The organism is Bradyrhizobium sp. UFLA05-125 (assembly GCF_059803515.1).
The window spans coordinates 1-208,561 of the sequence record NZ_JBANBJ010000006.1 but is presented as its reverse complement, the minus strand read 5'-3'; the positions used below and the strand labels follow the sequence as shown (position 1 = coordinate 208,561).

At 64.4% G+C, this 208,561-nt stretch carries 191 protein-coding genes, 1 tRNA gene and 1 riboswitch; of the genes, 73 read left to right on the top strand and 119 right to left on the bottom strand.

Going from position 1 to position 208,561, the window contains the following annotated elements:
* Positions 1–190: 190 nt before the first annotated feature.
* The 11 genes from SO156_RS09815 to SO156_RS09765 all read right to left on the bottom strand — a co-directional run bounded on the left by SO156_RS09815 (position 191) and on the right by SO156_RS09765 (position 13,476).
* Complete coding sequence (locus SO156_RS09815; RefSeq protein ID WP_458146912.1) at positions 191–1,681, bottom strand: AMP nucleosidase; 1,491 nt, start codon at positions 1,679–1,681, stop codon at positions 191–193.
* Positions 1,682–1,887: 206 nt separating this feature from the next.
* Complete coding sequence (locus SO156_RS09810) at positions 1,888–3,222, bottom strand: HlyD family type I secretion periplasmic adaptor subunit (RefSeq protein ID WP_498534618.1); 1,335 nt, start codon at positions 3,220–3,222, stop codon at positions 1,888–1,890.
* The gene (locus SO156_RS09805) at positions 3,219–4,970 is read right to left on the bottom strand and encodes a type I secretion system permease/ATPase (RefSeq protein ID WP_458146910.1); all 1,752 of its coding nucleotides are present in this window, start codon (positions 4,968–4,970) and stop codon (positions 3,219–3,221) included. The genes SO156_RS09810 and SO156_RS09805 overlap by 4 nt, the downstream gene beginning before the upstream one ends.
* A 238-nt stretch (positions 4,971–5,208) precedes the next feature.
* Positions 5,209–5,478: a GlsB/YeaQ/YmgE family stress response membrane protein gene (locus SO156_RS09800; protein ID WP_458146909.1), complete on the bottom strand. Its 270-nt coding sequence runs from the start codon at positions 5,476–5,478 to the stop codon at positions 5,209–5,211.
* A 390-nt stretch (positions 5,479–5,868) separates the two neighbouring features.
* Positions 5,869–6,849 (bottom strand): ABC transporter ATP-binding protein, encoded by a 981-nt coding sequence (locus tag SO156_RS09795; protein WP_498534617.1) that lies wholly within the window; start codon positions 6,847–6,849, stop codon positions 5,869–5,871.
* Positions 6,846–8,261 (bottom strand): amidase, encoded by a 1,416-nt coding sequence (locus SO156_RS09790; RefSeq protein ID WP_498534616.1) that lies wholly within the window; start codon positions 8,259–8,261, stop codon positions 6,846–6,848. The genes SO156_RS09795 and SO156_RS09790 overlap by 4 nt, the downstream gene beginning before the upstream one ends.
* Positions 8,258–8,455 carry a hypothetical protein gene (locus SO156_RS09785; RefSeq protein WP_498534615.1) on the bottom strand — a complete coding sequence of 66 codons (198 nt, stop codon included), beginning with the start codon at positions 8,453–8,455 and terminating at the stop codon, positions 8,258–8,260. Before SO156_RS09785 ends, SO156_RS09790 begins: the two co-directional genes overlap by 4 nt.
* Positions 8,452–9,513 (bottom strand): ABC transporter ATP-binding protein, encoded by a 1,062-nt coding sequence (locus tag SO156_RS09780; protein WP_458146905.1) that lies wholly within the window; start codon positions 9,511–9,513, stop codon positions 8,452–8,454. The genes SO156_RS09785 and SO156_RS09780 overlap by 4 nt, the downstream gene beginning before the upstream one ends.
* A 3-nt stretch (positions 9,514–9,516) precedes the next feature.
* Entirely contained in the window at positions 9,517–10,419 is a 903-nt protein-coding gene (locus tag SO156_RS09775; protein WP_498534614.1) for an ABC transporter permease, read from the bottom strand.
* Positions 10,420–10,635: 216 nt separating this feature from the next.
* Positions 10,636–11,589 (bottom strand): ABC transporter permease, encoded by a 954-nt coding sequence (locus SO156_RS09770; protein ID WP_027521379.1) that lies wholly within the window; start codon positions 11,587–11,589, stop codon positions 10,636–10,638.
* Between the two features lie 228 nt (positions 11,590–11,817).
* The gene (locus SO156_RS09765) at positions 11,818–13,476 is read right to left on the bottom strand and encodes an ABC transporter substrate-binding protein (RefSeq protein WP_498534613.1); all 1,659 of its coding nucleotides are present in this window, start codon (positions 13,474–13,476) and stop codon (positions 11,818–11,820) included.
* 201 nt (positions 13,477–13,677) lie between these two features.
* Between SO156_RS09765 and SO156_RS09760 the strand changes: the two genes are divergently transcribed.
* Positions 13,678–15,273: an ABC transporter substrate-binding protein gene (locus SO156_RS09760; RefSeq protein WP_498534612.1), complete on the top strand. Its 1,596-nt coding sequence runs from the start codon at positions 13,678–13,680 to the stop codon at positions 15,271–15,273.
* Positions 15,274–15,442: 169 nt separating this feature from the next.
* On the opposite strand, the gene SO156_RS09755 is transcribed toward SO156_RS09760, so the two are convergent.
* Both SO156_RS09755 and SO156_RS09750 read right to left on the bottom strand, forming a co-directional pair.
* Positions 15,443–17,671: a CHASE2 domain-containing protein gene (locus SO156_RS09755; RefSeq protein ID WP_498534611.1), complete on the bottom strand. Its 2,229-nt coding sequence runs from the start codon at positions 17,669–17,671 to the stop codon at positions 15,443–15,445.
* 126 nt (positions 17,672–17,797) lie between these two features.
* Positions 17,798–25,387 (bottom strand): FecR domain-containing protein, encoded by a 7,590-nt coding sequence (locus SO156_RS09750; RefSeq protein WP_498534610.1) that lies wholly within the window; start codon positions 25,385–25,387, stop codon positions 17,798–17,800.
* A gap of 634 nt (positions 25,388–26,021) precedes the next feature.
* Here SO156_RS09750 and SO156_RS09745 point away from each other — a divergent pair.
* Together SO156_RS09745 and SO156_RS09740 are read left to right on the top strand one after the other, a co-directional pair.
* On the top strand, positions 26,022–26,771 hold the full coding sequence (locus SO156_RS09745) for a transglutaminase-like cysteine peptidase (RefSeq protein ID WP_498534609.1): 750 nt from the start codon (positions 26,022–26,024) through the stop codon (positions 26,769–26,771).
* Between the two features lie 190 nt (positions 26,772–26,961).
* Entirely contained in the window at positions 26,962–28,086 is a 1,125-nt protein-coding gene (locus SO156_RS09740) for a lysozyme inhibitor LprI family protein (protein WP_498534608.1), read from the top strand.
* Between the two features lie 209 nt (positions 28,087–28,295).
* Here the strand turns inward: SO156_RS09740 and SO156_RS09735 are convergent, their stop codons facing one another.
* The 6 genes from SO156_RS09735 to SO156_RS09710 all read right to left on the bottom strand — a co-directional run bounded on the left by SO156_RS09735 (position 28,296) and on the right by SO156_RS09710 (position 35,117).
* Positions 28,296–29,495 carry an ABC transporter substrate-binding protein gene (locus SO156_RS09735; RefSeq protein ID WP_458146896.1) on the bottom strand — a complete coding sequence of 400 codons (1,200 nt, stop codon included), beginning with the start codon at positions 29,493–29,495 and terminating at the stop codon, positions 28,296–28,298.
* A gap of 126 nt (positions 29,496–29,621) precedes the next feature.
* Complete coding sequence (locus SO156_RS09730; RefSeq protein WP_498534607.1) at positions 29,622–31,460, bottom strand: AMP-dependent synthetase/ligase; 1,839 nt, start codon at positions 31,458–31,460, stop codon at positions 29,622–29,624.
* Between the two features lie 80 nt (positions 31,461–31,540).
* A complete protein-coding gene (locus SO156_RS09725) occupies positions 31,541–32,326 on the bottom strand; it encodes an ABC transporter ATP-binding protein (RefSeq protein WP_458146894.1) in 786 nt (261 codons plus the stop codon).
* A 4-nt stretch (positions 32,327–32,330) separates the two neighbouring features.
* Positions 32,331–33,089 (bottom strand): ABC transporter ATP-binding protein, encoded by a 759-nt coding sequence (locus SO156_RS09720; protein WP_458146893.1) that lies wholly within the window; start codon positions 33,087–33,089, stop codon positions 32,331–32,333.
* Positions 33,086–34,237: a branched-chain amino acid ABC transporter permease gene (locus tag SO156_RS09715; protein ID WP_498534606.1), complete on the bottom strand. Its 1,152-nt coding sequence runs from the start codon at positions 34,235–34,237 to the stop codon at positions 33,086–33,088. The genes SO156_RS09720 and SO156_RS09715 overlap by 4 nt, the downstream gene beginning before the upstream one ends.
* Positions 34,238–34,241: 4 nt before the next feature.
* Positions 34,242–35,117, bottom strand: a complete 876-nt coding sequence (locus tag SO156_RS09710) for a branched-chain amino acid ABC transporter permease (protein ID WP_458146891.1) — start codon at positions 35,115–35,117, stop codon at positions 34,242–34,244.
* A 263-nt stretch (positions 35,118–35,380) separates the two neighbouring features.
* Between SO156_RS09710 and SO156_RS09705 the strand changes: the two genes are divergently transcribed.
* From SO156_RS09705 to SO156_RS09685, 5 genes are all read left to right on the top strand, one after another.
* Complete coding sequence (locus SO156_RS09705; protein ID WP_458146890.1) at positions 35,381–36,133, top strand: ABC transporter ATP-binding protein; 753 nt, start codon at positions 35,381–35,383, stop codon at positions 36,131–36,133.
* Positions 36,130–37,653, top strand: coding sequence for a permease (locus SO156_RS09700; RefSeq protein WP_498534605.1), 1,524 nt, complete (start codon positions 36,130–36,132; stop codon positions 37,651–37,653). The genes SO156_RS09705 and SO156_RS09700 overlap by 4 nt, the downstream gene beginning before the upstream one ends.
* Before the next feature lie 94 nt (positions 37,654–37,747).
* Positions 37,748–38,560 (top strand): MBL fold metallo-hydrolase, encoded by an 813-nt coding sequence (locus SO156_RS09695; protein WP_498534604.1) that lies wholly within the window; start codon positions 37,748–37,750, stop codon positions 38,558–38,560.
* A 75-nt stretch (positions 38,561–38,635) separates the two neighbouring features.
* Positions 38,636–39,160, top strand: a complete 525-nt coding sequence (locus tag SO156_RS09690; RefSeq protein ID WP_498534603.1) for a hypothetical protein — start codon at positions 38,636–38,638, stop codon at positions 39,158–39,160.
* A gap of 98 nt (positions 39,161–39,258) precedes the next feature.
* The gene (locus SO156_RS09685) at positions 39,259–40,314 is read left to right on the top strand and encodes an amidohydrolase family protein (RefSeq protein ID WP_498534602.1); all 1,056 of its coding nucleotides are present in this window, start codon (positions 39,259–39,261) and stop codon (positions 40,312–40,314) included.
* Positions 40,315–40,390: 76 nt separating this feature from the next.
* Here the strand turns inward: SO156_RS09685 and SO156_RS09680 are convergent, their stop codons facing one another.
* The gene (locus tag SO156_RS09680) at positions 40,391–40,846 is read right to left on the bottom strand and encodes a cupin domain-containing protein (RefSeq protein ID WP_458146885.1); all 456 of its coding nucleotides are present in this window, start codon (positions 40,844–40,846) and stop codon (positions 40,391–40,393) included.
* Between the two features lie 241 nt (positions 40,847–41,087).
* Between SO156_RS09680 and SO156_RS09675 the strand changes: the two genes are divergently transcribed.
* Positions 41,088–41,648 carry a hypothetical protein gene (locus SO156_RS09675; RefSeq protein ID WP_458146884.1) on the top strand — a complete coding sequence of 187 codons (561 nt, stop codon included), beginning with the start codon at positions 41,088–41,090 and terminating at the stop codon, positions 41,646–41,648.
* Positions 41,649–41,717: 69 nt separating this feature from the next.
* On the opposite strand, the gene SO156_RS09670 is transcribed toward SO156_RS09675, so the two are convergent.
* Positions 41,718–42,974 carry an aminopeptidase gene (locus tag SO156_RS09670; RefSeq protein WP_498534601.1) on the bottom strand — a complete coding sequence of 419 codons (1,257 nt, stop codon included), beginning with the start codon at positions 42,972–42,974 and terminating at the stop codon, positions 41,718–41,720.
* Between the two features lie 317 nt (positions 42,975–43,291).
* Between SO156_RS09670 and SO156_RS09665 the strand changes: the two genes are divergently transcribed.
* Complete coding sequence (locus SO156_RS09665) at positions 43,292–43,678, top strand: BA14K family protein (RefSeq protein WP_458146882.1); 387 nt, start codon at positions 43,292–43,294, stop codon at positions 43,676–43,678.
* 274 nt (positions 43,679–43,952) lie between these two features.
* Positions 43,953–45,515 carry a winged helix-turn-helix domain-containing tetratricopeptide repeat protein gene (locus SO156_RS09660; RefSeq protein ID WP_458146881.1) on the top strand — a complete coding sequence of 521 codons (1,563 nt, stop codon included), beginning with the start codon at positions 43,953–43,955 and terminating at the stop codon, positions 45,513–45,515.
* 162 nt (positions 45,516–45,677) lie between these two features.
* Here the strand turns inward: SO156_RS09660 and SO156_RS09655 are convergent, their stop codons facing one another.
* Entirely contained in the window at positions 45,678–46,100 is a 423-nt protein-coding gene (locus SO156_RS09655) for a GFA family protein (protein ID WP_458146880.1), read from the bottom strand.
* A gap of 73 nt (positions 46,101–46,173) precedes the next feature.
* The gene (gene mddA, locus SO156_RS09650; RefSeq protein WP_498534600.1) at positions 46,174–46,959 is read right to left on the bottom strand and encodes a methanethiol S-methyltransferase; all 786 of its coding nucleotides are present in this window, start codon (positions 46,957–46,959) and stop codon (positions 46,174–46,176) included.
* 132 nt (positions 46,960–47,091) lie between these two features.
* On the opposite strand from mddA, the gene SO156_RS09645 reads away from it, so the two are divergent.
* On the top strand, positions 47,092–48,633 hold the full coding sequence (locus SO156_RS09645; RefSeq protein WP_498534599.1) for a winged helix-turn-helix domain-containing tetratricopeptide repeat protein: 1,542 nt from the start codon (positions 47,092–47,094) through the stop codon (positions 48,631–48,633).
* A 6-nt stretch (positions 48,634–48,639) separates the two neighbouring features.
* On the opposite strand, the gene SO156_RS09640 is transcribed toward SO156_RS09645, so the two are convergent.
* The 6 genes from SO156_RS09640 to SO156_RS09615 all read right to left on the bottom strand — a co-directional run bounded on the left by SO156_RS09640 (position 48,640) and on the right by SO156_RS09615 (position 53,354).
* Complete coding sequence (locus tag SO156_RS09640) at positions 48,640–49,479, bottom strand: alpha/beta fold hydrolase (RefSeq protein WP_458146877.1); 840 nt, start codon at positions 49,477–49,479, stop codon at positions 48,640–48,642.
* A 318-nt stretch (positions 49,480–49,797) separates the two neighbouring features.
* Positions 49,798–50,367, bottom strand: a complete 570-nt coding sequence (locus SO156_RS09635; RefSeq protein ID WP_458146876.1) for a DUF2147 domain-containing protein — start codon at positions 50,365–50,367, stop codon at positions 49,798–49,800.
* Positions 50,368–50,385: 18 nt separating this feature from the next.
* The gene (locus SO156_RS09630; RefSeq protein ID WP_498534598.1) at positions 50,386–51,048 is read right to left on the bottom strand and encodes a DUF3313 domain-containing protein; all 663 of its coding nucleotides are present in this window, start codon (positions 51,046–51,048) and stop codon (positions 50,386–50,388) included.
* A gap of 408 nt (positions 51,049–51,456) precedes the next feature.
* Entirely contained in the window at positions 51,457–52,095 is a 639-nt protein-coding gene (locus SO156_RS09625; protein WP_498534597.1) for a TetR/AcrR family transcriptional regulator, read from the bottom strand.
* Between the two features lie 142 nt (positions 52,096–52,237).
* On the bottom strand, positions 52,238–52,576 hold the full coding sequence (locus tag SO156_RS09620; RefSeq protein WP_458146873.1) for a hypothetical protein: 339 nt from the start codon (positions 52,574–52,576) through the stop codon (positions 52,238–52,240).
* A 52-nt stretch (positions 52,577–52,628) separates the two neighbouring features.
* Positions 52,629–53,354 carry an ArsR/SmtB family transcription factor gene (locus SO156_RS09615; protein ID WP_498534596.1) on the bottom strand — a complete coding sequence of 242 codons (726 nt, stop codon included), beginning with the start codon at positions 53,352–53,354 and terminating at the stop codon, positions 52,629–52,631.
* A 117-nt stretch (positions 53,355–53,471) separates the two neighbouring features.
* Between SO156_RS09615 and SO156_RS09610 the strand changes: the two genes are divergently transcribed.
* The 5 genes from SO156_RS09610 (at position 53,472) to SO156_RS09590 (ending at position 58,821) form a co-directional block, all read left to right on the top strand.
* Positions 53,472–53,876, top strand: a complete 405-nt coding sequence (locus tag SO156_RS09610; RefSeq protein ID WP_458146871.1) for a RidA family protein — start codon at positions 53,472–53,474, stop codon at positions 53,874–53,876.
* Between the two features lie 73 nt (positions 53,877–53,949).
* A complete protein-coding gene (locus SO156_RS09605; RefSeq protein WP_458146870.1) occupies positions 53,950–54,270 on the top strand; it encodes a hypothetical protein in 321 nt (106 codons plus the stop codon).
* A 223-nt stretch (positions 54,271–54,493) separates the two neighbouring features.
* Positions 54,494–55,225, top strand: coding sequence for an outer membrane protein (locus tag SO156_RS09600; RefSeq protein ID WP_458146869.1), 732 nt, complete (start codon positions 54,494–54,496; stop codon positions 55,223–55,225).
* Between the two features lie 165 nt (positions 55,226–55,390).
* Entirely contained in the window at positions 55,391–57,532 is a 2,142-nt protein-coding gene (locus SO156_RS09595; protein ID WP_458146868.1) for a methyl-accepting chemotaxis protein, read from the top strand.
* A gap of 227 nt (positions 57,533–57,759) precedes the next feature.
* A complete protein-coding gene (locus SO156_RS09590) occupies positions 57,760–58,821 on the top strand; it encodes an MBL fold metallo-hydrolase (protein WP_458146867.1) in 1,062 nt (353 codons plus the stop codon).
* Between the two features lie 10 nt (positions 58,822–58,831).
* Here SO156_RS09590 and aroQ read toward each other — a convergent pair whose 3' ends face one another.
* A complete protein-coding gene (gene aroQ, locus SO156_RS09585; RefSeq protein WP_458146866.1) occupies positions 58,832–59,263 on the bottom strand; it encodes a type II 3-dehydroquinate dehydratase in 432 nt (143 codons plus the stop codon).
* A gap of 340 nt (positions 59,264–59,603) precedes the next feature.
* Between aroQ and hemA the strand changes: the two genes are divergently transcribed.
* Entirely contained in the window at positions 59,604–60,833 is a 1,230-nt protein-coding gene (hemA, locus tag SO156_RS09580) for a 5-aminolevulinate synthase (RefSeq protein ID WP_458146865.1), read from the top strand.
* Between the two features lie 183 nt (positions 60,834–61,016).
* Positions 61,017–64,526, top strand: coding sequence for a PAS domain-containing hybrid sensor histidine kinase/response regulator (locus SO156_RS09575; protein WP_498534595.1), 3,510 nt, complete (start codon positions 61,017–61,019; stop codon positions 64,524–64,526).
* An 89-nt stretch (positions 64,527–64,615) separates the two neighbouring features.
* On the opposite strand, the gene SO156_RS09570 is transcribed toward SO156_RS09575, so the two are convergent.
* Positions 64,616–65,287, bottom strand: coding sequence for a response regulator transcription factor (locus SO156_RS09570; RefSeq protein WP_458146863.1), 672 nt, complete (start codon positions 65,285–65,287; stop codon positions 64,616–64,618).
* A gap of 343 nt (positions 65,288–65,630) precedes the next feature.
* Between SO156_RS09570 and SO156_RS09565 the strand changes: the two genes are divergently transcribed.
* On the top strand, positions 65,631–67,256 hold the full coding sequence (locus tag SO156_RS09565) for an MFS transporter (RefSeq protein ID WP_458146914.1): 1,626 nt from the start codon (positions 65,631–65,633) through the stop codon (positions 67,254–67,256).
* Between the two features lie 96 nt (positions 67,257–67,352).
* On the opposite strand, the gene SO156_RS09560 is transcribed toward SO156_RS09565, so the two are convergent.
* Both SO156_RS09560 and SO156_RS09555 read right to left on the bottom strand, forming a co-directional pair.
* Positions 67,353–67,817, bottom strand: a complete 465-nt coding sequence (locus SO156_RS09560; RefSeq protein WP_498534594.1) for a secondary thiamine-phosphate synthase enzyme YjbQ — start codon at positions 67,815–67,817, stop codon at positions 67,353–67,355.
* A 150-nt stretch (positions 67,818–67,967) separates the two neighbouring features.
* Entirely contained in the window at positions 67,968–68,489 is a 522-nt protein-coding gene (locus SO156_RS09555) for a hypothetical protein (protein ID WP_498534593.1), read from the bottom strand.
* Between the two features lie 348 nt (positions 68,490–68,837).
* Here SO156_RS09555 and SO156_RS09550 point away from each other — a divergent pair, with 348 nt between their 5' ends.
* From SO156_RS09550 to SO156_RS09530, 5 genes are all read left to right on the top strand, one after another.
* On the top strand, positions 68,838–69,212 hold the full coding sequence (locus SO156_RS09550) for an AtpZ/AtpI family protein (protein ID WP_458146860.1): 375 nt from the start codon (positions 68,838–68,840) through the stop codon (positions 69,210–69,212).
* A 107-nt stretch (positions 69,213–69,319) separates the two neighbouring features.
* Positions 69,320–70,069, top strand: coding sequence for a F0F1 ATP synthase subunit A (locus tag SO156_RS09545; RefSeq protein WP_498534592.1), 750 nt, complete (start codon positions 69,320–69,322; stop codon positions 70,067–70,069).
* A gap of 54 nt (positions 70,070–70,123) precedes the next feature.
* Positions 70,124–70,354, top strand: coding sequence for a F0F1 ATP synthase subunit C (locus SO156_RS09540; RefSeq protein WP_027521425.1), 231 nt, complete (start codon positions 70,124–70,126; stop codon positions 70,352–70,354).
* A gap of 59 nt (positions 70,355–70,413) precedes the next feature.
* On the top strand, positions 70,414–70,980 hold the full coding sequence (locus SO156_RS09535) for a F0F1 ATP synthase subunit B (protein WP_458146858.1): 567 nt from the start codon (positions 70,414–70,416) through the stop codon (positions 70,978–70,980).
* Positions 70,981–70,985: 5 nt separating this feature from the next.
* Entirely contained in the window at positions 70,986–71,471 is a 486-nt protein-coding gene (locus tag SO156_RS09530; RefSeq protein ID WP_498534591.1) for a F0F1 ATP synthase subunit B family protein, read from the top strand.
* Between the two features lie 269 nt (positions 71,472–71,740).
* Here SO156_RS09530 and SO156_RS09525 read toward each other — a convergent pair whose 3' ends face one another.
* The 14 genes from SO156_RS09525 to coxB form a co-directional block, all read right to left on the bottom strand.
* Complete coding sequence (locus SO156_RS09525) at positions 71,741–72,421, bottom strand: hypothetical protein (RefSeq protein ID WP_498534590.1); 681 nt, start codon at positions 72,419–72,421, stop codon at positions 71,741–71,743.
* Positions 72,422–72,525: 104 nt separating this feature from the next.
* The gene (locus SO156_RS09520; RefSeq protein ID WP_449379159.1) at positions 72,526–73,113 is read right to left on the bottom strand and encodes a GNAT family N-acetyltransferase; all 588 of its coding nucleotides are present in this window, start codon (positions 73,111–73,113) and stop codon (positions 72,526–72,528) included.
* A gap of 45 nt (positions 73,114–73,158) precedes the next feature.
* A complete protein-coding gene (locus SO156_RS09515; RefSeq protein ID WP_498534589.1) occupies positions 73,159–74,448 on the bottom strand; it encodes a M16 family metallopeptidase in 1,290 nt (429 codons plus the stop codon).
* Entirely contained in the window at positions 74,445–75,863 is a 1,419-nt protein-coding gene (gene thrC, locus SO156_RS09510; RefSeq protein ID WP_458146854.1) for a threonine synthase, read from the bottom strand. The genes SO156_RS09515 and thrC overlap by 4 nt, the downstream gene beginning before the upstream one ends.
* 458 nt (positions 75,864–76,321) lie before the next feature.
* Positions 76,322–76,966 (bottom strand): response regulator transcription factor, encoded by a 645-nt coding sequence (locus SO156_RS09505; RefSeq protein ID WP_498534588.1) that lies wholly within the window; start codon positions 76,964–76,966, stop codon positions 76,322–76,324.
* A 147-nt stretch (positions 76,967–77,113) separates the two neighbouring features.
* The gene (locus SO156_RS09500) at positions 77,114–77,479 is read right to left on the bottom strand and encodes a nuclear transport factor 2 family protein (RefSeq protein ID WP_498534587.1); all 366 of its coding nucleotides are present in this window, start codon (positions 77,477–77,479) and stop codon (positions 77,114–77,116) included.
* 119 nt (positions 77,480–77,598) lie between these two features.
* Positions 77,599–78,354, bottom strand: a complete 756-nt coding sequence (locus SO156_RS09495; RefSeq protein ID WP_498534586.1) for an SURF1 family protein — start codon at positions 78,352–78,354, stop codon at positions 77,599–77,601.
* Positions 78,351–78,737, bottom strand: a complete 387-nt coding sequence (locus tag SO156_RS09490; RefSeq protein WP_458146850.1) for a DUF983 domain-containing protein — start codon at positions 78,735–78,737, stop codon at positions 78,351–78,353. The genes SO156_RS09495 and SO156_RS09490 overlap by 4 nt, the downstream gene beginning before the upstream one ends.
* Positions 78,738–78,818: 81 nt before the next feature.
* Positions 78,819–79,715 (bottom strand): cytochrome c oxidase subunit 3, encoded by an 897-nt coding sequence (locus tag SO156_RS09485; protein ID WP_458146849.1) that lies wholly within the window; start codon positions 79,713–79,715, stop codon positions 78,819–78,821.
* A 77-nt stretch (positions 79,716–79,792) separates the two neighbouring features.
* The gene (locus tag SO156_RS09480) at positions 79,793–80,452 is read right to left on the bottom strand and encodes a cytochrome c oxidase assembly protein (RefSeq protein ID WP_498534585.1); all 660 of its coding nucleotides are present in this window, start codon (positions 80,450–80,452) and stop codon (positions 79,793–79,795) included.
* A 6-nt stretch (positions 80,453–80,458) separates the two neighbouring features.
* Positions 80,459–80,626, bottom strand: a complete 168-nt coding sequence (locus SO156_RS09475) for a cytochrome c oxidase system small membrane protein (RefSeq protein ID WP_458146847.1) — start codon at positions 80,624–80,626, stop codon at positions 80,459–80,461.
* Positions 80,627–80,633: 7 nt separating this feature from the next.
* Positions 80,634–81,572, bottom strand: a complete 939-nt coding sequence (locus SO156_RS09470) for a heme o synthase (RefSeq protein ID WP_498534584.1) — start codon at positions 81,570–81,572, stop codon at positions 80,634–80,636.
* 64 nt (positions 81,573–81,636) lie between these two features.
* Positions 81,637–83,250: a cytochrome c oxidase subunit I gene (gene ctaD, locus SO156_RS09465; RefSeq protein ID WP_458146845.1), complete on the bottom strand. Its 1,614-nt coding sequence runs from the start codon at positions 83,248–83,250 to the stop codon at positions 81,637–81,639.
* A gap of 68 nt (positions 83,251–83,318) precedes the next feature.
* Positions 83,319–84,158 carry a cytochrome c oxidase subunit II gene (coxB, locus tag SO156_RS09460; protein WP_458146844.1) on the bottom strand — a complete coding sequence of 280 codons (840 nt, stop codon included), beginning with the start codon at positions 84,156–84,158 and terminating at the stop codon, positions 83,319–83,321.
* Between the two features lie 452 nt (positions 84,159–84,610).
* Here coxB and SO156_RS09455 point away from each other — a divergent pair, with 452 nt between their 5' ends.
* Positions 84,611–85,147, top strand: coding sequence for an invasion associated locus B family protein (locus SO156_RS09455; protein WP_498534583.1), 537 nt, complete (start codon positions 84,611–84,613; stop codon positions 85,145–85,147).
* A 74-nt stretch (positions 85,148–85,221) separates the two neighbouring features.
* On the opposite strand, the gene SO156_RS09450 is transcribed toward SO156_RS09455, so the two are convergent.
* A complete protein-coding gene (locus SO156_RS09450; RefSeq protein ID WP_498534582.1) occupies positions 85,222–85,509 on the bottom strand; it encodes a hypothetical protein in 288 nt (95 codons plus the stop codon).
* Positions 85,510–85,701: 192 nt separating this feature from the next.
* Here SO156_RS09450 and tldD point away from each other — a divergent pair, with 192 nt between their 5' ends.
* From tldD to SO156_RS09435, 3 genes are all read left to right on the top strand, one after another.
* Complete coding sequence (gene tldD / locus SO156_RS09445) at positions 85,702–87,129, top strand: metalloprotease TldD (protein ID WP_458146841.1); 1,428 nt, start codon at positions 85,702–85,704, stop codon at positions 87,127–87,129.
* Positions 87,126–87,923: a signal peptidase I gene (gene lepB / locus SO156_RS09440; protein ID WP_458146840.1), complete on the top strand. Its 798-nt coding sequence runs from the start codon at positions 87,126–87,128 to the stop codon at positions 87,921–87,923. Before tldD ends, lepB begins: the two co-directional genes overlap by 4 nt.
* A gap of 126 nt (positions 87,924–88,049) precedes the next feature.
* Positions 88,050–88,616 carry a nucleotidyltransferase family protein gene (locus SO156_RS09435; protein ID WP_498534581.1) on the top strand — a complete coding sequence of 189 codons (567 nt, stop codon included), beginning with the start codon at positions 88,050–88,052 and terminating at the stop codon, positions 88,614–88,616.
* A gap of 124 nt (positions 88,617–88,740) precedes the next feature.
* Here SO156_RS09435 and SO156_RS09430 read toward each other — a convergent pair whose 3' ends face one another.
* From SO156_RS09430 to SO156_RS09420, 3 genes are all read right to left on the bottom strand, one after another.
* Positions 88,741–89,343, bottom strand: a complete 603-nt coding sequence (locus SO156_RS09430; RefSeq protein ID WP_498534580.1) for a PAN domain-containing protein — start codon at positions 89,341–89,343, stop codon at positions 88,741–88,743.
* Positions 89,344–89,450: 107 nt separating this feature from the next.
* Positions 89,451–90,821, bottom strand: a complete 1,371-nt coding sequence (locus SO156_RS09425) for a glutamate--cysteine ligase (RefSeq protein WP_458146837.1) — start codon at positions 90,819–90,821, stop codon at positions 89,451–89,453.
* Between the two features lie 99 nt (positions 90,822–90,920).
* Positions 90,921–91,409, bottom strand: coding sequence for a MarR family winged helix-turn-helix transcriptional regulator (locus SO156_RS09420; protein ID WP_254102677.1), 489 nt, complete (start codon positions 91,407–91,409; stop codon positions 90,921–90,923).
* A gap of 129 nt (positions 91,410–91,538) precedes the next feature.
* Here SO156_RS09420 and gstA point away from each other — a divergent pair, with 129 nt between their 5' ends.
* Positions 91,539–92,153: a glutathione transferase GstA gene (gene gstA / locus SO156_RS09415; protein ID WP_498534579.1), complete on the top strand. Its 615-nt coding sequence runs from the start codon at positions 91,539–91,541 to the stop codon at positions 92,151–92,153.
* Between the two features lie 82 nt (positions 92,154–92,235).
* Here the strand turns inward: gstA and SO156_RS09410 are convergent, their stop codons facing one another.
* The 4 genes from SO156_RS09410 to SO156_RS09395 all read right to left on the bottom strand — a co-directional run bounded on the left by SO156_RS09410 (position 92,236) and on the right by SO156_RS09395 (position 98,152).
* Positions 92,236–94,449, bottom strand: a complete 2,214-nt coding sequence (locus tag SO156_RS09410; RefSeq protein WP_498534578.1) for an FAD-dependent oxidoreductase — start codon at positions 94,447–94,449, stop codon at positions 92,236–92,238.
* 157 nt (positions 94,450–94,606) lie between these two features.
* Entirely contained in the window at positions 94,607–95,815 is a 1,209-nt protein-coding gene (locus SO156_RS09405) for an acetyl-CoA C-acetyltransferase (protein WP_458146834.1), read from the bottom strand.
* 57 nt (positions 95,816–95,872) lie between these two features.
* Positions 95,873–97,663, bottom strand: coding sequence for an acyl-CoA dehydrogenase C-terminal domain-containing protein (locus SO156_RS09400; protein WP_498534577.1), 1,791 nt, complete (start codon positions 97,661–97,663; stop codon positions 95,873–95,875).
* A 105-nt stretch (positions 97,664–97,768) separates the two neighbouring features.
* The gene (locus SO156_RS09395; RefSeq protein WP_458146832.1) at positions 97,769–98,152 is read right to left on the bottom strand and encodes a nuclear transport factor 2-like protein; all 384 of its coding nucleotides are present in this window, start codon (positions 98,150–98,152) and stop codon (positions 97,769–97,771) included.
* 182 nt (positions 98,153–98,334) lie between these two features.
* Here SO156_RS09395 and SO156_RS09390 point away from each other — a divergent pair, with 182 nt between their 5' ends.
* The 5 genes from SO156_RS09390 to SO156_RS09370 all read left to right on the top strand — a co-directional run bounded on the left by SO156_RS09390 (position 98,335) and on the right by SO156_RS09370 (position 105,724).
* Positions 98,335–98,922 (top strand): PadR family transcriptional regulator, encoded by a 588-nt coding sequence (locus SO156_RS09390; RefSeq protein ID WP_498534576.1) that lies wholly within the window; start codon positions 98,335–98,337, stop codon positions 98,920–98,922.
* A gap of 389 nt (positions 98,923–99,311) precedes the next feature.
* Entirely contained in the window at positions 99,312–102,770 is a 3,459-nt protein-coding gene (locus SO156_RS09385) for a tetratricopeptide repeat protein (protein WP_498534575.1), read from the top strand.
* Positions 102,771–102,981: 211 nt separating this feature from the next.
* Positions 102,982–103,785 (top strand): COG3904 family protein, encoded by an 804-nt coding sequence (locus tag SO156_RS09380; protein WP_498534574.1) that lies wholly within the window; start codon positions 102,982–102,984, stop codon positions 103,783–103,785.
* Between the two features lie 239 nt (positions 103,786–104,024).
* Positions 104,025–104,942 carry a sulfite exporter TauE/SafE family protein gene (locus SO156_RS09375; RefSeq protein ID WP_458146828.1) on the top strand — a complete coding sequence of 306 codons (918 nt, stop codon included), beginning with the start codon at positions 104,025–104,027 and terminating at the stop codon, positions 104,940–104,942.
* The gene (locus tag SO156_RS09370; RefSeq protein WP_458146827.1) at positions 104,939–105,724 is read left to right on the top strand and encodes a TIGR02186 family protein; all 786 of its coding nucleotides are present in this window, start codon (positions 104,939–104,941) and stop codon (positions 105,722–105,724) included. The genes SO156_RS09375 and SO156_RS09370 overlap by 4 nt, the downstream gene beginning before the upstream one ends.
* Positions 105,725–105,869: 145 nt before the next feature.
* Here the strand turns inward: SO156_RS09370 and SO156_RS09365 are convergent, their stop codons facing one another.
* Both SO156_RS09365 and SO156_RS09360 read right to left on the bottom strand, forming a co-directional pair.
* Positions 105,870–106,643: an MBL fold metallo-hydrolase gene (locus SO156_RS09365; protein WP_498534573.1), complete on the bottom strand. Its 774-nt coding sequence runs from the start codon at positions 106,641–106,643 to the stop codon at positions 105,870–105,872.
* Positions 106,644–106,655: 12 nt separating this feature from the next.
* A complete protein-coding gene (locus SO156_RS09360) occupies positions 106,656–107,582 on the bottom strand; it encodes a DMT family transporter (protein ID WP_498534572.1) in 927 nt (308 codons plus the stop codon).
* A 109-nt stretch (positions 107,583–107,691) separates the two neighbouring features.
* On the opposite strand from SO156_RS09360, the gene SO156_RS09355 reads away from it, so the two are divergent.
* Positions 107,692–108,555, top strand: a complete 864-nt coding sequence (locus SO156_RS09355) for a LysR family transcriptional regulator (RefSeq protein WP_498534571.1) — start codon at positions 107,692–107,694, stop codon at positions 108,553–108,555.
* Between the two features lie 110 nt (positions 108,556–108,665).
* Here SO156_RS09355 and pdeM read toward each other — a convergent pair whose 3' ends face one another.
* From pdeM to SO156_RS09335, 4 genes are all read right to left on the bottom strand, one after another.
* Complete coding sequence (pdeM, locus tag SO156_RS09350; protein ID WP_458146823.1) at positions 108,666–109,364, bottom strand: ligase-associated DNA damage response endonuclease PdeM; 699 nt, start codon at positions 109,362–109,364, stop codon at positions 108,666–108,668.
* Positions 109,365–109,481: 117 nt separating this feature from the next.
* On the bottom strand, positions 109,482–112,094 hold the full coding sequence (locus tag SO156_RS09345) for a ligase-associated DNA damage response DEXH box helicase (RefSeq protein WP_498534570.1): 2,613 nt from the start codon (positions 112,092–112,094) through the stop codon (positions 109,482–109,484).
* A 194-nt stretch (positions 112,095–112,288) separates the two neighbouring features.
* Positions 112,289–113,518: an ABC transporter substrate-binding protein gene (locus SO156_RS09340; protein WP_498534569.1), complete on the bottom strand. Its 1,230-nt coding sequence runs from the start codon at positions 113,516–113,518 to the stop codon at positions 112,289–112,291.
* 105 nt (positions 113,519–113,623) lie between these two features.
* Entirely contained in the window at positions 113,624–114,562 is a 939-nt protein-coding gene (locus SO156_RS09335) for a class I SAM-dependent DNA methyltransferase (RefSeq protein WP_498534568.1), read from the bottom strand.
* Between the two features lie 69 nt (positions 114,563–114,631).
* On the opposite strand from SO156_RS09335, the gene SO156_RS09330 reads away from it, so the two are divergent.
* The 5 genes from SO156_RS09330 (at position 114,632) to SO156_RS09310 (ending at position 120,344) form a co-directional block, all read left to right on the top strand.
* Positions 114,632–115,669: a ligase-associated DNA damage response exonuclease gene (locus SO156_RS09330; protein WP_498534623.1), complete on the top strand. Its 1,038-nt coding sequence runs from the start codon at positions 114,632–114,634 to the stop codon at positions 115,667–115,669.
* Positions 115,666–117,321 (top strand): ATP-dependent DNA ligase, encoded by a 1,656-nt coding sequence (locus tag SO156_RS09325; RefSeq protein ID WP_498534567.1) that lies wholly within the window; start codon positions 115,666–115,668, stop codon positions 117,319–117,321. Before SO156_RS09330 ends, SO156_RS09325 begins: the two co-directional genes overlap by 4 nt.
* Before the next feature lie 562 nt (positions 117,322–117,883).
* Entirely contained in the window at positions 117,884–118,186 is a 303-nt protein-coding gene (locus tag SO156_RS09320) for a DUF6460 domain-containing protein (protein ID WP_283038374.1), read from the top strand.
* 96 nt (positions 118,187–118,282) lie between these two features.
* Entirely contained in the window at positions 118,283–119,017 is a 735-nt protein-coding gene (locus SO156_RS09315; protein ID WP_498534566.1) for an MBL fold metallo-hydrolase, read from the top strand.
* A 1-nt stretch (position 119,018) separates the two neighbouring features.
* On the top strand, positions 119,019–120,344 hold the full coding sequence (locus SO156_RS09310) for an MATE family efflux transporter (RefSeq protein ID WP_498534565.1): 1,326 nt from the start codon (positions 119,019–119,021) through the stop codon (positions 120,342–120,344).
* Between the two features lie 91 nt (positions 120,345–120,435).
* Here SO156_RS09310 and SO156_RS09305 read toward each other — a convergent pair whose 3' ends face one another.
* On the bottom strand, positions 120,436–121,533 hold the full coding sequence (locus SO156_RS09305) for a quinone-dependent dihydroorotate dehydrogenase (protein WP_498534564.1): 1,098 nt from the start codon (positions 121,531–121,533) through the stop codon (positions 120,436–120,438).
* Positions 121,530–121,874 carry a DUF952 domain-containing protein gene (locus tag SO156_RS09300; protein ID WP_458146815.1) on the bottom strand — a complete coding sequence of 115 codons (345 nt, stop codon included), beginning with the start codon at positions 121,872–121,874 and terminating at the stop codon, positions 121,530–121,532. The genes SO156_RS09305 and SO156_RS09300 overlap by 4 nt, the downstream gene beginning before the upstream one ends.
* 187 nt (positions 121,875–122,061) lie before the next feature.
* Here SO156_RS09300 and SO156_RS09295 point away from each other — a divergent pair, with 187 nt between their 5' ends.
* Positions 122,062–122,712, top strand: a complete 651-nt coding sequence (locus tag SO156_RS09295) for a S24 family peptidase (RefSeq protein ID WP_458146814.1) — start codon at positions 122,062–122,064, stop codon at positions 122,710–122,712.
* Between the two features lie 207 nt (positions 122,713–122,919).
* Here SO156_RS09295 and SO156_RS09290 read toward each other — a convergent pair whose 3' ends face one another.
* The 5 genes from SO156_RS09290 to SO156_RS09270 form a co-directional block, all read right to left on the bottom strand.
* Positions 122,920–124,563, bottom strand: coding sequence for a lysine--tRNA ligase (locus SO156_RS09290; RefSeq protein ID WP_498534563.1), 1,644 nt, complete (start codon positions 124,561–124,563; stop codon positions 122,920–122,922).
* Between the two features lie 169 nt (positions 124,564–124,732).
* Complete coding sequence (locus SO156_RS09285) at positions 124,733–125,647, bottom strand: ABC transporter substrate-binding protein (protein ID WP_498534562.1); 915 nt, start codon at positions 125,645–125,647, stop codon at positions 124,733–124,735.
* 216 nt (positions 125,648–125,863) lie between these two features.
* On the bottom strand, positions 125,864–126,454 hold the full coding sequence (locus SO156_RS09280) for an SCO family protein (protein WP_498534561.1): 591 nt from the start codon (positions 126,452–126,454) through the stop codon (positions 125,864–125,866).
* 25 nt (positions 126,455–126,479) lie between these two features.
* Positions 126,480–126,605, bottom strand: coding sequence for a hypothetical protein (locus SO156_RS09275; protein WP_498534560.1), 126 nt, complete (start codon positions 126,603–126,605; stop codon positions 126,480–126,482).
* A gap of 190 nt (positions 126,606–126,795) precedes the next feature.
* Positions 126,796–127,317, bottom strand: a complete 522-nt coding sequence (locus tag SO156_RS09270) for a Clp protease/crotonase-like domain-containing protein (RefSeq protein WP_458151207.1) — start codon at positions 127,315–127,317, stop codon at positions 126,796–126,798.
* Between the two features lie 256 nt (positions 127,318–127,573).
* Between SO156_RS09270 and SO156_RS09265 the strand changes: the two genes are divergently transcribed.
* From SO156_RS09265 to SO156_RS09250, 4 genes are all read left to right on the top strand, one after another.
* The gene (locus SO156_RS09265) at positions 127,574–129,232 is read left to right on the top strand and encodes an FAD-binding dehydrogenase (RefSeq protein ID WP_498534559.1); all 1,659 of its coding nucleotides are present in this window, start codon (positions 127,574–127,576) and stop codon (positions 129,230–129,232) included.
* Between the two features lie 40 nt (positions 129,233–129,272).
* Positions 129,273–130,154: a CE1 family esterase gene (locus SO156_RS09260; RefSeq protein ID WP_498534558.1), complete on the top strand. Its 882-nt coding sequence runs from the start codon at positions 129,273–129,275 to the stop codon at positions 130,152–130,154.
* 129 nt (positions 130,155–130,283) lie between these two features.
* Complete coding sequence (locus tag SO156_RS09255) at positions 130,284–130,634, top strand: RidA family protein (protein ID WP_254102615.1); 351 nt, start codon at positions 130,284–130,286, stop codon at positions 130,632–130,634.
* Positions 130,635–130,812: 178 nt separating this feature from the next.
* Positions 130,813–131,178: a nuclear transport factor 2 family protein gene (locus SO156_RS09250; protein WP_458151210.1), complete on the top strand. Its 366-nt coding sequence runs from the start codon at positions 130,813–130,815 to the stop codon at positions 131,176–131,178.
* Positions 131,179–131,369: 191 nt separating this feature from the next.
* Here the strand turns inward: SO156_RS09250 and SO156_RS09245 are convergent, their stop codons facing one another.
* The 10 genes from SO156_RS09245 to SO156_RS09200 all read right to left on the bottom strand — a co-directional run bounded on the left by SO156_RS09245 (position 131,370) and on the right by SO156_RS09200 (position 140,766).
* A complete protein-coding gene (locus tag SO156_RS09245; RefSeq protein WP_498534622.1) occupies positions 131,370–132,218 on the bottom strand; it encodes an amidohydrolase family protein in 849 nt (282 codons plus the stop codon).
* 94 nt (positions 132,219–132,312) lie between these two features.
* Positions 132,313–133,245 carry a sugar-binding protein gene (locus tag SO156_RS09240; protein WP_458151211.1) on the bottom strand — a complete coding sequence of 311 codons (933 nt, stop codon included), beginning with the start codon at positions 133,243–133,245 and terminating at the stop codon, positions 132,313–132,315.
* An 89-nt stretch (positions 133,246–133,334) separates the two neighbouring features.
* On the bottom strand, positions 133,335–134,405 hold the full coding sequence (locus SO156_RS09235) for an ABC transporter permease (protein WP_458151212.1): 1,071 nt from the start codon (positions 134,403–134,405) through the stop codon (positions 133,335–133,337).
* On the bottom strand, positions 134,405–135,169 hold the full coding sequence (locus SO156_RS09230) for an ATP-binding cassette domain-containing protein (RefSeq protein WP_498534557.1): 765 nt from the start codon (positions 135,167–135,169) through the stop codon (positions 134,405–134,407). Before SO156_RS09230 ends, SO156_RS09235 begins: the two co-directional genes overlap by 1 nt.
* A 12-nt stretch (positions 135,170–135,181) precedes the next feature.
* Positions 135,182–136,504 (bottom strand): xylose isomerase, encoded by a 1,323-nt coding sequence (gene xylA / locus SO156_RS09225; protein WP_498534556.1) that lies wholly within the window; start codon positions 136,502–136,504, stop codon positions 135,182–135,184.
* Entirely contained in the window at positions 136,501–137,958 is a 1,458-nt protein-coding gene (gene xylB, locus SO156_RS09220) for a xylulokinase (protein WP_498534555.1), read from the bottom strand. Before xylB ends, xylA begins: the two co-directional genes overlap by 4 nt.
* An 82-nt stretch (positions 137,959–138,040) precedes the next feature.
* Positions 138,041–139,093, bottom strand: coding sequence for a LacI family DNA-binding transcriptional regulator (locus SO156_RS09215; protein WP_458151216.1), 1,053 nt, complete (start codon positions 139,091–139,093; stop codon positions 138,041–138,043).
* Positions 139,094–139,196: 103 nt separating this feature from the next.
* Positions 139,197–139,661 (bottom strand): GNAT family N-acetyltransferase, encoded by a 465-nt coding sequence (locus SO156_RS09210; RefSeq protein ID WP_498534554.1) that lies wholly within the window; start codon positions 139,659–139,661, stop codon positions 139,197–139,199.
* An 11-nt stretch (positions 139,662–139,672) separates the two neighbouring features.
* Entirely contained in the window at positions 139,673–140,185 is a 513-nt protein-coding gene (locus SO156_RS09205; protein WP_498534553.1) for a GNAT family N-acetyltransferase, read from the bottom strand.
* Positions 140,185–140,766, bottom strand: a complete 582-nt coding sequence (locus tag SO156_RS09200; RefSeq protein ID WP_458151219.1) for a helix-turn-helix domain-containing protein — start codon at positions 140,764–140,766, stop codon at positions 140,185–140,187. The genes SO156_RS09205 and SO156_RS09200 overlap by 1 nt, the downstream gene beginning before the upstream one ends.
* 195 nt (positions 140,767–140,961) lie before the next feature.
* Here SO156_RS09200 and SO156_RS09195 point away from each other — a divergent pair, with 195 nt between their 5' ends.
* Complete coding sequence (locus tag SO156_RS09195) at positions 140,962–141,954, top strand: alpha/beta fold hydrolase (protein WP_498534552.1); 993 nt, start codon at positions 140,962–140,964, stop codon at positions 141,952–141,954.
* 34 nt (positions 141,955–141,988) lie between these two features.
* On the opposite strand, the gene rpiB is transcribed toward SO156_RS09195, so the two are convergent.
* Together rpiB and SO156_RS09185 are read right to left on the bottom strand one after the other, a co-directional pair.
* Positions 141,989–142,477, bottom strand: coding sequence for a ribose 5-phosphate isomerase B (gene rpiB / locus SO156_RS09190; protein WP_458151221.1), 489 nt, complete (start codon positions 142,475–142,477; stop codon positions 141,989–141,991).
* Positions 142,478–142,591: 114 nt separating this feature from the next.
* Positions 142,592–142,665, bottom strand: a tRNA-Gly gene (locus SO156_RS09185).
* Positions 142,666–142,839: 174 nt separating this feature from the next.
* Between SO156_RS09185 and SO156_RS09180 the strand changes: the two genes are divergently transcribed.
* The 5 genes from SO156_RS09180 to SO156_RS09160 all read left to right on the top strand — a co-directional run bounded on the left by SO156_RS09180 (position 142,840) and on the right by SO156_RS09160 (position 145,771).
* Positions 142,840–143,418 carry a methylated-DNA--[protein]-cysteine S-methyltransferase gene (locus SO156_RS09180; RefSeq protein WP_498534621.1) on the top strand — a complete coding sequence of 193 codons (579 nt, stop codon included), beginning with the start codon at positions 142,840–142,842 and terminating at the stop codon, positions 143,416–143,418.
* A 9-nt stretch (positions 143,419–143,427) separates the two neighbouring features.
* Positions 143,428–144,267, top strand: coding sequence for a helix-turn-helix transcriptional regulator (locus tag SO156_RS09175; protein WP_498534551.1), 840 nt, complete (start codon positions 143,428–143,430; stop codon positions 144,265–144,267).
* Positions 144,268–144,322: 55 nt separating this feature from the next.
* Positions 144,323–144,682 (top strand): VOC family protein, encoded by a 360-nt coding sequence (locus tag SO156_RS09170; RefSeq protein ID WP_458151224.1) that lies wholly within the window; start codon positions 144,323–144,325, stop codon positions 144,680–144,682.
* 128 nt (positions 144,683–144,810) lie between these two features.
* Positions 144,811–145,203 carry an SRPBCC family protein gene (locus SO156_RS09165; protein WP_498534550.1) on the top strand — a complete coding sequence of 131 codons (393 nt, stop codon included), beginning with the start codon at positions 144,811–144,813 and terminating at the stop codon, positions 145,201–145,203.
* Between the two features lie 115 nt (positions 145,204–145,318).
* Positions 145,319–145,771 carry a hypothetical protein gene (locus tag SO156_RS09160; protein ID WP_498534549.1) on the top strand — a complete coding sequence of 151 codons (453 nt, stop codon included), beginning with the start codon at positions 145,319–145,321 and terminating at the stop codon, positions 145,769–145,771.
* A gap of 108 nt (positions 145,772–145,879) precedes the next feature.
* On the opposite strand, the gene SO156_RS09155 is transcribed toward SO156_RS09160, so the two are convergent.
* The 5 genes from SO156_RS09155 to SO156_RS09135 form a co-directional block, all read right to left on the bottom strand.
* Positions 145,880–146,572, bottom strand: coding sequence for a hypothetical protein (locus tag SO156_RS09155; RefSeq protein WP_458151227.1), 693 nt, complete (start codon positions 146,570–146,572; stop codon positions 145,880–145,882).
* 146 nt (positions 146,573–146,718) lie between these two features.
* The gene (locus SO156_RS09150) at positions 146,719–148,182 is read right to left on the bottom strand and encodes an MATE family efflux transporter (protein ID WP_498534548.1); all 1,464 of its coding nucleotides are present in this window, start codon (positions 148,180–148,182) and stop codon (positions 146,719–146,721) included.
* Between the two features lie 254 nt (positions 148,183–148,436).
* A complete protein-coding gene (locus SO156_RS09145; protein ID WP_498534547.1) occupies positions 148,437–149,489 on the bottom strand; it encodes a hypothetical protein in 1,053 nt (350 codons plus the stop codon).
* Positions 149,490–149,591: 102 nt separating this feature from the next.
* Positions 149,592–150,014 carry a PAS domain S-box protein gene (locus SO156_RS09140; protein ID WP_498534546.1) on the bottom strand — a complete coding sequence of 141 codons (423 nt, stop codon included), beginning with the start codon at positions 150,012–150,014 and terminating at the stop codon, positions 149,592–149,594.
* Positions 150,015–150,124: 110 nt separating this feature from the next.
* A complete protein-coding gene (locus SO156_RS09135) occupies positions 150,125–151,231 on the bottom strand; it encodes a 2'-deoxycytidine 5'-triphosphate deaminase (protein WP_458148502.1) in 1,107 nt (368 codons plus the stop codon).
* Between the two features lie 109 nt (positions 151,232–151,340).
* Positions 151,341–151,420, top strand: a riboswitch (SAM riboswitch).
* Positions 151,421–151,494: 74 nt separating this feature from the next.
* On the opposite strand from SO156_RS09135, the gene SO156_RS09130 reads away from it, so the two are divergent.
* Positions 151,495–152,682 (top strand): O-succinylhomoserine sulfhydrylase, encoded by a 1,188-nt coding sequence (locus SO156_RS09130; RefSeq protein ID WP_458148501.1) that lies wholly within the window; start codon positions 151,495–151,497, stop codon positions 152,680–152,682.
* 117 nt (positions 152,683–152,799) lie between these two features.
* Here the strand turns inward: SO156_RS09130 and SO156_RS09125 are convergent, their stop codons facing one another.
* Genes SO156_RS09125 through SO156_RS09115 form a run of 3 tightly spaced genes read right to left on the bottom strand, consistent with a single transcriptional unit; the run spans position 152,800 to position 155,885 of the window.
* Entirely contained in the window at positions 152,800–153,792 is a 993-nt protein-coding gene (locus tag SO156_RS09125; RefSeq protein WP_498534545.1) for an SGNH/GDSL hydrolase family protein, read from the bottom strand.
* Between the two features lie 12 nt (positions 153,793–153,804).
* On the bottom strand, positions 153,805–154,584 hold the full coding sequence (locus SO156_RS09120; protein ID WP_498534544.1) for an SGNH/GDSL hydrolase family protein: 780 nt from the start codon (positions 154,582–154,584) through the stop codon (positions 153,805–153,807).
* Positions 154,584–155,885 (bottom strand): OpgC domain-containing protein, encoded by a 1,302-nt coding sequence (locus SO156_RS09115; RefSeq protein ID WP_498534543.1) that lies wholly within the window; start codon positions 155,883–155,885, stop codon positions 154,584–154,586. Before SO156_RS09115 ends, SO156_RS09120 begins: the two co-directional genes overlap by 1 nt.
* A 178-nt stretch (positions 155,886–156,063) precedes the next feature.
* On the opposite strand from SO156_RS09115, the gene apaG reads away from it, so the two are divergent.
* Positions 156,064–156,459, top strand: a complete 396-nt coding sequence (apaG, locus tag SO156_RS09110) for a Co2+/Mg2+ efflux facilitator ApaG/CorD (protein ID WP_027521510.1) — start codon at positions 156,064–156,066, stop codon at positions 156,457–156,459.
* 124 nt (positions 156,460–156,583) lie between these two features.
* Here apaG and SO156_RS09105 read toward each other — a convergent pair whose 3' ends face one another.
* The 3 genes from SO156_RS09105 to SO156_RS09095 form a co-directional block, all read right to left on the bottom strand.
* Positions 156,584–157,591: an Hsp33 family molecular chaperone gene (locus SO156_RS09105; RefSeq protein ID WP_458148498.1), complete on the bottom strand. Its 1,008-nt coding sequence runs from the start codon at positions 157,589–157,591 to the stop codon at positions 156,584–156,586.
* A 327-nt stretch (positions 157,592–157,918) separates the two neighbouring features.
* Entirely contained in the window at positions 157,919–158,842 is a 924-nt protein-coding gene (gene argF, locus SO156_RS09100; protein WP_458148497.1) for an ornithine carbamoyltransferase, read from the bottom strand.
* On the bottom strand, positions 158,842–160,050 hold the full coding sequence (locus SO156_RS09095; protein WP_458148496.1) for an aspartate aminotransferase family protein: 1,209 nt from the start codon (positions 160,048–160,050) through the stop codon (positions 158,842–158,844). Before SO156_RS09095 ends, argF begins: the two co-directional genes overlap by 1 nt.
* Positions 160,051–160,505: 455 nt before the next feature.
* Here SO156_RS09095 and SO156_RS09090 point away from each other — a divergent pair, with 455 nt between their 5' ends.
* Entirely contained in the window at positions 160,506–161,018 is a 513-nt protein-coding gene (locus SO156_RS09090) for a GcrA family cell cycle regulator (RefSeq protein WP_254102331.1), read from the top strand.
* 83 nt (positions 161,019–161,101) lie between these two features.
* On the opposite strand, the gene phoB is transcribed toward SO156_RS09090, so the two are convergent.
* From phoB to SO156_RS09040, 10 genes are all read right to left on the bottom strand, one after another.
* The gene (gene phoB / locus SO156_RS09085; RefSeq protein ID WP_449377720.1) at positions 161,102–161,809 is read right to left on the bottom strand and encodes a phosphate regulon transcriptional regulator PhoB; all 708 of its coding nucleotides are present in this window, start codon (positions 161,807–161,809) and stop codon (positions 161,102–161,104) included.
* A gap of 14 nt (positions 161,810–161,823) precedes the next feature.
* Positions 161,824–162,540: a phosphate signaling complex protein PhoU gene (gene phoU, locus SO156_RS09080; RefSeq protein ID WP_027521516.1), complete on the bottom strand. Its 717-nt coding sequence runs from the start codon at positions 162,538–162,540 to the stop codon at positions 161,824–161,826.
* 11 nt (positions 162,541–162,551) lie between these two features.
* Positions 162,552–163,370: a phosphate ABC transporter ATP-binding protein PstB gene (pstB, locus tag SO156_RS09075; protein WP_458148495.1), complete on the bottom strand. Its 819-nt coding sequence runs from the start codon at positions 163,368–163,370 to the stop codon at positions 162,552–162,554.
* Complete coding sequence (gene pstA, locus SO156_RS09070) at positions 163,367–164,212, bottom strand: phosphate ABC transporter permease PstA (protein WP_498534542.1); 846 nt, start codon at positions 164,210–164,212, stop codon at positions 163,367–163,369. Before pstA ends, pstB begins: the two co-directional genes overlap by 4 nt.
* Before the next feature lies 1 nt (position 164,213).
* Complete coding sequence (gene pstC, locus SO156_RS09065) at positions 164,214–165,203, bottom strand: phosphate ABC transporter permease subunit PstC (RefSeq protein ID WP_498534620.1); 990 nt, start codon at positions 165,201–165,203, stop codon at positions 164,214–164,216.
* Between the two features lie 194 nt (positions 165,204–165,397).
* Positions 165,398–166,408, bottom strand: coding sequence for a phosphate ABC transporter substrate-binding protein PstS (pstS, locus tag SO156_RS09060; RefSeq protein ID WP_498534541.1), 1,011 nt, complete (start codon positions 166,406–166,408; stop codon positions 165,398–165,400).
* A gap of 143 nt (positions 166,409–166,551) precedes the next feature.
* Entirely contained in the window at positions 166,552–167,850 is a 1,299-nt protein-coding gene (locus SO156_RS09055; protein ID WP_458148492.1) for an ATP-binding protein, read from the bottom strand.
* A gap of 34 nt (positions 167,851–167,884) precedes the next feature.
* Positions 167,885–168,940: a putative bifunctional lysylphosphatidylglycerol flippase/synthetase gene (locus SO156_RS09050; protein WP_458148491.1), complete on the bottom strand. Its 1,056-nt coding sequence runs from the start codon at positions 168,938–168,940 to the stop codon at positions 167,885–167,887.
* A gap of 467 nt (positions 168,941–169,407) precedes the next feature.
* Positions 169,408–169,704: a hypothetical protein gene (locus tag SO156_RS09045; RefSeq protein ID WP_458148490.1), complete on the bottom strand. Its 297-nt coding sequence runs from the start codon at positions 169,702–169,704 to the stop codon at positions 169,408–169,410.
* A 1-nt stretch (position 169,705) separates the two neighbouring features.
* Positions 169,706–171,100, bottom strand: coding sequence for an OmpA family protein (locus tag SO156_RS09040; RefSeq protein WP_498534540.1), 1,395 nt, complete (start codon positions 171,098–171,100; stop codon positions 169,706–169,708).
* A gap of 164 nt (positions 171,101–171,264) precedes the next feature.
* Between SO156_RS09040 and SO156_RS09035 the strand changes: the two genes are divergently transcribed.
* Complete coding sequence (locus SO156_RS09035) at positions 171,265–172,323, top strand: polysaccharide deacetylase family protein (RefSeq protein ID WP_498534539.1); 1,059 nt, start codon at positions 171,265–171,267, stop codon at positions 172,321–172,323.
* 184 nt (positions 172,324–172,507) lie between these two features.
* Complete coding sequence (locus tag SO156_RS09030; protein ID WP_498534538.1) at positions 172,508–173,317, top strand: SDR family oxidoreductase; 810 nt, start codon at positions 172,508–172,510, stop codon at positions 173,315–173,317.
* Positions 173,318–173,535: 218 nt separating this feature from the next.
* On the opposite strand, the gene boxB is transcribed toward SO156_RS09030, so the two are convergent.
* The 5 genes from boxB to SO156_RS09005 form a co-directional block, all read right to left on the bottom strand.
* The gene (gene boxB / locus SO156_RS09025; protein ID WP_498534537.1) at positions 173,536–174,987 is read right to left on the bottom strand and encodes a benzoyl-CoA 2,3-epoxidase subunit BoxB; all 1,452 of its coding nucleotides are present in this window, start codon (positions 174,985–174,987) and stop codon (positions 173,536–173,538) included.
* 14 nt (positions 174,988–175,001) lie between these two features.
* Positions 175,002–176,693 (bottom strand): 2,3-epoxybenzoyl-CoA dihydrolase, encoded by a 1,692-nt coding sequence (boxC, locus tag SO156_RS09020; RefSeq protein WP_458148485.1) that lies wholly within the window; start codon positions 176,691–176,693, stop codon positions 175,002–175,004.
* Positions 176,694–176,813: 120 nt separating this feature from the next.
* The gene (locus tag SO156_RS09015) at positions 176,814–177,335 is read right to left on the bottom strand and encodes a DUF309 domain-containing protein (protein WP_458148484.1); all 522 of its coding nucleotides are present in this window, start codon (positions 177,333–177,335) and stop codon (positions 176,814–176,816) included.
* A gap of 21 nt (positions 177,336–177,356) precedes the next feature.
* Positions 177,357–178,175, bottom strand: a complete 819-nt coding sequence (locus SO156_RS09010) for an alpha/beta fold hydrolase (RefSeq protein ID WP_458148483.1) — start codon at positions 178,173–178,175, stop codon at positions 177,357–177,359.
* Positions 178,176–178,328: 153 nt separating this feature from the next.
* On the bottom strand, positions 178,329–179,870 hold the full coding sequence (locus SO156_RS09005) for a benzoate-CoA ligase family protein (RefSeq protein WP_498534536.1): 1,542 nt from the start codon (positions 179,868–179,870) through the stop codon (positions 178,329–178,331).
* 122 nt (positions 179,871–179,992) lie between these two features.
* On the opposite strand from SO156_RS09005, the gene SO156_RS09000 reads away from it, so the two are divergent.
* Positions 179,993–180,901: a helix-turn-helix transcriptional regulator gene (locus SO156_RS09000; protein ID WP_458148481.1), complete on the top strand. Its 909-nt coding sequence runs from the start codon at positions 179,993–179,995 to the stop codon at positions 180,899–180,901.
* Here the strand turns inward: SO156_RS09000 and SO156_RS08995 are convergent, their stop codons facing one another.
* The 3 genes from SO156_RS08995 to SO156_RS08985 all read right to left on the bottom strand — a co-directional run bounded on the left by SO156_RS08995 (position 180,902) and on the right by SO156_RS08985 (position 183,435).
* Positions 180,902–182,032, bottom strand: coding sequence for a glycoside hydrolase family 172 protein (locus SO156_RS08995; protein ID WP_498534535.1), 1,131 nt, complete (start codon positions 182,030–182,032; stop codon positions 180,902–180,904). It lies immediately after the preceding gene.
* A 232-nt stretch (positions 182,033–182,264) separates the two neighbouring features.
* A complete protein-coding gene (locus SO156_RS08990) occupies positions 182,265–182,594 on the bottom strand; it encodes a PRC-barrel domain-containing protein (protein ID WP_458148479.1) in 330 nt (109 codons plus the stop codon).
* A gap of 55 nt (positions 182,595–182,649) precedes the next feature.
* The gene (locus SO156_RS08985; RefSeq protein WP_458148478.1) at positions 182,650–183,435 is read right to left on the bottom strand and encodes an IclR family transcriptional regulator domain-containing protein; all 786 of its coding nucleotides are present in this window, start codon (positions 183,433–183,435) and stop codon (positions 182,650–182,652) included.
* A gap of 112 nt (positions 183,436–183,547) precedes the next feature.
* Between SO156_RS08985 and SO156_RS08980 the strand changes: the two genes are divergently transcribed.
* From SO156_RS08980 to SO156_RS08970, 3 genes are all read left to right on the top strand, one after another.
* Positions 183,548–184,906: an aromatic ring-hydroxylating dioxygenase subunit alpha gene (locus tag SO156_RS08980; RefSeq protein WP_498534534.1), complete on the top strand. Its 1,359-nt coding sequence runs from the start codon at positions 183,548–183,550 to the stop codon at positions 184,904–184,906.
* Positions 184,907–184,980: 74 nt separating this feature from the next.
* A complete protein-coding gene (locus SO156_RS08975; RefSeq protein WP_498534533.1) occupies positions 184,981–186,417 on the top strand; it encodes a glutamine synthetase family protein in 1,437 nt (478 codons plus the stop codon).
* Positions 186,418–186,749: 332 nt separating this feature from the next.
* Positions 186,750–187,046 (top strand): hypothetical protein, encoded by a 297-nt coding sequence (locus SO156_RS08970; protein ID WP_498534619.1) that lies wholly within the window; start codon positions 186,750–186,752, stop codon positions 187,044–187,046.
* A gap of 210 nt (positions 187,047–187,256) precedes the next feature.
* On the opposite strand, the gene SO156_RS08965 is transcribed toward SO156_RS08970, so the two are convergent.
* From SO156_RS08965 to SO156_RS08935, 7 genes are all read right to left on the bottom strand, one after another.
* Positions 187,257–187,970, bottom strand: a complete 714-nt coding sequence (locus tag SO156_RS08965) for an ABC transporter ATP-binding protein (protein WP_371930146.1) — start codon at positions 187,968–187,970, stop codon at positions 187,257–187,259.
* A gap of 4 nt (positions 187,971–187,974) precedes the next feature.
* On the bottom strand, positions 187,975–188,742 hold the full coding sequence (locus tag SO156_RS08960) for an ABC transporter ATP-binding protein (RefSeq protein ID WP_498534532.1): 768 nt from the start codon (positions 188,740–188,742) through the stop codon (positions 187,975–187,977).
* Positions 188,735–189,679 carry a branched-chain amino acid ABC transporter permease gene (locus SO156_RS08955; RefSeq protein ID WP_498534531.1) on the bottom strand — a complete coding sequence of 315 codons (945 nt, stop codon included), beginning with the start codon at positions 189,677–189,679 and terminating at the stop codon, positions 188,735–188,737. Before SO156_RS08955 ends, SO156_RS08960 begins: the two co-directional genes overlap by 8 nt.
* A complete protein-coding gene (locus tag SO156_RS08950) occupies positions 189,676–190,593 on the bottom strand; it encodes a branched-chain amino acid ABC transporter permease (RefSeq protein WP_498534530.1) in 918 nt (305 codons plus the stop codon). Before SO156_RS08950 ends, SO156_RS08955 begins: the two co-directional genes overlap by 4 nt.
* A gap of 434 nt (positions 190,594–191,027) precedes the next feature.
* Complete coding sequence (locus SO156_RS08945) at positions 191,028–191,207, bottom strand: hypothetical protein (RefSeq protein WP_498534529.1); 180 nt, start codon at positions 191,205–191,207, stop codon at positions 191,028–191,030.
* 46 nt (positions 191,208–191,253) lie between these two features.
* The gene (locus SO156_RS08940) at positions 191,254–191,913 is read right to left on the bottom strand and encodes an acyl-homoserine-lactone synthase (protein WP_498534528.1); all 660 of its coding nucleotides are present in this window, start codon (positions 191,911–191,913) and stop codon (positions 191,254–191,256) included.
* Positions 191,914–191,993: 80 nt separating this feature from the next.
* Positions 191,994–192,722 (bottom strand): helix-turn-helix transcriptional regulator, encoded by a 729-nt coding sequence (locus SO156_RS08935; RefSeq protein ID WP_498534527.1) that lies wholly within the window; start codon positions 192,720–192,722, stop codon positions 191,994–191,996.
* A gap of 175 nt (positions 192,723–192,897) precedes the next feature.
* Here SO156_RS08935 and SO156_RS08930 point away from each other — a divergent pair, with 175 nt between their 5' ends.
* From SO156_RS08930 to SO156_RS08885, 10 genes are all read left to right on the top strand, one after another.
* Entirely contained in the window at positions 192,898–193,074 is a 177-nt protein-coding gene (locus SO156_RS08930) for a hypothetical protein (RefSeq protein ID WP_458148467.1), read from the top strand.
* 242 nt (positions 193,075–193,316) lie between these two features.
* The gene (locus SO156_RS08925; RefSeq protein ID WP_498534526.1) at positions 193,317–194,255 is read left to right on the top strand and encodes a LysR family transcriptional regulator; all 939 of its coding nucleotides are present in this window, start codon (positions 193,317–193,319) and stop codon (positions 194,253–194,255) included.
* A 129-nt stretch (positions 194,256–194,384) separates the two neighbouring features.
* Positions 194,385–195,251: a shikimate dehydrogenase gene (locus tag SO156_RS08920; protein WP_498534525.1), complete on the top strand. Its 867-nt coding sequence runs from the start codon at positions 194,385–194,387 to the stop codon at positions 195,249–195,251.
* 58 nt (positions 195,252–195,309) lie between these two features.
* A complete protein-coding gene (locus SO156_RS08915; protein WP_498534524.1) occupies positions 195,310–196,437 on the top strand; it encodes an ABC transporter substrate-binding protein in 1,128 nt (375 codons plus the stop codon).
* Positions 196,438–196,604: 167 nt separating this feature from the next.
* Positions 196,605–197,480: a branched-chain amino acid ABC transporter permease gene (locus tag SO156_RS08910; RefSeq protein ID WP_458148463.1), complete on the top strand. Its 876-nt coding sequence runs from the start codon at positions 196,605–196,607 to the stop codon at positions 197,478–197,480.
* Positions 197,477–198,475 (top strand): branched-chain amino acid ABC transporter permease, encoded by a 999-nt coding sequence (locus SO156_RS08905; RefSeq protein ID WP_458148462.1) that lies wholly within the window; start codon positions 197,477–197,479, stop codon positions 198,473–198,475. The genes SO156_RS08910 and SO156_RS08905 overlap by 4 nt, the downstream gene beginning before the upstream one ends.
* Positions 198,472–199,215: an ABC transporter ATP-binding protein gene (locus SO156_RS08900; protein ID WP_498534523.1), complete on the top strand. Its 744-nt coding sequence runs from the start codon at positions 198,472–198,474 to the stop codon at positions 199,213–199,215. Before SO156_RS08905 ends, SO156_RS08900 begins: the two co-directional genes overlap by 4 nt.
* A gap of 10 nt (positions 199,216–199,225) precedes the next feature.
* A complete protein-coding gene (locus SO156_RS08895) occupies positions 199,226–199,963 on the top strand; it encodes an ABC transporter ATP-binding protein (RefSeq protein ID WP_498534522.1) in 738 nt (245 codons plus the stop codon).
* Positions 199,960–201,018 (top strand): Gfo/Idh/MocA family protein, encoded by a 1,059-nt coding sequence (locus SO156_RS08890; protein WP_498534521.1) that lies wholly within the window; start codon positions 199,960–199,962, stop codon positions 201,016–201,018. Before SO156_RS08895 ends, SO156_RS08890 begins: the two co-directional genes overlap by 4 nt.
* Positions 201,015–202,886 carry a bifunctional sugar phosphate isomerase/epimerase/4-hydroxyphenylpyruvate dioxygenase family protein gene (locus tag SO156_RS08885; RefSeq protein ID WP_498534520.1) on the top strand — a complete coding sequence of 624 codons (1,872 nt, stop codon included), beginning with the start codon at positions 201,015–201,017 and terminating at the stop codon, positions 202,884–202,886. Before SO156_RS08890 ends, SO156_RS08885 begins: the two co-directional genes overlap by 4 nt.
* Positions 202,887–202,940: 54 nt before the next feature.
* On the opposite strand, the gene SO156_RS08880 is transcribed toward SO156_RS08885, so the two are convergent.
* Positions 202,941–203,336: a hypothetical protein gene (locus SO156_RS08880; protein WP_498534519.1), complete on the bottom strand. Its 396-nt coding sequence runs from the start codon at positions 203,334–203,336 to the stop codon at positions 202,941–202,943.
* 153 nt (positions 203,337–203,489) lie between these two features.
* On the opposite strand from SO156_RS08880, the gene SO156_RS08875 reads away from it, so the two are divergent.
* A complete protein-coding gene (locus SO156_RS08875; RefSeq protein WP_498534518.1) occupies positions 203,490–204,092 on the top strand; it encodes a hypothetical protein in 603 nt (200 codons plus the stop codon).
* Between the two features lie 275 nt (positions 204,093–204,367).
* Positions 204,368–205,141 (top strand): response regulator transcription factor, encoded by a 774-nt coding sequence (locus SO156_RS08870; RefSeq protein WP_458148455.1) that lies wholly within the window; start codon positions 204,368–204,370, stop codon positions 205,139–205,141.
* A 17-nt stretch (positions 205,142–205,158) separates the two neighbouring features.
* On the opposite strand, the gene SO156_RS08865 is transcribed toward SO156_RS08870, so the two are convergent.
* Complete coding sequence (locus SO156_RS08865) at positions 205,159–206,580, bottom strand: HlyD family type I secretion periplasmic adaptor subunit (RefSeq protein ID WP_498534517.1); 1,422 nt, start codon at positions 206,578–206,580, stop codon at positions 205,159–205,161.
* Positions 206,577–208,364, bottom strand: coding sequence for a type I secretion system permease/ATPase (locus tag SO156_RS08860; RefSeq protein ID WP_498534516.1), 1,788 nt, complete (start codon positions 208,362–208,364; stop codon positions 206,577–206,579). Before SO156_RS08860 ends, SO156_RS08865 begins: the two co-directional genes overlap by 4 nt.
* Positions 208,365–208,561: the final 197 nt, after the last annotated feature.

The window sequence follows — 208,561 nt, the reverse complement described above, 5'->3', positions numbered from 1 at the left end:
ACATGCTCCCAGCACGACGTACCTGATCAGGGGATTGCTCATGTCTGCTCCTGTGGCCTTGGTCATGGGAGCCCCGGACGACGTGTAAACCCTGCTCCTCCGGTGAATATTCCAGAGGACTTGTGCGCTCACGCAGACGTCAGTGCTGCGTATGACAGTTCTGCTGCCCTAAGCGCGCGTGAGCATCGGACTACTGAAATGCCACCTCGGCGAAGCTGCGCAGCTTGCGCGAATGCAGGCGCTCCGACTCCTGGTGCTTGAGCCGTTCGAGCGTCTTCAGGCCGATCTCGAGATGCTGGCTGACGCGCTGTCGGTAGAATGCGCTCGCCATCCCTGCGAGCTTGATCTCGCCATGCAGCGGCTTGTCCGAGACGCACAGCAATGTGCCGTAGGGGACACGAAAGCGATAGCCGTTGGCGGCGATTGCCGCCGATTCCATGTCGAGCGCAACGGCGCGGGATTGCGACAGGCGGCGAATGACCGCGGCGCCGCTGATCTCCCAATTGCGGTTGTCCACGCTCGCGACCGTTCCGGTTCGCATCAGGCGCTTGAGCTCGAAGCCGGACAAGCCCGTGACCTCCTCGACCGCCTCCTCGAGCGCGACCTGCACCTCGGCAAGCGCAGGAATCGGCACCCAGGGCGGCAGCTCCTGATCGAGCACGTGATCCTCGCGGACGTAGCCATGCGCCAGCACGTAATCGCCGAGCCGCTGCGTGTTGCGCAGACCCGCGCAATGCCCGACCATCAGCCAGGCATGCGGCCGCAGCACCGCGACGTGATCGGTCACGTTCCGCGCATTGGAAGGGCCCGTGCCGATGTTGATCAGGGTGATGCCCTGATAGCCGGGCTCGACGAGATGGAAGGCCGGCATCTGCGGCGCGCGATCCGGCGCAATCCCGCTCGTGCCGCCCCCGAACCGTGCGTTGCGCGTGATGACGTTGCCCGGCCCGACGAAGGCATCAATGCCGTCCTCGCCCGAGGCAAGCCGCTGCTGGCAGAGCTGCACGAAGGCATCGACGTAGAACTGGTAGTTGGTGAAGATCACGAAATTCTGGAAGTGCTCGGGATCGGTGCCGGTGTAGTGATAGAGCCGCCGCAGCGAATAGTCGACGCGCGCCGCGCGGAACAAAGCCAGCGGCTCCGGCGCTCCGGGCGCCAGCGCGAGCGTGCCGTCGGCAATCGCATCATCCATGGCGGCAAGATCCGGCGTGTCGAACACGTCGCGCATCAGCCGCGTGCCGACCGTATCGCCCGTGCTGATCGCCGCCTCGATGTTGATGTCCCGCCGATAGGCGAAATGAATCGGGATCGGCTCAAAGGACTCGCCGATCTCGACCGGCACGCCGTGATTCTTGATCAGGAGGCCGATCTGCTCGGTGAGATAGGTCCGGAACACATCCGGCCGCGTCACGCTAGTCTCGTGCACGCCGGGTCCGGCAACGAACCCGTAGGCCAGACGCGAATCAAGCCGCGCATGCGTCGCGGTGGTGATGCGAACGAACGGATAGAACGCGCGTACACGGGTCGCCGGCGGCGTACCGTTGAGATACGCTTCGAAGTGATCGCGCAGGAATTTGGTATTGCGCTCGTAGATCTCTTCGAGGCGGGCGACCGCAAGACTTGCATCGGTGAAGGCTTCGGTGGCGATGGCCGGCGGGGTCTGGATCGGGGCGTGATGCATGTGTCTGACGCTGGAGGTCCTGCTTGCGTTCGAACTATATCAAGAACGTAGGACGCAGGGTGGGCAAAGCGAAGCGTGCCCACCATGTGTGTGTCCGCAAAAGAGGTGGGCACGGCGCGTTGCGCCTTTGCCCACCCTACGAAACCAACGCTGCGGCACGCGGTCCCCGGTTCGATGCTTCGCATCGCCCCAGGATACTCCTCGCCTCACTTTTCCCGGAACGCCCGCATCAACTGGTCGTGCAGCGGCTTCATCAAGTAGGACAGCATGGTGCGGTCGCCGGTCTGCACGAAGGCCTCGACCGGCATGCCGGGGATCAGCTTGACCTCGCCGAGGCGGGCAACCTCTTCCGGCGGCATCGAGACGCGGATGGTGTAATAGCTCTGCCCGGTGCGCTGGTCCGTGGTGACGTCGGGCGAGACGCGGCTCACGACGCCATTGAGCTCCGGCGTGGTGCGCTGGTTGAAGGCGGAGAGACGCAGCAGCGTCTTCTGGCCGACCTGGAGCTTGTCGATGTCTGTCGGATTGACCTTGGCCTCGACCTGGAGATCGTCCTGCTGCGGTACGATCAGCATGAGGGTATCGCCGGCGGTCACGACGCCACCGACGGTGTGCACGGTCGATTGTAGCACCATGCCATCCTGCGGCGCGCGGATATCGACGCGACGGAGCTGATCCTCGGCGGTGACCTTACGCTCGATCAGCTCGCCGATCTTGTCGTTGGTCTCGCGCAAATCCTTGGAGACCTCGCTCACCATGTCCTTGTCGACCTGGATAATCTGGAGTTCGGTCTCTGTGATCTTGCCCTTGGCCTGGGCACGCGATGCGATGTACTGCGCGCGCTCGCCGTTGAGGCGGGCCGAGTCGCGCTCGAGCGTGGTCAGGCGCGAGAGCTGCACCAGGTGCTTGTCGTAGAGATCGCGGACGCCGACGAGCTCCTGCTGCACCAGCGCGATCTCCTTGTCCTTGGCGGTCTCCTGCGCGCTCAGCCCATCGATCTCCTCGTTGAGCTGCTGGATGCGCTCGCGGAGCTGGGCCTTTTGCCCGGCGCGGCCGTTGACGCGGACCTCGAACAGTTTGCCCTCACTGGCCAGAAGGGTCGCCACGTCTGGGTCGCTTGCGCGATCGAGCAGCGTTTGCGGGAATTCGATCTTTGCAAGCCCGCGCTGTTCGGCCTGCAGCCGCGCCGCGCGCGCCTGACCGGCGTCGAGGTTCTTGGTGACGATGGCGAGATTCGCCTTGGTGACGGTGTCGTCGAGCCGCACCACGATATCGCCGGCCTTGACCAGGTCTCCGTCGCGGGCGCGCACCTCGCCGACCACGCCGCCGGTCGGATGCTGCACCTTCTTGACGTTGGATTCGACGACGATCTGTCCAGGCGCGATCAGCGCGCCGGAGATCAGCACGGTCGAAGCCCAGCCCCCCAGCCCGCCGGCGAGCAGCAGCACGATCCCGAGACCGAGCAGCAGGTGAAACCTGATCGACTGCTGCACGCTTCTCTTTGCCGCGGGCTTGGCGCCCGCCATCGTCATCGTGCTCATGGTTTGGCCACTCCGCCTTCGCTGACGATCTTGATTGGCGGCGCCGGCGGGGCGACGCGCGGCTGCAGCACCTGCGCGAGCACCTGCTCCTTCGGGCCGAAGGCCTGCATGCGGCCGTCGCGCAGCACCAGGATCTGGTCGACCGCCTCGACGCCGATCGGACGGTGCGCCACGACGACGACGATGGCCCCGCGCTCGCGCGCGGCGCGGATCGCGCGGGTCAAGGCCTCGTCGCCTTCGGTATCGAGGTTCGAATTGGGCTCGTCGAGCACGATCAGGAACGGATTGCCGTAGAGCGCGCGCGCCAGCGCCACGCGCTGCGCCTGGCCCGCGGACAACGCCGTGCCCTGCTCGCCGACCTGCGTGTTGTAACCCTCGCGCATCTTGATGATCATCTCATGCACGCCGGCCTCTTTCGCAGCACTGATGATCGCATCGGAGGTCGCGTCGGGATCAAACCGGCTGATGTTCTGCGCGATGCTGCCGCCAAACAGCTCGACGTCCTGCGGCAGATAGCCGATGTGGCGCCCGAGCACGTCGGAGGCCCACTGGTCGAGCGCCGCGCCGTCGAGGCGCACCTTGCCGCGCACCGGCTGCCAGACGCCGACCAGCGCGCGGATCAGCGACGATTTGCCCGAACCGCTCGGGCCGATCACGCCGAGGCCCATGCCGGCATTGAGCACGAATGTCACGTCCTGCACGATGACGCGCTGATCGCCCGGCGGCACGATGCTGACGCCTTCGACCGCGAGGCGGCTCGAGGGCGCCTGCAACTGGGTCGGCATCACCTGGGCCGGAATCTGCTCCAGCAGGCGGCTGAGCCGCTGCCAGCTCTGCCGCGCGGCGACAAAGGACTTCCAGTGCGCGATCGCGAGATCGACCGGCGCGAGCGCGCGCGCCGAGAGGATCGAGCCCGCGATGATGATGCCGGCGGTCGCCTCCTGATGAATGACGAGATAGGCGCCGACCGCGAGCACGGCTGATTGCAGCATCATGCGCAGAACTTTTGCGATGGCGCCGAGACCGCCGGCGACATCGCTGGCGCGCTGATTGCCGGCGAGATATTTTTCGTTGGCCTCGCTCCAGCGCTGGTTGAGCCGGCCGGCCATGCCCATCGCCACCAGCACCTCGGCATTGCGGCGGCTGGAGGCGGCGAGATCGTTGCGCTGTCCGGCAAGGCTCGTCGCCTCGCGCGCGGGCCGGCGGGACATGAACTCCGTCACCAGCGTGAGGCCGACCAGGATGATCGCGCCGGCCAGAGCCGTAACGCCGATTAGCCAATGGAAGGCGAAGCAGATGGCGAGATAGAGCGGCAGCCACGGCAGGTCGAAGAACGCGCTCGGCCCCATGCCGCCGAGGAAGGAGCGGACGTTGTCGAGGTCGCGCAGGGGCTGGAGGCCTTCATTGCGGCTGCCGACCAGAAGTGGCAGGCGCACGATAGTATCGAACACCCGCTTGTTCAGGGCCTCGTCGAGCGCAGTGCCGATACGGCCGAGGATGCGGCCACGAATCAGGTCCAGAACGCCTTGTGCGATGTAGAGACCGCCGGCGAGGAAGATCAGGCCGACCAACGTCGGGATGCTGCGGCTGGGCAGCACCCGGTCGTAGACCTCCAGCATGAAGATCGACCCGGTCAGATAGAGCAGGTTGATCATGCAGCTCATCAACCCGAGGCCCAGGAACGCCGCGCGACAGGCGCGCAAGGCACTGCTGAGCTCGGAACGGCGTAAGCCGGGAACCGCTGCCATCAGTCGCTTCTCATCGGATGAGGGGTAAAACCCCTGATTTCACAAACTAAATTTGCGGTACTCGTCCCGGATTAATATCGCGTTTGTGGCTGTCGTCCAATGCACGACAGTTGACCAACAATCTGGCTCAGGAAACCTCTAGCGCGCCGCGCTGCGGCGAAAATCCACAAATTCCACAGCTTTTTCGGCTGCCGCGACGAATTTGTCATCGCGACAGCCGGTTTTTCGCAACGAACCGCTACAGCCGGCCGCCGCCCCGCAGCAGGCGAACCACCAGAAGCAGAATGATGGCGCCGATCGCGGAGTAGATGATCTCCGAGACCAGCCCGACGCCGAGATGGATGCCAAGCCGCGGGAACAGGAAGCTTGCGACAAACGCACCGGCGATGCCGACCACGATGTCGCCGATGATGCCGAACCCGCTTCCGCGAACCACCTTGCCAGCAAGCCAGCCGGCGACCAGGCCGACGAACAGGATGACGATGATGCTTTGGCCAGAAATGTACATAAGTCGAAGTCCCTCTCCGTAAATGGGGGCGCATGGAACCGGAACCGGGATGAATGGAGTGTGAACACTGCTTACCTTTCGCCGGTCACTGCGGTTCGACAAAAATGTCGAAAACAACCCCATGCAAAGTAGAATAGGCCATTGGCAGGATGCGCCCGGTGGCTCGCCGCAACTCGGTGCCGGTGCTTGAGATTTTCGAGGTCGGGAGCACACCGCTCTCTCATTCCCTCCCCCCTTGCGGGGGAGGGACAGGGAGGGGGTAGCCCCGAACTCCGACCTCGCCCGTGGCCACCCCTCTCCCCCGCCCTCCCCCGCAAGGGGGGAGGGAGCGCAGTGTGCCCGGGGCAATACTTCAGTTCACATCGACGAGTTCAGATCGACACAAGCGGGCTACGAGGTAACCGCCGCCGCCGCCTCCGCCAGCACACACCTCGCCACCCTGCCCGGTCCCACCTGCACATTCGCCGGCAACCGCTCCAGGCACTGCGGCTGGGCGACGGCGCAGCGAGGGGCGAAGGAGCAGTTATGCGGTTTCTGGCTCAGCGAGGGCGGGGTGCCGGGGATGGTCTCGAGCCGCGCGCCGCGCTTGGCGCCGTGGATGGTCGAGGCGAGCAGGCCCTTGGCGTAGGGATGAACCGGCGCGCGCACGATGTCGCGCAGGTTCCCCTGCTCCACGATCTGGCCGGCATACATCACCGCGACACGGTCGCAGATCTCGATCGCCACGCCGATGTCGTGGGTGACGAAGATGACGGACATGCCGAACTCGCGCTGCAGTTCGCGCAGCAGCAGGAGGATCTGGATCTGCACGGTGGCATCGAGCGCGGTGGTCGGCTCGTCCGCGAGCAGGATCTTTGGCCTGCAGGCGAGCGCAAGCGCGATCATCGCGCGCTGGCGCATGCCGCCGGACATCTCGTGCGGATAGGCATCGAGCCGGCGCTTTGCGGAAGGGATGCGCACGACCTCGAGCATTTCGAGGGCACGTACCCTCGCTTCCGCAAAACTCTTGCCTTCGTGACGTACCACGCTCTCGGCGATCTGCGCGCCGATGGTGTAGACTGGATCGAGCGCGAGCGCCGGCTCCTGGAAGATCATCGACACCGTTTGGCCGCGAAAGGCCGAGAGCTCCTCTTCGCCCATGGCCAGAACGTCGCGGCCCATGACGTTGAGAGTGCCCGAGATCTGCGTGCGCTTCGTCGGCAACAACCGCATCAGCGCACGCAACGTCACGCTCTTGCCTGAGCCGGACTCGCCGAGCAGGCCCAGCACCTCACCGTCACCGAGCGAAAGATCGAGATCGTTCACGGCATAGACCGTGCGCTCGCCGGTGAAGCGGATATTGAGGCCTGAGATCTCGACGAGCTTTGTCATGACGGCAGCTTCGGCACCCTGGCGTGATAGTCAGTGGCGCGCTGGAACGCGGCGCCGATGGTGAGCAGGGTCGCCTCATCGAACGCGCGGCCGATGAGCTGCATGCCGACCGGCAGGCCGCCTTTGGTGAAGCCCGACGGCACGACCAGCGACGGCAGGCCGAGATAGTTCACCGGACGGGTGAACAGCGTCAGCCGCTGCAACACAGCCGGCGCATGCGCATCCCCGCCGACATCGCTCTCGGTGATGGTCGGCGCCGGCACCGGCGACACCGGCGCGATCACCGCATCGACGCCGGCGGTGGCCGCGTGATGGGCGGCGAGCGCAGGCCCGCGCCAGCGCATCGCTTCGAGATAGGTGACGGCGGGGACCGCGAGCCCGTTCTGGAGCCGCATCAGCACCTGGGCGCCATAGTCCTGCGGACGCTCGATCAGCCAGCGCTTGTGGAAGGCGGCGGCCTCCACCGCCAGCACGAGCTGGCTCGCCGCCTGCAATTGCCGCTGATCCGGAAGCTCGATCTTGACGATGTCGGCGCCCTCGCGCTTGAGCACGGCGATGGTCTCGTCGAGCACACGCGCCACTTCGCCGTCGAGATCGTCGACATAGAAGGATGCGGGCACGCCGATCTTGAGGCCCTTAAGCGAGCCTTTTGTCGCGGCAACGTAATCCGCCACAGGCTCGGCGCTCGCGGTCGGATCCTCGGGGTCGGGGCCTGCCATCAACGCGAGCAGCAGCGCGCAGTCCTCCGCGGTCTGCGCAAGCGGGCCGACGGTGTCGAGCGATTGCGACAGCGGCATCGCACCGGCGCGGCTGATGCGGCCCCAGGTCACCTTCAGGCCCGTGACGCCGCAGAAATTCGCGGGCATGCGGATCGAGCCGCCGGTATCGGAGCCGAGCGCTGCGAAGGTCAGCCGCGCGGCGACCGCCGAGCCCGAGCCCGACGACGAGCCGCCGGTGATGTGCGCGACGTTCCAGGGATTGCGCACCGGACCATAATGTCTGTTATGCCCGGTCGGCCCATAGGCGAACTCGGCCATGTGCAACGTGCCGAGCCGGACCTGGCCGGCATCCTTCAGGCGCTGGAGCGCCGTCGACGTCGTGGTGGCGACATAGTCGCGGCGGATCAGCGAGCCGCAGGTCACGACCTTGCCGGCGTCGTAATACATGTCCTTGTGCGCGAGCGGAACGCCATGCAGGGGCCCGCACACTTCACCTTTGGCGAGCGCCTCGTCGGCCTCTTCCGCCGCCTTCAACGCGGCCTCGGACTCGATCGTCATAAAGGCGTTGAGATGCGGCTGCCACTCCGCGATGCGATGCAAGAGCGCGCGCGTCACCTCGTGCGAGGATACCTGCTTCATCGCGATCGCGCGCGCGACCTCGGTCAACGACATCAATGCGGGTTCGGTGCTCATGCCGGAACCTTCGTGGTTTGCGCCAGCACATAGAGAGACGGCTCGAGATCCATCGGCAGCGTGCCGGCGATGGTCGCAAAGCCATCGAACACGGGTCCCATGGAGTTGGCGATGCGGGTTGCGGTCTCCTCGTCCACGGGCACGCCGGCCACCTCGGCCATGGCCTTGATGTCTTTTGCAGTCGGTCTTGTCATGCTGTTCCCTCTTGCGGCGCGCGGCTGTGGCCCGATCCTGGTATCGCCATATAGCACGCGGCCTCGTGGCCCATAGTATCGAGCGCGGTGAGCTTTGGGGTTGCTTTTGCGCAGAGCGGCTCCACGAACGGGCAGCGAGTGTGGAAGCGGCAGCCGGATGGCGGATCGATCGGGTTGGGCGGATCGCCCGAGATCGGCGGCGTCTCGGTGCGCTTGTCGGGATCGGAAGACGGCATCGCCGCCAGCAACGCGCGCGTATAGGGATGGGCCGGGGCTTCCCAGACCGCATCGACCGGGCCAAGCTCGACGACCTCACCGAGATACATCACCAGCACGCGATCCGAGATATAGCGGACGACGTTGAGGTCGTGGCTGATGAAGAGATAGGTCAGGCCGAACTCGCGCTTGAGGTCGGCGAGCAGGTTGAGCACCTGTGCCTCGACCGACTTGTCGAGTGCAGAGACGGCTTCATCGAGGATTACCAGCCGCGGCGACAGCGCCAGCGCCCGCGCGATGTTGACGCGCTGGCGCTGGCCGCCGGAGATCTCATGCGGGTAGCGGTTGGCGAAATTTTCCGGACGCAAGCCGACCTTGCCGAGCAATTCGCGCGCGAGCGCACGGGCCGCGCTATCCGCCATGCCGTGGACCTTGGGGCCGAAAGCGATCGATTCCTCGATCGTCAGACGCGGGTTGAGCGAGGCGTAGGAATCCTGGAACACCATCTGCATGCCGCGGCGGAGCTCGCGCAAGCTGAGTGCCTGGCCGACGGTCATGCCGTCATAGATGATGTCGCCGGCATCGCACGGCATCAGATGCATGAGGAGTCGCGCGGTGGTCGACTTGCCGCAGCCGGATTCGCCCACGATCCCGACGGTCTCGCCCTTTGCGACGGAGAACGACACGTTGTCGACGGCGCGCACGGTGCGCTTGGCGCTGAACAGCTCTCCGCGCACGGGAAAATGCTTGGTCAGCCCGCTCACCCTCAACAGCGGCTGAGCCACGCCGCCGCGATCCTCGACGGGGGCCAGCGTCTCGACGGAAGGGGTCGCCTCGCTCATATCCTAATTCCTGATGTTCATGGCGCTGCGCAGGCCGTCCGAGAGCAGGTTGAAGCAGATCGAGACCGCGAAGATCATCGCGCCGGGCAAGGCTGCGACCCAGGGATTGACGTAGATCGCGGTGCGCAGCGTGTTCAGCATCAGGCCCCACTCCGGCTCCGGCGGTTTTGTGCCGAGCCCCAGGAAGGAGAGACCGGCGGCCAGGATCATCGAGACCGAGATCAGGCTGGTCGCATAGACGAAGATCGTGCCGAGCACATTGCCGAGGATGTGCACGCGCATGATGGTGATTGGACCCGCGCCGGAGGCGCGCGCAGCCTCGACGAAATCCATGTTGCGCACGCCGGTGGTGACGCTTTCGGCGACGCGGGTGATCTGCGGCACGAACACGATGGTCAGCGCCACGATGGAATTGAGGATGCCGGCCCCCAGCGCACCGGAGATGGCGATAGCGAGCAGCACCGAGGGGAAGGCATAGAACACGTCGACCGTGCGCATGATCGCGGTGTTGAGCCTGCCGCCGAGATAGCCCGCGACGAGACCGAGCGAGGTGCCGATGCCGAAGGCGAGGATCACGGGCAGAATGCCGATGACGAGCGACAGCCGCCCGCCATAGATCAGCCGCGCCAGCATGTCGCGGCCGAGTTCATCGGTGCCGAGCGGATAACCCGCCGTACCGATGTGGCGCAGGCGGCGGATCATCGAACCCTTGTAGGGGTCCTCGAGGCCAAGCCAGGGCGCGAGCAGCGCGGAGAGGAAGATCAACAGCAGCACCAGCGCGCAGGCCATGCTGACCTTGTCGCGCAGGATGCGGCGGCCGACTGTCGCCCAATAGCCGCGTGCTTTGGTGGCGGGTGCGATCTGGAGCGCGGCGTCGCCGGTGGCGTGAAGTGGAAGCTCGCTCATCGGCTGGCTCCAAACGAGCGTTGGTTTGGTCGATGCAAGCTACGGGCGCGGCTCACCTCTCCCGCTTGCGGGAGAGGTCGCGCCGAAGGCGCGGGTGAGGACTCTCTCCTCCTCGAGGCTCTCGATCGCGGAGACACCCTCTCCCCAACCCTCCCCCGCAAGCGGGGGAGGGAGCGCACTGCCTTCGCAGCCATGGCTGGGATCAACTCCATCCCGCTAGCCCCGCTTGATGCGCGGATCGATCGCGGCTTGCGCGATGTCGACCAGCAGATTGAGGAACACGAAGAACAGCGCCAGCACCAGGATCGTGCCCTGCAACAGCGGCAGGTCGCGCTGGAAGATCGCGGAGTTGAGCAGGAAGCCCGAGCCCGGCCAGGAGAACACCGTCTCGATCAGGATAGAGCCGCCGAGCATGTAGCCGAGCTGGAGGCCCATCACCGCCAGCGCGGTGGGCGCGGCGTTCTTGATGACGTGGCGGAACACACCGGTCTCGCGCAGGCCCTTGGCGCGCAAGGCCTCGACGAAATCCTGGCTGAGAATGTCGCCGGTCAGCGCACGCACGGTGCGGGTGACGATGCCCATGGGAATCACCGATGTCGTGATCGCCGGCAGGACGAGATATTGCAGATGCGCCCAATCCCAGGCCCAGGCGCCGGAGCCGCCCGGGCCGGCACCGACCGCGGGCAGCCAGTTCAGCTCGACCGAGAAGATGATGACGAGCAGCATGCCGAGCCAATAGTGCGGCACCGAGACGCCGGCGATGGCAAAGGATGTCGCCAGCTTGTCGATCCAGGTCTCGCGGAAATAGCCGGCGATCAGGCCAAGCAGGATCCCCATCGTGAAGCCGATGATGGCGGCAGCGATCGCCAGCGTCACGGTGTTGCCGACCGCGCGCATGACCTCCGCAAGCACGGGGCGTCCCGTCGCGATGGAGTTGCCGAGATCGCCATGCAGCGCGCGCAGGAGCCAGAGGCCGAACTGCACCGGCAGCGGCCGGTCGAAGCCGTAGGCCGCGCGGAGCTGCGCCGCGAGCTCCTGCGACGCATCCGCCGGCAGCACGGCGACGAGCGGATCGCCCGGCGTGATATGCACCAGCAGAAAACACACCAGCGCCACGCTGATGACGATCGGGATGACATAGACGATGCGTCTGGCGATATAGGCGAGCACGAGGGTTACTCAGTTTGGTGCATAGAAATCTCGATCGTCATGGCCGGGCTTGTCCCGGCCATCCACGTTTTTCTCGCTCCGTCATTCCGGGGCGGCTCGAAGAGCCGAGCGCGGAATCTCGAGATTCCGGGTTCGCCCAGCGGGCGCCCCGGAATGACGGAGCAAGTGGATGGACGTGGATGCCCGGGACGAGCCCGGGCATGACGCGTGGATAGAGCGATAACCGCCTCACGGCGCCATCGACACCGGTGAGAAATCGACGAACCAGCTCTTGGGCTGCACAAAGCCTTTCACCTTGGGGCTCATGGCGCGCGGGGCGACGTCATGGGCGACGTAGAGGAAGGCAGCGTCGTCAACGGAAGCCGCGTGCAGCTCGGCCAGCGCCGCATCGCGCGCGGCGGGATCGAACGTCTGCCGCGCCTTTTTCACCAGCTCATCGAATTTGGGATTGTTGATGAAACCCCAATTGTTCGAGACTGGCGGCGCCATGCCCGATTGCAGGAAGCGCACCAGCGCGAAGAACGGGTCCATCGCCGCATAGGTGACGTTGGTCGCGTTGGATCCGTTCGCGCTGGGATCCTTGGCGCCGCGACGCCAGTTCGTGAACAGCGTGTTCCATTCGATGACATCGAGCTGCACGTCGAAATAGCACTCTGCCAGCGCCTGCTGGAGATATTCGTTCATCGGCAGCGGCAGCATCTGGCCGGAGCCCGACGCCGAGGTCTGCACCTTTACCGTCAGTCTCTTGTTCGGACCGTAGCCGGCTTCCTGCATCAGTTTTTGCGCGGCGGGCTTGTCGTATTTGATCTGGAAGGTCGGATTGCCGCGCCAGGGATGGCCGGGCTCGAACGTGCCGCTCGCGGGCACCATCAGGCCAGCGAGCAATCCGTCCTTCAGGCCTTCGCGATCGACGCAGAGGTTTGCGGCCTTGCGCACGCGGATGTCGTTCCACGGCGAGCCCTCGACGCGCGAGAACTGCCAGGGCCAGACATGCGGCTCTTCATTGGTATGGAGCACGAAGCCGCGCTGCTTGATCTCGGGCAGCGCATCGGGCGCCGGCGCCTCGACCCAATCGACCTGGCCGGACAAGAGCGCCGCGGTGCGCGCGTTGGCTTCCGGCATCGGCAGCAGCACCATCTTGTCGATCTTGGCCACGCGCGCCTTGTCCCAGTAGCTCGCGTTCTTGACCAGTTCGAGCCGCTCGCGCGGGGTGAAGCTCGACATCTTCCATGGGCCCGTGCCGGAAGCGTCCTTGGCGAACGCCGCCCAGGCTGCTTGCGACTTCGCCTTGGCGTCGGCACCTTCCGCCTTGTCGTAGAAGGCCTGCCACTTCGTCGGGCTCGCCATGAAGAGATTGGTGAGGTTGATCGGCAGGAAGCTGTCGGGCTCCTTGGTCGTCAGCACGACCGTCATGTCGTCGATCTTCTTCGCGAAGGCGAGCGTCGGCATGCGCGAGGCGGTGACGCCGACCTGGCTGGCGTCGAATTGCGGCGCATCCTGCTTCAAGACCTTCTCGACGTTCCACACCACGGCATCGGCATTGAACGGCGAGCCGTCATGGAAGGTGACGCCAGGACGCAGCTTGAACGTCCATTTGGTCTTGTCAGCGTCGTCGACCTTCCACTCGGTCGCAAGCCCCGGGATCACCACGCTCGACTTGTCGGCGGAGGACAGGTCCCACATGGTCAGCGCGTCGTACATGGTGAGGCCGGTGAAGCGGTTGCCTTCGAACCCCTGATCGGGCTGGCCGAGCGTGCGCGGAATATCGGCAGCGGTCATGCCGATGCGCAGCACGGTTTCGGCACCGGCCGCACGCGGCAAGGCCGCTGCGGTCGTGAGCGCCAGCGCCGCGATCAATGCCGCGCGGGTGGTTTTTTCGATAAGCATCGCCTCAATCCTTTTCCGGCTTTCGATGATTATTTTTGATGCAAACGTATGCAATGGCTATGCCAATGAGGAAACTTATTCTGCAAATTGCCCCTGCGACGACAAGTCCTTGTGATGCTGCTCCAGCGAAGGCGATGCACTGCCTATTCTGGCATCAAGATTGCACGTTCGGCTCCAGATTCTTCGTTGGGAGCTTTGGTCATGCGCAATCGAATCTCGACCGGTCTCGCCGTGCTCGCGTTGGCGTTCTCCGCAATCTCGGCACACGCCGAAACCGTGGTGCGTTACGGCATCTCGATGGCGGACATTCCGCTGACCACGGGCCAGCCCGATCGCGGCGCCGGCGCCTATCAGTTCACGGCCTACACGATCTACGATCCGCTCGTTGCCTGGGAGATGGACGTCGCCGACCGGCCGGGCAAGCTGGTGCCGGGGCTCGCCACCGAATGGAGGGTCGACGGCACTGACAAGACCAAATGGCGCTTCACCTTGCGCAAGGGCGTAAAGTTTCATGACGGCAGCGACTTCAACGCCGATGCGGTGATCTGGAATCTCGACAAGGTGCTCAACGACAAGGCGCCGCAATTCGACAAGCGGCAGAGCGCGCAGGTGAAGACGCGACTTCCTTCGGTCGCGAGCTACGCCAAGATCGACGACGATACGGTCGAGATCACCACCAAGACGGTCGATTCCTTCTTCCCCTACCAGATGCTCTGGTTCCTGGTGTCGAGCCCGGCGCAATATGAGAAGCTGGGCAAGGACTGGGACAAGTTCGCGAGCCAGCCCTCCGGCACCGGCCCGTTCAAATTGACGAAACTCGTGCCGCGCGAGCTCGCCGAGCTCAGCAAGAATCCGGACTATTGGAACAAGAAGCGGATTCCGAAGGTCGACAAGCTCGTGCTGGTGCCGATGCCGGAAGCGCTGACGCGCACCAACGCGCTGCTTGCTGGACAGGTCGATCTGATCGAGACGCCCGCCCCTGACGCCGTGCCGCAGCTCAAGACCGCCGGCATGAAGATCGTCGACAACGTCACGCCGCATGTCTGGAATTATCATTTGAGCGTGCTGCCGGGCTCACCATGGACCGACATCCGCCTGCGCAAGGCGCTCAATCTCGCGATCGATCGCGACGCGGTCGTGGGCCTGATGAACGGTCTTGCAAAGCCTGCGAAGGGCCAGGTCGACCCGTCGAGCCCGTGGTTCGGCAAGCCGGCGTTTGAACTGAAGTACGACCTCGCTGCCGCGAAGAAGCTGGTCGAGGAGGCCGGCTACAGCAAGGACAAGCCGCTGAAGACCACTTTCATCATCGCGCAGGGCGGCACCGGCCAGATGCTTTCGCTGCCGATGAATGAATTCCTGCAACAGAGTTTCAAGGAGATCGGCATCGACATCGACTTCAAGGTCGTCGAGCTCGAAACGCTCTACACCCACTGGCGCAAGGGCGCGGCCGACGAGATGAACGCCGGCATCACCGCCAACAACATCGCCTACGTCACCTCCGACCCGCTCTACGCCATCGTGCGCTTCTTCCATTCGGGCCAGATCGCGCCGGTCGGCGTCAACTGGGGCGGCTACAAGAACCCGAAGGTCGATACGCTGATCGACGAAGCCAAGCAGACATTCGATACCGCGAAGCAGGACGAGCTGCTGGCGCAGGCGCATGCCCAGATCGTCGACGATGCCGCGCTGGTCTGGGTCGTCCACGACACCAACCCGCATGCGCTATCGCCGAAGATCAAGCAGTTCGTGCAGGCGCAGCACTGGTTTCAGGATCTGACGACGATCGGGGTGGAGTGAGTTATTCTGCGGCATCAAACACAGCATTGTAGGGTGGGCAAAGCGAAGCGTGCCCACCCCTGGTGTCAACTATGCTGAACGATGGTGGGCACGGCGCAAGTGCGCCTTTGCCCACCCTACGACACCTTCAGTGAGGCTCCAGTGAACCCTGCACGCACCGCGTCTTGCGCTACTTCGTCAGCAGCGCGTAGGCGCCGCTCCAGTCGTCCGGCGGCGGGTTGGCCTGGAAAAACTTGATGCGCGCCTCGTAGAGGCGGAACAGCCTCTCCAGCGTGTCGGCGTCTTCGCTTTTGCGGCCGCGCTCGATCGCATCCAGCGCGCCCTGCCAGTCGCGGCTGCGGTAGCAGGCGAGCATCTCGATGGTCGTATTGCGCAGGCGCTGGAAGGCTCCCGAATGCATGACGTCCTCGCGGCCGGCGATGGCATAGATCACCTCAGGCTCGGTCTTGCCCTTCACCATGATGAAGTCGAGCTCGAGGATCGCGAACTTGTCCTTGGCGGCGAGCGCGGTCTTGGAACCGACGATGATCGGGAAGCCGTAGTCCTTGGTCTGCCCTTCCAGTCGCGAGGCGAGGTTGACGCTGTCGCCAAGCACGGAATAGTTGAACTTCAGGTCTGAGCCCATGTTGCCGACCACGCCCATGCCGGTATTGAGGCCGATGCCGACGTTGAGCGGAATATAGACATGGCCGCCGTCGGCGGCCTCCTGCTCGCGCTCCTTGTTGACCTCGTCGATCTTCCCCAGCATGTCGAGCGCGGCCTCGCAGGCGTTGATCTCGTGCTGCTTGTCGTCGAGCGGCGCATTCCAGAACGCCATGATGGCGTCGCCCATGTACTTGTCGATATAGCCCTTGCGCGCCAGGATCGCGTTGGTGAGCGGCGTCAGGAAGCGGTTCATCAGCGCGGTCAACCCTTGCGGATCGTGCTTGTAGGTCTCCGAGATCGTGGTGAAGCCGCGCACGTCGGAGAACATGATCGTCATCTCGCGCTCTTCGCCGCCGAGCACCAGCCGCTCCGGCGCCTGCGCGAGCTGCTCGACCAGCACGGGCGACATGTATTGCGCGAACTGGCCACGGATCTGCTTGCGCTGCTGCTGCTCGCGCACGAAGCTTGCGAAGATCAGCGTCAAATAGATCGCGGTGGTCGAGAACAGCGGATAGGTGGCGTCGATCAAGAGGCGATAGCGCCAGTAATAGTACCAGGAGAAGCCGATCAACACCGAAGCAAACAGCGCGCCGACGCCGACCAGCGTGACGGGCCCGAACTTCGGAGCGAAAATGATCACCAGAATGCCCAACATCATGGCGGCGAAGAACTCGATCGCGAGGCCGTAATTCGGCTGCGAGATGATCGAGCCGGTCAGCGCGCTTTCCAGCACCTGGGCGTGGATTTCGACGCCCGGCACAGCGGGGTCGACCGGCGTCGTCTTGATATCGTTGAGTCCCGCTGCCGAGGTGCCAATCAGTACCAACCGCTGTGCGATCCTGTCCGGCGCGACTCGCCCTTCCAGCACGTCAACCGCCGAGACGTAGATCGAGGGATCATGGTGGGCGAAATGCACCCAGAGCAGACCGTTCTTGTCGGTCGGGATCGAGAAGCGCGGCACGCCGACGCTGACGATGCCTTCGCGATCGGCCTTGACCAGCATCGTGTTGGAGCCGGACACCACCCGCAGCATCTCGAAGCTCAGCGATGGCAGGATCACACCTTGGGCCTGCGCGATCATCGGCGGCCGCCGGACAATGCCGTCGCGCTCGGGCTTGATGGTCAGCAAACCGCGGCCGGCGGAGGCAGCCTCGAGAACGGCAATATTTCGCAGCAAGCCGGGAAATTCGAACAGAAAAGGATGCGGATCCTCACCCAGGGTCGCCAGGCCAGTCTGCGGAAGCTTCTCGTCGAGTTCCGAGTTGCTGGCCGGAAGGCCGGTCTCGCCGAGCACGACGCGGGAGCTCTTGATCGCCTCGGCAAACGCCTGGTCGTTGCTCGGCAGCGCCCTGAGCTTCTCGCGTGTCGCCTCGTCCAGATTGCGGAAGGTCTCGACCGCAAGATCGGGATTGAGCCGATCGGGCTCGGGGAACATCGCGTCGAAGCCGATGGCCGCGGCGCCGAGCCGCGTCAGCTCGGTGGTGAGCTCGGCAAGCTTGGTTCGCGGCCATGGCCACTGGCCAACCGCCTTCAGCGTCCGATCGTCGATATCGACGACGACGACGGGCTTTTGGGTCTTCTCACGGGGGTCGAGACGCTGATACCAGTCAAAGGTGCGGACGCGAACCTCCTCGACCGGCCTCCAGTCGGCGAGGCGCACGGCTGCGAGGCCGACGAGCAGCGCAAGGCAGACCAGCCGCGCATAGCCGAACCTGCGCGCGAACCACCGCCGCCATTTCTTGAGCCGCTTCATGCCTGTTGGACTTCCCGGAACCCGATCAGATTCGATCTTGGATCGTCAGGACGCAAATGGCCATGGCCGGAAGCGACGATCGGGGGATTTTTTGCTGTCCCGCGCGGCGGGAGAACGAGGCCCGCGCTACGTCGTGCCGTGGTTGGTGACGATGAAATCGCTGGCGTGCAGGTTGCCGGCGGCCACGTTCTTGAGCAGGATCGTCTCGTGATCGTCCAGCGTGATCAGCGTATCGGTGTTCTGCTGCGTGATGGTAAGGTCGGCGACCGAATTGATGGTATCGAACTGCCGCAGGTCGATCTTGTCCTGGGTCGTATCGAAGCCGTAGACCGTGTGCTGGACGGCGTCCGTCGTTGACGCCGGGCCGAACACGAACTGGTCCTGCCCGCCGACGCTGATCAGCGTGTCGCTGGACTCGGTGGCGAAGATGACGTCCTTGCCGCTGGTGCCGGTCAGCGTGACCGGGCCCGAGCCGCCTTCGTCGAAGATGAAGTTGACGGTGTCGCTCACGCCAAGGCTGTCGGTCACCTTGAACGTGATCATGTCGGTATCGGGCGGGGTTGCGCCCGGATCGTAGGTCACGCTGTGGAGCGCCGTGTTGACCTGGTCGAGCGAGACGCCATCGATCGAGGACGGCGTCACGCTGCTGCCTTCCTTCGCGCCCTCGGTCTCCGCGGTCACCGTGTAGGTTTCGGTCGAGGACCCCGAGACCGACAGACCCGTGACCGTGTCGGTGTTCGTCGCCTCGTCGTGGACGTGGGTGAAATGCGTGGTGTCGATCACCGGCGACTGGTGGTTCCAGACGAGATCGGTGCCGCCGCTGCCGTCACTGCTCGTGCTGAAGCCCGACGCATCGTAGTTGCCGGTGATGGTGAAGTAGTCGCCATCGCCGGAGCCGTAGTGGACCTGGAGGCCGTCTTCGGTCGAGACCAGCGAAACGTTCTTGGGGTCGATGCCGGAGAGATCGATGTTGTCGCCGTAGCTGAAGCCGGTCACCGTGCCCGTGAAGTGCGACGTCGAGTCAAGGTGCAGCGTACCGACGCCGGAGCCGACGAACTGGATCGCGGAATCCGAGGTGCCGCCGAGCTCGAGGCTCGCACCCAGAATCTTCACGATGCCGGAACCGGTGAGATCGCCGAGGATGCTGGTCAGTCCGGTCTCGACGACGATCGTTCCCGCATTATTGACGTCGCCCGAATCGTTGACGAAGCCGTCGAGCACCAGCTTGCCGTAGTCGTTGATGGCGATCTGGGCGTCGATGGCCATCGCATGGTCGGTGCCATTGAAGGTCGTCGTCGCCCCGACCTCGAAATAAGAGGTGCCCTCGCTCTTGAGGCTGGTGCCATTGAGGATCGCTTGGGAAAGAAAAACGAGAGACCCCTCGCCAAGGGCATCGATCTCTCCGCCATTGACCGTGGAAGACGTAAAATCAACCTCGGCACCGTTAGCCGCTTCGATCTTGCCGCCGCCATTATCGATCGTGTTGCCCTGCCCGAGGCCGAACCAGAGCAGTCCGTGCGGACCGTCGGCTTCGAGGATCCCGGCATTCGTGACGTCGTGGGCTTCGTAGAGGGCAACCCCCTGAACATCGATCGAGCCGTCGTTCGTTAGCTTGCCGTTCAGCAGCAGGTAGCCGAAGCCTTCTGACTCCGGAGTGAAGGCAGTCCCGGTGATGTCGAGCTCGGTGACGCTGCTGAGTGTCAGCCCACCGATCGTGGTACCGTGGTTGCCGAGGTCCAGATAGACCGTGCTGTCGGTATCGACCGATGCGACCTCGGTCGCGGTGGGCGCGTGCCCGAGCGACCAGTTGCCGTCATTGTCCCAGTTCTGGTTGACGCTCCCCGTCCATACATCGACGTTCGAGTTCGACGGCGCCGTCACCTCCGTGCTGATGGAGGCGGCGAGATCCGAAGCCGCCGAGGAGCCGCCGTGACCGATGCCTGTAGCGGTGATGTCGATCGAGACCGGCGTCGCGCCGGTGATGTCGCCGGCATAGGTGTCGTCGAGGGCGTGAACGTCGAGCGTGCCCGGGCTGCCGCTATAGCCGTCGGCCGGCACGAAGCGGATCAGCGTGTCCGGGCTCAGCACCAGCGCATTGCTGTCGCTGACGCCGGTGATGTCCACCCACTGGTCGGTGCCGGCAACCTCGTACTGCCAGGTCCCCTGGCTTTCCGTGGCGTTGTCGGCCGTGATCGCGATGGCCTTGAGGCTCGCACCTTGATCGACGTCGTGGAATTTGCCGGCGAAGAGATCGCTGATGGCCGCTCCGGCCGGATCCGTGTCACCGCCGCCGACCGAGGCCAGCGTTGCCGCATCCAGCGTCGGCGCGTCATTCTTGCCTGAAATCGTGACGGTCACCTGGGCGGTGTCGGTGCCGCCATGCTGGTCGTCCAGCGTGATGGTCGACACCACGGTCGCGGTCTGGCCTTCGCCGAGGAAATCCAGCGTGCTGTCGGGGATGGAGTAGGTCCAGCCGATCGCACCGTTGTTGTGGTTGCCGGCCTGCTGCAGCGTCAGCGCCTGTTCGAGCGCTGTCACCTCGTCCGCGGTCAGCGTCAGGTGCGTGGTCTGATCGGTGTCGAGCCACGTCACGGTCTGATCCGTGATCGAGGCCTGCGGGCGGTCGGTCAGGTCGACGTCGGTGAAATGGACCGTACCGGTTGCCGCCGGCGCCGGATCGGCGGTCGTGCTCGGCGCGCCGGTCGTGTCGGCGAGCTCGCTGAAGCTCGCGCTCTGCGAGGTTTCTGCAGCCTTGAAGCTCGGCGCGTCGTCGGTCGCGTTCAGCGTGATCAGCGTGTGGCCGGTGCCGTCGTCACTGCCGGCGAAATGCGCGTTGCTGTAGTCGCCGACCAGCTTGACCGTGATGCTGTGGCCATAGGCATCGCTCACGACGAGATTGCCGGTCTCCGCGTCGTAGGTCGCGGTGGTGCCGCCGTCGAAGGTAATCGTCGACAGGTCCAGCTTGTCGGTCGCAGTCAGCCCCGCGATCGATCCGCCGAATGACGTGGTGTCGATCTTGAGCTCGGCGGCGTCGCCCGAGAAGGTGATGGTCTGCGAGACCGTCCCCTCGAGCGTGAGGGTCGCACCAGCGTCGATGGTGACGGAGCCGGAGCCGGATAGCGAGCCGAACAGCGTCAGGGTGCCGCTGTCGACCTCGATGCTGCCGGTGTTGGTGATGGCTCCCGTGATGGAGGTGGAACCCCAGCTCTCGATCTCGCCGGAGTTGGTGATGGCGAAGGCCGCACCGTCCGCGCCGAAGATCGATGCGCCGTCGTGCAGATCGATCTCGCCGGCATTGCCGAAGGTGGACAAGGTGCCGAAGAAGCTCGACCCGGACACCGTCCAGGTGCCGCCCGCCTCATTGTTGAAGGTCGCGCTGGCGACCGAGATATTGCCGTTGATATCTCCGGTGTTGTCGATCGTGATGGCGCCTCCGGTCTCCACGATGGCAAAGGTCGTGGAGGTCACGGTGCCCGAATCGTCGGGCCCGATGGTGCCGGAATTGTCGATCAGCGCGGTGCCGGCGGCGTTCTCCTGGACGAAGATCGCGGCGTGGCCGTCCGCGCCGACGACCGAGCCGGTGTTGGTGATTTGGGTCGAGCCGGTCGCGCCGTCGCCGTTCTGCGTCACGATAATGCCGACCGTGCCGGTGCCGGTGAGATCGCCGTCGTTGACGATGGTGATGTTGCCGGCACCGGTGGCAAGCGCGGACAGGCCGACCGCGCCGGTGGCGTCGCCTTCATTGGTAACGCGGACGTCGCCGCCGCCATGGTCGAACGCGCCGATCGCGGTGCCGTAGACCGTGTCTCCGGTGACGTTGCCGCCCGCTTCGATGCTGATGTCGCCATCACCCTTGGTCGTGGCGTCGATGCCGTAGGCGCCACCCGCGGCGCCGCCGAGCTGCTTGATCGTGATGTCGCCGTCGTTGGCGGGGTTGAGATTCTCAACAAGCAGGCCAACCGAACCGGCGCCCGTTCCGGTCGCCTTGCCGGTGAGATCAGTCACGATGATGTCGCCGGACCCGCTCGCGCTGTCGCGCAGCCAGATGCCGTTGCCGTTTTGGCCCGTGATGTCCTTTGTCGCCGTCAGCGAGATGTCACCAACGCCGTTCTGGGTGACGAAGATGCCGCCCGCCGCGCCCGTCAGCGCGCCGGTCGGCGTGAGCACGATGTCGGCGGGCGCACCGATCGTGCCGCCAGACGCCGTGAAGTCGAGCGCATCGCCGCTCGCCGTCGTGATGTTGCCCGCGCCCGTGACGGTGAACGTGCCGCCGGCGGTGGACTGGCCGGCGATGGTGCCGGTAAAGCTCTCGCCCGCGACGTTATCGAGCTGAAGTGTATCGGTCCCGCCGGCGAAGGTGACGGTCTGCGCGGTTGCACCGGCGAGCTCCAACGTCGCACCGTCGTCGATGATCAGCGTGCCGACGCCGCTGAGGCCGCCGGCGAGATCAAGCGTGCCGCTCTGCACTTCGATCGTGCCGGTATTGGTGACCGCGGCCGTGACGGTGTTGCTGCCCGTAACGCCATAGAGATGGCCGGCATTGTCGAGGCTTCCGCCGTTGATCTCGACACCGGACAGATACAGCTTCGAGGTGCCGTCGACCGTCACCGTTCCGCCGGTGTTGGTGACCTTGACGGCGTCAAACTTCAGCGTGCCGCCCTTGATCGCCTCGAGCGTGCCGGTGTTGACGATCAGATCACCGGAAATGTCGAGCTCGGCACCATTCACCTCGATGAGGTTCTGATTGGTGATGGTGTGCAGCACGACTGGGTCGATCGTCAGCGTCCCGCCGGTGACGTCAATCGTGCCGGTGTTGGTGATGTCGGCGCTGTTGATGGCGCTGATGCCGGTCGAGACCAGCGTACCGGACAGCATCAGCGTGCCGCCGGTGATCTCGGCTTGATTGAGGACCAGCACGCCATGGTCGTCGACGGTGATGGTGCCTGACGAATTGGCGACCTTGGTCCCCTTGTCCAGTGTCAGCGTCGCACCGGCCTGGATTTCGATGGTCGAGTCGTTGTCGACGGTCTCCTTGTCGAAAGCGACGGTCCCCGTGACGGTGACGGCGCCGGAATTGTCCAGCTTGCCATGGGCCAGGACGCTCGTCCCCTCCAGCACCAACGCCCCGCGGATGATCAGCTTGCCGCTCTCGATGGTCCCGCCCTTGACGTCCAGCGTCGCACCGGCATGGACCTTGAACTTGCCGCCGGCATTGTGGATCTCGGCCAGCGTCGTGAGCTTGCCGCCGGTGAGCTCGATCGTGCCGGCATTGGTGATAAAGGCGCCGACGGCGAAGTCGCCGCCGCCCGCGAGCGTCAGCGTGCCGGAATTGGTCAGCACGCTGGTGTCCAGGATCTCGGCCTTGCCGCCGACGGAAATCGTGGCGCCCACGGAATTGGTCAGGATCGAATCGGCGCTGAGGTTGAGCGTCTGCGCGATCGTCAGCGTGCTCTGGTTGATGACCTCAGGCGCCTTGTGCCCGGCGGACGTGTCGAAATCGTTCATGGTCAGCGATTTGGCGAACGCCGCCTCGTCGATCGTGACCGGATAGGACGGCGTCAGGCCATGCAGCTGATCGGTGATGACGATGACGTCGTCATTGATCGTCGGCACGGTGCCGGTTTCCCAGTTCGCGGCGTCCTTCCAGAAGCCGCCGGGCGAGGAACCGGCCTCGGACGTCGCGACCCACACCACCGCGGGACTGTCGGTCCCCTTGATGGTGACGGTGATGGTCTGGGTCGCGGTTGCGCCTTGCGAGTCCGTGACCGTCACGGTGTAGGTCAGCGTCAGGACCTCGCCCTTCGGAATGAAGTCCGCGAGGTAGACGGGCAGGTCGGCGAGCGACCAGTCGATGACACCCTCGCCGGTCCCGGTGCTGTCGGTATCGATCGCAACCGACATTGCCTTTTCGAAGATCGCCAGCGGTCCCGGCGGCACGGTGCTGCCGTCCGGCAGGGTCGCGCCGGTCAGTTTCACCGACACCTTGTGGGTGTCGGTGAGATCGACATCGGTGAAGGTCAGCGTTCCCGAGGTCGGCACCTTGGAGGTGAGCGGGCCGCCGGGCACGCTGGTCCCGCCCTCGAAAGTGATGGTCGGAACGCTCGAGGTGATCACCGGCGTGTCGTTGGTGCCGGTGACCGTGATGGTGATGTCGATGAAGGCGGTTTCGTTGTCGGCGGCGAAATTGTTGTCGACGCGGACCTTGTAGGTCAGCGTCAATGTTTCGCCGGCGGCCAGAAAATCGAAGGCGCCGTCCGGAACGCTGTAGGTCCAGGTCGCCGAGCCCGTGTTGCTGTTGTCGGAGGCGGCAACGACGGTGATCTTGGCCTCGGTCGCGGCAATGTCGGCCTTTTGCAGGTCCGACAATCCGGCGGTGACGTCGGTGTGATCGGCGTTCTGATAGGTGAAGGACGCGAAGTCCACCTTCACAGTCGGCCTGTCACCGAGGTTGAAATCGAAGAAGGTGATCTTGCCGCTGACGGCATCGAGCGTCGTCACGCCGGTCTTGCCGTCGAGCTCGGACAGCGCGAACGCCGCCTTCACGTTGCCGTTGAGATCGAGGCTGCGTGCATCCGGCGCACCGGGAACACGGCTATCGGACGCCGGCTTGTCGGAACTGCTGGTCGACTGCCCGTTGCTGAGCGTGACGAAAGTCGCCTGCGCCGTCGAGCCGTTCGGCGTCTTGATCAACACCAGGTTGGCGTCCTGCGTGATCGTATCTGTCGAGTTGTTCGTCAGCTTGGTGTTGGTGTTGTTGTCCGTGAACTTCAGCGTGAACACGTCCGTGATCAGCTTCTGCACGTCCGGCGACAGCAGCGCGTTGGTGACCGAGACGTTGCCGCCGCTGATCTGGATCATCTGCCCCGCCTGGTTGACGGTGGCGATCGGCAGCAGCGTGACCTTGTCGAACAGGATGTAGGAGCCGGTGGTGCCGTCCGGCTCGACCAGCACCTGGAAATTCGCCTGCGGCTGCGGATCGCCGCCGCCCTGCGGAACCGAGAAGCTGATCTCCGTCAGCACGGCGGTGCCGCGGATGCCCATGGTGGCAACCGGCGTGTCGATCTTCATGTCGCCGTGCTTGGCGGTCTCGCCGGCGACGAAGGTAATGGTGCCCGCGACCAGGCTCAGCAGCGAGGAGTTGCTCGACCCGTTCGGGTCGTAGACCATCTCGTTCAGCACCATTCGCGCATTGGAGGAGAGGCCGAAGACGGTGCCGTCGATGAAGGTGACGCCGAGGGTCGAGTCCGACCCGGTCGAGAGCACGTCGCCCTTCTCGACGTTGTCGCCATTGTTCAGGATGATCGACACGCCGTTGCGGACGGCGGTCGCGCTGCCAGTCAGCTTGGTGATATGGCCGATGACCTGCGCGGCGGCGGCACCAGGCGCCGCTTGCGCATATTGGACGTTGCCGGCGAGCGCGTTGATGATGTCGCCGGTGAGATGGGCGCCATCGGGCGAGGCGATCGCGGCGCGCTTCTCGCCTTTGAAGTAATCGTGAATGACGAACTCGTGCCCGTCATTGGACAGCACAAGATCGACGCCCGCGCGCTTGAACTCGCCATGGAACAGGAGATTGGGATCGGGAACGAAGAACGCGCCCTGCGGCACGGTTCCATGCCCCGCGACGGAAAACGATTCAAGATGGCCATGGGCGGGCGCATGAAAGCCCTGGCCGTCAATGGAAAGCGCGGCGTCAAATTTGCCAGCGTAATTCAACGGGGAAACACCGCAGAGAGGGTTAATATTTAAAGAAGTATCGGCTGCCTAAGCTTGCATATCATTACCGAGTCCTTAGCGGAACCATCTATTTCCGGTCCAAATCGACGCGGCAGCGCTGCCTTAGTCGATGCGAAGCAGGATGGCGTCAGGGTGGCGGAGGTATCTTCTTGAGTATTTCGAGTATAGTTCCTGAAGTTCGACGAAATATCCCGCCGCCACAAGCATTCCAAAGTATTTCGACGAAGAAATCTTGCTTACGAATACTTATGTCATCTTTCCGTTGCAGTGCCCCGCAACATACTGCGGCAAATACGGAGCTTTTACTGTCGACCTGGCCAGCACAATTGGCGAAATAAGCCCGTCATTAGCCATATGAACCAGATTCGGCAGTCGACTCAAGCTGGTTCGCCAATTGGTTCCATTCCACAGCAGATTGGGGCTTCCCGAGGCTGGCCCGTAAAATTTTACCTAAACTGGCGAGACCGATTTCAGCCTGTTGCGCGGTTTTGGGCCCCCGGCCGGGCTCGTTAAGCAGAATCAAACGGCCCTCCCCTCACTGTCACCGCACCAGAAACAAAGCCGGCACGTGCGGGTCAGGGGTGTCCTGCCGATGCTGGACAGGGGAAGTCAGATGGAGACCGTTGCTCACTCGCGCGCCTGGCGCGCAGTCCTGCTCTTGTGCGGATTGATCCTGTTCGGATCGGCTGCCGACCTTCGCGCCGGCACGCTGCTGTCGCCCGGGTCCGCCGTCCTCGTGCGGAAATCCGCAGAACCGTTCGGTGTGTTCGCCTTCGCGATCTCCGCAGGTCGCGTTCGCGACAAATGGTTTCACCTGAAGGACAAGCTCGACGACGAGATGGTGCAGCTCGCGCTGTGCGACGGCGACCGCGACAACTGCGTCTCGCCCGCCGCAGTGAAGCTGCTCGCCATCGTCGACCAGGCGCGCAGCCGCGAAGGCCGCGCCCGCCTCGGTGAAGCCAACCGCGCCATCAATCTCGCGATCAAGGCGGCCAATGACGGCCCCGATGACGTCTGGAGCTCGCCACTCGCCACCTTCCAGCGCGGCGCCGGCGATTGCGAGGACTATGCGATCGCAAAACTCGCCGCGCTCCGCCTCGCGGGCATTGCGCCGGAGGATCTGCGCATCGTTTTCGTGCGCGACAGGCAAGCCGGCGAGGAGCATGCGGTCGCGGCCGCCAGGCTCGACGGCCACTGGCTGATGCTCGACAACCGCCGCATGGCCATGGTCGAGGATGAGGTGGCGCGGACCTATCAGCCGCTGTTCGTGCTTTATCAGTCCGCGGTGCTGAAATATGTCGACGAGCCGGCGTTTGCCGCCGCACCGGACAACAACCGCTCGGCAATGATCGCGTCGCGCTGACACCCGGCGGTGCTGCGTAGCCCGGATGGAGCGAAAGCGAAAATCCGGGACCTCACATCCGTTTGCAATCCCGGATTTCGCTTTCGCTCCATCCGGGCTACGATTCCGACGCGCACCTACACATTCACGGTTTCGCCGCACCGCACGGGAAGCTAGCATGGCGATCATGCGGGCTTCGGGGACAAGCGGAATGCGGACGTTCGTGCTGGCGATGGTTGCGGCGATGCTGCCGCTGATGTCACCCGCCCGCGCTCAGGCGCCCAATTCAGACCTTTCGATCGCCGAGAAGCTGCCGCTGTTCGTCAAGAACCATTGCGAGCGGCAGCGCGATCCCGCAGGTCAGCTGTTTTGCGGGGACAGCGAACTTGCCGCAGCCGCCGAGAATCTCAGCGCGGCCATCGAGGCGCGGCTCTCCCGCCTGCCGGATCGTCTGCCTGCGATCGAGGAGAACGCGCTGTGGATCCGGCAGCGCAATCTGAGCTGCGGCATCTTCGGCCAGACCGCGGTCCGTACCGACGACATCGATCGCGTCAAGACCTGCCTGCTCAGGGAGACCGATGAGCGCGCCGCGATCCTGCGCGACCCCGATTTCGATTGCCTCGCGGCCAACACGGCGGCCGGCGCGCTGATCTGCAGCGATCCGGAGCTGGCGCTGGCGGAAGAAGAGCTGAACAGCAAGGTCCTCGGCCTGATCGGCAAGCTGAACCCGACCGAAGCCCGCTTTGCCTTCGCCGAATATGGCCGCTGGACAAGGGAGCGCGATCGCAAATGCGACCTCGTCGGCAAGGAAAACGTGCCGCCGGCCGAGCTGCCGTCCGCGCAAGGCTGTCTCGCCGAATATCTCAGCCGGAAGACCGCTGATATCCTTGGCGCCAAGGGCGATCCGAAACGTGTGTTCGGCCGCCAGATCGCTGCACGGCTGCCTGATACCGATGCCGCCGACTTCTGCGTCGCCAAGATCCATGCGGCCAATTCCTGCGGCGACTTCGTCCGCATCAGTCGCGTGTTCGCGACCGGTAGCGACGTCGGAGAGCAGGAAGCGAAGGTCACCGCGGACATCGACATGGTCGTGCTGTCACCCTTCACCACCTGCAGCCCGGTCGCATCGAGCTGCACCGGCACCTGCTGGGACCCGAGGTCCGGCAACGCACAACCGGCCGCGGCGTCCAGGCAAGGCTCCAGGGAAAGCTTCAATGTGACGCGCCGGCTCAGGATCCAGCGAACCTTCGTGTTCCAGAAAGCCGCCGATGGCTGGCGCTGCAGGGAAGACGAGCTGGCACCAGTGGAGTCCGGCGTCGCCGGCGGCGGATCGTAGGCCGCGCAGCGCCTTTTTCTTCCTTCTCCCCCTTGCGGGAGAAGGTGCCTTGCCGAAGGCAAGGCGGATGAGGGATTCTCTCCACGAACTCAATCGCGAGAGGGTCATTCGCGGAGAGAACCCCTCACCCGGCTTCGATGCTTCGCATCGAAGCCACCCTCTCCCGCAAGGGGAGAGGGTGCACCAACCGCGCGGCGAGAGCGGCCGCATCAGAACATCAGATTATCCTTCACGAGCACCCAGCGGCCGCCCTTGACCTGCTGCACCTGGGTAATGGTGTTGGCGAGGTGGTCGGTCTTGGAAAATTTCGCCGGCGGCGAGTTGAAGATGTCGAGGAATTTTTCACCTGACTCGAGCGAGTCCAGCATCTTCTGTCCCGTGAGATCCTTGCCCGCCTTCTGCGCGTAGAAGGCAAAGGTCATCACCGTGTTGTAGCCGATGATCGCCTGCGTATTGGCGTCCGAATTGAACATCTTCCTGTAGTTGGCAAGCCAGTCCTTCACCGGGCCTTTGGCGCTGTCCTCATAGGGAATCTCGAACTGGGACGCGGCATAAAGCCCATCGACGGCATCCTTGCCCAGCGTCGGCACTTCCAGCACGTTGGTCGGCGTTGCCCCCAGGAAGGTGACGTCCCAGCCGAGCTTCTTCGCCTCCGTCATCGCGCCAATGGTCTCGCGGATGACCGTGCCGAGCACCACGAGATCGCAGCCGTCCGACTTCATCTTGGCGACCTGCGCGCTGAAATCGGAGGCGCCGCGCTTGTAGCTGGTGATCGAGGCCGGCTGCACCTTCATCGCGGTGAGCTGCTGATTGAAGCCGTCGAGCACGTTTTTGCCGTACTCGTCGTCCTGGTGCATGATGCAGGGCTTCTGGAAGTTTTTCCACTCAATCATGTATTTCAGCGCGGCGCGCGTGCTCTCGACGTAAGGCAGGAGGTTGTTGAACTTCAGCCGCTCCTGCGGCTTGGCCGGATCGAACTTGAAGGTGAACTCGGCTGCGGTCAGCGGAAAGAGCTGGAGCACGCCGGCATCGAACAGCGTGTCCTGCGCAGCCAGCACCGTCGGCGAGCCCATCGGGCCGACCATCGCGAAGATCTTGTCGCGCTCGATCATCTTCTGCGTGGCGAGCACAGCCTTCTTGGGGTCGTAGCCGTTGTCCTCCAAAATCATCTTGATCTTGCGGCCGTTGATGCCGCCGGCGGCGTTGATCTCCTCGACCGCCATCTTCATGCCGTTGGAGACCGGCACGCCCCAGCCCTTGATCGGCCCCGACAGGTCCTGGTGGGTGCCGATCACGATCTCGCTTGCCGAGATGCCTTCATTGGTGACCTTGGTTTGCGCTGCGGCCGGAAGACACGTGAACGCCATCGCGCCCACCGCAAGGCCGAACGCACAGAACGATTTCGACATCGACGTCTCCTCTCTCTTCAAGGCCTGTGTTGCGCGGAGGGCATGGCCATCGCTGCTCCGCTTCTCTTTTCTGCGCATGCCCCTTCCCGGAAGACCGGTTTCCACTTTTCCGGGGGCCTGCGCGCTTCAAGCCACCGCGCGCTCGCGATACATCGCGTCAATCTCGCCGGCGTAACGCTTGTTCACGAAGCTGCGCCTCAGCTTCATGGTCGGCGTCAGCTCCTCGTCCTCCGGCGTGAGCTGGCGTTCGATCAGATGGAATTTCCTGATGGTCTCGACGCGGGCGAAATGGCCGTTGACCTCTTCGATCTCGCGCCGGATCAGGTCCTGGATCTCGATCGCCCGGCACAGGCTCGCATAGTTGGTGAAGGGAATGTCGTGGTCCTGCGCAAATTTCTCGACGTTCTCCTGGTCGATCATGACGAGGCAGGTGAGATACGGCCGCTTGTCGCCGATCACGACGGCATCGGAGATGTAGGGCGAGAATTTGAGCTGGTTCTCGATCTCCGACGGCGTGATGTTCTTGCCGCCGGAGGTGATGATGATGTCCTTTATCCGGTCGGTAATCTTGACGAAGCCTTCGTTGTCGATGGTCCCGACGTCGCCGGTGTGGAGCCAGCCCCGCGTATCGATGGTCTCGGCCGTCTTTGCCGCCTGGTTCAAATAGCCCATGAACAGGAAGTTGCCCTTGATCAGGATCTCGCCGTCCGGCGAAAGGCTGACCTCACCCCAGGGCACGGCCTTGCCGACCGAGCCGAGCTTGATGCGGTCGGACGGCATCATGGTCGCAACTCCGCAATTCTCGGTCTGGCCGTAGACCTCGTGCATGTCGATGCCGAGCGCGAGATACCAGCGGATCAGGTCCGGCGCGATTGGCGCCGCGCCAGTGAAGGCGATGCGGCAGCGATCGAGCCCGATCATGCGGCGGATGTTGCGGAACACCAGTCGGTAGGCGACGCGGTTCGCGATCCTGAGCGAGACGGACGGCGAGCGTCCATCGAGCCGGCAATCCGCCATGCGCAGGCCGATGTCGATGGCCCGGCGATAGACCCATTGCTGGAACGACGTCGCATCCTTGAGCGCGATCGTGATTGCGGAATAGAATTTTTCCCAGATCCGCGGCACCGCGAAGAAGATGGTCGGCTGCACCTCGCGCAGATTGTCCGGCACGGTTTCCGGGCTTTCGGCAAAATTCATCACCGAGCCGAGCGCGACCGAGATGTAGTAGCCGGCGACCCGCTCGGCGACGTGACAGAGCGGCAGGAAGATCAGCCGGTCCTCGTCTTCCCTCGCCGGAATGAAATCGTTGGCGTGCCGCATCTGATGCGTCACGCTAAGGTTGGAATGCATCGCGCCCTTGGGTGGTCCGGTCGTGCCCGAGGTGTAGACGAGAATGGCGAGATCGCTCGCGCAGCGGCTGTCGATCATCTCCTGCCAGAGCTGCTCGCGGCCGACCATGTGATTGCGGCCGAGCGCGCGAAACTCGTCGAACGACATCACCATGTCGTCGGCAAAGCCGCTCAGGCCCTCCATGTCGAACACAACGATCCTCTCGAGCGTCGGACATCGCGCGCGGCCGGCGAGAACCTTGTCGAGTTGTTCTTCATCCTCGGCAAACATCACGCGCGTAGCGGAGTCGTTGACGAGATATTCGACCTGCGCCGGGGAATCGGTTGGATAGATGCCGGACGAGACGCCGCCCGCGCACAAGATGCCCATGTCTGCATGGATCCATTCCGGCACGGCGTTGGCGATGATGGAGGCGACGTCGCCAGGCCTGAAGCCCGAAGCATGCAGTGCGTAGGCGATCTCCCTGGAGATTTCCAGCCACGCGCGCCAGCTCGTCGGCTGCCAGATGCCGAACTGTTTCTCGCGGATCGCAGGCCTCTCCCCGCGCGTCTCCACCGCGCGCAGAAAACTCTTTGCGATCGTGTCTGCGACCGTCAGCACCGCCGGTCGGGCCATGCCATTGCCTCCTTGTCGCTTCGCCTCCGCGCGCTGCCTGCCTTGCCGTCGGTCTGTTCGTTAACGGGGAGACGCCATATTTAACGCCACGTTTTCTTCTTTTTCCAGCGCCGTTCGCCCCTGGCACCGGCTTCCTTGGCACCGAGGTAGAATTCCTGGATGTCCTGGGAATGCATCAAGCGGTCGCAGGTGTCGTTCATCACGATGCGGCCGATCTCCAGCACGTAGCCGTAATGCGCCGTCTCCAGCGCCACCTTGGCATTCTGCTCGACGAGCAGGATCGACATGCCCTGCTCCTCGTTGACGCGGCGGATGATCGTAAAGATCTCCTTCACCAGGATCGGCGAGAGCCCGAGCGATGGCTCGTCGAGCAGCAGCAGCGTCGGCTGGTTCATTAGCGCACGCCCTATCGCCAGCATCTGCTGCTCGCCGCCGGACAGCTGCCCGGCCGGCTGGTCGATGCGCTCCTTCAGCCGCGGGAAGTAGCCGTAGACGCGCTCGAGATCCTCCGCAACGCCGTCGCGATCCTTGCGCGGATAGGCGCCCATCATCAGGTTCTCGCGCACGGAGAGGAAGGGAAAGACCTCGCGCCCTTCCGGCACGTGACTGAGGCCGAGCCGGACGATCTTGTCGGCCTCCATGCGCTGAATCGGCTTGCCCATGAACTCGATCGTGCCCTTCTGCGGATCGAGAATCCCCGAGATGGTCTTCAGCACCGTCGTCTTGCCCGCACCATTGGCGCCGAGCAGCGTCACGATACGGCCGCGCGGCACCTCGAGCGAGATGCCGCGGATCGCCATGATCGGTCCATAATAGCTCTCGATATTCGAGAGCTTCAGGATGATGTCGGGCACGGCAGCGTCCATCGCGTCAGGCTCCGAGATAGGCGGCGACGACGTCGGGATGCTGCTGCACCTCGGCGGGCGAGCCCATCGCCAGCACCCGGCCGTAGTTCAGCGCAATCACACGGTCGGAGATACGGTTGACCAGCGACATGTCGTGCTCGACCATCAGCACGGTGATGCCGAGCTCGCTCTTCATGTCGCGGATCCAGAACGACATGTCGTCGGTCTCCTCGACATTCAACCCCGATGAGGGCTCGTCGAGCAGGATGAGCTTCGGCTCGGAGCAGAGCGCGCGAGCAAGCTCGATCACCTTGCGCACACCGTAGGGCAGACCTGAGATCAGCTTGTCGCGATAGGGCTCGAGATCGAGGAACTCGATCACCTGCTCGACGCGACGCCGGTGCAGCTTCTCGTTCGCGCGCACGCTCGGCAGGAACAGCAATTCTTGCCAGAGTTGCGTAGTCGAATGACGGTGGCGCCCGACCAGGAGGTTCGCAAGCACGGTCGCATTCTCGAACAGCTCGATGTTCTGGAAGGTGCGGGCGATGCCGAGCCTTGCGATGTCGTAGGGCGGCTGTTCCGTGATGTCCTGGTCCTCGAAGAAGATGCGGCCCGAGGTCGGGCGGTAGATCCGCGAGATCAGATTGAAGATCGAGCTTTTTCCTGCTCCGTTCGGCCCGATGATCGAGAGGATCTCGCCCTTCTCGACTGCGAACGAGACTGCGTCGACCGCCTTGAGGCCACCGAAATGCAGCGACAGGTTTTCGGCGCGGAAATAGCTCATCGGTTCCGCTCCGACCTCACGTAAATCTTCTGGCGCTTGAAGGTCGCTCGCTTGTAGAGCGGGAAGAGCTGGAAGAACAACTTGATCTTGAGCCAGCGGCCGTAGAGGCCGAGCGGCTCGAACAGCACGAACAGCACGATGATGATGCCGTAGATCGCGCCCTTCAGGCCGTTGAGGGAGGCGAAGGCCGCGACTTTCGACTGGACGCTCGCCGCGCTCTCGGTGCTGGCCCCCAACGTCGCGGCGACGCCCGCGATGATGCCAGGCATGTCGTCCTTGAGATACGTCAGGAACGGATCGATCATCACGATGAAGATCGCGCCCAGCACCGCACCGTGCAGGCTGAACGTGCCACCGATCAGGATCACGATGATGAACTCGATCGAGAGCTGGAGCGTGAACATCTCCGGCGATATGAAGGAGAGCTTGTGCGCGAACAGCACGCCGGCAAAACCGGTGATCGCGGCCGAGATCGCAAAGGACTTAACCTTGTAGAACGCGACATTGACGCCCATGCTGCGTGCTGCGGTCTCGGAGTCGCGGATCGCGACGAAGGCGCGCCCCGTCGGCGAGCGCAAGAGATTGAGCGTGCCGACGATGGTCAGAATCAGAACGGCGAGGCAAAGGAAATAGAACGTCGGACCGTCACGCGGCACGGCGACGCCGAGCAGCGAGAGCGGCTTGATGCGCATGCCCTCATTGCCATTGGTGACGCTTTCCCAGCGCGCCAGAATTTCCTCGACGATGAAGGCGAAGGAGATCGTGGCGATGACGAGATAGATGCCCTGGAGACGCAGCGCGGGGAAACCGACCAGCGCGCCGATCGATCCGGTCAAAACGCCTGCAGCGAGGAAGTAGACCGGAAACGGCACATTGTATTTCTGCAAGTACGCCGCCGTGTAGGCACCGATGGCGAGGAACGCGGCATGCCCGAGCGAAGCCTGTCCGGTGAAGCCGGTCAGGATCAGCAGCGCCACGCCGACGGTCGCATAGATGCAGACAAAGACCAGCTGGCTCATCAGATAGCTGGAGAGCACGTAGGGCGCGATCAGGAGTACCGCGATCAGGAGCCCGTAGGAGACCACGTAGCCCGAATGCGGGAACAGGCGGATGTCGTCCTCATAGTCGGTCTTGAACAGAAAGCGCATGCGTTCAGACCTTCTTGCGGACATGAAGGCCGAACAGGCCCTCGGGCTTGAGCAGCAGCACCGCGAGCAGCACGATATAGGGCGCGACGTCCTTCCAGCCCTCGGGCAGATAGAAGCCGGCCATGCTCTCGATCACGCCGATCAAGACGCCGCCGACGACCGCGCCGGGTATCGAGCCGAAGCCACCGAGCACGGCGGCGGGAAAGGCTTTCAGCCCGAGCACGAGCCCGACATTGGAGTGAATGAAGGTGATCGGTGCCAGCAGCACGCCGGCGCAGGTCGCGACCGCCGCACTGATGGCCCAGACGATCGAGACGACACGCTTCACGGGAATGCCCATGTAGTAGGCCGCGAGCATGTTCTCGGAACTGGCGCGCATCGCCGTGCCGAGCGTGGTCTTGTTGAAGAACAGATAGAGCAGTGTGCAAAGGATGACCGTTGCCGCGATCACGGACAGCTTGTCATAGGCAAGCACCAGAGCGCCGATGCGCAGCACACCCTGGCTGAACGGCGTCTCGATCTTGAAATCGTCGGTGCCCCAGATCATGCCGGCGATCGAGCGCAGGAAGTAGCCGAGCCCGATGGTCGCCATGATGATGGAGAATTGCGGATAGCCGAGGATCGGCCGCACCACGATGCGTTCGGCGAGCATGCCGAACAGAGCCATGGCGATCACCGCGCCGGCGAAGCCGACCCAGTAGTTCAGGCCCATCATGCCGATGAAGGTGAAGGCGAAGAAGCCGCCCAGCATCATCAGATCGCCCTGGGCGAAGTTGACGACCTCGGTTGCCTTGTAAACGAGCACGAAGCCAAGCGCGATCAGGCCGTAGACGCAGCCGAGTGCAATGCCACTGACCAGCTGCTGAACGAAGTCCAGCATCGCCGAGCATCCTCCCCGATGCTCCCCTGCGGCTCTTGGCGGCCGTCTCGTCGCATCTTGTTCCAGTCGCTACGCGATCATATGACTCGCGGAAAGCGCCATTTGCCCGGTACAATTCAGCCTGAACCGCCTAGCGCTGTCAATAAAACGAGAGACGGATGAATCCCTGCGGGATGACGGAATTTGTGGCAGGTTGATTCACCGCGCCGAAACATCTTCAGATCAAGGTCGCAAGCGATGCGAAACCGTATGGTGTGGCCGTCATGAAACCGGACAGCTCGGCGCTGAGCGTACGAGGGTTAACGAAGCGTTTTGACCGTTTGGCGGTCGATTCCCTCGATCTCACCATTCACGCCGGTGAATTCTACGCGCTGGTAGGCCCCAACGGCGCCGGCAAGACCACCACCCTGCGCATGGTCGCGGGACTGCTGCGGCCCGATGCCGGCGCGGTGTCGATCTTCGGCATCGATGCCCTCGCCGATCCCGTGGCCGCCAAGCAGGTGATGGCCTGGGTATCGGACGAGCCGATGATTTATGACAAGCTGACGCCGCTCGAATATCTCGAATTCGTCGCCGGGCTCTGGGGCATAGCGCCCGCCCTCTCCGAACCCGTGGCGCAGGAGCTGTTGAGCTCGCTCGGCCTGGCGCCACACCGCCACGAGCGCTGCGAAGGATTTTCCAAGGGCATGCGCCAGAAGGTGGCGCTGGCCGGCGCGCTGGTCCACGACCCCCTGCTCATCATTCTCGACGAGCCGCTGACCGGCCTCGATGCCCTCTCCGCCCGCCACGTGAAGGGCCTTTTGGCGGAGCGCGTCCGCGCTGGCTGCACCGTGATCATGACCACGCATATTCTCGAGGTCGCCGAGCGCATGGCCGACCGGATCGGCGTGATCGCGTCGGGCAGCCTCGTTGCCGAAGGCACGCTCGCCGAGCTGCGCCAGCAGAACGGCCACACCGACACCAGCCTCGAGGATCTCTTCATCGCGCTGGTCACGCTGGAGGCTGCCGCCGCATGAGCTCGGCGACTGCATTGTCGTGGTTTGCCCGCCACGAGCTCCGCCTCGCCTGGCGCGAATGGCTCGCCATGATGACAGGCCAGCGCAAGCGGAAGCGCGCCGCCGTGATCGGCCTGATCGCCTTTGCGGCACTCCTGCACCTGCCTGCCTGGGCCGTGATCGGCCGCTTCGCCCGACTTCAATTGCCGCTCGACAAACCGTCGCTGATCGTGATTTCGGCCACGATCGCGCTCGCCTGGTCGTTGATGCTGTCACAGGCGATCGAATCGGTGACGCGCGTGTTTTACGCCCGCGCCGATCTCGATCTCATCATGTCGTCACCGGCAACGCTCACCAACCTATTCTCCGTGCGCATCGCCGCGATTGCGCTCGCGGTCACGATGATGGCGCTGTTGTTCTCCACGCCCTTCATCGACGTGCTGGTGATCGGCGGCGGGCCGCGATGGCTCGCGGCGTTCGGCGTGGTCGTCGCCATGGGGATGTCGGCCGCGGCCGTCGCGATCGCCATCACGATCCTGCTGTTCCGGTTGATCGGCCCGGCGCGGACGCGATTTATCGCGCAAATCCTGGCCGCGATCATCGGAGCCGGTTTCGTGATCGCGCTCCAGATCGCCGCGATCATCTCCTACGGCACGCTGTCGCGCTTCGCGGTATTGACCTCTGATGCCACGGCCGCCTATGCGCCCGATGTCGACAGCATCCTCTGGTGGCCTGCGCGGGCGGTGATGGGCGACAGCGAGGCGCTGGCGCTGCTGCTCGCGCTCGGCCTCGTCATGCTGGGCGGCGTGATGGCGCTGTTCTCGGGGCGCTTCGCCGACACCGCAATCGATGCCGCCGCCCACGGGACATCCGGCCGCCGCACCACGCGCGAGCGGCCTTTCCGCGCTGGCTCGCGTGCCCAGGCGCTGCGGCGCAAGGAATTCATGCTGCTGTGGCGCGATCCCTGGCTGATCTCGCAGACGTTGATGCAACTGCTTTATCTGGTGCCGCCGGCACTCCTGTTGTGGCGGAGCTTTGCCGACAGCTCTGCGGCGCTGATGCTGATCACGCCCGTCATCGTGATGGCGGCCGGACAGCTTGCCGGCGGTCTCGCCTGGCTGACGATTTCGGGCGAGGACGCCCCCGACCTCGTCGCGACCGCCCCGCTGTCGCCCTCGCACGTCATCCGCGCCAAGATCGAGGTCGTGCTGATCGCTATCGCCGTGATCTTCGCTCCGCTGATCGCAGCGCTCACCTTTGCCTCGCCGCTCCAGGCGGCGATCACGGCAGGTGCGATCATCGTCAGTGCGGCGTCCGCAACAGCGATCCAGCTCTGGTTCCGCGTGCAAGCGCGGCGCAGCCAATTCCGCCGCCGGCAGACCTCGTCGCGCCTTGCGACCTTCGCGGAGGCCTTTTCCTCGATCGGCTGGGCGGCAACCGCCGCGCTACTGCTCGCGCTTCCTCTCGCCGGCGTCGTCAGCGGCCTGATCACCGCGGGCCTCGTCGCCGTCACCTGGAAGTTCAGCCCGCGGCGGGAGTGAAGGGACGCGAAACTGACGCGCTGTTGATCCCGATCGATTGGCCGCAGGCTGAATTGCACGCTAGACTTCCCCGACGTCATTGGGGACGGATCTAATGTGGCGACTTCTTTCCGCGCTCCTTGCGCTGCTCGGCGCATCCCTTTCGCCCGCGACTGCTCAACAGCTCCAGCGCAGCGAGTGCTTGGCGATGGCGAATGCGGCGCCGCGCGCACTGCCGGTCGTCTTTCAGCAGGCGGCGAATGCAGCCGAGGTCGAGATCACCTATGCCGGCCATTCCACCTATTTCATCGACACGCCCGGCGGCCTGCGCATCGCAACCGACTATAGCGGCGCCTATCAGGTCGGCCGGCTGCCCGACGTCGTCACCATGAACCGCGCCCACAGCACGCACTACTCCTTATATCCGGACAAACGCATTCCCCATGTGCTGCATGGCTGGGGCGAAGACGGCAAGCCGGCGCAGATCTCAGAGCGCATCGGCGACACCTTCATCCGCAACGTCACGACCGACATCCGCCGCTATTTCGGCGACGATTCCGGCACCGACATGATCCGTGACGGCAACTCGATCTTCATCTTCGAGGTCGCCGGTCTCTGCATCGGCCATCTCGGCCATCTCCACCACAAGCTCGACGACAGCCATTTTGCCCAGATCGGCCGGCTCGACATCGTCATGGTGCCGATCGACGGCACCTACACCATGTCGCTCGACGGCATCTCCGAGATCACAAAACGCCTGCGCGCCTCCGTCGTGCTGCCAATGCACCGCTTCGCAACGCCCCTCGACGACTTCATGCGCCGGATCGGCCGCGACTTCGAGATCGACCGCCGCCTCGAACGCTCGCTCCGGATATCGCGGGATTCGCTGCCGGGGACGCCGACGGTGATCATCCTCGACGGCGTTTGAGGCGCGCCCGCGCAATTTTCTCCAAGCCGGTTGCCGGCTGCGCGTGATGGTCTCTCCGCAGCAACGGAGACTGACATGACCGACTTTGCCAGATTTCTGCACGCCGACGGGCCCAACCGCGAACATGCGCAAGCGCTGAGGCTTTACGGCCAGTTCATCGGCGATTGGGATGCCGAGATCATCGCGCACGCTCCTGATGGCGCCACCCATCGCGCGGTCGGCGAAATCCATTTCGGCTGGGTGCTGGAGGGCCGTGCCGTCCAGGACGTCTGGATGATCCCTCGCCCCGCCGGCGCACCGCCGTTCCCGATCGCCGGTAACTGGTACGGCACGACGTTGCGCGTGTACGATCCGACCATCGACGCCTGGCGGATTTTTTGGCTCGATCCCCGCCGCAGCGTGTTCCGTCAGCAGATCGGCCGTCGCAGCGGCGCCGACATCGTGCAGGAAGGCGCCACCGACAACGGCGACTTGTCACGCTGGAGCTTTACCGAGATCTCCGAGAATGCGTTCCACTGGCTCGGCGAGAGCAAGCCGCCCACGTCGCCGGACTGGCGGCTGGTGGTCGAGGTGCAGGCGCGGCGCCGCCGGGCCGCCTGATCCGCTCTCGCAGAAGGGCGCGTTGCGCAACACGCGCTGCCGCGCACCGCCCCCGGATGCTAGCCTTACCGCAACGACAATCAGGGGAGCGAATGCCGATGGCCGCGAGCAATATGCCCGCCAACAAGAGCGGACTCTTTGCCGATCCGCGCGAGGACTGGCTCGCGCTGCACCAGGAGGAGGTCATCGATCCCCTGCGGCCGATCGTCGATCCCCACCACCACCTCTGGGATCGCGGCGGGCAGCGCTACTTGATCGAGGAGATGGCCACCGACATCGCCTCCGGCCATAACGTGATCGCAACCGTCTATGTCGACTGCCGCTCGATGTACCGCGCGCACGGGCCTGAGGCCTTCCGCCCCGTCGGCGAGGTCGAGTTCGCGAGCGGCGTCGCCGCGATGAGTGCAAGCGGCGGCTATGGCAAGGCCGCGATCTGTGCCGGCATCGTCAGCCACGTCAATCTCTTGCTTGGTGATGCGGCAAAACCGGTACTGGAAGCCGAGATCGCCGCCGGAAACGGCCGCTTTCGTGGCATCCGGCATTCCTCCGCCTGGGACGAGGACCCCGTGGTCGCGGGCATGTATGCGAACCGGCCGAAGCGGTTGCTGGAGGACGCGACCTTCCGCAAGGGCTTTGCCTGCCTCGCGCCGCTGGGCCTGAGCTTCGACGCCTGGCTGTTTCATCCGCAGATCGGCGAGTTGGCCGAATTGGCGCGTGCCTTTCCCGACACCAGAATCGTGCTCGATCATTGCGGCGGGCCGGCCGGCACCGGCCGGTTCGCAGGCAGGCGCGAGGAGGTGTTTCCGGTATGGCGGGCGGCAATCAAGGAGATCGCGAGATGCGAGAACGTCGTGGTCAAGCTCGGCGGGCTTGCGATGTGCCTGCTCGGCTATGACTTCCATCTGCGCGAAAGGCCGCCATCTTCCGAGGAGCTTGCGGCGGCGTGGCGGCCTTATGTCGAGACTTGCATCGAGGCGTTTGGTGCGAAGCGCGCGATGTTCGAGAGCAATTTCCCACCGGACAAGGGCCAGTGCAGCTACCGGGTGATCTTCAATGCCTTCAAGCGCATCGCCGAACCGCTGGGTGAAGCCGAGAAGACGGCTCTGTTCGCGCAGACGGCGACCGATTTCTACCGGCTCGAACTGCCGTCATGACATGAGAAAGGGCCGGGACGTTGGTCCCGGCCCTTTTCGAGGCCATTCGCTGGGAAGCGCCTTGGTAGAACTTGGGTCAGCCGGCCCCCAGAAGCGTCGCGGAACGACGCTCGCCGGGCGCGAGGAACATCCGCTTCAGCTTGTTGACGACACGGACCATGAAGCCGATCAGTGCCGGATTGGTCTTGCGGCAAAAGGCGATCTTCTTGACGTAGCCCTCGACGTGCCACTTGGCATGCGCACCGTCGCGGAAGAAGATCACGTCGCCGGCCCCGTAGCGCTTCGACGGCAAGCCTTCACTCTCGAGCACGATCGATCCTTCAAGGATCATGATGGTCTCGTCGAAATCGTAGTACCAGTTGAAGCGGCCTTCGGTACAGGACCAGATGATGGTCGATGCCGTGCCGTCGGTGCTGGTCGACAGGATGTGCGACCGCGACACCGGATTGCCTTCGATGATCCATGACGGCTCGATCGGCCGCAGCTCCAGATCGACGGCACAATTTCCGGTTTCAATCAATGCGCGCGACATCGGCTTCCTCTGGGGATAGAAATATGAGTGGGCTGGCCCAGGCCCCGGGCCGTTTCAAACAGTGCGCATGACGCTAGAATCCGTTTTTTAATTCTTCCTTACGCGGGCCCGGACAATCAGCCGCAAGTTGCATGTGCGGCGCGCCTAACGCGTCGATTTGCCTTTGGATTCGTGCATTTGAACCCGGTTTTTGCAGGGTGCGACAAAATGCGCGGAGTCCAATCAGCAAGGAGCCGGTCCGATGCCCCTTTTCCCCGAGGCCGTGAGCGCCAACAGCGAGGCTGCCGGGCACCTCGCGGCCCTCGACGTCTGCCTTGAAGCCGACGATCCGCCGCCCGACTGGTTCTCCATCGACGGCATCGAGGCGCCCCGGCAAGTCGGCAGCGACGGCTCGGGCGGCGCGTTCGTGCTGCTGCCGTCAAACCATGTGCTCTATGCTTCGTCGGAGGGCCGCGCCGGGATCATCGCGGCAACATTCGAGGACTTCATCCAGATCGTCGTCGCCTGTCCCTATTGGCTCGACATCCTCAAATTCTCCGCCGGCGGCGACCTCGAACAGATGCGGCGCGCAGCGGTCGCGCTGGAGGCGACGCTCGACGACGAGGACGACATCAACGACGCCCGCGACGCGATCCGTGACGCGTTCGACCTTCCCGCGTTAGCGGATCCCATCGGGGTGCTTTATGAAGCGGTCGCCGCGTCCGACGCCATCGTGCGCGCGACCGACGGCAGCCCGTTCACCACGCTGTTCAACCGCTTCACGATCGATCGCATTCCGATGCTGCGCAACGCAGCGGCATGAGGCTTTTTTTGATTGAGCATGATCTGATCGGAAAACCGGTTCCCACTTTTCCGGATCATGCTCGCGCGGCTATTTCGCCCACTCGCCCTTGCGGAACACCGGCTCCTTGCTGCCGTCGGCCAGAATGCCGTCGATGTTGGTCTCGGCCGAGCCGATCATCCAGTCGATGTGGATCAGGCTCTGGTTGCCGCCCTGCGCCGCGATCTGTTGCGGCGTCAGCTTGGCGCCGTTGACGAAGCACTTCGAATAGCACTGGCCGAGCGCGATGTGCGACGCCGCGTTCTCGTCGAACAGCGTGTTGAAGAACAACAGCCCGCTCTGCGAGATCGGCGAGGAGTGCGGCACCAGCGCCACCTCGCCGAGCCGACGGGCGCCCTCGTCAGTGTCGAGCACCTTGTTCAGCACCTCCTCGCCGCGCGAGGCCTTTGCGTCGACGATCTTGCCGTCCTCGAAGCGCACGGCGATGTTGTCGATCAGAGTGCCCTGATAGGACAGCGGCTTCGAGCTGATGACGTGGCCGTAGACGCGCCGACAATGCGGCGTGGTGAAGACCTCCTCGGTCGGGATGTTGGCGTTGCAACTGATGCCGTTCTTGGAGAACGAGGCACCGCCTTCCCATTCATGACCATCGGCAAGACCGATGGTCAGATCGGTGCCTGGCCCGGAGTATTGCAGCGCGCGGAAACGCTTGCCGTTCAGCCAGTCCGTGCGCTCGCGCAGCGCCGCATTGTGCTGCGCCCAGTTCGCCATCGCATCCGCGCGATCGACACGGGACGCGGCAAAGATCGCATCCGCGAGCTTGCCGATCGCGATGTCCTCGGGATCATCGGGAAACACCTGCTTCGCCCAGGACGCGCTCGGATAGGCGATGATGTTCCAGTTGGTGTCGAAATTGACGATTTTTTCCAGCGCAGGCTGGTAGGCCATGGAATTGGCCTTGCTGGCGCGCGCCACCTTGGCGGGGTCCTCGCCCGACAGCAGCATCGGATTGTCGCCGACAATGGCCAGTCGCGCAGTATTTTCCGAGAAGGCCTTTGCCATTCCCTCGTAGAGCCAGCCGGCAGCGCGATCAAAACTGTTGTCGTCACCGTGGCGGTAGCGCGCCAGCGTCATCTCCTCATCGGAGAGGATCGGCGTGACGATGCCCGCGCCTGCCTTGTAGGCATGCACCGCGATCCGCCGTACCAGTGGCAGCGCGATTGCCGGCGCGGTCAGCAACAGATCCTGGCCCGGCCGCAAGCCCAGGCCCACCTTCACCGCCACCTCGGCCAGCCGGTCGAGTTTTGCGGGATCGATGGGAGTGGAGGTGTTGCGTTGATCGGTCATGCCGGGTCCTCTGCCGAAATTACTATTCCATCTAAGTCTAGCATCGCATGGCGCAAGTGCGCGAGCCAATTGCGCGCCTTGAGCCAGGATACGCAATTTCACGCATCTTGGTTTTCAACACGTTGCCGCCCCAGTGGCCCGGTTGAGCAGCGCCAAGGTCATATTTCAGTGAGATAGGCGCTGCGATCGCGGCGCGGCTGCTTCAGCCCGGTCGCTGCGAGCCGTCATCCTGTCGAAACTTTAATCCATCGGTACCGGCGGGTTGCTTTATCTCTGGCGCGAGGCGTCGATCGCCTTCGCATGACGAGGAGACCTTGATGTTGAAATCGTTTCGCTCAGTTGCTGGAGCCGTACTGCTTGCAAGCCTTGCGGCAGGCGCGCCGTCGCCGACATACGCCGCGCCGATCGGCCATCCGTTGGCGGTCGCGCCCTCGCAATCCGCAAATGTCGAGCAGGTCCGCTGGTACGGACATCGCGGCTGGGGCGGCGGCGCATTCGTCGGCGGCCTCGCCGCCGGCGCGCTGATCGGCGGCGCGCTGGCTGCGCCTTATTACGGTCCAGGCTATCCGCCTCCGCCCCCCGCCTATTATGCAGCACCACCCGCCGACGATGCGGTCGCCTATTGCATGCAGCGCTACCGGTCCTACGATCCAAACAGCGGCACCTTCCTTGGCAATGACGGCCGCCGGCATCCGTGTCCGTGATCGCCTCGCCATAAATTGGGGGGTGGGCACGGCGCAAATTGCGACTTTTGCCCACCCTTGGAAGGTCTACCCTCTTGGCGAAAGTCTGCCCCCCTCTTGGCCGGTTCCATCGCCCGGCCGCCCATCGGCGACATAGCTGGCATCTGCCCAGTTCAGGGCAACCGCCGACGCTCCGATGAACCGAAATGCATCTTCGATGGACTCACAGAATCAAAGCCCAATTCATGTTGCCATTTCGGATGCTTGATTTTGTCATGAGGCCAGAGTCGTCGCAGTGCAGTTTCTGTTTAGCGATCACTTACTTGATACCGACAGGCGGGAGCTGAGCCGCGATCGGGTTCCCATCGCGGTCGAGCCGCAGGTCTTCGATCTCGTCGTTCACCTGATGCGGAATCGCGACCGCGTGGTGACCAAGGACGAGCTGATCGACAAGATTTGGCTTGGGCGCTCGGTCTCGGAATCGACCCTGACCAGCCGGATCAACGCGGCACGCAAGGCGATCGGCGACTCCGGCGCGAGCCAGGCGCTGATCCGCACCGTGGCGCGCAAAGGCTTTCGCTTCGTCGGCGACGTCGAGATGCGGAACGGCCATGCCAGCCTGGCGGAGCCTGCCGGCCAGGCCAGGGAAGCCCCGGCCGCGCTGCCGCTGCCCGATCGCCCTGCAATTGCGGTGCTGCCATTCACCAATATGAGCGGCGACCGCGAACAGGATTACTTTTCCGACGGAATCAGCGAGGACATCATCACCGCGCTGTCGAAGCTGCGCTGGTTCTTCGTCATCGCGCGCAACTCCTCCTTCGTCTACAAGGGCCGCGCGGTGCATATCGGCGAGATCGCCCGCGAGCTCGGCGTGCGCTACGTCCTCGAGGGCAGCGTCAGGCGGAGCGGCGACCGGGTGCGCATTTCCGCGCAGCTCAACGACGCAACGAGCGGCAGCCATCTCTGGGCCGAGCGCTACGACCGCAGCATCGCCGACGTCTTCGCCGTGCAGGACGAGATCACCGATGCCATCGTCGCCGCGATCGAGCCGCAGCTCTACGCCGCCGAAAGCTTTCGCGCCCAGCAGAAGCCGCCGGGAAGCCTGGATGCCTGGGATCTGGTGATGCGCGCGCTGTCGCGTTACTGGCGCATCACACGGGGCGACAATGTCGCAGCCCAGGGGCTGCTCGAGAAGGCGATCACGATCGACCCGGCCTATGGCAAGGCGCTCGGCTTGCTCGCGACCAGCCATATGTTCGGCGCCCATATGGGCTGGGCCGACATGGCGGCCACGCTGCCGATCGCGGAGCGCGCCGCATTCGCCGCGGTCGAGGCAGACCGCGACGACGCCTGGGCCCATCACGGGCTCGGCTACACCTACTTGTTCCGGCGGCGCTTCGACGACGCCATCGCCGCATTCGAGCTCGCGCTGCGGCTCAATCCCAATTTTGCGATGACGCACGCCTTCTACGGCGTGACGCTGTGCTATGCGGGCCGCTGGGAGGACGGCGAGGCGGCCGCACGCCGCGCGCTGCGGCTCAGTCCGCGCGATCCGTTCTCGGCGATCTATTGCGGGGTCGCCGCCTATGCGCAGTTCATCGGCCATCGCTACGAGGACGCGATCCAGTTCGCGCGCGAGTCGCTCAGGCAGCGCAGCGACTTCGTCGGCGCGCATCGCGCGCTGACGGCCGCCGCCGGCATGCTCGGCAATCGCGAGCTGGCGGCCTCCGCACTCGAAGGCCTGCGTCGTGCCCAGCCCAACGTGTCGCTCGCCTGGATCACCAGCGAGCTGCCGATGCAGCGCGCCGAGGATCGGGAGCATTACCTCGAAGGCTTGCGGCGCGCAGGGTTGCGGTAGCCGGCCCCTCTCCCCGTTCTTGCGGGGGAGAAGGCTGGGGTGAGGGGCTGCATCCGCAATCACGGCGAGAGTTGGACTTGCGGAAGCTCCCCCTCACCCGGAATCCGCGCTGCGCACGCATTCCGGCCGCTCGCCGCGAGCGGAGAGAGGCGAAGCGATCACCTACTCCTTCATCATCTCGCCGCTGCCGCCGAACTCTGCGGGAAAATCCTTCAGCTTGGGCAGGCCATCGCGCATTGGCAGCACGGTGTCGGCGTAGTTGACGTGGACGGCGGGCGTGAAGGCGAGCGTCGGGATGGCGGCGGTGAAGACGTCGATCAGGCCGAGCGGCGGATGGCTGGTCATGAGATGGCCGCCGCATTTGCGGCAATATTTGCGCTGGCTGAGTGGCGTCTTGGCATAGGTCGTAACGTGATCGGCGCCGGCGGTGATGCGCACGGCCTCCGGCTTCCACAGGCTGAATGCATTGACTGGCCCGCCCGACCACGAGCGGCAGGAACGGCAATGGCAGTAGCCCATCGCCTCCGGCGCGCCCGTCACTTCGATCGCGACGGCGCCGCAGAAGCAGTTTCCGACGTGTTTCATTGAAGTGTTCTCCTTGAATGATGAATGCCTCGTCTCCCTCTCCCTGTTCTTACGGGGAGAGGTGAAGAGCGGCTCAAGCCGACCGGCGCCAGGGAATAAGCATCGATACGCGCTGTTTGTATTGCCGGTACTCGTCGCCAAACATCGCGACGAGGTCGCGCTCCTCGAGCGTGATGCCGAGCAGGATGTAGAGCGTGATCACGGATGCAAACAACAGGTGGCCCACGGTCATGGTCGGCGCGGCCCAGACCGCAATGATGAAGCCGAGGTAGAGCGGATGCCGGACGAATTTGTAGAACAGCGGCGTCGTGAAACGCGGCGGCGAGGCCTGCCTGTCGACCAGTTGCTGGGTCACCTGCTGCACACCGAACAACTCGAAGTGATTGATCAGGAAGGTCGAGATGAAGACCAGCACCCAGCCGGCAAGGGATAGCGTGACGATGGTCACGGCGACATCCGGATCCTGGACGTCCCATATGATCGCCGGCAGCGGCCGCCACTGCCAGAACAGGAGCAGCAGCGACAGGCTCGCCAGCAACACATAGGTGCTGCGCTCGACAGGCTTTGGCACAAACTGCGTCCACCACGCCTTGAAGCGCTGCCGTGCCATCACGCTGTGTTGAACGGCAAACAGCGCCATCAGGAGCAGATTGATGGTGACCGCCTCGATCGCCGAGGAATCGGTCCCGGTGTCGATGCTCTTGGGCACCACCAGGCCCATGACGAAGCCGATGGCGTAGAGGATGGTCACGAGAAATACGAGATAGGCGGCAATTCCGTACAGAAAGGCGATGAACTTGAGAACTTTGGAGCCCACGACATCCGGGCTGATATTCACGTCGGAATGAACTTGGCTCATATGTAGCTCCGTTGTGCCGGGATCGGCACTTCTTGGGTCGCTACACCCTGCCGCATTGGACGCGCCGAAACTTTTGCGGACGATTGATTTTCGCCTGAGACGTCGCTGATTTTTGCTTGAGATGACGAGGCCGTGCGATTTCGTTTTGAAAACTATGTGCTCGATAGCGAACTGCACGAACTAACGCAGGACGCCGCGGTCGTTCCATTGCAGCCGCAGGTATTCGATCTGTTGCTCTATCTCGTGGAGCAACGCACGCGTGTGGTCACCAAGGACGACCTGATCAACGAGGTCTGGGACAACCGCATCGTTTCGGACTCTGCGGTGAATAGCCGCATCAATGCGGCACGAAAGGCGCTCGGCGACGACGGCGCTAGGCAGCGGCTGATCAAGACCATCCCGCGCAAGGGCTTTCGCTTCGTCGGCGAGGTGCTGGACGAGACTCTGGCGCCGCCTGCGGCCGAGGCGAAGGCGCCACGGAGCGCTCCCGAGCGGCCGGCGATCGCGGTGCTGGCGTTCGAGAACATGAGCGACGATCCCGAGCAGGAGTATTTTTGCGACGGGATCGCCGAGGACATCCTCACCGCGCTGTCGAAGGTGCGCTGGTTCCTGGTGATCGCCCGCAACTCGTCCTTCACCTACAAGGGCCGCGCGGTGCACATCCGGGAGATCGCCGACGAGCTCGGCGTCGGCTATGTCGTCGAAGGCAGCGTGCGCAAGGCCGGCGACCGCGTGCGGATCACTGCGCAGATCAACGACGCCGTCACCGGCAGCCACATCTGGGCCGAGCACTACGATCGCGAGCTCGGCGACGTCTTCGCCGTTCAGGACGAGATCACGAACGCGATCGTCGCGGCGATCGAGCCGCAGATCTATGCGGCGGAGAATTTTCACGCCCGGCGCAAGCAGCCATCGAGCCTGGACGCCTGGGACCTGCTGATGCGAGGGCTGTCGCACTACTGGCGTGTGACGCCGCAAGATCATCTGACGGCGCAGGCGCTGCTCGCCCAGGCGATCGCGATCGATCCCGATTACGGCCAGGCCCTGTCGCTGCTGGCGGCAAGCCACATGTTCGGCGTGCATCTCGGCTGGGCGGAGCTGGCGACCGCGGCCCCCGTCGCGGAAGCTGCCGCGCTCGCGGCGGTCAAATGCGATCACGAGGATGCCTGGGCGCATACCGCGCTCGGCAGCGTCTACTTCTCGACGCGGCGACTGGACGACGCGCTGTCGGAGTTCGAGCAGGCGCTCAGGCTCAACCCTAATTTCTCGCTGGCGCAGGGCTATTACGCGCTGGCGCTGTCCTATGCCGGCCGGTCGAGCTGCTCGTTCGAGGCGGCGCAAAAGGTCATTCGGCTCAGTCCGCGCGATCCGTCGCTCGCGATCTACTACGGCATCGCCGGCTACGCCCGCTTCACCGAGCGCCGCTATGACGAGGCGATCGCCCTTGCCCGGGAGGCGATCCGCCACCGCGGCGATCTCACCGGCGCCTATCGCGTGCTCGCGGTCTCGGCCGGGATGCGCGGCGATCAGGAGCTGGCCACGACTGCTTTGCGGGAGCTGCGCCGCACCCAGCCCAATATCTCGCTCGCCTGGATCACGACGCAACTGCCCTGGCGGAGCGAAGCAGATCGCGAGCACTATCTGGAGGGATTTCGAAGGGCGGGGTTGAGATGAGGAAGGTCAAACGCTCGATGCGAATTCGTCGAGCAACTTGTTGAACGCCTCCGCCTTCTCCCATTGCGGCGCATGGCCGGCGCCATCGATCACCTGCACCTCGCCGCGCCAAAGCGTCGGCGCCGCCAGTCGCTGGAGATAGCCGAGATCGACGATCTGCTCTTCACGGCCGTGGACGATCGCAAGCGGAATTTTGAGATTGCGGACGATCTCGGCCTCGTCGGAGATGCGGCCGGCCTGGACGTTGGCGCCGAGATAACCCCTGGCGTTGCCGTCCGTATTGCGGAAGTCCGCGACGACGAAATCGGGAATCGGAGCATAGCCGGGCGCGAAGGCCGATTTCGTCCAATCCTCGATCTCGGGCTCGCTCGGCTTCGGCGTGAACACCGTCGCCGACAGGCCCTTGAAGCCGGAAAAGCCGTCCGGCGCCTTGCCGATCGGCGGCGTGCCGAAGATCATCAGACCGGCGGCCATCGGCAGCGCAGCCGCCGCATTGAGCACGGCGTGGCCGCCGAGGCTCCAGCCGACCACCACGGCCTTTTTCAGATCGAGCTCACGGGCGATCGTGGCAATCACGGAGGCATAGCCCGGGCCTGAATAGTCGGCCTCAGGATTGGGCGGAGGCGACGACGCACCATGCCCCGGCAGGTCGATCGCGATCACGCGGAATTTTGTCCCCGGCAGTCCCTGCAACTGCTTCTGCCAGATCCGGGACGAGGATGAGTTGCCGTGGATCAGGAGGATCGGGCGGCCGGTGCCTGCGCTCTCGAAGCCGGCGATTATCTGGGCGCCGATCTGCAAGCTCAGCGGGCGCAAGGCGGGTCCTGGAAAAGGCTGATCATTCATGATCCACCGATCTGGTTGTTGAAACTGTTTTTGACGATCGGATGCATCTTGGCACGCGGCGCAGGACAGTGCCATCGCCTTCTAGATCAGTGCCGCGCATCGCGAGCAACTCGGCGAGGCGCCTGCCGAGTTGCAGAGGGCGCTGGGGAAGTAGCGGCGGACACGCTTCCACCACGTCGTCATTGCGAGCGCAGCGAAGCATTCCAGAATCGTTCCGCGGAGGGACTCTGGATTGCTTCGCTATGCTCGCAATGACGGAGTATGAGGAGACGGCGCCCAACCCCTCACCGACCAGGTGAGCCGCTGCGGAAGTAGCCTCTACTTCCCCTTCACCGGCGTCGGCTTCGGCGGCGACGCCGCGGCCCATTCCTTGTCGGCGCGGGGACCGTTGACGTCACCGGTCAGGCCGATGAGCTGGCCCGGCTGGGCGTCGAAGGTCTGCTGCCAGGTCTGGGTCTGGCACAAGAACCTGATCAGGCAGCCCTTGAGCTTCAGTCTGTCGGCGGCCTCGCGCCACAGCGAGACGGAATAGCGCTTGCCGTCCTCGGCATTGTAGATCTCGCCCGCAAAGCGGCCTTCCGGTGTCGCCTCCAGGCCCATGATGAGCTGGTGGCCGAGCAGCGCGCGAGCGCGCTTGTCGGGATCGGGATTTTCGCTGTCCCGGAACGGCTGGCCGCGCTTGTCCGTCGGGGTCTTCATCCAGACGATGAAGCCGCAGATGCGGTCGCGCCCCAAACCGCAGCGCTCGAGACGGATGCGTGCCCGGCCGTCCTCGGTGACCCAGGTGCCGGCGGGATCGGTGGGGCTCATCGCCCCGGCGCGGCCGTCGAAGATCATCAGCGCGATGGTGATCGCGACACGGACGACGATGCGAAGAAGGATGTTCATCTCTCGGCCTCTCTCGCTTCAGTTCAGCTGCGCCATGAAGGCGTCGGCGCCCTTCTCGATGCCGGCCGTGGCGGCCGCGAGCGAGCCGACGCTCGCCTTGATGTCGTAGGCGTTCGGGTATTGCTTGGTGACGTACGCGCTGAGCAGGCGCGAGGTCGAGGCGTCGAAGATCTCGACGCCGTAGATGACCGAGCCGGTCAGCGTGCCCTCGCCGTCGCGCGCGGCTTGCACGCCGTTATAGACGGCGCCCGCGACATCGAAGCGCGACAGCGTGCCGAGCACTGGCGTGTTGGCGACCGCACCGGTCAGGGTCAGCCGCACCCGCAACGTGCTCGGCCCGCGGGCACTCACCAGCGCAAAGCGGCTGCGCAGCTTGTCGGCGAAGCGGTTCTGCATGTAGGCGGCGAGCGTCGCCTTGTCCTTGTCGGACATGTCGCCGAACTGATGATCCTTGCCGCGGTAGATCACGACGGGGTCGAGGATGACTTTATTGTAGGTGCGCCAATCGACCTGCGCGGAGTAGCGGTAGGGCACGCGGCCGGAAGTGTCCGACTTGTCTGGCGCCATATAGGCCGACGAGGCCATCTCCGAATAGGGCACCGGCGTCACGCTGGCGCAGCCGACCACGACGGCGCACAGCGCGAGCGTTCCCAGACCGCGCATGGCGATCGAGCGATCCATTCCATACTCCTCTTAAGACGCAACGAGAGGCAGCGGCGACCGCAGCCGCGCACGGGACAAGAACGCGGCTGCGGTGCTCACAACTACCGACCCAAGGCATCTTCCGGGGCCATGATCCGAAGCCTTGGGCCGGGCCTCAGTGTCCTCGTTTATAAAACCGACCAGACGGTTTGTAAAGTACGAAAACGCGGCTGATGCCGTCGGCCGCGCCGGTCGCGCTATTTGACCCTCATGGTGAGGAGGCGCGCCAGCGCCGTCTCCGGACGATGCTTCGCATCGCCGGGCGAACCATGAAGGCCCGCTCTTGCAGCTTGGCCTTCATCCTTCGAGACGCTTGCTCCGCAAGCTCCTCAGGATGAGGGGTTGGAGCATGCCTGGCGGTGAGGGATTCGTATTGCTGACGGCCGCTCAGGCGCGCTTGCGCGCGGTTGCGCTCTTGGCCGGCGTCGTTGCACCCGTCTTCACGGTGCGCGGCTTGGCAGGCTTTTCCAGCGCGCTCCACTGACTATCGTCGAGCAGGCGCGCGAACAGGCGCTGATGCTCTTCCTTGCTGAGCGGCGACATGCCGAACAGGCCGCTGAGCAGCAGTCCGCGTGCAGCGGCCCAACGCAGCAATGCAAGATCCGGGTCGGCGGCCTCCGCCTTGATGGCCGCGACCCGCTTCATCTCGCGATCGCGCGGCAACGACATCAGGCCGGGATTTTCGACCATGGCCGCGACCAGCGCCAGCGCCGCCGAATTCGGCGACGCGGCCGCTTCGCGGACTGTCGCGAGCTGGGTTGCGAGCGCGGGGTTCGCGGAGGTTGCGCTCACCTTCGCCATGTAGCTGTTCGAAAATTCCTCGAAATGCGCCATCTGGCGCTCGAGCAGTGCTTTGAGCACGGCTTCCTTGGTGCGGAACTGATGCATCACGCCGCCCTTGCTGAGGCCGCTCTCGCGCGCGATGGCGTCGAGCGTCAGCCGGCCGGGTCCGTCGCGCGCAATGATGGCAATCGCCGCTTCCAGCGCAGCGTTGCGAGATCGTTCCGAGCGGGTGGCGTTGTCCATGGCGGACTTGTCTCCGTGACAGGAAGATGAATCAAGTGAAAACAGGATCGCGCTGTACATTTTTTGTGCGGCGGATGCCGACTGCGCCAAAGGGGCCGCTCGCCGCCTCCCCCGGACAGAACGTGCAGAACGTATGACGCGATCAGTCGCGCGGGCGCCGTGCCTCGCGATGGTGGGCGTTCTTCACCTTGGCGACCGCGTGCAGCATGGTCTTGAAGTCCTTGATTGCCTTGTCTCGCTTAAGCATCCCGTCGGCGTCCCCCTCCAGATGCTCGATGACCGCGAGCAGCGCGTCCGCGATCTGGCCGATCTGCTTGCCGTAGCTGCCGACATCCGACAGCACGTCCTTCTCGACCTCCGGCGCCGAGGATTGCCCGACCGTGATGTTGACCAGCCCGAGCTGGCCGCCGGTGGGGCTGAAGAACGACGGATAGATCGACTGAACGACATCCCCCGACAGGGGCAGCTTGAACACGGGCATGCAAATTCCCCTCGCTGACGCGCAACCGGCAAGGAGAGACTAGCATGGGAATTCACGAACGGGCATTTGAAGAACCGCGGCTGGCGTCGCTCAGGTCGATGCCAAATGTCTTGCGCAAGCCGATATGCCCGGCCGGCGTGATGCGCACGACCCGCGTGTCCCGATCGCGCCTCAGCCAGCCGAGCTCCAGGCAGCATCGTTGAATTTCCGCACCGACGTGGCCGGCGACGTGATAGCGGCGCTCGCTCCAGTCCAGGCACGGGCGGCAGAAAATTCGCCTGCTCCGGGACGTCGGTGCCAGCTCGGCACCGAACAGGGAGAGGAAACGCGTACCGGAAGCGGTCACCTCGCCGCCGTCGTCCGTAAGGACAACGTGCCCTTTGGCAACGAGGGCATCGGCGATGGCAACCCCCAGATGACCCGCCAGATGATCGTAGCAGGTGCGTGCGAAACGGAGACGGTCATCGCCGATCGAACGCGGCTGGTGACGCGACGGAGCCTCGATGGCGGCGACAGCCTTGATGCTTTCCAGCATCCTCGCCACCAGAGGCGACGCGATGCGGTAGTAGCGGTTGCGACGCTTCTGCGTCACGCTGAGCAGCCTCGCACCGACCAGCTTGCCGAGATGTCCGCTGGCGGTGGACTTTGATACTCGCGCCCGCGCAGCGAGCTCGCTTGCAGTCAGCGCCTGTCCGCCCATGAGCGCGGCCAGCATGGTGGCACGGGCGGTGTCGCCAACCAATGCCGCCACCTCGACCATGTTTGCCGCCGCGACCATGGCTGATCCTATCGCGGCGGCCGCAGCTCCACAACGGCGACAGTTCGGCAGCCGCCGAACCATTGACGGCCGGCATGCGGTAGCTTGGTGGCTGCCAGCAGGGCCAGGAGGAGCGACATGAAACGAATCCGCGTGGAGCCGATTTCGACTTATCTCGAACGCCGCCGCAAAGGCCCGATCTATCCGGTGGTCGTCGCCAACGGCCTGGTCTATCTGTCCGGACTGCCGCCCTTCGATCCCGAAACGGGCGAGATCAGACCACTGCCATTCGAGCGGCAGGCCGAAATCGTGCTCGACCAGATGAAGCGCTGCCTGGAAACGGCAGGCTCCGCGCTGAAACAGGTCATCAAGTGCAACGTCTATTGCACGCCCGCCCCCTCGCACTTCGCCGCGTTCAACGAGGTCTACGCCCGCTACTTCGAGGACGAATCCCCCGCGCGCATCTTCGTGCATGTCCCGTCGTGGCCAGGGCCATTCGACGTGGAGGTTGATTGCGTCGCTTTGGCAGGTCCCGGCGGATGAGACTGGCCCGCCTTCGGATCGGCCCGAATCAGCGCTAGTGCATTCACCTCATCGACTTCTGACTTGAGGTGACATGACCGGCCCCGAACTGAAGCAATTGCGCGCCGACCTGTCCGAGGCGCTTGGCCGGGAGCTGACGGTCGCCGACATGGCCAAGCTGTGCGGCCTGCCGGCTGCGAGCGGGACCGTGACGATCCGGCGCTGGGAGGTCCGCGGCCCGAGCGCGTCGGCGGCCAAGGTGCTCGGCGTGCTCGCGATGGCGAGCGAGCGCTATCCGATCCTGGAAAAGTTCGACATCTTCGATCGTCATACCATCGCAGAGAAGGACCGGCCCGCGCAGCGCGAAAAGTTTCGCGAGCAGATGCGCGAGGAGGTGCGCCGGCGCCTGGCGTAACGAAGAGCGGCCGATCGTCTCCACGAACGCTGCGCGTTAAGCTTTTCTTCACTGTTTCTTAAGCCGCCGTTAAGCACGAAAAGCATTTGCCCGCCAATACGTTGGGTTGGCGGCGACTGTGCCACGCATGCGACAGCATTTTAGTCAAAAGCCCGCTATCTGCGAAAGCAACGACGGCGCGGAAAGCGCGCCTGCGGGGAATGAAGTGTTGGAGTTAGAGACGATGAAGAAGATTCTGTTCGCGACCGTTGCGCTGCTCTCGTTGAGCGCGGCCGCGCCCGCCGTCGGCGCCGATCTCGGCGCCCGGCCCTATTACAACAAGGCGCCTGCGCCGGCTTATGTTTCGCCGATCTACAACTGGACCGGCTTCTATCTCGGTGCGCATCTCGGCGGCGCGTTCTCGAGCGACAACAATTTCAACGGCCTCTCCACCGGCAACAACGGAAATGGCCGCTTCCTCGGCGGTCTCCAGGCCGGCGCGGACTGGCAGTTCCACCCGAACTTCGTGGTCGGCGTCGAAGGCCAGTACTCCTGGCTGTCCGGCAGCGTCGGCGCGGTGTTCCCGAGCGGCTACGCCTACACCAACGACCAGCGCGGGCTCGGCTCGATCACCGGCCGCGTCGGCTACACCTGGGGCCCGGGCCTGCTCTACGTGAAGGGTGGCTACGCCTATTCCGACAACAACGAGCATGTGACACTCGGCGGGGCGCCGGTCGCGTTCGCGATCTCCGGCGATCATCGCAATGGCTACACCGTCGGGGCCGGTCTCGAATACATGTTCGCTCCGAACTGGTCGGCCAAGGCCGAGTATCAGTACTACAATTTCGGCAGCGCCACCTTCATCGCGCCGGCCGCGCTGGTGTCGGCCGGCAGCTTCACCACCGACGATCACACCGTGAAGGCGGGCGTCAACTACCGCTTCAATTGGGCCGGCCCAGCGGCTGCGCGTTACTGATCGCTAACCACACTGATCTTGCGAGGAGGGCCGGCAATCTTGCCGGCCCTTCTTTTTTCGCCATGTGGAAAGAGCGCAAGCAATTGCGTCACTTGCGATTTTTTAACTCGCTACCCCGATACTGCCGCCCGCAAAATATAAAGCAGTCGGCGTGGGGGAATTCTGATGGCGATCCGTATGAGCCTGGGCAGACTCAGGCCTCGTGTCTCGTTGCTGAAATGGGGTGTGCGCGGCAGCCTGTTCGCCGCCTTCGCGGTCATCGCCGGCATGGGCCTCGTGATCTCGGCAGGCGCCGGCTACGTGCTGCAAAATCTCGGCGAACGCATGGTCGATCTGAGCGGACGGGACATTCCGCGTCTCGCTGCAAGTCTGCAATTGTCGGCACTGAGCGCCAGCCTCGCCGCACAGGGTCCGGCGCTCCTCGCGGCGCCGAGCGAGGATGCGCTGAACGAGCACACCAGGAAGCTCAAGGAATTGCAGCAGCAGGTCCAGCAGAAGCTCGGCGAGATCATCGAGCTCGGCGCCGATAAGACGGTCGTCACGGGACTCAACGACACCATCAAGAATCTCAATGAGGCGGCGCAAAGCCTGACCTCGGCCGCGCGCGAGCGGCTCGACGTCGCGGCCCTTCACGACAAGCAATACGATGCGCTACGCAAGGCGCAGGGCGACTTCGTCGGCGCGGCCAGCCCCGCGATGCTCAACGCCCAGACCCAGGTGAACGCGATTCTCGGCTCCGCGAACCTTTCGGCCGAAGACGCCACCGAAGCCGCGCAGACCGTCGGCCAGCTTGGCAACGTCGTTGCCGCCGGCAATCTTGCGGCGGCCGACATGAGCGCGGCGCTTTCGGCCAATACCGCCGACAAGCTCGACGACATCCAGAAGGATTTCAAGACGGCGCAGGGACGCCTTCGCTCCAACCTCGACCTGCTGCCGGACAATCAGGGCAGCAAGATGCTGCGCGAGACGGCCGAAAAGCTGCTTGCGCTCGGCACCGGGAAGACCGGTGTGTTCAACCTGCGTGAGAAGGAGCTCGACGCCACCGACTACGGCCAGACCGTGCTCGATGAAACCCGCAAGCTCAATGTCGGCCTCGGCATCAGCGTGCAGCAACTGGTCGAAGGCGTGCAGAGGGAGACCAACGACTCGACCTTCCAGGCGCGCAGGCAGATTTCGTTCGCCACCATGGTCATGCTGGCGCTGGGCGCGTTGACCCTGGTCGGCTCGGCGCTATTCGTCTGGCTCTATGTCGGACGCAACATCCTGCGGCGCATCGGCGGACTGCAGCGCGCGATGCAATTGCTCTCCGCAGGCGACCTCGACACCGAGATTGCCCGCTCCAGGCACAATGACGAAATCAGCGCGATGACGGACACTTTGCAGGTGTTCCGCGAAGGCATGATCAAGGCCCGCTCGCTCTCGAGCGAGCAGGACAAGGACCGCGCTGCGAAGGCCGAGCGCGCCGCGCGCATGGAGGCGCAGATCGGATCGTTCGAAGGCACCGTGCGCACAGCGCTCGACAGCCTCGCCCAATCGGCCAATTCGATGCAGGCGACCGCGCAGAGCATGTCGTCGACGGCCGACCAGTCGAATGCGCTGGTCAACGCCGTGGCGTCAGCAGCGGAGGAGACCTCGGTCAACGTGCAGACGGTGTCGGCCGGTACCGAGCAATTGTCGTCGTCGATTGCCGAGATCAGCCGCCAGGTGGTCACCTCGGCCGAGATCGCGAAGAAGGCGGTCCACGAGGCCGGCGCGACCGACGCGACCGTGCAGGGCCTCGCAGACAGCGCGAGCCGCATCAGCGTGGTCGTCGATCTGATCCAGACCATCGCCTCGCAGACCAATCTGCTCGCCCTCAACGCCACGATCGAAGCGGCGCGTGCCGGCGAGGCCGGCCGCGGCTTCGCCGTGGTCGCCTCCGAAGTGAAGAGCCTCGCCAGCCAGACCGCGAAGGCGACGGATGAGATCCGCACCCAGATCGCCAGCATGCAGCAGGTCACGAGTTCTGCGGTCGGCGCGATCCGAGGCATCGGCCAGATCATCGGCGAGATCAACGACGTGACCACGACGATCGCCGCCGCTGTCGAGCAACAGGGCGCAGCGACGCGCGAGATCGCCCGCAACATCCAGCACGCCGCGGGGGGCACCAGCGAGGTCTCCAGCAACATCGTCGGCGTCTCCACGGCCTCGGCCGAAGCGGGTGCTGCGGCGACGGAAGTGCTGAGCGCCTCCGATGCGCTGCGCCGCGAGGCCGACGTGCTGCGCGGGGAGATCGACGCGTTCCTCAGCAATATCCGGGCGGCCTAGTCGCCGCCGCCGACATTCCGGGGCACTTACGCGCCCCTGGAATGACCGTGTATGCGTAGCCCGGACGGAGCGAAGCGCAATCCGGGGCATTTGCGCGTGAGAATTCCCGGATTTCGCTTCGCTCCATCCGGGCTACGGAAAACTACGGACGGAATGACCGCTATGCGGGGTTACTCCGCAGCGCTTTTCGGCTGGCGTCCCGCCCGATGTGCGGGTACCGATAGTCCATGCATTCGAAGAGCGACAGCGCGCAGTCCTCAGCCGAGGCGCTGCGCTACCCCTGGGAACAGCATCCCGGCCCCGAAGAGGTCGTGGAGGTGCGCCCCGGCGTGTTGTGGGTACGGCTCAAGCTGCCGTTCCGCCTCAACCATGTGAACATCTACCTGCTCGCCGACGGCGATGGCTATGCGATGATCGACTCCGGCTTCGGCAACGAGGAGACGATCGAGGCCTGGACAAAGCTGTTCGACGGGCCGCTGAGGGGCGTCCATATCACGCGCTTGATCGTCACCCATTCGCATCCCGACCATGTTGGCCTGGCGGGCTGGATCGTCGAGCGGTTCAACTGCCCGCTCGAGATGTCACAGGTCGAATATCTGCAATCGGTCTACCATCAGAACCGCGGCACCGAGGAGCGGCGCAACGCGCAGCGACTGTTCTTCCGCCGCCACGGCATGGACGAGACGCTAACCGACAAGCTGCTCGGCCGCGGCCAGGAATATCTGAAGCGCGTGTCGGTGCTGCCTGCCTCTTACCGCCGCATCTCGCATGGCGACGAGGTCGTGATCGGCACCCGGCGCTTCAAGGTCATCACCGGCGGCGGCCACGCGCTCGATCAGGTGATGCTGTACTGCGCCGACGACAAGCTGTTCCTCTCCGCCGACCAGGTGCTGAGCAAGATCTCGCCGAACGTCAGCGTCTGGGCGGTCGAGCCCGACCAGAACTCGCTCGGCGAGTATCTGGCCTCGCTCGCGAGCCTCACCACGACGTTGCCATATGACGTGCTGGTGCTGCCGGGCCACGGCGTGCCGTTCTTTGGGCTGAAGACCCGCATCAAGCAGCTCGCCGACCATCACGAGGAGCGCTGCCGCATGATCGCGGAAGCGTGCCGCGAGGTGCCGCAGACCTCGTCCCAGCTCGTGCCGGTCGTGTTCCACAAGCATGTGCTCGATGCCCACCAGATGGGCTTTGCCGCGGGCGAATTGATCGCCCACGTCAACTACATGCTGGTCGAGGGACGCCTGACCGCGGAAGAGAAGGACGGCGTGCTCCAGTTCAGGACGACCTGAGCGCCCGCCCTCACTGCATCTGCGCGATCGCGTGCATCGCCGCGATGTAGCCATAGGGCCCGAGCCCGCAGATCACGCCGGCTGCGACGAACGAAATCTTTGAATGCCGGTGATATTCGTCGCGGGCGTGGATGTTGGAGATGTGCACCTCCAGCACGGGGCCCTCGAACGCCTTGATCGCATCCATGATCGCGACCGAGGTGAAGGAGAAGCCAGCCGGATTGATGATGACGGCATCGGCATCCTGCCGCGCCAACTGGATCAGGTCGACGAGGATACCCTCGTGGTTGGACTGGTGGAAGGCGACCGTGAGATCGAGCCTCAAAGCAGCCTCCTCGCAGCTTGCCTTGATCTCGGCAAGCGTCGTCGTGCCATAGATGTGCGGCTCGCGCACGCCGAGGAGATTGAGGTTCGGGCCGTTCAGGATCATCACTCGTTTCATAGCGCTTCCCTTTGCAAGAGCTGTCCGCCCGGGGACGGCGGCACCGCAGCCGTTTCAGCCGCGCCCGGCCCAGCCGGTTCCGCGATCATGACCGGCGAAGCGACATGGACAAAATGTCCATGCCGCCGCGAGCGCGACCACGCAGCCCAAGCGCCGGCGCCCCGCCGCGTCGCGGCCGCGCTAGCCGGTTGATCCACATCAATTATTGCTGATGGCCCGCCGTTATGAATGGTCCTGCCCGCCGCATTGCCAAATGCGGGTTGGCGCATAGACATTAGAGCTTGAAAAGCTCTAAGAAGATTAGCCGCTTGGGCCCTTAAGTTCCGCTGCAGGTCTGCCGATGGATTACAGCCAGTACTTCTCTTCTGCCCTCGACCGCCTCCACGCCGAGCGGCGCTATCGCGTGTTTGCTGATCTGGAGCGCATGGCCGGCAGGTTCCCGCATGCGGTATGGCACTCGCCCAACGGCAAGCGCGACGTCGTGATCTGGTGCTCCAACGACTATCTGGGCATGGGCCAGCACCCGAAGGTGGTCGGCGCCATGGTCGAGACCGCGACCCGGGTCGGCACCGGTGCGGGCGGCACCCGCAACATCGCCGGCACCCACCATCCGCTGGTGCAACTCGAAGCCGAGCTCGCCGACCTCCACGGCAAGGAGGCTGCTCTCCTCTTCACCTCCGGCTACGTCTCGAACCAGACCGGGATTGCGACGATCGCAAAGCTCATCCCGAACTGCCTGATCCTGTCAGATGAGCTCAACCACAATTCGATGATCGAGGGCATCCGCCAGTCCGGCTGCGAGCGGATCGTGTTCCGCCACAACGATCTCGCCGATCTCGAAGCGCTCTTGAAGGCCGCCGGCCCGAACCGGCCGAAGCTGATCGCCTGCGAGAGCCTCTATTCGATGGACGGCGACGTCGCCCCGCTCGCCAGGATCTGCGACCTCGCCGAGAAATACGGCGCGATGACTTATGTGGATGAAGTTCACGCGGTCGGCATGTACGGTCCGCGCGGCGGTGGCATCGCCGAGCGTGACGGCGTCATGCATCGCATCGACATCCTGGAAGGCACGCTGGCGAAAGCCTTCGGCTGCCTCGGCGGCTATATCGCGGCCAACGGCCAGATCATCGACGCCGTGCGCTCCTATGCGCCGGGCTTCATCTTCACCACCGCGCTGCCGCCGGCAATCTGCTCGGCCGCAACCGCCGCGATCAAGCACCTGAAGACCTCGAGCTGGGAGCGCGAGCGCCACCAGGACCGCGCCGCCCGCGTCAAGGCGATCCTCGATGCCGCCGGCCTGCCGGTGATGTCGAGCGATACCCATATCGTGCCGCTGTTCGTTGGCGATCCCGAGAAGTGCAAGCAGGCCTCCGACCTGCTGCTCGAAGAGCACGGCATCTACATCCAGCCGATCAACTATCCCACCGTCGCCAAGGGCACCGAGCGGCTGCGCATCACGCCCTCGCCCTATCACGACGACGGCCTGATCGATCAGCTCGCCGAAGCCCTCCTCCAGGTCTGGGACCGCCTCGGCCTGCCACTGCGCCAGAAGTCGCTGGCGGCGGAGTAGGCTATGTTTCACCCTCCCCTGGAAGGGGAGGGTAAGCTCGCCTTGGCGCTTAACGACGATGATGGTTCCTACCGCAACCGGAAAAATGGCTGTCGCTTGCGGCAAGCTTAAGCGCTAGATTTTCTTCGGAAAATGAGATCGGACGCGGCTTTGGCCGCGACGCAAGGGAGAGGTTCCCCAGCAATGCTGCACGACTGGGGCGTGATCGCAGCCGCTTTCGGCTATATCGGCTTTCTGTTCCTGGTGGCGAGCCACGGCGACCGCCGTTCCCAGGCGCGGGCCGGCCATGCCTCCGGCCTGATCTATCCGCTCTCGCTCGCGATCTACTGCACCTCCTGGACCTTCTTCGGCTCGGTCGGCTTCGCCACCCGCACCTCGACCGACTTCCTCGCGATCTATGTCGGCCCGGTCCTGATGATCGGGATCGGCACCGGCATCCTGCGCCGCGTGATCCAGCTCGCCAAGGCACAGAACATCACCTCGATCGCCGACTTCATCGGCGCGCGCTACGGCAAGAGCCAGGCGGTGGCGGCAACGGTCGCGCTGATCGCCATCATCGGCTCGGTGCCCTATATCGCCCTGCAGCTGAAGGCCGTCGCCTCCTCGCTCGAGACCATCTTGAGCGAGGACCAGGCCTTCTCCCACATCCCGATCCTCGGCGACATGGCGCTGATGGTGACGCTGGCGATGGCGGCCTTCGCCGTGCTGTTCGGCACGCGACAGACGGATGCCACCGAGCACCAGCACGGGCTGATGCTTGCGGTCGCGACCGAATCCATCGTCAAGCTGGTCGCGTTCCTCGCCGCCGGCGCCTTCGTCACCTTCTGGATGTTCTCGCCGCACGAATTGATCGAGCGCGCGATGAAGACGCCGGAGGCGGTGCGCGCCATCAACTACTCGCCCTCGATCGGCAACTTCCTGACCATGACGCTGCTGTCGTTCTGCGCGGTCATGCTGCTGCCGCGCCAGTTCCACGTCAGCGTGGTGGAGAACTCGTCCGATGCCGAGGTCGGTCGCGCGCGCTGGCTGTTCCCGCTCTATCTCGTCGCCATCAACGTCTTCGTGATCCCGATCGCGCTCGCCGGCCTCGTGACCTTCCCGTTCGGTGCGATCGACCCCGACATGTACGTGCTGGCGCTGCCGATGGCGGGCGGCAGCGACCTGCTCAGCGTCGGCATCTTCGTCGGCGGATTGTCGGCGGCGACCGCGATGGTGATCGTGGAATGCGTCGCGCTCTCCATCATGGTTTCCAACGATCTCGTGGTGCCGCTGGTGCTGAAGCGCCGGCCCGAGGGCCGCACCGGCGCCACGGATTTCATCGACTTCCTGCTGCGCTCCCGGCGGCTCGCGATCTTCGCCATCATGGTGATGGCCTATTTCTATTATCGCGCGCTTGGCAACACCCAGCTCGCGGCCATTGGTCTTCTGTCCTTTGCAGCCATCGCCCAGCTTGCGCCGAGCTTCTTCGGCGGCCTGTTGTGGCGGCGCGCCACCGCGCGCGGCGCCATCGGCGGGATGCTGGTCGGCTTCGCTGTGTGGCTCTACACGCTGTTCCTGCCGAGCTTCCTCGACTCCTCGACCTCGGGCATCCTGCTGCTCCAGCACGGCCCGTTCGGCATCGAGGCGTTGCGGCCGCAGGCGCTGTTCGGCGCCGACCTGCCGCCGCTGCTGCATGGGGTCGCCTGGTCGCTGTCGCTCAACATCCTCACCTACGTGCTGCTCTCGCTGGCACGCCAGCCGAGCTCGATCGAGCTCGTGCAGGGCGACCTGTTCGTCCCCAACACGCTCGCGCCGATCGCACCGAATTTCCGCCGCTGGCGCACCACCGTCACCGTGCAGGACATCCAGAGCACGGTCGCGCAATATCTCGGGCCCGACCGCGCGCGGCATTCCTTCGAGGCCTTTGCGGCACGGCGCAATGTTCGGCTCGAAGCCGGGGCACCGGCCGATTTCGAGCTGCTGCAGCACGCCGAGCACATGATCGCCTCCTCGATCGGAGCGGCCTCCTCGCGGCTCGTGATGTCGCTCCTGCTGCGCAAGCGGACCGTGTCGGCAAAAGCCGCGCTCAAACTGCTCGACGATTCCCATGCGGCGCTGCATTTCAACCGCGAGATCCTCCAGACCGCGCTCAACCATGTGCGTCAGGGCATTGCGGTGTTCGATGAGGACCTGCAGCTGATCTGCTCGAACCGGCAGTTCGGCGAGTTGCTGAGCGTGCCGCCGCATTTCATCCAGTTCGGCACGCCGCTGCGGGAGATCCTGGAATTCATGGGCGCCGGCAACCCGGCGGAGGTCGACGACCACGAGGCGATGCTGGCACGACGGCTCATCGCCTATACGACCGATAGCGCGCCGTATCTGGAGCGCCTGCCCGATCGCCACCTGGTCATCGAGGTCCTGACCAATCGCATGCCGGGCGGCGGCTTCGTCATCACCTTTACCGACGTCACCCCGTCCTTCGAGGCGGCGGAAGCGCTGGAGCGCGCCAACGCATCGCTGGAAAAGCGGGTGCGCGACCGCACCGAGGAGCTGACACGGCTGAACTCGGAGCTGGCCCAGGCGAAGAGCACCGCCGAGGACGCGAACATTTCCAAGACGCGCTTCCTCGCGGCGGCGAGCCATGACATCCTCCAGCCGCTGAACGCCGCGCGGCTCTACGCCACGAGCCTGGTCGAGCGTCAGCATGGCGGCGAAGAGACGCGGCTGGTCGAGAACATCGACGAATCGCTCCAGGCGATCGAGGAGATCCTGGGCGCGCTGCTCGACATCTCGCGGCTGGATGCGGGCGCCATGACGACCTCGATCTCGAGCTTCAAGATCGGCGACCTGATGCGGTCGCTGGAGATCGAGTTCGCGCCGATCGCCCGCGCCAAGGGCTTGCGGCTGACCTTCATGCCCTGCTCGCTGGCGGTCAAATCGGACCGGCTGCTGCTGCGGCGCCTGCTGCAGAACCTGATCTCCAACGCGATCAAATACACGCCGCGCGGGCGCGTTTTAGTCGGCTGCCGCCGCCAGGGACAATCGCTGAAAGTCTGCGTCTACGACACCGGCGTCGGCATCCCGACCGTGAAGCGCGCCGAGATCTTCAAGGAATTCCACCGCCTCGAACAGGGCGCGCGGATTGCGCGCGGCCTGGGCCTTGGTCTGTCGATCGTCGAGCGCCTGGCGCGCGTGCTCAAGCACGGCATCGCCATCGATGCCAATGCGAGCGGCGGCTCGATGTTCTCGGTGACGGTGCCGACCGCGAAGGCGGCGACCCATACCGCAGCCGTGACCAGCGCCACACCGCTCGCGCGCGCGCCGATTGCCGGCGCGCTGATCGTGTGCATCGAGAACGACGCGGCGATCCTCGACGGCATGCGCACGCTGCTGAAAGCCTGGGACGCCGAGGTCATCGCGGTCGCAGACCCCGAGGGCGCGATCAGTGCGATCGAAGCCGCCGGACGTAACGTGACGGGCCTGCTCGTCGACTATCATCTCGACCGCGGCAACGGCATCGCCGCCATCCGCGACATCCGTCGCCGCTTCGGTGACAATCTTCCGGCGATCCTGATCACCGCCGACCGCAGCCCGGCCGTCCAGGTCGCCGCGCGCGAGGAGCAGATCGCCGTGCTGAACAAGCCGGTGAAGCCCGCCTCGCTCCGCGCCCTTCTCGGGCAATGGCGCACCCAGCAGATGGTGGCGGCGGAGTGAGATGACGTCATTGCGGGGCGCGAAACGAACCCGGAATCTCGAGATTCCGGGTTCGTTGCTTCGCATCGCCCCGGAATGACAGCTTGGTTCTACTGCGTCGGCGTGCCCTGCTTCCACTGGCCGCCGGCGATCTTGGCGGCGGCGATCACGGCCTGGGTGCGGCTCTCGACGCCAAGCTTCTGCAGGATCGCGGAGACGTGGGCCTTGATGGTCGCCTCGGAGACACCGAGCTCATAGGCGATCTGCTTGTTGAGGAGACCTTCCGACAGCATCATCAGCACCCGCACCTGCTGCGGCGTCAGCGTCACCAGACGGTCGCGCAGACGCATCATGTCGGGATCGGCGGCCGAGTTGAGGTCGGTATCCGGCGGGACCCAGACGTCGCCATCCATCACCTTCAGGATGGCGTCACGCAGGGTCTCGACGCCGAACCGCTTGGGTATGAAACCGGAGGCGCCGAAGTCGAGGGAACGGCGGATCGTGGCGCTGTCGTCCGACGCCGAGACGATGACCACGGGGATCGCCGGATATTGCGCACGCAGATAGATCAGGCCGGAAAAGCCCGAGATTCCCGGCATCGACAGGTCGAGCAGGACCAGGTCGACGTCGGAATCCTGTTCCAGGAGCTTGGTCAGGTCCTCAAACGATCCGGCCTCGTCGACCCGCGCTGAAGTCAGAACGCCGGCCACGGCCTGGCGCAGCGCATCGCGGAACAGCGGATGGTCATCGGCGATGACGAGGCGGGTTGCGGGAGCGTTCATCGATCTCTTGCTGTCATTGTGGTCGGGCCAGCTAGCCAGGTGCCGGCGGGGCAATTCTTCCCCGAGCGGCCGTGGCATGCAAGCCCACATTATCCCTTTGCGGCAAAGGGGTTAATCCCGATCTTCCACCTCCCGGGGCGTTGCATGCCAGCAGCCGTCAGCCACGCGTCAGTGCGAAAGGCCAAAAGTCGTATTGGGACCGGTTTCACGGCGATGTTACCTTGGGGGTAAGCAAGCCCAGAAGCCGCCGGCTGAGTCCGGACATCTGGGAGCGAGGAAACGATTTACGGGGAGCGACTTCAACATGACGACAATGACTGTGTCCCGTGCTGGCGCAGGAGGCATGACGAAGGACGAACGGTTCGTCATTCTCGCCTCATCGCTCGGCACCGTCTTCGAGTGGTACGACTTCTACCTCTACGGCTCGCTGGCCGGCATCATCGGTTTGCAATTCTTCTCGGACTATCCGCCAGCAACCCGTGACATCTTCGCGCTGCTGGCGTTCGCCGCCGGCTTCCTGGTCCGTCCGTTCGGCGCCATCGTGTTCGGCCGCGTCGGCGATATCGTCGGCCGCAAATACACCTTCCTCGTCACCATCCTGATCATGGGTCTGTCGACCTTCATCGTCGGCCTGCTGCCGAACGCCGCGACCATCGGCTTCGCAGCTCCGGTGATCCTGATCGCGCTGCGCCTTGCCCAGGGTCTCGCGCTCGGTGGCGAGTATGGCGGTGCGGCGACCTACGTCGCCGAGCACGCGCCGAACGGCAAGCGCGGCTACTACACCTCCTTCATCCAGACCACCGCGACCCTCGGCCTCTTCCTGTCGCTGCTGGTGATCCTGTTCACCCGCACCGCGACCGGCGAAGCCGAGTTCGCCAAGTGGGGCTGGCGTATCCCGTTCCTGGTCTCGGTGCTCTTGCTTGGCGTCTCGGTCTGGATCCGGCTCCGCCTCAATGAATCGCCGATCTTCCAGAAGATGAAGGACGAAGGAAAGAGCTCGAAGGCGCCGCTGACGGAGGCCTTCGCCAACTGGCAGAACGGCAAGCTGGTGCTGCTCGCTCTGCTCGGCGGCACCATGGGCCAGGGCGTGGTCTGGTACACTGGCCAGTTCTACGCGCTGTTCTTCCTGCAATCGATCCTGAAGGTCGACGGCTACACCGCCAACCTGCTGATCGCCTGGTCGCTGCTGTTCGGCACCGGCTTCTTCGTCGTGTTCGGCGCGCTGTCCGACAAGATCGGCCGCAAGCCGATCATCCTCGGCGGCTGCCTGATCGCGGCGCTGACCTTCTTCCCGATCTTCAAGATGATCACCACCAACGCCAACCCGGCGCTGGAGAAGGCGATCGAAGCCGGCAAGGTCGAGGTGTGGGCAGATCCAGCAGGCTGCGGCGACCTGTTCAACCCGGTCGGCACCCGCGTCTTCACCGCGCCTTGCGACACCGCACGCGCCTTCCTGTCGCAGTCGTCGGTCAAATACGTGACGATGCCCGGCGCAGCCGGCTCCGGCGTCAAGGTCGTCGTCAACGGCACGGAAGTGCCCTACGCCAACGCCAAGGACAGCAACCCGGCCGTCCTCGCGGCGGTGCAGGCAGCCGGTTATCCCAAGGCGGGTGACCCCGGCATCGTGAAGATGGCGCATCCGTTCGACATCTTCCGTCCGCAGGTGGCCGCGATCATCGGTCTGCTGTTCATCCTGGTGATCTTCGTCACCATGGTCTACGGGCCGATCGCGGCGATGCTGGTCGAACTGTTCCCGACCAAGATCCGCTACACCTCGATGTCGCTGCCCTATCACATCGGCAACGGCTGGTTCGGCGGATTGCTGCCGGCGACCGCGTTCGCGATCGTGGCCTCGACCGGCGACATCTATGCCGGCCTCTGGTATCCGATCGTGTTCGCGGTGATCACTGCCGTGGTCGGCTTCCTGTTCCTGCCCGAGACCAAGGACGTCGACATCAAGTCGACCTGATCGCGCAAGCTGCCGGCGCCGGCCGCCGACGCAAGCCGAAATGCAAACCGGCCGCGAAATTCGCGGCCGGTTTTGTTTTGTCAGCGCGCTCGCCGGTCAGACCGTCTGGCCGATGAATTGCAGCACGATTTCGCGCCGGTGCGGCGCCCTGCGATGCTCGACCAGATAGATCCCCTGCCAGGTGCCGAGTGCCAGCTCGCCCTTCAGGACCGGCACCTGGAGCGACGTCTCCGTCAGCATGGTCTTGATATGCGCAGGCATGTCATCGGGTCCCTCGGTGTCGTGCACCCAACCGGCATTTTCCGGGGCAAGCCGCGACAGCGCCGTGGTGAGATCGGTGAGCACGGAGGGATCGGCATTTTCCTGGATCGTCAGCGACGCCGAGGTATGACGGATGAACAGCGTCAACGCACCCTCGCGCGCGCGAACATCGTGCACGAATTTTGCCGCTTCCGCCGTGAGGTCGACGAAGCCGCGGCGTGAGGTGTGCACGGTCAGTAGCGATGTGCTGATCGTCGTGGCCTGCACGGTCGATGGCGCGGAGCGCGTCGTTGATGTCATCGAAACTCTTTCAATTCGGATACTGCCGTAGGGTGGGCAACGCTAAGCGTGCCCACCTCTTCTGTTGCAATCGTGGAAAGACGGTGAGCACGGCGCTTCGCGCCTTTGCCCACGCTACGAAGGCTCAACGCATCGGCAGGCCAGTGGGTCCTAAATCTTCCCCGACACGTCCTTCTGCACGCGGTTGGCCATCTCGATCAACCGCCGCCAGGCGCGCTCCAGGAACGACACCACGCGGTCGACGTCCTGATCGCTCGGCAGCGGGACCTCGATCTTGCGATTGTTCTCCGCGGCTTTCGGTTCGGCCTTCTTCAGCGAGTCGGATTTCGGCAGCGCATCGTCGATCTTGCCGGAGACGGTTGGCCCGGCGGCCAGCTGCGCCTTCGCCTTCTCGAGCTCGGCCTGCAGGCGCCCGATCTCGGCGTCGAGCGCGGAGCGCTCGTCGGGAACGGCGTAGCAGGCCCAGCCCGTCCCATTGTTCGAGCATGTGGACACGACCCCGGTACGCGTATCGAGCCGCAGCACGCCGTCCGGGGTCGGCGTCATGGTGTAGCGGCCGTTCTCGCTGTCCGGCGCCGCCTGCGCGAAAACAAGACTGCCGCCCGCCGCGACCGCCACGGCAATGACAGCCGCCGAGACCCATGATGCTCTGGATGACGTCGCTGACCTCATGGCGCTGCTCCGTCCGAAGATGATGTGAACCTGCCCGCAATCCTACACCCCGCGCGCCAAAAACGCGCCGGCGGGACGACTGATTTCCGCATCTCGTTCGATATCCGTGGAGCGACCAAATCCAGGCAGGGCCCGCGGATTGCGGCGCGAGCTGCTGCGGTGCGGCGTCATGCTGTGTGCAGCGCTGGGGAACGCAGCGATATCGCAAGCAAGATCAATGAGATAAACGAAAACGACGCAATCGTGACTTGGCTTGACTTGATTATGTGCGGTCAGTATGGTCCGCGCGGCTTTCGAGGGTGGCGGGCGTAATTTCCATTCAACCGCGGCGTTTCGGGTCTTCGTTGCATGAGTACAGGCACGGGGCACGGCGAGAATGGAAATGGCGATAAATCGCCTGAGGAGGCTGCGCTTTCCGCAAGGCTCGGAAGTCTTAATCAGCGGTTGTCCGAATTTCGCGACCGCAGGATCAAGACCGAGCAACCCGCAGGTGAAGGTGGAGACGAAGCGGCCAGAGCCTCGGCGATGGCGGTTGGTTTCCGGCTATCCTCCGAGTTGATCGCCGGGGTCATTGTCGGAGCGGGGATTGGCTGGGGGTTCGACCGCTTGCTGTCGACGTCGCCTTTCGGATTTATCGTGTTCCTGCTGCTCGGCTTCGTGGCTGGCGTGGTGAACGTGGTGAGATCGGCGGGCGCGGGTCAAAACAGGCGCAGTGGTTCGTAGCCCCTCTGGCCAGAGGAATTGATCGTGCCGGCCTCGCCGGTACGGGCCGGCCCGGCCGGCGACCGAGACCCGCCGGCTTGCCCGGCAGACCGAGAGATGCCGCGCGGATGACAATCGACCCGATCCATCAGTTCAATATCGAGCCTCTCTTCACGATCGGCCATATCGGCAATCAAACGATCGCCTTCACCAATTCGTCGCTCTACATGCTGGTGGCGGTTGCGGTGATCTCGCTCCTGATGCTCGCCAGCGGCACGCAGCTCGTTCCCGGCCGTCTGCAGTCGGTCGCCGAAATCTCCTACGAATTCGTCGCGACCATGATCCGCAGCAACGCCGGCGCGGAAGGCATGAAGTTCTTCCCGCTGATCTTCTCGCTGTTCATGTTCATCGCCATCTCGAACCTGATCGGCATCATCCCCTACACCTTCACGGTCTCGAGCCAGCTGATCATTACCGCGACGCTCGCGCTGCTGGTCTTCTTCACCGTCCTGATCTACGGTGTCTACAAGAACGGTCTGAAATTCTTCAAGATTTTTGTCCCGCACGGCGTTCCCGGCTACATCCTGCCGCTGGTGATGTTCATCGAGATCCTGTCGTTCTTACTGCGGCCGGTCTCGCACAGCGTGCGTCTGTTCGCCAACATGCTGGCCGGCCACATCGCGCTGAAGGTATTCGCGGGCTTCGTCGCCATGCTCGGCGTCTCGCTCGGCGCCGTCGGCTGGATCGGCGGCGTGATGCCGCTCGCCCTTACCGTCGCGCTCACCGCGCTCGAACTTTTGGTCGCGTTCCTCCAGGCCTATGTGTTCGCGATCCTGACCTGCATCTACCTCAACGACGCCCTTCATCCCGGACACTGAGCGGTCCGGGGAATTTCCACCCACAACCCAATCTTTCTTTCCAAGGAGTCAAAAATGGATCCGGCAGCAGCAAAACTTATCGGCGCGGGCATCGCGTGCATCGGCATGGGCGGTGCGGGCGTCGGCGTTGGCGTCCTCTTCGGCAACTACCTCGCAGCCGCAGTGCGCAATCCGTCGGCCGCTCAGGGCCAGTTCGGCAACCTGATCTTCGGCTTCGCCGTGACCGAAGCGCTCGGCATCTTCTCGCTGCTGATCGCGCTGCTTCTGCTGTTCGTTCCGCTCTGAGGAGGTATTCGCGCCGCCCGACCTACGGGCGGCGCGCATGACAGCAACAGGAGATCTCCATGGCTGAGAGTCATGGCGGGGCAAAAGGCCCGGAGGCCAATGCTCACACCGAGGCCGAGGGCGGTCACCACGGCGGCGGCTTTCCGCCGTTCGACAGCAGCACCTTTCCATCGCAATTGGTGTCGCTCGCGATCTTCTTCGTCGCGCTCTATCTGATCGTGTCGCGCATTGCGCTGCCGCGCGTCGGCGGCGTGATCGAGGCACGTCAGAACAAGATCGACGGTGATCTGGCCGAGGCGCAGAAGCTGAAGGACCAGTCCGACGCGGCGCTAAAGGCCTATGAAGGCGAGCTCGCTTCGGCGCGTTCGCGCGCCCAGGCGATCAGCAACGAGACCCGCGAAAAGTCGAATGCGCAGGCGGAAGCCGAACGCAAGACGCTGGAAGAGCAATTGGCGAAAAAGCTTGCCGAGGCAGAGAAGACCATTGCCTCGACACGCACCACCGCCATGAGCAACGTCCGCGGCATCGCGGCCGATGCGGCCGGCTCGATCGTGCAGCGGCTGACCGGCGTCGTTCCCGACGCAGCGTCGGTCAACGCAGCGGTCGATGCGTCCCTGAAAGGTTAGTCGAGATGTTCTTCGAACCTGAATTTTGGGTCGCCGTCGCCTTTGTGATCCTGATGGTCGTGTTTGGCTATCTCGGCGTCCACAAGACCGTGCTGACCACGCTCGACCATCGCGCCGAGCGTATCAAGGCCGAGCTCGACGACGCCCGGCGCCTGAAGGAAGAGGCCGCCAAGGTGCTCGCCGACTACAAGGCGCGCAGCGCCAGCGCCGAACGTGAGGCGCAGGACATCATCGCCAACGCAAAGGCCGAAGCCGAGCGCATCGCGGCCGAGGCCAAGGCGAAGATGGAGGATTTCGTCGCCCGCAGAACCAAGACCGCGGAGAGCAAGATTGCGCTCGCCGAGGCCCAGGCGCTCGCCGACGTCCGCGCCGCAGCCGCAGAGGCCGCCGTCCAGGCTGCTTCCACGATCCTGTCGCAGTCGGTCAAGGGCCAGGTCGCCGACGACCTGCTCGCCAAGGGCATCACCGAGGTTCGGCAGAAGCTGAACTGAGGCGAGCTTCCTCACAAATCAAAAAGCCGGCGCGATGAGCGCCGGCTTTTTTGTTGGCTGATTGGTCCATCCAAAATCTCGGTGTCATGCCCCGGCTCGACTGGGCGATCCAGTATTCCAGAGACGGAGAATGATACGGAAAGGCTGCGGCGCACTGGATGCTCCGGTCCCGTCTCCGCCAAGGCTCCGACGAGGCTCGCGAACTCGGCTCGCCGAAGCTTCAGCGGAGGCGGCAAGCCGGGGCATGACAGCGTGTTATTTAACGCGGCCTACTTCTTCCTCCTCGGCGCCGGCTTCGACGATCCCGACAACGCCTGCGGGTCGAAGCCGACGTAGAAGATGTAGGAATCGGCGGCTGCCGCCGACGGCATCGGATAGACCATGTCCTCCGCGACGAAGGTGAAGGGCACGCTGCCGTCTTCTGACATTGCCACCGTGGTGCGATAGGCCTTCGACCCGATCACCTTTTCGCCGACGCCGCCCTGCACCACCGCGACACGCAACGGAATCTCGACGGATGAGGGTGCACCGGCAGGGCCGGCGACGATACGACCCTGAATACCGATCCGCGCGGTGATCTCGCTGCCGTTGCGGACGCATTCGCGCGCCATCTTGGTAATCGAGGCCTGGTAGCGCACATCGTTGCCGACCGCCTGCTTGCCAGGGACGGCCACGGCATAGGTGGATGCGCCGGCACGCACCGTGACCGGCGGGCAGTCGACCTCGGTCTGGGCATCGGCCGGCTGGCCGGGCGCCGGCGTCGTGGTCTGGGCCGGCGGCTCGTCCGAGGACCCGCCGAACAGGCTCTTGAAGCGGTCAGTCAGCGACTGCGCCGCCGCAGGCGAAGCCGCCGCGAACACAATCGATAATGCCAGTGCGATCACCGGACCTCGCCGCAGCGCGGTCTGCGAGGACCGAAGCTCTCTCACCTTCAAGGGGCCATACTCCATGACAATGTGCCGGCAGATCGCCGGCCTGCTGCGCGTTATATCGTCAAAATCGGCGAACCCAAGGCAAACGATAGGGCAACACGACAGGGCAAGTTTCGGCTTGGTTAGCCGCGGAAATCCTCGTGCAGCAGGCCGAACAGCAGATGGTCCTGCCAGACCCCGTTGATGCAGAGATAGCGACGCGCCAGCCCCTCGCGGGAGAAGCCGCACTTCTCCAGCACGCGGATCGACGGCGCATTGGTGGGGATGCAGGCGGCCTCCACCCGGTGCAGGTTGAGCTCGCCGAACAGGGTCGGCAGCAGCACCCGCAGCGCCGCGGTCATATAGCCGCGATGGGCATAGGACTGCCCGACCCAATAGCCGATCGTCCCGGCTTGAACGATGCCGCGGCGGACATTCGCAAGGGTGATGCCGCCGACCATAGCACCGTCGAGTTCCCGAAAGATCAGGAACGGATAGGACCGGTCCGCGGCGATATCCTCGGCATAGCGACGCAAGCGCCGGCGGAAGCCGGAGCGCGTGAGATCATCGGACGGCCAGATCGGCTCCCAAGGCGTCAGGTAATCCCGGCTTCCCTCGCGCAGGTGCGCCCACTGCAGGAAGTCGGACATCTGCGGCGCGCGCAACAGCAGCCCGTTACCACGTGGGGCGAGGGCGGCAGGTCCACTGGATGGCAAACGAAAAAGGGCCATGTGATGCTTCCCGGGGGCGTAACACGAGCCCTTCCGGCACAGCTCCTAGTGGAGCCTCGCCTTGGCTCGCGCCCGGGTCAATCCTTCCGCAAAAGACACCGCCGTGTCCAGACCCCTGCCGCTGCCCAATGCAACGACCGCGGGGCGGCTCCGCGATAATAGCGCTCGTGCCGCATTTCGCGTCGATTCGACGCTGACGGCGTCGATTCGGGCCACCAACTCCTGCACCGTCTGCGGCCGCCCATAGGCCAGCACGTGCCGCGCGAGTTGCTCGGCGCGCGAAGAGCAGCTCTCCAGCGCCATCAGGAGGCCCGCCTTCATCTGCGCTTTTGCACGCGCGATCTCGGCTTCGGTCAGCGTCTCCACTGAATCATTGATGATGTCGACGACGACCTCCATCATCTCCGGCGCATCCGCAGGATCGGTGCCGGTGTAGAGTCCGAAGAAGCCGGTATCGGTATAGGGCGCGTGGAAGCTGTAGATCGAGTAGCACAGCCCGCGCTTCTCCCGCACCTCCTGGAACAGCCGCGACGACATTCCGCCGCCGAGGATGTTGGTGAAGACCTGCAGCGAGAACAGCGACTGGTCGGTTTGCGGCACACCTTCCAACGCCAGCGTCAAATGTGCCTGCTCGAGCTCGCGATGCACAACCTTCGCCCCACCCTTGCCGAACATCGCAGGCGCCGGCTTTGGTCCCGGCGTCGCCTCGAAGCTTGCAAACCGCTTCTCGACTTCGTCCACGACCTGACGGTGATCGACCGCGCCGGCGGCGGCCACCACCATGTCGGGGCCGCGATAATGCGTGGAGAGATAGCCGCGCAGCATGTCGCGGTTGAAGCCGCGTAACGTCTTGGCGGTGCCGAGCAGCGAGCGGCCCATCGCCTGGTCGGGATAGCAGAGCTCGTTGAGATGCTCGAACACGACGTCGTCGGGCGTGTCCTGGGCCGCACCGATCTCCTGCACGATGACATTCTTCTCGCGCTCGAGTTCCTCCGGCTCGAACGCCGGATTGGCAAGAATGTCGGCTAGCACGTCGAGCGCCAGCGGCACGTCGGCCTTCATCACCCGCGCGTAGTAGGAGGTCGTCTCGGTCGAGGTGCCGGCATTGAGATCGCCGCCGACTGCCTCGATCTCCTCGACGATCTCGCGCGAGGAGCGCCGGGTCGTACCCTTGAACGCCATGTGCTCGAGGAGGTGGGAGATGCCATGCTCGTTCGGCTTCTCGTCGCGGCCGCCCACACCGGCCCAGACGCCGAGCGCAGCAGTCTCTACATGGGACATGTTGTCGGTGACGACGGTGAGGCCGGAGGCAAGCTTGGAGATCTCGACACTCATCCGGCAACTCCCTGCTTTGCGGCGCGGCTGACCGACAACACGAACCGCTCCACCTCGGACTGATCGTTCTTCATCACCTTCATGTGTTCGGATTTGGCCATCAGGCCGTCGAGCCACGCCGGCAATTGCGGTCGCATGCCGCAGGCGGCCTCGACCGCGTCGGGGAATTTGGCGGGATGCGCGGTGGACAGCACTATGTTGGGCACCGTCGTGTCCGTGGTGTCGCGATCGGCCACGGCGAGGGCCACCGCGGTATGGGGATCGACGAGTTCGCCGGCCTCGCGCCAGGCGGCGCGGATTGCAGCCGATGTTTCGGTCTCGTCCGCGCGACCTGCATCGAACTCCTCGCGGATCGCAGCGAGCGTGGCGTCCGGCAGCACGAAACGACCCGACTGCTTCAGCGATTCCATCAGCCGGCGGACAGCGGCCGCATCGCGCCGGCCCGCCTCGAACATCAGCCGCTCGAAATTCGAGGAGATCTGGATGTCCATCGAGGGCGACGCGGTGGCGTGCACCTCGCGCACCTCGTAGATGCCGGTCTTGAGCGTGCGCGCCAGGATGTCGTTGACGTTGGCCGCGATGCGCAGGGTGCGCACCGGAAGCCCCATGCGCTTGGCAACGAAGCCTGCGAAGATGTCGCCGAAATTGCCGGTCGGCACGGTGAAATCGACCTGCCGCGCCGGCGCGCCGACCGCGACCGCCGAGGTGAAGTAGTAGACCACCTGCGCCACGATGCGTGCCCAGTTGATGGAGTTGACGCCGGACAGCGCGACATTGTCGCGGAAGCGGTGATGGTTGAACATCCCCTTCACCAGCGCCTGGCAATCGTCGAACGTGCCTTCGATGGCAAGCGCGTGCACGTTGGCGGCGCCCGTCGTCGTCATCATGCGCTGCTGCACGTTGGAGACGCGGTTGTGCGGAAACAGCACGATGAGATCGACGTTCTCCAGACCCGCGAAGGCTTCGACGGCGGCGCCACCGGTGTCGCCGGAGGTCGCGACCGCGATGGTTGTGCGCTGGCCGCGCTTGGCGAGAACGTGATCCATCAGCCGCGAGATCAGCTGCATCGCGACGTCCTTGAAGGCGAGCGTCGGACCGTGAAACAGCTCCAGCACGAATTGATGCGGCGACATCTGGCGCAACGGCACCACGGCGGGGTGGCGGAAGGTGGCGTAGGCCTCGTTCGCCATGCGGCCGAGATCGGCATCTGAAATCTCACCGCCCGTGAACGGACGGATCACGTCGACAGCAACCTCCCAATAGGGGCGGCCGAAGAAACCGGCGATCGTCTCCGGCGAAAGCTGCGGCCAGTCGAGGGGCACATAGAGTCCGCCATCGCGGGCGAGCCCGGTCAGCATCACGTCGCAGAAGCCAAGCTCGGGGGCCTCGCCCCTGGTGGAGATATATCGAGTCAAACCGCCCTCCAAAGGCCGGCGGATCGCCTAAACCTTTGATTTAAGTGAAGTTACTTTGCTTTGCCGCAGCAAGCTGGGGGCACCATAAAGCGTTTTGCAGCATCGGGAAACCGCTTCCCGTGCCACCCCCGGCCTGAGGGGACGCAAGAAAAAGGGCTGCGGCGATGCCGCAGCCCTCTCCTGGAAGGGTCTGTCGTTACGTGTGCAGACCTGTTTTATCCGCATTCAGAGGCCGGTGCGCGAGCCAAGGCCTCGTCAAATCATTCGCCGTGAGCTTTGGTCGGGTGTCATCTCATCGTCAAGGGTAAAAACGGTTTACGCGGGAGAACGTTCCAACTTTTCCCGCTCGTACCAAGGCGATGCGCGCGGATCGCTTCGCGATCTAAAGCTCGGCGCGACACGCCTGCTGTCTTTTCCCGCCGCCGGAAGCGTGGCCGTTCAGTGCAGACGACCGAACCTCAGTTCATCTCAACCGCCACCGCGATCCGGATCAGGTCGGAGTGGTTTTTCGCGCCAAGCTTCTGCTTCAACAGCGACGTGGTGTTGGCGACGGTCTTGTAGGAGATGCCGAGGGCTTCGGCGACCTCGACGATCTTGTCGCCGCGCCCTAACAGCCGCAGGATTTCCAATTCCCGCGGCGTCATCTGCGAGGCGGGGTTGGCCTTGATCGCCGCGCCGGAAAAGGTCACGGCCTCCGCGAGCTGAGGCGAGATGAAATTGTCGCCGGCCGCGACCTTGCGCACCGCCTTGACCAGGATCTTGATGTCGTCGCCCTTGGAGACGTAGCCCTGCGCGCCCATCTCGACCGCCCGGACCACGAAGGCCGGATCGTCGTTGGTGCTGAGCATGATGATCTTGGCGTCCGGATCGTCCTTGCGGATGCGGCGCATCAGCTCGAAGCCGGAGACGTCGGGCAGGCTGATGTCGATGAGGGTGACGTCGGGACGCTTGCTGACGAAGGCGCGGTGACCGGACTTTGCGTCACTCGCCTCGTCGATTCGGATCGAGTGATCCGACGCGAACAGCGACCTGCAACCGAACACGACGACCGGATGGTCGTCGACGATCAATATCCGCGTGGCCGGCTTGACGATGTCTTGCATTGCTCTTGCTCGCTTTCCCCAACAGATAAGCCAGCGGGAACAAATGGAAAGAGCGAAAATACCACCTGCGTTAGAATTTAACTAAACGGGGAAGACCCTAGCGTGCATCTGGCTGCGCCCGCCTGCATATTTGGCGGCGCTGTCTCGCTAGCACGCAGAGCAGTCCATCGGGTTCTGCCGTGCGGGCACGCAGGTGGTCCGGGAAATCTTGCCATCGGCGCTGAAGCCGAAGCTGGCGCGGATGCGCAACGAGCCGGCGATCGAATATTCGAGTTCGACGCCCTGCGGCGCCGGGCTGATGTCCTCGAGTCCGAATCCGGCAGAGGAGAGTGCGCCGAGCCGCGATCCCCAATAGGCTTCGAGCTCGCTGCGGCCACGGTAGAGATGCTTGCCCCCGCATTGGCATTCGAGGCTGGCATCATCGGTGTAGAGATCGATCAGCGACCTGAGGTCGCCCTTGCGACAGGCATCCAGCCAGTCGACGACAATGCCCATCTGGTCGAAATCACTCACGCGTCCATCCCGATTTGCTCACGCGAATTCGTTTCGCGGCTTGTGGCCACAGTCGTGAATGCACGTCCAATGGTAAAGCCCGGAAGATTCCGGGTTCCGCCCCGAAAAGCTGCGGCGGATCAGTTCCGCCGCCGTCCCCTCACCCATGCGCCGAATGCGATCAGCACCGCACCTGCGAGCGCGAACCAGGTGATGGCGTATTGCAGGTGGTCATCCTTCAGATGCACATCGAGCGGTCCGGGACGCGGGATGCCGTTCTCGGGCACGGGCTGTTCCAGATCGATGTAGAACGGTGCGACCGCGCCCCAGCCGAGCGCACTCGCCATCAGATGCTGATCGCGCACGAACCACAGCCGCTTGGTGCGGTTCTCCGCGGGCGTGAGCCAGCTCGGCTCTTCCGGAAAACGCAAGTACCCGGTGAGCGCGACCTGCCCGCCGGTAACGAGCTTGGTTACAGCACGGTCCTCGACGGACCGATCCTGCATCGTGTTCTCGACGAAGCCGGCATCGATCACGATCATCTCGCCGGTCGGCAGCCGTGCCGGCAGGAAGGCCCAGGTGCCGGGACCGGCAGCATCTTTGCGCACGGCCGAGCCGGAGCTGTAGACCATCGCGTCGGGAAGCGGCGCATAGCTGGCCGTGAAGCTCACGCGGCGAAACTCGTCATTGGCCGCGTTGAGCGCGCTCCACTGTGCGGGCGGCGGCAACGCGACAGGCGGCGCTGCCAGCCGCTCGGTCAATGCTGCGATCAATTCATGCTTGGCGACACGGCGCTGCAATTGCCAGACACCGAGCGCGACGAAAACTGCGATCATGGCGAGCGTGAACAGGCCAAAGCCCGCCACGCCGCGGCGGCGCGTCGTGGTCCCGTTCATTTCGCGCGATCGACCAACCGGCCCGGCGCCGCCTTGTGGTGGAACTGCAGCGCGATCAACAACGACTTCATCGAGCGCAGCGGCAGCAGCGTGGTGACGAGGATCAGCGGCAGCCACAGCGCCGCATGCAGCCAGAACGGTGGCTGGTACTTGACCTCGACGATCAGCGCGCAGGCCACCACGATGGCGCCGGCCAGCATGATGATGAAGATCGCCGGCCCATCGCCGGAATCGATGAAGGCGTAATCGAGACCACAGACCTCACATGACGGCGCGAGCGTGAGGAAGCCCGCATACAGCTTGCCCCGCCCGCAGCGCGGGCATTTGCAGGCAAGTCCGCGCATCGCGCTCTGGGGAACGGTCGTGGGAGGATACTCGGTCATGCACTTTCCTTCGCCTCTCCACACCTTAAGCAAAAGGGGCGGCCGATGAGGCCGCCCCTTTATAACACGATCGACCGGGGCTTAATGCGCGCCGTGGGCCATGGTCTCGGCGCCGCGACCCCAGACGTAGATGCAGAGGAACAGGAACAGCCAGACAACGTCGACGAAGTGCCAGTACCAGGCGGCGAACTCGAAGCCGAGATGCTGCTTCGGCGTGAAGTGGCCGGCATAGGCACGCGCCAGGCAGACGATCAGGAACACGGTGCCGACCAGCACATGGAAGCCGTGGAAGCCGGTCGCCATGAAGAAGGTGGCGCCGTAGATGTTGCCGGCAAACGAGAACGCCGCGTGGCTGTACTCATAGGCCTGCACGCAGGTGAAGGTCGCGCCCAGGAGGATGGTGAGGATCAAGCCGTACTTCAGGCCCTGGCGATCGTTCTCCAGGAGCGCGTGGTGCGCCCAGGTCACGGTGGTGCCGGAGGTCAGGAGGATCAGCGTGTTCAGGAGCGGCAGATGCCAGGGATCGAAAGTCTCGATGCCGTGCGGCGGCCAGGTTCCGGGCACGCTGCACGCACCCATCTGGGTGCCGAGACCGCAGCCGAACACCGCGTCGCGCGTGGCATGGACAGGGTCGGCCGGGAACAGCGCCGAGTTGAAGAAGGCCCAGAACCAGGCAACGAAGAACATCACCTCGGAGGCGATGAACAGAATCATACCGTAGCGGTGGTGCAGCTGCACGACGCGGGTGTGGTCGCCCTTGTACTGGGCTTCCTTGATTACGTCGGCCCACCAGCTCGCCATGGTGTAGAGCACGCCGACCGTGCCGATGCCGAAGATGATCGGCGCCGCCGAGAACATGTGGTGCATCCAGGCGATCGCACCGACCGCCATGACGAAGGCCGAGACCGAGCCGACGGCCGGCCACGGAGACGGATCGACCAGGTGATAGTCGTGATGCTTGCCTTGCGCGGTCGCCATTTCCGTCTCTCTCCTTAGCCCGTGCCTGTCAGGCACTTATCCCCTTTAATTCCAATCCCCGGATCTGAGCCCGGCGATCAAAGATTGCCTTTGCGCTTGTCGTCCTCGCCTGACGCGAGCGGCTTCACCACCGGCTCGCGTACCGGATAGAACGTGTAGGACAGCGTGATCGTGCTCAGCCCGTCATTGTCGTGATCGTTGACGATCGACGGATCGACATAGAACACCACCGGCATCTCCCGCTTCTCGCCGGGCGCCATGGTCTGCTCGGTGAAGCAGAAGCAGTTGATCTTCTGGAAATACGACCCGACCGTCAGCGGCGCGACGTTGTAGGCCGCCTGGCCCGAGGTGGTGCGCGCGGCCTGGTTGGTCACGGTGTAATAGACGGTCGTGACCTGGCCGATATTAATCTCGATCTCAGTCTGCTCGGGCTCGAACTTCCAGGGCAGGCCCGGGGCAACGTTGGAATCGAAGCGCACGGCGATCTTGCGCGCGATCGGCCCCGCGGCGGGTCCCGAGGTCGCGACCTGGGTCGTGCCGTTGAAGCCGGTGGTACGGCAGAACCAGTTGTAGAACGGCACGGCCGCATAGGACGCACCGACCATCAGCGCAACCACGCCGCCGCAAATGGACGCGACAACGACATCGCGACCCAGGCCGCGGCGCGGCGGCCTGTCGGCCGCCTTGTCTGCCGCTTCAGGGCTCACGTCGTGCGATATGGTCGGCTTCTGATCCATCACACATCACAATGGTCGGTTCAGCACCGCTGGTCCCTTGACCAGGGTGACCGCGAAAAACAGCACCACGAGCACGCCGAGCGCGAGCGCGATCGCAATCGAGCGCTGACGGCGGCTCTTCTTCTGCGCCTCGGTGAGGACGATTCCATCTGGTGGCTCGGATTTGTCGGGCATGTCAGCGTCATGCGCCCCCTACCATCGGAGCAAGGGCGCGGAACACGACCTCGGCAAGCAGGGTCGCGAACAGCGCGAACAGATAAAGAATGGAGAAAGCAAACAATTTGCGCGTCGCGCGCAGCGACTGGCTGCGCTCGCGCCGCATATAGACGTTGATGGCGAGCACCAGCATGCCGGCGCCGAGCACCAGCGAGGTGACGCCGTAAATCCAGTCGAAATAACCGAGCGCCCAAGGCGCCGCAGCCACCGCGATCAGGACGACGGTGTAGAGCAGGATCTGGAGCCGCGTCGTGTCAGGACCGGCGACATTGGGCAGCATCGGAATGCCGGCCCGGGCGTAGTCGTCGGAGCGGAACAGCGCCAGCGCCCAAAAGTGCGGCGGCGTCCAGAAGAAGATGATGGCGAACAGCAGCAGCGGCTCGACGTCGACCGTGCCGGTCACCGCGGCCCAGGCCACCACCGGCGGCAGTGCGCCGGCGGCGCCGCCGATCACGATGTTCTGGGCGGTCCAGCGCTTCAGGAGCAGCGTATAGATCACGACGTAGAAGAAGATGGTGAAAGCGAGCAGCGCGCCCGCGATCCAGTTGACGAGGATACCGAGCGTCATCACCGAGAAGAAGGCGAGCGTCATGCCGAAGGCCATCGCCTCGGGCCGGGTGACGCGGCCGCGCGGGATCGGCCGGTTCGCGGTGCGCGACATCTTTGCGTCGATGTCGCCTTCCAGCGCCATGTTCAGCGCACCGGAGGCGCCGGCGCCGACCGCGATGCAAAGCAGCGAGGTGATCGCGAGCACGGGATGGAAATGTCCGGGCGCCATCATCAACCCGACCAGCGCGGTAAAGATCACGAGCGACATAACACGCGGCTTCAAAAGCGCGATGTAGTCGCCGACCTCCGCCTCGGAGATCCTGATATCGATGGCGTTCTGATCGAGGACCGACACTTAATTCAACTCGCTTGATGACAGAGCCGCGGCGCCCGTCAAAGGCGCCGCGACGAAGGGTTGCTTACTGCACGCGGGGCAGTACTTCGAACTGGTGGAAGGGCGGCGGCGAGGACAGCGTCCACTCCAGCGTGGTCGCGCCCGCACCCCAGGGATTGTTGCCCGCAGGGACCCTGCGCATGAAGGCGTCGAACACGCAGTAGAGGAAGATCAGCACGCCGAAGCCGGAGATGTAGGAGCCGATCGAAGAGATCAGGTTCCAGCCCGCGAACGCATCGGGATAGTCGACGTAACGCCGCGGCATGCCCGACAGGCCAAGGAAGTGCTGCGGGAAGAACACCATGTTGACGCCGACGAACGTGACCCAGAAATGCGCCTTGGCCAGCGTCTCGTTGTACATGTAGCCCGTCATCTTCGGGAACCAGTAGTACCAGCCGGCGAAGATCGCGAACACGGCGCCGAGCGACAGCACGTAGTGGAAGTGCGCGACGACGTAATAGGTGTCCTGCAGCACGCGGTCGACGCCGGCATTGGCCAGAACCACACCGGTGACGCCGCCGACCGTGAACAGGAAGATGAAGCCCACGGCCCAAAGCATCGGCGCGCGAAACTCGATCGAGCCACCCCACATGGTGGCGATCCACGAGAAGATCTTCACGCCGGTCGGCACCGCGATCACCATGGTCGCGGCGACGAAATAGGCCTGCGTCGCCGACGACATGCCGACCGTGTACATGTGGTGCGCCCACACCACGAAGCCGATGCCGCCGATCGCGACCATGGCGTAGGCCATGCCGAGATAGCCGAACACGGGCTTGCGCGAGAAGGTCGAGACGATCTGGCTGATCATGCCGAAGCCGGGCAGGATCAGGATGTACACCTCGGGGTGACCGAAGAACCAGAACAGGTGCTGGAACAGCACGGGGTCACCACCGCCATCGGCAGCGAAGAAGGTGGTGCCGAAGTTGCGGTCGGTGAGCAGCATGGTGATCGCACCGGCGAGCACCGGCAGGGACAACAGGAGCAAGAACACCGTCACGAGGATCGACCACACGAACAGCGGCATCTTGTGCAGGGTCATGCCCGGTGCGCGCATGTTGAAGATCGTGGTGATGAAGTTGATGGCGCCGAGGATCGACGAGGCGCCGGCAAGGTGCAGCGACAGGATCGCGAAATCGACGGCCGGACCCGGATGGCCCGAGGTCGACAGCGGCGCGTACATCGTCCAGCCCGCGCCGACGCCGTTGGCGCCCGGCTCGCCCTCGACGAAGGTCGAAGTCAGGAGCAGCGCGAAGGAGGCCGGCAGCAGCCAGAACGAGATGTTGTTCATGCGCGGGAACGCCATGTCAGGCGCGCCGATCATCAGCGGCACGAACCAGTTACCGAAGCCGCCGATCATCGCAGGCATGACCATGAAGAAGATCATGATCAGGCCGTGCGAGGTCACGAACACGTTGTAAGTGTGCGTTTCGTGGAAGATCTGCACGCCCGGATACATCAGCTCGGCGCGGATCGCGATCGACATCGCCGCACCGATGATGCCGGCGATGACCGCGAACACCAGGTACATCGTGCCGATGTCCTTGTGGTTGGTCGAATAGACGTAGCGCCGCCATCCGGTCGGATGGGCATGTTCGTCATGGGCGTGATCGCCGTGTGTCGCTGCACTCGTTGCCATTTTCAAATCCTGCCTTGCGTCCCGTTCGGACCCCGCGAGGTCCCGCCCTTAGTCCCCTGAACCGGCGCTTACTGCGTCGGGCCGGCCACGGCGGCGTAGGTGCTGGTGCCGCCGCCGGCAAATTTCTTCTTCGCCGCCTCGACCCAGGAGGCGAATTCCTGGTCCTCCACCACGCGCACGGCGATCGGCATGAAGGCATGATCCTTGCCGCACAGTTCAGAGCACTGGCCGTAGAACATGCCGGTCTTGGTCGCCTTGAACCAGGTCTCGTTCAGGCGGCCGGGGATGGCGTCGATCTTGATGCCGAAGGCCGGAACCGCGAAAGAGTGGATGACGTCGGCGCCAGTGGTCTGGACACGAATCACCTTGTTGACCGGCACCACCATCTCGTTGTCCACGCCAAGCAGCCGCGGCTGCTTGTCCTGCGCCATCAGCGAGTCGAACTCGAACTTGCCGTTGTCGGGATAGGCGTAGGACCAGTACCACTGCTTGCCGGTGGCCTTGATGGTGATATCCGCCTTCGGCAGGTCGAGCTCAAGGAACAGGAGGCGGAACGACGGCACCGCGATCCCGACCAGGATCAGCACTGGAACCAGGGTCCAGACCACCTCAATCAGCGTGTTGTGGGTGGTCCGCGACGGAACCGGATTGGCCCTCGCGTTGAACTTCACCACCACGGCCACCAGCAGCCCCAGCACGAACAGCGTGATGACGATGATGAGGACTGACAGGAAATTATGGAACCAGGTGATGTTGTCCATCACCGGAGAGGCAGAGCCCTGCAGACGCCATTCCCAGGGCGCCGGCTGTCCCAGCTCGGCAAACGCCGCGCCGCCGGTGCCCAGCGTCAGGCCAGCTACGGCCAATCCCAGCAAGTGCCGGCCCATCCGGCCCATCGACATCCTCATGCCGCTCGCGCTCCCCTTACGAAATCACCCCAATGCACTCCCCTATTTTGGGGAACGCTTATTCGATCCGCCCGTCCGACAAACCGCCGCGCAAGAATACCTCTAAGAGGAATTGGGGCCAGCTCGCTAGAACGCCGAAATCAAGCCTCTCAAACCATAATTCTTGATGTATCGCAATGCAGTCTTGAGTCCGGTCTGTCAGCCATCACACGCAAGATATTTCAGACAAAAACACCGTTCCCGGGAGTGTGGCGCCTTGACAGCAGGATTGCCCGCTGTAGGCACTGACCGGCCGCCCCCGCAGCAGCCTGATTCGCGCGGGAAAAGGCGACCGGCGCGGCGCGAGATTTGCTTTTTGGTTGCTTGGGATCCGCCTTCAAGCCGCCGTCATTTCCGTACCTGAGTGGAAGCGAGGCCGCCCAAGCAGGTCGCGAACAGAGGGATCGACCCCGATGGGGCTTTCGACACGCATGGCGAAACCCGCTCCTTACCGCCATTTTGGCGCGCTGGCTTGGCTTCTGGTGGCCGCTGTCCTCCTCCTGCCGGGCCTTGCACACGCGCAAGGCGCGGTGCGCTCGGTCCATGGCGACTGGCAGATCCGCTGCGACACCCCGCCCGGCGCCCAGTCTGAGCAATGCGCCCTGATCCAGAGCGTCGTCGCCGAAGACCGCTCGAACGCTGGCCTGACCGTGATCGTGCTCAAGACGGCCGACCAGAAGAGCCGGCTGATGCGAGTGGTCGCGCCGCTCGGCGTGCTGCTGCCCTCCGGTCTCGGCCTCAAGCTCGACAACCAGGACGTCGGCCGTGCCGGCTTCGTCCGCTGCCTGCCCAATGGCTGCGTCGCCGAGGTCGTCATGGACGACAAGCTGCTCGGCCAGCTTCGCTCAGCCAAGACCGCGACCTTCATCATCTTCGAGACCCCCGAGGAAGGCATCGGCTTCCCGCTCAGCTTGAACGGGCTCGGCGAGGGGTACGACAAGTTGCCGTAGCGACCTGCACGTCGACGATGCGAGTCCGTTATCCTGGGGCTACGAGCGGGAGTGCGGGCCGCTCGGGACTGACCTCACGCCTTATCGACGCGATAAAGCTCCGTGTCACACCAGGTGCAGCGGTAGATGCGGCCCACGCTGGCGACGGTCATTCCCGCAGCCTTCTGCCGGCATTTGGCGCAGACGACGCCGACCGTTGTCGCTGAGCCTGGATGGGCCGCGACGTACTGTTCGCGCGTGGGATAGGATTTCCAACCGCGGCGGTAGATCAGCTGATTGACGAACAAGACCAGAGCCAGCACGGCGAAGCCGATGATCAGGCCGTGATATTGATCCCAGAATGCAACCAAGGAATTCCACATGCTTTGGCCGCCCGTTCACACAAGGGTGCGCCGGTATAGGCTGAAAATCTTGAAAACCGGCTTAAGGCGCAAGCGACCGAAACGGTCGCCGGCTCGGCGACCATGTCGTTTCGGTAATGTGACGGTCCGCCCCCTCGCCGAACGCTTTTGAAACCATTATCTTGCCCCACATCTCCCGATAATGGACCGCCGATGACCAACCCTGCGACGACCTCCCTGCTCGACCGCGCCAATCTCGACCGCGACCAGGTTCGCCACGAAGTCGCACGCGGGCTTTCGGGCGCCGACGACGGCGAATTGTTCCTCGAATACAGCCAGACCGAAGCGCTGATGTTCGACAATGGGCGGCTGAAGCAGGCGACCTATGACACCTCGCAGGGCTTTGGCCTGCGCGCCGTGAAGGACGACGCGGTCGGCTACGCGCATTCCTCCGACGTGTCGCTGCCGGCGCTGATCCGCGCCGCCGATGCGGTCGCAGCGGTCCGCGGCGGGTATTCGGGAAGCTTCGCCGCGCCGCCGCCGCATACCAATGTGCGGCTCTATGCCGACGACAATCCGCTCGACGCGCCGGGTTTCGAGGCCAAGGTCAGGCTGCTCGCGGAGATCGACGCGTATTTGCGCGACAAGGATCCGCGCGTACGGCAGGTCAGCGTGAGTTTAGGGGCGACCTGGCAGGTGGTTGAAATCCTCCGCCCCGATGGCGAGAGCTATCGCGATATCCGCCCGTTGGTGCGCGTGAACATTTCCGTTGTCGCCGGCCAGGGCGACCGTCAGGAAAGCGGCAGCAAGGGCTTTGGCGGCCGCGCCGGCTATGCCGAATTCATCGAGACCAGGAACTGGCGCGACGCGGCCGACGGCGCGCTGCGCGAGGCGCTGGTGAATCTGGAATCCGTGCCGGCGCCTGCCGGCGAGATGGACGTGGTGCTTGGCGCCGGGTGGCCCGGCGTGATGTTGCATGAGGCGGTCGGCCATGGCCTGGAGGGCGACTTCAACCGCAAGAAGACCTCGGCTTTTGCCGGCCTGATGGGCCAGCAGGTGGCAGCCAAGGGCGTCACCGTGGTCGACGACGGCACCATTGCCTCGCGGCGCGGCTCGCTCTCGATCGACGATGAGGGCACCCCGACAAACCGCACGGTGCTGATCGATGACGGCATCCTGGTCGGCTACATGCAGGACCGCCAGAACGCGCGTCTGATGAACATGAAGCCGACCGGCAACGGTCGCCGGCAGGGCTACGCCCATGTGCCGATGCCGCGCATGACCAACACCTACATGCTCGCGGGCGACCGCGAGCCGGGCGAAATCCTCGCCTCGGTCAAGAACGGCGTTTTCGCCGCGAATTTCGGTGGCGGCCAGGTCGACATCACCTCGGGCAAATACGTCTTCCAGTGCACCGAGGCCTACAAGATCGAGAACGGCAGGATCGGCGCGCCGCTGAAGGGCGCCATGCTGATCGGCAACGGGCCGACCGACCTGCATCGCATCCGCGCAATCGGCAACGATCTCGCGCTCGATACAGGCATCGGCACCTGCGGCAAGAACGGCCAGGGCGTACCGGTCGGCGTCGGCCAGCCGACGCTTCTGATGGAACGGATTACGGTGGGTGGTACGGGCGCATGAGCGTTGAGAAAATGACTGCAACAACCAAGCCCAAGACTAGCGGCAAGAACAGCGGCAAGAGCACCTGGCGCGGACAGCTCGTGCAGCTTGCTGGCATCGTCGCTGCCGTGTTCATCGCCAAGGGTGCGCTGGCCGAGCCGTTCTACGTGCCGTCGGGCTCGATGGAGCCGACCTTGCTGATCGGCGACGCACTGCTTGCCTCGAAATTCCCCTATGGCTATGGCACCTCGTCGCTGCCGATCCAGATCAACCTGCCGGAAACCGGCCGCGTCTTCGCCGAGACGCCGAAGCTCGGCGACGTCGTCGTGTTCCGCTGGCCCGGCGATCGCTCGCAGGCCTGGGTCAAGCGCGTGGTCGGTCTGCCCGGCGACCGCATCCAGATGCGACAGGGCCAGCTCTTCATCAACGACCGTCCCGCCGAGCTGAAGCCGGACGGCGTTGGCCAGGCCGAGGACGACAACGGCGGCAGCGAGCCCGCCTATCGCTATGTCGAGACGCTGCCGAACGGCGTCTCGCATCTCATTTTCAAGATGCGCGACAACGGCCCGCTCGACAACACGCCGGAAGTAACCGTGCCGGCCGGGCATCTCTTCGTGCTCGGCGACAACAGGGACAACTCCGCGGACAGCCGCGTGCCACTGCGCTCCGGCGGCGTCGGGCTATTGCCAATCGACAATCTCGTCGGCCGCGCCGATGCCGTGCTCGGCTCCTGGGATCTCGGCATGCGTGGCCAGCCAGTGTGGACCTGGCTGTCGGGCTTCCGGATGGCGCGGTTCTTTACCGCGGTGAAGTGAGGCACGGAGCCGGAAGGATCGTCGGGTGGGCAAAGCGAAAGCGTGCCCACCGCTTCTGTCGCAATCCAGGTGAGATGGTGGGCACGACGCGCGAAGAGCGCGCCTTTGCCCACCCCACGATTCCCGATGACCCGCAACGAATTCCTCGCATTGGCACTCCGCAATCCGGTCAACGTTGCGATCAGCGACGCGCTCGCGCAGCTTGCGCTGCCGGATGCCTGGCTGGTGTCGGGATGTCTGGTCCAGACGGCTTGGAACGTGATCACGGGACGTGCGATCGATCACGGCATCGCCGACTACGATGTGTTCTATTTCGACCCTGACACCTCGTGGGAGGCGGAGGACGCGGTGATCCGCAAGCTGGCGGGCAGCCTTGCGTATCTCGGCGCGAAGATCGAAGCGCGCAACCAGGCGCGCGTGCATCTGTGGTATCCCGGCAAGCACGGCCTGCCCTATCCACCGCTGACCTGTTCGACCCATGGCATCGACCGCTTTCTAACGCAGAACACGCAGATCGGCATCCGGCGTGCCGACGAGGGCTACGACGTCTATGCGCCGCATGGGTTCGATGATGTCGCGGGATTGATCGCGCGTCCCAATCCAGGCCCGAATTTCTCTGCGGCGAGTTACGCGACGAAGGCTCAGCGATGGAAATCGTTGTGGCCGGAAATCACGATCATTGCGGCGGAGTAGGTCTCGTGTCCCGGACGCGGCGCGGCACGCAGTGACGCGACGCAGAGCCGGAACCTGGCGCCATGGGCCCCGGTTCAGCAGTGCATCACTTGCGTGCTGCACTGCGCCCGGGGCACGAGAACCCCTACCTCACCACGCCCGACGTGAACCCCGCCTTCCTGCGCGGCGGCTTGATTTCCTTCTTCAGGAAGCATTTCGCCTCGCGCCCCGTGTAGCCGGGGCGGGCGAAGGTGAAGGCCCGGCATTTGTTGTCGGCGATGCAGGCGGCCTTGCAGGCCTCCTCGCCGTCGTCGGCCTTCAGTTCGAAATTGCGCAGGTCGCCGCCGGGGCGGTCGATCGACGTTTCTACGCCCTCGACGCGGGGCTCGATGACGCCCGCGCCGCGGACGCCCGAGATGCAGCAATTCGCCGGAATGCGCGGCGGCACGGTGTTCTTCAGCCAGCACACCGCAGGCGCACCCTCGACGTCGGGATAGCTGAAGCTCCAGGACCGGCAGCGCCGGTCGCGCTCACACAGCAGCGCGCAATCCTCGGGATCACCTGACGCAACGGGCGTGTTGAAATAGTCACCGCCCGGCCGGTCGAATGCGGTCTGGGCGCTCGCCGGCACGATGGCAGGCAGGATCGCCAGCAGCATGACCCACGCCATACCCTGTGCCACGACCCTCGTCATGGCTCTTGCCATGAGCTTTGCCATCAAGGCCCCAGCCAGGCGGCCCTTCCCCATCAGAACAGCTTTCGAGTTATTGAACGCGCTCAGTTTTTTCAGTCGGTCATTTGATCGCCGCAAACCTGTACGGGCGATGAACGGCGCGCGCCACTGACCCGGCTGAGCTAGAACGCGTAGTCCGCGTATGCCGGTTCCACCGATTCCTTCCAGGGGCCGTGAAATTTCTCAAGCATCTCCTCGGCCGGCGTGCGTCCGCAATCGATGATGCGGTCCAGCGGCTCCAGATGGCGGGTCTCATCCCGGCCGAGCTGGTCGACCCGGCCGCGGCGCCGCAGGCCGGCATGGGCCAGCACCAGGCATTCCTTGGCGATCTCGAAGAGATAGCGGTCCTTGATCCGGGCCTTGAAGCCGAAGCGCGGCACATCGTCGCGCAGCGCCTGGCGCTCATGCGTGCTCCAGTGCTTCACCAGATCCCAGGCGGCATCGAGCGAGGCGTTGTCATAGAGCAGCCCGACCCAGAACGCCGACAGCGCCGGCAGCCGGCCCCAGGGACCACCATCGGCGCCGCGCATCTCGAGGTAGCGCTTCAGCCGCACTTCCGGGAAGATCGTCGAGAGATGATTGGCCCAGTCCGACAACGTCGGACGCTCGCCGGGAAGGTTGTTGTTGCGGCCTTCGAAAAAGGCGCGGAAGGAGGAGCCCGACACGTCGATGTAATCATCGCCGCGCTTGACGAAATACATGGGCACGTCGAGCGCATAGTCGATATAGCGCTCAAAGCCCATGCCGTCCTCGAAGGCGAAAGGAAGCATGCCGGAGCGTGCATTGTCGGTGTCGCGCCAGATTTCCGAGCGGAACGACAACAAGCCGTTGGGCTTGCCTTCGGTGAACGGCGAATTGGCAAACAGGGCGGTTGCGACCGGCTGAAGCGCGAGCGAGACGCGCAGCTTCTTGACCATGTCGGCTTCGGAGGAGAAGTCGAGATTGGTCTGCACCGTGCAGGTTCGGTACATCATGTCGAGGCCGTATTTGCCGACCTTCGGCATGTAGTTGGTCATGATCTTGTAGCGGCCTTTCGGCATCACCGGAATGTCGGCGCGCGACCAGGACGGTGTCATGCCGAGGCCAAGGAAGCCGATGCCGAGCGGGGTCGCGATCTCACGCACCTGCGCCAGATGCGCCATCAGCTCACTCTGCGTCTGGTGCACGGTCTCGACCGGCGCGCCGGACAATTCGAACTGCCCGCCCGGTTCGAGCGAGATCGCGCCGCCGCCGGTAACGTCGTAGAGGCCGATGATGTTGCCTTTCTCCATGATCGGCTCCCAGCCGAGCAGGAGCTTCATGCCTTCGAGCAGCGCGCCGATGCCTCGCGCTCCCTCATAGGGAACCGGGCGGTGGCCTTCGAGCGTGAACGGCGTCTTCTCATGCTCGGTGCCGATACGGAAATCGTCCACCGGCTTGCAGCCGGCCTCGAACCACGCGACGAGCTCGTCGCGCGATTGCAGCGGCGTCATATCGATCTGGTCTCGCGCCATATCAAACTCTAATCAAAAGCGCTTCGACCGAACGCGCGCGGGTGACAGGGATGGTCCGCGAACCCACCGGTTGCGCGGACATTTTGGTTTGCTGCGGGATCATCGCAACGGTGTGCTTTCGTTGGCGACCGGCAGCTTCATCTCGCCGCAGGAGCAACCGAGCCGGTCGAGCAGACCGCTGAGCTTGACGGCGTCCGCATCGGACAGTTTCGAGCCGACATACTTCTCGATTGCGGCGGAATAGGCACCCCACATCCGCTTCTGCAGCTCGCGACCGGCCTCCGTGATCTCGACGAACTGGCCGCGCTTGTCGATCTTGCATTCGCGGCGCACTGCGAGGCCCTCGTCGACCAGGCGGTCGATCAGCCGCGAGGTCGAATATTGCGGAATCAGCATCTGGCGCTCGAGCTCCACGGGGCGCAGCTCGCCCGACGGCGCGCGCGACAGTTCGAGAAGCGCATCATACCAGGCGAGCGGCGGGAAGCCGGCCTTCTTCAGGTCCTGCTCCACGCAGTCGAGCACGCGGCTCTGCACCCGCATCAGGCGGATCCAGGCAGACGTCGCCTCGGTTGATGGTTTGCGTTTCATGGTCCCGCTCAAGTGAAGTAGCCCGTTCTTAGCGCACTTGATGCACCTGCATCAATCTTGACTATTATTCCATGCAAATGCATGTAGGCGTTCTTCCGCCCCAACCAACCATCGAGAGGAGAAAATTCTATGAAACTCTATTACTCGCCGGGAGCGTGCTCGTTGTCTCCCCACATCGCCCTCCTCGAAGCCGACCTGCCCTACGATCTCGTCAAGGTCGATATCCGCGCCAAGAAGCTCGAAAACGGTGAGGATTATCTGAAGGTCAATCCCAAGGGCCAAGTGCCGGCGCTCGGCCTCGACAGCGGTGAGATCGTGACCGAAGGCCCGGTCATTGTCCAGATGATCGCCGATCAGGCCTCGGCCAAGGGCCTGGTGCCCGCGCGCGACAGTTCCGAGCGCTACAAGCTGCTGGAGTGGCTGAACTTCCTCACCTCGGAGGTGCACAAGAGCTTTGGTCCGCTGTTCTCGCCGGTGCTGGCCGACGATGCCAAGGCGTTCTTCAGGGATCGCGTGATGGGCAAGTTGAAATATATCGACGGCCAGCTCACCGGTCGCGACTATTTGATGGGCCAGCAGTTCACCGTCGCCGACGGGTATCTCTTCACCATGCTGACCTGGGCGGAGCGGCTGAAGTTCGACCTCTCGGCCCTCACGAACCTTCTCACCTACAAGGCTCGCGTCGCCGCGCGGCCGAAGGTGCAGGAAGCCTTGAAGCGCGAAGGGCTCTTGCAGGCGGCGTGAGGCGTCGCGACCACGGACAAGAAAAGGCCGGATCGACGATCCGGCCTTTTGACTACCGAGGATGCGAGACGGGGTAACGGGCTTACGCCGCCGACTTCTTCGGCGCGAAGCGGCCGTAGAAGGTCTCGCCCTTTGCCGCCATCTCCTCGAGGAGCTTCGGCGGGGTGAAGCGGGAGCCGTACTTGGCTTCCAGCCTGTGGCAGAGCTCGACGAACCTCTTCGTGCCCATGAAGTCGATGTAGGACAGCGTACCGCCGGTGAACGGCGCAAAGCCGAAGCCGAGGATCGAGCCGACGTCCGCTTCGCGGGGATCGGTGATGACGTGATCCTCCACCGTGCGCGCGGCTTCCACCGCCTGCACCACCAGGAAGCGCTGCTTGAGCTCCTCGACGTCGAGTGTGTCGGGGTCGAGCTGCTTCGGCTGGAGCGCTGACAACCCCGGCCACAGGCTCTTCTGGCCCTTGCCCTTCTCCGGATAGTCGTAGAAGCCCTTGCTGTTCTTGCGTCCCAGGCGGCCCTGCATCTCGACCATCTCTACCATCAGCTTCTTCTGATCGGGGTTGATGGCGTTGGGGCCGAGATCGGCTTCCGTCGCCTTCATGATCTTCAGGCCGAGGTCGAGCGCGACTTCGTCGGACAGCGAGAGCGGGCCGACCGGCATGCCGGCCATCTTGGCGCAATTCTCGATCATCGCCGGCGGGACGCCTTCGAGGAACATCTCGTTGCCTTCGGCGACGTAGCGGCCGACGCAGCGGTTGGCGAAGAAGCCGCGGCTATCGTTCACGACGATCGGCGTCTTGCCGATGGTGCGGACGTAGTCGAGCGCAGTTGCCAGCGCGACGTCGCCGGTGTTCTTGCCAAGGATGATCTCGACCAGCATCATCTTCTCGACCGGCGAGAAGAAGTGGATGCCGACGAACTTGCCCTGGTCCTTGAAGCTCTCGGCCAGCGAGGTGATCGGCAGCGTGGACGTGTTCGACGCGAAGATCACGTCAGGCTTGAGATATTCCTGCGCCTTGGCGAAGGTGTCCGCCTTGACCTTACGGTCCTCGAAGACGGCCTCGATGACGAGGTCGACGTCCTTCAACGCAGCATAGTCCGCGGTCGGCGTGATGCGCGCGAGCAGCGCTTCGGCATCCGTGGGCTTGGCGCGCCCCTTCTTGATCTGCTCCTCGATCACCTTCTGGGCATGCGCCTTGCCCTTGTCGGCACTTTCCTGGTCGCGGTCGATCAGCACGACGTCAAGACCTGCGCGGGCCGAAACGTAGCCGACGCTCGCGCCCATGAAGCCGGCGCCGATCACGGCGATCTTCTTCACCTTGGTCGGCGGCACATCCTTCGGACGGCGCGCCCCCTTGTTCAGCTCCTGCATCGACAGGAACAGGCTGCGGATCATGGCCGCCGCTTCCTTCGAGCGCAGCACCGAGGTGAAGTAGCGCGACTCGACGCGCAATGCGGCGTCGATCGGCAACTGCAGACCTTCATAGACGCAGCTCATGATCGCGCGCGCGGCGGGATAATTATCGTAGGTCTCGCGGCGGTAGATGGCGTTGCCGGCCGGGAACATCATCATGCCGTTCTTGGAGAACACCGGGCCACCGGGCAGCTTGAAGCCCTTTTCGTCCCAGGGCGCGACCGCCTTGCCGCCGCCCTTGATCCAATCCTTTGCCGCCTTGATCAGATCGGCCGCGGGAACGATGGCGTGGATCAGGTTGAGTTGCTTGGCCTTGTCGAGCGCGACGGGATCGCCCTTGAGCAAGATGGTCATGGCATCCTGCGGCGGCACCAGGCGCGGCACGCGCTGCGTGCCGCCGGCGCCGGGGAACAGGCCGACCTTGACCTCGGGCAGGCCGAGGCGCGTCTTGGGATTCTCCGCCGCCACGCGATAGTGGCAGCACAGCGTGATCTCGAAGCCGCCGCCAAGCGCCAGCCCGTTGATCGCGGCCGCCCACGGCTTCCCGGAGGTTTCGATGGAGCGCAGCACCTGCGAGAAGCGCCGGCTCTGGTCGAACAGCATCTGGTTCGCGGCCGTCTCGCCCTGCTCCTTGAGGACCTTTGCGTAGGCCTGGTTCATGCCCTCGAGCATCGACAGATCGGCGCCGGCGCAGAACGCCTCCTTGCTGGAGGTGATGACGACGCCCTTCACGGCGGCATCCGCCGTGGTCTCTTTCACGATCGCATCGAGCTCGCTGGTCGAGGTTTCGTCGAGCACGTTCATCGAACGACCCGGGATGTCCCAGGTGACGAGCGCGATGCCGTCGGCGTCGGTCTCAACCTTGAAGTTCTTGTAAGCCATGTTGGTTGCTCCTCGGTGCCGGCTGCCGATCTCAGGCGCTGGCGGTTGACTCTGGATCTCGTAGGGTGGGCAAAGGCGCGCTCGCGCCGTGCCCACCATCATTCGCGGAGACATCAGTGGTGGGCACGCTTCGCTTTGCCCACCCTACGGCAGCTCGTCACACCCGCTCGATGATGGTCGCGGTGCCCATACCGCCGCCGATGCACAGCGTCACCAGCGCGGTCGACTTGTTGGTGCGCTCGAGCTCGTCGAGCACGGTGCCCAGGATCATCGCGCCGGTGGCGCCAAGGGGATGGCCGAGCGCGATCGCGCCGCCATTGACGTTGATCTTGGCGTTGTCGATGTCGAAGGCCTGGATATAGCGCAGCACGACGGAAGCGAAGGCCTCGTTGAGCTCGAACAGGTCGATGTCCGACTTCTTCATGCCAGAGCGCGCAAACAGCTTTTCAGTGACGTCCACCGGGCCGGTCAGCATCATCGCAGGCTCCGAGCCGATGTTGGCGAAGGCGCGGATCTTTGCACGCGGCTTCATGCCATATTTCGCGCCCGCCTCCTTGCTGCCGAGCAGCACGGCGCCGGCGCCGTCGACGATTCCGGAAGAGTTGCCGGCGTGATGCACGTAATTGACGCGCTCGATCTCCGGATGCGACTGGACCGCAACCGCATCGAAGCCGCCCATCTGCGCCATCATGGTGAAGGACGGCTGGAGCTGCGCCAGCGACTGCATCGTCGTGGTGGGCCGCATATGCTCATCCTTGGCGAGGATGGTGAGTCCGTTGATGTCCTTCACCGGAACGACCGACTTGTTGAAGCGACCTTCGTCCCAGGCCTTGCCGGCACGCTGCTGGCTTTGCACGGCGTAGGCGTCGACGTCGTCGCGGGAGAAGCCGTACTTGGTGGCGATCAGATCGGCCGAGACGCCCTGCGGCATGAAATAGGCCGGCACCGCCATCGAGGGGTCCATCGGCCATGCACCGCCGGAGGCGCCGATGCCGACGCGGCTCATGGATTCGGCGCCGCCGCCGATCACCAGCTCATGTTGGCCGCTCATGACCTGGGCAGCAGCGAAGTTCACGGCATCGAGGCCGGAGGCGCAGAAGCGGCTGATCTGCACGCCGGGGACGGCTTCACCGAGGCCGGCTTTGAGCGCCGCAAAGCGCGCGATGTCGCTGCCGGCCTCGCCGACCGGATCGACCACGCCGAGCACGACGTCATCGACGGAGTCCACGGGCAGGTTGTTGCGCTCCTTCAGCGCCTGCAGCGGCACGGTGGCGAGCGCCAGCGCGGTGACCTCGTGCAGCGCGCCGTCCGGCTTGCCGCGGCCGCGCGGCGTGCGAACGTGGTCGTAAATGAATGCCTCAGGCATGACGCCCTCCTGATGTGATGTCTAGATGCGATTGGGACCTGGCGACGGAAGCGGGCTTTAAAATGCTTCCGCCGGCAGTTCCATGACGGTGGCGCAGCCGGCCTGGATGCGCGCGAGGTTGGCGGCGGTCTCCGGCAGCATCCGCTCCATGAAGAAGCGGCCGGTGACGAGCTTGGTGGAGAGATAGGGCGTGGCCCCGGACTCGGCAATCTTCCCTAGCGTGACCTTGGCCATCCGCGCCCACATGTAGCCGAGCGCAACGAAGCCGAAGAGATGCAGGTAGTCGGTTGCGGCAGCGCCGGCATTGTCGGGTTTTGCCATCGCGTTCTGCATCAGCCAGGTGGTGGCCTGCTGCAGATGGCCGAGCGCGGTCGAGAGCGGGGCAACGAAAGGCTTCAGCGCCTCGTCGCCGCCATTCTCCTTGGCAAAGCCCATCACCTCGCCGAAGAACGCCATGATGGCGCGGCCACCGTCGCGCGGCAGCTTGCGGCCGACGAGGTCGAGCGCCTGGATGCCGTTGGCGCCTTCATAGATCATGGCAATGCGCGCATCGCGCACGAACTGCTCCATACCCTGCTCCGCAATGTAGCCGTGGCCACCATACATCTGCTGCGCCTGCACCGCGTTGGCAAAGCCGTAGTCGGTGAGGAAGCCCTTCAGCACGGGGGTCATCAGGCCCATGTGATCGTCGGCGGCCTGGCGGTCCTTGGGATCCTCGGAGCGGTGGGCGACGTCGCTCTTCAGCGCGGTCCACACCACGAAGGCACGCGCGGCCTCGTTGAAGGCGCGGATCGACAGCAGCGTGCGGCGCACGTCGGGATGCACGATGATCGGATCGGCCGGCTTGTCCGGCGCCTTCGCGCCGGTGAGCGCGCGGCCCTGGACACGCTCGCGGGCATAGGCGACTGCGTTCTGGTAGGCGACTTCCGACTGCGCGAGACCCTGCACGGCGACGCCGAGGCGGGCCTCGTTCATCATCACGAACATGCCCTGCATGCCCTTGTTCTCTTCGCCGATCAGCCAGCCGGTGGCGTTTTCGTAGTTCATCACGCAGGTGGAATTGCCGTGGATGCCCATCTTGTGCTCGATCGAGCCGCAGACCACGCCGTTGCGTGCACCGACGGAGCCGTCAGCGTTGACCAGGAACTTGGGCACCACGAACAGCGATACGCCCTTGATGCCGGCAGGCGCACCCTCGATGCGAGCGAGCACGAGGTGGATGATGTTGCCAGCGAGATCATGCTCGCCGGCCGAGATGAAGATCTTCGTGCCCGTGATCTTGAAGCTGCCGTCGGCCTGGCGCACCGCCTTGGTGCGGAGCATGCCGAGGTCGGTGCCGCAATGCGGCTCGGTCAGGTTCATGGTGCCGGTCCATTCGCCCGCCACCATCTTCGGAACGTAGGTCTTCTTCTGCTCGGGGCTGCCGTGCACCAGCAGCGCTGCGGTCGCGCCCATGGTCAGACCGCCGTACATCGCGAAAGCCATGTTGGCCGAGCACTGGAATTCGTTGACCGCCTGACTCAGCGCCACCGGCAGGCCCTGCCCGCCAAATTCGGTCGGCACGGAGAGGCCGAGCCAGCCGCCCTCGGCGAGCTGCCTGAAGGCGTCCTTGAAACCTTTCGGCGTGGTGACACTGCCGTCGTCAGCGCGCTTGCAGCCTTCGAGATCACCCACACGATTGAGCGGCTGGAGCACCTCTTCGGCGAGCTTGGCGGCTTCGCCCAGGATCGCCTCGCGCACATCGCTGGAGGCGTCGGAGAAGCCCGGCAGATTGTCGTAGCGATCGATCTGGAAGACGTCGTTGAAGAGGAAGTTCACGTCTTCGACGGGGGCTTTATAGATCGGCATGGCGTTCTCCCGGCATGGGGCCGTTAAGTGGTGGTATTCTTGAAAAACGCCCTGAGGCGCAGTCTTTGTCGCGAGTCTAACCGTTTCCGCAACCGCAGGGCAGCGTCATTGTTGTGCGGCGAGCTGCTCCGCCATCAAGCGGTGCAGCATGTTGATGGCCTTGAGCGGACGCACCATCACCTTGAAATGCGTGATGCGGCCCTCGTTATCGAAGGTGATGATGTCGACGCCGTTGATCTCGATGCCATCGATCATGGTCTTGAATTCGAGCACGGCGCCGCTCGCGCTTCGCCACTCGCCGACATAGCTGAAGCCGGGGCCGCCGAGCACCTTCTCGGCGCTCGACAGATATTTGAAGGTGATGTCGCGCCCGCGCTGCGGCGTGTGCACGACGGGACTTTCGAAGATGGCATCGGGGTGAAGCAGGTCCCACAGCGCGGCGCGGTTATGGGACTTCATGTAGCCGTACCAGGAATCGAGGCCGGTCATTCTCAGGGTGCCTCCCTTGATAAAGGCCGTGGCAAAAACTTGAAAACAACCCCATGCAAAGTAGCGCGAAGGCTGACGCCGGCTGGGCAACCGGCCCGCCCGCCATATGCACATTGACGCATATGCGCCGATATGCATAAAGTCAAGTCAATTGGTCGGGACTTCTTGAAGGAGCCGGTGTCATGGCGCTGGGCGACGCAATCCTCGCATGCCTGACGGAACGTCCGATGACGGGCTACGAGCTCGCCAAGACGTTCGACTCCTCGATCGGCTTCTTCTGGAAGGCCGATCACCAGCAGATCTATCGCGAACTGTCCAAGCTGCGCGACCGCGGCTACATCCAGGGCCGCGAGGTCGTGCAATCCGGCAAGCCCAACAAGCTGGTTTATACGCTCACCGGGGAGGGACGAACAGCGCTGCGGCACTGGGCCGCGCGGCCGAGCACACCGCCCTCGATCAAGGACGACCTCCTGGTCCGCCTCCACGCCCTCGACAGCCTCGACATCGAACCCCTGCGCACCGACCTGATGGCCCGGCTCGAGCACCACCGCGACCGCCACGAGAACTACGAGCGCATCCTGAAGAAGCGCTTTCCGGACGGCGAGGCATCGGGCGTGCTCGACCTCGGCAATCTGCTGCTGCTCCGCCTCGGCGCGCGGCACGAGCAGATGGTGGCCGATTTCTGCGAAGAGACCCTCGAGGCACTGTCGACCATGAACGCGCGCGGCACCGTGGTGCCGATCGACGGGGGCAAGCGCGAGAAGGGCTGACGATAGCGTCTCCAAAGCCCGATTGCCGCCAACCCACTCCGCTGTCATCGCCCGCGAAAGCGGGCGATCCAGTATTCCAGAGGCAGCGCAGCTAGGGCCGAGAGGCCGCGGCGTACTGGATGCCCCGGTCAAGCCGGGGCATGACACCGGTGAATGTGGCGGGCCACCCTTGCACGACGAACCACCAAGGTCTCTCGGCCCCTCTTGTTCCCCGCGCCCAACTTTAAGACGGCGGCGACGGCTTCCTTAACCCGTTATTTACCGTAACAGAGAAAAGTCGGTTTTTGAGGCAGACGACCCGCGCCGAATGGAATTGTCTCTACAACTGGGACGCGCGGGGAAGCTGGAGGCATCGGGTGGGGTGCCGAAGTCGGAACCGGACAGAAGTCATGAATTCGCGCGTATCGTGGAGTGTTGACGGCATTGATCCATCCGTCAGGGAGCGCGCCGAAGCAGCAGCGCGCCGTGCCGGCATGTCACTCAACGATTGGCTGAACTCCACCCTCGGCGACACGACCCCGCCGAACTACCGCGGACCTTACGAGCAGCGTCCGCAAGCCCCGCAGGGACTGAGCCAAGCACCGAGTCAGGAAAGCCGCGACGTCGCCGACATCCACCAGCGGCTGGATGCGATCACCCAACAGATCGAACGGATCTCAAAGCCCGCGCCGCGCCAGGACACTTCGCGTCAGGACACCTCGCGCGAGCAGGGCGTCGCGCGCCAGTTGAACGACGCGATCTCGCGGCTCGATGCGCGGCTGTCGCAGATATCGCGGCCGCAGGGCCAGCAGGCACCGCGGCCCGCCCCGGTCGATACGCGCCAGCGCCAGGCCGAGATGGTCGAGCGCGCGGCAGCGCAGGTCTATCGCAACTCGCCGCCGCTCAGCCCCGCCTCGCTCGACGTTGCGGTGGCCGAAATCACCGCGCGGCAGAACGAGCTCGACAGCTTTGTGCCCCGGCAGATTCCGCCGCGCGCAGCACCCTCGATCGCACCCGCCGCGCCGATGGCTCCCGCCATGTCACCTCCCTTGGCGCCTCCCAATCCCTTGGCGCCTCACATGTCTCCGCCCCTGGCGCCCGCTACCCAAGCCTACGCACCGCCGCCTCCGCCGCCGGGGCCCGACTTCTCCGCGCTCGAACGGCATCTCCTCAAGATCACCAGCCAGATCGAGGCGATGCAGCGCCCCGATCACATCGAGCAGTCGATCACCGCGTTCCGCAACGAGCTTGCGGAGATCCGCCACGCCATCACCGAGGCGATGCCGCGCCGCGCGATCGAATCGATCGAGAACGAGATCCGCTCGCTGCATCGTCGCATCGACGAGACGCGCACTTCCAGCACCGACGGCCAGGCGCTCGCCGGTGTCGAGCACGCGCTGTCCGAAATCAAGCAGGTGCTGCGTACGCTGACGCCGGCCGAGCAGCTCACCGGCTATGACGAGGCGATCCGCAACCTCGGCGCCAAGCTCGACCTGATCCTGCGCGCCAGTGACGATCCCGGCACGGTGCAGCAGCTCGAAGGCGCGATCTCGGCGCTGCGCGGCATCGTGTCCAACGTCGCCTCCAACGAGGCGCTGGCACGGCTGTCCGAGGACGTGCAGCTGCTGTCGTCCAAGGTCGACCAGATCACCCGCCCCTCCGCCCCCAACAGCGACGGTTTTGCGGTGCTGGAGCAGCGCATCGCCGCGCTCACCGCGGCGCTGGAGACGCGCGAGCGTCCTGCGCCGTCCGAAAGCAGCGAGCATCTGGAAAACGCGATCCGCGCGCTGTCCGATCGCTTCGACCGCATGCAGGTCGGCGGCGACTCCGCCTCCACCTTCGCGCATCTCGAGCAGCGCGTGTCGTATCTCCTGGAGCGGATCGAGGCTGCGTCGGATCCGCGCAATGGCAATCTGAGCCGCGTAGAAGACGGCCTGCACGACATCTTGCGGCACCTTGAGCGGCAGCAGGCGACTTACGCCGCGCTCGCCGAGAGCCGCAGCTCGGCACCGGCCTCCGATTCCGGCGTGGTCGATCTCGTCAAGCGCGAGCTCTCCGACATCCGCTTCAGCCAGGCCGAAACCAACCGCCACACGCAGGACTCGCTCGAAGCCGTGCACGGCACGCTCGGCCATGTCGTCGATCGCCTTTCGATGATCGAGGGCGACCTGCGCGCGGTGCGCAGCGCGCCGCCTCTGGCTGCGCCGCAGAACTTCGCAGCACCGGCGATGCCGGCCGAACCGGCGCGCAGCGTGATGCCGTCGCAGCAGCTGCCCAAGGCCGACATCAAGGCCGACATCAAGCCCGATTTGCCCAATCCGGCCGCAGCGCAAGCGGCCTTCGTCGCCGCGCCACGCGAATTCCACGCCGCAACGCCGGTTGCTCCGCCGCCGGTGCCGGCGGCACCGCCTGTTCCGCCGCGCGCGATCAGCGAAATCCTCGAGCCGCATGCCGCGCCTGCGCGCGCTGCGATCGCGCCCGAGCTGCCGCCGGATCATCCGCTGGAGCCGGGCACGCGGCCGAGCGGCCGAGCCGCCACGCCGTCGGAGCGCATTGCCGCGTCCGAAAGCGCGATCAGCGAAATTCCCGCCCCGCCCAAGGAACCGGTGTCGTCGTCGAGCTTCATCGCCGCCGCACGCCGGGCCGCGCAGGCCGCCGCGGCGCAGCCCGAGAAGCCCGGCCGTGGTGGCAAGGCGGCCGCGGGCGGCGCCGCCAAGGACAAGAGCAAGGAAGGCTCGACCATCACCTCGAAGATCCGCTCGCTGCTGGTTGGCGCGAGCGTGGTCGTGATCGTGCTCGGCACCTTCAAGATGGCGATGAACCTGCTCGATGGCGGCGGCAGCGCCCCGCCGGTGCCGGCGATGGAGACCCCCGCAAGCGCGCCGGCGCCGCAAGCTCCTGCCCCCGCCGAGAGCAGTGCGAAACCCGCCGTGCCCGAGCAGGTCACGCCGTCCATGACCTCGCCGACCCCGCTCGGCCGGCAATCCCTGAACAATGCAGCTCCCGCCTCTTCCGGCAGCGCCGCGTCGGTCGAGATTCCGCCCCCACCGGCGGTGACTGCGCAGCCGGCGTCCGGCAATAGCGATATCACCGGCGCGATCCCGACGACGCCGTCGCGCGCGCGGCTCGGCACCGTCCAGGTGCCGCCGAGCGAGCGGCTGGCCGACGGCATCGGCGGTCCGGTGCTGCGCGCCGCCGCGATGAAGGGCGATGCGACCGCGGCCTACGAGATCGGCTTGCGCTTCGCCGAAGGCAAAGGCGTGGCTGCAAACTACGAGGAAGCCGCCAAATGGTATGACCGCGCGGCGCAGGCCGGCGTGGTGCTTGCGACCTTCCGGCTCGGCACGCTCTATGAGAAGGGCCTCGGCGTGCAGAAGGACGCCGACATCGCCCGCCGCTACTACACGCAGGCTGCCGAGCGCGGCAACGCCAAGGCCATGCACAATCTCGCCGTGCTCGACGCCGATGGCGGCGGACGCGGCCCCAATTACAAGAGCGCGTCGCTCTGGTTCCGCAAGGCCGCCGATCGCGGCGTCGCCGACAGCCAGTACAATCTCGGCATCCTCTATGCCCGCGGGATCGGCGTCGAACAGAATCTGGCCGAGTCCTATAAATGGTTCAGCCTCGCTGCCGCACAGGGCGACGCCGATGCAGCGACCAAGCGCGACGACGTTGCCAAACGGCTCGACCCGCAGTCGCTCGCCGCCGCCAAGCTCGCGATCCAGACCTTCAGCGCGGAGCCGCAGCCGGACGATGCCGTCAACGTCGCAGCCCCCGCCGGCGGCTGGGACAGCGCCCCGGCGCAGGCCAGCACCAAGCCCGCGCCCAAGCCTGTTGCGACCAAGCGCCAGGCCTTGCTGGCGCATTAAAGCGCCAAGAGAATTAGTCGATCTGGCCGCAGGCTCGCTGCACCTCTCCCCGCAAGCGGGAGAGGGAGCGCACCTCCCTCGTGGTTCGCAATCTCACTCGCTCTAGGACAACATCACGTCGCGACGTGCGGTTGCGGCGTCGTATACCTCTCTGCCGATGCCGTGTAGAACTGCGTGACACCTGCAGGGTGTCCAGCAGCAAGAGGTCCCCTTGTCCGAGACTGATCGCCGGGAGGAAAGCTCCTTCCGCAGCTCTCCCACCGGTCCGCGCATTGCGCCCTCGCGCGCTGAGGCCCCACGACTCACAGTCGAGCGGCCGGCGCCCCTGCCGGCGCGCAGGCGGCTGTTCTGGTCGGTCGTCATCTTTCTGCTCCTGTCCTCGGGTGTGCTCATCCGTGCCTATCGCGACATGTCGCGGCCCGAGGCCTGGGCCTACTGGAGGGACCAGTATGTCTCGCCGAGCCTGAGTTCGACCGTCATCGCCAATGTCGATCTCGGCGGCGCCGCGCGTGGCCGGCGCGCACTCGCCGTCAGCGGCGAGATCGGGCCGGCGGCCGCGAGCTGGCTGCGTGACCGGCTGGACGACGCGCATCTCGCTCCCGGCGAGCTCGTCCTGCTATCCTCGCCGGGTGGCAACCTCAACCAGGCCGTCATCATGGGCGAAACGATCCGTGCGCGCGGGCTATCGACCGCCGTTGGTGTCGCCGACGCCTCGGGCCGAGTGCGGCCGGCCTATTGCGCCAGCGCCTGCGTGCTCGTCTATGCCGGCGGCAAGATTCGCTATGGCGTTGAGGGATCGGCGCTTGGGGTTCATCGCTTCACGAACAGTGCACCGGGCAGTGACCCCATCGCCGACGCCCAGCGCACGGCCGGCGCAGTGCTCGGCTATGTGACGCGCATGGGCATCTCCTCCGAGATCGTCGAGGCCATGTCGCAAACCAGGGAAGTGCGATGGCTCGCGCCCGACCGGGCCCTGGCGATGAATCTGATCACTGATCCCGTCGGCAAGCGGTGAGGATCGGCTCGCGTTAATCTGAACTATTCACCACGCCGAGCGATCCTGATCGGACCACGGGCGAAAACGCCGCACGCCGCAAGATTCCTTGTCCCGCGGCCCGCCAAATTCGGCTAATGAGGGACGCGGCAATCGTTCTGCCTTCCCGCGAGCATTCCGCAAATGGAGCATGATCTTATCGGAAAACCGCGTCACACTTTTCCGGATCATGCTTGATCCATCTCGCCGGAACGTGCCCGATGCAGCTTTACCTCCCGATCGCTGATCTTCCGGTCAATGTGTTCCTGGTGCTCGCGATGGGCGCCGCGGTCGGTTTCGTCTCGGGCATGTTCGGGATCGGCGGCGGATTCCTGATGACGCCGCTGCTGATCTTCATCGGCATTGCGCCCGCGGTCGCGGTCGCGTCCGTCGCGAGCCACATCGCGGCCTCGTCCTTTTCCGGCGCGATCTCCTATTGGCGACGACGCGCAATCGACCCGGCTCTGGCGACAGTCCTGCTATTGGGCGGCGTGACGGGCACCGCGCTCGGGGTGTGGACCTTCACGCAGCTGCGCGCACTCGGCCAGCTCGACCTGATGATCGCGCTCTCCTACGTGGTGCTGCTGACGACGGTGGGCAGCCTGATGTTCTCGGAAGGCCTGCGCGCGATGATGCGGACCCGGCGCGGCGCCGTACCGCTGCGGCGCACGCACAACTGGATTCACGGCCTGCCGCTGAAGATGCGCTTCAAGCGCTCGAAGATCTATCTGTCGGTGATCCCTGTCGTCGTGGTCGGCATCATCATCGGCTTCATCGGTGCCGTCATGGGCATTGGCGGCGGCTTCATCCTGGTGCCGATCATGATCTATTTGCTGCGGGTGCCGACCTCGACGGTGATCGGGACCTCGATGATCCTGACGCTGGTCACCATGCTGTTCGCGACCATGCTGCATGCGGTAACCAATCATCTGGTCGATGCGGTGCTGGCGCTGATCCTCATGGTCGGCGGCGTCACCGGTGCACAATTTGGCGCGCGCGCCGGCCAGAAGATTCGCGGTGAGCAGTTGCGGCTTCTGCTGGGCCTGCTCATCCTCGCCGTCGGCTTGCGCTTTGCGGTCGAGCTCGTGCTCCGCCCCGAAGATCTCTTCACCATCCGCGAGATCGGGGTGACGGGATGATCGCGCGCGCAATCATCGCCAATTTCCTGGCGGCTCTCATGATGCTGCTGCCCGGCGGCGCCGCGCGCGCCGAGCGGCTGATCGTGTCGGTCTCCAACCACCGCGTCACCGTGACACCAAACTATTCCGGCGAGGAGCTGGTGCTGTTCGGCTCGGTGGAGAGGGATGCGGCGACGCCAGCCAATCGCAATGCCTACGATCTCGTCGTCACCGTGCTGGGCCCGCGCGCCGACATGGTGACGCGGCGCAAGGAGCGAAGGTTCGGCATCTGGATCAACACCGATTACCGGCAATTTTTGCAGGTGCCGAGCTATCTCGCGCTGTTCGCCAATCGCCCCTTCGACCAGATCACCTCGCCCGAGATCGCGCGGCGCCAGCAGATCGGGCTCAACAACGTGCTGCTGACGCAGCGCGTCGGCTCCGATTATGCCGACGTGGTACCGGACGACGCGTTCCGCAGCGCCTTCATCCGCTTGCGCACGCAGCGCGGGCTCTACCGCGAGGATCCGTCCGCAGTGACGTTCCTGACGCCGACGCTGTTCCGCACCGGCATTCCGCTGCCCGCCGAGGTCCCGATCGGGACCTATGAGGTCGAGATAAAACTGTTCGCGGGCGGCGCGCTCGTGACCAAGACCGAGACGGCGTTCGAGATCGTCAAGGTCGGCTTCGAGCAGTTCGTCGCCACGAGCGCGCGGCAGAACGGATTCATCTACGGCCTCGTCACCGCTGCCCTGGCGCTGATGTGCGGCTGGTCCGCGTCAATCGTGTTCAGGAAGGATTGAGGGGGGCTACGCTCTCTCCACTCGTCGTCGCCCGGCTTGACCGGGCGACCCAGTATTCCAGAGGCCAGCGTTGGCGACCTCGCTCTCGCAACAACGGCCGCGGAGTACTGGATGCCCCGGTCAAGCCGGGGCATGACAGAAGAATCTAAGGCGCCTCGATCACCGTGGGCACGCCGGGCTCGAGCAGGCGCAGGCGTGGGCCGAAGCCGAGGACGTCGAAGGTCTTGCGCAAATCCTCGCCGTTCTGACGGAAATGCGCCCAGCCTTCGGTATGGACGGGAACGATCACCGCATCGGGAAAGGCGCGCGCAGTCTCGACGGTGTCGTTGGTGTCCATGGTGAGATGGAACGGCCCGCGCGTCTGCGCAGCGCCGGCAAACGGCAGCACCACGCCGCAATCGAAACGGCGCGCGACTTCCGCAACACCATCGAACCAGGTGGTGTCGCCGCTGATATAGATCGCGCGACTGTCCTTGTTGCTGGAGGACACCACGAAGCCGATGACGTCCCCCGACAGCGGCTCGATGCCTGCTGGACCATGGCGTGCGGGCGTTGCGGTGATGGTCAGCGTGTTGCCATCGCGATCCCTCACTTGCGTCGTGTCCCAGGGCGCAAGGCCTTCGATGTGACCGCCGAGCCGCTTTGCGCCCGCTTCCGTCGTCAGCACGCGTTTCACCTTGAAGAGCAGTTCACGGCCTGAATTGTCGAGATTGTCCGAGTGCTGGTCGTGGCTCAGCAGCACCGCATCCACCGGGCCGATCGCGTCGGCCTTCAGCGCGGGGCCGATCGTCTTCTCAAGCTTGACGTGCGGCAGTTGATAGGCGCCGGGACCATCGAAGGTCGGATCGGTGAGGAGCCGAAAGCCGTCGATCTCGATCAGCGCGGTCGGGCCGCCGATCAGGGTAATGGAGATGGGCATGGCGGACTCCTGTTACGAGGCGGACTTGGTCACGACGGTTTGGGCGGGGCGCGTCACGAGATAAATGCCGATCGCCACCGGAAGGATCCCCAGGAGATCGCGCGCCTCGACATGCTCCCCCAACACGAGGAACGCGAACAGCATGCCGAGCGGCGGCATCAGGAAATGATAGGCGCTGGCCGCGGTCGCGCCACACACTTTCAGGAGATGGAACCAGAGCAGATAAGCGAGGATCGAGCCGCCGAGCACCAGGAAGGCGAAGGCGCCGATCAAACCAGGCGTGTACTGGATGGCGCGGATATCGGCGAAACCAAGCGCGATCGGCGTGAGCACGATCCCGGCGGCAATGTTCTGGATGCCGTTGCCGATCCACAAGCTCCCCTTCGGCGCGAACAGCTTGAACAAAATGGTGCCGGCGACGATGGAGGCGAGCGAGGCCAGCGTGAAGACGATGCCGTGCGCGCTGTCGGTGCCGACCGCGAGGCGATGCCAGACGATGAAGGTGACCCCGACAACACCGAGCAGCAGGCCGCTCGCCTTGCGCCAGGTCATGCCCTCGCCGAGCAGCAGCGCGGCGAGCGCCGCGGTGAACACCGGATTGGCCGACACGATCAATCCGCCGAGGCCGGCGGAGACCGATTGCAGGCCGGTATAGCCGAGCCCGAGATAGAGCGCGTTGTTGGCGATGCCGAGCACGGCGAACATTGCGGCGTCACGCCAGGTCATCTCCCACGCATCGCGGCGCAGCGCCGAGACGCCGAGGATCAAGATGCCGGCGAGCGAAAAGCGCGCCGCAAGCAGGATCAGCGGCGGGCAGTCGGTGACACCGATCTTGCCGGCGACGAAGGCAAAGCTCCAGAGCAGGCAGAACAGGCCGATATAAAGCGGCAGCGGATTGAAACGGGTGCGGGGGATAGCGATCGAGGGGGTGAGCGACATGGCAGTTTCTCTTGGCATTCTCCTGAGCCCTCGATCTAGGGAGTCCCCTTGTCATTTGGAAATTAAATGATTTACTGTCATACAGTGGATTTTCGAATGGAGCCGGCAAATGCTCGATCTGGAGCTTCTGCGCAGCTTCGTCTCGGTGGTCGATGCCGGCGGCTTCACCCGCGCCAGCGAACGCGTCCATCGCACGCAATCGACGGTCAGCCAGCAGATCAAGCGGCTGGAAGAGGACGTCGGCCAGGTGCTGCTGCACCGTGACGGCAAGGACGTGCGCCCGACCGAGGCCGGCGAGCGGTTGTTGTCCTACGCGCGGCGCCTGCTGTCGCTCGCCGAGGAGGCGCGCGACGTGCTCGGCCAGCCGGGCAGCGAAGGCGCGATCCGGCTGGGCATCCCCGAGGATTTCGCCGCCTATCGGCTGGCGAAGCTGCTTGGCACGTTCTCGCGCTCGCATCCGGGCCTGCGGCTGGACGTGCGCGCCGACCAGAGCAAGAACCTGTCCCGCGATCTCGAACGCGGCGAGCTCGATCTTGCCCTGTTCAAGCGCGAGGCCGGCGAGAAGGGCGCGATCGCGGTGTGGCCGGAGCGGGTGCATTGGGTGACCAGCAAGAGCCATCCGATCGACGCGAAGGCGTCGTCGGTGCCACTGATCGGCTTTCCGCTCGGCTGCCTCTACCGCGCCGGCGCCATCCACGCGCTCGAAAGCGCCGGCCGGCCCTGGCACATGGCCTATACGTCATCGAACCTCGCCGGCATCCAGGCCGCCGTCGCCGCCGGCATGGGCCTGAGCATTCTCTCGGAAATGGCGATCCAGTCCGATCACCGCGTCCTGACCGCAAAGGACGGCTTTGCGCCAATCAACAGGACGGAGGTCGCACTGATGGCCTCGCCGGGCGCGAGCCCCGCCACGCTGCGACTTGCGGATCGCTTGGCCGAGTTCTGCGATACGGTGCAGGCGAAGGCGGCTTGATCTTGCGCGATGCGTAGGGTGGGTTAGCGGAAGGCGTAACCCACCACTGTTTGTCTCCGCGGAAACGAAAGAGGTGGGTTACGCTTCGCTAACCCACCCTACGAAGTGCATCAACAACACCGCGACGCGGCGATGGCGTGGACGCGGCGGTCGCCGAGGAGATGCGCGGTGAAGTGGCGCGCGCCGAACACACGTGCAAACGCGGCGTCGCGGATGCTGAGGCCGCCGGCATAGGCGCCGAAGGCCGGCATCACGGCGCGCATCCCGTCCGAGGCGAAGCAGCGCCGCTCCATCGAACGGCCGCGTGCGGTGATGCGCGCCTTCGGATGGAGATGGCCGGCGATCTCGCCATGCGCGCCGGTCGGCTCGTGGCGAAAAGTGATCGGGCCGATCGCGATCTCGTCGGCAACGGTACCGCCGAGATCGCGCGGCAGCGCCGGGTCGTGATTGCCCGAGATCCAGATCCAGTCGCGGCCGGTCTGGAGCGTGGTCATGGCGCCGCGATCCTCAATCGACAAGCGCTCGTGCGCGCAGCGATCGTGAAAGCTGTCGCCGAGTGCGATCACGATCCGCGGATCGTGCCGCGCGATCACCGCCGCGAGGCGACCGAGTGTCGCGACGGTGTCGTAAGGCGGCAGCAGTACACCTCGCGCGGCGAAGCTCGAGCCTTTTTCCAGATGCAGGTCGGAGACGACGAGCAGGCGCTGCTCGTCCCAGAACAGCGCGCCGGAGATATCCGTGACAAGCGATGCACCCGCAACATCGAGAGTGCGAGAGGTCGTGATGGAAAGTGTCCCTTGCTCCGTCATGGCCGGGCTTGTCCCGGCCATCCACGTCGCGCGCGCGGCAAGAAAGGCGTGGATGCCCGGGTCAAGCCCGGGCATGACGACGTTGAGAGAGTGGCGCCCGAAACAATCATTCGCTGGCTATCTAGACATCGCCTCTTTGACGAGCTCGTTGGCGGCCTCAGCCAACAGCTCGTCTGCAGCTTCGCCATAAACTGACTCGCGGCCGATTTCCAGCATCACGGGGACGGCGAGCGGCGAGACGTGGTCGAGTTCCCGGTGCGTGACGTGACCGTGGATGCGCGCGAGCATGTCCCCCAGCCGGCGCAAGTCAAGCAGGCCCGTGGCGGCATCGGCGCGCGCGGCGCGCAGCAGCATGTGATCGGCCTGGTGCTTGCGCAGGACGTCGTAGACGAGGTCGGTCGAGAACAGCACCTGCCGCCGGCTCTTGTCTTCATCCGTGAAACGGCGCTCGATCAGGCCGGAGATCAGCGCGCAATTGCGGAACATGCGCTTCATCAGCGCGGACTCGGCGAGCCACGCCTCGAGGTCGTCGCCGAGCATATCAGGATCGAACAACGCGTTGAGATCAAGCTGGCCATTGCGGATCATGAAGGAGGCATCGCCCAGCCCCCAGATCGCAACCGCATATTCATTGGCGACGAAACCGAGCGGCCGGGCGCGGGTGCGCTCCAGCCGCCGCGTGAGCAGCATGCCGAGCGTCTGGTGCGCGAGCCGCCCCTCGAAGGGATAGCAGATCAGGTAATGCTTGTTGCCGCGTGGAAAAGTTTCGACCAGGAGCTCGCTCACCGCAGGCACGCGTGAAACATCCTTTTGCAATGACAGCCAGTCGCGCACCTGTTCCGGCAGGGCACCCCACGCGCGCCTGTCGTCCAGCAGCCGGCGCACGCGCTCGGCCAGATAAGTCGACAACGGAAATTTGCCGCCCATATAGGACGGCACCTTGGGATCGGCGTCATGCGCGCGGGAGACATAGGCCTGGTCCTCGGCCAGCGCCTCGTAGCGCACCACCTCGCCGCCGAACACGAAGGTGTCGCCGGGGCTGAGGCCCTCGATGAAATATTCCTCGATCTCGCCGAGCACGCGGCCGCCGCGCGCGATCGCACCGGTCGAACCGGTACCGGTCGAGCGCGAGCGCACCAGCCGCACCTTGAGCATCGGCTCCTCGACGATGGTGCCGACGTTGAGGCGATAGCTCTGCCGCACTTTTGGATTGGCGACGCGCCAGCGCCCCTGCTTGTCCTTCTTGATGCGCGCGAAGCGCTCATAGGTTTTCAGCGCATAGCCGCCGGTGGCGACGAAATCGACGACGTCGTCGAAATCCTGCCGCAAGAGGTCTGCGTAAGGCGCGGCCGTGCGCACCTCGTCATAGAGCTCGCCCGAGAAGAACGGCTCGCCGCAGGCGCAGCCGAGCACGTGCTGGGCGAGCACGTCGAGCGCGCCGATTCGGAGCGGCGGCGTATCCTGCGCATTCTCCGCGATCGCATCGATCGCGGCGCGGCACTCCAGCACCTCGAACCGGTTGGCCGGCACCAGCACCGCGCGCGAGGCCTCATCGAGACGATGATTGGCACGGCCGATGCGCTGCATCAGCCGCGAGCAGCCTTTTGGTGCGCCGATATTGATGACGAGATCGACGTCGCCCCAGTCGACGCCGAGATCCAGCGACGAGGTGCAGACCACGCCGCGCAGTTTTCCCGCCGACATCGCGTCCTCGACCTTGCGGCGCTGCGCGACGTCGAGCGAGCCATGATGCAGTGCGATCGCAAGGCCGTCGTCGTTCATCCGCCAGAGCTCCTGGAACAGCATCTCGGCCTGACTGCGGGTGTTGACGAAGACCAGCGTGGTCTTGTTCGCCTTGATCAGCTCGTAGACCTCGGCCAGCGCATGGCGCGCGGTGTGACCGGCCCAGGGCAGGCGCTCGCTCGTATCCAGCATCTCGACGATCGGCGCGGCCGCGCCGCCGGCCATGACGATGTCGGCCGCAGCGGCCTTGCCGCCGGGCTGCGGCATCAGAAAGCGCGCCAGGGATTCCGGCTCGGCCACCGTCGCGGACAGGCCAATCATGCGCATTTCGGGCGCGAGCCGCCATAATCGCGCAAGCCCCAGCGAGAGCAGATCGCCGCGCTTGGAGGTGACGAGCGCGTGCAACTCGTCGAGCACCACGCGCTTCAGCGAAGAGAACAGGAACGGCGCATCGTCGGAAGAGAGCAGCAATGCGAACTGCTCGGGTGTTGTCAGCAGGATGTCCGGCGGATAGCGGCGCTGGCGCTGGCGCCGCGATACCGGCGTATCGCCGGTGCGAGTCTCGACCTTGATCGGCAGCCCCATCTCCGCAATCGGCCGTTCCAGATTGCGCGCGATATCGACGGCGAGCGCTTTCAGCGGCGAGATGTAGAGGGTGTGGAGGCCGCCGGTGCGCTGAACGGCGCGGCCGGTGGAGATGAGCTTGGGCTTTTCGTCGGCACGCAGCGGTGTCCGTGGCCACCCCCCTCCCCGCGCCTCATGGGGGGATGGAGAAGAAAGCTCCACCAGCGTCGGCAAAAATCCCGCCAGCGTCTTGCCGGCGCCGGTCGGCGCGATCAAGAGCGCGGAGCGATCCTCGCGGGCCTTTTGCAAGAGCGCCAATTGATGCGCGCGCGGCGACCAGCCGCGGGCCGCGAACCATGTCTGGAAGCGGTCGGGGAGCAGCGCGGCCGGCTCGGCCGATGCGGTGAGGATACGGGGCGGCACGGCACAAGAGGTAAGCCGTGGGGACGGGTTCGTCGAGGGTAACCGAGCGATTTGGTTCGCTGTCGGCATTTTCGTGGGGTGGGCAAAGCGGAAGCGTGCCCACCTCTTCTGTCGCAATCAAATAGGGATGTGGGCACGGCGCAAGAGCGCCTTTGCCCACCATACGGCATCTCATCGAGGGGTACGGGCCCCCGCTACTCCGTCACCGGCTTGTCCGAGACCTGCCAGTCTTTGCCGTTGAAGGTCGAGATGAAGAGCGTCTTCATCGGCGTGTAGTCATTGGGCGTGTAGCTGTAGTCGACGCCGTCGAGGAAGAAGGGCGAGTGGAAGCCGTTGAGGTTTGCGGCCTGCTTCAGCACGTTTTCGCGCGTGAGCTCGTCGCCGCAGCGGCGCAGGATCTCGCCCATGGTCACGGCCTGGCCGTAACCGGCATAGGCAATAGTATTGTCGGGATCGACGTTCGGCAGATAATTCTTGCGCAACGTGTCGAACGCGATCACGTCCTTGTCGTTCTCCCAGGGGCCGGGGCCGGCGTCCTTTGAATAGCGGATCGCGACGATACCGTTGGCGTTCTCGAAGCCGGCGGCGCTGAGGATCGACTTGCCGGTCGAGCCCGCCGAGAGCAATTGCAGCGGCTTCCAGCCGAGCTCGGCCGCTTTGCGGATCGACTGCGACGACGCCTTGCCGGTGGAGATGTTGTAGAAGACATCGGCGCCCGACTTGGAGAGATTGACGAGTTGGGAGTCGATGGTCGGATCGGTGAGGTCGTAGGTCTGCTCCAGGATCACCTGCGCGGTGCCGCCGGCATCGGAAAGCACCTTCTTGAAAGGACCGAGGAAGTCGCGACCGAAATCATCGTTCTGGTAGAGGATACCGATCTTCGCGTTCGGCTTCACGCTGATGACGTGCTTGGCGAGGATGCGCGCTTCGGTCGGATAGAGCGGCAGGCCCGCCATCGTCCATTTGAATTCCTTCGGATTATTCCACTTCGACGCGCCGGTGTTGAGCAGGAGCTGTGGCACGCCCTTGGAATTGAGATATTTGTGCACGGCGGTCTGCGGTGCGGTGCCGAGCGAGCCGTAGAGCGCCAGTACCTCCTCCTGCTCCACCAGCCTGCGCGTCGCCTCGACGCATTTCGGCGCACTGTAGGCATCGTCCATGGTGAGGAACTTGACCTTGCGCCCGTTGATGCCGCCCTTCTCGTTCAGCATCTGGAAATAGGCTTCGCCGACGCGACCCAGCACGCCGTAGAGCGAGCCGGGGCCGGAATGCGGCACGGTCTGACCGATCTTGATCTCGGTGTCGCTGGCGCCCGCATCATATTTCTTCTCGGCGGCCCAGACATAAGGCGCTGATAAGGTCGAGGCTGCGATGGTGGCAAATGCGCCGGCGCTGAATTCACGCCGTGATGGATTTTTTGTCATTGGCGTTGTCTCCCTGATGCCGCGCATTGTGCGGACATCAGGGCGCGCATCGCAAGTGGCAAGGTTGCGCTTTTGCGGCGCAATGCAGCTCAATTTGCAGCAACCCTAGCGCCTAGACTCAAGTTTCTCGGCGACGACGACGAGGCCGCGCACCGGCTCGTTGTTCTCGTTGCGCGGCGAGGCCGGCTCCAGTGTCAGGAGCTTGAGGCCGGCCTTCGCGATGGCGCCACGCACATATTCCACGGCATGGGCATAGCGCAGGCCTTCGCCCAGGACGACACCGCTGCCGTCATGGGTCTCGAGCGTGAAGCCAAGCGTGCCGCCGGATGCAAGGACGCGTCGTGCTTCCATCAACACCGGCGCGAGATCGGACAGATATACAAACGCATCCGCAGCCACGACCAGGTTTGCGCTTGCATCGCTCCTGCCGCGCAAGCCTTCGATCATGTCGGCGACCTCCAACTCGGCATACAAGCCGGTGGCGCGCGCTTCCTTGATCATGCCGGGCGACAGGTCGATGCCGATGAAATGATCGACCTGCCTGGCGAAGGCCGCGGCCGCAAGCCCGGTGCCGCAGCCGAGATCTATGGTGCGTTTGAAGAAGGCCGGCTTCTTCGCGGCGACGCGCGCCGCCAGCACCGCCTTGAAAATCAGCGCGGGCGCGCGATAGCCGAGATCGTTGATCAGCGCATGCTCGAAGCGCGGCGCGTATTGGTCGAACAGCGCCTGCACATAGGCTTTCGGCATTTCCGCCATCTGCTCGTCGCCGAGCCGCATCAGATGCAGGCCGGCGCCGTGTTGGTCCTCGGGATCGGCGTCGCGCGCCTTGCGAAACGCCGCGATCGCGCTGTCGCGCTCTCCGAGCTGATGACGGATTTCGCCGAGCGTGAACCAGGCCGAAGTGAAGTTCGGCGCCAGCTCGATCGCCTGCTCCAACAGATCGGCAGCGGCTGGCAAATCGCCCTTGAGCTGGAGGTCGCGCGCGAACTCGAAACGGCGGTCGGCCATCAGATCGCCGGAGGACAGAAACAGGCGCAGGGGCATTTTTGGAACCAGAAAGACGATACGAGCCGATGACTCGAAGGACGCGGTGGCGCAGCCTATATGACAGAAATGCGCCCGCAAGACATCCTGTTGCCAACTGCTGCCGGCCTGTGCTGCAAGCCGGGCGGCTTCCATATCGATCCTGTCCGCCCGGTCGAGCGCGCCGTGATCACCCACGGCCATTCCGACCATGCGCGTGCCGGGCACGGCGCCGTGCTGGCGACGCAGGAGACACTGGACATGATGCGCCTGCGCTATGGCGAGAACTTTGCCGGCACGACGCAGGCGATCCGCTATGGCGAGGAGATCCGGCTCGGCGACGTCAAGGTGAAGTTTCACCCCGCAGGCCACGTGCTGGGCTCGGCCCAGATCGCGGTGACCTGTCAGGACACCTGCATCGTCGCCTCCGGCGACTACAAGGATGCGCCGGATCCGACCTGCGCGCCATTCGAGCTCGTGCCCTGCGATGTCTTCATCACCGAGGCGACGTTCGGCCTGCCGGTGTTTCGCCATGGCGATGCGGCAGACGAGGTGAAAAAGCTGCTCGCCTCCGTCGCTCTATTTCCCGAGCGCGCGCATCTCGTCGGCGCCTATTCGCTCGGCAAGGCGCAGCGCGTGATCGCGCTGTTGCGCGCGGCCGGATACGACGCGCCGATCTATCTGCATGGCGCAATGGAGACGATCACGCAATATTATCAGAGCCGCGGCATCGAGCTTGGCGAGCTGCGGCCGGCGAAGGGCGTGAAGAAGGCGGCTCTCGCCGGCACCATCACGCTGGCGCCGCCGTCGGCCACATCCGATCTCTGGACGCGCCGCTTTCCCGATCCCGTCACCGCATTCGCCTCGGGCTGGATGCGGGTGCGCGCGCGGGCGCGGCAACGTGGCGTCGAATTGCCGCTGGTGATTTCCGATCATGCCGATTGGGACGGCCTCACCGCGACAATTGCTGCAACTGGCGCAGGGGAAATCTGGGTCACGCACGGCCAGGAAGACGCGCTGGTGCATTGGTGCAAGAGCAAAGGTCTGCGGGCCCAGCCGCTCGATCTCGTCGGCTATGGCGACGAAGAGGAGAACGAGACGCCGCTTGCGAGCGAGACCGAGGCATGAACCGGTTCGCCGAGCTGCTCGATCGCCTCGCCTACGAGCCCGGCCGCAACAACAAGCTGCGGCTGATCACGAGCTATTTTCGCGAGGTCGGCGATCCCGACCGCGGCTATGCCTTGGCCGCGCTCACGGGCGCGTTGAGCTTCAAGCATGCTAAGCCGGGGTTGATCCGCGATCTCATCGCGGCGCGCACCGATGAGGTGCTGTTCGGGCTGTCGTATGATTATGTCGGCGATCTCTCGGAGACGGTGGCACTGATGTGGCCGAAGTCCGAACTTGCCGCCCACAACAATCCGCCGCCTCCAACCCTCACCGACGTCGTCACCACGCTGCGCACGCTCGGCAAGACCGAGCTGCCGGGCCAGCTTGCGCGGTGGCTCGACGAGCTCGACGAGACCGGCCGCTGGGCGCTGCTGAAGCTCGTCACCGGTGCCTTGCGCATCGGCGTCTCCGCGCGTCTGGCAAAAACCGCGGCCGCCGCGCTCGGCGACAAGGATCCGCATGAGATCGAGCTGATCTGGCCCGGCCTCGCCCCGCCCTATCTCGACCTGTTCGCCTGGCTCGAGGGCCGCGCGGAAAAGCCCGTCAATCGCGATCCGGCGCCGTTCCGCCCGGTAATGCTGGCGCATGCGATCGAGGACTCAGATTTCCAAAACCTCGATCCCGCCGATTACATCGCCGAGTGGAAATGGGACGGCATCCGCGTGCAGGCGGTCGCGGGCCGCGACGATCGCGGACATATCACCGTGCGGCTTTATTCGCGCACCGGCGAGGACATCACGGGAAGCTTTCCGGACCTCGTGCCGTCGCTGCACCTGCCCGGCGCTATCGACGGCGAACTGCTGGTCGTACGCGACGGCCGCGTGCAGAGCTTCAACGTCCTCCAGCAGCGGCTCAACCGCAAGGTCGTCTCGCCAAAGCTGATCAAGGAGTTTCCGATTCACCTGCGCGCCTACGATCTGCTCGGCGATGACGAGAACGATTTGCGCGAGCTGCCCTTTGCCGAGCGGCGCAGGCATCTCGAAACCTTCATCAAGAAGCTCGGCGATTCCCGCATCGATTTGTCACCGACAGTGCCTTTCGATAGCTGGGACGCGCTCACCGCCGCACGCGCCGATCCTGCCGGCGCCGGTGAGGACGCCGAAGCCGTCGAAGGCCTGATGCTGAAGCGGCGCGATGCGCCTTATCTGCCGGGGCGGCCGAAGGGACAATGGTGGAAGTGGAAACGCGATCCGCACATCATCGATGCCGTGCTGATGTATGCGCAGCGCGGCCACGGCAAGCGCTCGTCGTATTATTCCGACTATACTTTTGGTGTCTGGACCGAAGGCGAAGCCGGCGACGAGCTGGTGCCGGTCGGCAAGGCCTATTTCGGCTTCACCGACGAGGAACTGCTCGAGATCGACCGCTTCGTCCGCCGCAACACCACGGAAAAGTTCGGCCCCGTGCGCCATGTCGTGCACGAGCCCGACAAGGGGCTGGTGCTGGAGGTCGCCTTCGAAGGATTGCAGCGCTCGCCGCGGCACAAGTCCGGCGTCGCCATGCGCTTTCCCCGCATCAGCCGCCTGCGCTGGGACAAGCCGCCACGCGAGGCCGACCGGCTGGAGACGCTGGAAAGGATGCTGAAGAGCGAAGCGGCAGAAGTGGAGGCCTGAAAGCGTTCGATCGCGGCCAGGAGGGAAATGCGCCCCCTCTCCCGCTTGCGGGAGAGGGTTGGGGAGAGGGTGTCTCCGCAATCGAGAACCCCCGAGAGGACACAGCCCTCACCCGCGCCTTCGGCGCGACCTCTCCCGCAAGCGGGAGAGGTGGAGTGCGCCCGCGGCCCCATCGCTCCAACTAAACCCGTCCGCGCCTTTGCGCGAAAAAATGGTCCCGCCGCCGGCCAGCGCAAAGCCGGCGAGCATATATGCACAGAACCCATAATTGGCCCCGGCGGCGGTCCCAGAACTTGCACGATGCCGGCATCGACATCGCGCCGCGCCCTTATGGGGCGGACGCAACGGGATGAGAATTGATGGGCGTTCACACCCCCATGAACATGCACATTTACCTTACCGTTGTTGCTTTCCCGCGACGCGCCGTGGCGTCGGAGATCGCCGCGCCCGTTTTTGCCTGATATTAAAATGCGGTAAGCCGATTGACGGGGGAACGCGGGTTCCCCATCTGCCTCGCCGTGCCCTATAATGGGGATCGAATCCGCTGAGGAGTTTTTTTGAGATGGCCAACGACGTCAGAGATTTGCCGGCAAGCCATGACGGCCTGTACCGCTTTCTCGGTGGCTCGCCGCTGGCGGTCGCATTCCGCCTCGTCCTGCTCTCGATCCTGGTCGGCGTCGTGCTGGCCGCGATCGGCTTCGATCCCTGGAATATCATCCATAGCATTCGCCTCTTGTTCCAGCGGCTGTGGGACCTCGGCTTCGACGCGGTCAACTGGCTGTGGCGCTACTTCCTGCTTGGCGCAGTCATCGTGATCCCCGTGTGGTTCCTGTCGCGCCTGTTCGGCGCGCCGCGCGGCCGGTAGGCATGTTTTGAGCATGATCTTGTCGGAAAACCGCTTCACACTTTGCGCTGACGCGGCCCTTCGGGTCCGAAGCATGCTTTAGGGAGCGCGCAGCCGATGCAATTGCGCTTCGTCGGCTGCGGTGACGCGTTCGGCTCGGGCGGCAGGTTGAACACCTGCTTCCACGTCACCGGACGCGAAGCCAATTTCCTGATCGATTGCGGTGCCTCCTCCGTGTCGGCCTTGAAGCGGCTCGAGATCGATCGTGATGCGATCGACCTGATCCTGATCACGCATTTCCACGGCGATCATTTTGCCGGCCTGCCGTTCTTCCTGGTCGACGCACAGTTTTCCAAGAGAACGCGGCCGCTGGTGATCGCCGGCCCGCAAGGGATCGAGATGCGGCTCGCGCAGGTGATGGAAGCGCTGTTCGAGCATTCATCGAAAACCAAGCAGCGCTTCGATCTTTCCATCGTTGCGCTTTCCCCGGAGGAAAGCCGCAGCTTCGGTGGCGTGACGGTGACGCCCTATCCCGTCGTGCATGGCGAGTCCGGTGGGCCGTTCCTCGGCTATCGCATCGCGGCCGAAGGCCGTGTGCTCGCCTATAGCGCCGATACCGAATGGACGGAGACGCTCATTCCGCTGGCGCATGGCGCGGACCTTTTCATCGCCGAGGCCTACATGTACGAGAAGGTGGTCAAGAACCATCTCAGCCTGAAGACTTTGGAACAGCATCTACCCGAGATCGGTGCCAAGCGGCTCGTCCTCACCCATATGAGCGACGACGTGCTGTCGCGCCTTGATGACGTGCCGCATCTGGCGGCGGAGGACGGCATGGTGCTCGTGTTCTGACATGCACGCACCCGTCCATCCCAGGGTCACCACCAGGCAGGTGTTTGCCATCGCGGGCCCCGCGATGGTCGCGAACCTGACCACGCCGCTGATCGGCGTGGTCTCGACCACGGCCATCGGGCGACTGAACGATGCCGCGCTGCTCGGTGGCGTCGCGATGGCCTCGGTGATCTTCGACTGCCTGTTCTGGCTGTTCGCCTTCCTGCGCATGAGCACGCTCGCCTTCACCGCGCAGTCGCTCGGCGCCGGTGAGACGGCGGAGACGAGCGCAATCCTCGTGCGCGGCTTTATCGTGGCCGGCCTGATCGGCGTCGCGCTGATCGCGCTCCAGGTGCCGCTCGGCGCCGTGCTGTTCAGCCTGATGGGCGGCAGCGAGGGCGTCACGCGGGCCGCAAAGGCCTATTTCGCGATCCGCATCTGGTCCTCGCCGCTGGCGTTCGCGAATTATGTCGTGCTCGGCTGGCTGGTGGGGCTCGCCCGCGCCAATCTTGCGCTGCTCCAGCAGATCGTGATTAACCTCATCAACATGGCGGCCACCATACTGCTGGTGCTGGTCTATGACACCGGGATTGCCGGTGCCGCGATCGCCGCCGTCATCGCGGAGGCCGCGGGTTTCCTGCTCAGCGTGGTGGTGGCACGGCGTCTCGCCAAAGGCGACCTCGCCATTCCCCGCGCGCGGTTGTTCGAACGCGCCAAGCTGATCCGGATGCTGTCGGTCAACTCCGACATCATGGTGCGCACTGCGGCGCTGATCACCGTGTTCCTGTTCTTCACCGCCAAGGGCGCGCGGGCCGGCGACGTCACGCTGGCAGCCAATGCGGTGCTCAACAATTTCCTGTTGGTCAGTGCCTTCTTCCTCGACGGCCTTGCCAACGCCGCGCAGCAGCTCTGCGGCCGCACCTTTGGCGCGCGCGACGCACGCGGCTTTGCCGATTCGACGCGGCTGGTGCTGCTCTGGGGCGTCGGTTTCTCCGTCGTCGTCGCGGTGCTGTTCGCCCTGTTCGGTCCGGCGCTGATCAACCTGATGACCGCCAGCGAAGAGGTCCGCCGCAGCGCGCGGGATTTCCTCGTCTTCATCATTCTCGCGCCGCTGCCGGGCGTGTTCGCGTTCGGCTTCGACGGCATCTATGTCGGCGCGACCTGGGCACGCGAGATGCGCAATCTGATGCTGGCCTCGCTCGGGATTTTTCTGGGCACATGGTGGGCGCTGCAAGCGTTCGGCAACGCCGGACTGTGGACCGCGCTGCTCGGCTTCTACGTCGCGCGCGGCGGCTTGCAGGGGTTGCGTTATCCGGCGCTGTTCAGGGCGACGTTTAAGACGTCGTAGCCCCGATGGAGCGAAGCGAAATCCGGGTCTCCAAAGCGCGCGGACACACCCCGGATTACGCTTCGCTCCATCCGGGCTTCGCGGCTACGGCTCACATCCCGGGCCAATCCTCGGCGGTGAGCGTCGCGGCGTCGGCGCCGACGATCTCGGACAGCGAGTCGCGTCCGGTGCGCAGCAGCGTGGAGGTCAGATCGCGCTTGATCTCATCGACGAGGCCGAGGCCCTTGTAGACCAGCGACGAATAGAGCTGGATCAGGCTCGCTCCGGCGCGGATTTTTGTCAGCGCCGCGCCGCCGGAATCCACGCCCCCGACGCCGATCAGCGGGAACGCGCCTTCGACGCGCACATAGGTCTCCGCGACCATGCGCGTCGACAGGCGGAACAGCGGCCGGCCGGACAGACCGCCCTGCTCCTTCGCGCGCATCCGCTCGCGCAGCGTGCTTGGCCGCGCGATCGTCGTGTTCGACACGATCATGCCGTCGACCTTGCGCGCGCGCGCGACCTGCACGACGTCGTCGAGTTGGGCGAGGCTCAAATCCGGCGCGATCTTGAGCAACACCGGGGTGTCACCGGCCTTTTCGCGCACCCGCTCGCGCGCGTCGATCACGTGCGCGAGGAGATCGTCGAGCAGCGCGCCCTCCTGCAAGTTGCGCAGGCCCGGCGTATTCGGCGAGGAGACGTTGACGGTGAAATAGCTCGCGACCGGGGCGAAGGTCTCGATCAGCTTGACGTAATCGGCGACGCGATCGGGCGAGTCCTTGTTGGCTCCGACATTGACGCCGACGATGCCGCCGTTCCCTGCGCGCGCCGCAAGGCGCCGCAGCGCAATAGCCGCGCCGTCATTGTTGAAGCCCATGCGGTTGATGACGGCTTCATCGCGCTCCAGGCGAAACAGCCGCGGCCGCGGATTGCCGCTCTGCGGGCGCGGCGTCACCGAGCCGATCTCGACGAAGCCGAAGCCGAGCCGCAGCAGCGCATCCGGCACTTCCGCGCTCTTGTCGAAGCCCGCAGCCATGCCGATCGGATTGGGAAAATTCAGGCCGAAGGCCCGCACCGCCAGTTTCGGATCATCAGTGCGCGGCTTGGTCGGCGGCAGGAAGCGCAGGCCCTGGATCGCCAGGCGATGCGCATCCTCCGGATCGAGCCAGCGCAGGACCGGCAGCGAGAGGGCGTCGAACGCGCGGATCACGGGGCAAGCTCCGGAATGTCGTGATTGCCGTCGGAGCGCAAGGCGAGATTGATGATCGAGATCACCGCACCGAGATCGAGCTCGCCATAGAGATGCGGAAACAGCTCGTCGTTGCGCGAGCGCTCCCAGCGCAGAGCATCGCCGAGCGCATCGCCGTCGATCTCGACCAGGAACAGCGCACGCTGACCGAAAAAATGCTTCCGCGCGGTCTCGGGAACCTGGGCGGCGGTCGAGAAATGGATGAAGCCGTCGCGCGCATCATCCGTGCTGCCCCGGTACACACCCTCCCGCTCGGCCTCACGCCAGGCCGAAGCGGCACAAATTTTATAGATCTTGACCACCAGTCGCGGTGTCCTGCTTGCGCTTGCTCGTTGAGTCTCTTGGGGTTTTCGCTCCCAAGGGTCCCAAACCCGGGCGCGACCGTAAAGGCCACAACTTTCGAACTCAAGACTTGCCTGCCGCCTCTTGCACCGAAAACGGAAAACCGGTTGATTTAAGGCTAGTTTTCCTAGGCGGGCCGGATCGCGGATGATCAGACAGGCCAAAGCGCAGAGGATGCTGACTCACGAGCAGATCTGGGGCGCCCTGGATCGGCTCGCGGTGCGTGCCGGGCTGTCGCCGTCGGGGCTGGCCAAGCGTGCGGGGCTCGATCCCACAACCTTCAACAAGTCCAAGCGCGTGACTTCCGACGGCCGGGAACGCTGGCCCTCGACTGAATCGATCGCAAAAGCGCTCGCGGCCGCCGGCTCCTCGATCGAGACCTTCGTGCAGCTGATCGGCGATGGCGCGCGCGACGGCCGCTCGGTTCCGCTGCTCGGTTTCGCGCAGGCTGGGACAAGCGGCCATTTCGACGAGCAAGGCCTTCCCGCCGGCAAGGGCTGGAGCGAAGTCGCGCTGCCCTTGGCCGAGGACGATCACAGCTTTGCGCTGGAGATTGCAGGCGATGCGCTCGCACCCTATCGCGACGGCGATGTCATCCTGGTCTCGCCGGGCACACCGATCCGCAAGGGCGACCGCGTGGTGGTGAAGACCCGGGCCGGCGAGATGCTGGTGAAGGCGCTGAAGCGCCGCACGGCGAAGTTGCTGGAATTGCAGTCACTCGATGGCGCGCAGGACGAGCGCACGCTCGCAGTTGCCGATGTCGCGTGGATCGCAAGGATCGTATGGGCGAGCCAGTGAGAGACTCGTGGCGACGCGTAGCGCGGTAGTCGGGGCCACCACAACCTCGATTGTCGTCCCGGCGAAGGCCGGGACCCATAACCACAGGGAGTAGTTTGGCGAAGACTCGGAGTTATCAGCTTCGCGCCAAACCGCTCCCTGTGGTTATGGGTCCCGGATCTGCGCTCCGCTTCGCTACGCTTGTCCGGGACGACAGTTGAGTATGCGCTACGCACTCCTCGCCAGCGCGCCGTCGATCATGTTGACGGCGTTCTGGAGGCCGTAGACTGCGACGAAGGAGCCGAAGCGCGGGCCTTTCTCCTGGCCGAGCAGGACCTGGTAGAGCATGTTGAACCAGTCCAGCGTGACGCCGGGACGGCCGTCCTTGCCCTTCTTGACCTGATCGAGGAACGGCTCGCGGCGGCCGATCTCGTAGACGACGTTCTGGATGTCCTCGGCCGAGGCATCCTGCGGCAATTGCGAGAGCGCATCGCGCAGATCCTGCAACGCCGCGCGCTCCGAGTCCGTGGGCTCGCGGAACTGCTTCGTCGGCGCGACGAAATCGCGATAGTAGTTGATGGCGTAGCCGACCATCGCGTCCAGCTTCGGATGCGTCTGCGGGCTCACACCGGGGCGGTAGCGGCCGATGAAGCCCCACAACGTCTCGGCGTTCTCCGCGTTCGACGAGGACACCAGCGTGAGGAGAAGCTGGAACGTGACGGGCATGTCCGCCTTCGGCGGATGGCCGTTATGGAGGTGCCAGACGGGATTGCCGAGCTGCTGCTTGGCATCCTGCCGGGGAAAGCCGTCGAGGAACTGCTGGTAATCGTCGACATTGCGCGGGATGACATCGAAATAGAGCCGCTTCGCCGCCTTCGGCTCGCGATACATGAACAGCGACAGCGATTCCGGCGGCGCGTAGCGCAGCCATTCGTCGATGGTCAGGCCGTTGCCCTTCGACTTCGATATCTTCTGGCCCTTCTCGTCGAGGAACAGCTCGAAATTGAAGCCCTCCGGCGGCGTGCCGCCGAGCGTCCTCGCAATGGCGCCCGAGAGCTTCACCGAATCGATCAGGTCCTTGCCGGCCATCTCGTAGTCGACGCCGAGCGCGACCCAGCGCATCGCCCAGTCGGCCTTCCACTGACACTTCACATGGCCGCCGGTGACTGTTGTCTCGACCTCCTCGCCGGTATCAGGATCGACGTAAGTGACGGTGCCGGCGGCGACGTCCCGGCGGATCATCGGCACCTGCAAGACCACGCCGGTGGTCTTGCTGATCGGCAGGAATGGCGAATAGGTCGCGCGGCGGTCCGGCCCGAGCGTCGGCAAAATGATCGCCATCACCTTGTCGTAGGCCGCGAGCATCTTCAGCAGCGTGGCGTCGAAACGGCCCGAATTGTAGTAGTCGGTCGCGCTGGCGAATTCGTAGTCGAAGCCAAAGCTGTCGAGGAAGGCGCGCAGCCGCGCGTTGTTGTGGTGCCCGAACGACGGATAATCGTTGGAGAACGGGTCCGGCACGCGCGTCAGCGGCTTGCCGAGATGCGCGGCCAGCATCTCCTTGTTGGGCACGTTGTCGGGGACCTTGCGAAAGCCGTCCATGTCGTCGGAGAAGGCGATCAGCCGCGTCTTGATCTTGTCCTCGGTGAGCACGCGGAAGGCATGACGCACCATGCTTGTGCGCGCAACCTCGCCGAAGGTGCCGATATGCGGCAGGCCGGACGGGCCGTAGCCGGTCTCGAACAGCACCTCGTCCTTGGAGCTCTTCTTCAGCCGCGCGACAAGCGCCTTCGCCTGCTCGAACGGCCAGGCGTTGGATTGTTCGGCGAGCGCACGCAGATCGCTCGGGCTTGCGGCAGGATCAATAACGGACATTCAAGGGGCCTCCGGGCCGCGGAAAATAGCGATTTCCCGGCAGAATGCAAAAGTTGCAGCGCCTTTATCGCGGAATTGTAGGGTGGGCAAAGCGAAGCGTGCCCACCACTTCTAGAAACGGTGGGCACGGCGCTTTGCGCCTTTGCCCACCCTACGGCAGCTCGGTCTATTAGAAAGGGCTCACCGAGAAGTACCGCAGCCATAGGTCGGTGTAGCGGCCTTTTTCCCAGACGCGGAACAGCGCCCAGTTCAGCGCCTGGCGCAACAGGTCGTTGCCCTTGCGCACGGCGATGCCGACGCCTTCGCCGAAGAAGCGGCTCTCGATGAAGGGGCCGCCGGAGAAGGCGCAGCAATCACCGGAATCCGTACCGTTGATCCAGAACGCCAGCGAGATGGCGTCGCCGAAGATGAAGTCGACCTCGCCGCGGCGAAGCGCGCTGCGCAAGGCTTCGTCATTGGGATAGCCGTGCAGCTCGGCGTCGGTGAACATCGCCTTGAGATACGCTTCATGCGCGGAGCCCGCGATGACGCCGACCTTCTTGCCCTCGAGAGACTCGGGACGGATCTCCGGCATCACCGCGTCCTTGCGCGAGGCGAAGCGCGCCGGCACGCGATAGTAGGGATCGGTGAAATCGACACGCGCGCGGAGCTGCGGGCTCACCGCCATGGACGCGATGATGGCGTCGCCCCGGTTCGAGGAGAGCGCATCGATCAGCGTCTCGAAGCGGCGCATCTGCACGGTGCAGGTGACCTTGATCTCCTCGCACAGCGCGCGGGCAAGATCGACGTTGAAGCCGGCGGGATTGCCGTCGGCGCCGGTGTAGTTGAACGGCGGATAGTCGGTCTCGGTCAGGAAGCGGATCACGGTCAGGCGCGACAGGTCCGGCCGCTCGGGCCGGCGCCGGGGGTCCCAGAAACCGGGCACGGCCTGGGGGGCCGCTTGGGGCCCTGCTGGCGCCGGCTTGGCCGGGGCCTGCGCAAGCGCGCCGGGCGCCGCCGATAGCAGGCAGACACCGACCGCCGCCAGCCCGATCAGGAGGCGGCGGACAGTTTTGAGGGATTTCGCCTGTTGCGATGGGGCCATCGGCTTGAGATCAGCGGGATTTTTGGATCGGAGGGCCTTATAGACCATCCCGCGGGGAACGCGAGCGCCGATTGCGGCAGGGTGCAGGTGCGCTCCCTCTCCCGCTTGCGGGAGAGGGTTGGGGAGAGGGTGTCGCCGCGGGCGAGAATCCCAATTTGGAGAGAGCCCTCACCCGGCGCTACGCGCCGACCTCTCCCGCAAGCGGGAGAGGTGTCCCTAGAGATACCGCTTCAGCTCTGTGGCGGCCTCTTCGGGCGGGCGTTTCATGTTGAACGGCGCGACGAACCTGCCGTCGCGGTCCATCAGGTAGATCAGCGCGGTGTGATCCATGGTGTAGTCGCCGTCCTTGGTCGGGACCTTCTTGGCGTAGACGCGGTAGGACGTCAGCACCTTGGCGGTCTCGGCCGGATCGCCGCTGAGGCCTTCCAGATGCGGATCGAAGCTCGACAGGTAGTCCTTCATCGTCGAGGGCGTGTCGCGCTCGGGATCGACCGAGATGAAATAGGCGTTCACCTTGTCGGCGTCCTTGCCCATCGCGCGCAGCACTTCCGAGATCTCGAACAGCGAGGTCGGGCAGACGTCCGGGCAATGAGTATAGCCGAAGAAGATCAGGGTCGGCTTGCCCTTCAGATTCTTGTCGGTGACGGTCTTGCCGTTCTGGTCGGTCAGCGCGAACGGTCCGCCGATCGCGGCCGGCTGCGCCACCTTGCTGACGCCGCCCATGGCCCAGAACATCACGAGCAGCCCGACGACGAGGCTTGCGGCGAAGGCGGTCGCGATCACCAACGGGCGGGCAGTCCGGCTCATCGTGGAGGAAATCCCGTTTTACGGATCAGAAGCAGGCGGACAGGCCGGCCCTGATCATCTCAAAAAACACCTGGGTGCCGTAGTGGAACCACAGCGCCAGCGAGGCCAGTACCGCAAGCCCGCCGAGCCCCGCGCCCGCGAACAGCAGCACAGACGCCGTCCTGCCGGCAGTGGGCGAATTGTCCGATACCCGATGCGCTGATTGCAGTGGTTGAGCCATAACAATGACCGGGGCGAGACGCACCGGTTCCCTGCCCTCAAATAGGCACTGGCCCGCGCCTGGGCAAGCGCCACCGGCGCGCCAGAATAGCTCCCCCCGGTTCAGCTCGTTCGGATGGATATCAGTGAAGCAGCTGACCCCGGGCGGACTCCAGCTCTTCCGCTTGCGGAAGAGCCCGGCGCGACGGGCGGCTGGTGGCAGCCTGCGCATCCATGTAGCAGGGCTTGTACATCGACTGGAGCTGCTTGCCCCTGAGGAAGATCATGTGCGGGGTAAGGCCGCCGCGCTGCGAAATCCAGCGCCGCACCTGCGAGGGATACATCGCATACAGCATCTGGGTCGCTTCGGGATTGGTGACGGCGCGGCCGTTGACGCCGAAATCCCAGGCAGCATGGAAGCCGAGCGTCGCATGCGAGGTCACGCAGATGCGGTCACGCGGAATGGCACCGAGGACGATGGTGCAGGCCGAGGCGCAGAGCCCGTCGATGATGACGGTCTCGCCGGACTGGCGCAGGTCCTGGTATCTGTCGACATAGGTTCCGATGCGGCCGCCACGGTCGTCGGCGATACGAACGACCGCGTGAGAGGCCCCCATGCCCGCGAACAGGAGAACCGCTGCGAGCAACCCCGTCAGAAACTTCATGTCCCCCGCCCCAGTCCCATTCGAATCTGTGTGTCAGGTCGTGATGCGCGGCTAGCGTCCGTCGTAACCGTGGTTTTGTCTAGGCGCGGGGGCTGGCTCAAAACAAATTCAAATCCGGTGTTGCGCCCGCGCTGCACTTGCCGGTCCCTTGGCCGTCCCAATCCCAAAGTGGAACAAGTTAACGGATTCTTGTGGTCCTCCCCTTGATCTCAGCGACGGCGGCTGACTTCAATCCGGATGATTACAGGGGAACTCAATGGCTGAGCAGGCGGACGTCATCATCGTCGGCGCGGGGTTGTCGGGGCTGGTTGCTGCAACCGAGATTGCCGATGCCGGCAAGCGTGTGATCGTCGTCGACCAGGAGGGCAAGCAATCGATCGGCGGTCAGGCGTTCTGGTCGTTCGGCGGTTTGTTTCTGGTCGATTCGCCGGAACAGCGCCGGCTCGGCATCAGGGATTCGTTCGAGCTTGCATTGCAGGACTGGCTCGGCACGGCGGGCTTCGACCGCGACGAGGATCATTGGCCACGGAAATGGGCGGAAGCCTATGTGGCATTCGCGGCCGGCGAGAAGCGCTCGTGGCTGCGTGCGATGGGCCATCGCATCTTCCCGGTGGTCGGCTGGGCCGAGCGCGGCGGCTATGACGCGATGGGGCACGGCAACTCGGTGCCGCGGTTTCACGTCACCTGGGGCACGGGGCCCGGCATCGTCGAGCCGTTCGAGCGCCGCGCGCGCGAGGCCATGAAGGGCGGGCGACTGACCTTCAAGTTCCGCCATCGCGTCGATGCATTGAATGTCACGAACGGCACGGTCGACGGCGTGAGCGGCAAAATCCTCGAGCCTGACCAGGTCGAGCGCGGCAAGAGCTCCTCGCGCAACGTGGTCGGCGACTTCGCGCTGAAGGCACAGGCGGTGATCGTCGCCTCCGGCGGCATCGGCGGCAATCACGATCTGGTGCGGCAGAACTGGCCGAAACGGCTCGGCGAGCCGCCGAGATTCATGATCTCAGGCGTGCCCGAACACGTCGACGGCCGCATGATCGGCATCACGGAAGGCATCGGCGCGCGGCTGATCAACCGCGACCGCATGTGGCATTATGTCGAGGGCATCCAGAACTGGTCACCGATCTGGCCGCGCCATGGCATCCGTATCCTGCCCGGCCCCTCCTCGATGTGGTTCGACGCCACGGGCACGCGGCTGCCGGCGCCGCTCTTTCCAGGCTCGGACACGCTCGGCCAGCTCAAATACATCATGTCGACCGGCCATGATTATTCCTGGTTCGTGCTGACGCAGAGCATCATCAAGAAGGAATTTGCGCTCTCGGGCTCCGAGCAGAATCCGGATCTCACGGGAAAAAGCTGGCGCATGACCTTGCGCCGCGCCACCAACAAGGGCGCGCCGGCACCGGTGGAAGCCTTCAAGAGCCATGGTGTCGACTTCATTGTGCGCGACAAGCTCGAGGAGCTCGTACCTGCCATGAACAAGCTCGCCGGCAACGATCTCCTCAGGCTCGACCACGTCAGGATGCAGATCGAGGCGCGCGACCGTGAGATCGCCAATCCCTTCGTCAAGGACGCTCAGGTGATGAACATCCACAATGCGCGTCGGTATATCGGCGACAAGCTGATCCGCAGCGCCGCCCCCCATCGCATCCTCGATGCCGAGCACGGGCCGCTGATCGCGGTCAAGCTCAACATCCTGACGCGCAAGACGCTCGGCGGCTTCGAGACCGATCTGGACTCGCGCGTGTTCGGACAAGAGGGCCAGGTCATTCCGGGCCTCTACGCCGTGGGCGAGGCCGCCGGTTTCGGTGGCGGCGGCGTGCACGGCTACCGCTCGCTCGAAGGCACGTTCCTCGGCGGCTGCCTGTTCTCCGGCCGCAACGCCGGGCGCGCGGCGGCGAAGGCCGTGGGGTGACATCGTGCTGTGGCGGTGGGGCATTGGAGTTGTGGCTGCAATGCTGCTGTTCGCCGCACCCGCTGGGGCCGACACGATCGACGTCAATGGCGTGACGCGCACGTTCATCATGATGCCGGCGCCGACCAAGCCGGCGCCGCTCGTCATCGTGTTGCACGGCAAGACTCAGCGCGGCGCCGACATGGTAACGCGGACATCCTGGCCGCTGATCGCCAGGCGCGACTCCTTTGCAGTGGTGTTTCCCGATGGACTCAACAACGCCTGGGCCGATGCGCGACCCGACGCACGACGCGCCGGCCGCGGACCGCCCGAAGGCACCGACGACATCGCTTTCATCTCAGCCCTGGTCGACAAGCTCGTGAAAGACGGCACGGCAGACGCGCGCCGCGTCTACATCACCGGCGTCTCCAATGGCGGCGCGATGACCATGACGCTGGCCTGCAACCGCGCCGATCTGTTCGCAGCCGCCGCCAGCGTGATCATGAACCTCACCGACGAATCGGCAGCCGCCTGCCATCCATCACGTCCACTGCCGATGCTGCTCATGAACGGCACGGTCGATCCGCTGATCCCCTATGACGGCGGCCGCGGCGCGAGCTATTTTGCGGCCGACGGGTTCTGGTCGACCACGAAGACGCTGGCATTCTGGCGCAGCATCAATGGCTGCGAAGCTGATGATGCCGCGGCAACCGACCTGCCCGACAGGAACCCTCACGACGAGTCCACCGTGACGCAGATCGCCTCGCGCTGCCCGAAAGGGCGTGACGTCGTGCTCTATCGCGTCAATGGCGGCGGTCACCGCATGCCCGGGCATTTCCCCGACGCGCATTTCCCAAAGCTGGCGAATGGCCTGCTCGGCCCGCAGAACGGCGACATCGACGGCGCCGACACGATCTGGACGTTCTTCAGCCGCTTTCCTTGAAGCCGCGCATGCATCGGCCGACGCATGCGTCACCGGCAACGCATGCGTGCCGGCAACGCATGCGTGCCTAGGGTGGCAGAGCACAGGACGCTGCGCTAGACAGGGCCGCCATTCCAACAGGAGATTTAGATGAGCATTCAACGTTTTGAAGCTGGCCCGCGCATGAGCCAGGCCGTCGTGCACGGCAACACCGTCTATCTCGCCGGTGTCGTCGCCAGCAACGCCGCCGGCGAAAGCGTGACCAAGCAGACCCAGGACATCCTGAAAACCATCGACGGCCATCTCGCCAAGGCCGGCACCGACAAATCGAAACTGCTGTCGGCAACGATCTACATTACCGACATGAAGACGTTCCAGGAAATGAACGCGGTGTGGGACGCCTGGGTGTCGCCCGGCAACACGCCGGCGCGCGCCACCGTGGAAGCCAAGCTCGCTGCCCCGCAATACACCGTCGAGATCATGGTGACCGCGGCGAAGTAATTTTCGCTGCAGGAACCAGGCGTGCGTCTGAAGTGCGATGAAAACATCATCGCGCTTCAGTTTTTTTGGCGCGTGATCCTTTCGCGTGCGGATGACCTCCGAGGTAATCGATTGGCGCGCACAAACCTTCGATAGTCAGCGACAGCCGAACCATCCGGCGCTTTTCGAAGGAGACACCATGACCGACCACATCACCCTCGCCCGTCGCTATATCGATCTCTGGAACGAGCGCGCGCCGGGCAAACGGCGCGAATTGCTCAGCGCGAACTGGACGGCGGATGCGAGCTACGTCGATCCCTTGATGCGCGGTGACGGCCATGACGGCGTCGACGCACTGATCGCCGGCGTGCAGCAGCGCTTTCCCGAATTCAGGTTCAGGCTGATCGGCGAGCCCAATGGCTATGGCGAGCACCTGCGCTTTTCCTGGGGCCTCGGCCCCGACGGCGTCGACAGCCCGATCAAGGGCACCGATTTCGCCGTGCTGAAAGACGGCCGCATCAAGAGCATCACAGGCTTCTTGGATCAGGTGCCTGCCGGCGCGTAAACGGGCGCGGCAGCCACGAGTTCGTCATGCCCGGGCTCGTCCCGGGCATCCACGTCCTCAGCATCGACTATGCGGCGGCGCGTGGATGGCCGGGACAAGCCCGGCCATGTCGATGTGGAGGCATTGGCGCCGAAGACCATCAATGCTGTTGTGTGGCGCCATGAGGCAGCCAATGCTGCAATTGCAAGGCGTCAGGTAACCGACAATCGATACGCCCGCTGCGCATTCGGCCCGAATGCCTTCTCTCGCACCTTTGGACCAAGCTTCGTCAGGCAATCATCGAGCGCGTTCTTGATCTCACCGTAGCTTCCTGCGAGCAGGCACACCGGCCAGTCCGAGCCGAAGATCAGGTGATCCTCGCCGAAGCATTTGGCGACATGATCGACATATGGAAACAGCCGTTTCGCGTCCCAATCGTTCCACTTGGCTTCGGTCGCAAGGCCAGAGATCTTGCACCAGACATTGCCGCAGGCCGCTAGCGCCGCGATGCGGTCGGCCCAGTCGCGGCTGAAACCTTCGGCGATCGGCGGCTTGGCGGCATGGTCGAGCACGAAACGTGCTTGCGGAAAGGCCTGCGCTGTCGCGATCGCGGCCGGGAGCTCGCGGGTGCGGACCAGGAGATCGTAGGTGAGATCGTGTGCGAACACGGCGGTCAGGCCGCGCTGCACGTCCTCGCGCAGCAGCCATTCGGGATCGGCCTCGTCATGGACCTGGTGGCGAATGCCGACCAGCCTGCCGCCCGCCGGCGTGGCACGCAGCCGGTCGAGGGTTGCGCCGACCGCAGCGTCGGTCAGATCGACCCAGCCGACAACGCCGACGACGAAGGGCGTCGCGGCGGCGATACGCAAAAACTCCTCGGTCTCCGCGACAGAAGAGCGGCACTGCACCAAAATGCTCGCGTCGATGCCGTTTTGTTTGAGAAGCGGCGCAAGATCGGTGGGGCCGAAGGCGCGGCGGATCGGTGCGAGGTCGGCCGCCGCCATCCAGGGATAGTCGGCGCGCGCGGGGTCCCAGAAATGCTGATGCCCGTCGATCACCATCATTCATCCTCCACCCATCATCGTCGTAGCCTCTCCCGCCCGCGTGGCCGCGGGCGGGAGAGAAGCGCATGAACGCCGGGGCTGGCGGACGTTCCTACTTCAACATCTGCGCGACGTTGTCCTTCGTCACCAGATCAAGACCGGTGTAGACGATCTCCGGCACCTTCTGGCCCTTCTTGATGGCAAGAAGCGTGTCCATGGACTTCTCGCCCATCTCGAACGGACGCTGGCCGGTGAGGGCGTTGGAATAGCCGTCACGCAGGAGCTCAAGCTGCATCTTGAGCGTATCGGCGACGACCAGCGTCAGCTTGCCGGAATCGATGTCCTTCTTGTTCTTGTTGACGAAAGCCTTGAAGCCTTCCGGCGCGAACATCGGCCAGCCGCCGACCGGCACGATCGCGGCGAGGTCCGGCGTCGCGGTGCGCAGGTCCGCCATCTGCTGGACTGCGAGCGTGGAGTCGTCGTTGCAGAACGTCGGTGAGCCCGCGACCTCGACCCATTTCGAGCCCTTGAGCGCCTCGCGGACGCCATCGACGCGCTCGGCGAGGTTCTTCGCACCCGGACCGCCGGAGACCATGGCATATTTGCCGCCCTCGGGCCGGAGCTGGAGCAATTGCTTGCCGAGCGCGAGGCCGAAGTCCTTGTTGTTGGTGCCAATATAGGCGATGCGCTTGGAGCCCGGCGCATCCGCGTCAAACGTGATGACGGGAATACCGGCCGCGGTCGCCGCCTCGATCGACTTGGTCATCGCCGCGACGTCGGCAACCGAGATCGCCATACCATCCACCTTCTGGGTGATGAAGTCCTGGATGATCTGCGCCTGCGTCGCCGGCTCGTGCTCGATCGGCCCCTTATAGATGCATTCGACGTTGCCGAGCTCCTTGGCGCGCTTCATGCAGCCGTCGCGGGCGACGTCGAAGAACGGATTGTTCATCGCCTTGGGCACGACCGCGAACTTGTAGGTCTGGGCAAACGCCGGGGTCGCCATCATCGCGATGGCCATGCCGGCAAGCAGTAGCTTTCTCATTACGTTCCCTCCACACTTTTAATGCCTATCCTTTTGAAAACTCCGGAAGGCGGATAGACGATGCAGTTGCCCTCCCGGAGTAACTCTCCTCACGCCATGCGCGAGCGGATGCGGTCGACCAGCACGGCCAGGATGATGATCACGCCGACCAGCGTCTGCTGCCAGTAGGAGTTGACCTGCGCGAGCACGAGGCCGTTGCGGATCACCTCGAGCAGCACGCAGCCGACGATGGCCCCTAACGGACCGCCGATGCCGCCGGCGAGATTGGCGCCGCCGATGACCGCAGCCGCGATCACGTTGAGCTCGTAGGACGTCGCCATGTTCGCCGGCGCCGATCCCAGCCAGCCGGAGATGATGATGCCCTGAAGCCCCGCGGCGAGCGCGCAGATCACGTAGACCTCGATTTTCACGCGTACGACCGAGATGCCGGTCAATTCCGCCGCCTTCTCGTTGCCACCGAGCGCGAAGACGTGACGACCGAAGGTGGTGTGGTGCAGCACCACCGCCATAACGAGGGCGAGGATCACGAGGTAAATGAAGGGCGCGGGCACGCCGAACAGGTCGCCCGAGGTGAGCGCGTAGAAATAGTCAGCGTCCGGCCCACCCGGAAAGCTGCCGCGGCCGTTCGAGACGACATAAGCGAGCCCACGCACGATCGAGAGCATGCCGAGGGTCGTGACGAAGGGTGACAGCCCCAGCGTCGCGATGCAGAAGCCGTTGATGAGCCCGACGACCAGTGCGACCGCTAGCCCCGCCAGCACAGAGATCACGAGGATCAACCCAGGCACATTGGCAACGACGGTCTTACCATCAGCCGCCAAATGGACGAACAGCGATCCCGGTGCCGACAGCTCGACCATGACCATGGAAGTGATCATGGCGGAGAAGCACATCATCGAACCGACGGAAAGATCGATGCCGCCGGTGATGATGACGAAGGTAATTCCGAGGGTTGCGATGGCGATGAAGGAAAAGTTCTTCGCCACATTCTGCATATTGCCTTCGGTGAAGAAGTACGGGCTGGCGAAATGCATGATGGCGAGCAGCACCAGGAGCGCGAGCAGGACGTAGCCGGTCTGCGTCGCAAACAGGCCGCGCTGCCACCATCTGGACTTGCCGACATTGGTGAAGGTGATCGGGGATTCGATCTGGATCGCCATTACGCCGCCTCCTTCGCGCCGGTGATGAGGGCGGTAACTTCCTCGGGACTGGTATCGTGGATCGCCTTGTCGGCGCGCTTCTCGCCACGGCGCATGACAACGACGCGATCGCAGACCGCGAACACGTCGGGCATGCGGTGCGAGATCAGCATCACGGCGACGCCCTGCTCTTTCAGGCGGTGGATCAGACCCAGCACCTGCTCGACCTGCCGCACCGAGATCGCGGCGGTCGGCTCGTCCATCATCACGAGCTTGGCGTTCGACAGCCGCGTCCGGGCGATCGCGACCGCCTGGCGCTGGCCGCCCGACATCTGCTTGACGAGATCGTGGGGCCGCGTCTCCGAGCGCAGCTCGCCGAACAAGTCCAGCGCGCGCGCCGCCATCGCCTTGTGGTCGAGCAGGGAGATGGGGCCGAATTTGCGCTTGAGCTCGCGGCCGAGAAAGACGTTCGCCGCCGCGGTCAGATTGTCGGCGAGCGCGAGGTCCTGATAGACCACCTCGATGCCGACGGCGCGGGCGTCGATCGGCCGGTAAAAATGCACTGCATTGCCGTCGAAGCGGATCTCGCCGTGGCTGGGGCGGAAATTGCCGGCAATGATTTTCACCAGCGTCGACTTGCCGGCGCCGTTGTCGCCCATGAGGCCGACCACCTCGCCCGGATAGACCTGCATGTCGACGTCGTGCAGCGCACGGATGGCGCCGAACTCCTTGCCGATCCCGGTCAGTTCGAGGACCGGCTGCCGTGTTGTTTCAACGCTCGTCATCGACAGCCTCGCTCAGACGTACCGGTTGACCAGGGATTCCAGATATTCCTGACGGCCCGACCGCGGCTGCGGATCGAAGCCGGGGGCGAGCGCGCGGTCGGCGAGATCGGCGAGCGAGCGCTGGCCGGCAAGGATGGCGCTGCCCTCAGCTCCCGCCCACCCCTGATAGCGCTCGGCGAGCGGTGCGGTGAGTGCGCTCGCGTCGAGCATGTCGGCCGCCGCAAGGAAGGCACGCGCGCAGGCATCCATCGAGCCGACATGGGCGTGGATCAGATCGTCTGGGTCGATGGATTGCCGCCTGATCTTGGCATCGAAATTGAGACCTCCCGTGGTGAAGCCGCCGCGGTTCAGCATCTCGTGGAACACCAGCGCGAGCTCGCCCACGTTCATCGCGAACTGGTCAGTGTCCCAGCCGAGCAGGTCATCGCCTCGGTTGATGTCGAGCGAGCCGAATACGCCAAGGGCTTCGGCGAGCGCAACCTCGTGCTGGAACGAGTGGCCGGCGAGGATGGCGTGGTTCTGCTCGATGTTGAGCTTGACGTCCTTGAGGAGGTCGTAGCGCTGGAGGAAGCCGTAGCAGGTGGCGACGTCGAAATCATATTGGTGCTTGGTCGGCTCCTTCGGCTTGGGCTCGATCAGGATCGGGCCCTTGAAACCGATCTTGTGCTTGTGCTCGACGACCAGGGAGACGAAGCGGCCGAGCTGGTCGAGCTCGCGCCCGATATCGGTGTTGAGCAGCGTCTCATAGCCCTCGCGCCCGCCCCACAGCACGTAGTTCTGGCCGCCGAGTCGGTGCGTGACCTCGAGCGCGGCGCGCACTTGTCCGGCGGCATAGGTGAAGACCTCGGGATCCGGATTGGTCGCCGCGCCTGCCATGTAGCGGCGGTTCGTGAACAGATTGGCCGTGCCCCAGAGCAGGCGAACCTTGGCGGAGGCCATCTTCTGCTCGAACAGATCCGCGATCGCATTGAGGTTGGAGACGGACTCGGCAAGCGAAGCTCCCTCCGGCGCCGCATCGACATCGTGGAAGGTGAAGAAGGGCACATCCAACAGGCGGAACAGCTCGAAGGCGACATCGGCCTTGGCGCGCGCCATCGCCATCGCATCGCTGCCGTGATGCCAGGGCCGCAAGAACGTCTCGCCGCCGAAGGGATCGCCGCCCGGCCAGCAGAACGAGTGCCAGTAGCAGAGGGCAAAGCGCAAATGATCCTCCAGCCTGCGGCCGTGGACGATGCGGTCCTTGTCGTACCAGCGAAACGCGAGCGGGCTCTTGGCGTTCGTGTCGCCATAGGCGACCGGCGCGGTCGCACCGAAGAAATTTGGGGATGCGTTCACAGGGAGAACTCCTTCAGCGCGGGATACAGTTTTCGCCACTGATGATAGGCGTCGTCATAGGCGGCAGCGGTGGATGTGCGCGGCACAAAGCTCGCGAGGCGCCGCGGACGTGTGCAGACTTGCGCGGGTTCTTCGCCGGTGGCGGCAAGGCGGCCGAGCCGCGCCGCGCCCAGCGCAGCCCCGACCTCGCCTTCCTCAACGCGGTGGACGGGAATGCCGAGCACGTCGGCGCAGATCTGCGCCCACAAGGCCGAGCGCGATCCGCCGCCGACGAGATCGACCTCCGAAATCGCCGAGCTCGCGCTGCCGAGCGCGGCGAGATTGTCGCGCGCGGCGAAGGCGACGCCTTCGAGCACGGCCTGCACGATCTGCTCGCGTCCGTTGGCGCCGCGCAGGCCCACGAAAGCACCGCTCGCCGCAGCGTCGTTGTGCGGCGTGCGCTCGCCATCGAGGTAGGGCAGGAACTTGATCGGGCTCGGCCCGTCGACGCTCTCGCCGAGCGGCGCGAGCAGCTCGGCCGCGGGCGTTGCCATCACGCTCGAAAGCCAGGCGAGCGAAGCTGCGGCCGAGAGCATCACGCCCATCTGGTGCCACAGGCCGGGCAGCGCGTGGCAGAAGGCGTGCACGGCGGAGGCCGGAGCCGGCGCAAACCGGTCGGTGACGCGGAAGATGACGCCGGAGGTGCCGAGCGACAGGAAGGCATCGCCGGGCGCGATCGCACCGAGCCCGATCGCGCTCGCTGCGTTGTCGCCCGCGCCACCGGCCACGACGACATTTTTCGCCATGCCCCAGCGCGTCGCATATTCCGGCGCGAGCACCGCACTGACCTCGCTGCCTTCGACGAGGCGCGGCATGTGTTGCAGATCGAGGCCCGTGGCGTGCAACAGAAGTGCGGACCAACGGCGCTGACCGACGTCAAGCCACAGCGTGCCGGCGGCATCCGACATGTCCTCGACCATCTCGCCGGTCAGGCGGTAGCGCACATAGGCTTTCGGCAGCAGCACTTTTGCGACGCGCCTGAAGATCTCGGGCTCGTGTCCTGCGACCCACAAGAGCTTTGGCGCGGTGAAGCCGGGCATCGCCAGATTGCCTGCGATCGCATGCAGCGAAGGGCAACGCCGCTCCAGCCTGACGCATTCGGCATGCGAGCGGCCGTCGTTCCAGAGAATGGCCGGGCGCAGCGGACGGCCGTCATCGCCGAGCAGCGTCGCCCCATGCATCTGGCCGGAGAGACCGATGCCGCGCACCTGCGCGACCTCGCTCTGGTGGCTGGCGGCGAGATCGTCGACCGCGCCGATCGCGGCCGCGACCCAGGCGTCCGGATCCTGCTCGGACCACAGCGGCGCGGGGTGCGACAGCGCAAGCTCGCGCGAGGCCGTCGCGACGATCGCGCCGGCTTCGCTCATGAGCACCGCCTTCACACCGGACGTGCCGATGTCCATTCCGAGAAACACGTATCGTCCTCCCTTTCCGGCCCGGCTGGCGATCTTTGTCGCCTGTCCCGCACGGGCCGTCCTCACGCATTCGTTCTGCCGGCTAAGGCAGATTGTCCCGCATCACGATGTCGATGCGGATCTTCTCCTGTTCGCTCAAGATCGGCTCGCCGCGCGCCAGCGCCAGCAACACGCGCACGGCGGCACGCGCCTCGTGCCCGGGGTTCTGCGAGATCGCGGCATCCATCACGCCCTGCAGCAGCAGCTTGCGCGTCAAAACCGTGACGTCGTGTCCGACGAACACGATCTGCCTGTCGCGGCCGGATTCCACCAGCGCCCTGGCAACGCCCTGCGTACCCGCGCCGACATTGTAGAGGCCGACGATATCAGGGTGTTTGGCAAGCAGCCGCGCCAAAAGCTGCCAGGAGCGCTCGTCCTCGTCGCGCCCCTCCAGCACCGGCAGCACGCTTAGCTCTACGAACTCCGAGGCCATCACCTGGTTGAAGCCGAAGATGCGCTCGGCGTGGTCGCGCAGGCCCTGCGAGCCGGCGACGATCGCGACCTTGCCGGAGCTTAAATCAGACCTTGGACCCACGAGCCGGCCGACCAGCGCGCCCGCGGTGCGCCCGGCGGCGATGTTGTCGATGCCGACATAATGGTGGCGTCGCGACGACGGCACGTCGGAGACCAGCGTCACCACCTTGGCGCCGCCGTCGACGAGATCGTTGATCGCCGCCCGCACGCCGGGATGATCGAGCGCCACCACCGCGATGCCGTCATAGGTACCGACCAGCGCCTCCAGCGAAGATGCGAGCACGGAAGCATCGAACACGTCGGTCACGACCATCTCGACCGCGAGGCGGCGCGCCGAAAGCCAGGCCGTCATCTCGCCGAGATAGGACTGGATCTGCTGCATGAACAGGTTCGGCCCCGACGGCATGACGAAGGCGAAGCGCCGGGCGCGGCCGCGGGCGAGCTCGGCAGCGGCCACATGCGGCTGGAAGGAATTGCGTTCGATCGCCTCCTTGACGCGCCGGACCGTGTCCGGCCGCACGCCCGGCCGGTTGTGCAGCACGCGGTCGACCGTCGCGAGGCTGACGCCAGCCTGGCGGGCGATGTCCCTCAATGTCAGCGCAGCGGGCGCGTCCTGCTTCATGGCCTGAAGGCTAGCAGAGGTTTTCTGAGGTACGCAACTCATTTTGAGGGACAGACTGAGGACATCCGGTCGCCCGGTTGCTGGCATAAGCCGCAGGCGGGTCTCAGCGCCCGGTCAGGTCGAGCGTCAGGAACAGGCTGTTGGAATCCTCGACATAGCCTTCGAAGGGACCGCAATCGACGAAGCCATGCGCCCGGTAGAGCGCGTGCGCGGGCTTGAAATAATCCCAGGAGCCGGTTTCCAGGCTCAGCCGCGCCATGCCGCGTCCGCGCGCCTCGCCGATGATATGGCTGAGCATGAGCGCGCCAAAGCCGCACCGGCGCGCAGTCTGAATCGTGTGCATCGACTTCACCTCGCCATGATCAGCCAAGAGCGTCTTCAGCGCGCCGGTGGCGACCAGCGTGTCGCCATCCCAGCCGGTCCAGAACGCGACGTCGGGCGCGCGGAGGCCGGCGAGATCGAGGGCATGCGCGCTGCCCGGCGCAGTCTGCGCCCGCGCAGCCGCGACGTGATGGTCAAGCAGTGCGATCACGCGCGGGTCGTAGGTGTCGCCGGTACGGATTTGCATTTTGCCCCTCCTCACGGCGTGATGTCGGTGGCGAGGTGCTTCTGCATGAATACCAGATCGAGCCAGCGGCCGAACTTGCAGCCGACCTCCGGCATGCGCGCGACCTCGACGAAGCCGAGCGAGGCATGCAGCGCGATCGAGCCCGCATTGGCGGCCTCGATGCCTGCAATCATCGTGTGCTTGCGCATGGCGGTGGCGCGCTCGATCAGCGCGGCCATCAGGCTGCGACCGATGCCGCAGCGGTGGTGGCGCTCGTCGACATAGACCGAATTCTCCACGGTGTGGCGATAGCCGGGCCACGGGCGGAAGTCACCGAACGAGGCAAAGCCCACGACATCCGATCCGCGCATTGCGACCAGCACGGGATAGCCGGCCTCGCCGCGGGCGCGGATCCAGTCGCGCCGTGCCTCCAGGTCCGACGGGCCGTCGGTCCACACCGCCGTGGTGTTGAGCGCGGCGAAATTGTAGATCGCCAGAATATCGGCGGCATCTTCCAGCGTGGCATCGCGCACGATCAGAGGCATCAGTTTTTCCCGTAGCTAGTGCCGCGCCGGATGACGATGACGTAGCGCGCATCCTGCCGGCTTTCGTTTTCGAAGGTCACCGCGCGCATGACGTCGAAGTCGAGGCAATCGCCTTCGCGCAGGCGCAGCGTCTTGGCGTCGATATGGACACAGATCGCGCCCTCCAGCATCAGGAGCTGTTGGGTGAAGGCGGTGCGGCCCCATGGGCTGTAGGGCACGCGCGCACCGGCCGGCAGATCGACGACGATGATCTCGATGCCGCTCGCCGCATCGGTCGGCGAGGCATGACGGCGGCGATAGCCGCTCTCGGGATCGCGCCATTGCGGCTGGTCGGCAAGCCGCACCAGACGCTCCGGCGGTTTTTCGGCGAGCGCAACGACGTCGCTGAGCGACACGTCCAGCGCCGCGCAGAGCTTTCCGAGCAGCGCCGCCGTGGCGCTGCTCTGCGCGCGCTCGACCCGCCCGATCATCGCGCGGCTGACGCCCGAGCGCGCCGCGAGTTCGTTCAAGGTCATGCCGGTATGCATCCTCAATGTCTTCAATCGGCGACCGATCGCCCTGTCGAGCTTTTGCTGGTCCATTTTTGCAGGTCCCGGCCCTCATCCGAACATCGGCCGGCGCACGAACCGCATCCGCCAAGGCAAGAGCAAGCTTAGCGCGGCGCGCGGCGTGCGCCGGGATCGAGAAGCTAATATATTAGAATCTTTGCGCGCGGCGAACGCCCGATTAGGATGCATCGACGGCAGGGGGGCAATGCATGAGCGAGGCAATCACACATGAGCCAGCCAACCCAGCGGATGATCAGGACCAACGGCATCAGCCTCAACGTCGCCGAACAGGGTGAAGGGCCGCTCGTGCTGCTCTGCCACGGCTTTCCCGAGAGCTGGTACTCCTGGCGCCACCAGCTCGCGGCCTTGGCCGCGGCCGGCTTCCATGCCGTCGCGCCTGACATGCGCGGCTACGGCAAGAGCGACCGTCCAGAGGCGATCGATCAATATACGATCTTCCATCTCATCGGTGATCTCGTCGGATTGCTCGACGCGCTTGAAGCGCCCACCGCCGTGATCGTCGGGCACGATTGGGGCGCGACGATTGCCTGGCACACCGCGCGCCTGCGGCCGGATCGCTTCCGTGCCGCCGCAATCCTCAGCGTGCCGTTCCGCCCGCGCAGCCCGGCGCCGCCGACGAGCCTGATGCCGCAGACGGCGGAGGCGCAGTTCTATCAATTGTACTTCCAGGCGCCCGGCACAGCCGAAGCGGAGTTCGAAAAGGATCCGCGAAAAACGCTCGGTGCGATGCTCTATGGCGGATCAGGCGAAGGCGCGGCTGCGATCCGCGCCAGGGCAGCGAGCGCCGGCAGAAGCGTCGGCGTCGGCATGGTGTCGCGGACCGGCGGCATGCTGCCGAGCGTGCCGGTGCCGCTGCCGTCATGGCTCAGCGCGAGCGATCTGGATTTCTATGCCGCCGAGTTCGCCCGCAGCGGGTTTCGCGGTCCTCTCAACTACTATCGCAACGTCGATCGCAACTGGGATCTGATGGCCGCCTTCGAAGGCGCGAAGGTCACGGTACCCGCACTCTTCATCGCCGGCGACCACGACATGGTCATCGCCTTCCCCGGCGCGGCCGAGCATCTCGCCAACATGAAACAATCGGTGCCACAGCTCCGCGACATTCAGATGCTCCCCGGCTGCGGCCACTGGACCCAGCAGGAACGTCCGAACGAGGTGAATGCGGCGCTGATCGAGTTTTTGCGCAGCCTGCCGAATTGAGGCGCGGCGGAAAATCACTTGCAAGTCTGCCGTCCTAACAGGAGCCCAGTTTATCGACGCGCCTTTGATGGCGACCGCCGTCGAATTTCGTGCTCAAGAACACTTCGACGCATTCTTTCGCCACCGCTTCGCCGGTCATCCGTCCGCCCAGCGCCAAAACATTCGCGTCATTATGCTGGCGGCACAGCCGCGCGCCCGTGACATCATGCGCAAGCGCGCAACGGATATGCGGATGGCGGTTGGCGGCGATCGAAATGCCGATACCCGATCCGCAGATCAGAATGCCACGTCCGGCCTTGCCAGCCTTGATGGCGTCGGCCAGCTTGCCGGCGAAATCGGGGTAGTCGACGGAATCGGCACTATTCGTGCCTAAATCCAGCCACGTCACATCGGGCAAAGCGCCTTTCAGGGCTTCTTTGAGAGCAAAGCCCCCGTGATCACAGGCAATGGCTACTACGCGTCCCAAACAAGCCGTCTCGTCTGCGTCGGCTATTCGTTGCTTCATCAATTGATCGCCAGTCATATCTATCTCATAGCAAGCGTAGCGCCGATGAAGCGCAGCTCAATCCCGGACCGGCGTCCGACAGATCCCGCATTCCGCTTCGCTGCATGCGGGCTACGGCAGATGAGCAAGGCTTGGAGCGGGCGAAGGGAATCGAACCCTCGTATGCAGCTTGGGAAGCTGCCGTTCTACCATTGAACTACGCCCGCGAGACGCGTGGTCCGCGTCCCCCTTGATTAGCCGAGACGGCGCCTCGCGCCAAGCGCTTTGGCGCGTTCGCCCTCACGCTTCTTAACCTGTTGGCAAGATTTCGGGGTGTGCCCGATTGTGGCGGTGTTATGATCTTTATCCGGGCTAAGGACGTGCATGAGTGGGGCGTGCACATGATGGGGCGGTCTTACGCGATATTCGGCACGGCGATCGGCCGCTGCGGCATCGTCTGGCGCGGTGCCGGGATCGTGGCCGTGCAATTGCCGGAGGCGCGGGAGCTCGACACAAGGCGCCGGATCTTTCGGGTTCATCCCGAGGCGCGTGAGCAACGGCCGTCTGGCAATACCGAGCTTGCGATCGAGGCCATCGCGGCGTTCCTGCATGGCGACGCCGCCGATCTCCCCGACATCAGCCTCGACATGAGCGGCGTGCCAGGCTTCAACCGGCGGGTCTATGATTTTACCCGCGCCATCCCGCGCGGGGAGACCCGGACCTATGGCGAGATCGCGAAGGCGCTTGGCGCCTCCGGCGCTTCGCATTCGGTGGCGCAAGCGATCAGCAAGAATCCCTTCATGATCATAGTGCCCTGCCACCGCGTGCTCGAAGTCGGGAACTACGCCGACCGGATCTCGCCTTACGGCGGGGTGATCTCAAAACGCCGGCTGCTCTCGCTCGAGGGCGCCCGTCCAACCGCCAGCAAGACGCTGTTCGAAGTGCTGCTGCCCGTTGCTCCGCCGCGCGCACCTACCTAGATAGGTAGCATGGAAGCGATCACGCTGAAGACGACGCCTGCGATGACGGTGTCGCGGTTTCGCTGCGATGCGGGACCGGACGACAAGCCGTTTGCCGAATATCGCACCGGCCATTCGCTCGCCTATGTCCGCGAAGGCAGCTTTGGCTGCCATTGCCGGGCCGGCTTCTTCGAGCTGGTAGCCGGCTCCGTGCTGGTCGGCCGTCCCGGCGAGGAATACACCTGCACGCATGAGCATGTCAGCGGCGACGAGTGCCTGTCGTTCTTCATCGGCAACGATCTCGTTGCAGCGCTGGGCGGACGGCGCGAGGTCTGGCAGGTCGGCGCCACGCCACCGCTGCCTGAGCTGATGGTGCTGGGCGAGCTGGCCCAGACGGCGGCAGTTGGCAACAGCGACTTAGGGATCGACGAGATCGGCCAGATCTTTGCGAGCCGTTTCATCGAGGTGGTCTCGGGCAAGGCGCGCAGGCCAGTGTCGCCGACGACCCGCGACCGCCGCCGCGCGGTGGAGAGTGCGCTGTGGATCGACGAGAATTCCGGCGAGGATATCGATCTCGACGATGCCGCGCGGCAGGCGGGCCTCAGCCCGTTCCACTTCCTGCGGCTGTTCAGAAGCGTACTCGGCGTTACCCCGCATCAATTTCTCGTGCGTTCGCGGCTGCGGCACGCGGCGCGGCTCTTGAGCGATCATGACATCCCGGTCACCGACATCGCCTATGACGTCGGCTTCGGCGATCTCTCAAACTTCGTCCGCACCTTCCATCGCGCAGCCGGCGTATCACCGACAAAGTTTCGCCAGGCCTCGCGCGGGATGCGCAAGATTTTCCAAGAGCGGCTCGCCCTCAACTGACTAGGGTCGTCTCCGACAGCGCCGACACGCGTGCGCTTTTCGAACGGAGACGATCATGTATGACCATATCGGGTTGCGCGTTGCCGACCTCGACGCCAGCACGCAATTCTATACCGCGGTGCTCAGTCCCCTCGGCTATGTCCTGTGCTCGAGCGGCGACGGTTACGCCGGCTTCGGGCCGAAGGGCGAGCCGGCGCTCTGGCTGCATCTGAACAAAGGGCGGAAGGCCGACGGCGCTCATATCGCGTTCCGGGCCAAGGACCACGACGCCGTGAAGACATTCCACAGTGAAGGCCTGAAATCAGGCGGCCGCGACAACGGCGGCGCCGGCCCGCGAAAAGACTACAGCCCGACCTACTACGCGGCGTTCTTGATCGACCCCGACGGCAACAATGTCGAGGCGGTGTGCACGTGAGGCGGTGACGTACGCGCGCTCCACATACCCCGTCATTCCGGGGCGGTGCGCAGCACCGAACCCAGAATCTCGAGATTCCGGGTTCGCGCTTCGCGCGCCCCGGAATGACTCCCTCATAGGACACACCCATGGCCTCCATCCACAACGACATTCCTCTCAACGCTCCCGCACGCGCCGTGTGGGACGCGGTGCGCGATTTCGGTGCCCTGCACGAACGTCTCGTGCCGGGCTTCGTCACGGCGTGCCGGCTCGATGGCGATGCGCGCATCGTCACCTTCTCCAATGGCTCGGTGGCGCGCGAGGTGCTGGTCGATTGCGACGAGGCGCGGCAGCGGCTGGTCTATGCAATCAACAACGAGCGGCTGAAGCATTACAGCGCCTCGGTTCAGGTGATCGCTGAGAGCGAGGCGAAATGCCGGCTGGTCTGGACCATCGACATGTTGCCGAATGAGCTCGCGCCCTACGTGCAGGGCCAGACCAGGGAAGCGGTGTATGCGATGCACAGGGCGTTCCCGGGATAAGCGGTTCCTCTGTGATGATTTTCACAGAGCCCTCCCCGCGCCGGACCTAACAGTGGCCCCGTGCGTCCGTTTGGCTCCGCTCTCCTGGCGGCGCCACGCATGCAGGGAGCTAGCTATGAAAGGTGCTGACAAGGTGGTTTGCCAGGCAGCCGCCGTGCTGCTGCTGTTTTCCATCACGAGCATGCCGGCCAGCGCGCAGTTCGCAGGTCTCGGTGGCGGCGGAGGCGCCGGCGGTCAGGACATGATGACCCAGATGGCGCCGATGCTGGAGATGATGAAGGCGAAGATGGGCAAGCGCCGCTTCGCCATGCTGATGCAGACCATGGGCCCGATGATGAGCCGCATGATGGAGAATGGCGGCGGCTTTGGCGGCATGATGGGCGGAAGCGGTCTTGGCGGCGGCAGCTTCGGCGGCTACGCACCGATGGGCGGCATGGGCATGGGCGGTGGCGACATCATGGGGATGCTCGGCGGTTCGGGCGGCGGCGACATGATGGCAATGATCCCGCAATTGATGCGGCTCGCGAATATCGGCGGCGGTGGCCACCGCCGCCACAAGCACCGCTAAAGCACCCCGGCGAACCGCCGCCGCGTGGCAACCTTAGCAACGAAGCAACCACCCGTCCGTGGGCGAAGGATGGTTGCGCCGAGCCAGGCATCTGATGCGTCGCTGTGATCAGATCCGGTCGTTGATGAGGACGCCGGAAAGCGAAGGGTCGCTTGATTGCGTCGCGCTATAGGTCGAATCCGCGAGCGAGCTCTTCAGCGACTGAAGAAATTGTTCAAGCAGGTCCGCTGCCGACTTGCCGCTTGACGAACTATCCGTGGCATTGGCCGAGGAAGATCCGCTTGCATTCGTCGTGTCGCTTGATCCCGTCGCGGTGGAAGAGGTCGAATCCGTGAGCAGGCTTTTCAGCGAGTCGAGGAATTGTTGAAGCAGGTCCACCGTCGAATTCCCGCTTGACGAACCATCCGTGCTGTTGGCCGGAGGAGGGCCGTCGGGCGGCGGCGGTCCACCTGCTCCACCTGGTCCAGCTGCCCCATCCGGTCCATGGGAAAACGCCGCCTTGAAGATACCTTGCAGCTCGGTAGCCTGCTGGTCGGTCAGCTTGCCGGCCGAAACTTCCTGCTGGATGAGACCATCGATCTTTGACTTGAAAGCATCAGGCGACGATCCGCTCCCGCTGGATTGATCGCTCGCGCTGCTTGATTGCAAGGAGGAATCGATATCGCTGAGCGCGGACGACAGCGCCGACTGATCGGACGAATCGATCGCGCCGGAACTGACTTCCGCTTGCAGCTCATCTTGTAGTCGCTGCAACGGCGATGAGTGGTGGTGGCGGGAGGAGAGCGCCGAAATCGAGGTCATGGTGGCTTCCCGTGCTTTTGCTGGACTCGAGGTGACGTTGCCCTCGAGAGCTTGCGCGGGGCCTTCGGCAAGGAGCTGGGCCGGTTACTCGATGTTGCCAACTAGCGATAAGAAACATTTAGAAACAAAAGTCTAGCAGGCTGGTCCTAGTCCGCCGCGGCCGAAGGAGCCGGCCTGATCGCAGGCTTGCTCGCGCGCGGTCCCCAGCGCGTCAGCACGACGCTGGAACACGAGAGCGTTCCAAGCACGACCATCGAGCTTGCCGCGAGCCAGAAGAAGCTTTGTGCGGTCGCTTCGTGCGTCGACAGCCACCAGCCGCTGACCGCGATGAAGACGAGTCGCGCAGTCTGGGCCAGCACCGGCCCCAGCACCTTGGCCGCGCCCTGCGATGAAAAATACATCGCCGTGGCAAGGCCCATGAAGGCGTAGAACGGCGCGACGGTGGAGAGATATTGATGGCTCGTGGCGCGCACGGTCGCACTGTCGGTGAAGATATTGACCCAGAGATCGGGGAAGATCGCAACCAGGCTCGCGGGCGTGCCCACCGCGAAGAATGCGGCCACGCCGGCCGTCCAGGCAATACGGCGTGCGCGTGCGATCTTGCCGGCACCGATCGCCATGCCGACCATCGGCACCGAGGCGATGCCGAACGCGAACGCGATCGAGATCAGCAGAAATTCGAGCCGCGCACCGACGCCGTAACCGGCGAGGATCGCCGTGCCGAATTTTGCCAGCAGGTGGGTGAAGATCGAGATCGTCAGCACCGATTGCAGCGGCGAGAAGCAGGCGATGGCGCCCACTTTCAGGATGTCGAAGAACATCGCCCACTGGATCTTCAAGCCGGCCAGCTTCGGAACGACGCGGGCGCGGCCGGAAAACAGGTACCAGCTCATCACGCTGATATTGATCGTATAGGCGATAAGCGCGCCGGCGGCGACGCCGCGCATGCCGAATTGCGGGATCGGCCCAAGCCCGAGACCCAGCGTGCCGCCCAGGATGATCTGACACACCGCCGAATTGAGCATTAACAGGGAAGGCAGCTTCATGTTGCCGGTACCGCGCAGCACGCCGGCCAAGGTATTGAGCAGCCAGGCCAGCACCGCGCCGCCGAAGAACACCTGCGTGTAGGCGATCGCCTGCGCCAGCACGTTGCCGCGGCCGCCAAGCAGCTCGAGCAGATGCGGCCCGAAGATCAGCATGCCCAGCATGAAGACGAGGCCAAAGGCGATGCCAATCAGGAGCGCGTGCGCGGCAAGCGTGCCGGCGCGATCGCGATCGCCGGCACCGAGCGCACGCGCGATCGCGGAGGCCACCGCGCCGCCCATCGCACCGCCGGACATCGTCATCATCAGGATCACGCAAGGAAACACCAGCGCCATCGCGGCGAGCGATTCCACGCCGAGGCGGCCGATATAGGAGGTCTCCGCGATCACTACGCAGGTGCCCGCGGACAGCCCGATCACATTCGGCCAGGCGAGGCTGAGCAGCGTGCGCAGGATCGGTCCATCGACCAGCGCGCTGCGTGGCGCAGCAGGCCTCTCCGGCCGCGATGGCGGCGGCTCGGGACGCTCCTCCTCGACGGGAAGCTCGGCGACGCCGACGTCGGACATTTCCTCTCCGAAAAGCCTTCTGAACTGCTACGGCGAATTGGCCGCGGCGTCTGTGAGCGCGATCACGTTCACCGTCAATTGACCGGATTCAACCCCTGCACGAACGAGATGAATGACCAGTGTTAGCACGCCAGAGGCTGATTCCACCTGCGTCCCGCGCACAGGCCCCCATGCGGTGGCGCATTTCGGCACGCGGAAGGTGCTTCACTATCCCCGCAAGCGCGGCGAGATGGAGTGCACGGATCGAGGGTTGCCTAGCCGATGCTCCACACCAGTGGAGGCTTGCCGCCTGTGCCAGCTTTCAAACTGACATCGATATGACGCCCGCACCCGGCCGCAAGGCCTTCGAACAGGCCTTCCAGCACCTTCGCGCAAGCGCGATGGTAATCCGCCACGTCGTCCATCAGCTTCCAGCTCTGCTGGCGGATTTCGAATGTGCCTCCCGACGCAGCAAGATCGGCCGCATCGTCCTGCGCGGCGAGCAGCACGTTCAAGAAAGATGCAAACTCCTTCGCGCCGCCGCGGCGCGTGCCCAGCGCCGCCGCGGCCTCGTCAAAACTCTGCATGCCGATCAGCTTGCCCGTCAGATGCAGCAAATATCCGGCATCCTCGGGACCAAACAACTGCACCATCACGGGCGCGGCCGTACGGACATATTCCATCGCGTAATTACGATAGGCTTTTTCCAGCCGCGGCTTTGGCCAGCTCGCGACCGGCAGTGCCGGCGCGCTGTTCGCATCGAAGAGTGGTGCTTCGAGATGGCGCGCGAATACCAGGCGCTGGGCGAGTTCGAGGGGATCATCATATTCGTAGTAGTAACCTTCGAGCCCATCCTGGCCATCGACGCTTTGCTTGGTGCAGACGAAGCCGAGCCTGAGGTCGCCGAGCACGACGCCATTGTTGGCGTGCCAGCCACGCAGCATCGCGCGTGACACTTCGCCGGGAATGCCGCAGATCGCGGGGCCCTTCCAGATCCAGCGCGGTGGCGGATAGCGGATCCAGGCCTTGCGATCGCTCTCATACATGTATTCGACATGCACGCCGCCGATCCAGTTGGAGAGATAGTGATATTGCGCGGCCGCGACCGCCGGCGGCAGATGGCGCAGCCCGAGCTTGTCGAGCCCTGGCAGGAAACGCTCCTGCTGCTGGCGGCGAAACACACGGAAGACGAACTCGGCAGCATCCGCCGTGCCGCGCCGCGTCACCACGGTGAGGATGAGGCCGGTGAAATAAGCGTGGTAGAGATCGGCGATGGCACGCCAGCGTTTCCACTGGGCTTCCTGCGCGGAGTCCAAAGCGGTGGCCATGCTCGCTCCCGATCATTGTTTTGATCGAGTGTGTCACCGCCCCCGGTGACAGGCAACCGGACGCTCATGCAGGGCGCCTCAGCTCCTTCGTCCAATTCCGCATCACGAAGTTTGCGGCGGCGATGCGGCCTTGGCCGCGCGCTCGCGCTCGACCCTCTCGGTCGCGTCGCGCGCCATAGCCACGGCGCCAAGCACGGCACCAGCAACATCGCGGACCAGCGCAAAGGTCATCTCGATATAGAGCTTGCGCCCGCTCTTGTGCAGCGCGCGGGTCAGCGTGGGCCGGCCGGCAAGCTTCATCGTGCCGCTCGACGTCGCACTCTCAAAGCCCTTCCAATGCGCGGCGCGCAAATGCTCGGGTACGATCAGGTCGAGGTTCTGGCCGAGCGCTTCTTGTGCCGAGAAGCCGAACAGAGCGCTCGATGCGCGATTCCATCGAACGATCGTGCCCGCCCGATCCGAATAGATCAGCGCATCCGCGGCATCATCAAGGATTCTTGCGTCGAGTTCGGATTGATCTGTCATTTCGCCCTCCTTCACCGAGGAGCAGTCCGGATGGAGCGAAGCGTAATCCCGGACCCTGCTTGGCGAAAGCCCCGGATTTCGCTGCGTTCCATCCGGGCTACGAAATACGGCTACACCCGAAAGTGCTTGGAGAGCTTCAGGCCCTGCGCCTGGTAGTTCGAGCCGATGCGCTGGCCGTACATGGCGTCGGGGCGCGCCAACATTTTTTCGTAGACGAGACGGCCGACGATCTGGCCGTGCTCGAGGATGAAGGGCACCTCGCGCGAGCGCACCTCGAGCACCGCGCGCGCCCCCTGCCCGCCCGCACCGGCGTAGCCGAAGCCGGGATCGAAGAACCCGGCATAGTGCACGCGGAATTCGCCGACCAGCGGATCGAACGGCACCATCTCCGCGGCATAGTCCGGCGGAACCTGCACCGCTTCCTTGGAGGCGAGGATGTAGAACTCGCCAGGATCGAGGATGAGGCTGCCGTCGGGACGCGCCGAGATCGGCTCCCAGAAATCCTCGACCGCGTAGCCGGCACGGCGATCGACATCGACGACGCCGGTGTGGCGCTTGGCGCGATAACCGACGAAGCCGCCGCCCTTTTCGCCGGAGAGATCGACGGAGACGGCGACACCACCGGTGAGATCGGCCTCGTCAATGTCGACGAGGCGCTCGGTCGCATGAAGCGCCTCGAGCTGATCGATGTTGAGGATGGCATCGCCGGTGCGGAAGCGCACCTGCGAGAGCCGCGAGCCCTCGCTCACCAGTACCGGAAACGTTTTTGGGCTGATCTCGGCATAGAGCGGGCCGTGATAGCCCGCACCGATCATGTCGAAACGGCGGGTGCCGTCGGCGATCACGCGGGTGAAGACGTCGAGCCGCCCGGTCGAGCTTTTCGGATTGGCGGCCGCGACGATCTCCGGCGGCAGCGCGAGGCTCTCGAGCAGCGGCACGATGTAGACGCAATTGGTCTCCAGCACCGCGCCGTCGGTGAGGCTGAACTCATGCAGCTTCAGCTCGTCGATGCGTTCGGCGACAGTGGCGCCGGGCCCGGGCAGGAAGCTCGCGCGGACACGGTAAGCGATATCACCGAGGCGCAGATCGAGGCTCGCCGGCTGGATCTGGCTTTCGACGAAGTCGTAAGCAGGCAGGATGAGCCCGTCATCTGCCATCGCCGCGATCATGCGGTCGGGCAGGATACCATTGGCGTCGGCGGCGACCGTGAACGTCAACCGGTGGTCCTCATCTCGGGTCAAAACGCATCCAAAAATGCGTAAAACGAACCTTTTACCGCTATCCGATGCATGCCTTGACGAAAAGGCCATGGCGGAATATGAGCATGACTTATCCCGTGGTGATTTGAGCCGGCCGGCTTGCAGCCACGTTAAATAAATCGCTAAACAGGCCGGGGACCTCTGTGATCCCGGCCAGTGGAGATATCCAGGCCGGTTTTTTTGTGACCATTTTCGCATCAATGGTCATGTCGGAGGTACCTATGTCGAAGTCGCCCGCTACTTACCGTCCCGAAACCCGGCTGGTTCATTCCGGCACCCTGCGCTCGCAATATGGCGAGACGTCCGAGGCGCTGTTCCTCACACAGGGTTACGTCTACGCAAGCGCCGAGGAATGCGAGGCGCGGTTCAAGGGCGAGGATCCCGGCTTCATCTATTCGCGCTATTCCAACCCGACGATCGCGATGTTCGAGCAGCGCATGATCGAGCTCGAAGGCGCCGAAGCCGCCCGCTCGGCAGCAACCGGCATGGCCGCGGTGACGACCGCGATCCTCGCGCCCTTGAAGGCCGGCGATCACTTGGTGGCATCAAAGGCGCTGTTCGGCTCGTGTCTCTACGTGGTGCAGGATCTGTTGCCGCGCTACGGCATCGAGACCACGCTGGTCGATGGCCTCGATCTCGACCAGTGGCAGCGCGCGGTCAAGCCGAACACCAAGACGTTCTTCCTGGAGAGCCCGACCAATCCGACGCTCGACGTGCTCGACATTCCCGCCATTGCCGAGATCGCCCACAAGGGCGGCGCGCGACTCGTCGTCGACAATGTGTTCGCGACGCCGATCTGGCAGAGCCCGCTGGCACTCGGTGCCGACGTCGTCGTCTACTCCGCGACCAAGCACATCGACGGCCAGGGCCGGTGCCTCGGCGGCGTCATCCTGTCTTCGGAAGCGTTCATCGCCGAGCACGTCCATAACTTCATGCGCCAGACCGGGCCGTCGATCTCGCCATTCAACGCCTGGGTCCTGCTCAAGGGACTGGAGACGCTCGGCGTGCGCGTGCGTGCGCAGACCGACACCGCGGCCCGCGTTGCCGAAGTGCTCGCGAGCCATCCGAAGATTTCGCGGCTGGTCTATCCCGGCCGCGCCGATCATCCACAAGCGGCCCTCGTGAAGAAGCAGATGCGCGGCGGCTCGACGCTGGTCGGCTTCGAGGTCAAGGGCGGCAAGCAGGCCGCCTTCCGCGTGCTCAATGCCTTGAAGCTCGCCAAGATTTCCAACAATCTCGGCGATGCCAAGAGCCTGGTGACGCATCCGGCGACCACGACGCACCAGCGCCTGAAGCCGGAAGACCGCGCCGCGCTCGGCATCAGCGAAGGTTTTATCCGCTTCTCCGCAGGGCTCGAGCATGCCGACGATCTGATCGAGGATCTCACCGCGGCGCTGGAGAAGGCGTAACCACGTTCTCGAAATCGTAGGGTGGGTTAGCCGAAGGCGTAACCCACCTCTTTAGTTCTCCACTCGTCGAAAGAAGTGGTGGGTTACGCTTCGCTAACCCACCCTACGGCAATGGAGCTACATCGGCCGGTAGGTCCGCACGTCCGCAGGCACGTTGACACCGAGCTTGATCTGGCCGACGGAACGGATGATGTCGTCGCCGAGGAGCTGCGCGAAGCACGCGTAGCCCCAATCATTCATGTGCAGGCCGTCGGAGATCACGAAACTCTCGACCGGAATGGCCTGCTTCTCGTGCCAGTCGCGCATCACCTCGAAGCGCGGGAAGATACCAACGTGGCGGAGTTCCGCGACGCGGCCGAGCAGCTTCACCATCTTGCCGGCGCTCTCGGGGCGCTCGGTGACGCGCGGCGAATACTGCGGATCGACCAGCACGATGTCGGCATCGCCCGCCGCCTGGATGCGCGTGATGCCGTCCTCGACGAGCTTGGCGGTGTCGCCCGGATCGAGGTTGCGCAGCACCGCATTGGTGCCGACCTGCCAGATCACGAGGTCCGGATGCACGTCGATCACCTCTTTCTGGAGGCGCTTCATCATCTCGGGCGCGTCCTCGCCGCCGACGCCGGCGTTGATGACGGTGATGTCGGCGGTCGGATATTGCCGGCGGAGCTGCGCGGCAAGCCGGTTCGGATAGTTGAAATCAGGCGAGCTCGCACCGAAGCCTGCCGTCGACGACGAACCGAACGCGACGATGACGACCGGCTTGCCCGCGACCAGCTTGCCCGCGACATGCGGCAGCGAGCCCATCGATTTCGCGCTGCCCCTCGGCGGCAGGCATGGCACACGGCCAAAGATGTCGCCGGCAGATTTGGCGACCTGCTTGACCTTGTCGATGGCCCGCGCGGTGAACCCGCGCTGTCCGGGAGATTCTTGCTGGCTGGTCGCGGTGGTCGTGGCCTGCGGCGCGGGGGCCGGACCAGCGGCCTGCGGGTCCGTCGGTGCGGCAGCCACGGCCTGCGCGTGGGCGGGTGACAACGCAATAGGCATCAGCAGCGCGGCCGCTATGGGCGCAGCCAGCCATGCCGTCAGGCCAAAAGGGCGGAAAGAACTCATTTACGCTAAACCTCAGTTTTGCTGCTGGGCCGGACCGAGATGGGCTGCATCGACGACGAACTGCGCCAGCGCCCGGCCAAGGCAATCATGGACCTGTTTCGCCAACTCCGGCCCGCGCGACGGATTGAACAGGTCAAACTGACCCTGATCATTCCATTGACGCATGATCGCGAAACGGTCGAACAGCGGGATGTCATGCTCCTGCGCCACCACGCGCATATTATCGAGATAGGGCGGCACCGAGATCATGGTTTCGGTCCGCGGGCTGTACTGCAAGTTCATCAATATAACGTCGGCCCCAGCGTTTTGCAGCGCAGTAACGCCATCCGTGACGGCACCGCGGAACTCATCGGGATCGATGGATCGAATAGCATCCACGGTCCCGGTCTGCCAGATGACCAAAGTAGGCCTTTTCGCCTCCATGAGCTTAACGAAGCCGGATGCGGCCTCTTCTGCCGTCTTCTTGCTCTGTAGTTCTACGGAGACATGCACCGGTTCCGACGGCAGCTTCTCCTTCAGGACCGCCTGAAGCCGGGCCGGGTAAGAACTTTCTTCCGACGACGGGATGGTGGTCGACCGGCTGCCGATGACCAGGATTTCGAGGGGTTTTTCGCTGCTTACGGCCTCGGCGACCTTCGGCAGCTTGCTTTCGGTGGCGAGCAGGTAGGACGGCACCTCGCACGCCGCAGGTCCTGCGGGCGCTTGAGGCGCAGCATTATCCTCGGCGCGCGCGGAAGGCGCGGCAAGTGCACCGCATAGCAGGATCAGGCTCAGGAGAACCTTCGCCTTCATCAGCCCCCTCCCGCCAGATCGGCGTTGCCGGCGGCGTTTTTGGTTTTGGAACCGCTCTTGTCGGCCACCAGCTTGTACCACGAAATCACCCAGGCCATGGCCCACATGATCAGGATTCCGCAGAGACTAATCAGCGCATGCATGCCCGGACTGCCGGACACCTCGGCCAGGATGAAATGGCCGGCAAAGGCCAGGAACACGCCGAGACAGAAAATCTCCAGCGAGTGCTGGCCGCAGAGGATCAGCGGCCTCAGGAGGGGCGATTTCAGGCCCGGCCAGTCCCGCGGCAGGAAGCGCACGGTGAGCGCGGCCAGCGCCAGGAAATGCGTGAAGCGCAGTACGTCCAGATCGGTCTTGTCGATCGGATACATCCACTGCTCGATCCGCTTCGGCATGAAGTGGGAGAGCTGCGGCAGGTACCAGGTCAGCGTCACGTAGAACGCAGCCGCCAGATAGGCGATCGAAATCCACATCGTCACGGGTGATGCCAGGATCCGCGACATGCGCCGCGCACCTCCGAGCGCACACCAGGCCCCGAACACGAACAGCAATTGCCAGGCGAGCGGGTTGAAGGCCCAGAAGCCATTCGGATAGGCCGAAAGATAGAGATCGAACTCCCAGGTCACCACGTAGAGCACGACCGAGAGGCCGAGCGTGAGATCCGGCTTCCATTTCATCAGCCAGAGGATCAGCGGCAGCGCCAGCATCAGCACGATATAGAGCGGCAGCACGTCCATGTTGACGGGCCGGAAGCGCAGCAGCAGCGCCTGCACGATGGTGACGTCGGGCTGCTTGAGGAAATCCATGATGCCCATCTCTTCCGTGTAGAGCGGGTTCTCGAAGCTGGTCGCGACGTAGGAGATTTCCGCGAGGAAGATCGTGAACAGGAAGACGTGGGCGACATAGATCTGCCAGACCCGGCGCAGGATCCGCGCAGTGGCGATGACGAATCCGTTTTCCAGCATCGCGCGGCCGTAGACGAAGGCCGCGGTGTAGCCGGAGATGAAGATGAAGATCTCGGTGGCGTCGCTGAAGCCGTAGTTGCGGATGGTGAACCAGGTCAGCAGGTTTGGCGGCAAGTGGTCGATGAAGATCAGCCACAACGCAAGCCCGCGAAAGAGATCGAGCCGAAGCTCACGCTCGCCGATGACGGGCAGCGTGATGGCAGGCGCCGCCGCGCGCGGCTTCGCATCCACGGCCTTCGCATCCAAGGACTTGGCATCCAAGGACTTAGCATCTAAGGCCTTGGCATCCGCGGTTCCGGCGATCGGCGATCCCGTCACTTGGTCGGCAATGGTCATCGGGCCAAAACCCTTGCGCAAATCGCAGCGTTTGAGGAGTGTACCGGGCCGGTGGCCTGCTCGCAAAGCGATCGGATCACATTGGGGTGTAACTACCGTGCCGATTCGGGCGGCACGATGTCGCTGACGCTGCGGGCCGCGATTGGTTCCCGGTGAGGTTTTCGTTATGATGGCAACCATGTACCGTGCCGTGACCCGCCAGATCGAAGTGACCGTCGAGCCGAACTTTGTCCCGGAGCAGTCGTCAGCCGAGCGCTCTCGCTACTTCTGGTCCTACACCATCGTGATCACCAACTCCGGCGACGAGACCGTGCAGCTCAAGACGCGGCACTGGATCATCACCGACGCGACAGGGCGGCAGCAGGAGGTCAAGGGCGAAGGCGTGATCGGCGAGCAGCCGATCCTCGCGCCCGGCGAGCGCTACGAATACACCTCGGGCGTCCCGCTCTCGACCGCCTCGGGCTTCATGACCGGCCGCTACCAGATGGTCAACGAAAGCGGCGAGCGTTTCGAGATCGACGTGCCGACGTTTTCGCTCGATAGCCCGGATGGCGGCAAGCGGGTGTTGAACTGAGGGGCGGCATGCTGCGGTAGGGTGGGCAAAAGCGCGAAGCACCGTGCCCAACACCTCTCCAATCATGTGATAGCAGTGGTGCGCACGCTTCGCTTTGCCCACCCTACGACTTCTGACCGCTTGGCTAGGCGTTCTCCACCCCCGCCTCGTGCGGCGTGAATTGATACACCGAGCTACAGAACTCGCAGGTCACGACGACCTTGTCGTCCTTGACCATCGCGGCGCGATCATCGGGCGAAAAGCTCTTCAGCATCGCCGCCACCGCATCGCGCGAGCAGGAGCATTCCGCTTTCAGACCCAGCGGATTGAACACGCGCACGCCGCGCTCGTGAAAAAGCCGGTACAACAGCCGCTCACCCGAGAGATCGGGATCGATCAGCTCGACGTCCTCGACCGTACCGATCAGCGAGCGCGCTTCGACCCAGGCATCGTCCTCGGCGACGGTATGCGGCGAGGTGCCTTCGGGCGCGTCGCCGGGATGCATGTCGGCCTGTCGCGCGCGCTCCGGCGCCTTCGGCAAGAACTGCATCAACAGACCACCGGCGCGCCAGCGGTGCTTGCCGCCGTCGCTCGAGCGCCATTCCTCGCCGACGGCGAGGCGCACCTTGGTCGGGATCTGCTCGGAGCGCAGGAAGTATTCATGCGCCGCATCTTCCAGGCTGCCGCCGTCAAGTGCGACGAGGCCCTGGTAGCGGCTCATATCCGGGCCCTGATCGATCGTCATGGCGAGATGACCGCGACCAAGCAGCGAGCCGGAGTCCTTTGCCCCGCCGAGCCGCGAGGCATCGTAGCGGGCATAGGCGCGCAGGCGGTTGGGCGCCTTGAAGTCGACCACCAGGAATGACACCGGGCCGTCAGTCTGCGCCTGAAGGATGAAGCGGCCTTCGAATTTCAGCGCCGAGCCGAGCAGCGTCGTCAGCACGATGGCCTCGCCGAGCAGCTTGCCGACCGGCGCGGGGTAATCGTGCTTGGTGAGGATATCGTCGAGCGCAGGCCCGAGCCGGGTCAAGCGCCCGCGCACGTCGAGCGCATCGACCTCGAAGGGCAGCACGGCGTCGTCGACGGGAACGGAAGACGGCGCGCGAACCGGACTTTCGGGCCCGGCTTTGATGTCAGGGGATTGGGGGACCATGGCGCTCTATCTGGGGTCGGAGTGAACGAAATGAAAGGGGCGGCAAGGCGCTCCGTTTTTGATGCAGAATGGATCGTACACAGCACACCATATTCGGTGTCGTCCCGGGGCGCGCAAAGCGCGAGCCCGGGACCCATAACCACAGGATTGCGTTGTGGCGGAGATGACAACCCCGAGTCTTCGCCAAACTCCACCCTGTGGTTATGGGTCCCGGATCTGCGCTCCGCTTCGCTGCACTTGTCCGGGACGACGACCGAAGATAGGGCAACGCCACGCTGCCATCATCACGGTTCTCTCATTGTCGTCCGCCAGGACGGCGATCCAAACCTATTTCACCGCGTCAAAGCACCAGGCCAAAATACCCTTCTGCGCGTGCAGACGGTTTTCAGCCTCGTCGAACACGACGGATTGCGGACCATCTATCACCTCGTCGGTGACCTCCTCGCCGCGATGGGCGGGCAGGCAGTGCATGAACAGCGCATCGGGCTTGGCGAGCGACATTAGCTGGGCATTGACCTGATAGGGCTTGAGCACGTTGTGGCGGCGCTCGCCCTCCTTGTCGCCCATCGAGACCCAAGTGTCGGTGACGACGCAATCGGCGCCGCGCACCGCAGCTTCCGGATCGGTGCCCAGCATGATCGGAGCGCCCGTCGCCTTGACCCAGTCGCGCATCGCCTTTTTCGGCGCGAGCTCCGGCGGGGTCGCGACATTGAGGTTGAACTTGAAGCGCTCGGCGGCATGCGCCCAGGAGGCGAGAACGTTGTTGTCGTCGCCGGTCCATGCCACTGTCTTGCCCTCGATCGGCCCGCGATGCTCCTCATAGGTCATGAGATCGGCCATTACCTGGCACGGATGCGAGCGCCGCGTCAGTCCGTTGATGACCGGCACTGTCGCGTTCGCCGCGAGCTCGAGCAGCGCATCGTGATTGAGGATGCGGATCATGATGGCATCGACATAGCGCGACAGCACGCGCGCGGTGTCGGCGATGGTCTCGCCGCGGCCGAGCTGCATCTCGGCGCCGGTGAGCATGATGGGCTCGCCTCCGAGCTGGCGCATGGCGACATCGAACGACACCCGCGTCCGCGTCGACGGGCGCTCGAAGATCATCGCCAGCGTCTTGCCTTCGAGCGGCTTGACCGGCTGATGCGCCTTCTGCTTTGCCTTCATGGCCGAGGAGGCGGCGAGCATGCTCTTGAGCTCCGACAGCGGCAGCTCGTTGATATCCAGGAAGTGCTTGGGCGTCTTGCTCATCAGCTTGCCGCCGGCGTCTTGAGAGTGGATTCAATCGCGGTGCAGGCGCGCTCGAGCCGCGCGATGCCCTCCTCGATTTCCGCCTCGGTGACGATCAAGGGCGGCAGGAAGCGCACCACATTGTCGCCGGCGCCGACGGTGAGCAGCTTTTCGTTGCGCAGCGCCGTGGCAAGATCGCCCGAAGGCACCACGGCCTTGAGGCCGATCAACAGCCCCTCGCCGCGCACTTCGCTGACGACATCCGGATGGCGGTCGATCACGGAGGCGAGCTTCTGCTTGAGCAGCAGCGACATCTTCTGCACGTGATCGAAGAAGCCGGGCTTGAGCATGACGTCGAGCACGGCGTTCGCCGCGGACACGGCGAGCGGATTGCCGCCGAAAGTCGAGCCGTGCGAGCCGGGCGTCATGCCGGAGGCCGCCTCGGCGGTCGCAAGGCACGCGCCGATCGGAAAGCCGCCGCCGAGTGCTTTCGCAAGCGACATCACGTCGGGGGTTACGCCGAGGCGGCGATGTGCAAAGAGTTCGCCGGTGCGGCCCATGCCGGTCTGCACCTCGTCGAAGGCGAGCAACAGCCCATGCTCGTCACAGAGCTGGCGCAGCGCGCGATAGAATGCGGGAGGAGCAGAGCGCACGCCGCCCTCGCCCTGGATCGGCTCGATCAGGATGCCCGCAGTCTGTGGGCCGATCGCCTTCTTGACGGCTTCCAGATCGCCATGCGGCACCTGGTCGAACCCGTCCATCGGCGGACCAAAGCCTTCGAGATATTTTGCAGACCCCGTGGCAGCGAGCGTTGCCAGCGTGCGGCCGTGGAACGCGCCCTCGAAAGTGATCATGCGGTAGCGCTCGGGATGGCCCTTGGTGGCGTGATAGCGGCGCACCACCTTGATCACGCATTCCATCGCCTCAGCGCCGGAATTGCAGAAGAACACGAAGTCCGCAAAGCTCTCGTTGCAGAGCCTGACCGCGAGCTTCTCGCCATCCGGGCTCTGGAACAGGTTCGACATGTGCCAGAGCTTTGTCGCCTGCTCCTGCAGGGCCTTGACCAGATGCGGATGTGCGTGACCGAGCGCATTCACGGCGACACCCGATGTGAAATCGAGATAGCGCTCGCCACTGGTTGCGACCAGCCAGCAGCCTTCGCCGCGCTCGAAGCCGAGCTCGGCCCTGGCGAAAACGGGAAGCAGATGCGTCGCGGCGCTCTTGGTCATGGCGGTCACTTGGATGTTGGGGCCGGCTGAGGCTGCGTTGCGCAGCGCATCATTGACCTGCCCGGAAAACGAAACGTGCCGCCTTTTAAGGGCGGCACGTGTCACCATTTTATGCTTGGAAAAACCGCTGTCAATGCCGCCAGAAGGCCGTGCGAGGCGCGCGGCCCGTAGTCTTGCGGTGGCGATTTTGAGAGTTTTTTAAGACGGAACATGTGGACGCGGAGCCGCAGACTCTTGCGCGGGAGTCACGCCATATTGTAGCGTTTCTCCTGTCAGATACGACATCTCGTGCAGCAGTTCTGATCCTCTAAGTCCTCATGTACCGGCGTAACGTTCAGGTGCGTTTTTCGCGCCCGGCGAGCCTTAAGGGATTCTGACGGCACGGGTTTTTCGAGGCTTAGACATCGCCACGTGGCCCCAAGGATTGGCTGGCGCGCGGCGAGGGGAAGGGTGCAATGACGGTTTTGACCTGGTCCGACGATCGCGTCGAGCAATTGAAAAAGCTCTGGGAAGCCGGGCTTTCGGCCAGCCAGATCGCTGCCGAACTCGGGAATGTGACGCGCAACGCCGTAATCGGCAAGGTGCACCGGCTGGGCCTGTCCGGTCGCGCCAAGACCCCGTCCTCGGCGGCTCCCCGGCCGCGCAAGGCACGCCCCGCGCAGCACATGATGCGGGTGAGCCGGCCGATCTCGCGCGGCAACACCGCCCTCGCCCAAGCCTTCGAGGTCGAGGTGGAGCCCGATCCCATCACCTATGACAATGTCGTACCGATGAGCCAGCGCCTGTCGCTGCTCGAGCTCAACGAAGCGACCTGCCACTGGCCGGTCGGCGATCCCTCGAGCCCGGATTTCTTCTTCTGCGGCGGCAAGTCGCTCTCGGGCCTGCCCTATTGCGCGCAGCACTCGCGCGTCGCCTACCAGCCGGCGGCGGATCGTCGGCGCGCACCGGCTAAGCCGGGAACGCGCTGAGTTCAGCCACAAACGACAACGTCCCGGCGCAGGGCCGGGACGCCTGATCGAGAAACGTCAGCGCGCCATTTGGCGCGCTTTTTTTACGTTTGCTCAGCCTTCGCGAAACGATCATCCAGCGCGTAGCCGGCGCCACGGACCGTGCGGATCGGATCCTGCTCGCGGCCGAGATTGAGCAGCTTGCGCAGACGGCCGATATGGACGTCGACGGTGCGCTCATCGATATAGATGTCACGGCCCCAGACGCTGTCGAGCAGCTGCTCGCGCGAGAACACCCGGCCGGGATGCTCCAGGAAGAACTCCAGGAGGCGATATTCGGTCGGGCCGAGGTCGATCGGCCGGCCGGAGCGGGCGACGCGGCGCTTCTCGCGGTCGAGCTCGATGTCGCCGTAGGCGAGTATGGTCGCAAGCCGCTCGGGGCTTGCACGCCGCAGGAGGCCCTTCACGCGTGCGAGCAACTCGGGCACCGAGAACGGCTTGACGATGTAGTCGTCGGCGCCTGTCGCAAGCCCGCGCACCCGCTCGCTCTCCTCACCGCGCGCCGTGAGCATGATGATCGGCAGCTGCTTGGTCTCGGGCCTGGCGCGAAGCCTGCGGCACAGCTCGATGCCGGACAGGCCCGGCAGCATCCAGTCGAGCACGATCAGGTCGGGGATGTGCTCCTTGAGGCGGGTGTCGGCGTCGTCGCCGCGCATCACCGTCTCGACATCGTAGCCGTCGCCTTCGAGGTTATAGCGCAATAGCTCGGTCAGCGCTTCCTCGTCCTCAACAACCAGAATGCGTGCGCCCATGGCGTCGTCGCTCCTTAAGTGTTCGGCACGGTCGTGGCGAAGGTGGTCATGTCGCCCTTCGGACGCTTGTCCGCGATGGCCTGACCTTCGATCATATAGAAGACGGTCTCGGCGATGTTGGTCGCATGGTCGCCGATCCGCTCGATATTCTTGGCGCAGAACATCAAATGGATGCAGAACGAAATGTTGCGCGGATCCTCCATCATGTAGGTCAGGAGCTCGCGGAACAGCGAAGTGCAGATCGCGTCGACCTCCTCGTCGCCCTTCCACACCATCATCGCCGCTGGCAGATCATGCGCGGCATAGGCGTCCAGCACCGACTTGACCTGCTGCTGCACGAGGTCGGTCATGTGCTCCAGGCCGCGGAACAGCTTTAGCGGATGGAAATCGGTCTCGAGCGCGGCGACGCGCTTGCCCATGTTCTTGGCGAGGTCGCCGATGCGCTCCAGATCGGTCGCAACGCGCATGGCGCCGACGATCTCGCGCAGGTCGACCGCCATCGGCTGGCGGCGCGCGATCGTGAGCACGGCGCGCTCCTCGATCTTCTTCTGGAGCGCGTCGATCTCGGCGTCGGTTGCTACCACGCGCTGGCCGAGCGCGACGTCACGGCGGATCAGCGCATCGACGGAATCGACGATCATGCGCTCGGCAAGGCCACCCATCTCCGCAACGAGCCGCGTAAGCTCCTGGAGGTCGGTGTCGAAGGCCTTTGCGGTATGTTCAGAAGCCATTTCCTGTCTCCTCAGCCGAAGCGGCCGGTGATGTAGTCCTGGGTACGCCGGTCGCTGGGCGACGTGAAGATCTTGCTGGTCTCGTCGAACTCGATGAGCTCGCCGAGATACATGAAGGCGGTCTTGTCGGAGACGCGCGCCGCCTGCTGCATGTTGTGGGTGACGATCGCGATCGTGTAGTTCTCGGCGAGCTCCTGGATCAGCTCCTCGACCTTGGCGGTCGAGATCGGATCGAGCGCCGAGCAGGGCTCGTCGAACAGGATCACCTCGGGGCGCACCGCCACGGTGCGGGCGATGCAGAGACGCTGCTGCTGGCCACCGGAGAGCGACAGGCCGGAGGCGTTGAGCTTGTCCTTGACTTCGTTCCACAGCGCACCACCGCGCAGCGCCTTCTCGACCCGGTCGTCCATCTCGGACTTGGAGATCTTCTCATAGAGGCGGATGCCGAAGGCGATGTTCTCATAGATCGTCATCGGGAACGGCGTCGGCTTCTGGAACACCATGCCGACCCGGGCACGCAGCAGGTTGAGGTCGAGCTTGGGGTCGAGGATGTTGGTCTGGTCCAGCATCAGCTGACCGGTGGCGCGCTGCCCCGGATAGAGATCGTACATCCGGTTGAAGATGCGCAGCAGGGTCGACTTGCCGCAGCCGGACGGGCCGATGAACGCCGTGACGCGGTTGGTGCCGAGCGTCATGTTGATGTTCTTCAGCGCGTGGTGTTCGCCGTAATAGAAGTTGAGGTTGCGCACCGTCACCTTGGCCGGAGCCTCAGGCAGCGTCGGCGAGGCCTGACGCCCGGTGGAACCTACGGAAACGGACAGATCGCTCATTTTGCAGTCCTCTCGGCGCCAAGAATGCGCGCGCCAATGTTCAGGGCAAGCACGGTCAGGGTGATCAGAAGCGCCCCGCTCCAGGCCAGTTGCTTCCAATAGGCGTAGGGGCTCTGAACGAAGTTGTTGATGGTGACCGGCAGGTTCGCCATCGTCTTGTTCAGGCTCAGGCTGAAGAACTGGTTCGACAGCGCGGTGAACAGTAGCGGCGCGGTCTCGCCGGCGACGCGGGCGGTCGCGAGCAGCACGCCGGTGATGAGGCCGGAGCGCGCCGCGCGGTAGGCGATCCGCTTGATCACCAGCGAGCGCGGCAGACCGAGGGCGGAAGCCGCCTCACGCAACGCGTTCGGCACCAGCAACAGCATGTCCTCGGTGGTGCGCAGCACGACCGGGATCACGATGACGGCGAGCGCCAGCGCGCCGGCGATCGCGGAGAAGCCACGCATCGGCACCACCACCGCGCCATAGATGAACAGGCCGATGATGATCGAGGGCGCCGACAAGAGGATGTCGTTGATGAAGCGGATCACCGAGGTCAGCTTGTTGTTGCGGCCGTATTCGGCGAGATAGGTGCCGGCGAACATGCCGAGCGGTGCGCCGATGCCGACGCCGATCACGGTCATGATGATCGAACCGATGATGGCGTTGCGCAGGCCGCCTTCGGTCGAGCCCGGGGGCGGAGTGTCCGCGATGAAGATCTGAAGGTTCAGACCGGTGATGCCGTTGTAGAGCAGCGTGATCAGGATCAGCGCGAGCCAGGTGACGCCAAAGGCGGCGGCACCGATGCAGAGACCGCGGACGACGATGTCCTTGCGGCGGCGACGTGCGTAAATCGGGTTCATGTTACTTCCCCGCCTTCTTTTCGAGACGCAGCAGCATCAGCCGCGCGCCTGCGAGCACGAAGAACGTCAGCACGAACAGCAGGAGGCCGAGCAGGATCAGGCCTGACTGGTGCAGGCCGTCGCTCTCGGCGAACTCGCTCGCGATCGCCGCCGAGATCGTGGTGCCCGGCGCGAAGATCGAGGACGATATACGGAAGGAATTGCCGATGATGAAGGTCACCGCCATGGTCTCGCCCAGCGCGCGGCCGAGGGCGAGCATGACGCCGCCGATGATGCCGACGCGCGTATAGGGGATCACCACGCTGCGCACGACCTCCCAGGTGGTGCAGCCGACGCCGTAGGCGGCCTCTTTGAGGACCGGCGGCACAGTCTTGAACACGTCGACCGAGATCGAGGTGATGAAGGGCAGCACCATGATCGCGAGGATCAGCGCGGCGTTGAACAGGCTGAGATAGGACGGCGGGCCAGCGAAGATCGCGCCCAGCACGGGAACGCCGTCGAACAGCTTGATCATGAAGGGCTGGAAGGTGTTGGCCAGGAACGGGCCCAGCACGAAGAAGCCCCACATGCCGTAGATGATCGAGGGAATGCCGGCGAGCAGTTCGACGGCCATGCCGATCGGGCGGCGCAGCCATTGCGGGCAGAGCTCGGTGAGGAAGATCGCAATGCCAAGCCCCACGGGAATGGCGATCAGCATCGCAATGAACGAAGTGACGAGCGTGCCGTACATCGGCCCGAGCGCGCCGAGGACCGGCGGATCGGCGGACGGCGCCCAGCGCTGCGTCCACAGGAACGCGAGGCCGTACTCCTTCATCGCCGGGAAGGCGCCGACGATCAGCGACACGATGATGCCGCCGAGGATCAAAAGCACCGAGATCGCGCTGAGCCGCGTGATCCAGTAGAAGGTCAGGTCGCCGAGCTTGAACGCGCTCAAGGCCTTGGCGCGATCATATGGTCCGGCGTCGTCGACGATATCGCTCTGAACGGCCATCTCTGCCACGCCGATCCCCTATTGTACCTTTTACGTCATCTGCACGCCGCCGATGGAGGCGGTCTTGTCGACGATTTGTCCCGCGTCGTTCGGGATGGTCCGAAGACCAGGCCCGGAATCCTCCAGGGAGTTCCGGGTCGATTTTGCCACTCGCGCTCCGCGTGTGACGGAGCGCGAGTTTCGCTACGCTGCGATCAGCTCTTGATCTCGGCAGCCCAGGTCTTCTCGATCAGCTGAACGACGCTGTCGGGCATCGGGATGTAGTCGAGCTCCTCGGCCGCCTTGTCGCCGTTCTTGAAGGCCCAGCGGAAGAACTTGATGGCTTCCTGCGAGGCCGCCTTGTCGGTGGCATCCTTGTGCATCAGGATGAAGGTCGCCGCGGTGATCGGCCAGGACTTGTCGCCGGGCTGGTCGGTCAGGATGACGTAGTAGCCCGGAGCCTTGGCCCAGTCGGCGTTGGACGCGGCCGCCTGGAACGCCTCGACGGTCGGCTGCACCGGCTTGCCGGCCTTGTTGACGAGACCGGCGTAGGTCAGCTTGTTCTGCTTGGCATAGGCGTACTCGACATAACCGATCGAGTTCTTGGTCTGGCTGATGTTGCCCGACACGCCTTCGTTGCCCTTGGCGCCGACGCCGACCGGCCATTCGACGGCCGTACCCTCACCGACCTTGCTCTTCCAGTCCGCGCTGGCCTTGGAGAGGTAGTTGGTGAAGTTGAAAGTGGTGCCCGAACCGTCCGAGCGGCGAACGACGGTGATCGCGTCCGACGGCAGCTTCACGTTCGGATTGAGCTTCTTGATGGCGGCGTCATCCCACTTGGTGATCTTGCCGAGGTAGATGTTGGCGAGGGTCTCGCCGTCGAAAGTCAGCTCGCCGGGCTTCACGCCCTCGATGTTGACCACGGGGACGATGGCGCCCATGACCATCGGCCACTGAACGAGGCCGTCCTTTTCGAGCTGCTCGGCCTTGAGCGGCGCATCGCTGGCACCGAAGGTCACGGTCTTGGCCTGGATCTGCTTGATGCCGCCGCCGGAGCCGATCGACTGATAGTTCAGACCGTTGCCGGTCTCCTTCTTGTAGGCGTCAGCCCACTTCGAATAGATCGGGAACGGGAAGGTCGCGCCGGCGCCGGTGATATCGGCAGCGAAGGCCGACGTCGATGCGGCGACCAAGCCAGCAGCGACGATAGTTTTGATGAAATTCATGCTGGTCTCCATAGTGGGGAGCGAAGCGCCACGCGCGCCCGATCGCGCTCCCGCGCCGCTCGTTTAGGAGCGGTCGGTAGTGCTTTTACGAAGGTTTCGTGACAGTGGGATGACGGACTTAAGCAACTGAAATAGTTTGCATTTCAGGTTGAAGCCGGAGGCTTCGCCTGGGGAAAACAGGCGGTGAAAGTGGCACCCTGTCTGAGCACGCTTTCGATCAAAAGCCGGCCGCGATGCCGGTTAACAATATGTTTCACCAGCGACAAACCGAGGCCCGTCCCGCCCTGCGAGCGGCTGTCGCCGACGTCAACCCGGTAGAAGCGCTCCGTCAGCCGCGGAAGGTGTTCCGGCGCAATGCCGGGGCCGAAGTCGCGCACCATGACCCGAATTTCCGGCGAGCCATCGGCCGCCGTGACCATGGAGAGCGAGACGATCACCCGCCCGCCTGAGGCGCCGTATTTCAGCGCGTTCTCGATCAGGTTCTCGAACAGCCGCAACAGCTCCTCGCGGTCGCCCGCGATCATCACCGCCGTCTCCGGCAGATCGATCTGGACGTCTACCTGGCGCTCGCGCGCCAGCGGTTCGAGCCCGTCGGCGACCTGGCGGATGATCGGCACGACATCGACGAGCGTGTCGGGTCGCACATGTGCCGACAATTCCACCCGCGACAGCGACAACAGATCGTCGATCAGCCGCGCCATGCGGGTCGCCTGGGTGTGCATGATGCCGAGGAAGCGCTCGCGCGCTTTCGGATCGTCCTTGGCCTGGCCCTGAAGGGTATCGATGAAGCCGGAGAGTGCGGCCAGCGGCGTGCGCAGCTCGTGGCTGGCATTGGCGACGAAATCGGCGCGCATCTCCTCGACCCGACGCAACGGGGTCTGGTCGTGGAAGGTCATCAGCATGCATTTGTCGGCGCCGCCGAACGTGGTCGGCACCGGGACCGGCGTGATGATCAGCTCCATCCAGCGGTCGACTGGCACGTGATCGAGATAGTCGGCGCGGCGTGGCTCGCTGGTCGCGATCGCCTCGCGCAGCGCGGTGATGATCTCGGGCGAGCGTAGCGCGAACTGGGCGAGCTCGTTCTTGCGCAGCGCCGGCGCGAGCCGGGCTGCGGCGGCATTGAGATGGATGACGCGTCCGGCACGGTCGAGCAGAACGGCCGGGTCCGGCATGCCCGAGACCACCGCGGCCACCGCCGCGTTTTCGACCGGGTTGACACGGCGAACATCGTCGCGCGAGGCGGCAGTATCGTGCAGACGCCAAGGGATCAGCGCCGCCGCCGCGATGCAGAGAAACACCGCCAGCGCTCGCATCGCCGACAATTCCCCGAGCGAGACCACCACCGACAGCGCCAGCGCCGCCGCAATCAGGATGATCGCGGCGTGCCGCAGCCGGTCGGACCAGGGCTGGACCGAGGGAGAAGGGTGGGCATCGATCGCCATCGGGGCAGGCTTCTCCTTAAGAATTGTCGGCCGGTCAGGCGCTCTTGTCGCTGCGCTCTCTCACATAAGCGGCTTCGCGCGCAGGACCCGGATCGAGCTTGAGGGCCGCCTGCTGCAGGCGTTTCGATCGGGCGCCGATAATAACCTCTCGAAACGTCAGCAAGATTACAGATATGACAAAGGGCGAAAGATAATAGAGGACGCGGAACAGCAGCATTCCTCCGAGAAGCTCCTCGCGGTCCATCTGCCACAGCCCGACCAGCATGGCGGCGTCGAATACGCCGAGGCCGCCGGGGGAGTGACTGGCGAAGCCGAGCAGCGTGGCGGAGACGAAGATCACCGCGACCACGACGAAGCCGAGATTGGGCTCGTCCGGAACCAGCACGTACATCGCGAGCGCGCAGAAGCCGAGATCGACGATGCCGATCGCGATCTGGAGCAACGTCAGCGGGCCGCCCGGCAGCACCACCGTCCAGGGACCACGACCGACCACGCGCGGCTGGGTCCAGACCCAGACGACATAGGCGACCAGTGCGACGATGATGCCCATGGCGACGAGCCGGTTGAGCCAGGGCGGGAGCTGGTCGATCGCGGCTGCAGCTTCGGGGTGATAGGTAATCCCGAGGCCGAGCACCGCGGCATTGCCGAGCCAGAACGTGAGGCCGGCGAGGAAACAGATCTTGGCGACGTCGATCGCATTGAGGCCCCAGGCCGAGTAGATGCGATAGCGCACCGCGCCGCCGGTGAAGACGCTGGCGCCGACATTGTGGCCGATCGAGTAGCTGGTGAAGGCGGCGAGCGCATTGATGCGGTAGGGCACATGGGCGTGGCCGATCGCGCGCGTCGCAAACAGATCGTAGAAGGTCAGGGTGAAATAGCCGGCGGCCACGAACAGCGCCGCCATCGCGATCTGGCTCGGCTCGGTGCTCTTGATCGCCTCGACCACCTCGTGGAAGTCGATGCCGCGCAGCATGTGGTAGAGCACGTAGCAAGCGATGCCGATGACCGTCACGCTGATCACGACGCCAAGCTTATGCAGGATTTGCTTCTGGCGCAGAAACGTCATGGCCCTGCGTATGGCTTCCAGCATCTAGACCTCGAACTACGCTTCCGCGGCCGTGGCGGCCGGCGAAGTGGCGGACGTGCAGGTACCCGGCAACCCCTCGGCGCCGGCTCCAGCTTCGCGCATGCCCCCCGCCCCTCCAGTAGCGCGTTTTGGCCTGGAGTGGAATTCGCCAATAAGCACAAAAACGCGTTTCTTCAATATTTTAGGCAGGTGCCCGTATTTGCCTTGCACCGTTTGGCTCTTTTTCGCGACGGCCTTTGCCGAATCTGTATCGCGATCCTGCGTACGGGCCATGAAGTTTTGATGATTTCACCCGTGCAATGTTCCAACGCGGCTTAAGCCGACGTCAATTCTTTGGGTCCGCGATCGACGGTGGAAGGGCAGGCCGGAATACGGTTATGGCATGCGCCGAAGCGCCGCGGCCCTGCGCGGCGCCCAAGGCGCAGTCACCAGGGCAGTCAGTGCGCCTTGCGCATGGGCATGTGCAAGGCTCAGGCCGCGGGCGCGCTGCGCGAGACGACCCAGTTGCGCAGGCATGCACCAATGGTGCAGCCGACGAGATAGCAGCCGAACATGGTAAGGCCGAGGTCGAGCCAGTAGCCGAAACGGCCGGGGACCACGCGGGCAAGCGAGGCTGCGACGAGGGCAGCCACGAGGACCGCAAGCCAGCGCGCCAGCACCTTCGATGTGCCGTTGCCGCGCTGGACCACCGAGATCCATCCCATCGCCAGTCCGAGCAGCAACGATCCGACCAGCCAACCCCAATGGAACGACAACAGAAATAACATGTCATCTCACCAGAAATTCGATGCGGCGGTTTTGTGCCTTGCCTTCGTCGGTATCGTTGCCGGCAACCGGCTGCGTGCTGCCATAGCCGACCGCCGTGAAGCGATCGGCCGGAAGGCCCGCCTTGACGAGATAGTCGATCACGGCCTGGGCGCGCTTCTCCGACAGTGCCTGGTTGAAGGCGTCCTCGCCGTCGGCGTCGGTGTGGCCTGCGACCTCGATCGTGGCGTTCGGACAGCGCAGCGCCGTTTCGATGAGGTGATCGAGGAGACCCGCGGAATCCGGGTCGATCGTGGCGCGCTTCGGTTCGAAGCGGATTTTGCCCTTGGTCAGGAGTTCGGAGAACAGCTGTTGACAAACCGTGCCATCGACCGGACCGGCAGCAGGCTTCACGGTGATTTCCGGCTTGTACTGCCAGGTCTTGGGAAAATCCTTGCCGAGGCCCGCGCGGATATCGGCTGCCGCGCCCTCGTAGAGTGCATCACCCGACAGCTTCACCTCGCGATCCGACACCACCAGCGTGCCGGTCGACAGCCGTGACAGAGCCCCAAGCGCGGCGACCACCGAACTGCCGAACGAAGCAGGCGCGCCGACGCTGGCCTTGAGATTGTCGACGACCTTCTCGCCGAAGAATTTTCGCCCCGCCGCTGTGGCGATGGCCGCGTGGATATTGTTGTCGGGAACGTAGCCGGTCAGCGTCACGGTCGCCGCGACCGGATCCTTGTAGGCCTGGAAGATGTAAGGCGGCGCCTTGACGTCGTTGGTCGCGACCGAAAAACCCTCGGGCAAATTCTTCAGCGCCGCCGCAATGGCTTCGCGGCCGCCGAGCTCGCGCGCCATGCCGGACAGGCTGACGCTGGTGTCGGAGATCGTGATCTTGCCGTCCTTGAGCTTGCCGACCTGGTCGAGCAGGAGCATTGCGGCATTCTCGAAGCGCGGCGGTGCGCCGCGCGCCAATCCCATCTGATCGGCGACCTCGATGCCGCCGAGATCCTTGCGGGCGGCCTCCACCAGCCGGCCCTTGACCCCCGGCAGCGGCGCGCTGCCGGACAGGGTGACCCGGACGACGTCCCGTTCCGCGTTCCAGACGAAGGGCTTGGCCTCGGGAACCAGCCGGGTCTGGTCGTCGACCAGGCGCACGCCCGGCACGGTTTCGACCGCCACGACGGCGTCGCGACGGCCCTCCTCCGAGAACGCTTCGGCGGCAAAAGTGACGTCGCGGCCGACCACCTCGATCCGGGTCTTGTCCAGAACGGTATTCTTGAGCGCTGCGGCGGAGCGGGCGGACAGGTCGGCTTCCAGCGGCAACGTGTTATTCCAGGCCGCAATTCCCCACATGACGGCCAACGGGATCAACCCCGGCCACCATTTGCTGGCCCACCTGAAAAGCTTCTGCATTCGACGACCCGAACTCTGGAACCGGAGACAAAACAAACCCTTGGCGGGCTGTCAAACCGGAAATGGCGGCCATGTGAAGGCTCTTGGTGAGCAACCGGACTAACTTTTTCTTCAAGGGTTCTCCCCTAGGTTGACCATGGAATGACGGGGTCAACCAGCCTTCGATGAAACAACTGCGCAACAACGTCATCCGCGTCGGGCTGGAAGCACTCTATTTCAGCGGGGCGCACCACCTGCTGCGGCCGCTGCTCGCCGGCGTCGGCGCTATTTTCATGCTGCACCATGTGCGGCCGCCGCGAGAGGATGCGTTCCAGCCCAACCGGCACCTCGAGGTCACGCCGGACTTCCTGCGCGCCACGCTGCGCCATCTCCGCTCGCACGACATCGACATCGTCTCGATGGACGAATTGCATGATCGGCTCGCGCAAGGCCGGTTCACCCGCCGCTTCGCTGCCTTCACGCTCGACGACGGCTACCGCGACAACCGCGATTTTGCGGTCCCCGTACTGCGCGAGTTCGCCGCACCTTCGACCATCTATGTCGCGAGCGATTTCGCCGAGGGCACCGGACGCCTCTGGTGGATCGCGCTCGAGGCTGTCATCGCCAAGACGAGCGATATCGAGGTGCAGATCGGCAACGCTGCATGGCGGCTCGATGCCACGACCACGCCTGCGAAGCAGGCGGCGTTCGACCGGATCCATGACTGGCTGCGCGCACTGCCGGGCGAGCACGACCTTCAGCGCGAGATCACGGCGCTCTGTACGAAGTACGATGTCGACTTGCCTGCTCTCTGCCGCGACCTCTGCCTGTCCTGGGACGAGCTGAAAGCCCTGGCTGCGGATCCGCAGGTCGCGATCGGTGCCCATACCATCACGCATTGCAATCTCGCCAAGCAGAACGAGGAGATCGTTGCGCAGGAGATGGCGGTGAGCCGCGTGCGGATCGAGCACGCGCTCGGACGCCCGGTACAGCACTTCGCCTATCCCTATGGCGACCGTCATGCTGCGGGCGAACGCGAATTCGCGCTGGCCGCAGCGAGCGGTTTCAAGACCGCGGTGACGACGCGACCGGGCATGCTGTTCGCCGAGAATGCCATCCACCCGACCGCACTGCCGCGCGTCTCGCTCAACGGCAACTACCAGGACGCCCGCATCCTGCCGGTGCTGACCTCGGGCGCCGCCACCGCAATGTGGAACGGCTTTCGCCGGTTTGCTGCGGCCTGACTTCATCCGAATACACCGACCTCATCCTGAGCAGCGCTCCGGAGGAGCGCGTCTCGAAGGATGGGTCGCCCGCATCCTTCGAGACGCGCTGACGCGCTCCCCAGGATGAGGCGGGTCGGCAGTTGCACATTCTTGACTCCCCCCACCACCGCGCTCACAACGAGCGGCAACCAAGGGAGGCGTCATGTTCACGGATCTGTTCTCGCTCAAGGACCGAGTTGCGCTCGTCACCGGCGGGTCGCGCGGTATCGGCAAGATGATCGCGGCAGGCTTCCTCAGCCAGGGCGCGGCAAGGGTCTACATCACGGCGCGGAAGGCGACGGCTTGCGAAGCGACTGCGAACGAGCTGTCCGCGCAATATGACGGCGAATGCATCGCGTTGCCGATCGACATCTCCAACCTTGCCGGCGTCGAGATGTTGGCGAACGAGATCAAGAAGCGTGAGCCCAAGCTCGATATCCTCGTCAACAATGCCGGCGCAGCCTGGGGCTCGGAGTTCGACGAATTCCCGGAGAGCGGCTGGGACAAGGTGATGAACCTCAACGTCAAGTCGCCGTTCTTCCTGACCAAGGCGCTCGCCGCCCCCTTGCGCGCCGCGGCGTCCGCGCAGCGGCCGGCGAAGGTGATCAACATCGCCTCGATCGACGGCATCTTCGTCAATCCGATGGAGACGTATTCCTATGCGGCGAGCAAGGCCGGGCTAATCCACCTGACGCGGCGGATGGCGGTGAAGCTGATCCCCGATCACATCGTGGTCACCGCGATCGCGCCTGGCCCGTTCAAATCGGACATGAACCGCGCTGCGCGCGACCACGGCGACGAGGTCGCAACCCGCGTGCCCGCCGGCCGTATCGGCACCGACGAGGACATGGCAGGTACGGCGATCTATCTCGCCTCGCGCGCCGGCGACTACGTGGTCGGCGCAACCATCGCTGTGGATGGCGGCATCGTCTACGCGAATGCGGGGATCAAAGGGGACGGGTGGGATAGCTGAGGCAGGCAACATGCTGCGCCTCACACTCCACTGTCGTCCCGGACAAGCGTAGCGTAGCGAAGCGAAGCGCTGATCCGGGACCCATAACCCCAGGGAGTAGTTTGGCAAAGATTTGTGGTTACCAACCTCGTGCCACAACATCTCCCGGTGGTTATGGGTCCCGGCCTTCGCCGGGACGACACTGAAGGGTGTGGCGCGCTATCGCGCCCAACAAGCCTCTACGACTCGATCTTCACGTACTCGAAGTCGCCGGGCTTGTTGTCGATGCCGACTTTCGGCGGCGAGATCCAGGAGGCGAACTGGCCGATCTCGGTGACGGGCTTCATCAGGGATGCGATGAAGTCGCCGTCGTTCGTCGACGGCAGCCAGTCGTCCTTGCGCTTGGCCCAGGTGGCGTCGTCGATCAGGATACCCTCGGGCGTGGCGTGCACGTCCTTGAACTCGCCGATGTGGCGGTGGAAGGTGACGTGCGGCACCGTCAACCTGAAATCGTAGCCCGCCGTCGAGATCACCTTGTTCCAACGCAGCATGCCCTTGACGCAGTCCTGGGTGTAGTCGTCGCGCAGCCGCATGTTGAGCGCGGTCAGCGCGGGCTCGTCGACCATCTTGATCTGGCCGTCGACGAACTTCATGACCGGGTAGGTCGCGGTCTTGAGCTGGTGATCGTCCTCGATCGAAGTTTCCTTGTAGCGACCCTTGATGCCGGCGTTGAACGCGTTCGCAGCGTTGGTCGACACTTCCGAGCCGAACAGATCGAGCGACAGCGAGTAGTGGAGGTTCAGCTTCTTCTGGATGGTCGGCAGGTCGATGACGCCGAGCGCACGCACCTTGGCGATGTCGGTGGGATCGGAAATACCCGCCTCGCTCATCGCCTCGCAGGTCCGCTGCACCACGCGGGTGATGCCGGTCTCGCCGACGAACATGTGATGCGCCTCTTCGGTCAGCATGAAGCGGCAGGTGCGAGACAACGGATCGAAGCCCGACTGCGCGAGACTGTGCAGCTGCATCTTGCCGTCGCGGTCAGTGAAATAGGTGAACATGAAGAAGGACAGCCAGTCCGGCGTCGCCTCATTGAAGGCGCCCAGCATGCGCGGCGCGTCCGCGTCACCGGAGCGGCGGCGCAACAATTCGTCCGCCTCCTCGCGGCCGTCGCGCCCGAAATATTTCTGCAGCAGATATACCATCGCCCAGAGGTGACGGCCTTCCTCGACATTGACCTGGAACAGGTTGCGCATGTCGTAGAGCGAGGGCGCGGTCTTGCCGAGGTGACGCTGCTGCTCGACGGAGGCAGGCTCGGTGTCGCCCTGGATCACGATCAGGCGGCGCAGCATCGCGCGATGCTCGCCTGGGACCTCCTGCCAGGCAGGCTCGCCATAGTGTTCGCCGAAGGGCACGACGCGATTTTCCTCCTGGGGCGCAAGCAGGATGCCCCAGCGATAGTCGGGCATGCGCACATAGTCGAACTTGGCCCAGCCGCGCGGGTCGACGGAGTAAGCGGTGCGCAAGTAGACCAGCGATTCCTGGAAGCCTTCCGGGCCCATGTCGCTCCACCAGTCCATGTAGCCCGGATGCCAGCCTTCCAGCGCCTTCAGCACCTGGCGGTCTTCGGCGAGATTCACGTTGTTGGGAATCTTGGTCGAGTAGTCGACGTTCATGATGTTCATATTCATGGCCGTGCGTCTCCTTAAACTCGTGTCATATCGAATTTCGGCTTCTGGCCGCTGCCGTAACGGCGCAGCGCGCCCTCCTCGCCGACCGCGTTCGGGCGCTGGAAGATCCAGTTCTGCCAGGCGGTCAGGCGCGCGAAGATTTTCGACTCCATCGTCTCCGGACCAACGAAGCGCAGGCTGGCTTCCATGCCGGTGAGGCTGTCGGGCGAGAAGCTCGCACGCTCCTCGAGGAACACGCGGACCTCGTCGTCCCAGTCGATGTCGTCGAGCGCGAAGGTGACGAGGCCGAGCTCCTCGGCCTCCTCGGCATCGAGACTGGTTCCGACGGTGGCCTCCGCGCGGTCCACGTCGGACGGATCGGCCTGGAATCGCGATTGCAGGCGGGTCAGCCCGTGACTCATCGGATAGGGGCCGAAATTCATCGCGGAGAGCTCGATCGAGGGCGGCGGGCGGTTGTCGCCCTGGCGCGTACCGATCAGCATGTACGAGCGGTCGGCAGCGAAGACGAGCTCGGCGAGCGTGCCGGCAAAGCACGAGCCGGGTTCGACCAGCGTCACCAGCGTGCGCGAGGTGACGTCGATGCGCTTGAGCACGCGCTTCCAGTAATGACGGATCTCGTTGACCAGCCAGTGTGCCTTGTTGGCTTCGAGGAAGGCATCGGACGCAAGCACATGGCCGCGCTCGCCATGGCTCTTGAACACGAGCATCGCGATCTCGAGCTCGTTGATGCGCAGGTGCAGGATCGCATCATCGAGCTCGCGCGCCACCTGGAGCGGCCAGAAGGATGCGCCCTGCGCCAGCAGGCCGTCGATATCGGCGGGAGGCGCGGCCTCCGGCGCCTTGATCGAGACGGTGGCGATGCGCGCGGCGCGATCGATATCGACGCTGACGAAACCATAGCGGATGCTGGTCTCGTCGACGATGCGCTCGAGCGGGGTGAGGGCAATGCCCTGGCCGCCGCCACCCCTACGCTTGGATGACGCGGCAAACTCTCTCGCGCGCTCGGTGATCTTCGCCTCGAGCTTCGAGTTCGGCGCGATCTCGTCGACCAGCCGCCAGGCGACGGCGCGCTTGCCCTTCACGCCTTCCTCGATGGTGCAGAAGAAGTCGGCGTGGTCGCGGCGCACCTTGCGCTTGTCGACGACGCGCGTGAGCCCGCCGGTGCCCGGCAACACCGCGAGCAGCGGCACTTCGGGCAGCGCTACGGCGGAGGAGCCGTCATCGGCAAGGATGATGTGGTCGGTTGCGAGCGCGAGCTCATAGCCACCACCGGCGGCCGAGCCGTTCACGACAGTGATGAAGCGCTGGCCGGAATTCTCCGAGGAGTCCTCCATGCCGTTGCGGGTCTCGTTGGTGAACTTGCAGAAGTTGACCTTGTGGGCGTGGGTCGAGCCGGCGAGCATGCGGATGTTGGCGCCGGCGCAGAACACGCGGTTCTTGGCCGAGCGCATCAGCACGACCTTCACTTCGGGGTGCTCGAAGCGCAGCCGCTGGATCGCATCGGCAAGCTCGATGTCGACGCCGAGGTCGTAGGAATTGAGCTTGAGCAGATAGCCCTCGAACAGGCCGCCATTCTCGTCGACATCCATGGTCAGCGTCGCGACGTCGCCGTCGATCGCGAGCTTCCAGTGCCGGTAGCGCGACGGATCGGTCTGGAAATCGATGAACTTCGCACCGCCTGCGAGGCGACGATCTTCCCCGGCCATGGGCCACCCTTGAGCTTGATTATGCGCGTTTGGTTTTAATCGTTAACATGCACAATAATGCATATTTTGGATCGCGTCTAGTCCTTCGCGAACCATATATGCATTTTGCTTCATGATTGCTCAGGGGTGCGGGATCGTCCCAAGCGGGACCCAATCGGCCTTGGACAGCTGCGGACGATCGAGCTTGGCGCTGAGAAGAGCGACCAGCGACTCCGTCGGAAAGCGGTCGACAAAGCCGTCACCACCTGCGGACGCCTTGCGTGTCCGGAGCTCGCGCAGCTCCTCGAGTGCCTCGCCGAACAGGCGCGAGGCCGAATGCGGCCTGACGATGCGCAGCCGCAGGTTCGCGTTGGCAACATAGATGCAGGCGCGGAGCAGGATGCGCTCGCGGCCGCGCTGGGGAGCCGCCGCCCACACCGCTTCCAGGATCTCCTGCGACTCCCAGAAATAGCCGCGATCATTCAGCGCGAGCCCGTAGCGCAGCGCCGGATGCCGAGCCGGCACATGGCCGCGGAAGGCCGGAGGCACGAGCGCCTTGGCCACGTCGAGCGTCTCACAATCGGCGTCGATCTCGGTTTCGCCGGGCACATAGGCCCATTGCGGCCATGGCAGGCTATCGCTCACGGATAGTCGCGCGATCATCGGAGCGGAGCCTCCGATGATTCATGCGGCATGTCCCTCAAGACCCTGGTCGGCGCGCAACGCCGCCTGGGCAAATTCTGCAATAGCGTCAAGCGTCGCCCCCGGCGCTTCACGATGCGGGGCGTGCCCCGCCTCTGAAATGACTTTCAAATCTACCGGACAATAGCACTCTTCCTGGGCAATCTCGACCTGTCGCATGGTCCCGTATTGGTCATCCACACCTTGAACGATCAGGACGGGTACGCGGACATAGGCGAGGTACTCGGAAATATCCCAGTTGCGGAATTTTGGGTCGAGCCAGGCGCCGTTCCAGCCCTGGAAGGCATTGTCGACATCCTTGTGCCAGCGCGCCAGTTTCGCCTTGAGGTCCGTGGTCTCGTACGTCGTCTTGATCTCGGCAATCGACTTCACCGAGATATCCTCGACGATGAAATGCGGCGCGATCAGCGCGACGCCTTGCAGGCGATGATCCTGATGTGAACCGGCGTAAACAGTCGCGATCGAGGCGCCGTCGGAATGGCCGAGCAACAGGCCACGCTTGAAGCCAATCGCGTCGAGCAGCCTCGGCAGCACGTCGAGCGCCTCGCGATGCATGTAGTCGAGCGGCCGCGGCAGCGTCACGGGGCTCGACTGACCGTAGCCCGCCCGCGAATAGACGAAGATGCCGGCGCCGGTCGCCGCTTGCAGTTTTTCCGGGAAGTCGCCCCACAGGCCGACCGAACCGAGCCCCTCATGCAGCATGACGATGGTGGGCGCATCGGCGGATTTCGGCGCGAGCCATTTATACTCGAGGCTCGCGCCGTCGATGGTGAGGAAGCCTGTTGGGGTGAGGTGGGTCATGCTGTCACTCTTATCGTTTCGCGCAATGAGGATGAGACGCGTCCGCTCGCTCCGTCGTTCCCTCCCCCTCTGCGGGGGAGGGAGCGCAGCGGGGCTCGCGACGATGGCGAGAGTCATCTCGTCCTTTCTCGCATCCGGAATGTTGAGGACCGATCAGTTCGCGCCTTCCCGCAGCTTGAAGCGCTGGATCTTGCCGGTTGCCGTCTTCGGCAGCGACTCCACGACGTCGATCCAGCGCGGATATTTCCAGGGGCCGATCTTCTGCTTGACGTGCTCCTTCAGCATCTCCTGCAAGTCGCTGGCCTTGGCGCCGGGACGCAGCACGACGAAGGCTTTCGGCTTCAACAGGCCTTCGGGATCGGCTTCGGGCACGACGGCGGCTTCCAGCACGGCCGGGTGCGTGATCAGCGCGCTCTCGACCTCGAAGGGCGAGACCCAGATGCCGGAGACCTTGAACATGTCGTCGGAGCGTCCGCAGAAGGTGTAGCGGCCCTCGGCGTCGCGGACATATTTGTCACCCGTGCGCGTCCACGGGCCTTCGAATGTGCGACGACTCTTGTGGCGCTGGTTCCAATAGCCTTCGCCGGCCGAGGGTGCATCGACCAGGAGCTCGCCGACCTCGCCGTCAGGCACGTCCTGGCCAGCCTCGTTCACCAGCCGCACCGCATAGCCCGGCACCGGCTTGCCGGATGAGCCGTATTTGATGTCGCCGGGCGCGTTCGACAGGAAGATGTGCAACAGCTCGGTCGAGCCGACGCCGTCGAGGATGTCGACGCTGAAGCGCGCTTTCCAGGCGTTGCCGACCGACTCGGGCAGAGCCTCGCCCGCGGAGGTGCAGATACGAAGCTTTTTGCCGCCACGCTCCTGCTTGCCGGCTTCGTCGTTGAGCATCGAGGCGAACAGCGTCGGCACGCCGTAGAAGATGGTCGGGTTGTATCGGTTCATCAGCTCGAACATGCGCGCCGGTGTCGGCCGCTCGGTGTTCAGCACCGTGGTGGCGCCGACCGACATCGGGAAGGTCAGCGCATTGCCGAGGCCATAGGCGAAGAACAGCTTTGCGGCGGACAGACAGACGTCGTCCTCGCGAATGCCGAGCACCTGCTTGGCATAGGTGTCGGCGGTCGCCTGCAAGTTCGCGTGCAGATGACGCACGCCCTTGGGCATGCCGGTCGAGCCGGACGAATAGAGCCAGAACGCCGGCTCGTCCGGATGCGTCGCCACGGTTGCGAAATCATCGGTCTCTTGTACGAGTTCTTCCGCTAGCTGCTTGTGGCCGTTCTGCTTCTGGCCCGACACGACCACATGCTCGAGATCCGGCATGCGGCCGACGATGTCCTTGATGACGGGATAGAGCGCCTCGGATACGAACAGCACGCGCGCGCGGCAATCGGCGAGGATGTAGGCGTATTGCTCCGCGGTCAGCAGCGTGTTGAGCGGCACCGGCACGATGCCGGCGCGGATCGCGCCGAGAAACACGATGGGGAAATCGATCGTGTCGAGCATGATCAACGCCACGCGCTCCTCGCGGCGCACGCCGAGACGGCGCAGCATGTTGGCCGCGCGGCACGTCTGCTGCTGCAGCTCGCCGTAGGTCAGGCGGGAGACGGTGTCGTCGAAGGCGAGCTTGTTACCCCTGCCCTCCGCGACGTTGCGGTCGAGCAGCCAGGTCACCGCGTTGTAGGATGCCTCGCTCACGGACTTCTCCCCCGAATTTTGAATTATAATTCATAGAAAGACACTGTGTTGGCTTGCTGTCAATGCCATCAGGCATTATGTTTCCGATAATTGCGCCGCCGGACATCCGCTAAAGAATGCAAATGACCGAAAGTCCCGACGCCGAATCCCAATTCCTCGAACAGCTTGGCCAGCGCGTGCGCACCATGCGCGCGCTGCGCGGCATGTCGCGCAAGGTGCTCGCCAAGGTGTCCGGCATTTCCGAACGCTACATCGCCCAGCTCGAGAGCGGCAAAGGCAATGTCTCGATCGTGCTGCTCAGGCGCGTCTCGAACGCGATGGGCGCGCATCTGGAAGACCTGCTGCCGTCGATCGAGACTGCGCCGGACTGGCAGATGTTCCGCGACCTCCTGCGCAAGGCGACGCCTGGCCAGATCGCGCAGGCCAAAGACCTCCTCGCTGGCGGCAGCGCGTCGGCTCCGCGGCGCGCGCCATTCTGCGGTATCGCGCTGATCGGCCTGCGCGGTGCGGGCAAGTCCACGCTCGGCAAGATCTTGGCGAAAAAAATCGGCTGGAGCTTCGTCGAGCTCAACAAGGCAATCGAGGAGCAGAACGGGCTTTCGATTGCCGAGATCATCGCGCTCTACGGCCAGGAGGGCTTTCGCCGCATGGAGCAGGCGGCGCTGCAACAGCTCCTCGCACGCCACGAGCTGATGGTGCTCGCCACCGGCGGCGGCATCGTCTCGGAGCCTCTGACCTTCGACCAGATCTTGTCGTCCTTCTACACGATCTGGCTGAAAGCCGAGCCCGAAGAGCACATGGCCCGCGTACGCCGCCAGGGCGACTTGCGTCCGATGGCCGACGACCGCTCCGCGATGACGGAGCTGCGCAACATCCTGCTCAGCCGCGAGCCGCTCTATTCACGAGCGACTGCGGTGGTGGATACGGCGGGGCTGTCAGTGGATGCAGCCGCCGCGCGGCTGATCGATGCGGTGCGGCCTGTATTGCAGAACGAAGCGCGCAGTTTTGGGCTGCGCAGTGTGGCGCTGTAACTAGTCCACCTCGAGATAGTCCACACCCGGCAATTCCGGGAACGGCGCCGTCGGCAGCGTCTGGTACCAGAACGCGACTGATGCGACGTCGTCCTGCAACGGCAGATATTTCGGCTCCTTGACGCCGGAGCGCCAGCCGAGCACCTGCATCGTCACGCGCAGATCGCTCTGGAAGCGCACGGGATCGGGGATGTGCCAGCGGTACATGCCAAAGCGCTGCTGCGACTTGTAGACGCCGTCCGGGCGGATCACCTGCGGCAGGCCGGCATAGGGCGTGGTGAATTCGAGATAACGCGAGGCCGGCCCGCCACTCGCGCCGGGATTGGCGAGTTGCCACGGCACGCGCGGATCGAAATTATAGGCGCCGCCAAAATAATCCTCGGTGCCGGTGCCGCAGATGGTGGGAAACTCACCGTCGCCGTCGATGAAGAATTTGATCTCGCCCTCGCCCCACCAGCCGTTGTTGTTCGAGCCCCATGCCATGTAGGTGCCGATATAGTGGCCGTGGCCGGTGACGCCGTCGAGCAGCGTGTGGACCTCCTTGTACGGCACCGGATTGGTGCGGCGAAACTGCGCATGAAAATATGCGCAATCTTCCGGCACGTCCGTCAGCGTGTAGTTGATCTGGTAGTAGATGGTCTGCGCCTCCTCGTTGCGGTTCTCCAGCGTGACGCGCGCACGCTTGCGGAACGGCATCTCCCAATAGCAATTGAAGCCGCGGCCCGGATTGACGCAGACTGCAAGCGAGGACACCTGCGCAAATTCCTCCCAGCCACAGATGAAGAAGTCGCCGACGGGACATTCGATGCTGGGGTGCGTTTGGTCATCCCAATAGATGCGCAGGATGGAGCGGCGCAGACGGCCGCGCGAAATCGTCATCCAGATCTGCTGGATCGCGCCCGCGCCTTCGATGTCGGCAAGCGTAAAGGTCGCGCCGGGCTCGATGACGACGTAAGGTGAGATCTTCCAGCCTCGCCCAAGATCGCGCGCCTGGCGCGCCGCCGGGCCATCGGCGGCCATGCCGCCCTTGCCTTTCTCACCAGTGAAGTTTTCCGGACTGATCGAGCGCGACTGCGCGTTCGACAGCCGCGAGAGGTTGCCGAGATGAAGGCCTAGTCCAGAGAATGTCATTGCGTCTCGCCCTGCAGTCACGATTCGAAAGTACCGTACCCCGGATGAGCAAAGCGACATCCGGGATTCTGCGGCGCCTTCCCCGGGTATCGCTACGCTCACCCGGGCTACAAGGCTAGGTAACCTGAGCAGGGATTGCAGGCTGGGTTAGCGAAGCGTAACCCACCTCTTTGCTTTCCGCGTGGTGCGTAAGTGGTGGGTTACGCTTCGCTAACCCACGCTACAGCCTTCGCTACACCGACCAGTAGTTCGGATGCTGGTAGCTTCGCGAGCGGTCGCCCCAGTCGAACTCATCGCCGTCGAACTCGCACGGACCGCTGCTCAGCTCGTCCAGCGTCACCTCGACCTGGAAGGCCTGGCGGTGCGGATCGTATTTCAGCGCGCTCCACTGGAGGGGATAATGGTGATGCGTGCCGAGCAGCCTGCCGGTCTTGATCACCGCATAGGCGACCATTCCGCTCAGCTTGTCGAGCATCAGCCGCTCGATCGTGCCGAGCTTCGTGCCGTCGCGCCCGAAGACAGCGACATGCTCCACGCGATCACTGGGAACCATGGTGTGCATGGCGTGCTCCCTGGGTTCTTGTGTCGCCCGCATTATAGCACAGGCGATCAGGCAGCTACAGCAATTGCGCGCGCACCGAGTCCGCGCCCTCGCGGAGCAGCGGCAGGAAGCGGTCGATCAGCTCCTGCGTCGGCACGCGGTCGACATGGGCGCCCATGTTGATGGCGGCAACGATGGTGTCGTCGTAGCGGCGGACAGGAACGGAGATCGAGCGGAAATGCGGCTCGGCTTCGCGATCGACCAGCGAAAAACCCTGCGCCCGATCAGCGGCGATCTTCGCAAGGAGCAGCTTCGGATCGGTCACGGTCTGCGCCGTCAGCGCCTCGCGCTTCGACCTCTTGAGGCGGACAGCGAGCGCGGCATCGTCGAACTGGCCGAGCATCGCGCGGCCGACCGAAGTGCAAAAGGCCGGCAGCCGGTAGCCGATCTCGAGCCCGCCGGAGAACACCCGCATGGGACTGCCGCGCGCGATGAACACGACATCGTCGCCGTCGAGCACGGCGAGCGAGGAGATCTCCTGCGCCGCGGTCGCGACGCGGTCGAGCACTGGCTGCAGCACGGCAACGAGCTGGTTGGAACGCAAATACGACGCTGCGAGCGTCAGCACGTGCGGCGTCAGCGAAAACAGCTTGCCATCGCTGGCGACGAAACCGCCGCGCTGCAGCGTGAACAGGATGCGCCGCGCGGTCGCGCGCGGCAGGTCAGCGGCGCGGGCAAGATCGCTCAGCGTCATCGGACCGGCGGTCGCGCCGAACGTCTGCAGCAGTCGCAAGCCGCGATCGAGGCTCTCGACGAAATCCGTCGCGCGCTCCTCCGTCTCGTTCCGCTTCAGCTTGGGCATCCGCTCCGCGCCTGCAAAATATTGCTTGCCGCCAAATCAAGGCATGTCATAATTCGCCCATTCGTTCAATAGGCGAACAACGCCACTCCGAGCAAAAAGGGACGCGAACGCCATGATGAGCCAGGAGCAGAACGACCTGATCACCCGCACCGGGCCGACGGACCCCTGCGGCAGACTGATGCGGAGCTACTGGCAGCCGGCGGCGCTGGTGGACGAGCTGGAGGGCGCGCGGCCGATCCGCCCCGTCAAACTGCTCGGCGAAAACCTCGTGCTGTTTCGCGACGAGAGCGGCCAGTACGGCCTGATCGACCGCCACTGCGCGCATCGTGGCGCTGACCTTGCCTTCGGCAGGCTCGAACATGGCGGCCTGCGCTGCGCCTTCCACGGCTGGCTGTTTGATGCGACCGGCCGGTGCATCGAGACGCCGGCCGAGCCCAAGGATTCAAAGCTCTGCCAGAACATCCGGCAGCGCTCTTATCCCGTGGTGGAGCGAAGCGGCATCCTCTGGGCCTTTCTCGGCGAGGGCGCCCCGCCCGCCTTTCCCGAGATCGACTGCTTCGTCGCACCCGGCACACACACTTTTGCGTTCAAGGGCCATATGGCCTGCAACTGGCTGCAGGCGCTGGAAGTCGGCATCGATCCCGCGCACGCCTCCTACCTGCACCGCTTCTTCGAGGACGAGGACACCTCCACCGCTTACGGCAAGCAGTTCCGCGGCGCCTCCGCGGGCTCCGACCTGCCGATGACCAAAATCTTGCGCGAATACGACCGCCCGATCATCAATGTCGAGCACACCGAATATGGTCTGCGGCTGATTGCGCTGCGCGAAATCGACGACGAGCGCACGCATGTGCGGGTGACAAATCAGCTCTTTCCGCACGGCTTCGTCATCCCGATGAGCACGGAGATGACGATCACGCAGTGGCACGTGCCCGTCGATGACGAGAACTGCTACTGGTACGCAATCTTCACCAGCTACACGAGCCCGGTCGACAAGCAGAAGATGCGCGACCAGCGGCTCGAGCTCTACGAGCTGCCCGACTACAAATCGCGGAAGAACAAGGCCAACGACTACGGGTTCGATCCGCACGAGCAGGCGACCGCGACCTATACCGGTATGGGCACCGACATCAACGTCCACGACCAGTGGGCGGTGGAATCGATGGGCGCGATCCAGGACCGCACCAAGGAGCATCTCGGCCAGAGCGACAAGGCGATCGTGCAATATCGCCGGTTGCTGCGGCAGGAGATCGAGAAGGTTGCGGGCGGCGAGAAGCCGATGCTGCATCTGGACGAGGCCAACGCACGCAGCATCCAGGGACCGGCGACCATGGACGGCATCGGCCCGACCCAGGGCTGGGAAACCTACTGGATGGAAGTCGACGTAAAGCGAAGGCGCGGCGCGCCCTGGATGGCGCCGGTGCCGAAGGACATTGAAGGCAAGGTGCACCGGCTGACGGCGGCGGAGTGAATCGTATGGCACCGTCATTCCGGGGCGATGCGTTAGCATCGAACCCGGAATGACGGGCAGCAAGGAGCAGCAGAGTGAGTTTCGTCGCGCGTCACGGGCTTTGGTCGGCCGAGCAGAAGGACGCGGCGCTGCGCGTGCGGCGGATGGTCGAGGAGAAGAACCTCGAAGTCGTCCGTCTCGCCTTCCCCGACCAGCACGGCATTTTGCGCGGCAAGACCATCATCGCGGCCGAGGCGATCGCGTCCCTGGAGAGCGGCTGCTCCATCACTACGACCATGCTCGCCAAGGACACCTCGCATCGCACGGTGTTTCCGGTGTTCACATCAGGCGGCGGCTTCGGCATGAAGGAGATGGAGGGCGCGGCTGACGTGCTGATGGTCGCCGACCCCACCACTTTCCGCATACTGCCCTGGGCGCCGACCACGGGCTGGCTGCTGTGCGATCTCTACTTCAACGACGGACGGCCTGTGCCATTCGCGACGCGCGGGCTTTACAAGCGCGTCCTCGACGAGCTCGGCACGCGTGGCCATGATTTCGTCGCCGGCCTCGAAGTGGAATTCCACATCTTCAGGCTCGAGGACGCGCATATGCGCGCCGAAGATGCCGGCCAACCCGGCACGCCGCCCTCCGTCAGCCTGCTCAGCCACGGCTATCAATACCTCACCGAGCAGCGCTTCGATCAGATGGAGCCGGTGCTGGAGATCCTGCGCCGCGACATCGTCGCGCTTGGGCTTCCCTTGCGCTCCGTCGAGGTCGAGTTCGGACCGAGCCAGTGCGAGTTCACCTTCCAGCCGCGGAAGGGAATCGAGCCCGCCGACAACATGGTGTTGTTCCGCTCTGCCGTGAAGCAGATCGCGCGCCGTCACGGCTATCACGCCACCTTCATGTGTCGGCCAAAATTGGCGAGCGTGTTCGCTAGCGGCTGGCATCTGCACCAGTCGATCGTCTCGCGCGCCACGGCCGAGAATCAGTTCATGGCGAAAGAGGCCGGCCAGCCCCTCAGCGAGTTCGGCCGCGCCTGGCTCGCAGGCCTGCTCGACCACGCCCGCGCCTCGGCCGTGTTCACGACACCGACCATCAACGGCTACAAGCGCTACCGCTCCTACTCGCTGGCGCCGGACCGCGCGATCTGGGGTCGCGACAATCGCGGCGTGATGATCCGCGTGCTCGGCGGTGCCGACGATCCGGCGACGCGGCTTGAGAACCGCATCGGCGAGCCTGCCGCCAATCCCTATCTCTACATGGCCTCGCAAATCCTCTCGGGGCTTGACGGCGTCGACCGCAAGCTCGATCCCGGCCCGTCGGCGGACGCGCCCTATGAGACCAAGGCGCCGTTGTTGCCAAAATCCTTGCGCGATGCCGTCGGCGCACTGAAGGACGACCCGTTCTTCCGCGAAAAGCTGGGGGCGGAATTCGTCGACTACTACACCCACATCAAGAATGCCGAAATCGACCGCTTCCTGGCCGAGGTGACCGACTGGGAGCATCGCGAATATTTCGAGATGTTCTGAGACCGGCTGGCGACGGCAAAACCGTACCGCGCCCGATGCACACATCTCACGCCATTGTGAGGCGACTTCGTCCCACCTGTTCCGACGACATCAGGTCGCCCCCGGACGAAGCCATTTTCCGCATCCCTCGAAAACCGCCGGAAAGACTGCGGCGCTATGGTGCGAGCATGTGATCAGACAATGGAGTTCGGTCATGTGGGGTCAATTGTTCAGCCTGATTTACCGCCTGTCCTGTCGTACCACCCTGATCGAGATCGGCGTGCATCGCCTGTCGCGCTGAGCGCGACCGGTGCGTTTAGGTAAGACGGATTGACTAAATGATGGGGTTTCCCATGCGCAAGCTGATCCTGATTGCCGCGATGTCGTTGCTCGCCAGCCAGGCTCATGCCGGTGGTTCGCGGAGCCTGAGCCTCGCCGCCGCCAGCGCGAGCGAGCAGGCGACCACGCCACAGCCGACTGTGACGGCAACGACCACCACGCCGGCGGCAACGCCGCCAGCGCAAACTACCGCTCCCGCCGCGACGACCGAGCCGGCCAAGACGAGTGTCGCGACCAAGCCGAAGCGCCGCGAGCCCACGCTCGAAGCCCGCGTCATCCGCGAACTCCATCGCCACGGGATCTATTGGTAATCTGGATCGACTACCTCCCCAATGTCGTCCTGGCGCAAGCGAGGACCCCCGCGCGAGCGCCTGCGCTCGTCGCGATTGTCCCAGTTTGGCGAAGAGTGGTTGCCGGGACTGATACGAGCTGCACTCGATAGATTCCGCGGTATGGGTCCTGGCGTTCGCCAGGACGACACCGAGTGAACGGCACGAGGGTGCCGCCACAGACTCAGTCCCTCAAATCCCCAAATACCGGTGCTGCAGCTCCGGCTCGGCGGTCAGCTCACCCGAGGTGCCGCTCCACACCGTCTTGCCGCGCTCGATAATGTAGTGGCGATCGCAGATGCGGGCGAGGTGGTCGACATTCTTGTCGACGACGAGGATGGACTGGCCGCGCTTCTTGAGCAGCGACAGGCAATTCCAGATCTCCTCGCGGATCAGCGGCGCGAGGCCTTCGGTCGCTTCGTCCAGGATCAGGAGCTTTGGATTGGTCATCAACGCTCGGCCGATGGCGAGCATCTGCTGCTCACCGCCGGAGAGCTGGTTGCCCATGTTGGATGCGCGCTCGGCGAGGCGTGGAAACAGGACGTAAATCGCGGCCAGCGTCCAGGGATTGTCACTGCCGAAGCGATCGGCGGCGGCCGCGACGAGATTTTCGCGCACGGTGAGATTGGGAAATATCTGGCGCCCCTCTGGCACGAGACCCACGCCGAGCTTTGCGATCCTGTAGGACGGAAGCTGCCGCACCTCCGAGCCTGCAAAGCGGATCGCACCCGCGCGCGCCGGCGTCAGGCCCATGATGGAGCGGATGGTGGTGGTCTTGCCCATGCCGTTGCGGCCCATCAGCGAGACCATCTCGCCCGCCTTGATGGACAGCGACAGACCGAACAGCACCTGCGAAAGGCCGTAACAGGTCTCGATACCGTCGACGTCGAGCAGGGTGTCAGCCATCCGGTCAGTCATGGCGCGTCACTACGTGCTGATCGCCGAGATAGGCGCGCTTGACCTCATCATTCCCGCGAATCGCGGCCGGATCGCCGGAGGCGATCACGCGGCCATAGACCAGCACCGAGATGCGGTCGGCGAGCGCGAACACCGCCGGCATGTCATGCTCGACCAGCACGATCGAGACTTCTTTCCGCAGATCCTGAAGCAGCTTCACCATGCGCTGGGATTCGATGACGCCAAGGCCCGCCATCGGCTCGTCCAGCAGCAGGATCTTCGGCTTGCTCGCCAGCGCCACGGCAAGCTCGAGCTCGCGCCGCTCGCCATGGCTGAGCCTGCTCACCACGACATCGGCGCGATGCGCCAGGCCGACGCGGTCGAGCGCGGCATGCGCTGCATCGCGCAAGGATCGCTCCTTCCGCGCATTGGCAAAGAAGCGGAACGACGTGCCGGCATGCGCCTGCGCCGCCAGCGCGACATTGTCGGCGGCGGTGAAGTCGAGCAGCAGCGAGGTAATCTGGAACGAACGCGCGAGCCCCAGCGCGCAGCGGCGATAGGCCGGCAAGTAGGTGATATCGCGCCCGCCAAGCGAGACGCTGCCCGCATGCGGCGAGAGATGCCCGGTGAGCTGGCTGATCAGCGTGGTCTTGCCAGCGCCGTTCGGGCCGATGATGGCGTGCAGCTCACCGGCCGCGACATCGAGCGAGACGTGATCGGTCGCGGTGATGCCGCCGAAGCGTCGCACCAGTTTTTCGACGCGGAGTAGCGGTTCAGCCACGACCGGTCCTCCCGATCATGCCCATGATGCCGCCGCGCCCGAACAGCACGATCAGCAGCAGGAGCGGGCCCATGATCAGCGCCCAATATTCGGTGATCTGCGACAAGAATTCTTCCAGCAGCAGGTACACCACCGCACCCATGACCGGGCCGAACAGCGTACCCATGCCGCCAAGTATCACCATCACCATGAGGTCGCCGGAGCGGGTCCAGTACATCACGGCCGGGCTGACGAAGTCGGTGTTGTTGGCGAGCAGCGCGCCGGCGAGCCCACACATGGTCCCTGATATGACGAAGCAGACGAGCTGGTAGCGCTTTGCCGGAAAGCCGATCGCCTGCATGCGCTGCTCGTTCGAGCGCAGCCCCTGCACGACGAGACCGAAGCGCGAATTGACGATACGCCAGATCAGGAAGATGACACCAAGGAGGCAGGCGAGGCAGAGATAGTAGAACTGCACGCGGCTGGAGAGATCGATCAGCCCGGAAAAATCGCTGCGCTTGTAGACGGTGAGACCGTCGTCGCCGCCATAACGCGCGAGGCCAGAGGCAACGTAGTAGGCCATCTGCGCGAAGGCGAGCGTGATCATGATGAAATAGACGCCGCGCGTGCGCAAGGACAGCGCCCCGATCACGAGCGCATACAGCGCGGACGCCGCAAGCGCGACCGGAAACTGGATGAAGCCGCTTCCAACGCCTTCCTGCGCCAGAATGCCCACGGCATAGCCGCCGATGCCGAGATAAGCGGCGTGGCCAAAGCTCATCATGCCGCCATAGCCCATGATGAGGTTGAGGCTCGCGGCCGCGAGCGCCAGGATGACGATGCGGGTGAACAGCGTCAGGATGAAGATGTTGCCGGACAGCTGCGAATAGAGCGGCAGCAGCACGAGGCCTGCCAGCACCAGGGCCGTGACGGCCTTGCTCACGCTCAAAGCCTTCATCGACGATTGGCCGGAAACAGCCCCTCCGGCCGCACCACCAGCACGATCGCCATCACGAGATAGATCAGCATCGAGGACAGCGCGGGTGCGGCGGTGGACGCTGCGGTTGAACTCAGGACCTGGCGCAGCAGGTTCGGCAGGAAGGCGCGGCCGAGCGTGTCGATCATGCCGACGAAGATCGCCGCGAGGAAAGCGCCGCGGATCGAGCCGATGCCACCGATCACGATGATGACGAAGGCAAGGATCAGGATGTTCTCGCCCATGCCGATCTGCACGGTGAGGATCGGCGCCTGCATCAGTCCGGCTAGGCCGGCGAGCGCCGCGCCAAGACCGAACACCAGCGTGTAGAGCAGTTTGATGTTGATGCCGAGCGCGCCGATCATCTCGCGGTTGGAGGCGCCGGCGCGGATCAGCATGCCGATGCGCGTGCGCATCACACCGAGATAAAGGAGCAGCGCGACCAGAAGCGCGACCACGATGATGGCCAACCGATAAGCCGGATAATAGATGCCGGGCAGGATTGGCACCGGCACGGTGAGCCAGGGCGGCAGCGGCAGCGCCAGGCCCGCCGGGCCCCAGATCAGCCGCACTGCCTCATTGAAGAACAGGATGAGGCCGAAGGTCGCGAGCACGTGGTCGAGATGGTCCCGGCCATAGAGATGCCTGAGGGCCACCACTTCGAGCACGATGCCGAGCACGAGCGTCGCGCCGAGCGCGAGCAGCGCGCCCAGCAGGAAATTGCCGGTCCAGGCCACGAAGGTCGCAGCGAAATAGGCGCCCATCATGTAGAGCGAGCCGTGCGCGAGATTGACGAGATCCATGATCCCGAACACAAGCGTCAGGCCGGCGGCCAGCAGGAAGAGAAGCAGCCCGAACTGCAATCCGTTGAGGAATTGTTCGACGACGAGCAGCATCGACGCTCTTTCAGCCACGCATCATGTTGCGCCGATGTTCGAACACGGCCGCCATCAGTGAAAGAGCTCCCCTGCCTCTTCAAGGCCAAAATCGGTAACGGCAGTATCGTTCCGACGCAAGAGCGATTCTGCGCCAGACATGCACTTTGTTGCATCTCATCGAACAGGCGATGAGCTTGCAGCGAGATCGTCGCGAGGATGGGTCAACCTGCCGCACCCGTCGTCAATTCGGACGACGCGCGGGGCCAATGTTGAACGGAGAGGTTGCTGTCGCGGCTCGCGCACAACTCATGTGCATGCGCGCGACGACTATGCCGAAGGGAATCGTTGCATCGCGACCAGTGGAAGCAATCGGGCCCGCTTCGGAGAGAGGGGAGACGACTCCTTCTCCCCGTAAGAGCCGGGGAGAAGGAAAGGCAAGGTCATCGCCGCAGCTAATGCGACGTCATTTGGTGAGGAAGATCATCGGCGGCGAAGGAACCTGCGGTCGAGGCCTCCAGCGCCGCCATTCGGAAAAGGTAGGCCAGCGTAGCGTGGCCGCAATCGTCCGCCATCTGCGCCAGCTCGAGCGCCATGTCGGACATGTAGCCGAGATTCTTTTCCTTCATCTTCATCTTGAGTTTCGCAAGGGCTTGGCTGTCTCGCGTCATGTTCGACATTTCAGGCAGTCTTTCGTTGCGCGGCGGTGAGGCCGCAGGTGTTGGCACGGGCGATGGCATCAAGGCGTGGACCGTCCTGGCGCACGACGCCCGCCATGCCGATCCGCTCGCGCACGATAGCGAGCGACTCCCGGCAAACGTCGATCGTGGCAGCCATGGTCCAGGAACCGTCGATGAGCGCGGGCAATCCCAGAGGCGTGACGACGAATCCGATGTCGTGGAAGCGCGGCAACCACCAGGTCTCCATGACGAGGCAGAGACGCTCGATGCCCTGGTCGAGACAGAACTCCTGCGCCGAAGCCATCAATTGCAGGTTGATGGTTCCGTCGCGGCGGTCACGCGCAACGAAGAAGCGCGACCACTCCCAGACCAGCGCGCCGGCCGGACAGCCGCGCACCGCAGCGAGATGCGGAAAGACCTCGCTCATCATCGTCGGCTTGGTGGTCGGATACAGCCGGTAGCCGCCGATCACGCGGCGGCCTTCCAGCGCGAGCATGTAGATCGCATCCTCGTCGTCGTAGACGTCGATCTCGCGGCCGTCGGGCTTGCGCAGCGCTTCCCACTTGCGCTCGTCGACGAAGATCTCGTGCCGCAAGCGGAAGTGTTGCTCGACGACGTCCTCATACAGATGACGGTTCGCTGATGAAATTGCGTGGATCATGAAATCCCCCGTTCCTCAAAACGGGGGAAGCCTCGTTGAAACGAGGCGAATTCGATATTGGGAAATTTCCCAGTGAGAGCTTATGGATTGATGATTTTGTGCCTGATCGCGATCGCGACTGCATGCGTACGGTTGACGGCACCGAGCTTGCGCGCAGCGGTTGCAAGATGCTCTTCGGCGGTCCGCTGCGTGATGTGAAGGATCTCGCCGATCTCCCAGGCCGACTTGCCTTGCGAAGCCCAGGCGATCACCTCCCGCTCGCGCGGCGTGAGCAGCGCCGGCGGCGTCGGACGCGGATCGAGCAGGCGGCGAATGCGGTCGAAGCCGTACATCGCCATCAGGTGCAGCGCCGGCTTGCTCCGCGCGTTGAGATCGAGATGCACCCCGCCGAGCGAAACGCCAGCCTCATAACCGGTCAGCCCGTGGATCGGCACGACGAAACCACGCGACATGCGGAAATCGGTGGCGCGGTTCATCACCTCCACCGCACCAGGCTCCCGCTCGGCATCGTAAGGTGCTTCCGACCATTCGAAGGGATTCACCGACTGCCGGCACATCCGGATCACCGGATCGAAGCGGACGTAGTTCCTTTCGGTGTACATCCTGAACCATTCCGCCGGCCAGCGCTTGGCGAGCACCATCTGCTCGAAGTGCTGCTCTGGATTCGGCAGGCCCGTGACGATGATGTGCTCGAAGCCGAAGCGGCCAAATGCCGCCTCAAGCGCGTTCATCGCATCCGGAACCCTGCTGTAGGCTTCCAGGCCTTCGATGAAGTCGAGCGCTTCCCGGCCATAGTCCACGGCGGACATCGGTTCGTTCCAGCCCCTTGCCTGCCTTCGTAGATTGCTTTGTAGCCCGACTCGGGCGTCGCCTCAATGCGTCGCCTCCGTAGTTTCACGGTGCGACACGCTCTGAAGATTTAATCTACTTGTGGAGGAAGGGGGGTCAAGATACACCTCCATCGTCTGGAGCGGGAGAGCCACGATGGAAGACGAGAACATCGCCCTCAACAGCGTGCTCGGTCTGGAACTCAACCGCGTGTTCTTCGCTGTCCGGGAGACCACGAACAAGCAGAAGATCATCGAGTTCGCACGAGAGGTACTGCAAAGCGAACGCACCGCACTGCCCGATAGCGCTTCGCCCGACGGGCCGGCACGCTAGAACGCAGTTGCAGCAACCGCGCGGATGAAACGCCCGCGCAACCTGCGTCCGCTTTTCAATTCGAGCGCGCTGATTTCAGCCGAAGCAATCTCACCGCGAGCTCCGTTTTTCCTTCTCCCTTGTGGGAGGGAGCCAACCATCCCGAGCTTACGCGCGTTGACAGGCATTTACGGCTGGTTGACATGACGCCTGTCGTGAAATGATCGTCACTCACGATCGTTCGTCGGGGATTGTCCTAGAGCATGATGACGCTACGCCAGGTTGAAGTAATCCGCGCCGTGATGGTGACGGGAACCATTGGCGGCGCGGCAAAGCTGTTGAACGTCTCCGCGCCCGGCATCAGCCGCCTCGTCAAATACACCGAGCGCTCGCTCGGTATCCGCTTCTTCCAGCGACAGAACGGACGCTACTTCCCGACGCCCGAAGCCGAGAACATTTTCGAGCAGATCAACGGCGTCTACAAGAAGGTCGACGACCTCTCCGAGATCATCTCCAAGATCGGTCGCGGCGGATTGTCGGAGCTTCGCATCGGCTCGGTACCGAGCATCTCGCAGGTGATGGTGCCGCGTGCGATCGAGCGCGTCCGGCGGCGCTATCCGGATCTCGGTATCGACATCAACATCCTGAAGCTCGAGGAAGCAATCGACTATCTCATGCTCGGCCGCGGCGAGTGCGTCGCGATGAGCTATCGTCTCGAACATTCCGGCCTCGACTTCATGCCGCTCGCTTCCGGCGAGCTCTATTGCATCGTGCCGCCCGGCCATGAGCTCGCTGGCCGCAAGCAGGTCTCGGCGGCCGAAATCACACGCTATCCGCTGATCGGCATCGACCCGAACGATCCGTACGGGCGGATCATGGCCGAGATCTTTGCCCGTCACAGGCTCGACTACAACATCACCATCCGCGCCCGCTTCGGCACCACGGTGTGCGCGCTGGTGAAGGCGGGCCTCGGGATCGCGATCATCGATCAGTTCACGGTCGCCCATGGCGGCTATCCCGGCATCGAGCTGTTGAAGATCACCGAGCCGACACGGTTCGACACCTATATCGCGGTGAAACGCGGCGCGCCGCTCTCCCTCCACGTCGAATATTTCATCGAGCAGCTCCGCGCCGAGATGCGCGCGGTCGAGCCCTCGCGCAGCGGCCAGAAGGTCGCCGTGGCACGCGGTCGCAAGAAATAACATTATGTTAGGTTTGTAGGATAAATGAGTAATTGTGTTAGGCAGGAGACAGGCTATCGTCGGGCTTGAGCTTTGCGAATTTCCGCGCAACACCGCGTGGCGAAACACACACCCAGACCAATCCGGATCATGTCAACGCGCCGACCTGCCGCACCCCAGAAACTCCTCACCGGCCTGATCGGCGCGCCGATTAAGCATTCCGCCTCCCCCGCCATGCACGAGCGCGCCGCCGAAGCGCTGGGGCTGCGCGGCCACTACCAGCTCATCGAGGTCGCCGGCGCGGATTCTGCCGGGCTCAGCATGATGCTCGAGGGGGTGCGGCGCCTCGGCTTTGCCGGCGTCAACGTCACCTATCCCTACAAGGAAGCGGTGGTGCCGCTGCTCGACGAGCTTGCGCCGGGCGCAGCCGCCATGGGCGCAGTCAACACCGTCGTCGTTCGCGACGGCCGGCTGATCGGCCACAACACCGACACCACGGGATTTGCCCGTGCGGTGGCGCCCCTGCTTGCGCCCGCGGGCAATGCGGTCGCCGTGATCGGCGCCGGCGGCGTCGGCAAGGCGATTGCCTTTGCGCTGGCGAGCCAGAATGTCTCCGATATCCGTATCGTCGACAGCGAACCGGCGCGGGCGGAGAAGCTCGCATCGCTCCTGACCGCGAAGGTCGCCGCGAGCGTCGAGGACGCGCTCGAGGGCGCAACCGGCCTGATCAACGGCACGCCGGTCGGCATGCTGCCGAATCGGGACACGCCGGTGCCGACGGCGCTGCTGCGTGCAGACCTTTGGGTCGCCGACGCCGTCTATTCGCCGCTGATCACTCCGCTGCTCGCGGCCGCGCAGGCCAAGGGCGCGCGGATCATGACCGGGCGCGAGCTCGCGATCTACCAGGCCGCGGACGCGTTCGAACTGTTCACCGGCCTTGCCCCATCGACCGAGGTCATGGGAGAGGCTTTCGACGCCGTGATGGCAGCGCGCAGTGCTGCCTATCCGGCAGCTTGACGGAAAGCGGCTGGAAACAAGGCCGCTTGCATAACTGAAGAGAAACGGGAGGAGTGAGATGAAATCGACATTACTGGGCGCCCTGTTTGCGGTTGCCGTGGCAACGAGCGCTTTCGCGCAGCCGATCAAGCTGGCCGACGTTGCCGAGCTGTCGGGCGGCGGCGCCACCGTCGGCACCAACTGGAAGAATGGCATCGACCTCGCGATCGAGGAAATCAACGCCAAGGGCGGCGTGCTCGGCCGCAAGCTCGATGTCACCCATGCCGACTCGCAGTCCAACCCCGGCGTGGCGCGCGCGCAGGTGCAGAAGGCGCTCGACGCCGAGCCCTACGTGCTGCTCGGGCCCGGCTATTCCGGCTCGGTGAAGGTCACCGCCCCGCTCGCCGCCGAAGCCGGCATCGCGCAGATCATGGGCGGCGAGGCCGCCGAGCTGACGCAGGCAGGCAACAAGTTCTTGTTCCGCACCTCCTTTGGCCAGCAATCCTCGATGCCGAAGGTCGCAAAGTACATCCACGACGACATGAAGGCGAAGACGGTTGCGGTCGTCTGGGTCAACAATGATTTCGGCCGCGGCGGTCGCGACGTCATCGTCAAGGAGCTCGACCGCCTCGGCTCCAAGGTCGTCGCGGATCTCTCGACCGAAGCGGGCCAAGCCGATTTCGCCGCCGACGTCGGCAAGATCAAGGCCGCCAATCCCGACGCGGTGTTCGTCTATCTGAATGAAGAAGAGAGCGCGCGCATCCTCAAGGAGCTGAAGCGCCAAGGCGTCACCGCGCCGCTGATGGGCGAGACCACGCTGATCGGCCAGAAAGTGATCGAGCTTGCAGGCGACGCCGCCAATGGCGCGCGCGGCCATGTCGGCCTCACCACCGACGCGCCGGTCGACCTGATCAAGGGCTTCCGCGATCGGTTCTCCAAAAAGTACAACTACGTGCCCGACCACAACGGCCTCAAGGGCTACCTCGCCGTCTACATGGTCAAGGCGACCACCGAGAAGATGGGCAAAGTTGATTCGAAGGCGTTTGCCGACACACTGCACGGCCTGACCATCAAGGCCGCGGACGAGCCGGGCATCCTGATGGACGTCACCTTCGACCAGAACGGCGACATCGACCGCCAGAGTTTTCTGGTCGAGGTCGTGGAAGGCAAGCAGGTGGTGAAGCAGGTGCTGCCGAAGCTGAAGTGAGGCTCTTCGCCTCTCTCCGTCTGCGGGGAGAGGCCGGAATTTGCGCAGCAAATTCCGGGTGAGGGGAGCTTCCGCGAGTCGTCTGATACCGAGCTTGCGGAGAAAGCCTCTCACCCCACCCTTTAAGAACGGGAGACCGGGTAGAGCGCCGTGCGGGGAGAGGGGAAATGTCCAATCTGTTCGATCTTCTGGTCGCAGGACTTGCAACAGGCGCCATCTATGCGCTGGTCGCGGTCGGCTTCACGCTGCTCTGGCAAACCTCGCAGACCATCAATTTCGCGCAGGGCGAGTTCGTGATGCTGCCGGCCTTCCTCATGCTGGCAGCGATGCATGTGGGGGCGCCGTTCTGGCTCGCGATCATCCTCGGCATCCTGCTCTCGATGATCCTGCTTGGCCTTGCCTTCAAGATGCTGCTGGTCGATCCGATGATGCGCCATGGCGTGCTGCCGCTCGCGATCGCCACCATGGCGCTGGCGATCGGCATCAAGGAAGCCGTGAAGCAGTTCTTCAGCGCCGAAGCCTCGCCCTTCCCCTCGATCGTGCCGACCGGCGATGTCTCGATCCTCGGGCACGCCGTCTCGCTGCAGAGCATCGGCGTTCTCACTGTTGCCATCCTCGCGGTGGTCGGCCTGACCGCGCTTCTGAACCGCACCTCGCTCGGCCACCAGATGCAGGCGGCGGCGCAGAACCCGACGGTCGCGCGCATCATCGGCGTGCCGGTCGAGCGCATGATCCTCCTGACCTTCCTGATCAACGCGTTCCTGGTCGCGCTGGCTTCGCTCCTGATCACGCCGATCTATCTGGCGAAATTCTCCTCCGGCGAGGTACTGGGCCAGGCCGCCTTCATCGCCGCGATCGTCGGCGGCTTCAACCAGGTGCGCGGCGCGATTGCAGGCGGCCTCCTGATCGGGGTGCTCGATAATCTCGCGGCCTCCTACGTCTCGACGCAATATCGCGCCGCAGTGCCGATGCTCGTTCTGATCATCGTCATCCTGTTCCGTCCCCAGGGCCTGCTCGGCCGCGCCGAGGAGCGCACGGTATGACTGGATTTGCCAAACCGCTGAAGATTGCGCTTGGCCTCGCGGTCATCGCCGCGCTGATCGTCGTTCCCATGAACTTCAATCGCTACGGCCTGTTCATCCTGAGCCAGTGGGCCGTGATGACCATCGCCGCGATGGGGCTCAATCTCACGCTCGGCTATGCCGGCCAGGTCTCACTGGCACAGGGCGCCTTCGTCGGCATCGGCGCTTACGCCGCGGCGATCGTGACGACCCATGGCTGGCCGCTGCCGGCCGCGATCGTCGTCGCGATCGTGCTTAGCTTTGCGGTCGGCTGGGTGCTCGGCTATCCGGCGCTGCGCGTGCAGCACCACTATCTCGCCTTCGTCACGCTCGCCTTCTCCACCCTCGCCTTCCTGGTCTTCCGCAACGAGAGCTGGCTCACGGGCGGCATCTATGGCATCTCCAATATTCCGCGGCCCCATATTTTCGGCATCGCGACCAACAAGCCGCTGCCGTTCTACTACGTCTGCCTGGGCTCGCTTGCTATCGTCTCGCTCGCGGTTTGGTGGCTGATCCGCTCGCCCTGGGGCCGCGCCTTCATCGCGCTGCGCGAGAATCCGCTGCGCGCGCAGTCGCTCGGCGTCGACACCCGCCGCTACACGTTGATGGCGTTCGCGATCGGCTCGGCGCTCGGCGGCGTCGCCGGCGCGCTCTATGCGCCGCTGACGCAATATATCGATCCGGTACCGTTCAACCTGTCGCTCTCGCTGGATCTCTTGATGATGGTGATCGTCGGCGGCGCCGGCTTCTACTTCGGTCCCTTCCTCGGTGCGATGATCGCGGTGCTGCTGCCGGAATGGCTGCGCTTCACCGAGGGCTATTACCTGATGCTCTACGCGATCGCAGTGATGCTGCTGCTGATCTGGTCGCCGACCGGCATCTTGGGAATCCTCGATCGCTACATGGCGGCGCGGCGCACCAAGGCTGCGTCTGCGCTGCGGGCCGTCGCAAAATCCCGCCTGGAGACGGCACAATGAGTGCGGTGCTCGAAGTCACGGACATCAAGAAGAATTTTGGCGGCATCAACGCGGTCGATGGCGTCAGCTTCGACGTCCGCGAAGGCGAGATCCTCGGCCTGATCGGGCCGAACGGCTGCGGCAAATCGACGCTGTTCAACTGCATCCTCGGCCAGCTCACACCGAGCGGCGGCGAGGTCAAGCTGGACGGCAGGACCGTCACGGGCCTCCGCCCCTCGGAGCTCAACAAGCTCGGGGTCAGCCGTACCTTTCAGCTCCTGCAGGTATTTCCAAAGCTCTCGGTGCGCGAGAACCTGATCCTCGCCGGGCAGGAGCACCAGGGTAACATGGCCTCGCGCCTGGTCGGCCGCTCCGATGCCGGGCTGACCGACGCCGCCAATCAGATGATCGGTTTCTTCAAGCTCGACCATCTCGCCGCCGAGCCGGCCGGCGGCCTGTCCTATGGCCAGCAGAAGCTGCTCGACGCCGCAATGGCCTTCATGGGCGGACCGCGCCTGGTGCTGCTCGACGAGCCCGCGGGTGGCGTCAACCCGACGATGCTGTCGGACCTGAAGGAGCGCCTGATCGCGATCAACCGCGAGAAGAATGCAACTTTCGTGGTGATCGAGCACAACATGGAATTCGTGATGTCGCTGTGCTCGCGCGTGATGGTGATGGCGGAAGGCAAGGTGCTGGCGATGGGGCGGCCGGACGAGGTGCGCAAGAACCCCGCCGTGATCGAAGCCTATCTTGGACATTGAGGAGCCGGCCATGAGCGACACGATCCTCTCGGTTCACAATCTCGTCGGCGGCTACGGCAAGATGACCATCCTGAACGGCACGACCTTCGCCGTGCCGCAGGCCACCATCACCACCATCATCGGTCCGAACGGCGCCGGCAAATCGACGGTGTTCAAGGCGATCTTCGGCCTGTTGAAGCTGCGCGAAGGCAGGATCACCTTCGCCGACCGCGATGTCACGAATTTGAGCCAGCGCGCGTTGCTCAATGCCGGCATCTGCTACGTCCCGCAGGGCCGCAACATTTTTCCGGAGCTGTCGGTGCGCCACAATATCGAGCTCGGCGGCGTCGCGGCGGCGAAGGACATCGATCTACAGAGGCGCATCGAGGTCGCGCTCGACCTGTTCCCGGCGCTGCGGCGCAAGTCGGCGCAGCAGGCTTCCACGCTGTCGGGTGGCGAGCAGAAACAGCTCGAGATCGCCCGCTCGCTCCTGCTCGAGCCGAAGCTCGTGCTGATCGACGAGCCGTCGATCGGCCTGTCGCCGCTGATGGTGCAGCAAACCTTCGATATCCTCAAATCCCTGCGCAACCGCGGCGTGACGATCCTGATGATCGAGCAGAACGCGCGCTCGGCGCTGGAGATCTCCGATTTCGGCATCGTGCTCGAGCTCGGCCAGACCCGCATGGTCGACAGGGCCGAGCGTATCCTGAATGACCCGCGCATCGGCCAGCTATTCCTCGGCGGCGCCATGGAGGAGAGCGCGGCATGAGCGCGAAAATGCGCATCGCCGTTGCCGGCGCCGGCCTGATCGGCCGCCGCCATATCGAGCTGATCGATGCCTCGCCGCATTGCCTGCTTGCCGGCATCGCCGATCCCTCGCCTGCCGCGAAAGACTATGCGCTGGCGCGCGGTACGCCTTGCTACGCGGATCATCGCGCGCTGCTGGAGCAGGAAAAGCCCGACGGCCTGATCATCGCCTCGCCGAACGCGCTGCATCTCCAGATGGCGCTCGATTGCGTCGCGGCAAAGACCCCGGCGCTGATTGAGAAGCCAGTGACCGACACGGTCGCCGCCGCGCAGCGTCTCTGTGCAGCGGTCAGGCAGACCGGTGTGCCAATGCTGGTCGGCCATCACCGCCGGCACAATCCGATCATCAAGGCCGCGCGTAAGACGGTGTCGACCGGCAAGCTTGGCCAGCTTACTGCCGTGGTCGGGCTCTGGCTGCTCAAGAAGCCCGATGATTACTTCGAGACCGCCTGGCGTCGCGAACAAGGCGGCGGACCGCTGCTGATCAATCTCATTCACGACATCGACAATCTGCGCTTCGTGTGCGGCGAGATCGTCGAGGTGCAGGCGCTGACATCGAACAAGGTGCGTGGTTTCGCGGTCGAGGACACCGCCGCGCTGCTGCTGCGTTTCGCCAACGGCGCGCTCGGCACGGTGACGGTCTCCGATGCGACGCCCGCGCCGTGGAGCTGGGAGCTCACCGCAGGCGAGAACGTGGTCTATCCCAAACAGGATCAGCCTTGTTACGTCTTCGCAGGGACGAACGGTTCGCTGTCGGTTCCGACCATGGAGCTGTGGTCCTATCCACAAAATCCCGGCTGGCATGCACCGCTCCTTCGCGAGCCCGTCGCACTCTCTGCTTACGATCCGCTCGCCGAGCAGCTCCGACATTTTCAGGCCGTGATCGCGGGCCGAGAGCCGCCGCTGATTACTGTCGACGATGCGATGGGCACGCTCGCGGTCGTCGAGGCCGTCAGCGAAGCCGCCCGCACGGGAAACAAGATATCGCCGAGCCGGATCATGGAGCAGGCAGCATGAACAAACGCTCGATCGCAACGGTCTCTCTCTCTGGCGCGCTGGACGAAAAGCTCCGCGCCATCGCATCGGCCGGCTTCGATGCCGTCGAGATCTTCGAGAACGACCTGTTGTCGTTCGGCGCGAGCCCGCGCGAGGTGGCGCGCCTCTGCAAGGATCTCAACCTCGAGATCTGCGCCTTCCAGCCGTTCCGCGATTTCGAGGGCATGCCCGAGCCGCAGCGCACGCGCAACTTTGCCCGCGCCGAGCGCAAGTTCGATTTGATGCAGGAGCTTGGCACCGACCTTCTCCTGATCTGCAGCAACGTCTCCCCGGTTTCACTCGGCGGCATCGACCGCGCCGCGGACGATTTCCGCGAGCTTGGCGACCGCGCGGCCAGGCGCTCTCTGCGCGTCGGCTACGAAGCGCTGGCCTGGGGACGTCACGTCAACGACTACCGCGATGCCTGGGAGATCGTGCGCCGCGCCGACCATCCCGCGATCGGCGTCATCCTCGACAGCTTTCACGCGCTGGCGCCGAGTTTCCCGACACGCGCGATGGCCTCGATCCCCGGCGACAAGATCTTTCTGGTACAGCTTGCCGATGCGCCAAAGCTCGAGCTCGACATTCTCTCCTGGAGCCGGCACTTCCGCTCCTTCCCCGGCCAGGGCGACCTGCCGGTCGGCGAATTCATGGAGGCGATCGCGGCGACCGGCTATGCCGGGCCGCTGTCGCTGGAAATCTTCAACGACCAGTTCCGCGCCGGCTCCGCTGCGCAGACGGCGACCGACGGCCTGCGCTCGCTGATCCTGTTGCAGGACCAGCTCGCGGCAAAATGGCCGAAGCTCGCCGGCAAGCAGCTCGCACCGAAGGCGAAGACCCGAGGCACCGGCTTCGTCGAGTTCGCCGTCAACGAGACCAAGGCGGCGGAGCTTGCCGGACTGTTCTCGCAGCTTGGCTTCCGCAAGACCGGCAAGCACCGCAGCAAGGCGGTGGAGCGCTGGACGCAAGGCAAGGTGGAGCTCGTGATCAACTGCGAGACCGACGGCTTCGCGCATTCGCACTACGTCACCCATGGTCCCGGCGTCTGCGCCATCGCGCTCGACGTCGACGATTCCGGCCGCGCCATGGCGCGCGCGGAAGCCCTGAAGGCGCGCACCTTCTATTCTCCGGTCGGTCCAGGCGAGCTGGAGATCCCTGCGATCCACGGCGTCGGCGGCAGCCTGCTCTATTTCCTCGACCAGGCCGGTAAGAACTGGGACACCGATTTCGAGCCGGTCGCAAGCAACGCCGGCGCCGATCAGCTTATCGCGGTCGACCACGTCGCGCAGTCGATGCCCTATGACGAGATGCTGTCCTGGCTCTTGTTCTACACCGGCATCCTCGATCTGACCCGACTGCCGCAGATGGAGATCGCGGATCCTCGCGGCCTGGTGCAGAGCCAGGCGATCATCAATGACGACCAGAGCCTGCGCTTCGTGCTCAACGGCTCCTCGGCCAACCGCACGTTGCCGGCGCGCTTCATCTCGGAATTTTTTGGCTCAGGCGTGCAGCATATCGCCTTCGCCTGCAAGGATATCTTCGCGACGGTGGCCGCCATGCGCAAGCGCGGCGCAGAGTTTCTCGAAATCCCCGATAATTACTACGACGATATCGAAGCCAAATACGATCTCGCGCCCGAGGTGATGGCGCAGCTTCGCGAGAACCAGATCCTCTACGACCGCGAGGGCGACGGCGAGTTCTTCCAGGTCTACACCCACATTTTCGATGAGCGCTTCTTCTTCGAGATCGTCGAGCGGCGCAGCTACCAGGGCTTTGGCGCAGCGAATGCCGCGATCAGGCTTGCAGCGCAATCGCGTGAAGTGCGCCCCTCGAGCATGCCGCGGATCTGAGTGGATGCAGCGCGTTTGGCGCTGCATCTGATGGCGGCGGCAATCGAGCTCTGACTATGTGCCTGGCTTGCGACGATCCTCAGCAGGCGTCAGCGCGGCATCCCACTCTCGATCAGACAGGTTTCCGACGAGGTTCGATAGCTCGATCGCAAGCGCGCGCAGCCGCGCATTCTCCTCAAGCAGCATCAGAACTTCATCCGACGGCGATTCATCGTCGTCGAACTCTTCCAGAAGCTGTGGTGACAAGCGCCCGAACGCACCAGTGGACGCGGCATCGTCCGCAGCTGAAATGACGTCCTGTTTCTCGCTGTACGGCAAATATTCGTTACTCATGGGCAAATCCTCGGAACACACCCCCAAGCCGTGTTCGCTGGAATTCACTGAGTCGCCGGCGGATTTGAGTCTGAAATCGGACCAGCGCAAGGTCTCGCGACCCGCCGGCTGAATCAATCTTCGCGCGATCTATCCGATGATGCGCAACCTCTGGTCTGGGAAACGCTTAATGAGCGCTTAATTCTTTTGCGCAACTAATGGGTCACCAGCGCGAAAGTACCTCTTAGTCATAGATGCAAACCGAGCCCCGCCCCCGAGGAGGCGAATCGGATGGGATTGCTTTTCATTGGCGTGCTGGCCGGAATTTTGATCGGCTTTGGCTTCTTTGCCCCCTCCCAGGGTTACTTCCTGGGCTGCGGCCCGCAACCCTGTTTTGACAGAGTTGCAATGGTGCACCAGCCGGTAGCGAAGCCTTCTGCCCTCGCGCCGGATCCCTCGATTTCAAAAGCGAGTCCTGCGACCGCGGCGAGATCGAGCAAAACACCTTCGGAGAACAAAACACCTTCGGAGAAGAAGCGCGGCAACATCAATGTGACCAGGGCAGCGCCTCCGGTGACATGGAACCGCGTCTCGCCATCCAATTCAGCCGAGGGAGCTCCTGATTCCGTGCTGAACAAGGCAAAGGTTTCGATCGCAGCAAAGATGGAAGATCCGAACTCTGCCGAATTCAGCGATATGAAGCGGGCCATCAGGAAGAATACATTGGGGCGCTCCGTGGACACCATTTGCGGGCGCGTCAAAGGGAAAAATGCGTCAGGCGAGGAGACCGGAGAAAGGCCCTTTCTCTATCTCGTGAAGGAGAACGATGCCTACGTCGTCGACGGACCGGCAAACTCGGCGGCGGCGATCGCTTATCGCAACATCTGTAACTAGAGCGTGAGGTGCAAGCGAACCGAAGGTCGCTGAGGTTTGCGCTCGATCGAAGAGTGGAGTGCGATCGCGAGGCGCGCGACCGTGCGATGAATTACGTGGAAGGAATTGCGTGGAAAGAACTTCCTGGCAACTGAACTGACGGCTGCGCCCCGGCCCAAGGGTGCGCAGGCAGGACCGCAAGATGAAATTGAAGCATCGGCTCGCCGATGCACAATGCGTTGCGGTCGCGGAATTGGTGAGGTGAGCTTACAGAGTTCTTTACATTCGAGGACATTATGCACGATCAGGTTCATTCCGCTGAACGGCTCAACGAATTGCAATTGCCCGTCTTGGTGCTCGTCGAGCCGCTTACGCTCACGCGCACCAGCATCTTGAGTATTCTCAGGCGCGAACTCGCGTCGCTCGAGATCGTCGACATGGCGACCACCCAGGGACTGGATTGCCTGCCCGGGCAGGACGTACGTCTGGTCGCGCTGAGCATCGGGGACAAGCCGCCGGACGATCGCACCGTCGAGGACGATCTTGCGCTGGTCGCGGAGTGCTGCCCGAACGCCTCCATCGCCCTCATCTCCAATCGTGACGACGAGGCCACCGCGCTGGCCGCAATGCAGCGGGGTGTACGCGGTTTCTTTTCCACCTCGCTTCCCATCGAAGTCGCTGTTGCCGGCCTGCGCCTTGTTCTGGCCGGTGGAGTCTACAGGCCACTGCCGGTCATCGAGTTGAGCAAGGCACCCGGGCTCGACCAGGCATATCCTCGCGCACTTGGATCAACGTACTTGAATGGTGAGAAAAGCACGACCGACAGGAATACGACCGATTTCACACCTCGCGAGCAGCAAGTGCTGACGGAGCTGGAGCTCGGTCTGCCCAACAAATTGATTGCCGCCAAGCTGAACCTTTCCGAAAACACCGTCAAAATGCATATTCAGCACATCATGCGAAAATGCGCTGCCCGCAACCGCACCGAAGCGGTTCTCCGCTGGAGCGGTCGATTGTCGGCACACGGTCGCGACACCGAGACGAACGCGTCTTCGATTCCCGAGGCTTAGCTAGCACCCAACGAAACTCAATCCTCGTGGAACGCACCATGGAAACTGTCGAGCAGGGGCCTCAGGGCGTAAAGCGCGACGGTACCGCGCCCCGTCGTGATGAAGACCTGAACCGGCATCCCCGGGATGATCTGGATATTGCTTGCGGCGAGTTGCGTGTCGTCGACGCGAATTTTCGTCGCGTAGTATGGCTGGTCGGTGCGCTTGTCGAGAAGCCGGTCGGCCGACACATGTGTCACTGTCCCCTTCAGCCGCGGCACACGACGCTGATTATACGGCAGGAGATGCACTTCCGCATTCAGGCCCGGATGAACCACATCGATGTCCTCGGGCCTCAGGCGCGCGGTGACGATCAGGCGATCCTGCCGGGGCACCAGATCCATGAGGGGAGCACCCGCTGCGATCACGCCACCCGGCGTATGAACCCGCAGGTCAGTCACTACGCCGTCCTCAGGCGCTTTGATCTCTGTCCGCGACAATTGGTCCTGGGCTGCCGGCAGCCGTTCGCGCAGCTGGAATATCTGGTTTTGTGCCTCACGCAAGGCTTGTGCGATCTCGTTTTGCCTGTCGCTCTCGAGCTTGATCAGGTTTGCCTGCGATTCGCCGATCACTTGCCCGGCACGTGAGATCTGCGCGGCGATTTCGCCGCGACGCCCTTCGATGTCAGCCAGTTCCCGTTGCAGGTTCAAAAGGCGCGGTCGCCGCTCGAGACCCTTGCTGACCAGGGTGGCGACCATGTCGAGTTCCTCCCGGGCGATGTCGATTCGCTGCGCGACGGCGGCCTGCTGGGCCTTGAGGCCCTCGATTTCCTTCTCGACCTGGCCTCGCCTCTCCCGAAGCACCGTCACCTGCGATTGAAACACCTTCCACCGCGACAGAAAGACGGTCTGCTGCGTCGACAGAATGGTGGCAGCGGCGAGATTCGCGCTGGCGGCCTGCTCCAGCGTCTCCGAAAACGAGAGCTTCTCATATCCTCGCTGCTCGGTTTCGAGCCGGGCTTCACGTGCCATTGCATCCCACATCTGGGCCTGAAGGCTTTGTACTTCGGCACGAGCCCTGGTGTCGTCCAGCGCGATCAGTGTCTGACCGCTGCGCACGACGTCGCCATCCGAAACCAGAATCTTCCCGATGATGCCGCCTTCCAGATGCTGGATCGTCTTGCGGCTCGATTCCGATTCCACGACGCCGGAGGCGATCGCCGCGCTCTCCAGCGGCGCCAGGCTCGACCATGTGCCCAGCCCCAGCATGAAGCAGACCACGAGCAGATTGCCCGCGAGCGTCACGCCGCGGAGCCTCATGCGTGGCGAGATCGGTGTCGGGGCCGTACACCATGGAAACTCGAGAGGCTCGTAATCATCGATTGCCGTAATTACGACTCCAAGCCTCCGCTCGGCGGGTGGGGTGCGCAGGGGCACGCGCGTTCTCGGTTTCCAGATCATGGGCGAACCGACTGTCCTGGCATCTTGGCGGTTGCGGGCGCGCTCTCGGCTGGCGCGACTTGCGATATCACCTGGGGCCTGCTCAGATGCCGCTCGAAGATTTCCTCGCTTTCACCGAACGCGATGACCGCGCCGCCTTCCATGATGGCGATCTTGTCCGTGGCTCCGAGGATCCCCATCCGGTGAGTGACGACGACCACCATGACATTGGCGATCTTCAATTGCTCGATGGCGTCCAGCAGCATCCGCTCGCCGGCGTAGTCGAGGCTGGCGTTCGGCTCGTCGAGAACGACGAGCCGCGGGTTGCGGAAAAAGGCCCGAGCAAGACCGAGGCGCTGGCGATATCCGCGAGAAAAAGCCAAGCCCCCGCTGGGAACCACGGTGTGGTAACCTTGCGGCAGTCGCATGATCGCGTCATGGATGCCGACGAGCTTGGCAGTGTCGACGATCTCGCGTGGATCGGCATCGTCAAGGCGCGCGATGATCTCGTTTATCGTTTCGCCAAAGAGATTGATGTCTTGAGGCAGGTATCCGAGGTGGCGACCGCCTCGTCCCTCGCGGAGCAGCGATACGTCGGCATTGTCGAGCAGAACGCGACCGTGCGTCGGAATCGTGAGTCCGGCGATGACTTGGCCAAGCAGCGACTTGCCCGAGCCGGACGGACCGATGATGCCTAGGCACTCGCCGGGCGCGAGACTGAACGAGATACCTTTCAAGGGAAGATTGCCGGACCCGAGCGGTTTCAGGCTGACGTTATCGACGACGAGACCGCTCAGCGGCTGCTGGGACGGGCATTCTGTATTCCCTCCCGCGGCCGGGATTGCGGCGAGCACGGCGGCGAGTCGCCGATAGGCCCTCATGGCCGTCGCGAGTGATTTCCAGCTTGCAATCGCACCTTCGACCGGTGCGATGGCACGGCCGGACATCAGTGTCGCCACAAAAATGATCGCCGGGCTCTTGCCGTAGTCGAGCACGAGCCATGCTGCCGCTCCCATGATCACGACCTGCGACAGCGCACGTACCGGCTTGGTCGCGAACATGATGAGCGCATGCCGCGAGAGCGCAACATCGTGCTCTCTGCTCGCTTCCTGTGCATCATTGTATATCAGGCGCGCTGTGCCATCCACCATTCCCATGGCGCGTATCAAGTGAATATTGCCGATGGCAGTTGCGAGCCGGCCGTAGCTCCTGGACAACGCGGCGCCGGACTTGATCGTAGCATCTTCTATGAGCAGGTCGCCTGCAAGCGAGAGGCCGAACAGCAGAACCACGCTGCAGGCCCCCACGACCCCAAGCAACGGATGAACGAGAAATAGGACGCAGAGAAAGAAGGGTGTCCAGAGCGCATCGAACAGCAGCGGGCATGCGCTGGATTCGACGAACTGGCGAAGTGCCGTGAGATCCCGATATGCGTCTTGCGACTGGGCCCAATCGCCGCGAAAGGCGGATTCGAGGCACGCCGAAAGCACGGAGGGACGAAGTCTGTCTTCAACCCACGTGCCAAGGCGGCCCAACAGGACGCGACGCAATGCGTCAAGCACTCCACCGACAACGACTGTGAGCGCAACGATGAGGGTGAGCATCAGAAGCGTGTCGCCGCTCCTGCTCGACAACACCCGGTCGTAGATCTGAAGCAAGTAGATTGAAGGCGCAAATAGCAGCAGATTGTAGCTGCAGCTATACGCGAACACGAGACCAAGCGGAGCCATGCAGGCCCAAAGTGCCGCGTCCAACGAAGTCCGGGCCGGTGGCAGAAGCGGTTTTCGGAGGGGCGGCATCAGCATTTTTCGTCACCGCCGGAGATTGGTTTGGCCCACGCCAGCCTGTCGATCGGACGTGACGACGAATCTTTGGCTGCAAATCCGGGACCGGCGGCAGGGGGCCGCCGGTCCCGCCACGCGACGAGCCGCTGGTCAGAGCACGTCGAAGTGGAAGTGCACGTCTCCACCATCTGCGCTATTGAGACTTCCACCGTCACCGC

Excerpts from the sequence above, each read along its gene's own strand:
- SO156_RS09815 (WP_458146912.1), bottom strand. The coding sequence starts at position 1,681 with ATGCATCACGCCCCGATCCAGACCCCGCCGGCCATCGCCACCGAAGCC.
- SO156_RS09810 (WP_498534618.1), bottom strand. The coding sequence starts at position 3,222 with ATGAGCACGATGACGATGGCGGGCGCCAAGCCCGCGGCAAAGAGAAGC.
- SO156_RS09805 (WP_458146910.1), bottom strand. The coding sequence starts at position 4,970 with ATGGCAGCGGTTCCCGGCTTACGCCGTTCCGAGCTCAGCAGTGCCTTG.
- SO156_RS09800 (WP_458146909.1), bottom strand. The coding sequence starts at position 5,478 with ATGTACATTTCTGGCCAAAGCATCATCGTCATCCTGTTCGTCGGCCTG.
- SO156_RS09795 (WP_498534617.1), bottom strand. The coding sequence starts at position 6,849 with ATGACAAAGCTCGTCGAGATCTCAGGCCTCAATATCCGCTTCACCGGC.
- SO156_RS09790 (WP_498534616.1), bottom strand. The coding sequence starts at position 8,261 with ATGAGCACCGAACCCGCATTGATGTCGTTGACCGAGGTCGCGCGCGCG.
- SO156_RS09785 (WP_498534615.1), bottom strand. The coding sequence starts at position 8,455 with ATGACAAGACCGACTGCAAAAGACATCAAGGCCATGGCCGAGGTGGCC.
- SO156_RS09780 (WP_458146905.1), bottom strand. The coding sequence starts at position 9,513 with ATGAGCGAGGCGACCCCTTCCGTCGAGACGCTGGCCCCCGTCGAGGAT.
- SO156_RS09775 (WP_498534614.1), bottom strand. The coding sequence starts at position 10,419 with ATGAGCGAGCTTCCACTTCACGCCACCGGCGACGCCGCGCTCCAGATC.
- SO156_RS09765 (WP_498534613.1), bottom strand. The coding sequence starts at position 13,476 with ATGCTTATCGAAAAAACCACCCGCGCGGCATTGATCGCGGCGCTGGCG.
- SO156_RS09760 (WP_498534612.1), top strand. The coding sequence starts at position 13,678 with ATGCGCAATCGAATCTCGACCGGTCTCGCCGTGCTCGCGTTGGCGTTC.
- SO156_RS09755 (WP_498534611.1), bottom strand. The coding sequence starts at position 17,671 with ATGAAGCGGCTCAAGAAATGGCGGCGGTGGTTCGCGCGCAGGTTCGGC.
- SO156_RS09745 (WP_498534609.1), top strand. The coding sequence starts at position 26,022 with ATGGAGACCGTTGCTCACTCGCGCGCCTGGCGCGCAGTCCTGCTCTTG.
- SO156_RS09740 (WP_498534608.1), top strand. The coding sequence starts at position 26,962 with ATGCGGACGTTCGTGCTGGCGATGGTTGCGGCGATGCTGCCGCTGATG.
- SO156_RS09735 (WP_458146896.1), bottom strand. The coding sequence starts at position 29,495 with ATGTCGAAATCGTTCTGTGCGTTCGGCCTTGCGGTGGGCGCGATGGCG.
- SO156_RS09730 (WP_498534607.1), bottom strand. The coding sequence starts at position 31,460 with ATGGCCCGACCGGCGGTGCTGACGGTCGCAGACACGATCGCAAAGAGT.
- SO156_RS09725 (WP_458146894.1), bottom strand. The coding sequence starts at position 32,326 with ATGGACGCTGCCGTGCCCGACATCATCCTGAAGCTCTCGAATATCGAG.
- SO156_RS09720 (WP_458146893.1), bottom strand. The coding sequence starts at position 33,089 with ATGAGCTATTTCCGCGCCGAAAACCTGTCGCTGCATTTCGGTGGCCTC.
- SO156_RS09715 (WP_498534606.1), bottom strand. The coding sequence starts at position 34,237 with ATGCGCTTTCTGTTCAAGACCGACTATGAGGACGACATCCGCCTGTTC.
- SO156_RS09710 (WP_458146891.1), bottom strand. The coding sequence starts at position 35,117 with ATGCTGGACTTCGTTCAGCAGCTGGTCAGTGGCATTGCACTCGGCTGC.
- SO156_RS09705 (WP_458146890.1), top strand. The coding sequence starts at position 35,381 with ATGAAACCGGACAGCTCGGCGCTGAGCGTACGAGGGTTAACGAAGCGT.
- SO156_RS09700 (WP_498534605.1), top strand. The coding sequence starts at position 36,130 with ATGAGCTCGGCGACTGCATTGTCGTGGTTTGCCCGCCACGAGCTCCGC.
- SO156_RS09695 (WP_498534604.1), top strand. The coding sequence starts at position 37,748 with ATGTGGCGACTTCTTTCCGCGCTCCTTGCGCTGCTCGGCGCATCCCTT.
- SO156_RS09690 (WP_498534603.1), top strand. The coding sequence starts at position 38,636 with ATGACCGACTTTGCCAGATTTCTGCACGCCGACGGGCCCAACCGCGAA.
- SO156_RS09685 (WP_498534602.1), top strand. The coding sequence starts at position 39,259 with ATGGCCGCGAGCAATATGCCCGCCAACAAGAGCGGACTCTTTGCCGAT.
- SO156_RS09680 (WP_458146885.1), bottom strand. The coding sequence starts at position 40,846 with ATGTCGCGCGCATTGATTGAAACCGGAAATTGTGCCGTCGATCTGGAG.
- SO156_RS09675 (WP_458146884.1), top strand. The coding sequence starts at position 41,088 with ATGCCCCTTTTCCCCGAGGCCGTGAGCGCCAACAGCGAGGCTGCCGGG.
- SO156_RS09670 (WP_498534601.1), bottom strand. The coding sequence starts at position 42,974 with ATGACCGATCAACGCAACACCTCCACTCCCATCGATCCCGCAAAACTC.
- SO156_RS09665 (WP_458146882.1), top strand. The coding sequence starts at position 43,292 with ATGTTGAAATCGTTTCGCTCAGTTGCTGGAGCCGTACTGCTTGCAAGC.
- SO156_RS09655 (WP_458146880.1), bottom strand. The coding sequence starts at position 46,100 with ATGAAACACGTCGGAAACTGCTTCTGCGGCGCCGTCGCGATCGAAGTG.
- mddA (WP_498534600.1), bottom strand. The coding sequence starts at position 46,959 with ATGAGCCAAGTTCATTCCGACGTGAATATCAGCCCGGATGTCGTGGGC.
- SO156_RS09640 (WP_458146877.1), bottom strand. The coding sequence starts at position 49,479 with ATGAATGATCAGCCTTTTCCAGGACCCGCCTTGCGCCCGCTGAGCTTG.
- SO156_RS09635 (WP_458146876.1), bottom strand. The coding sequence starts at position 50,367 with ATGAACATCCTTCTTCGCATCGTCGTCCGTGTCGCGATCACCATCGCG.
- SO156_RS09630 (WP_498534598.1), bottom strand. The coding sequence starts at position 51,048 with ATGGATCGCTCGATCGCCATGCGCGGTCTGGGAACGCTCGCGCTGTGC.
- SO156_RS09625 (WP_498534597.1), bottom strand. The coding sequence starts at position 52,095 with ATGGACAACGCCACCCGCTCGGAACGATCTCGCAACGCTGCGCTGGAA.
- SO156_RS09620 (WP_458146873.1), bottom strand. The coding sequence starts at position 52,576 with ATGCCCGTGTTCAAGCTGCCCCTGTCGGGGGATGTCGTTCAGTCGATC.
- SO156_RS09615 (WP_498534596.1), bottom strand. The coding sequence starts at position 53,354 with ATGGTCGCGGCGGCAAACATGGTCGAGGTGGCGGCATTGGTTGGCGAC.
- SO156_RS09610 (WP_458146871.1), top strand. The coding sequence starts at position 53,472 with ATGAAACGAATCCGCGTGGAGCCGATTTCGACTTATCTCGAACGCCGC.
- SO156_RS09605 (WP_458146870.1), top strand. The coding sequence starts at position 53,950 with ATGACCGGCCCCGAACTGAAGCAATTGCGCGCCGACCTGTCCGAGGCG.
- SO156_RS09600 (WP_458146869.1), top strand. The coding sequence starts at position 54,494 with ATGAAGAAGATTCTGTTCGCGACCGTTGCGCTGCTCTCGTTGAGCGCG.
- SO156_RS09595 (WP_458146868.1), top strand. The coding sequence starts at position 55,391 with ATGGCGATCCGTATGAGCCTGGGCAGACTCAGGCCTCGTGTCTCGTTG.
- SO156_RS09590 (WP_458146867.1), top strand. The coding sequence starts at position 57,760 with ATGCATTCGAAGAGCGACAGCGCGCAGTCCTCAGCCGAGGCGCTGCGC.
- aroQ (WP_458146866.1), bottom strand. The coding sequence starts at position 59,263 with ATGAAACGAGTGATGATCCTGAACGGCCCGAACCTCAATCTCCTCGGC.
- hemA (WP_458146865.1), top strand. The coding sequence starts at position 59,604 with ATGGATTACAGCCAGTACTTCTCTTCTGCCCTCGACCGCCTCCACGCC.
- SO156_RS09575 (WP_498534595.1), top strand. The coding sequence starts at position 61,017 with ATGCTGCACGACTGGGGCGTGATCGCAGCCGCTTTCGGCTATATCGGC.
- SO156_RS09570 (WP_458146863.1), bottom strand. The coding sequence starts at position 65,287 with ATGAACGCTCCCGCAACCCGCCTCGTCATCGCCGATGACCATCCGCTG.
- SO156_RS09565 (WP_458146914.1), top strand. The coding sequence starts at position 65,631 with ATGACGAAGGACGAACGGTTCGTCATTCTCGCCTCATCGCTCGGCACC.
- SO156_RS09560 (WP_498534594.1), bottom strand. The coding sequence starts at position 67,817 with ATGACATCAACGACGCGCTCCGCGCCATCGACCGTGCAGGCCACGACG.
- SO156_RS09555 (WP_498534593.1), bottom strand. The coding sequence starts at position 68,489 with ATGAGGTCAGCGACGTCATCCAGAGCATCATGGGTCTCGGCGGCTGTC.
- SO156_RS09550 (WP_458146860.1), top strand. The coding sequence starts at position 68,838 with ATGAGTACAGGCACGGGGCACGGCGAGAATGGAAATGGCGATAAATCG.
- SO156_RS09545 (WP_498534592.1), top strand. The coding sequence starts at position 69,320 with ATGACAATCGACCCGATCCATCAGTTCAATATCGAGCCTCTCTTCACG.
- SO156_RS09540 (WP_027521425.1), top strand. The coding sequence starts at position 70,124 with ATGGATCCGGCAGCAGCAAAACTTATCGGCGCGGGCATCGCGTGCATC.
- SO156_RS09535 (WP_458146858.1), top strand. The coding sequence starts at position 70,414 with ATGGCTGAGAGTCATGGCGGGGCAAAAGGCCCGGAGGCCAATGCTCAC.
- SO156_RS09530 (WP_498534591.1), top strand. The coding sequence starts at position 70,986 with ATGTTCTTCGAACCTGAATTTTGGGTCGCCGTCGCCTTTGTGATCCTG.
- SO156_RS09525 (WP_498534590.1), bottom strand. The coding sequence starts at position 72,421 with ATGGAGTATGGCCCCTTGAAGGTGAGAGAGCTTCGGTCCTCGCAGACC.
- SO156_RS09520 (WP_449379159.1), bottom strand. The coding sequence starts at position 73,113 with ATGGCCCTTTTTCGTTTGCCATCCAGTGGACCTGCCGCCCTCGCCCCA.
- SO156_RS09515 (WP_498534589.1), bottom strand. The coding sequence starts at position 74,448 with ATGAGTGTCGAGATCTCCAAGCTTGCCTCCGGCCTCACCGTCGTCACC.
- SO156_RS09505 (WP_498534588.1), bottom strand. The coding sequence starts at position 76,966 with ATGCAAGACATCGTCAAGCCGGCCACGCGGATATTGATCGTCGACGAC.
- SO156_RS09495 (WP_498534586.1), bottom strand. The coding sequence starts at position 78,354 with ATGAACGGGACCACGACGCGCCGCCGCGGCGTGGCGGGCTTTGGCCTG.
- SO156_RS09490 (WP_458146850.1), bottom strand. The coding sequence starts at position 78,737 with ATGACCGAGTATCCTCCCACGACCGTTCCCCAGAGCGCGATGCGCGGA.
- SO156_RS09485 (WP_458146849.1), bottom strand. The coding sequence starts at position 79,715 with ATGGCGACCGCGCAAGGCAAGCATCACGACTATCACCTGGTCGATCCG.
- SO156_RS09480 (WP_498534585.1), bottom strand. The coding sequence starts at position 80,452 with ATGGATCAGAAGCCGACCATATCGCACGACGTGAGCCCTGAAGCGGCA.
- SO156_RS09475 (WP_458146847.1), bottom strand. The coding sequence starts at position 80,626 with ATGCCCGACAAATCCGAGCCACCAGATGGAATCGTCCTCACCGAGGCG.
- ctaD (WP_458146845.1), bottom strand. The coding sequence starts at position 83,250 with ATGGCAACGAGTGCAGCGACACACGGCGATCACGCCCATGACGAACAT.
- coxB (WP_458146844.1), bottom strand. The coding sequence starts at position 84,158 with ATGAGGATGTCGATGGGCCGGATGGGCCGGCACTTGCTGGGATTGGCC.
- SO156_RS09455 (WP_498534583.1), top strand. The coding sequence starts at position 84,611 with ATGGGGCTTTCGACACGCATGGCGAAACCCGCTCCTTACCGCCATTTT.
- SO156_RS09450 (WP_498534582.1), bottom strand. The coding sequence starts at position 85,509 with ATGTGGAATTCCTTGGTTGCATTCTGGGATCAATATCACGGCCTGATC.
- tldD (WP_458146841.1), top strand. The coding sequence starts at position 85,702 with ATGACCAACCCTGCGACGACCTCCCTGCTCGACCGCGCCAATCTCGAC.
- lepB (WP_458146840.1), top strand. The coding sequence starts at position 87,126 with ATGAGCGTTGAGAAAATGACTGCAACAACCAAGCCCAAGACTAGCGGC.
- SO156_RS09435 (WP_498534581.1), top strand. The coding sequence starts at position 88,050 with ATGACCCGCAACGAATTCCTCGCATTGGCACTCCGCAATCCGGTCAAC.
- SO156_RS09430 (WP_498534580.1), bottom strand. The coding sequence starts at position 89,343 with ATGGGGAAGGGCCGCCTGGCTGGGGCCTTGATGGCAAAGCTCATGGCA.
- SO156_RS09425 (WP_458146837.1), bottom strand. The coding sequence starts at position 90,821 with ATGGCGCGAGACCAGATCGATATGACGCCGCTGCAATCGCGCGACGAG.
- SO156_RS09420 (WP_254102677.1), bottom strand. The coding sequence starts at position 91,409 with ATGAAACGCAAACCATCAACCGAGGCGACGTCTGCCTGGATCCGCCTG.
- gstA (WP_498534579.1), top strand. The coding sequence starts at position 91,539 with ATGAAACTCTATTACTCGCCGGGAGCGTGCTCGTTGTCTCCCCACATC.
- SO156_RS09410 (WP_498534578.1), bottom strand. The coding sequence starts at position 94,449 with ATGGCTTACAAGAACTTCAAGGTTGAGACCGACGCCGACGGCATCGCG.
- SO156_RS09405 (WP_458146834.1), bottom strand. The coding sequence starts at position 95,815 with ATGCCTGAGGCATTCATTTACGACCACGTTCGCACGCCGCGCGGCCGC.
- SO156_RS09400 (WP_498534577.1), bottom strand. The coding sequence starts at position 97,663 with ATGCCGATCTATAAAGCCCCCGTCGAAGACGTGAACTTCCTCTTCAAC.
- SO156_RS09395 (WP_458146832.1), bottom strand. The coding sequence starts at position 98,152 with ATGACCGGCCTCGATTCCTGGTACGGCTACATGAAGTCCCATAACCGC.
- SO156_RS09390 (WP_498534576.1), top strand. The coding sequence starts at position 98,335 with ATGGCGCTGGGCGACGCAATCCTCGCATGCCTGACGGAACGTCCGATG.
- SO156_RS09385 (WP_498534575.1), top strand. The coding sequence starts at position 99,312 with ATGAATTCGCGCGTATCGTGGAGTGTTGACGGCATTGATCCATCCGTC.
- SO156_RS09375 (WP_458146828.1), top strand. The coding sequence starts at position 104,025 with ATGCAGCTTTACCTCCCGATCGCTGATCTTCCGGTCAATGTGTTCCTG.
- SO156_RS09370 (WP_458146827.1), top strand. The coding sequence starts at position 104,939 with ATGATCGCGCGCGCAATCATCGCCAATTTCCTGGCGGCTCTCATGATG.
- SO156_RS09365 (WP_498534573.1), bottom strand. The coding sequence starts at position 106,643 with ATGCCCATCTCCATTACCCTGATCGGCGGCCCGACCGCGCTGATCGAG.
- SO156_RS09360 (WP_498534572.1), bottom strand. The coding sequence starts at position 107,582 with ATGTCGCTCACCCCCTCGATCGCTATCCCCCGCACCCGTTTCAATCCG.
- SO156_RS09355 (WP_498534571.1), top strand. The coding sequence starts at position 107,692 with ATGCTCGATCTGGAGCTTCTGCGCAGCTTCGTCTCGGTGGTCGATGCC.
- pdeM (WP_458146823.1), bottom strand. The coding sequence starts at position 109,364 with ATGACGGAGCAAGGGACACTTTCCATCACGACCTCTCGCACTCTCGAT.
- SO156_RS09340 (WP_498534569.1), bottom strand. The coding sequence starts at position 113,518 with ATGACAAAAAATCCATCACGGCGTGAATTCAGCGCCGGCGCATTTGCC.
- SO156_RS09335 (WP_498534568.1), bottom strand. The coding sequence starts at position 114,562 with ATGCCCCTGCGCCTGTTTCTGTCCTCCGGCGATCTGATGGCCGACCGC.
- SO156_RS09330 (WP_498534623.1), top strand. The coding sequence starts at position 114,632 with ATGCGCCCGCAAGACATCCTGTTGCCAACTGCTGCCGGCCTGTGCTGC.
- SO156_RS09325 (WP_498534567.1), top strand. The coding sequence starts at position 115,666 with ATGAACCGGTTCGCCGAGCTGCTCGATCGCCTCGCCTACGAGCCCGGC.
- SO156_RS09320 (WP_283038374.1), top strand. The coding sequence starts at position 117,884 with ATGGCCAACGACGTCAGAGATTTGCCGGCAAGCCATGACGGCCTGTAC.
- SO156_RS09315 (WP_498534566.1), top strand. The coding sequence starts at position 118,283 with ATGCAATTGCGCTTCGTCGGCTGCGGTGACGCGTTCGGCTCGGGCGGC.
- SO156_RS09310 (WP_498534565.1), top strand. The coding sequence starts at position 119,019 with ATGCACGCACCCGTCCATCCCAGGGTCACCACCAGGCAGGTGTTTGCC.
- SO156_RS09295 (WP_458146814.1), top strand. The coding sequence starts at position 122,062 with ATGATCAGACAGGCCAAAGCGCAGAGGATGCTGACTCACGAGCAGATC.
- SO156_RS09290 (WP_498534563.1), bottom strand. The coding sequence starts at position 124,563 with ATGTCCGTTATTGATCCTGCCGCAAGCCCGAGCGATCTGCGTGCGCTC.
- SO156_RS09285 (WP_498534562.1), bottom strand. The coding sequence starts at position 125,647 with ATGGCCCCATCGCAACAGGCGAAATCCCTCAAAACTGTCCGCCGCCTC.
- SO156_RS09280 (WP_498534561.1), bottom strand. The coding sequence starts at position 126,454 with ATGAGCCGGACTGCCCGCCCGTTGGTGATCGCGACCGCCTTCGCCGCA.
- SO156_RS09270 (WP_458151207.1), bottom strand. The coding sequence starts at position 127,317 with ATGAAGTTTCTGACGGGGTTGCTCGCAGCGGTTCTCCTGTTCGCGGGC.
- SO156_RS09265 (WP_498534559.1), top strand. The coding sequence starts at position 127,574 with ATGGCTGAGCAGGCGGACGTCATCATCGTCGGCGCGGGGTTGTCGGGG.
- SO156_RS09260 (WP_498534558.1), top strand. The coding sequence starts at position 129,273 with ATGCTGCTGTTCGCCGCACCCGCTGGGGCCGACACGATCGACGTCAAT.
- SO156_RS09255 (WP_254102615.1), top strand. The coding sequence starts at position 130,284 with ATGAGCATTCAACGTTTTGAAGCTGGCCCGCGCATGAGCCAGGCCGTC.
- SO156_RS09250 (WP_458151210.1), top strand. The coding sequence starts at position 130,813 with ATGACCGACCACATCACCCTCGCCCGTCGCTATATCGATCTCTGGAAC.
- SO156_RS09245 (WP_498534622.1), bottom strand. The coding sequence starts at position 132,218 with ATGGTGATCGACGGGCATCAGCATTTCTGGGACCCCGCGCGCGCCGAC.
- SO156_RS09240 (WP_458151211.1), bottom strand. The coding sequence starts at position 133,245 with ATGAGAAAGCTACTGCTTGCCGGCATGGCCATCGCGATGATGGCGACC.
- SO156_RS09235 (WP_458151212.1), bottom strand. The coding sequence starts at position 134,405 with ATGGCGATCCAGATCGAATCCCCGATCACCTTCACCAATGTCGGCAAG.
- SO156_RS09230 (WP_498534557.1), bottom strand. The coding sequence starts at position 135,169 with ATGACGAGCGTTGAAACAACACGGCAGCCGGTCCTCGAACTGACCGGG.
- SO156_RS09215 (WP_458151216.1), bottom strand. The coding sequence starts at position 139,093 with ATGAAGCAGGACGCGCCCGCTGCGCTGACATTGAGGGACATCGCCCGC.
- SO156_RS09210 (WP_498534554.1), bottom strand. The coding sequence starts at position 139,661 with ATGCAAATCCGTACCGGCGACACCTACGACCCGCGCGTGATCGCACTG.
- SO156_RS09205 (WP_498534553.1), bottom strand. The coding sequence starts at position 140,185 with ATGCCTCTGATCGTGCGCGATGCCACGCTGGAAGATGCCGCCGATATT.
- SO156_RS09200 (WP_458151219.1), bottom strand. The coding sequence starts at position 140,766 with ATGGACCAGCAAAAGCTCGACAGGGCGATCGGTCGCCGATTGAAGACA.
- SO156_RS09195 (WP_498534552.1), top strand. The coding sequence starts at position 140,962 with ATGAGCCAGCCAACCCAGCGGATGATCAGGACCAACGGCATCAGCCTC.
- rpiB (WP_458151221.1), bottom strand. The coding sequence starts at position 142,477 with ATGACTGGCGATCAATTGATGAAGCAACGAATAGCCGACGCAGACGAG.
- SO156_RS09180 (WP_498534621.1), top strand. The coding sequence starts at position 142,840 with ATGATGGGGCGGTCTTACGCGATATTCGGCACGGCGATCGGCCGCTGC.
- SO156_RS09175 (WP_498534551.1), top strand. The coding sequence starts at position 143,428 with ATGGAAGCGATCACGCTGAAGACGACGCCTGCGATGACGGTGTCGCGG.
- SO156_RS09170 (WP_458151224.1), top strand. The coding sequence starts at position 144,323 with ATGTATGACCATATCGGGTTGCGCGTTGCCGACCTCGACGCCAGCACG.
- SO156_RS09165 (WP_498534550.1), top strand. The coding sequence starts at position 144,811 with ATGGCCTCCATCCACAACGACATTCCTCTCAACGCTCCCGCACGCGCC.
- SO156_RS09160 (WP_498534549.1), top strand. The coding sequence starts at position 145,319 with ATGAAAGGTGCTGACAAGGTGGTTTGCCAGGCAGCCGCCGTGCTGCTG.
- SO156_RS09155 (WP_458151227.1), bottom strand. The coding sequence starts at position 146,572 with ATGACCTCGATTTCGGCGCTCTCCTCCCGCCACCACCACTCATCGCCG.
- SO156_RS09150 (WP_498534548.1), bottom strand. The coding sequence starts at position 148,182 with ATGTCCGACGTCGGCGTCGCCGAGCTTCCCGTCGAGGAGGAGCGTCCC.
- SO156_RS09145 (WP_498534547.1), bottom strand. The coding sequence starts at position 149,489 with ATGGCCACCGCTTTGGACTCCGCGCAGGAAGCCCAGTGGAAACGCTGG.
- SO156_RS09140 (WP_498534546.1), bottom strand. The coding sequence starts at position 150,014 with ATGACAGATCAATCCGAACTCGACGCAAGAATCCTTGATGATGCCGCG.
- SO156_RS09130 (WP_458148501.1), top strand. The coding sequence starts at position 151,495 with ATGTCGAAGTCGCCCGCTACTTACCGTCCCGAAACCCGGCTGGTTCAT.
- SO156_RS09125 (WP_498534545.1), bottom strand. The coding sequence starts at position 153,792 with ATGAGTTCTTTCCGCCCTTTTGGCCTGACGGCATGGCTGGCTGCGCCC.
- SO156_RS09120 (WP_498534544.1), bottom strand. The coding sequence starts at position 154,584 with ATGAAGGCGAAGGTTCTCCTGAGCCTGATCCTGCTATGCGGTGCACTT.
- SO156_RS09115 (WP_498534543.1), bottom strand. The coding sequence starts at position 155,885 with ATGACCATTGCCGACCAAGTGACGGGATCGCCGATCGCCGGAACCGCG.
- apaG (WP_027521510.1), top strand. The coding sequence starts at position 156,064 with ATGTACCGTGCCGTGACCCGCCAGATCGAAGTGACCGTCGAGCCGAAC.
- SO156_RS09105 (WP_458148498.1), bottom strand. The coding sequence starts at position 157,591 with ATGGTCCCCCAATCCCCTGACATCAAAGCCGGGCCCGAAAGTCCGGTT.
- argF (WP_458148497.1), bottom strand. The coding sequence starts at position 158,842 with ATGAGCAAGACGCCCAAGCACTTCCTGGATATCAACGAGCTGCCGCTG.
- SO156_RS09095 (WP_458148496.1), bottom strand. The coding sequence starts at position 160,050 with ATGACCAAGAGCGCCGCGACGCATCTGCTTCCCGTTTTCGCCAGGGCC.
- SO156_RS09090 (WP_254102331.1), top strand. The coding sequence starts at position 160,506 with ATGACGGTTTTGACCTGGTCCGACGATCGCGTCGAGCAATTGAAAAAG.
- phoB (WP_449377720.1), bottom strand. The coding sequence starts at position 161,809 with ATGGGCGCACGCATTCTGGTTGTTGAGGACGAGGAAGCGCTGACCGAG.
- phoU (WP_027521516.1), bottom strand. The coding sequence starts at position 162,540 with ATGGCTTCTGAACATACCGCAAAGGCCTTCGACACCGACCTCCAGGAG.
- pstB (WP_458148495.1), bottom strand. The coding sequence starts at position 163,370 with ATGAGCGATCTGTCCGTTTCCGTAGGTTCCACCGGGCGTCAGGCCTCG.
- pstA (WP_498534542.1), bottom strand. The coding sequence starts at position 164,212 with ATGAACCCGATTTACGCACGTCGCCGCCGCAAGGACATCGTCGTCCGC.
- pstC (WP_498534620.1), bottom strand. The coding sequence starts at position 165,203 with ATGGCCGTTCAGAGCGATATCGTCGACGACGCCGGACCATATGATCGC.
- pstS (WP_498534541.1), bottom strand. The coding sequence starts at position 166,408 with ATGAATTTCATCAAAACTATCGTCGCTGCTGGCTTGGTCGCCGCATCG.
- SO156_RS09055 (WP_458148492.1), bottom strand. The coding sequence starts at position 167,850 with ATGGCGATCGATGCCCACCCTTCTCCCTCGGTCCAGCCCTGGTCCGAC.
- SO156_RS09050 (WP_458148491.1), bottom strand. The coding sequence starts at position 168,940 with ATGCTGGAAGCCATACGCAGGGCCATGACGTTTCTGCGCCAGAAGCAA.
- SO156_RS09045 (WP_458148490.1), bottom strand. The coding sequence starts at position 169,704 with ATGTTATTTCTGTTGTCGTTCCATTGGGGTTGGCTGGTCGGATCGTTG.
- SO156_RS09040 (WP_498534540.1), bottom strand. The coding sequence starts at position 171,100 with ATGCAGAAGCTTTTCAGGTGGGCCAGCAAATGGTGGCCGGGGTTGATC.
- SO156_RS09035 (WP_498534539.1), top strand. The coding sequence starts at position 171,265 with ATGAAACAACTGCGCAACAACGTCATCCGCGTCGGGCTGGAAGCACTC.
- SO156_RS09030 (WP_498534538.1), top strand. The coding sequence starts at position 172,508 with ATGTTCACGGATCTGTTCTCGCTCAAGGACCGAGTTGCGCTCGTCACC.
- boxB (WP_498534537.1), bottom strand. The coding sequence starts at position 174,987 with ATGAATATGAACATCATGAACGTCGACTACTCGACCAAGATTCCCAAC.
- boxC (WP_458148485.1), bottom strand. The coding sequence starts at position 176,693 with ATGGCCGGGGAAGATCGTCGCCTCGCAGGCGGTGCGAAGTTCATCGAT.
- SO156_RS09015 (WP_458148484.1), bottom strand. The coding sequence starts at position 177,335 with ATGATCGCGCGACTATCCGTGAGCGATAGCCTGCCATGGCCGCAATGG.
- SO156_RS09010 (WP_458148483.1), bottom strand. The coding sequence starts at position 178,175 with ATGACCCACCTCACCCCAACAGGCTTCCTCACCATCGACGGCGCGAGC.
- SO156_RS09000 (WP_458148481.1), top strand. The coding sequence starts at position 179,993 with ATGACCGAAAGTCCCGACGCCGAATCCCAATTCCTCGAACAGCTTGGC.
- SO156_RS08995 (WP_498534535.1), bottom strand. The coding sequence starts at position 182,032 with ATGACATTCTCTGGACTAGGCCTTCATCTCGGCAACCTCTCGCGGCTG.
- SO156_RS08990 (WP_458148479.1), bottom strand. The coding sequence starts at position 182,594 with ATGCACACCATGGTTCCCAGTGATCGCGTGGAGCATGTCGCTGTCTTC.
- SO156_RS08985 (WP_458148478.1), bottom strand. The coding sequence starts at position 183,435 with ATGCCCAAGCTGAAGCGGAACGAGACGGAGGAGCGCGCGACGGATTTC.
- SO156_RS08980 (WP_498534534.1), top strand. The coding sequence starts at position 183,548 with ATGATGAGCCAGGAGCAGAACGACCTGATCACCCGCACCGGGCCGACG.
- SO156_RS08970 (WP_498534619.1), top strand. The coding sequence starts at position 186,750 with ATGCGCAAGCTGATCCTGATTGCCGCGATGTCGTTGCTCGCCAGCCAG.
- SO156_RS08965 (WP_371930146.1), bottom strand. The coding sequence starts at position 187,970 with ATGGCTGACACCCTGCTCGACGTCGACGGTATCGAGACCTGTTACGGC.
- SO156_RS08955 (WP_498534531.1), bottom strand. The coding sequence starts at position 189,679 with ATGAAGGCTTTGAGCGTGAGCAAGGCCGTCACGGCCCTGGTGCTGGCA.
- SO156_RS08950 (WP_498534530.1), bottom strand. The coding sequence starts at position 190,593 with ATGCTGCTCGTCGTCGAACAATTCCTCAACGGATTGCAGTTCGGGCTG.
- SO156_RS08945 (WP_498534529.1), bottom strand. The coding sequence starts at position 191,207 with ATGAAGATGAAGGAAAAGAATCTCGGCTACATGTCCGACATGGCGCTC.
- SO156_RS08940 (WP_498534528.1), bottom strand. The coding sequence starts at position 191,913 with ATGATCCACGCAATTTCATCAGCGAACCGTCATCTGTATGAGGACGTC.
- SO156_RS08935 (WP_498534527.1), bottom strand. The coding sequence starts at position 192,722 with ATGTCCGCCGTGGACTATGGCCGGGAAGCGCTCGACTTCATCGAAGGC.
- SO156_RS08930 (WP_458148467.1), top strand. The coding sequence starts at position 192,898 with ATGGAAGACGAGAACATCGCCCTCAACAGCGTGCTCGGTCTGGAACTC.
- SO156_RS08925 (WP_498534526.1), top strand. The coding sequence starts at position 193,317 with ATGATGACGCTACGCCAGGTTGAAGTAATCCGCGCCGTGATGGTGACG.
- SO156_RS08920 (WP_498534525.1), top strand. The coding sequence starts at position 194,385 with ATGTCAACGCGCCGACCTGCCGCACCCCAGAAACTCCTCACCGGCCTG.
- SO156_RS08915 (WP_498534524.1), top strand. The coding sequence starts at position 195,310 with ATGAAATCGACATTACTGGGCGCCCTGTTTGCGGTTGCCGTGGCAACG.
- SO156_RS08910 (WP_458148463.1), top strand. The coding sequence starts at position 196,605 with ATGTCCAATCTGTTCGATCTTCTGGTCGCAGGACTTGCAACAGGCGCC.
- SO156_RS08905 (WP_458148462.1), top strand. The coding sequence starts at position 197,477 with ATGACTGGATTTGCCAAACCGCTGAAGATTGCGCTTGGCCTCGCGGTC.
- SO156_RS08900 (WP_498534523.1), top strand. The coding sequence starts at position 198,472 with ATGAGTGCGGTGCTCGAAGTCACGGACATCAAGAAGAATTTTGGCGGC.
- SO156_RS08895 (WP_498534522.1), top strand. The coding sequence starts at position 199,226 with ATGAGCGACACGATCCTCTCGGTTCACAATCTCGTCGGCGGCTACGGC.
- SO156_RS08890 (WP_498534521.1), top strand. The coding sequence starts at position 199,960 with ATGAGCGCGAAAATGCGCATCGCCGTTGCCGGCGCCGGCCTGATCGGC.
- SO156_RS08885 (WP_498534520.1), top strand. The coding sequence starts at position 201,015 with ATGAACAAACGCTCGATCGCAACGGTCTCTCTCTCTGGCGCGCTGGAC.
- SO156_RS08875 (WP_498534518.1), top strand. The coding sequence starts at position 203,490 with ATGGGATTGCTTTTCATTGGCGTGCTGGCCGGAATTTTGATCGGCTTT.
- SO156_RS08870 (WP_458148455.1), top strand. The coding sequence starts at position 204,368 with ATGCACGATCAGGTTCATTCCGCTGAACGGCTCAACGAATTGCAATTG.
- SO156_RS08865 (WP_498534517.1), bottom strand. The coding sequence starts at position 206,580 with ATGATCTGGAAACCGAGAACGCGCGTGCCCCTGCGCACCCCACCCGCC.
- SO156_RS08860 (WP_498534516.1), bottom strand. The coding sequence starts at position 208,364 with ATGCTGATGCCGCCCCTCCGAAAACCGCTTCTGCCACCGGCCCGGACT.